Source organism: Vibrio sp. qd031, from assembly GCF_002100145.1.
GTDB lineage: Bacteria > Pseudomonadota > Gammaproteobacteria > Enterobacterales > Vibrionaceae > Vibrio.
In genome coordinates this window covers 1-230686 of sequence record NZ_JXQD01000002.1, presented here as the reverse complement: position 1 = coordinate 230686, position 230686 = coordinate 1, and the positions used below count along the sequence as shown (strand labels likewise).

Here is a 230686-nt window from a genome sequence, read left to right as displayed (position 1 = left end):
TTTGTTGCTCAATGAGGTTCATTGAATGGTAGTCACCTTCTGAACATGCCACATACATTTGCTGTTCTAAGTCGTCTATTCGGTCTTGAGTATCCATGTGAGTCCTCCTGCCAAGTTTGATGACGGCTACAATGAATAGTCTTGCTAATTGTAGTCGATACCGCTTAATAAGGATCACTGCGTCTAAACGAAAAAAGCCTGTGCGATAGCACAGGCTTGAAATCTAAGACTATTCTTTTCTAAGCAGTAATTGCTTCGGCATTGCTTTGCTCTTGTTTCACAGGTTTTGTAACAAAAGTAAGTGCAACACACACGGCCATCATTGCCGCAGAAATGGTATACGCTAGAGTATATCCGGTGCCTTGCGCCATAGAAATACCCACAACCGTCGCACCGATTGCACCACCGATACCCCAAGCAGTGTACAGCACACCATAGTTGGTGCCGTAGTTCTTAAGACCATAGTATTCTGCTGTGATAGATGGGAATACAGCCAAAAGCGTACCATAACCAAGTGCAGCGGCTGCTGTACCAATAATCATGCCCATTTCAGATGTGTAGGTTGCAAACATAATCATGTTAGCGCCTTGCAATGCAAACGCTAGGAAAAGCGTACGAACGCCACCAATTTTGTCTGAAAGAATGCCCGCAGCTACGCGACCACCAGAGTTGAATATGGCAAGAATCGATGCCAAGTATACAGCGTCCGGGATATTGGCTTGTACACTTGCAATCGTTGTAATGTTACCGATAACCATTAGGCCAACCGCTGATGCAAGTGCATACATGATCCACAAGCTGTAAAACTGTGGCGTTTTAAGCATGGTTTTCCACTCGATATCAGCCGCTGCAGCACCACTTTTTGCCGCTTTCTGAGCATTCTTAGGGGCTTCTGGCTTATATCCTTCTGGTGGGTTAGTGATGGTTGCGGCTAGAGGAACCGAGATCAACAGGATTCCCACACCTAAAATTAAGAAGCTTTGGTTAATGCCATATTGAGCAATTAACGCTGCAGTAAGAGGCGCTAAATAAACAGCGGCAAGACCAAAACCCGCAGCAATCAAGCCGTTAACCAGTCCTTTCTTGCTAGAGTGGAACCACTTCATTGCAGCAGGAGAAAGACAGGCATAACCGAAACCAATGCCTGCGCCAGCAATCACACCAAATGTGATGCTTAGACCAATAGGCGTTGTTGCAAAGCTAGACAAAATCATGCCTAGGCCAGTTAGAGCAGTACCAAGAATCAAGATTTTGCGTGGACCCATTCGGTCTTGCAAGATACCGGCAACCAAAAGAGCAATGGAGAAAGTGATTGTGGCCACAGCGTATGGTTGAGACGCGTCTGCGGCGTTCCAACCATTAATGGTGACTAATGACTTATTGAATACACTCCATGCGTATAAGATCCCTAAACAGAGGTTTATACAAAAACCGGCGACGAGGATTTTTGTTGCTTTTTTTAAGTTGGTCATAGGTTGCTCTAATGGTGTGAGTACTAAAAAAGTTGAACTTATCAACTCATTTTGAGCGCGCATTATAGCCAATAAAAATGAGAAGTGAATCACTATTTGTGTGGAAAAATTCACCAAGCAGGATAAATTACTCCCGCGCTACCTTTGCTTAACACCGTTTTTACAACTGTGCCTTAAATCAGCCAGTAAATCGTGTTGTTTGGCAGTAAAAGGTAACTATGAATACAAAGTACTCATTTAAATGCAACAATTACGATACAATTAAATTAATCAACGATTTAACTCGATGGCTGGAGAATTATTCTTGCCAAAATTCAGTAGATATTGACTAGTTTATGTACGATAATGCCGCTGAAGGGTGAATTACTCTTCAGCTTCCTAAATTCGTTGTAACTACTCAAAAGGCACACCATGAAATACGCAATCGTTGCGCTGTTGTCATCTTTGGGATTTTATCTGTCAATGGATCATATGACATCGTTCATTGCCGCATTGCTTATCGCTAGCATGTCGGTTTTGGCTTATTACGGCATTGCTGCTCGAGTGACTAAAATACCGCAGTTAGCGCTATTTTTGCTCATTTGTGGCGCACTTGCCAAACTGACCGTTACGGTCGTAGGTGTTCTCATCGGCTTAAAAAGTGCGGTGATCTCCTCGCCGCTTATCTTCTCTTATGCTTACTTGTTCTACTTAATTTCGATTACTTACTTACTGTTTAGTCGAAAAGATCGTCAGGTAAATCAAATGATGTCTAACGCAGCGTAACTCTTTTTAGCTTATTTTTACGCCAGACTGTTTGAGCCACTTTGACTAAAGTGGCTCATTTTTAATACTTCGCGATCACATTGGAAAGTGTCTTAGTTCTGACGCATATTCACTCTGCATGGGCCTGTATGGTCTAAATAAGTCTTCAATATAGGCAGGGATGAAAGTGAAGTATTTGGTGACAGGTGTTGCGGGGTTTATAGGCTCGGCAGTATGCCAAAAATTGTGTCAGTTAGGTCATGATGTTGTTGGTGTTGATAACCTCAACGATTATTATTCGCCTCAATTAAAACTCGCGCGTCTAGCGCACATAAAACACCCCAATTTTAGCTTTATCAAAGCGGACATTATGCGTCGCGATCTCATGGATAAACTCTTTGCAGAGCATACGTTTGATGTTGTCATTCACCTAGCGGCGCAGGCAGGGGTACGATATTCGATTGATAACCCTAAAGCCTATATCGACAGTAATTTGGTGGGCTATTTTAATATTATCGATTGTTGTGCCATACATGAGATTAGCCATTTAGTGTACGCGTCGAGTAGTTCTGTCTATGGATTGAATGACAAGATGCCGTTTACCACCAATGACAAAGTCGATCAGCCAATATCTCTATACGCTGCGACAAAAAAATCAAACGAAATGATAGCGCACAGTTACTCACACATACATCAACTCGCCGTGACGGGACTGCGTTTTTTTACTGTGTATGGTCCATGGGGAAGACCTGATATGGCCTTGTATAAGTTTACGACTGCACTCTTAGATAATCAGCCTATTGACGTGTACAACCATGGTGCACTTAGCCGTGACTTTACTTACATTGACGATATTGTCGAGGGCATTATTCGAGTGTGTGACAAACCGCCTCAATCTGTAAACGGTGAAGCGCCGTATAAACTGTTAAATATCGGTGCAGGTAAGCCAACCTCTTTAGAGGCCTTTATTGCCGCTATAGAAACCGCCACAAGGACCAAAGCTATTAGGAACAATCTGCCAATGCAACCTGGTGATGTAGAAGCAACGTGGGCAGATACCAAAGAATTAGAAGCCTACATTAACTACCAACCACAAGTTGGCGTTGAAGAGGGAGTAGAGAACTTTGTCCGATGGTTTAAGCAGTACCACCACTAACCAGTCTTTTCCTTATGCACACAACAAAAAAAGGGCCTAATGGCCCTTTTGGGTTTTAAATAACCCTATTTATCTTTGGTCATCGATAGTAACCATATCGATAAAGCGGCGACACCGGCAAAACCGCCTAGAATGATTACTGGCATTGCGCTGTAACCGAGTACGTGCCAAATAATGGATTCAAATTGACTCATGTTACCACCCCTCTACGCCATGCATATCTGGAAGTTTGTGTGCGATACCTTTGTGACAATCCACACAGGTCTTTTCGCCAGAGGCGAGTGCAGTAGAGTGCTGCTTAGCACTGCGTGGCCCTTGTTCAGAAAAGTCCATAAACTCAAACTCGTGACAGTTTCGACATTCTAATGAGTCGTTGTTTTTCAGTCTTGCCCATTCGCGCTCCGCTAGATGACCGCGACGAGCTTCAAACTTCTCTTGGGTATCGATGGTGCCCATAAAATGGAAGAACAACTCTTTTGAGGCTTGAACCTTACGAACAATTTTGTCTGACCACTCATGCGGTACGTGACAATCGGAACAAATTGCGCGTACACCAGAACGGTTAGAGTAGTGAATGGTCTCTTGAATTTCAGCCACAATAGGTGCGTGACAGCCCGAACAAAACTCTTCTGTATTGGTCGCTTCCATGCCGGTATTAAATGCACCCCAGAAAAGCAAACCACCAGCAAAGCCCATAAATAGGACAATACCAACCGCTGCTTTACTTGGACTGATGAGACGTTGCCAGAACGCCTTTAATAGTTTCATAACTAACCTCGGCGATTACTTAAGTGAGTCAACACGCTCAAAATCGTTCTCAATCAGCGGGTTAGCGCTTGCTTGAGGAACATGGCACTGCAAACAGAAGTAGCGACGAGGCGATACATCAGCCAGTACAGCGTCTTGGCGATTTACATAGTGAGTCACACTCACTTTGGTTGCGCCCATCTCAGGAGCATTCTTCCAGCTATGGCAGGCCAGACATTTGTTTGCATTAAGCGACACTTCATATCCACGAATGTTGTGTGGAATAAGAGGTGGCTGGTAAACAAAATCGGCTTCGAGAACTTGATCTCTTGGGTACTTCTTGAAGTCGTCGGCTGGTCGTGTGGCTTCCAGTTCGCTTGCTCCACGAAGTGAATTCACACCGCCAATACCACCGGGGTTGTTCAGTTCTGCGTTTACAATACCTGCAACCAGCATAGTAAGCGAAATAACTGTTAATAAACGTTTTTTCATAATAACTCTCCGCCTATAGGCTCAAATAGGGGCCATGAGTGTGGTTTGAAAACCTACAACTAAACATGGCCTAACTGCTGTTGGCCTAAGCGACCTTAGTGATTTTAACCGGACACTTTTTAAAGTCAGTCTGTTTTGACAATGGGTCGGTTGCATCAAGAATCAGCTTGTTAATCAAAATGCGCGCATCAAAGAATGGAACAAACACCAACCCTTGAGGTGGACGATTTCGACCGCGAGTCTCTACACGTACTCTTACTTCGCCACGCTTGTTTGATATCAGCACTTCATCACCGCGACGCAATCCTTTCTCTTTTGCATCCGCCGGGTGGATATAACACAGTGCATCAGGAACCGCTTTGTAAAGTTCAGGAACGCGGCGAGTCATTGTGCCGGTATGCCAATGTTCCAGAACACGTCCGGTACATAGCCACATATCAAATTCGCTATCTGGCACTTCTGGAGGCGCTTCATACGGTGCTGAGATGATCAATGCTTTACCGTCTGGCTTACCATAGAAGTCCCAACCTGAGCCTGGCTTCGCGTAGGGATCCGAGCCTTCTTTGAAACGCCATTTAGTCTCTTTACCGTCAACCACTGGCCAACGTAATCCACGTACTTGGTGGTAAACGTCGTAAGGAGCCAAATCGTGTCCATGGTCACGTCCAAAGCGGGCGTACTCTTCGAAGATACCCTTTTGCACGTAGTAGCCAAAGTGGTGAGCATCGTCATTCAGCTCTTTTGCTTCTTCAATTGGGAACTGGTTAATTTGGCCATTTTCAAACAGCATTTCGTACATGGTTTTACCACGATATTGTGGTGCCATAGCGAGTTGTTCTTCTGTCCAAACTTCTTCCATTTTGAAGCGCTTGGAAAATTCCATCAACTGCCACAAGTCTGATTTTGCTTCACCAATGGTATCTACCTGTTGGTACCAAGCTTGTGTACGACGCTCAGCATTACCGTAAGCGCCTTCTTTTTCAATCCACATTGCGGTAGGAAGAATCAAGTCAGCAGCTTGGGCTGTTGCAGTTGGGTAAGGGTCAGAGCAGACAATGAAGTTGTCAGGATTACGGTAACCAGGAAGACGTTCATTGTTGATGTTTGGACCTGCTTGCAGGTTGTTATTACACATTACCCAATACGCATTGAGTTTGCCGTCGTTTAGCATGCGATCTTGAAGAACTGCGTGGTAGCCTGGCTTCGGTGGGATTACGCCGTCAGGGATCTGCCAAATGTCTTCGGCGATTTTACGGTGTTTCGGGTTAGCAACCACCATATCCGCAGGCAAACGGTGTGCGAACGTACCGACTTCACGAGCAGTACCACAGGCCGAAGGCTGACCTGTCAAAGAGAATGGGCTGTTACCCGGAGTTGCAATCTTTCCGGTCAATAGGTGGATGTTGTAAACTAGGCTATTCATCCATACGCCACGGGTATGTTGGTTCATCCCCATGGTCCACAGAGACATGACTTTGGTGTTTGGATCGGCGTATTGTTTCGCAAGCTCTATGAGCTTTTCAGTAGAGACGCCAGAGATTTCTGAGGCCTTTTCTGCCGTGTATGGCGCAACAGACTTTTTATACTCTTCAAAGTTGATTGGTGTCATGTTGCCCGAGTTCGGGTTTTCAGCTTCTACTTGCAACGGATCATCATCACGAAGACCGTAACCGATGTCGGTGTCTGCTTGAGTAAAGTTGGTGTGCTTATTAACAAAGTCCCAGTTCACTGCATCATTTTCGATGATGTAGTTGGCGATAAAGTTAGCAATGGCCAAGTCAGACTGTGGTTCAAAAATGTATCCTTGGTCTGCCAATTCGAACGAACGATGATAATAGGTCGAAAGAACGTTTACTTTTACGTGTGGGTGACTTAAACGACGGTCAGTAATGCGAGTCCACAATACTGGGTGCATTTCTGCCATGTTCGAACCCCACAGCACAAATGAGTCAGCGCTTTCGAAGTCGTCGTAACATCCCATTGGCTCATCAATACCAAAGCTGCGCATAAAGCCAACAACTGCAGATGCCATACAGTGACGTGCGTTAGGATCGATGTTGTTTGAACGGAAACCCGCTTTCATCATTTTGGCGGCGGCGTAGCCTTCCATGACAGTCCATTGTCCAGAACCGAACATACCGACACCAGAAGGGCCTTGCTTTTGAAGTGCACTTTTCCATTTGTCGGCCATCACGTCGAAGGCTTTGTCCCAAGAAACCGGTTGGAAATCACCATCTTTGTGGAATTCGCCATCTTTCATACGCAAAAGAGGTTGGGTTAAACGGTCTTCGCCATACATGATCTTTGACAGGAAATAACCTTTAATACAGTTAAGACCTTTGTTTACTGGAGACTCTGGATCACCCTGAGTCGCGACTACTTTACCGTTTTGTGTCCCTACCAGAACCGAACAACCTGTACCACAAAAACGACAAGGCGCCTTATCCCATGTGATAGCAGTTTGATCTGAACTCGCAATAAGGTTTGTTGCCTGAGCGGGCAGGGCTATACCTGCTACCGCTGCTGCAGAAGCCGCAGCATTGGCTTTTACAAATTCACGTCGTGTTAATTTCATACGTCACCTTTTGCTTCAACTGAGAGGTCATTGATAGGCTTATCAAAGGTCTCGGTCTCTTTTTCGATATGATGGTAAACCAAGGCAACGTTTAACACGTGCTCAAGGTTAGAGATTTTGTCTATCGTTGTGGTTATGAACCCTTGGTTTTCTGTCGTCATCACCACAACAATTTTTCCATGTGGGTCATCGCCGTAAATTTCGCTGCCGGGCAGTGCTAAAATGGCCGCTTTCACGCCCTCTAGATGGGTGGGCTCAGCATGAACCACCAAGCTGGATATGTGGACTTCTTCCATGTACTACTACACCTGCTTTTTGAAGAGTGCTCTTCGGGTTAAATATTTTGAATGTCGATGGTGTTTACGGTAATTGCCTGTGTCGGGCAATTTGCAACGCATCCGCCACAACCATTACAAGCATCGAGCTCTATAGTCGGTTGTGCGACACTGCTTAACTGTGGTTTAAACTGTATGGCAAAGGGCTCACAAGACTCTTCACACACTCTGCAATCGACACCTTGCTTTGCAAGACATTGGTTACTGATGGTTGCTGTTTGCTCCCAAGGTTTAGTCGGTTGCGGGTTAAATAGTTTTTCGGGACAGCTTTTTGCGCATTTATAGCAAAAGGTGCATTCTCCTTGGTCGAAATCGACAACTGGGAACCCACCATCACCTTTGGTAATTATGTTGGTTTCACACACTGACGCGCATTCTCCACAGCGAGAGCACAGTTGTGAGAACGCCTGTGGCTCAGAAAGCCAAGGTAAGTTCCCTGGTTTGACGTACTTGCGACGAAACAAACGACGTTTGTGTGTATCTACCAATTGAATACCATACTTATTGCCCAAAATGGTGACGTAACGCTATGGTTTAAAAAAAAACAGTAAACTACGTTTTATACTCATAGTTTAGTTATCGTACAGATGACTAAAATAGCTCAAAAGGGGTAAACTGGAATGTAACTTGATTCAGATCATGAATATTGGATGCGCTTAATCACATATTGTCCGGATATTCAGTCTTTTACTTAGAAAACAGCTGTTTTTGTGGGCCCTAAGGAGGGCGTGTGCGACAACCTAAACCTTTGATTCGGTCATTTGTTCTGTGCTTATTGGCGATTGGGCTTTTGTCATTGTTTACAACAGTCTACTCATTGTTGAGCTTGAACATGAGTATGCGAGACGGTGAAGCCATTAATGTCTCGGGTTCAATGCGTATGCAAAGTTATCGGTTAGCCTACGATATTCAGTCTCAAGACGACCTTTTTGGTCTTCATGTTAAGCAATTTGAATCCTCACTGTATTCTCCATCAATGTCTGCGTTAGACCACTGGGCTGCTCCAGACGATATTCGTAATGATTATTTGAGACTTATAGACCGGTGGTTGATGTTAAAGCGGGTATTGCTTAGTGACCGCAATGATCAGTATTTACAATCGGTTCAAGAGTTTGTTACTCAAATCGATCAACTGGTGAGTAAGCTACAAGTTTACTCAGAAAAGAAGTTGCAAAATTTGGCCGTGGTAGGTGGATTGGGATTGGGTGGCATCCTTTTTGTATCACTGTATATATTGCTTATCGTTCGTACACGAGTGTTAGAACCTGTCAATGGATTAATAGAAGCAAGTCAATCGATACAAAGCCGTGAGTTTGATATACACCTCAAACCCAGTGGTAGTAGAGAGATGGATTATGTTGGCCGTAGCTTCACGCTAATGTCTAAAGAGCTAGGACAGCTATACGACGACCTAGAATCGGCGGTAGCGCAAAAGACCAGCGAACTGCAACAAGCGAATGGATCGCTAAATACACTCTATCGGACAACAAGTTTATTGGCCGACCCGAGTCTTAATTACAGCCTATTTCAAACGATGCTAGACGAATTAGTTGCCCATTCATCCGTGGCTGGAGTAAAGGCGATTGTAATCGATGAATCGGACGTAGATGTTTTTTTCGCGTCGGGTGCATCAACGGGGGCTATCACAACTCAGCGCAAACTTCAGTACAGTGATATAGAACAAGGTCAGATTACGCTCTTTTTAAATGAAGAAGTCGATGAAAGTTTTATCGAAAGTTTTACTCAAATATATTCGCGAGCCATTTACTACAAAGCAACTAAGAAACAGCAGCAGCAGCTACTCATTCACACCGAAAGGGCAACCATAGCCCGTGAACTGCATGACTCTTTAGCCCAAAATTTGTCTTATTTGAAGATTCAAACCGTATTACTAAAACGAGAGCTTAGCAGTCACCCGGTGGTGCTGGATTTGGACGAAGGTTTGCGATCCTGTTATCAGCAGCTCCGAGAACTGCTCAAAACGTTTAGGTTACCTGTTGGTGAGTTAAACTTTGCTGAAGCATTAAAAACTACCGTTGAGGATCTACAAGGTCGAACGGATGCAAAAATAGAGTATAATAACCAACTGAATTCACTAAGATTAACCGCTGAGCAGCATGTACACGTTTTACAAATTGTGCGGGAGGCAACATTGAATGCTGCCAAACATGCTTGTGCTAGCAATATCAGTATTGAGTGTATCGATCGTGGTAACGAAGTGTGTGTCGAAGTGAATGACGACGGAAAAGGATTTGACGTGGGGAAATCGCAAGATGGCCATTACGGATTGGCGATTTTACATGAGCGTACCGAGCAATTAGGCGGTACAATAAGCGTTGAGTCGACTATAGGTCAGGGCAGTAGAATTCACATGTGCTTTGAACCACAGGTATAAGCAAAGAAAGGAACCAACGTTGGACGAGAATAACAATACTGAAACCGAATCAACTTCCATTCGTGTGATGCTAGTAGATGATCACCCTCTCATGCGACGGGGCATTCGGCAACTGCTGGAAAGCGAAGATGATTTTGATGTAGTTTGCGAAGCCAGCAATGGCACCGATGCAATTGCTATAGCAGGTCAAAACGACATTGATTTGATTGTACTGGATCTCAACATGAAAGGTATGTCGGGGCTCGACACACTTAATGGGTTGAGGAAAGACGGTGTCGAAAGTTACATTGTTATTCTTACGGTCTCAGATAGCCCCGCTGATATTTCGGCTCTAATAAGGGCGGGCGCTGATGGCTACTTACTTAAAGACACCGAGCCTGATGATTTGGTCAATAAATTAAGGAATGTGGGCATAAATAACCCAGTCTATAGCAAAGAAATCCAAACCTTTATTGACAGCAATGGACAGAAAAGCAATCCGTTTGATCATCTCACGCAGCGTGAAACTCAGATCCTAGAAAATGTCGCACTTGGTAAACGAAACCGTGAAATTGCCGACCAGCTGTTTATTTCGGAGTCGACAGTGAAGGTTCATATGAAAAGCTTGTTGAAGAAACTCGATGTTCCTTCAAGAACCGCTGCGACAGTGCTGTATTTCGATTATTACGGTCGTTCATAACGGTTACTGATGGCGAGATCCACAGTGCGCCATAGGCTAAGGGCACATTGCAGACACTAAAAAGGGAGGCTAAGCCTCCCTTTTTAGTGCAAACTGAATTTACAGCATTGCTTCAATCTTTGTTTCTAGTTTGCCTTGGTCAACGGCAAAGTTACGGATGCCTTCGGCGAGCTTCTCTACAGCCATTGGGTCAAGGTTATGCTCCCAAAGAAACTCAGCATGAGTAAGTTCAGCTGGCGCTTTCTCTGTAGCACCGATATCGACCAACTTAGTTGGAACATCGCCGCTGGCGTTTTCTAGCTCTTCTAGAAGTTGTGGGCTGATGGTAAGACGATCGCAACCCGCTAGTTCCAAAATTTCGCCGGTATTACGGAATGACGCACCCATAACGACGGTATTGTAACCGTGTTGTTTGTAGTAGTTGTAGATCTTGGTGACTGATAGCACCCCTGGATCTTCTGCAGCTTCAAAATCGACGCCTTGTTTCGCTTTGTACCAATCCATAATACGACCGACAAACGGTGAAATAAGGTATACGCCAGCTTCTGCACACGCTTTGGCCTGTGCAAAGGAGAAGAGTAGCGTTAGATTACAATTGATGCCTTCGGCTTCAAGCACTTTTGCCGCCTGGATCCCTTCCCACGTTGATGCGAGTTTGATTAAGATGCGCTCTTTACCAATGCCTTGTTCTGCGTACATTGCAATGATTTGACGCGCCTTTTTTACACTGTTTTCGGTATCGTAAGACAAACGAGCGTCAACTTCTGTAGAGATTCTACCAGGGACAATATTTAGGATTTCTTGACCAATAATAACCGCTAGACGATCGCAAGCGAGCTCAATTTGCTCTGCTTTGTCACTGACATTTGCTTTTGCGTATTCAACAGCGTTGCTAACGAGTGAAGCGTACTCAGGCATTTCCGCAGCTTTTAAAATCAACGATGGATTGGTTGTTGCGTCTTGAGGTTGGTATTTTTTGATCGCTTCGATATCACCGGTATCTGCTACAACAGTAGTGACGTTTTTAAGTTGGTTCAATTTATTGCTCATTGCGCAATCCTTTTCCATTAAGGTAATGCCCTGCGGTTTGACCCTACAAGGGTTTAGCGTTTCAGTACGCCTGTGAATATACACACAAGATAGCGTTATTCGCTAAACGAAATCAATGACTTTTCAGCAATTCTCGTGATGTTGATCAACATAAAAAAAGTCTATTTATGGTTAAACGATTGCGCAAAGATTTGCGTTAGATTTTGCTAGATAAGGGAAAATTTTTGATATCGTGAAAAAGGTGATTTAGACGTCGGAAAGAAGCACTTCTTTAGCCTTAGAAGACGTTTGGTGGCGAGTAGAAAACTCGTTGATTTCACGTAATGTGAGAGGCTTAGCGACGAAATTCCCCTGAAATAGGTCACAACCACATTGCGTTAGGAGTTGCCAATGACTGGCATTTTCAATACCTTCGGCAACGATTAACTTATCTAAGTTTTTTCCAATCGCAACAATGTTTTTCACCATTTTGTAGGCGTTATTATCGGTTTCTACGTTTTGAATAAAGCTTCGGTCGATTTTAATCTCATCCATTGGCAGATCTTTGAGCATGCTGAGTGACGAGTAACCCGTACCAAAGTCATCCAACGATATTTTGACCCCCAGACTTTTTAGCTCGACAACGCGTTGTATTGCTTGAACGATATCGTTTATGAGCAGAGTTTCTGTGATCTCTAAAACCAGTTCGACATCGCTTTCTTTACATTTATTGATGAGTGGTACGACATCGGACACAAAGCAATCCATCATAAAATGACTGACCGAAATATTGACCGATAAACTGGCTTGTTTTAAGTAAGGGTTAAATTGCGATACTTCTGTGATCAAGTGGCTGAACAAGTAGCGGCTTACCTCAGGCATCATGCCCGCTTTTTCTGCAATGGTGATAAAGAGTGTTGGCGACACCACGCCGAGTTCATGGTCGTGCCATCGAAGCAATGCTTCAACGCCAGATAAACAGAGTTCGGCATTCACTTGCGGCTGATACTTAATTTTGAGGTCGTTATGCTCAAGAGCTTGGCGAAGTTTTTGCTCTACGCGAAACTTAAACTGAGACTCTCCACGTAAAGACTCGTCAAAAAATCGGTAGCTATTACGGGTTTTTTTGGCGAGGTACATTGCTCTGTCGGCCGATTTCAACAAGTCAACGAGGTTTTTTCCGTGGTCCGGATAGACTGAAACGCCTATGCTGCAACCTAACACAACGTCTGAGCCAAAAATGTTGAACGGATTGCTTAGCTCACTGTTGATCTTTTTTGCGAGCTCTTCCAAATAAGGTTGATTGGTTTGGGGCGAAACAACAATAAATTCGTCACCAGCTTCTCTAATTAAAATATCGAATAAGCCAAGCACACTTCGCACTCGTTCGCTTAACTCAGTAAGTACAATATCTCCTGCTTCATGGCCGTAGCTGTCGTTAATTTTTCTAAAATGATCGAGATCGACAAACAAAAGGCTAAAGCGTTTGTGATGTTGGATCCATGCATCAAAGTTGTCTCGCAAATACCTACGGTTAGGTAAGCCTGTTAGCGAGTCTTGATTAGCAAGCTTGATGAGAGATGCCTCATTTTCTTGTTGCGTTTGAGAGGTGAAGCGAAACAGCATGAAGAACACCGTATGAAGAGACACAAACACCACGAAGTAGGGGAATAAGGTTGTGGTTAACTGATACTGTAGCTGTGGCCAGTCAACGTAAGACACATACCAGTGATCGAAGCGAGGGTCATAGGAGAGTGCGACCTGCAAGTGCTCTTTTTTGCCTTTATGTTCGAACATGTACTTTTGGGTGTTCTGTTTAATGGTGCTTGGGTCGACGCTGTAGACGTCGTATAAATTGTCGACAACAGTATCGAAATAAGAGCTTGGAATAGGCCTTTGAAAAAACTCATCAGCCAACGTTTTGTCATTAAGACTGTTGTATTCAGAGTTGTACTGCCAATAACCATCTGAGCGAGCAATCCCGATTAGCTGAGAACTATTGGAAAAGTCATGTTGAAACAGTTGTGAGTCCTTTGCTCGTATCCCTGCTGACATAACACCGAGTATGTTGCCTTTGTCATCTTTGATGGTTTTTCTTACAGGAATCACCAGATCGTCGAGTTCGGAGATAAAATAGGTTCGGCCTAAAATCACGCTGTCGCTATTTAGCGTGCGCACGAATGATTCTTTGGTTACGGGATTTTCCAAAAAGTTAAAGGTATTTTGACTGCTTATTTCACCGTCATACATGTTGGACGTTGCCATAGCAACGGTACCGTCTGGCTTTATAAAAGCAAAGGCGTACACAGCTGGATTGGATTCAAGTAATGTATCTAACTTTGCAGTGGTTTTTAGGATGCTTTCGGCTGTTACTGGTAGATGTTCGCTCAATTGGTTGCCCAATAGAGTTAACACTATGTCTTGAGACTCCAATAAGCCTTGTACACCGCTGGAGAAGAGTTCGATAGCCGCGGCTTGCTCAATCTTTTTTTTATCGACGATAGTGTCCCATGTGCTCATACTGATAAAGTAAAGCACGCACAAACTTATAGCCCATATCAAAGAGTAGAGTGCCCAAAGGCGCTTAACAGTGGCGTTCATACCTAAACCAGTCAGTATCCTATATCAACACTACGACGACGAATTAACTAGCACTGTAGTTGATTACACAGTGAAAATCTACCGAGCACACTACAATAGAGCAGCTCCAAATGGTTGAATTGTTACCGTTTCTCCCTTTGTCACACTTCCCCGTTCTTGTTCAAGTATGACATAGCAATTTGCGATGCTCATCGACATAAAAGCACCGGAACTCTGGTTAGCGCAGCTCTCTACAACCACCTCCCCATTTTCTACGCGGTATATGCCACGTTGATAATCTGTACGGCCTGGACGCTTTTTGAAGGCGCTTAAGCTTTTAGCGTTAAGCGTGACATCGGGTGTCCACTCGCTGTGACCAGACATTTTCGCCAAAAACGGTTCGACAAGTACATGAGCGGTAATCGCTGCGGAAACGGGGTTACCGGGCAATCCACAGAAAAAGGCATTGGGCAGTTGGCCAAAGGCGAAGGGTTTACCTGGTTTAATGGCGATTTTCCAAAAACCGATTTCGCCCATTTCTTCTAATATATCTTTGGTGTAGTCAGCTTCGCCAACGCTAACACCGCCTGAAGTAATGACGATATCGGCGCACTGTTGGGCTTTGTCGAAGGTCTCTTTTATTGCGGTTTTGTCGTCTACAATAATCCCTAGGTCAATGACCTCGGCACCAAACTTCTCAAATAGCGGGATTAAGCCGTATCGATTACTGTCGTATATTTCACCTGCTTTGAGGGGCTCATCGAGTGATTTTATTTCATCACCTGTAGAGAAAATCGCCACTTTGACTTTTTGGAACACAGAGACAGTTGCGATCCCCAAAGAGGCAAGAATAGGGAGATCGCGCAGGGTAAGCTTATGGCCTGAGTTAAACACGGTGCTGCCGATGGAAATATCATTGCCGTTTTGGCGAATATTTTGACCACGCTTGATGGCTTTGCTATCGAAAGAAACATGGCCTTCTTCAGTAGTGCTGACATCTTCTTGCATCACCACAGCATCACAGCCTTCTGGGATTTGTGCTCCTGTCATGATTCTAATGCAGGTACCGATTTCCCAGTGACCAGTAAAAGGGTGGCCCGCAAATGACTGACCGGCCAACGGTAGTATTGTTTGATTCTCTAAGTCATGGATCCTTACGGCGTAACCATCCATTGCTGAGTTGTCAAAAGGGGGGACATTTAGGGGTGACTGTACTGGAGTGGATAATATACGTCCTACAGCGTTTGAAATATCAAGTGATTCGACATCAGGTAACGTTTTAGTGGTCGACAACATTTGATTAATCGCGTCTGAAATTGGCATTAAGCCAGGAGCATCACAACAACCCACAGTGTATTCCTTTTTGTGTAAATTTTAGTGACACGATTTTAACACAATGCAGCGTTTTGAAGGTGTATTTATTGCTATTTTGTCGGTATCCTTTGAGCATGCAATTTATGGAAAGAAAGTATGCTGGATAAAAACCTTCAAACATTGTCCGACTCCGCGCTGCTAGTCAAAAACGCATTGGAAACAAGAGGTTTAGAAACCCCTATGGTGCCAAATAAATATTCTCGAGACGCCAAGAAAGAGAAAATTGAACATCATATGCGAGAAATTCTCACACTGTTAGAGTTGGATCTTACTGATGACAGCCTTGTCGAAACGCCAAAGCGCATCGCTAAAATGTATGTGGATGAGATTTTTTCGGGATTGGATTATCAACAGTTTCCCAAGATCACTGTCATCGAGAATAAAATGCAAGTCAGTGAGATGGTGAAGGTGAAAGATATCACTGTTACCAGTACGTGCGAGCACCATCTGGTGACGATCGATGGTAAATGTACGGTGGCGTACATTCCTCGAAGCAAAATTATTGGTCTATCGAAAATTAATCGAATTGTTCGATTTTTTGCACAAAGACCCCAAGTGCAAGAGCGCATGACCCAGCAAATACTTGTTGCCTTGCAAACGTTGCTCGACTCTGATGATGTAGCCGTGACCATGTCGGCGACGCACTATTGCGTCAAGTCGCGCGGGGTGATGGATGCAACCAGTGAAACGACCACCACCGCGTTAGGCGGACTGTTCAAATCGAATGCTTCAACTCGAGCCGAATTTTTACACGGTGTAAGCTAAGGGCTTAAGGTGCATTTGGAGGAGTAGACGATTTTTGTACAGCTTTTGCTCCTTCAAAAGCAAACCACTGTGGCCAATACAAACCTAGATATCCCACCGATACCCAAATAACCAATACGGTAGCAACAAGAATTTCAAAGAACCCAAAATAGTGTAGCCAGTGCCAATGAGGATGCTCACCTGCAAACCAACTCGTTAGTCGTTGCATTGCGATAGCGCTGATCACTGACGGAAAAGTGATAGTAGCAATAGAGGGTTGAAATTTTAACCTAACCAACTTGAGGTAACACAAATAGATCAGCAACGTCATTGTGATGGCGATGCCAGCTAATGCACCGGCAAGGATAGGGTCCGGGTTATCGAATGTGACCAAATAAGCCGCCAGCGATAAATTTACCGGCGCAGCCATAATGGCAAGCGTTGGACGCGCACGTCTAGGTAGCATGCCAAAAAAGACCAATCTGTACAGCACCAGTGGTAACATCAAAAAATAGATCGCGATGCAGACCATAGCCATGCTTTGAGAAAAAACCTCATGGCCTAAACGCGAGCCCGCTAAGGTACTGGAAATCACACCAACAGGGTAAAGAAACCAGCTTGGTACTATGTTGGACATTTTAAAGTTCGATAGCTGAAAACCAAAAAATAACGTCAACATGGTCAGATGTAGCGTCAGTGCGCAGAGCCATAAAACGTGGGCAAACTGTGGTAATACTTCGGACAGATAGTCACACAACACTAATAACGTCATGCTCATTGGCGCCATCAAACTTCCTGAAAGAGGATGTTGAATGTCGGTAAGGAACAATGAAGGGTTTAATAGATATTTTAGTAATACAGGTATGACTAAAAGCGTACCGCATAATATTAGGTAGGGTTGGATAACCAAGCCAAATTCAGGCGCGTACAACGCCCATGCTTGTGCCAGCCCTACTACCCCTAACGACAGTGAAGCCTGTGAGGGGGGAATGTGATGAAAGCGATGAAATCGTTTGCTAGACACCAATGACCTTTATTTATAGCGAGTAGGGTGAGATTGAGTGTTGAAAAGCTTGTTTTTAACAGTCTTAGAGCCACCTAGTCTATCAGATCGGCAGTGAGATTACTTATCGAAATTCAATGCTGTAAATTTTAGTCTAAAAACTTGCAATATTACGATTTTGTACCAGACTAAAAATGTAAGGTGAAGACAACAAGGAGGACGACACCTTACCTACAATTAGGACTGTTTAATTAATTACAGAAAAACACTCTACCCCTTGTCACACAGGTTGCGTCCAAGGTATTTCATACAGACATCGAGCCTTTATTTCTTCGATGCATTACCTTAAGAGAGCAACTTCGCAAACTCACGATTGAGCGACAAGGTGTTAAGGCGCAATGAAAATTGCGCCTTTTTGCATTTTGCCAGTCAGGCAACTCATCAGCGACAGAATTTGCTTTTGTGAATCAGAATTGTCGCACTAACGTTTGTTGCGTAAATAGCGTTTACGGCGCTCTTCTTTCTTTTTGGCTTTAGCTTCTATTTTTCGAGCAGACTCTTCTTCCACTTCGATGAGTTCTTGAGTGATCATCTCTGGTCTTTCTAGAGTGATTTGGCCAATCGTACCTTGTCGAAGTTCATGCAATAAAATTTCAGAAGCTTTGTGCAGATCAATGCGACCTCCTGCACGTAAACAGCCACGTTTAGCGCCCAAGGCCTCCATCAATTCGACCTCTGTATCAGGTAGCACTTCAAGTTGATAGCGCTCCTTGAGTAGGTGTGGGTAGTGCTTTGCCAAATACTCTACCGTGTAAAAGGCAACTTCGTCGTATTCCATCGCTGTGTCTTTGATGGCTCCGGTCGCAGCCAAGCGAAATCCACTGTGTGGATTTTCAACCTTTGGCCATAAAATCCCAGGAGTATCGGATAACACCACGCCATTTTGCAGATTGATGCGCTGCTGGTGGCGAGTCACCGCGGGCTGGTTACCTGTTTGAGCGACGGTTCGCCCAGCGAGTGTATTGATTATGGTTGATTTACCAACGTTTGGGATCCCCATTATCATGGTGCGAATGTTTTTGCCCATTTGTTCCCGATGCGGTGCCATTTTTCGGCACAGCTCGACTATTTGAGTGATCTCTTGGATTTGTTCTGTGGTGACCGCAATTGCTTTTACACCTTGCTCTTTTTCTAGATGTTCGATCCATAGCTGAGTGACTTCTGGATCGCACAAATCGCGCTTGTTTAATACTTTTATGACAGGTTTGTCTTTGCGCAAGCTAGAAATTAACGGGTTTTCACTGCTATAAGGGATCCGCGCATCGAGAACTTCAATAATCACATCGATTTGTGGGATCACTTCTTCTATCTCTTTACGAGCTTTATGCATGTGACCAGGAAACCACTGGATATTATTATTAATCATTTGAGTTGAAGCCTTATTAAATGGGTGCCTATGCAAACGAAACAATAAAGGCCCCATTTGGGCCCTTTTTGATGCTTTGCAATCGAATTCACACTGGACAAATTGAGCATAAAGCGTGATTCGATTTGTCGAATTGCTCCATTATATCACTAACTCGGCACATAATTGGATTGCATTTTTCATCCCGGCTTTAGGGTTCAATTAGCCAGTCTTTATAGTCGAACCAAATCTTGGGGTCAGAGTCAATTGACTCTGACCCCAATTATTAATTATCACCACACTGCAAAAGTTAGACTATACTCCCTATATACAGAATGGATGCCCTTAAAATGGGTGCTATTGAACGGTTCATGGGCGCATATTTTGATATTAGTGATTGGCAAGGAAAAACTGAATGACTATTAAAATCAGACTCTATCTACTCGGTGCAATTTCGTTAAGTGGGATAATTTTACTGGTACTAGTTGCAACGCATTTAATACAAAAAGACCAACAATTATCATTGGCGAGAAATCAGATCACAGAACTCAATGTTGAATTGCTAATGTTACGCCGTAACGAGAAAGATTTTTTGCTGCGCCTGGATGATAAGTATCTGGATAGCTTTAACAGTAATGTGCAAGATTTTGTCGAGATTGACGATTCTTTAAACCAAAAACTTGAGTCATTTAATTTCACTGTAACGACTCGACTAGTAAATGACTTAAAGGCGTATCAAGAAGGTTTTACATCACTAGTGAAACAGCAATCAGTGCTTGGATTAGATGATGACTCAGGCTTAAAAGGCGAATTTAACCGTCTAATTAATGAGGCACTACCTTCGCTTAATGAGCAACAAAAAGAGGCTACGTTCTATTTGACTAACGACATTCAACAAGGGAAAGTATCCACGTCTTCGACAACACAAAATTTACCGTTAAAGTTAACCCAAGCTGCAAAAGCCGTTGTGGAGCAGGCACACATTGTCGGAGTGGCTTACAACGAAGGCCTAAAAGGTCAAGTGCGGACACTTTCGCATACCATTGAACAGCAGTTTGGTGAGTACGCCTCTCAAATAGACTCACAAATTGAAGATTACCGAGCTAGTGTGAGTACAATAAAGTGGACTATTTCAATTGCTGTGGTGTTACTTGTTGCCTTCGTGATTATGCATACGATGCGCTCTATAAACCGTAATATGTACGAACTCATATCAACCATTGGCAAGATCACTAGTACCAATGATGTCTCATTGCGGGTTAAAACTGAAGGAAAAGACGAACTAAGTACTATTGGTTGCGAATTTAATAAGTTACTCAAGAAGTTAGAAGACATCGTTTCGGGTTCACAACAAAAATCATTACTACTCACAAGCAATACGGAAAGTATGCACGGGCAACTTGAAGGCGTTATTACTCAATTTAAAAAGCAATCAGAACACACCACAACAATGGCAACGTCTGTCTCTCAAATGGTTTCTACAATCAATGAGATCTCTGAAAGTACCACTGTTGCTGCTTCGGGGGTTCAGCATGCAACTGAGAACGCTCGAATTGGTCGTAAAGTGGTAGAGTCAACAATTTCTAAAATTGAACAACTCTCAACAACCCTTAATCACAGTCAAGAATCCATTGCCTCGCTCAATACTAACGTTGACCAGATTGGTGGCGCGGTTGTGATAATCCAAGAAATTGCAGAGCAGACCAATTTATTGGCGCTTAATGCTGCAATAGAAGCCGCTCGAGCTGGCGAGCAAGGGCGTGGATTTGCGGTAGTAGCGGATGAAGTAAGGGCGCTCGCAAGCCGCACTCATCAATCCACCGAGGAGATTGCTAATGTCGTATCTTCCATTCAAAAGCAAATGTCTACAGTGGTGAACGATATTACCGACTGTACAACGCAAGGAAGTGAAACCAAAAACTCATCACAAGAACTTGATGAGTCTTTAAGCAAAATTATCGGTGATATGGGGTCAATACAAGCCAATTCTGAAAGCATCGCATCGGCTATTGAAGAGCAGGGGATCGTTATGAATCAGGTGAGTGAGTCTATTATGCAGCTCAATGATATCTCGACAAATAATATGCGTGCAGCGGAAAACTGTCTACTAGAAGTGAATTCTGTATCGACGCAAGCACTGGAAATGAACAAGGCAGTATCGGTATTCAAAACCGCTTAATGTTGCATTGAGTTCTCTAAAAAAAACAAACCAAGCCAATGTTCTGTTCATTGGTTTCTTTGTCATCAAAAGTACTCTTGCACTTAACACGTAGCATTCGTACATTAGCAACTGAATTATTGTGAACGAGGTCAACGTGAATATAGATAAGTACCAAGGGCTGATTTTTGATATGGATGGCACCTTAATCGATACCATGCCATCACACCTAGATGCCTGGCATCAAACTGCGCAACATTTTCATTTCCCTTACGACAGAAAGTGGATGAATTCATTAGGTGGTATGCCAAGCCCTAAGATCACTTTAGAAGTAAACAAAAAATACGGTCTTGATCTAGACGCAATGGAAGTGTCTTCTTTTAAAATGGCGCGTTTTGCAGAGATCGCTGATAAAGGACAACCTATCAAGCTTACTGTAGACCTAGTAAAGCAATGGTCTGGCAAGAAGCCAATGTCGGTGGGTACAGGCTCTCAGAGAGCGTCAGCGTTATCTTTGTTAGAAGATAATCAGCTACTGGAGTATTTTGAAACCGTAGTATCAGCGACGGAAGTTAAAAACCACAAACCTAATCCAGACACCTTTTTGCTTGCAGCCCGAGCGATGGGGTTAGATGCAACTCACTGCGTCGTGTTTGAAGATACAGAGTTGGGTAAGCAAGCAGCGCATGCCGCTGGGATGGATTGCATAATGGTCGAAGAGTCTGGACTAAGATTGTACCCAGTATAATAAATCGCCATCACTCAAGTGATGGCGTATTTTTATCTCGGCTTTTTAAAGTTGGCTATTTGATTTCAAGAAGCTCGACGTCAAAGATGAGAGTAGAGCCTGGTCCAATAGGGCCTGCTCCTTTCTTACCGTACGCAAGAGTACTTGGTACAAACAATCTTATTTTCTCCCCTTCAACCATCAACTGAAGGCCTTCTTTCCAGCCTGCGATAACTTGATTAAGTTTAAATTCGATAGGTTGACCGCGGTCTACAGAGCTATCAAACACAGTTCCGTCGATGAGTGTACCGTGGTAATGCACTTTTACAGTGCTTGCAGCGGTTGGGTTTGCCGTTCCAGTACCTGGTTGTAAAACCAAATACTGCAGCCCACTTTCTGTGGTTTGAACCCCTTCTTTGGTGCCGTTTTCTATTAAAAAAGCTTGGCCGATGGCAAAGTTTTCGTCAGAGGCTTTATGTCCCATCCAGGTGCGATAAATGAAGAAGCCAAACAGGACAAAAATAATAATTGGGAAAAGAAACTTAGACATAGAGAACCTTTCTATTTTTCGAGTAAATATTTAATGGTATTAGCGATATCTTCACTGCTTTGGTGCGAAGACAGGTCAACGAGATATTTTCCTTTGACGATAAAGGTTGGAACAGCTTGGATCTTTGCACGACTGGTGACGATCTCTGCAATTTTAGACGCTTCAAGCACGTCTGCAATTTGAGCTTCGGATAGTTCATAGGGGGAGATAATCCCTGCATCAGTAAAAGTTTTATTGAGTGCAGCGATTTTTTCTTCAGAGCTGCTAAAGCTGCCATGATAAAGATTGAAGAGCCCAGCCATAAATTCTGTGTTAGGCGTTTCGCCTAGCTGGGTAACACCGGCATAGAAAAACATTGCAGCGCTACGCGACGCATCGTTAAAGGTGACATGAACCTTACCTATATCACCACCAAACCCTTGTTTAATGGCCGGAAGTTGTGGCTCTAAGTTCATACAGTGACCACAGGTCAGAGAAAAAACTTCGACTACAGGGTCGGCGATCACGTCACTGAGATCGCTCGGTAAGTCGTGATAGTGTTTGCCAAATTCTGGCTGATTGTTATCGCTACAACCGACTAAAAGTAGCAGTGCGGCAGAAAAGGTCATCAGTAATAGTTTTTTTAGCATTACGGGTTCCATGTAAAAATGATGCCTCATACTACTGTTATCTTCGAATAAACGAAACTTAAAGCTAAAGAATTTTTATCGCTCGCCGCTATTATCTACAGAACTCTCATGTGTTATTGAATTAAGGCATCTAAACCATGTTTTTTAAGGCTAAATTAGGCTTTCTTACCTTCATCGCGCTGGCATTTTTAAGTGGCTGTGCCGAACTTCAGACATCTCAAAATTATGGAGTCACTCAACTTCCAAAAACCTCTAGCGGTTTACCTAATGCCTATTTGGAGTGGGAGGCGGTGGCCAAAACGTTGCCTGTTCAAAAAGAAACCCCGGACAGCAGCTCTCTTGAAGATCTTTTACGACAATCGAACATTAGTTATCAAGTTGAAAAAGGCGACTTCTTGCTGCTCAAACTGGACAAACCGGTACAATTTGCAACAGACTCGTTCGCGCTTGGGCGCGAGCAAATGCGACAGTTGATGCAACTTAGCCAAGTGTTAGTGAGTCAACGTGGTGTAGAGATAATCGTTGAAGGGCATGCAGATGATGAAGGTAATGCTCTGTATAATGAAGCGTTGTCACTTAATAGGGCTACAGCGGTAGCGGATTACTTTTATGATCGTGGGATCGCAAAGAAAAACTTATTCGCACGTGGATTTGGTGACGCGATGCCAATGTGTAATAACAGCACTCGCAGCGGCAAAGCGTGTAATCGTCGTGCAGAGATCTCTATCGTAGTTCATAACCCTTAGATGACGATAAAGAGTAATAAAAAGGGGCAGTAGGTGTAAAACCTGCTGCCCCTTTTTTGATGGCTTACCTTTCCCAGTACGCCTCTTCTAAACTGTCTTCTCGTTCAGGTAAGGAGCGAGACAGGCGAGGTGAGTGCTGGATGAGCATTTCATAGCTGACGCGATTGGCGTATTTGCACACCTGAGACAACGATGAATAAGTCAAAAAATCCGTTTGGTGCTTATCCGAATTGGGCACATTTTGCTTGTGATATTGGTTGGCAGCAATATCGTGTAATAGCGCTGACAAGGCGCCATCACCAGCGCCGTTGGTATTTTTGATCTCTAACGGGCCACCTAAGTAAGGCGCAATATGTGAATAAATACGGGCAGGGACAACACACTCTTTAAAGCGCATCGCTCGGCTAAATTCGTATTGATTAAACTCGGAAATATTACCCGGTAACAAGCTATACTTGGTTTCTCGTAGGTATTTGGTGTCGCAGTATCCCGCCATATACAGTCCAACAGGACCTGAGGTGCACAGCACCAAATCAGCCCAATCCAACGCGCGGTCCGCGGCTAATAAAGGGTCTTTTTCCCCAGTAAGCGCTTCGCCTTCTTCTTCGTTCATCGCCAATATGGTGACATTGGCTTTGATGAAGTTTTGCCACCAATCAGCATGCCCTTCAATAACATATTTGGTGCCCAGGGTAAGTACCACGGGAACGTCATGGTCTTTCGCGTATGAGACTGCACGCAATACGGCTTGAGGCATTGGGTCGCCTTCTTTGCCACGCATTAAGTAGCTTGAGATAACGAGCGCAGCCGCGTTTTCAAACACTTTTTTTGGAATCGACTCTGGAAGAAGCTGATTCATATCCCCTTCATTAATCGCGAAGGTTCGTTCACCATCGTCGGTGATCAGTGTATAACAGCGCCCAATGGACCCTTCTACGGTTTGTAGATGGTTTAAGTTAACTCTACTTGATGTACGGCACAAATAGCGATAAGCGTAACTGCCGACTTCAATGTTTTTAGACATTACACCCAATTGCACCGACTTACTGTCCGCCAACACCGAAAAGTTGTGTAGCGTATTACCAATGGTATCGCCGGGGAACTGATGGGTGATCAGGTCTTGGTCGACAAGCTCCTGATACAGTGCGTCGGCAACGTCTTGAGTAACAACCAATGAGTGTCCTTTGCTCAACTGGTAGCGTTCTAAAAACTCGTCATTAACACGTGCTTCTATGTCTACAATAGTTTGCCCCACGCCGACGATGGTTGATCGTTTTAACGTTGGGGTTTGGCGTATTTGGTTAACAAGAGGATCTTTAGAATGGGTCGGAAAATAGTGCTTGGATTTGCGCTGACCAGGAAACTTCATGCAAAAGCCTTTATTAGGACGAGGCTAATAGGATAGCCAAAAAGAAAGTGCGCGATCATACCACAATTTTCGTGTTTCGGTAGGGCTGTGTAACTAGGAAAATAGAGGCAATATTGCATTGCCTCTAACGGTTTGTTTTTATTGAGTAACTTCGTCTTCTTCAGCGAAGATTTTAGGACTATTGTACGCCGCAGTACCCCAAAGTGGCACTGTAGACATACTGTGTTTGTAGCTGCCCTGTAGCTCTTTGGTCGAGTACGATACGTACATCAGTGTTTGTGAGCCCGCATCTAAGATACGACGAATCTTAAGTGACTTTAAAAAGATACTTTTCGACTTTTTAAAAACGATTTCACCTGATTTAGAGTGATCGATCTCCGCAATCATTTCTGATGTGATCTCACCCGTTTGACGGCAAGAAATGCCCATGTCTGATGGGTCAGAAAAATCGAGGTCGGCAACCACATTGGAAATATGGCAGGTTACGCCAGTGACAATTGGGTCTGTTAGAACTTCAATTTTGATGTCTTTAGTGGTGAACAGTCCTAGAGAAACATCACCAACTTCATCGCCACTGCATGCGCTTAATGTAAGGGCTGCTATAGCACTGACAAGGAGAGTGCGAGATTTCATAGTTTAAGCTCCGTGTTTTTTGAAAAGTGTACCAGAAACGCAGGTTATGATGTACTTCGAAACTAAGACTTTAGCGTCATAGTAGTTGTTGGATGCAGTGGTTTTGCGTATCCTGACCTCACTTTGACTCGACGGAATGATAGTGTGCCCTCTGCAGATAAGCTTCAAGCCTTAAAAAATGATTGGTTGTTTAGTCATATTGACGTTCCTTTCCCTACTTCAGAGAGCAAAGAAGGCTGGGCTATTTACCAAAAATTGTCTCCTAAGACTACCCACGATCATTTAGAATCCTTTGGTCATTTAGACTGGCACTGGGTAAGCTTCCATAAAATGACGGTTTGGTTTGCTCAGTACTATGCTATGCAGCTCACAACCAATGAAGATGAGCAGCACTATATAGTCGAATTTCTTACTCAAATCAGTGTGTCACCAGATGATCAACTGAAGCTGTTTTTTGTCACTAAGCCAAACAGTAGCGAGATCGTGTCCGCTGGATTTTGCGGTCTTGTTGATCAAGAGATGCTGGTTATTGAACAAGTAGGACGATTGTCTCACCAAAGTACAACCGAGTTACTTGCGAAACAAAGCGATTAGTCGCTATATATTTTAAATATGCATAGCCATAACTGTGTATAAATACAAGTGCAACCAGTTTAAATTGTGCGACTAAGTGATCTCGCTTGCAGTACCCATAATTTGTTTTGATCCAAGATAACACAATCTTACATTTAAGCTTTCCTATAAGACTTCAGTAACGTTATGTTCGTTAGAGAATCTTACGAAAGGGCTATGCGAATGAGTGAAGTACAATGTGTGATCTTCGATTGCGAAGGCACATTGATCGACAGCGAACCTCTTAATTGTGAAGCGCTTGTAAGCGTGTTTGCCCAGTATGGGGCAACATTGACTATGGACGAGTGTTTTGCCCATTTTTATGGAGGAAAGCTCACTGATATATTGGCCTCAACCCGAAACCGTTTAGGGTTGAGCGTGTCCACCGATGAGTTAGAGCCCAAATACAGGGAAACGCTCAATGCCTTGTATGAAGAAAAGCTAAAGCCAATGGATGGAGTGATCGAAATCCTTGAACAATTGAAGGCTCGAGATATTCCAGTGGCGGTCGCCAGCAATGGCCCTCTCGAAAAAATAGAGTATTCATTGACCAAAGCAGGTTTGAATGAATACTTTGAAGGGGCAATGTTTTCTGGCTTCGAAGCCAATAGTTGGAAGCCAGAGCCCGATCTGATTCAACTGGCAGCAATGCACATGGGGTTTTCCGCGCATCAGTGCTTATACGTTGATGATACTCCGAAAGGGGTTGAAGCAGGGTTGTCAGCTGGGGCGACAACGGTGCACTTTAGAAGCAACCCCATGACCCCCAAAAGCGGCTTTTTTGACGTAACAGAAATGCAGTCAATGAAGCAACTCAATGAGCTGCTGACGGACGCTACTGGTTAAGCGCTTCATAATTGCTGATCAAGCCACGCAGTAAACTGGCTTTTCGGCAATGCACCATTAATTGTGGCCACAACTTTACCGCCTTTAAACACCATAATGGTGGGGATGCTGCGTATCTGATACTGGGCAGCAATTTGGGTTTGTGCTTCGGTATCGAGCTTAATAAATCTCGCTTTGCCACTGTATTGCTTTGCCGTGTCTTCAAAAACGGGGGCAAACCCAACGCAGGGGTTACACCAAGGTGCCCAAAAATCGACTACAGTCGGTGTTTGACCCTGAATTAATGCGCTGAAGTTTTGCACTGTTCCCTCAATAGGACTCCCATCCAGCAAGGGTTTTGCACATTTTCCGCAGTTCGGCTGCTCTTTTAAGCGCTCAATAGGCAGTCGATTGTTGGTTTTACAGTGCGTACAACGCGATATTAAACTTTCCATGTAAATCCTTACTCTTAATTTGTGTCTCAATCATTTATACTGTGCAGTGTTTTATATTACAGCAATGATGGAAACAATATGCAGCAGTTTTATGCAGAAATTACTGGTTGGGGTAAATGTCTACCACCAGCAATTTTAACCAATGACGATCTTAGTACTTTTATGGAAACATCGGATGAATGGATCCGTTCTCGTACTGGTATCGAAGCACGACGTATCAGCCATGTGGATACCTCAGAAATGGCGACGGTCGCTGCGCAAAGAGCAATTGCTTGTGCAGGTTTAGAGCCTCAAGATATTGATCTGATCATTGTCGCTACCTGTTCCGCCGATACCTTTATTCCGAATATTGCCTCAAAGGTTCAAGCCAATCTTGGTATCAAATCCGCCGCCGCCTTTGATCTTAATGCCGCATGTACTGGCTTTTTGTATTCGCTAGAAACTGCCACACGTCTTATTCAAGCGGGTAATTACCGTAATGTGGTGGTCATTGGTGCAGAACGTTTGTCATTCTTTATGGATTGGACACAACGTGACACCGCGGTGTTGTTTGGTGATGGCGCTGGTGCTGCAGTACTAACGCGCACTAAAGAGAAAGTAGGATTGCAAATCGCTCAAATTGGCTGTGATCCAAAAGGTCGCGATATTCTGGCGATCCCTGGTTTTGGTACTGCGATGGATCGTTTCGCAGCCGACAACGGATACTTTGATTTTAACTTTGTCGGCCGCGATATATTTAAGCGTGCGGTGAAGGGCATGGGGCTTGCCAGTAAGACCGTGCTTACCCAATCGGGGCTTACTGCTGATGATCTGGACCTGGTGATCCCGCACCAAGCTAACATTCGCATTATTCAAACCTTGTGTGAAATTAACGGTATCTCAGAAGACAAAGCCTTCGTAAACATTCAGAAGTATGGCAATACGTCAGCGGCAACGGTGGCGATTGCAATGTGTGAAGCGGCTGAAGCCGGGCGAATTAAGCCTGGTGCTGATATTCTTATTGCAGCCTTTGGTGCTGGCTTAACTTGGGGTGCTGGTCACCTTAAATGGGGTCAACGTGTCACGCCAATTGCTCAAAGTGACGCAGAGTTGCCTGCTTGTGAGAAAAGTGGTTTAGAGCTACTAGAGCAGGCGATTGAGCATTGTAAAAACAATCCTGCGTTAACTCGCGAACAATAATCTTCACTAAAACACGCAGCGCAAATAGAAATGGGAAGCCTAAGCTTCCCATTTTTTTATTCTAAGTTAAGAGCGCCACCAGCTTGTGGCTTTGGATTACGCTTGAGCGAATTTATAAGTTCGGTATCCACCAAGTAAGTTACGAGCTTTAAAGCCGTTATTGACTAACTGGCGATAAGCGACGTTGCCGCGAAGACCAACTTGACAATAGATCACGATCTCTTTGTCTTTTGGCAGCTCGTGCATACGTTGTCTTAACTGATCGACAGGAATGTTCAATGCGCCCTCAATAAAGCCGACATTTTCAAGCTCTGCTGGATTTCGCACGTCCAAAAGAAGCTGATTGTCATTAAGGTTATCTATCTGATCATAGTGAATCGATGTAGAGTCGCCACTAATGATATTGTTGGCAACGAACGCCGCCTGATTGATCACATCCTTTGCGCTGCCGTAAGGAGGCGCGTACGTTAGCTCTAAGTGTTGAAGTTGTTCAACGGTCATTCCTGCGCGCTGTGCAACCGCCATAACATCAATTCGTTTGTCTACTCCATCTTTACCTACAGCCTGTGCGCCAAAGATTTTGCCAGACTCTGGATCAAACAACATTTTAAATGAAACGATTTCTGCGCCTGGGTAGTAGCTCGCGTGGCTTGCTGTGTGCACATAGACTTTTTCGTAGTCGACACCGTCACGTTTTAATTGTTTTTCATTTCGCCCTGTAGAGGCTACGGCGAGATCAAAGATTTTGCATATCGCGGTACCTTGCGTCCCTTGATACTCTTGGGCTCTGCCAAGCATATTGTCTGCAGCCATTCGTCCTTGACGGTTTGCCGGTCCCGCTAAAGGAACGAGTGTTGGTTCACCAGTAACAAAATCTTGTTCTTCGACCGCGTCACCAACGGCAAAAATGTAAGGATCGCTGGTACGCATCTGAGCATCAGTCCATATCCCTCCAAGATCACCAATTTTTAAGTCTGCCTGACGGGCAAGGCTGGTTTCTGGTTTTACCCCGACAGCCATGATCAATAGTTCAGTCGTCAGTGTTTCACCATTGCTAAGCGACAGGTCGAGATGACCGATTAGATGTTGCTTATCGGTATGTTCGCCAGCTTCTTCATTTGCAATGGTTTGGTTAGGAGCAAACTCAACCGCCTTAAGAGCAACCCCCAGTTTTAGGTCAATGCCTTTATCGCGGATCTCTTGATGCGCAAATCCAGCCATTTCGCGATCGACAGGCGTCATGACTTGGTCAGCGAGTTCAAGCAAGGTGGTTTCCACTCCAAGTTGGTGGAGGGCTTCCATCATTTCAAGTCCAATAAAGCCGCCCCCGACAACCGTCGCGTGTGTGGGTTTATTAAGTCCGATCGCATGGATGATCTTGTCCATGTCAGGGATATTTCGTAGAGAAAATGTGAGCGGATTGTCAATCCCACTAATTGGCGGCACTATCGGCGCTGCACCTGGGCTAAGTAGCAAAAAGTCGTATTCTTCTTCATACGAAGTCCCTTCGAGCAGATTGGTAACAGTGACGGTTTTGGCCTGCTTGTTTATGCTGATGACTTCACTCATTACGCGTACATCAACGTTAAAACGGGCTAAAAAGCTATCGGGTGTTTGCAGTAATAGCTTACTGCGTTCAGTGATGTCGCCACCAATGTGGTATGGAAGACCACAGTTTGCAAAGGACACGAAAGGGCCACGTTCGAACATAATGATCTGTGCATCTTCGCTCAGACGTCGAGCACGTGCGGCTGCAGAAGCGCCTCCAGCAACGCCACCTACGATAACAATTTTAGTCATAGTCGACTTCCTCTATTTTTCAAATTAAAACTGATTAAGGCAGACAATACCCTTTAATATTAGATTTGTCTAATAAAGTTTTACCTACATTAGTCTTGACTAATTACAAACGGTCGTTAAGATACAGCTATATGAGTTGTTACTAATTTAGCCAAGGGTGAAATATGAGTGTTGTAGCAGAAGATATGCAATCACAAGCTCAAGAAGTGTCCGAGCTGCTTAAAACCATGGCGCATCCCGTGCGATTGTTAGTGCTGTGTCAATTGGTTAATCAAGAACTGAGCGCAGGGGAGTTGGTCCAGCGATCGAGTCTCAGCCAAAGTGCTTTTTCGCAACATCTAACCGTGCTAAAGAAACATGGCATTGTAAAAGTGCGCAAAGAGGCTCAACAGGTCTTTTACTCGTTAGCCGACGAGCGTGTAGAAAAATTATTAGACAGCCTTTACGGGCTTTTTTGTAAGTCTTAATTGGAGAAAACTATGTCGTTTACTATCCCTTGGGAATCACTCTTTGGCGGAATGCTATTGGGCGTTTCGGCCACGATTCTATTACTGATTAACGGTAAAATTGCCGGGATCAGTGGCATTCTTGCTGGCCTATTGGCGAAAAAACCTAATGATTTTTCTTGGCGTCTAATCTTTGTCGCAGGTTTGATTGGCGGAGGTGCGTTAGCAAGCATATTCTTTGGTGCTGATATTCCAATGTCGTATTCAACGAGCACGCCACTATTGATCATTGCAGGATTACTGGTAGGGGTTGGTACCAAGTTGGGTAACGGCTGTACCAGTGGTCATGGCATTTGTGGTATGGGACGCTTTTCAAAACGCTCTATCGTCGCCACCATGGTATTTATGTTGGCTGCTGCCATGACTGTGTTTTTTAGACTGCACTTAATTTAGGGGAATCGCACAATGTTGCTTAAATTTTCAGCCTTGGTGTCAGGGCTACTGTTTGGAATGGGAATGGCAATTTCTGGTATGGTCGACCCTGTCAATGTTATTGGGTTTTTGGATGTAGCAGGTAACTGGGACCCGAGCCTTGCATTTGTAATGGGTGGAGCATTATTGGTGTTTACGCCTGCCTATCACTTTTTGATCAAACCAAAACACGTTCCTGTCGTTGCCAACGAGTTTTGTGTGTCTAGTGTTCGTAAAATTGATAACAAATTACTAGCAGGTGCAGCGACATTTGGCGTTGGTTGGGGGCTTGCAGGTGTTTGCCCAGGCCCAGTTGTTTCGTCGCTGTCAACTGGAAACCCAGACACTCTGATCTTCTTCGTGTCGATGATGCTAGGCTTTTCCGTCGTGAATGTGTGGCAGCAAAAACAAGCGCCACGCGCTGCAACACAAACGTTGTAATAGCGTGTTATGACGGCTTATCCCTTCAAGTCGATCAAATAGTCAGTCACAATAGGACAGTGATCGCTCATTTGATAATTGATGACGTCTTTTAAAGCATAGTTCTGCTGTTGGGTGGAGCTGTGCTTTTTTAGTTTATAGCTGAGCATGTGATCGATGAGGTACGAATAGCGATAGGTTTGGTTTGGATCTCGATTCGACTTTACCGCGCACGTCGCTTCACTTTGACGACTGTCTAGTGAAATCTCTTGATTGGTATCGGCGACAATTCTCGCCATGACCCAGTCATTTGGGTAGGAAAGTTGATGATTAAAATCACCAGTGAGTATAAAGGGTTGATTGTGTTCAATACGTTGCTGAATCCACCCGTTAAGTTGATCCGCTTGCTCAGCAAGTACGTTACAGGAGCGACTGCTCGTGCGCGCCTTTTGGCAACCGGCTTTCAGATGGACAGACAATAAATGCACGTTTTGTTGCTTGTGTCGAACGATAATGTAGGTGCCAAAACGTAGTTTCTGACTTGGTGTCGACGATAACGTTAAATCTGGTGGGTTGGCGACCAACTGAACAGAGTGATGTAACGCGAAGCCAGTGTACTGATTGATGTCATTAAATTGCAGAGCGCTGTGTTTGGCTTGCGAACGACTCGACAGCACTATCTGATAGCTGCTGCCGAATACCTGCGTGGCTGCCTCAATGTCGTTGACTTCCTGCAATGCAATGATGGGCGCATCCAGTGCTATGGCGTAATCGCTTAGGCGCTTAAAATCTTCACCCTGTCGTTGGCTTTGTGGAAACTTATCCACACCGTGGCTGGTCAGCCATTCCAAATTCCATGATCCAATGCGGATCGTTTGAGCGGTAACGGGTCGCGCGAGGATCAATAGACAAAATGAAGAAATTTTCAAAAATGTGAATTTCATAATTGAGATTTTGCACCTGTGGATAATTGTGAATTGCTGTAGGTTCGATTGTAGCAGGGCTTTGAAAATTTCAACCCGTTTGTTCAAATTTTTGAAGGCTCGATCCTTAATTTTTACTCTGCGATGTCAAGCAATTTTCATGTAATTGCTAACATTATCTTTAGCGATTAATTGATTTAGATCAAAACTCATACTTGGTACTTTTCGTTAAATACGCCCACAATATCTAGTGTCTAATTTCAAAATGTATACCCTATATAGTGTGCCTGTGGGTAGCTTGTGGGTAAGGAGTGTATGTGAAACCAGTTGTGATCAAGCGAGATGGAGCTCGTGTCCCTTATAGTCGGGATCGCATTGTTGCGGCAATTAAAAGTGCTGCAGATAACAGTGAACACGGAATCGCGGAGTACGCGCAAAAAGTAGCAAATGCCGTTGAAGCGAAACTGATGGATCACGCTGATGTTCAGATACAAGAGATTCAGACACTTGTAGAAAATGAATTGATGCAAGGCTCGCAGAAAGCACTTGCACGATCGTATATTGAATATCGACACGATCGTGATATCGCTCGCGAGAAACAAAGCGTACTTAGTCAGGAAATCCAAGGGCTAATTGAGCAATCTAATGCGGACTTGCTTAACGAAAACGCTAACAAAGACGGTAAAGTGATCCCAACACAGCGCGATCTACTTGCGGGTATCGTAGCCAAGCACTACGCCAAGACCCATATTTTGCCCCGTGATATTGTCCAAGCTCATGATTGTGGAGATATTCACTACCATGATCTGGATTACGCACCATTCTTTCCAATGTTTAACTGTATGTTGATCGATCTAAAAGGCATGCTAACGCACGGCTTTAAGATGGGTAATGCTGAAATTGATACGCCAAAATCGATTGCTACAGCGACTGCAGTGACTGCGCAAATTATCGCGCAGGTGGCATCACACATATACGGTGGTACCACGATAAACCGTATTGACGAGGTGTTAGAGCCGTACGTGACTAGCAGTTTTGACAAAAATCTTGAAATCGCCAAAGAGTGGGACATTCATGATCCGAAAGGGTTTGCCATGGCACGTACTGAAAAAGAGTGTTATGACGCATTCCAGTCACTCGAGTACGAAGTCAACACGCTGCACACCGCCAATGGGCAAACGCCATTTGTTACTTTTGGGTTTGGATTGGGTACATCGTGGCAAGCTAAGCTAATTCAACAGTCGATTCTAAAAAATCGTATTGCGGGTTTAGGTAAAAACAAAAAAACAGCGGTATTTCCTAAACTAGTCTTTGCGATCAAAGACGGCTTGAATCATCGCGCTGAGGATCCCAACTACGAGATCAAGCAACTGGCGTTGGAATGTGCGTCTAAGCGTATGTACCCTGACATTTTAAACTACGACAAAGTCGTAGAAATTACCGGTTCATTTAAAACTCCTATGGGTTGCAGAAGCTTCTTAAACGTCTACGAAGAAAATGGTGAGATGATCCATGAAGGGCGCAACAACCTCGGAGTTGTAAGCCTGAACTTACCTCGTATTGCGATTCAATCTAAAGGTAATGAGGCTCGCTTCTATGAACTTCTAGACGAGAAGTTATTAGTCGCGCGTCGTGCATTAGAAACACGTATTACTCGTTTAGAGACCGTGAAAGCACGCGTTGCCCCAATCCTTTACATGGAAGGAGCTTGTGGCGTTCGATTGAAGCCTGATGACTCTGTGGCAGACATCTTTAAAAATGGCCGCGCTTCTATTTCGTTAGGTTACATTGGAATTCACGAAACCATTAATGCGATCTATGGCACTGAGACTCACGTTTACGATAATCAACAGCTGCGAGAAAAAGCGCTCGCTGTTATTGCTTACATGAAAGAGAAAGTGGAAATGTGGGCAGCAGAAACAGGGTATGCATTTAGCTTATATGGCACTCCAAGCGAAAATCTATGCAGTCGCTTCTGCCGTGTGGATGCGAAAGAATTTGGCGTGATTGAAGGTGTCACCGACAAAGGGTACTACACCAACAGTTTCCACTTAGACGTAGAGAAAAAGGTTAACCCATACGACAAAATCGATTTTGAACTGCCGTATCCAAAGATCTCTAGTGGTGGATTTATCTGCTACGGTGAATTTCCAAATATGCAGCGTAACATCGAAGCGCTAGAGGATGTGTGGGATTACAGTTATTCACGGGTCCCTTATTACGGAACCAATACGCCTATCGATGAGTGCTACGAATGTGGATTCAGTGGTGAATTTGAGTGTACGAGCAAAGGATTTACCTGCCCAAGCTGTGGCAATCACGATTCGACCAAAGTATCGGTAACACGTCGTGTATGTGGCTATTTGGGTAGCCCAGACGCGAGACCATTTAACTTTGGTAAACAAGAAGAAGTTAAACGTCGCGTTAAGCATCTATAATTAGCAGTACGATGTTAGTAAAAAGGCGAGCTGAAGTTCGCCTTTTTTGTTTTGTGGAGTGGACATGAATTTTAGCCAATATTACTCAGTCGATGTCGTTAATGGTCCGGGCACACGGGCTACTCTTTTTGTGTCTGGGTGCATCCATCAGTGCCGTGGTTGCTACAACCAGTCAACTTGGTCTCCCGATTCGGGCGAGCTCTTTACGACAGAGCACCAAGATCAAATTATCGCCGACCTAAACGATCCAAGGATAAAACGTCGTGGCTTATCTCTGACGGGAGGCGATCCACTTTATCCTGGTAATTTAGAGGCTGTTTTACAGCTAGTGACCCGTGTTAAGGCGGAATGCCCCGACAAAGACATATGGATGTGGAGTGGTTATTTATTGTCAGAACTCAGCGAACGTCAACAGGAAGTCGTCGACTATGTAGATGTACTGGTGGACGGTAAATTTGAGCAGTCAAATTACGATCCAAGGCTTGAATGGCGCGGCAGTTCAAATCAGATCATTCACTACTTTAAGTCTGTGTAAGTAAATTGCGGATAAAACACTCAAATTAGCGCTCTAATTGTAGACAGTGTAAGGCTTAGCTTGAGGTCACCTAAGCTTAGTGATAACGTACTTTTATTGATATGGAATTCAAAGAGTTGTGACCGATGTTTTCTCACCTTCCAAAACCCCAGCAAGATCCAATATTGTCGTTGTCGATCGAGTACCGACAAGACCAACGCACCGATAAAGTAGACCTAGGCATTGGTGTATACCGTAACGATGACGGTGATACACCAATAATGGGTGCAATATCATCCGCTCAGAAGCTGATTGCAGACACTCAAACCACCAAGTCTTACGTGGGCTTAGCCGGCAGTGAGCCCTTCAACCAAGCGATGCTAAGCCTTGTGCTAGGGGATAGCGACGCTATTTCTCGCAGCGCTGTGATCCAAACCCCTGGCGCCAGTGGCGCACTGCGCATGTTAGCTGATTTAATTAAACAGGCAGAGCCTTCTGCTCGTGTTTGGATAAGCGATCCTAGTTATGTGAATCATCAGCCTGTGATGGAAGCCGCTGGATTAGAAGTGAAATTCTACCGCTACTTCAATACAGAGACTAAGCTTGTAGATACGTCTGCGATGTTAGAGGATCTTAAACAAGTGACCTCTAGCGACGTCGTGTTGCTGCATGGATGCTGTCATAACCCTTCTGGTGCAGACATGGATATCGACGCCTGGAAAGCGGTGACCGAGCTTGCCAAAACACAGGGCTTTACTCCGTTTATTGATGTTGCCTACCAAGGCTTTGGAGATGGACTTGAGGAAGATGCGCAAGGCTTGCGATATATGGTGAATGAAGTCCCTGAAGCGATGATTTCTGCGTCGTGTTCCAAAAATTTCGGCTTATATCGTGAAAGAACTGGTGTTGCCATTGTGGTGGGTAAAGAAGCTCAGCACGCTCAATACGCAAAGGGCAAATTACTGACTTTGGCAAGAGCAACCTACACTATGCCACCGGATCACGGTGCAGCACTGGTTGAGAAAGTGTTGAGCGATGACCTGCTTAGGACGCAGTGGCTCGATGAATTAAATATGATGCGCGAAAGACTCAGTACATTGCGAAAAAATTTGGTTAACGCACTCATTGCTGAAACGGGCGGTCATCGCTTCGATTTTATAGCCCAGCATAAAGGCATGTTTACATTACTTGGGTTAACCCCAGAACAAATGACGCAACTTAAAACTCAGTATGGTGTATACGCGGTAGCAGATGGTCGTGTGAATATCGCAGCTTTGTCTGAAAAAGACATTCCTTTTGTGGCAAAAGCGATTGCTGCAATAGCAGGAAAAGAGTGATAGGAGTATTGAATGAATAAACACACATTGGTTGCCCTCACGGTTGCTTCAGTGCTCGCTGGCTGTGCTTCTGCTCCAAAAGAATCAGAAGAGTCGATAAATCAGGTTTACCCGCCTGTTGCCGAACAGCCAGAGTACAATGATAATGTTGTGTACGAAGAAGAAAACGATATTCCTGAGTTTGAAATTGAACCAGTCGACGAAGTAGAATCTGTTCTAGAAACCGAACAAACGGTGAAAAAAGCGTTACCGATTGAAGACGAAACGGGTGCGTTGATCTTAGGGAACAAAGAGTACATATATTTACCTACTGTAGAGCGCAGCTTTACCGCTGGTATTGACGAAGATCTCGACGTTTCGGTGATGTCTGTGTCGAATGTGACTCCTTTCGAGCGCAATGGCAAAAAGTGGGTAAGCTTTTCCGTTGAGCATGATGACATCAAAAGTAAAGAATTTAGCCTACCTGTTAAAAGCTGGCGTAAAGTGTCCAGTGACAAGACTGAAAATCAAGCTAAAAACAGTGAGAAAACGGTAGATGTAGCAAAGCAAGCCATAGTAACGGCTTGGATTCAGTTAGGTAAACTGAAAGAAAACACAGACTTTTTGCTCTCTGAAGAGTCAATGTTGCCATACCCATTTATGCTAGGTAAAAGCTTTTACCGAGACTTAGCGGTTATCGATAGTAGTCGTGAGTTTGTACAGCCAAAAGCCAGAAAATAGAGTGAACACCAGAGCATTGATTAGCGCAGTGGCTTTTGTGTTGCTGTTGTTTAGTGGCGTCACACAAGCGAACAGCAATGAGCAACCAATTACTTTATTTGCCGCTTCGTCGTTAACGGTATTGTTGCCCGAGGTGATAGACAAGTTCGAACTGGAACACCAGGTGAAGGTTAGGGTCGTTTACGCTGGTTCTGGACAGCTGGCTCGTCAGATCCACTATGGCGCACGAGCTGACCTGTTTATCTCGGCAAATAAAGAGTGGAGCGACTCTGTCTTATCTGACTCGCGATTAGTCAGTAAGTCTGCGGGCAATTTTGTCAGTAATCATATGGTTGTCGTTCGGTCTAACAAAGTTCCCCCTAGTGTGCGTGATTTTGCCCCAAGGGAGTTGACGTGGTGGCAACAAGAACTGTCGGGTCAGCGACTGGCGATTGGAGATCCATCATCTGTGCCTGTTGGCATGTATGCGAAACAATCGTTGGCATGGTATGGACTGTGGGACTCAATCAGCGGCCGGATAGCACCAACTAGCAGTACAAGAAATGCGTTAGCCCTTGTTGAGCGTGGCCAAACCCCAATCGGGATCGTATATGCTAGCGATGCCACTAGTAGTGACGCTGTCACTATTTTAGGCCGTTTGGATGCAAAATCTCATTCTACTATCACCTATCCAATGATTCTTTTAGGGAGTCATGCAGAAAACAGCTCGACAAATATTTTGGTCGAGTACTTTCACTCTGCTGCTGTGCAGCAGCAGTTCAAGCAGCAAGGTTTTGAGCCATGAGCGTATCCCAGTTCGAACTTGACGCAATACTACTTAGTTTGAAAGTTGCATTTGTGGCGCTCTGTTGGTTATTGCCACTGGGGATAGCATTTGGATGGTTATTGGCGCGAAAACAGTTTTTAGGTAAGAGTATTGTTGATGCGTTGATCCATTTGCCGCTTATCCTACCCCCCGTTGTCGTGGGTTATTTACTGTTGATCACATTTGGCCGCTATGGCTGGTTGGGCGATCCATTGTATCGGTATTTTGGTGTTGAGTTCGGATTTAGCTGGAAAGGGGCGGTGATCGCGTCAGTTATAGTCTCTTTACCTTTAATTGTAAGAGCGATTCGTCAAGCCATCGAGCAGGTTGATACGAAACTAGAGCAAGCCGCTTATACCTTAGGTCACTCGCCTTGGCAGGTTTTTTGGCGAGTAACTTTACCGCTAGCGTGGCCAGGCGTCATCTCGGGCGCGGTACTGGCCTTTGCGAGAAGTCTGGGCGAGTTTGGTGCGACCATAACATTTGTATCCAGTATCCCTGGAGAGACTCAAACTATACCACTAGCAATGTATAATTTTGTTGAGATCCCAGGTATGGAATATCAGGCTGCAAGGCTTTGTGTGATCGCTATCGCTATAGCGCTAGGCTCAATGATTTTGTCCAATCGATTGAGTAAAAGTGTAAGGTAGTCCAATGATTTCTATTCGATTTAGTCACAAATTTTCGCAAAAAACGTTGTCAGTGGATTTTAGTTTTCCACAGCAAGGGATCACTGCGTTGTTTGGCCGCTCTGGCAGCGGTAAAACAACCATTGCTAATATCTTGAGTGGATTAGTGCTTCCTGAACAGGGGTGGGTAACCGTTGGAGAGCAAGTATTATTAGACACAGACAAAGGCGTTTGCGTACCGTCGTGGGCGAGATCGTTTGGTGTGGTATTTCAAGAGCACCGGCTTTTTCCGCACCTTTCCGTTAGGCGAAACCTTTTATTCTCTAGGCACGCAAAGAGCGATAAATTGAATGAAATTTCGAGTCTATTAGGGATAGAGGAGTTGCTCGACCTTACACCATCAGAACTATCCGGTGGTGAACAGCAACGTGTAGCGATAGGGCGCTGTCTATTAAGCGACCCATCATTGATCATTATGGACGAACCACTCTCATCGTTGGATCTGCCCAGACGTAGAGAATTGATCGAATACCTCAGAAAACTTCATCAATCAATAAACATACCGATCTTATACATTACCCATAGCATGAGTGAAATTGTTCAGTTAGCCGACTACATGGTGGTGGTGGATGATGGCGCTATTTTAACTCAAGGTGCGCCTAGTGAAGTGATTGCATCGAACGCACTATCTGCATGGAACGATCACAACAGTCAAAGTAGCTTGTTAGTTGGAAAAGTGAGCCTTAACGCCAACCAGTTTGGCTTTGTACCTGTAACCTTGCCAAATGGTCAGGCTATTTGGATCAATGACAGTCATTTAACCTTAGGTGAGAATGCCCGGGTAAAAGTCGATGCAAATAACGTATCGTTATCGTTGGAGAAGCCAGTTGCAACCTCAATTAGAAACAGCTTGCAGGGTGAAGTCATCGATATAGTCATTAAAGACAACGGCGCGCTGGTTAAAATCTCTTTTGGACAAGATAGCGTTCTTTGGGCAAATATTAGTGTATGGGCGTTGGATGAACTGGGTATTATTAAAGGGCAAAGGGTCTTTGCGCAAATAAAAGCGCTAAGTGTTGAGCGCTACGATGTTGCAGCGCTCGGAGAGTAGGTCAAGATTGCTATTTTAGTTACGGGATTTAGCGTTTAAACACTTCAACAAATTCAGATTTTAGAATAGGGTCGCGGCGAGCTTTTTTGACCTGCTTTACCATATCTTTCACGCAGCGCTCTAGCACATCGTTAAGCATTGATGCTCTAGACGCTTCTTTCTGTTCATCAGTTAAGTTCTGAGTTTGAGGCATGCTATCGAACTCTTCTAATAGTTGCACCCCAGCAAAGCCCTGTCCAACAGTGACGAGCGCATGAAACTGCTCAAAATTGTCGACCACGTTTTGTGCACTTTTTGGTAATTGATCCCACGCTTGTTGTACCGAGGCCATTGACGCATGATGTATAGACACAAGCATGTCGTGCATACCTTCAGGCACTTCATCAAACACAATAACTTGTTTTAGCTCTGGTGATGCATCATCTATGGTTAACGTAATCTGGTTGTCGCTCATAATCATTACTCTTATGGTTTTTTAGTAAGCCTAACACACCCTAATGGCAAATAGTTAGGTCTTCATTATGGGTATTAAAACGAGACGCGGTTGCGACCTTTATCTTTGGCTCGATAAAGTGCTTTATCCGCTGCCTTGGTGACTGCTGTGGGATCACGTTCTTCTTTGCTGTCAGCAACACCAATACTAATGGTGACTTGTACCGTCTTCACCTTTTTGGTTTGATTCCGTTTACTCGTACCTACTGTATCGTCTTGAGGGCGGCCACTTTTGTCTCGCAGTGATATTCGATAGTCTTGGATACTTTGGCGAAGGTCTTCCAATATAGGTTTGGCTTGCTGTTTGGTCTTACCTTTAAACAACACCGTAAACTCTTCACCACCGTAGCGATACACTTTTGCCTGACCCCGAGTTTGGGTCATTTTACTCGCGACAAGTCGCAACACCTGATCGCCAGTATCGTGCCCATAGGTGTCGTTAAACGATTTAAAGTGATCGATATCGAGCATGGCAATGGTGTACGTACGACCAAGATGCTTCATCTCAGATTCTAATGCTCGGCGACCTGGTATCTCGGTCAATTGATCTACGAAGGCCAGTTCATGACTGGTTGAGATCACGTTGGCAATGGTAAGAAGTCCCGCTAGCGAGAACAACAAACTAGAAATATACGGTGTGTTAAGCGCAAAAAAAGTGCAAAAAGCGCATAGCAGCGATAAATAGATCGTAAAGTCCAACGCTCGGCTGTAATAGGCGAGCAGCATGGCCGAGGTGAGGATCAATAATACTGAATAGCACACAATGACTAGTGGCAGTGTTGATACTTGAGGAACAATCAGTAGAATCCCGTCCCACAACTCTTGCTGTCCAATATCGGTATAGTGGCGAACCGTTATGGCTGCCCAACCGACCATAAAAAGCAGTAACAGTGAGTACAACGCGCCGGACTGAGAAAATAATCTCTTTTCGGGAAACAGATATACCATCATCGCGGCAACGGGCAGGATGAACGCCAGTAGCGTGTACTCTAAACGGGTAGTCCCTGTCGCTAAGGGGGTTTGCAAGCGCGTTTGGATAACCCAGTAACATACCGTCATTAGTAGGGCGATCATGCCCATTCTGCCCTGATTAAACGTTTGGCAGATCAGTATGGCAATAGCAAACAAGATGTAAGGGAGGTTTCCTACAATAGTGAAGTTGTCGCCCGCTAACGATACCAACGCATCTTTGCCTAAGAATACGCCCAATATCAACACCAAAGGTGATAACAACCTCACGAGGTTGGTTCGATTCGCAGGGAATGCTGTCATTAATTTGCAGAGAGTTACAATCTATCAATTTTGAGACATAGCATACGGTTATTCTACTGATTGCCAAGTGAAATTATGCGAAACTCCTTTATACATCACTGAAAATAGAGTGATTCGGTTATCAAATGTACGGCAAAGGAGTGTAGGCATGCACATTGGCAATGAAGTTCACAATTATATGGAAAAAATCGTTGGGCAATTACTGGTCGAAAATCAACTCGATCAACGATATAGCGCCGATAAGTTGCAAGATATTGCCTGTATTGCATTATCTCAACTTAGACCCATCTATATACGTTTTGACGTCGATTTCATTGCGGCGTTGCCCATCCAAAAACGAGAACACTATTTTAATCAGGCACAAATCGCATTAGATGCAGCGGAGCGTTTAATACGCGATGATCGTCGCAAGCATCGAGAGGATGATTTTCCTGTGATCCAGAGCGATCAGAATCGCTTGTATGACGAAGACGCTGCGTTAGAATGGTATGAGACCCCAATTGTTAAATAATCACAATAATTCAGAGGCTGTTACGTGGGATTACTTTCAAAACTTTTCGGTCGCGGTTCGACCGCACCAAAATCAACTCAAGCAGAACCTATAGAGCACAAAGGCTTTTCGATCGTCGCAGAACCCATCGCGGAGGGTGGTCAATACCGAATCGCTGGTTACATTAATAAAGGGGAAGGTGAAGAGCAGAAAACTCATCGCTTTATTCGTAGTGATGTTGTGGCCTCTAGGCAAGATGCTATCGAGCTAATGCAGAATAAGTCCAAGACGTTCATCGATCAGATGGGTGATTCAATATTTAATTAATTCGCATGTTTATGCTTATTGGCCGATGTGTTTTAATAGTGCTGTGACCTCTTACTTGAGCTCAGAATTGATAAATATCATCATTCAAAAAGCCGATAGGGGTTACTCTATCGGCTTTCTTTTTGGAATAAGATCAACTTATTGCCTAAAGTTAGCTTTGTTGCGCAGTAAAGTTGTGCTTCTAAATATGCTGAAGCACTGGTTCGACCTCTGTGTTGTTTTTTATATGTTGTTTTTTTACATACATAACGACAGAATCAACTCTTAGTTGACGCAATATTTCACTGATTAAGTACTTTGTTTACAGTGAAGACAGACAGAAACGGATAAAAATTAAAAATAGCCAATCAAATAGGATGTGATACATGCAAATTGGTGTACCAAGAGAAGTCTTAGACGGAGAAACGCGAGTCGCAGCCTCGCCAAAATCCGTTGAGCAACTCTTAAAATTAGGGTTCGACGTCGTCGTTGAATCGGGGGCTGGCGCTTTAGCCAGTTTTGACGATGCAGCTTATGTAGCCGCTGGCGCGACATCAGGAAACCACAGCGATATTTGGTCAAGTGATGTCATTCTAAAGGTAAACGCTCCAACGGATGCGGAAATTGAAGCAACTAAAGAAGGTGCAACCTTAATCAGTTTTGTGTGGCCGGCTCAAAATCCAGAGTTAATGGAGAAGCTGTCTAGCAAAAACATTAACGTAATGGCGATGGACTCTGTACCGCGTATTTCGCGCGCACAAGCCCTCGATGCATTGAGCTCAATGGCGAATATCGCCGGTTACCGTGCTGTAGTTGAAGCCGCGCATGAGTTCGGCCGATTCTTTACCGGTCAAATTACCGCGGCAGGTAAAGTACCACCAGCTAAAGTGCTTGTGGCAGGTGCGGGCGTTGCGGGTCTTGCTGCTATCGGTGCAGCTGGCAGCCTAGGTGCGATTGTTCGCTCTTTTGACGTTCGTCCTGAAGTTAAAGAGCAAGTCGAATCGATGGGCGCAGAGTTTTTGGAAGTCGATTTCCAAGAACAAGCGGGCTCAGGGGACGGCTATGCAAAAGAGATGTCTGACGACTTCAATAAAAAAGCCGCTGAGCTTTACGCTGAGCAAGCGAAAGACGTCGACATTATTATCACCACGGCGCTTATCCCTGGCCGTCCTGCACCTAAGCTAATCACCAAAGAGATGGTTGATAGCATGAAAGCGGGTAGTGTCATTGTCGATCTTGCTGCTGCTAACGGCGGCAACTGTGAATATACCGTTGCGGATCAGGTTATTACGACGAGTAATGGCGTTAAGGTGGTCGGATATACGGACATGGTTGGACGCCTACCAACTCAGTCTTCACAATTGTACGCGACAAATCTCGTTAACCTTCTAAAGCTATTGTGCAAAGAGAAAGACGGCACAGTGACGATCGATTTTGAAGACGTTGTGGTACGTGGTGTCACGGTTGTAAAAGACGGCGAAGTCACATGGCCTGCGCCGCCGATTCAGGTATCAGCACAGCCAAAAGTTGAGCAAAAACCAGCCGCAGCCGCTAAAGAGGCAGTGGAAGAAGCACCAACGTCACCGATTAAAAAGGTTGTTGGTTTGGTTGCCGCAGTGGGTGCCTTTGGTTGGATCGCTTCAGTAGCACCAGCCGCTTTCCTATCGCACTTTACGGTATTCATCTTGGCCTGTGTGGTTGGCTACTATGTGGTTTGGAACGTAACACACGCACTTCACACACCTTTGATGTCGGTTACTAACGCGATTTCGGGGATCATCATTGTGGGTGCATTGCTACAAATCGGTCAGGGCAACGGCGTCGTGACTTTCTTGGCATTCATTGCCGTGTTGATTGCCAGTATTAACATCTTTGGTGGCTTTACCGTTACCAAACGTATGTTAGAAATGTTCCGCAAAGATTAGGAGTAACGAATGTCTGCAGGATTAGTACAAGCAGCTTACATCGTTGCTGCTGTTTTCTTTATTATGAGCCTTGCTGGATTGTCCAAGCAAGAATCTGCGCGAGCAGGTAATTACTATGGCATCGTGGGTATGGCAATCGCACTCATTGCGACCATCTTTAGCCCAGACGCTGGTGGTTTGAGCTGGGTGATCATTGCAATGGTCATTGGTGGAGCAATCGGTATTCACTTTGCACGTAAAGTTGAAATGACCGAAATGCCAGAGTTAGTCGCGATACTTCACAGCTTTGTGGGTATGGCTGCTGTTTTGGTGGGCTATAACAGCTTGCTTGACGCGCCAGAAGCGGCAACTCACGCTGAGCATGTTATCCATCTTGTCGAAGTTTACTTAGGTGTATTCATCGGTGCGGTTACTTTTACAGGCTCTATCGTTGCCTTTGGTAAGTTGAGAGGGATCATTTCCTCATCACCACTCAATCTTCCGCACAAACATAAGCTGAACTTAGCGGCGATCGTCGTATCAGCGTTCTTGTTGAACTGGTACCTAAGCAGTGATGGTGGACTTTTCCCACTTATCATCATGACGCTAATCGCGTTTGCGTTTGGTTATCACTTAGTGGCCTCAATTGGTGGCGCGGACATGCCGGTTGTGGTGTCTATGCTTAACTCATACTCTGGTTGGGCAGCCGCGGCAGCAGGTTTCATGTTAGCCAACGATCTGTTGATCGTAACCGGTGCACTGGTTGGTTCTTCAGGTGCGATCCTGTCTTACATTATGTGTAAGGCAATGAATCGCTCGTTCATCAGTGTTATTGCTGGTGGGTTTGGCCAAGAAGTGGTTATTAGTGAAGATGTAGAGCAGGGTGAACACCGTGAGTCAACCGCGGAAGACGTCGCTGAAATGCTGAAAAACTCAAAATCAGTCATCATCACGCCAGGATACGGTATGGCAGTTGCTCAAGCGCAATACCCAGTCTATGAAATCACTGAGAAACTGCGTTCAATGGGAATTACCGTTCGCTTTGGTATCCACCCTGTTGCTGGCCGTCTTCCAGGACACATGAATGTATTGTTAGCGGAGGCGAAAGTGCCGTATGACATCGTTCTTGAAATGGACGAAATCAACGACGACTTTGCTGAAACGGACACGGTGCTGGTTATTGGTGCAAATGATACGGTTAACCCAGCAGCACTTGAGGATCCAAACAGTCCTATCGCTGGTATGCCTGTATTGGAAGTGTGGAATGCTCAAAACGTTGTCGTGTTCAAACGCTCGATGAATACCGGTTACGCAGGGGTTCAGAACCCACTGTTCTTTAAAGAAAATACCAGTATGTTATTTGGTGATGCTAAAGACTCTTGTCTACAAATAAGCGCTCACCTGTAAACAATAGGCCGCTCTAGTACAGAGCGGCCTTTTTTATCATCGTCCAATGTGACGTTGTCACCCGATGAGTGATTTGGCGATTTCACCATTATCTTGTATATTGTGCGTCTAGTTTTAGGAGCCATTGTCTTGATACAGCGTTTACTGATTATTCTTTGTTGCTTGCCATCAGTGGCGTTGGCTTCGATGCCGCAAAAACTCGAAACACTTATGGAGCTGTTCAACTATGAACAGGCCATAGAATCTTACGATATCCACGTTATTCAGTCGCAATTTCCGACTCATCTGATCTCACCTGAATCGCTACTGCCACAAACGTCAAATTATCCGCTTAAAGATCTTCAAAAACTCTATAGCCTTGCACAAAAATGTACGGGTCGATTACCAATGAGCCCATTAACAACCGAAGCGTTGGTGTTCACGAGAGCGCTGTGTAATGGCACTGATTTGCCTGAGCGTTGGTTTGCGCGCTCTGGATTGATCCATCCTGGAGGTGGTAGCTTTGCCGCGCGGTATGTCGTATCGCACCCTGAATTGGCTGAAGATTTACAAGACTACATGCACGTTTCAGAGCGAGCGCATACGGACTCGGGTCTGTTAGGCCGCCTTCAATTGATGACGGAAGAGGGTATTCGAGCATTGCTTGCGGGATCGAGAATGATCATGCAGGGCGAGCACATTTGGATCCGTAAGGGCGAGCGTTACTTTATTTTTCCCCAAGCAAGCTTGGACAGTCACGCAAAAACCGTCGGACTTAATTACAGTTTGTTGGCCAAGGACTCTAACTGTTTAATATCGCGTGGTAACTTGTGTTGGTTTATGGTTGACGACTCAAACTACTTTAAACGGATCGTTATTATCCTGGTGGTGATTAATATCATCTCGTTTGTGGGTTGGGGTGTGTATCGTTGGAATTCAAAACGAGACGAAATGCGTTCTCGGATGTTGGTATTACAGATTTTAACTCACGAACTGCGTACCCCTATTGCAAGTTTATCCATGACGGTAGAAGGTTTTAGAAGAGAATTTGAGGCATTGCCGGAGTCTGTCTATGACGAATTTCGACGTCTTTGTGAAGATTCGAGACGTCTACGCCAACTCGCAGAAGCCAGTAAAGATTATCTACAGTCAGATAATCAACCGTTAGCGGTTGAATGGTTACCTTCGCTCAAAGAGTGGATGGATTATAAAGTTGAAGAATACGAGATGCCTGTTACGCTGTCACTCAGTGAGGATAGAGCCGTTAGAATTAATATTTATTGGCTGGGTACCTGTATTGATAATTTGGTTAGCAACGCCTTAAAATATGGTGAAGCACCAGTCGAGATTAAAATAACGACGGAAAACAATCGCCTTCGAGTAGAAGTTATCGATGGCGGGAATCTGAGTAAGAAAGATTGGAATAAATTAAAGCAACCCTTTGTCAGTAAATCAGGTCTGGGGTTGGGCTTAACCATAGTAAATGCTATGGTGAACAGAATGGGAGGGACAATGAAACTGATTGGTCCTCCAACAAATTTTATAGTGGAGATCCCGTGTGAAACAGACGTTGCTTCTTGTTGAAGATGATAAGAATTTAGCTGATGGACTGCTTGTGAGCCTTGAGCAGGCTGGGTATGACTGTTTGCATGCAGAGTGCATTGCCGATGTTGCGGCGCTATGGGTAAAAGCCGATATAGTCATACTGGATAGACAGTTGCCTGATGGCGACTCAGTCGAGCATCTACCGAGTTGGAAACAGCTTAAATCGATACCTGTAATTTTGCTGACCGCTCTGGTCACTGTAAAAGATAAAGTGACAGGATTGGATGCAGGTGCAGATGATTACCTAACGAAACCGTTTGCTGAGGCGGAGTTGTTTGCTCGAATTAGAGCTGCTTTAAGACTGAGCTATGATGATTATCAACAAGAAGATAGTCGCGTCCTGGTTCATGACTTGGTGATTGACAAGCAAACTCGTGAAGTTGAGTTTAAAGGCGGCTTAGTATCGTTAACACGTACAGAGTTTGATTTATTGCTGTTCTTGGCAACCAACCTTGGACGCGTGTTTACTCGTGACGAGTTGTTGGATCATGTTTGGGGATATAATCATTTCCCGACGACACGAACAGTCGATACACACGTTTTACAACTTCGTCAAAAACTTCCAGGCATTGAAATAGAAACATTGCGTGGTGTTGGATACAAGATGAAGAGCTAATGAAACGTTGGACTGTTCTTGCTGCAGCTTTGTTGGCCACTCTTCCTGTTTCTAGTCAGGCAAACTGGTTTAGCAGTAGCAGTGCGTTGACATTAGCGCACCAAGCATTGTTAGAAGATGACTTGGGTGCAATGTTTGATGCTCTGATCACTAGTTGGCAGCAAGAACCCCTTGATGCTAATTATCGTCAGCATGTCAACGATCTTTTAGAGACATCACTACAGGTAGATTGTGGGAAATCCATTTCCTCTCGCTCTTATCCAGAATGGACCCGCACTGTCAAAGTAACCCAAAGCTCGCTCGAAAGGCCGGGTAGGGTGAGTTATTATCTCGATCTTGATATTGAAAGCGACGTTATTATCACAGACGCTCAGATAATTGACTGGCCAGATAGTGCTATTTCAAAAGAAACAAAGCAGGATCTCATTGTCGATAGTGAAAGCGGTGCGTATAGATTCAATAAAAACTTCATTCTCAATCACCGTCTTAAGCCTGGTCTCTATCGCTTAAACGTAACGACCGAAAGTGAACAGCAGTGGTCAGAGTGGCTGATCATATATGACGAACTACGAGATCATGAAGTAAGGTGGAGCTCAAACGAAACGTGGAAGGTCGTTAAAAATGAGTTGCTCAATACGCATTGTCCAATTCCCATTCAGCAGGTCAAACTGCTCAACTATGTCGACGGAGTATATGAGACCGTGTATGACAAGTCATACGAAGGCAATTACTCTGAAAAAATTAAGTCGCCACAAACCTCTGCAGACCGGTACGTGTTACAAGTGTCGATCTCTCATTTTCGTTACCAGGGTTTGATTCGATACGTCGATCAACAAATATTAAGTAAAACCGTAGATTTCACTGACGAGTAGCAAAAAAAGCTAAAGAATCCTGTCCACTTGCCGTAATAACAGATATCTATAGAAAGGATATCCGAATTGCCATGCAGTGGAATAGTAACACGACTTTTAAACTCTCACTGGTGACACTGTCACTAGTCACCGCACCTGTATTTGCGAACAATTATGCCGTCGACGGAAGAGGAAACGGCATGGGTGGGACAGGCGTGGTGACCGCGTCTTATTTGACCGCTCCCTTTTACAATCCAGCTCTCGGGACCATTTATCGTCAAAATGACGATGTGGGTATGATATTGCCTGGTGTCGGCATTGGTTATGTCAATCAAGACGGCTTGATGGACGACATCGAAAATTTGATGGTTGTCATGGATCAACCGATTATTAATCCTGATGACGTTAACCGCGCACTAGATGCTTTGTCAGGAGATCAAGTTCGTACTGAAATAGGTGCAATCGCAGCATTTGCCATTCCTAATCCTATTGTATCAACCAATGTATTTACCAAAATCTACAACGATACGTACGCGACCCCTCTTGTGCCAGATGGTGTTGATCCAGTCGACAGGGCTGAGAGTTCTGCTGTTCATGCCGTCTCCGTTGGTATATTTGAGTTTGGGGTAAACTTTGCTAAATACGCCAATGTATTGGGTCACCATATGTCCTTTGGTATTGCCCCCAAATTCCAACAGATTTACACCTATGTGGACAGCTCTTCACTGGAGTCATTTGAGATTCTAGACATGGGTGGCGAGATGACCAGCGAATCTGGGCTTAACTTAGATGCTGGTGCATTGTGGTTCTATGGGCCGTTAAGGTTAGGTATTGCGGGTAAAAACCTGCTGAGTAAAAGTGTCGATACGGCAAGTTACACTGAAACCATTGGTAGCGAAACCTACAATGTAGGATATCGTTATGAATTGACACCGGTTTATACCGTTGGTGCGGGTTATGTTGATGACTACATGAGTTTTAGCGTGGATTACGATATTAAGAGTGATAAGCGATTTAACGCATTTGATGACGACGTAAAAATGTTGAGGGTAGGGGCTGAGTTCGATCTTGCGCGTCAGGCCCAAATACGGGTTGGCTATAAGACTAATCGTCTTAGTGATGAAGAAGTTTATACAGCAGGTTTAGGCATTTCCCCGTTTGGTCTTTTTCATTTAGACGCAGCGATAAATTATAAGTCGATGGATAACCTAGGACTCTATGCTAACTTTTTAGTCTATTATTAGAATTCAGTATTATATTCAATTGAAGCCGCTCATTAGAGCGGTTTTTTTTGTGTCTGGAACACTATAACTAGTGATATTCACTCAAACGATAGTGAGCTTTTAATGTAATTGCAGGTGAGCCAATTACGAATAGGTTCCTGTAAGTTATTGAATTACATATGTATGTATTTGTTTGATATATCTTATAATAGTTTGGTCTGTAAGTGCTCACTTCGATTCCTGTAGCTAAATTACAAAATTGAAAAAGTAGCAGAATATTATGCTGCTGGTGATCGGATAAGTGACAAAGCAACAATGCAAGATGGTCTCACTTGTAAGAGAAAGTGGAATTAGCAGTATGACGACTAACGCTTTTGACTTAACTGCACAACACTTAGAAAGTGCGATGCATTAGCAATCTCTCATTTACAATAGGCCGACTTTTGGTATTAACAAAAACGTTAGGAGCGCAACACGATGTATAGAAACGCACTACTGGTACTTATTACATCGCTGCTTATTGCTTGTGGCGGAGGAAATGATGGTTCTGCAAAAGGGTCAACAAGTTCAGGTGGCGCTACTGCTGACCAACTCAGGCAGCTTTATTATGACCCCGATAATGGTTTACTAGTTATTGTGGACAGTGAAAGCACCAGTCAGTTCTTTTTGGCGTCTTTGGCGTTACTAAAAGACGAAAGAGCGGAATATATTGTGGGGATGAATGGTATCTACGACAACAATCAACTAGACCTGTATCAATATTACTTCCACGTGCGAGAAGAAAATCGAATCACTCAATCAACTGTTGTAGATTCGAATCAAATTTCAGCAACAGTTACCGAATCAACCATCGACTTAAAAGACGTAAATGCAGAGAGAGTGAGTTCTCTAGACGCACTTGATGAAACACTAAGTCTACAAGATGTGACAACAGTTTTGGCGCCCTTACCTGTAGATAACTGTGAAAATGGCGTATGTAAAACAACAGATATGAGTATCGACCCAGACACGTTGGTGTTTCATTACCTAGAAACTGAATCGCCTGAAAGCGACCGTACCAACACTGTAACAGTGTGTGAAATCTCTGGGCAATTGCTTAAGGTCACTGAACAGTATTTTAAATCATCGGATAACGGGTATGTTAATCAGTGTGGCTCAGGCGATGAATATACTAACGTTGAAATCCAGATGGCATTTGTCCCTGCAGGAACTGATAGAGTTGCAATTGTGCTGACTTATGTTGATTTGAGTGACCCCAATAATCGACTTCATTATGCGCGGTGGTTTTATTAGATCTCATACAGCCTAATTGCTAAAGGTGACATTTTAACTTTGCTTGAAAGTGATATTACAACTTTTTGCTTACAATCATATGTCAATCCCACTTTAAAATGTCCTCTCTCCAGCAAAGTAGAAATGTCCTGTCTATTAAGAGGGTATTATCCAAGAGCTTTAATCCATTCTTGTTGGCGTTTGTTTAGTTCACACTTTGCAATTGACCGAGTCGGAAGACTTAACTTAATTCTAATGCGATACTAAGATTTAAGTTTACGCATCCAAACGAGGATCCAATGCAAGCGCTTGAATCAACCAGGGTAGAATGGTATCGATGCTATTTCGAAGCTGATGTAACCGGGCTTGCGAAAATAGAACTACCGACTTTTTATTTAACAGAGTTTGGCCGCACCCAAACTGGAACGAAAAACCGATATCGAGAAATTAGCGCTAGAAAAGCCTCTAATCGATGGTTTCCAACTGGCACGACGAAGATAGAAAACATTTCAATAAATTACGTCTCAGATGGCTCAGCAACCATTGTAGGAACTGGCACTATTACGACACCATGTGGTGAAGAAAATCGTGCAAGATTTGAAGAGACCTGGCTTTTTTGTCATGGTGTATGGATGATCTCAAGTTTGACAATCTGGTAAATTCAACGCTTCCTGAGCCTCAACTGTCTAGTAGTTAGTTGGCGGCCTTGTCAATCATCCATTGACGTAGTGTCTCGACTGAAAAATGTAAGGTGTGTTGTTCCGTCAGCTTTTCACAGGCAAATGTTGGTGAAAAATCAGCATATTGAGCGCGTATGATGGTAAGAACCTCAGAGCGAAATTCATCGGGATAACGTCGGTTGCTCGGTCGGCCACGTGAACTATGAGCTAAAGAAGATGCGCCAAACTGGTTTAGCTGACTCAACAAACGTCTAACTTGTCGAGGACTTATGTTGAGTATGGCTGCAGCATCTATTTGACGAAGGCGGCGCTCACGAACGTCTTGCAGCACTTTAAAACGATTAATGTCTCGGTCACTCATAGTAATTAGCATCGGTTGAGGTCCTCAAAGCTCAATGGGTTCTTAAGCATAAGAGGACATTTCTAAATTTCTCAAACCGGACATTACTAAATTGCTACTACAAGCCTTGTCAATCCCAGTTAAAAATGTCCTCTCTTCTCCCAGTTAGGAATGTCCTGTTGGGGAGTGGGGGTGTGAGCGAAACATAGCTGTTGGTCTTACTCCGTTTGGAAGAGTGTTTGGCTAATACTTGCTCACTGTGTTGTTTCACTATCTCCATCTCAACTCTGAAACTTATGAACACAAATGTCTTTTCTTCCTCGGCAAGTGTGAATTGCCGCAAATAATGCGTTGATTCAAAATGTTAGTTTGCTTTTTAAGACTGGGGAGGATAAATGACAAGTATTAGGAAAGCTGTAATTTCAGCAGTTATCTTTGTGATTTCGTTAATTCTGATGATTTTGAAGGTATTTGACTCTGGGGGGATTCTATTACTTTTCTTGATGACAGGTGCTTTTTTTACTACGTGCATTCAAGTCATTATGCATTTCACTGGGTACAAGAAAGGCGATGTATATGAAGTGTTTCATGATGCGGCAAATATTGAAGCAGAATCATTAACCAACCTGGTCACAAAGAAGGACGATAAGCATAATACAAGGTGATATCTCTGTTTATCTGTACAGCTTGAGGTCGCCGTAACACGCATTTCTGTAAAAATTTAAGGTGCTATAAATCGGTAAAGTTTTTGACCATAATGCGATTCTGTTGTATCTAAACTGCCAAGCGACTTTGCCACTTTTAAGAACGAGTTTTCAATTCATTTGGTCTAACCAACACAGGGTTCATTGCAGTTAAACGATTTATTGCCCGTTTTTGCGCCGTTCGCTTCGGAGCTCTCTTACTGCGGGCTCGCTTTTGCTGTTGCTCAAACTCTTCTTGCTTTTGCTGTGCAAATTTCAATACATTACCTAGTCGTTTGTTATCAACGATCTGTGTTTGATCAACGTCTTCGAGTTTGTCGAATATTTTAAAAGTCAGCTTCCGCTCGCCATATTGGATGGCTATGCGACCGTCTGGGCAATCGAGTACTTTCACTACCTCTCGCGCTAATCGAGTGTTTTCTTCGGTAGCATCAATGAGGTAGACCACTTTATCGTATTGTAATGTCAGAGATTTAGACAGCTTTCTTGTTTCTTGCCACGAAAAAATATCGTCGAGTTCGTCTGCGGTTTCTCTGATAGGTCGATGCAGGTTATTGGGGTAGTTTGGGGCTTTAGCAAAGCGTGTATTAAAGTCGTCGATGAAGTAGGGCAGCCATGCATTGGCTTGCTCTATGGTATTGATATTGTGAAGCCGCATTTCCTTTACCAATCTATCCTGGAGAGTTTTGTTGGCGCGTTCAACACGACCTTTGGCTTGCGAGCTGTTAGCGCATATCAGCTCAATACCAAGATCACGCAAAACTCGACCAAACTGGGTTATGCCTACACGCCTGTGCTGCTCTTGGCTAACGCGAAATATAGAGTGTTTATCGCTGTAGAATGCGACAGGTTTACCGTGCTTATCGACATACTCTCTGGTTGCCATCATGTAATCGAACGCTGACTCCGTATCGCTGAATCTCAGGTTCATTAAGCGTCCGGTAGCATCATCGATATACACAATGAGACAGCATTTAGGGCTTCGTCCTTCGAACCAGTCGTGATGAGAGCCGTCAATTTGAACCAGTTCACCTAGGCAGTCACATCGATAGCGTGGCTGATAGATGCGAGGCCTACGCTGAGAATGTGGCACCCAGAGGCCATCGGAGATCATCCATTGACGTAAGGTCTCGTTGGAGACAGGTAAGTTATGAGTTTCCAATAGCTTTTCTTGTGCTAATGTTGGGCCAAAATCCGCATAGTGCTTTCGCACAATGGCCAAGATAGTCTGACTGTAATCACTTGAGGTTCGATTATTACTCGGTTTACCGCGAGACCCATGAACGAGAGCTGCTGCGCCAAAATCTCGTAAGCGGTTCATGAGGCGCTGTACTTGACGCTCACTTAAATCAAGAAGTTTGGCGGCATCTTTACGTCGTAAGCGACGCTCACAAACATCATTAACCACTTTGTATCGGAACAAGTCTTTGTCACTCATAGGCACCAACATCCCAATGTCCCTTAATCGAGTTCACATAGGAATGAGGCTAGCGGTTAAACTCAAAAAGGTGACATTTTAACTTTTCTAAAAAGTGACATTACTACTTTGCGCTTACAAGCCTTATGCGCATAATCTATCTTAGGTTGCATTAAGAAATGAAAGGAGAACCGCCCTCTAACGCATTGATTAATCGAGGGTTTTTCTCTTTATCAGACAGCAAGCCATAGACGACATTTTGATCGTCTTCTTCCAGTAAATCGCAAATCTCAAAAGCAAGCTCCCAATCCATTTGTGAGCGGCCTTTTCTATAGTTGCCAATCCGAGAGGTCGTAATACCGAGTTTTTTCGACAATTGGTAATCGGTAGTCAATTCAAATTTTGCTTTAACCCTGTCCAGTAGGGCGTTTGTGTAGTTCAGCATCATTTATTCCTCACGGCGATTTCTACAAAATTGTAGTACTAAAGCTACCACTTTTCATTAAGGTCTTGAGGTTGCCGCATAAAATATATTGCCTTATTGTCTGTTTTGTACTCGATTTGAGACAAAACAAGCGCTTGCGGAGGCGATCAAAATGTTAAACCCAATCAATCAGCGAGAAATTCTCGCGCCTTATCACCAGATAGTCGATTTATCCAACCATCCCGAATTTGACGAAAACAAGCTTGCGAACAGCCGCGAAAAAGTGGCTAGAGCGCTGGCGTGGGTGCGCGCTAAAAAAGCACAGCCTAAAGCCAAATTTAATCCTGCCAGTTTTACGCGATAGGGGGCTGTTATGGGTGTTCAATTGAAACTTGGGAAAAAGCACGTCAGCACAAAAAATGTAAGCCTTACGCCCCTTAGTGGAACGTTGATCTGTTATGAGAGGACGCGAGAACGTAAAGGCCAAAAGGTAGCCATGAAGATGCTACTTTCTGATTTGCGGAGGGCAAAGCGAGACGATGATCTCGTAAGTAGTTTTGAGTCTGTAGAAGCGTTGTCGTGGGTGTTGGGGAGTCGGCTTGCGGCGTTTGAACTGCTCAAAGGGATTGAGTATAAGGATTTTGAGTTTGTTGGGTCGTGGAAGCTTAGAGATAGGCTTAAGGCATTCCATGCTAGTAAGGGGGGTGCATAACATGGCAACCGTCGAGCTATATTCAAATGCTAATTGTATGCCTACGGGGCAAGAATTACCGCGCGAATTCCATCCTAATTTTTATCGTGCATTGGCTGAGTGTGAGCATGTAGCGGGGCGCGAGGCGTCTTTTGTCTCTCAAAACGTGGCCATTGTTCCTTTCAGTAAAGATTTACGTTTGGTGGTGATGGTATGAAAGCAATTGGCAAAATCAAGTTAGAGCTTACTAATGATCGTGGTGATTCATTCCGAATCCGAAAAGCTAGTGAGCTAAAAAAATTCCCTTATGAACCCGAAACTTGCTATTTCGTGAGCGTTTACGATTCATGCGGTTTCCTTGCTCAGTTGCCGTTATCGGTTGCAATGGCAACGGGGGTTCTAAAGTGATACCGTGTTCATTCCGCGAGCAAAAAGATGAAGCGCCCCAAGCGGGCGCGGATTCTTCCATTATCATGCTTGCGAAACAATCCCCTAAATCGGGCTTAAGCGATGAAGCGCTTTTGTGGTCATTGGGGGCGATAGACTCCCCAGTGATAACCCGAAGTTTAATTGAAAACAACATTACCGCCTGTCAGGGCGGTTTTTTTGGTTCGTCAAATGATTGGATGGAAGATGAAGCGCGCAAGTTACACGCCGCTGATCAAGTACACTTTCACCGCACCAAATCAGCACGCGCAGCGGTGGCCGACACGGCCACAAACAATAGGCTTGTCCAAGGGCGCAAAAGTCCGACAGCGGCACAAGTCGGATTTAGGCCGCACATAGTATCCATGATTGAGCGCAATCGTGGCTCTAAGATGGGTTATCGCCAAAAGCAAACCACGGTTATCGGTGAAAATAACGATGACCAGTATTCGATTAAGGCCGCGCAGCACCATACCCGCGCATATTTGATGCGCCGCGATTGGTCGAAACAAACAAAATTGCAAATTATCAATCATCCCGCGCCAAGTGACGCCCCCGAAATAAACGTTGGTGAACGTTACACCGAATCACTGACCACGCGAGCGGTTAAGAAAATCTTTGAATCTGGCGCGTATGTCGCAGAGTGCCAAGGTGGGTTTACCACTTTTTTGACGTTGACGTTTACCACTGAGCAGCGCGAGCGATTGTTTGGCGGTGAAATGACAATAGGCAGTGAGGTGAGTCGATTTCTAGACGGCGCAAAAAAGATGTATCAGCGCGGTTGGGTGGCCGAGGTCGGCAACAAAGATTTGATCACTGATACTGTCATGGAATCCGTACCCGCCAAGGAAAGTGATTTTCATTACTTGTGGGTTGCAGAGTGCCCCGCCAATGTTGACGGCGAGCCTAATCCCCACGTTCACTTATTGTTGAATTGGCAGGTAGAGCCAAAACATTTCCAATCGTGGTCGCAACGCCTTGAAAATCTATGGGGTCATGGGTTCGCCAAGCTTGAGCGCATTCGACACGGCCAAGGCGCAGCCAAATATTTGCTTAAGGCCGTTGGCTATGCCGCAAAAGGCAAAAACGCCGACCAAGGATTGATTAAGGGCAACCGATACAATATTGCACGTTGTTCGCGCGCGCCGTCTTGGGAAGTGCTCGCGTCTTTTGAGGTCGATAACATGGCCGCAATTATCAAAGAATGTGGTTATAAGTTGGAGCAGTGGAAAGCGCCATTTATGCGCCAAAAATCCACGCTCAACTGGCTAAAGAAAAAGGCCAGCGAGGCTAAAGAAACCAAGCAATATAAAAAACTCAATGCCTTGAAAAAGAAAGTAGAGGCGGCAGAGCAAACCGCACTAATCAACCGTGAAAAAATTAATGAGCGTGGCGCGCATGCGTCCAGTTTAAACCCGTTTTCAATAACGTTTGAGGGTGAGAGCAGCACCGAAAAAATGGATTCGTTTTTGGTGTGGGCAGCGGGTGCGCGTGGGTGGTCAATGGTCGGCACTGAAAGCACAGGTGATCATAAATCTGGCGGGCAAGGTTTGCAGCCGTTGCAGTTGGAAGATATACGCATTGATGCGGTGAACCAATATTACCAAGAGCATGAGCGATTTTTATTGCGCCGTGCGTCTTGGCAAGCCCAATTAAATCAGTCACGCCCCGAAACATTCACGATTGAAGAAATCGAACGCATTGAGGCCGATGTTATGGCCGATTATTTCAGCTATCAAGAAACAGTAAGTCAGTAAGGGAAAACGATGGAAGCAAAGCAAATCATTGGCGAGTTAGAGCAGCAAGTCAAATCAATGAGCAAAAACTTAATGTTAAAGCCCGCCAGTACTCCAATGCGGTTGTGTGTTGCTTGGATGAAAACCGTTGAAGAACGTTTGGCAAAAATGGAGGCGGCAAACGATGGCGAGTAAGAACCCCATCAAGGGATACATAAAATGCACGATGCCCGATTGTGATCAGGTGGGCACGGTTCACGCCGTAGGTGAACATAAGATTATCGAAACAGGCGAACCGCCCAAAAATAAGCGCAATATTGGCCGCTTGTACTTCAATTGTCCAACGTGCGGGTGTCAGCAAGGCAAGGGTGAGCAGTTTCAAGCGTTCATTAAAGACAATATGCGTGAGTCAAAAAGTGATTTAGGCGAGCCAAGCCAATCAAATCAGGGCTTAAACGTGAAAGTTGAAGCCGAAGTGAAGCCGAAACAAGCCGCGCAAATAGCCGAAACCGAAACACCAAAACCGAGTGAATCCACTCAAAAAGCATGGGTTAAGCCGTTAATTATGGCGTCCGTGTCTCTCGTTTTAATTAGTGTCGTTTATTACTTTAAAGGAAGTCAAAACAATGGAACAACAGCAACAGCAAGCAATTGATCAATTAGCGGGTATTGATGCCGCTAATCAAGCCGAATACGAGCCAACATTTAACGCCGCAGAGGATGAAACTGAGTCGGGTTCTATGCCCGCCGTACAGGTTGAAGCATTATGCGGGGGTGTTGATTTTGCCTTAAGCCTTGGTGAATCGACCATTTCAATGGCAAGTGGTGTTGATTTTAAATTTGATGAATTACACCGCGCTCAATTCGTTGAGTCATGTGCCCCGTTACTAGAAAAACACGGCCTTAAATGGCTTGAATGGTGGGGCAAGTACCACGCAGAATTTGCCGTTGCATTAGCGGGCGGTGGTTTGGTGATGTCGTCAGTTGCCACAATCAAGCGCCTTAAGGTGGAGCAAGCCGTAAAAATTCAGCTTATGGCTAAGGCGGCAAATGATGCCATGAAGCCAGAAGATAGCGAATTGACCGAGGGGGAAAGCGATGGTGAAGCCGAAAGCAAAGCCGCTTAAGTTACCAACGCCAACCAATGCCAATCAGGCTTTAAGCCCAGAACATACCGTTTATGTTGCCACAACGGGCGGGGGGAAAACTACCGCAATCAAGCGCCTTGATATGATTAAAAAAGGCGCTCAAGTGGCATTTTTTGATCCCTACTCCAACTATTCGGGCAAGTTTAAAGGGCAGCAAGTGCAAGCGTTTACTGAGTTTGCGCCGTTCTATGCGGCGTTGATTGCTGGTCGAAAGAAAAAGGCAGGGTTTAAGGTGGCGCTTAATGTGCCCGCTACACTCGAAAACTTTGAATTATTCGCTCAATTGGTGTGGTCGGTAGGTAATGGCTCAAATGCTTTGCTGCATTGCGTATGCGAAGAAATGGCAACCATCATGGAAACCAACCAAAAGCTTAACGGCAGGGCGGGCGAATTGTGGCGTGGAGGTCGTCAATTCGGGCTTGTGATGCATGCTTTGTTTCAGCGCATGCAGGAAGTGCCCAAAACAATCACAAGCCAATCGGCAAAGTGGTGGGTTGGCGGTTTGGCGGGGGCAAGTGATGCAAAAGCCATTGAGCGAGAACGCGAAATTGATGCTAGTCAGCTAATGAAGCTGAAAACGGCGCGCGATAATGGCGGCAAGGCACAATATATCTACAGTGAACGGGTGGGAGAAATCACGAAACAAGGGGAAATTGATTGCCGAAAATAGGCGGTTTAGCCTATTAGGCTAGGCGGGTAGGCTATTAGCTTACACCGCCTTTTTTTGTGCTTGAAACTCGCCCAAATTGTACCCCAGTTAACCGCGCCGTGGTGGCGCACTTCTCAACTATGCAGGGGCATACAATGAAACTTGATAAAAAAACCATGTTACCGATTGCCGTCACAGCGGTGGTAACAATTGTCGTGATTGCGGCAATTAACAACGTTGACGCACTAGAAAGCGTTAAAAAGCAACTTAACGGCGATAAAGGTTGGTTCTAATTATGGAAATGATGAATACAGCATTTAACCCGCGTCCTAAAGAGCTTGATCCGATTGAGGGCGCAATGTGGGGCAGTCAAGCAACGCAGCGTTTACCATCTGGACCAACTTATCAAAGCATTGAATTTGTAACCGATATTACAGATCCAACGGATATTGAGCGCGTGATGGTTAAGCACAACGGCAAAGAAATCATCAATGTAACGGGTGAAGATTTGGTGGCATTCCAAAAACACCGCAAGCAATACGTGAAAGCGGGTCGTTACGTGATCCCGTTTGGCGATATTTCGCTACGCACTAAAGCGGGTGTGCGTACTGGTGAGCTTGTCACGCTAAACGGTGAGATTTGGATGATTTACATTCAACTCAAGTCAAAAACAGCGGGCACGGCAGCGCCAAGCATCAAAGCGCGAGCGCATACCACGGCGTCACAATCTACACGCATTTACATGCCACGTTTGTACTCTTTGACTTGGTATGCAAGTGCCGCAGGTCGTACACCGTTCGATTTTGCCGAGCGTTCACCGTACCTATCGCTAAAGCGTATGCACTTCAAAGATGATTCAATTCAGCGTGTGCGTGTCCTACGTGACAACCGCGAAGAAATGAACGTGAGCGCAGAAGATAACGCTTTTGATTTGGCGGTTGCTGATCTTGAACAGTCAGAAGGCTATTTCTCACTAGATTTCGTGCGTACTGGTTTCGGTGTTGAGGGTCGTTTACCGACCAACGCAGTGAGCCAATTGCAATTTGAGCTTGATAAAACGCAAGCGGGTTCTGTGCCTGTTGTTATCGAAGCCATTGAGCAAGTCGGGCAAATCGCAGCAGCGGCATAAAGGGGGCTTTTATGCAGTGGTTCGAAAGCATTTTAGAATCAGGCGGCGAGCTTATCGGTGGCGCGGTTGACGTTGTTGGCGATGTGGTGAACAACGTTGGTCAAGATTGGTTGGGCATTAAGCTTGGCTATGAGGCCGAGCGCGCCGACAGCGCAAACCCAGAGTCCAATCGTGATAATCAAAATGACTACCAAGAGGCCAACGGCGCGCCAGTTCAAGGCAGCGCGGGCACTCAATCAAACACGCAATTGTATTTGATTGCGGGTGTGGGTGTTGCGGTCGCAGCGGTGGCGGCAATGGTTTACATGAAAGGGGGTAAATAATGCCCTTTGCAGTATTTCCATTGTTGGCGGCGTTTGGTGTTGGCATTGGCGGCGGCTTTTGGTTGTCGGACGGCGTTAACGATGCCAAATGGCTCTTAATTCTTGGGGCGATTATGTTTGTTGTCCTTAAGGTGATGGTGTGAATTTATGTTGCCTGGTCTAAGTACGTTAACCAATAGCGGCACAATGCCGATTAGCGGCGGCGATGCACACAGCGGCAGCGCAAACCAAAATTCATCAGGCGTCAATGTTGGCGGTATTTCGATGGGTGGCGGTGGCCTCCCAACATGGGCGATTGTGGCAATGGTTGTTGTGGTCGCTTATGTGGTGGTTAAAAAATGATGTGCGTAGCCAATAAAGCGCAAGCATTGCGTGAGTTGGTGAAAGCGTTTCGAGCATGCCCGCACGAATTTGCAGAGATGCAAGCGGGTATTGTTCGCGGTGAGGTTTGTCTTTATCGCATTAAAGCTGCAAAGCACGATTTGTTTGTGGCGGCAGAATATGAAAAGGACACGCTTTTTTTGTGGGGCGTGTCAGGGGTCGGGCTTCAGTCTGGCATTTTAGAATTAAAAAATATTGCACGGCGGGCGGGCTTAACCTATTTGGAGGCGGTAACGCATTTCCCCGAAGTGGCGCGGCTTGCCCGCCGTTTTGGTACGCAAAATGGTGATCTAAGTTCGGCTGTGCAGTCTTTGAAATTAAAGGTTTAAACGATGGGCGGTAAATCCAGTTCGAGCAGTAACACAACGGCCACGAATACCACGGGGCAAAATGCCATTGAGGGCGACAACAACGGGGTCGCGCTAAGTGGCATTAATGATTCAACAGTCAATGTGACCGCAACCGACCACGGCGCGGTGAAAGGTGCGCTTGAGTTAGGCGGTGAGTTGATTTCAGAAGTGGGCAACATTCACGATAAAAATATAGATTTTGCCAGTGATGTGACCAAACAAACTACCGACTTTGCAGCGGGTGCAATTGCCAATAACACCGAATTTGCAGGGTCAGTACTTGAGGAATTCAGTTCTAGCAACAGCGAAAATCTAAACATGTTGGCGGGCTTGTCTGGCAGTCAAGCGGCGCAAAACAGTGCGAATTTAGATGCCGTGATGGAGCTTGCGAAATTCCAAAATGACGGCGGGGAAACTGAGAACAACAAAACGCAATTGATAGCGATTGTGGTGCTTGGTTTGGTTGTGGGTGCAGTGGCCTTTAAGGCGGTGAGCAAATGAACATTGAATTTTTAGCAGGTGAAACCAAGCCCGTGACAATGGATGGCAATTGGATTCACGTTGAAGCGTCACAGGGTGATCTTGTTTTTCAATTTGAAACGGGTGAAACCGTCTCGCTAAAAGAAACCGCCGTTTATGACCGAAACAAGCCGATAGGCCGTGTTTTGATTACCAGTGTTTTAGGTGGCTTGGTTGGTATTGGTTATGGTCACGGCACGTATACACCGCCCGTCAAAGGGCAACAGGTGCAAGTGTCAACCATGCCAAAAATCGAAATTGAAGCGGGTCAGTCTGTGGGTGTTGATGCACTCCCAAAGGTGGAAATCGCGGCGGGTCAATCCGTTGCCGTGGAATCTCTGCCAAAGGTCGAAATCGAAGCGGGTCAATCCGTTGCCGTGCAATCTCTGCCAAAGGTAGAAATTGAATCGGGTCAATCGGTGGCCGTGCAATCTATGCCAAAGGTTGAAATTGAAGCGGGTCAATCGCTGGCCGTTCAATCTCTGCCAAAGGTAGAAATTGAATCGGGTCAATCGGTGGCCGTGGAAGTATCGGCGCAATTGGTAACGGGTGAAATTGATACATTTCCCGCCACGATTGCGCTCAATGCAACGCGCAAGAAAATCATTTTAAAGGCTAATACCATCAATGTTGATTTGGTGAAAGTAGGGGCTTTTGAGCTAGAAGCGGGTGAGTTTGTCGAGTTAGAAACTACCGCAGAAATTAATTTAACCGCCGTAACGGCGGGTGACAAAATTCAATATATTGAGGTGTAACAATGTCTATTTTACCAATGGGAAGTGATCGCAACAAAATCGAAGAGCTTGAGCGACTAGTTGCCGAGCTTGGCGCGGGCAGCGGTGGCGGTGGCGGTGAGGGCTTAGGCTATCGCGTGGCGTTTCCGTATAACTGGGGTTATTCGTCTGATATGTACAACGATAAAGCCGCAGGGCAATCTGGAAACAGCCGACCAGATAACGAGATTGTGAGTTCGTTTTTTCGCTTAAATAGCAATGTAGAGCAACAGCGAATTAACTTTTACGGGGCAGCGCAAGGGATTCTTGCAGATTCCCCATATTCGCAATCAGCCGCTTATCACGCAGTTCATTTTTATACCCATATATTTATGAAAGGCGGGATTTACGATGATAATTTTTACTCGTTAAAATCTGCTTTCCCAACTGATAAATCTATTTTACGTGTGCGTTTCCATATGGGTGACAATGGCTCTAGTGCGTTTATGGATTGCAAGTTTGTGCCGAATGAATATAACGACACGTTCGATTTTTGCGCCTCTTCTTTAGTTACCTATGTGTTTGATAATCAATCTTTTTCGAATCCCGATGATAGTGATTTCATGATCTCGTTTACATTGGTGAATGAAACAGCAGAAGAGGAAGTTGCGCTAACTTCTGAGACTGGCGCACGGGCTCGCGGCATTAGTGGCACGATGCACATCGCAGATTATGAAGTTGTGCCGTACATACCAACCTAATTAGGGAGTGAGTCATGGATTTACGTTTTGCGATGGTGTTAATTGCGGCTTTATTGGGGTTTAAATTTATGGAAAGTAACTTATCTACAGTGCGCGGGATTCGCAACAATAACCCGCTCAATATTCGAAAGGGTAACGATTGGCAGGGTGAAACCAGTTTTTCGAAAGATGCAGAATTTGAAAGCTTTACGCATGAAAAATACGGTTTTCGTGCAGGGGCTAAGGTGCTGCAAACCTACCAAAACAAATACGGCTTGTATTCGGTGCGTGAAATGATTGCGCGGTTTGCGCCCAGTCATGAAAACGACACGGATAATTATTCCAAGTTCGTTGCGGGTCAATTGGGCATCAGTGAAACCGAAAAATTAGATTTGGCTGATCCCGATAATATGGCGCGCATGATTCATGCAATGTCAATCATGGAAGTTGGCCGACACTACACACTAGACCAAGCCCGTCAGGGCGTGGCATTAGCTTAAACTAAGGGGAAAAGCATGTTTAAATTTAATCAGGGTTCAACGTGGCGCGGTTTGGCGCTTATCGGGTCGGTGGTTGCGGCTGTTACGGGGTACGGGCACGTTTTCAGTGCCGAAGTAACTCAATCGGGCGTGGTGCTTGGCGGTGCTGTGGGCGTGGCTGTGCCCGCTGTGTTGGGTGTCTATGAGGTGATTCGAGACGAGTTCAAAGGTGGCTAAATGGACAGTGTATTATTTGGCGCACTTCAATCGCTTGGGTTGAGCGCGCCAGATCTTATAATTGCCGCTTTGCTTGCTTGGAATCTACAGCGCCAAGGTAAAATCAGCGAAAAAATCAATGCGACCACAAGCCGATTAACTGAGCGCGTGATCGTTTTGGAAACCATAGAGGCAAGAAAGGCCAATTAATGACAACTAAACTCTGAAAGCCTCGCCAGTGTGCGGGGCTTTTTTACGTTGAAAGGCCGCGAAGTGGGCGAAAGGTTTCGCGCTAGGGTTGGTAAACGCCCAGACCGTTGCGGCTTGTTGTGCGGTGTCTCGGTAGCCTTTTGCCATTCTAGCGGCTTGCTTTTTGGCTTTAGCGTAACGCTGTGCGTCTCTGAGTTGTTTCACTTGCGTTTGCAATGCTCGGTTGTGGGCGTGAAGCAATGCTATATCGCTAAGGGCTTGCGGGGTGAGTTCGTAGCCGTCAGGGGCAATTAATACGCCTTTTTCCTCATTGATCCGAAAGCCGCGCCAACGGACATCATTTGGCAAATAGCCAATGGCTTTGATGATTAATAACTTTTCAGCCATTTCATTGGGTGGTGTGTGGCCGTTTAACCACCGTTTAACAGTAACGGGGCGAACGTGGAAGAATTCCGCGCCTGCATTGATGCTTGGAAAGTTTTGGTGAAATAGAATGTTGAATGACGTTGTAAACATTGATACTCCTCACAATATTTGCAAAACAAAATTATTTTTATTCGTCCTAGGATTCCTTTGAAAAGGACGTGTTCGGATAGTAATACTAAAGTATGAGCCATTAAAACAATTTACTGTGAATAAACCCAGTTATGACAACGATTTGTGATCTGCATCCGTCATAAGTAGTTGTTGTGCCACAAGTTTTTTAAATTGTTAATAAACCTTAGTCTTATGCGCATAATCTATCTTATGTTAAATTAGGTGAATTAATAATGAGGCAGCCTTTGCTGCCTCTTCGTTGTTCTTAAGGTTTAACCGCCTGCTAGCTTTACGGTCATCCCTTTCTTCTCAAGATGGGTTTTAATCTGTTCACGCTTGTCGCCTTGAATCTCGATAACGCCATCTTTCACTGAACCACCACAACCGCACACTTTCTTGAGCTCAGCCGCGATTAATTTAAGTTGTACGTCGTCCAAGTCTATCCCTGTAACTAAACATACACCTTTACCTTTACGTCCTTTGGTTTGACGTTGAATACGAACAATACCGTCTCCTTGAGGTCGGGTCGGCTTTTCTTTTTCTGGTGTGATTCGCCCAGACTCAGTTGAATATACTAATGACACACAATTCTCCTAACGTGCAAACTTCGCATGATTTGCATCGATAAACTGTTGGATTTTAACTTTACCACCTTTTAGCAGTTTACCGTGGAACATACAATACCAATCACCTGGTGCACCGGTGTCGTTGTTGAGTAAGTAACCGTTGTACTGTTCTTTGGTGCTCGCTCTTGTCTCAGAGGATTTGGCTAATGCAGCAAAGTTTTTAGGATCGACCATTTGCGCGGTTTGCTGCCACCAATCAATGCTTTTACACAGAGCTTGTAGCGGCCCTTTAATCGTTTGTTTCTTTATGCTGACTTCCCATATCTCTGGCGATGATTGCACCAACTTTAGGGTAAGCCCCTTATAGACTCGTTTTGTCATAATTGTACAGTTTGTCGTATAGTATATATAGTTTAAATGGTATGTTGATTTAATCAACATGGCATTCCATTACACACCGATAAATGGACGCTCAATGCGCAAAAAGATTGTACCGATCACGGATTTAGACCTAAAAAACCACCTTATCCTAAAGTTTTCCACTGCCATAGAGTTGAGTGATTTTCATCAGCTAACTAAAAACCAATATTCTCATAACTCGGCGTTATCAATGGTTAACGATTGGAATGACTTTGTTGTATTTTGCTCAAGCAAACGAGTTGCTGCTCTACCCACTTCATCCACTGCTTTGCGTTTGTATATCGAACGTCAAACACAAACTAAACGTTATTCTACAATTAAGCGTAGTGTGATCAGCCTATCCGTTGTGCACCGTTTTCTAGGCTTTGCAGATCCAAGTCGTCATCAGCAAGTGCAGTTGCTGATGCGGAGCATGCGTCTGACCAAAGAATCTCGGCCTCACTCAGCAACTGCGTTAACACAAGCCCACATTAAAATGCTGGAAGTCACTTGGAATCTTGAACAATTGAAAGCGTTAAGAGACATAGCCATTATTAGAACTATGTTTGAATGTGCGTTAAAACGTGGGCAGTTGTGTGCTTTAACCACAAGCGACGTAAAGAAAAACGATCAGGATAGTTACAGTGTAACTATCGGCGGTGAGGTATATACGCTTAGTGATTCCACTAGCGCAATGGTCCATCGTTGGTTTGAGTTATCTGGTATCGTTGAAGGGCCGGTATTTAGGAGCGTCGATCGTCACGGAAATATCGGCATTGAGCCACTCGACGTATCTTCTGTTTACCGTGTATTTAGATTGGCATCTCAAACACTCGGTTTACAAATCCATTTAAGTGGACAGTCTCCGCGCGCTGGCGCAGCTAAAGAACTGTCGGCTCAAGGCAAGAGTTTAAAAGAAATACAGCAGTTTGGTCGATGGCTTAGTCCCGCGATGCCTGCACATTATATTGGAAATCAACATATTGCAGACAATGCGAGACTGACGTTTAAGTCAATGAAGCCTTGGTTGACGTAATTCTTATTAGATATTAATGCTATTTGGTTGTTTTTTTCACGGCTGAGACAATAGCGCTATTCAAAAACTCTGGAAAAGAGTCGCCATTTGCTTCAAGCATTTTAGGGAACATCGATATTGGGGTCATCCCTGGGAAGGTATTCACTTCGTTTAGATAGACGTCGCCATCTTCAGTCAGAAAAAAGTCCACTCTAGAAAGATCTTTCAATTTCATTTGCTTAAACACGGTATGAGTGTAGCTTTGCATGAGTTGAACTTGTTGTTCCGTGATGTTTTGGGCGCGGATATCGGTGGTGGAATGGCTATCGGCACTGTACTTTTCATCATAGCTATAAAAGGTATCCGCTGGCGCTTTTACTTCACCAGGAAATGACACTTTTAGTTCCCCATCAAGTTCATAAGCCGCAAGCTCTATCTCTCTAGGCTTAATCATTTTTTCGATAAGCACTTGATCAGAAAAGTCAAAAGCCTGCTGAATCGAGCGTTCGATGTCCCTTTTATTGGTGACAGGGTAACAGCCAACGGACGATCCTTGGCACGCGGCTTTAACAAATAGCCCGCCCCATTCAGAAAAGGCTTTATGCGCCTTAGCGATATTTTCTTGGTTTAGCTCACTAATGAATAAATACGGTGTATTTGCAACGCCCAACGCGTCATACCAAAGCTTGGATGAAATTTTGTTAAAGCTTAATGTACTTGCTTGCGGTCCGCATCCAAGGTAAGGGATCTTAGCCAACTCAAGGAGAGACTGAATATCACCCGTTTCACCAGGATAGCCATGAATACAAGGAATAACATAATCTACGTGTTTACGTAGCGAATCGGTGACCAACTCTTGGCTGTGGATATCGAGGTAACATTCACTGTTCCCATTAATGATCCAACCCGACTGAGTGATCTCTACCATCGATACATGGACGTTGGGCAATGTGTCTAAGTTGCTTTTGATAAAGTTGGCAGAAATTTGTGAAATTTCATGCTCAGACGAACCTCCACCGAAAATAAGTAGAGTGTGAATAGAGTCTAGTTGTTGCGTTGATTGCTGTTGCATCGCTTAGTTAGCCTAACTTGCTGCATTCCATTGTAATTCGCCCATTGTGCCAAAACGATCTGCTTGGTTAAAGGCTCTATTTGTTCAAGCGCCTGTCAATTAACCAATTTTAACGGGTTGATTACTTAATTTGAACGACGTCAGGCGAATCTGAGTTAGTGATTCGTTTCACGTTACGGATGTAAGGTGCACTAATGCCCATTTGTGCCGAGACTTCGGCTGCGCCTTTTTGTGCTAGCAAGAACGTATCATATTGACCAACGAGCACGGCATACATGCGCTTACCATTAACGTTCTTAGTGTGCTTCCAAACTGGCTTTATGGTTGGAATGGTTTCTACATAATTGTTAAAACGCTCTTGACTGTCAAAGGCGGCGACTTGAATGGTGTAGCCGACGAACCTTGCATTCAACTCAGAATTTTGAGTCTCTTTTGCTGCGACTTTCTCGACAACAACAGGTTCTGGCTCAACGGCAGCTACGAGTACGGGGTCAGGCTCAGTATTTACTGGTGCTTCAGTCGCGTTTAGCTCTACGGGCGCTTCTGCTAGGGTAACTTCTTCCACGTCTGACATGACTGGCGAAGTAACAACTTCCCTATCATACTCTTCTTGGTAAGAGTCCACTTTTACATCAGTCGCAATCTGCCCAGTTGAGCAGGCGGTCAACGTTAATAAAGCGGCGGTAGAAAAAATCTGTTTCATATTCAGTACACGTCTAAAATGAGATCTCCAAATGATGCCGCTCTGGCGTGATATTATCAAGAACTTACCGCAACATTTTTAACACTAAACGTGAACTTTTACGCAAAGTTGTGCGCTAATATTGTTTAGCATGGATAAATACCCCTGATTTGGTTAAGGAAGATCTTTTTATGTCCGATTTGAACGCGCTGTTTTCCCCCTCTTCAATCGCTGTGGTTGGAGCAACTGAACGACGTCAATCCGCGGGCAATATAGTTTTTCGGAACTTGATCAACTCTGGTTACAACGGGATCATTCTTCCCATTAATACCAAAAGACGATCAGTGTGCGGTGTATTAGCCTATTCTTCAATTGATAAAGCCCCTATCGTTCCTGAGTTGGCAATTTTATGTACACAATCGAAATACAATCCAGCTCTTATCGAAGAATTGGGTTCTGCGGGTGTTAAAGCCGTTATCATTGTCGATAGCCAAACCTCGCAAGAGTCTCAGGAAATAGAGTTAGAATTGCTAGAAAGTGCAAAGCGTTATGGTATGCGCATATTAGGGCCTAACAGTTTGGGTTTGATCTTACCTTGGAAGAATCTCAACTTATCTCTCTCTCCCATTAGTGCGCAGCAAGGTAGCCTTGCCTTTGTATCGCAATCTGCAGCGATATGTTCAACAGTATTAGATTGGGCTAAAGATAAGCAAATTGGCTTCTCAGCGTTCGTCTCAGTGGGTCGAGGTATTGATATCGATTTTGCTGATTTGCTCGACACACTCGCACTCGATAGCAAAACCAGAGCGATTTTGGTGTACGTGGACTCTATTGTCGACGCAAGAAAGTTTATGTCTGCCGCGCGCGCAGCATCGCGAAATCGACGAGTGCTTGTTGTTAAAGGTGGCCGAAGTCCAGAAGGTGCGCTTGCGGCTAGTCGCCATAGTGGCCTCCCAAATACAACCATGGATGTAGTGTTTGACTCTGCAATAAAGCGCTCTGGTATGCTTCGTGTCCATAATACTCACGAACTTTTCGCGGCGGTAGAGACATTGACTCACTCTGTTCCGCTTCGAGGCGAACGTTTGACCATTGTAACCAACGGTGGGGGACCGGCAATAATGGCGGTTGACTCGCTGTCGGACAGAGGCGGAAAGTTGGCTGATCTCTCTGTCAAACTTCAGCAGCGTTTATTGTCGCTTAACGTGACAGAAGCGAGCAATCCGATTGATTTAGGGGGCGATGCGACTGCTAAGCGCTATGTCGATACACTCACCGCTCTTATGGACAGTGAGGAAACCGATGCCATTTTGGTGATGCACTCCCCGACTGCAGTCGTCGATCCTTTAGATCTGGCGACGCAAGTGCTCGATGTGGTAAAGGCTCACCCGAAACGAAAAAGGTATAACATACTCACCAATTGGACGGGCGAGTCCTCTACCGTCGGCGCGCGCAAGAAGATCAATGCGGAGGGCATTCCAACATATCGTACACCCGAAAGCGCCGCTGTCGCTTTTATGCACCTTGTTGAGTACCGCCGTAACCAGCGTCAACTCATGCAAACCCCCAGTTCTTTAGAGGGTATTTCTGCTGAAGAGAAAGTTAAGGCCGAACAGTGGCTAAACCAACAAATCTCAAAAGGTGATACCCACCTAGGGCCTCATACCGCAGCAGAATTATTTACCCATTATGGTTTTGACGTATTGCCTACGTGGCATGTCAAAGACGCTTTACAGGCATCGGAAAAAGCAAGTGAAGTTGGCTTTCCCATTGCACTAAAAATCCAGTCTAAACAATTGTCCAGAAAATCAGATGTGCATGGTGTTCAACTTAACCTGCGTAGCCAGCAAGAGGTGTATGAAGCGGCGACTACCATGTTGCAGCGCATATCCATAGAGCACCCTGACGCGCTTGTAGACGGGTTAATTGTGCAAGCGATGGCGCCACGCGCTGGAGCAATTGAGCTAAGAGTAAGAGTGTTTACTGATCCGGTTTTTGGTCCTGTGATATGCGTTGGGCAAGGAGGTCGGCAATGGGATGTTGCTAGAGACGCTAGCATCGGTTTGCCTCCTTTAAATCAGGCATTAGCGCGATACCTTGTAATTGGTGCGATTCAAAATCGTCATCTACCACAGCCCCAATTCCCCAACGCGTACGACATTGATACTCTCGCTGAGTTCTTGTCAAAACTGTCGCAAATGATCATTGATTGCCGTGCTATCGAACAGCTGGATATTCATCCAGTTATGCTATCAGGCAAGCAACTCACTATTGTCGATGCCGATATTCAACTGACTTTACCAGGAGATCGAGCTAGAGCAAGGTTGGCTATACGCCCTTATCCTGTCGAACTTGAGCAGTCCGTTGAACTTAAAGATGGCCGCAAAATATTGTTGCGCCCCATTCGCCCCGAAGATGAGCCGTACCATGGTGAATTTATTGGGCGAGTCTCTAAAGAAGATCTGTATAAACGATTTTTTACTGAGGTTGGCGAACTAAACCACGAGGCGCTAGCGAATTTAACTCAAATCGATTATGACCGTGAGATGGCGTTCATTGCCGTTACGGCAGATGAGCATAATCCGTCTATCATTGGTGTTTCTCGGTTGCTGGCAGAGCCCGACAAAAGGAGTTCAGAGTTTGCAGTTCTCGTACAGTCTGACCTTAAAGGGGTTGGGCTAGGACGGTTATTAATGGAAAAAATCATCGATTATGGACGCGAAAACGGCATTCAAGAAATAACAGGTATGACGATGCCGACCAATAGAGGCATGATCGGCCTATCGCAGAAACTTGGCTTTGATGTGTCAGTCGATTTTGAAGATGGCACTGCCGATATGCGTTTAACGCTGTAACTGTCGCGTGTAATTACAGTGTTTTTGGCCACATTTTAGGCATTTGTTGGGTAAGCCAAGTCTTGGCCTTGCCCATTTGGTCCCTTTTCCAAAATAGACCCAATGCAACCGTTTGAGGTGGAGTATCAGAAATTGCCTTCAATACACCGCGCTCAATTAAAGGCTCAGCCACAGAGTTCGGTAAAGTGCCTATTCCGAGCCCACTGCTTAACGCATCGACTTTGGCACTAAAGTTACTAACGGTTAACCGGTCTTGTTTGTCGAGAATATTGATGCTCTTGGTCGGCTTAGACCTCGCGGTATCGGCAATAGCAATGATGCGATATTTTCGCTGCGCTTCTAAGTCGAATATACCACTTCGCTTGTGAACATAGTGATCGGCCGCCGCCACCCACACCATGTCAATGGCACCGATTGGCAGCATTTTATATTGCGGGTTATCGACGTTAATGACAGGCGTGACCAAAAGATCAGCTCTGCCCTCAGAAAGGGACTCCCAACTTCCTGCGAGGATCTCTTCTTGAAATTTTAGCTGAGTGGCCGATTTTTTTGCCAGTGCATCCACAAGTGGAAAAAATGTTTTTACTGGAACAATACCATCGTAGGCGATGGTTAAATCGAGCTCCCACCCATTGGCAATGGCACATGCCTCATCCACCAATTGATTGGCAGCACTGAGCAGTAAACGTCCTTTTTGAAGCAATAGCGTGCCTGCTTTGGTTAACTTAGCACGATGCCCTGAGCGGTCATATATGACAATATCTAACTCTTGTTCCAGTTTTTGTATTTGATAACTTAATGATGACGGAACGCGGTCGAGTTCTTCTGCTGCAGCGGTAAAGCTACCTCGTCTGTCTATCGCATCAATAATATGCAATGCTTCAAGAGTGAGTGGTGTGTTCATCCTTGCTCGCTTTAATTATCCTAATAAGTGCCTAGTGTATCGCTAAAAAAACAAAAACGCCCAGTAAATACTGGGCGTTTAGCAATTGGACTTAAAAATGTGTAAATAAAAGTTATTTGTCCGCTTTTTTTTCTTCTAATAGCATTACTATAGATGCAGTAATAAACGCTAAAATTAACGCGAGTTCCATTGGTTTCCCCTAAAATAGTGCTTTATCCAGCATGCATAAAGCTAACTCGCGATTATTATACGATACAAATTAAGTGCTAAACATTGATACAGGTTCAAAATTGCCAATTATTTCAATTTATTTAAGATTGTTACGCGTTGCTGTAACCATTTGGGTTTTGAGACTGCCATCGCCACGTATCTTCGGTCATATCCTGCAAAGTTCGAGTTGCGGTCCACTCTAACTCTTTGGTGGCTTTTTTAGGATCTGCCCAACATTCTGCAATATCCCCTGCCCGACGCTCAACAATTGTGTATGGCACACTTTTACCACTTGCTTGTTCGAAAGCTTTGACCATGTCCAATACACTGCTGCCGTTGCCTGTGCCGAGGTTGTAGACGTGTAGTCCTGGTTTCGAGCCAACTTTATTGAGTGCACTTAAGTGACCATCTGCAAGATCCAGTACATGGATATAGTCTCGAACGCCTGTGCCGTCAGGCGTGTTGTAGTCATTACCAAATACCGATAGAACCTCTCGCCGCCCTACTGCAACTTGCGAGATAAACGGCATTAAATTATTTGGGATCCCATTAGGATCTTCCCCTAATAACCCGCTCTGATGACTACCCACTGGGTTAAAGTAGCGAAGCAGCGTAATGCTCCAATCCGGGTTTGCTTTTTGAAAATCCGTTAAACACTCTTCGACCATCAATTTACTTCGGCCGTATGGGTTGGTGGCAGAGGTTGGAAAATCTTCGGTAATCGGCACAGATGCGGGATCGCCATAGACCGTTGCCGAAGAACTAAACACCAGTGAGTGCACGTCACTTTCGCGCATGGCGTCTACCAGCACAAGGGTTCCGTTGACGTTATTGTCGTAATACTCTAACGGCTTTTCGACGGACTCTCCGACGGCTTTAAGGCCAGCAAAATGAATGACAGAGTCCACGTTATGTTCAGTCATTGCCTTCACCAAGGCGTCCCTATCACGTATATCGCCTTTAACAAATTGTGGCGCAGTTCCCGTCACTTGTTGAATGCGATCAAGAACTTTGGCATTACTGTTATAGAGATTGTCAAAAATGATTGGAGTGTGGCCAGCTTCTATTAGCTGTATGCATGTATGGCTACCAATGTAGCCCATACCGCCAGTGACGAGTATATTCATTGTGTCCCTATCCGTTGCAAAAATGTCGGCAATGTCTCATCAAACCCTACACACTGGCAACTGCCAATGCTAGTGTAAATATGACTCAAAATTGATTAATTGTGCTAATTGGCTAGAAAGGAATCACAATGCGATTAAATTGCGACTTAGGGGAAGGTTTTGGACAGTGGCAAATTCATACAGATGTATTAGCCATGCCGCATATTGACATGGCCAATATCGCCTGTGGGTTTCATGCCTCTGATCCACTTACCATGTCGCAAACCGTTCAATTGGCAAAGGCTAACTCGGTAAGCATTGGTGCACACCCTGGTTACCCTGACTTAATCGGGTTTGGTCGACGCAGTATGGCGATGAAGCATGACGAACTGATTAGCACTGTTGTGTATCAAGTAGGCGCACTTCAGGCTATAGCGAAGATCCACGGCGTGAGTGTCGACTACATAAAACCCCACGGCGCGATGTACAACGACATGATGGTCAACAGTGAGGTGTTTAATGCCGTTATACAAGCGTGTGAATTACTGTCGTTACCGCTAATGGTTTTGGCTGGAGAAGCGTGTGAACGCTATATCAACACCGGGGTTAATCAGAGCGTTTCGTTGCTCAAAGAAGGTTTTTGCGATCGCCGGTATTCAAACAGTGGTGCATTGCTGCCACGCAGTCATCCAAAAGGTGTGTTAACCGACTCTAGCGACATACTCCAACAGGCTATAGAGATGTCAAAGGGGTATGTGACAACAGTCGAAGGTGATCGACTAGCGCTGTCCATTGATTCACTGTGTGTACATGGCGACAACTCCACGTCTGTGGCGTTAATCGCCAAAATTCGCAACCAGATCAAGGGTGAATAGCCGATGCGCCAACCTACGTACCAGCAAGTGTCGGAGCATACTTGGCTGATTGAACTTTTTGATGACATCAATCAACATGCGCCAATGGTCATTGCTCAATTGGTTGACTATTTAGAGCAGCGCTTTACTGGCATTATTGTCAGTTTAACGCCTTCTTATACGACGTTGCTGGTTGAGTTTCATCCAGCGCATAATCTTAGTAGCTCGCAATTGCGGACGGCCTTGGAGTCTTGGTCTGTAAACGGAGTTGACTCATTATGGTCGATTGATAACACCAATGCTCAAACAGTCCATAACATACCGACATTATACGACTCTCGCGTTGCACCAGACCTACATTTAGTTGCAATACAGTGTGGAGTATCCGTGGATCATCTCATCGAGCTTCATACTTCGACCGACTATCTGGTGCACGCCATCGGTTTTGCCCCGGGGTTTGCCTTCGCCGCTGAGCTCAATGGCGCAATTCAGTTACCAAGATTGAGCACCCCGCGTACCGTTGTTCCCGCTGGCAGCGTTGCCATTGCAGAGAAACAAACTGCTGTATACCCATTTTCATCCCCTGGTGGGTGGAACATTATTGGTCGAACACCTAAAAGGTTAGTCGACTACCAACGTGACCCTATTACACCTTTTAAAGTGGGCGATACGCTTCGATTTGAAGCAATTACGCAACAACAGTTCAAAGAGCTAGGAGGAAGGCTATGAGTTGTTTAGAAGTGCTTTCTCCTGGGGTGCGCTCGCTGATTCAAGATTGCGGCAGGCCTAATCACAAATCACTAGGCGTCCCTCTTGGTGGCGCGTTCGATGGTTACTCGTACCGCTGGGCGAACCACTTACTGGGTAACGCTCCAAATCGACCGACGATTGAAATAGATGTTGGATTGGCAAAGTTTAAAGTATTAAAACCGATTCGTGTGGCGATAACCGGAGCTCAGTCTCGGGTTTTAGTCGACGGTGAAATTGCTGCCAGTTGGAGTGTGTTGAGCTTATCCCCCACTCAAACTTTGTCCATACAACCAGCGAGGCGTGGATTGCGCAGTTATTTAGCCATAGAAAAAGGATTCGATGTCCCCTATCAGCTCGACAGCGCTAGTACTGATCCTTTACTGGGTATTGGTGGCACAAGTGCGAACGGCAATCCCTTAATGAAAGGCGAAAGGTTGAGGCAACAAAGGGGATGCGCACGAAGTCAAAATACTGACCAACGCTTTGCGACGAGTAAAACACCCCAATGGGTCTCGAGTCGTTTTGCCCTCAACTACTTGTTACAAACTCACCCTGCAAGTGAGAGTGATTGTGTCAGGCTTATGGTTGTCCCATGTTACCAAGTGGACAAGTATAGTGACGCTTCGCTAAAGGCATTTACGGAGCAAAAATTTGAAGTGTCTAAAGACAGTAATCGTATGGGCATTCGTCTATTGGGTACTCGCCTCTTTGACAATCACGCCACGGCGACGAAAATCATTTCTGAAGGTGTCGTCCCAGGAGCGATTCAAATAATGCCAAATGGATTACCAACGATACTGGGTGTCGATGCGCAAACCATAGGTGGCTACCCAAAAATAGGTGTTTTACCACAAGTGTCGCGCTGGACACTTGGTCAGCTTGCTCCAGGGACAAAAGTGAGATTTGAATGGACAAGTTGGCAGCAATCTAAGCACCGCAGTGATCAGTGGCGACGGTTTTTTGGTTATTAGTGCCAGCTTGTAATTAACAGAACACAAAATGCCTGCGGAACACTAAGGAACAACAGGCAGTTACTGTTGGCCGCTAAACGCTTTGCTTATTGGCCGTAGTATAGAGCTAATGCTTCAGGGTACCCACGACGTTTAGCCAGCTTTACTGCGTACTGCTCTATATCACTTTCTGTTAGCGCTTTATTTAACGGCCCTTCCGCTGCGCCGCTTCTTTGGCTCGGCTCAAGTCCACTTAGCTTTAATTGTTGCTCTATTTTAATGGCTGCAGGCAGACAAGATGACGCTTTGACGGTTTCGATACATGCGTAGTTTTGTTCACCAAACCACACTGAGGTAGCACGTAAGCTCACATCATCGCCCGGTATTTGCTGCGCCCCATACAGTGGTTTTCCGCCTAGCGAGGCAGAGGTAAATGAAGGAATGTATTGAGCTATGTGGTTAATAGCACTTTGGGTTCGCCGCGCTATTACTTCTTCACTCCACCCTTTATCAATCTTATTTAAAAGTGATGTCGGTAGTTGGGGTTGCGAGTCATTGCCTGATATCACGAGCCCATGTTTAAATAGCGTAATGTCTTCTGTCATCCCATGCAATTGGTACACATGCTTGCCGTAAGGGGTCAGTTGGGCCATCCCTTGTGGTGTGCCACGCTGACCATGAAAAATGACTTCTGGCCACTGCAAATCGTTGTCGACCCAGTTTGCCACGTAGGCAGCCTTAAACTCGACTAATCGGGTGCGTTTAATGTTAGCGAGATTATCGAGCGATCCAGAGCGGAAACCACAGGCGTTGACCAAATAGTCAACGTGTAACTGCTGAGTTTGACCATTCGAATCTATTGATATGGCCCAAGGCTTTTTTTGGTGTGGAGTAAATTCAATATGAGTGACCTTGCTAGACAGTTGTAGCTGACATTTAGGCTCTATATTCAAGGCAAGCTCTGCCTGTGCTGAAAGGCGAAAAACACTCCATCCATACTCTTGTACAATAATGACTGGGTAGCGCAATGAGTCTAGATCGACGTGTTGCGCAAATGGGATTAGCCACTGTTCAATCGTTGTCGGGCGTTCTGGTTGTTGTTGTTCTTTCAACGCCAATAGCTGTTGCTTGGTATAGACCGTAAAGTAATCCTCTGGTTCACCTAGCACTTTGTTGGACGGATCAAGGTCAATTAGCTGTCTGTAGTGCTGCTGCACTTGTTGCAATCTAGGTAACAGTGATTGCGGATCGTGCTGATCGTGTTTGGGCGTCGCAATGACGGTTGGACGGCGATTAATGGTGTGTGGGTACAACTTCACTGACTCAATGGAGTCTCTTAGTAATTCGATACATTGTTGATCGCTTATCTCTCGGTAAAGGTTACCTCCAGCATGAAGGTGGCAAATAGGTGGCCCACTTACTAAGCTTTCGTTCTTTTCAACTAACACCACATTATATCCCTGCTCAGACAGGTGTAATGCAGTGGTTGCGCCAGCGACACCCCCACCAATAATTCCGACTAATGGTGTTGAGATAGGCTGTGGGGACAGCGAGTTATTTTGAGTTTGGTTAGCGTTCATTATCTAGTAACTGACTTCGTATTATTTTGATTAAAAAAGTGTGTCATCGGGCTATAACAAAAACGTAATCGACGTGAAATTTTTCTAAGAAAAAACTTGACCGCATTTTTCCAGATTGGCCTTTGCATTGCAATGTGTATAAGCATTTTGCAGCAGGCCAGAGTATAACAGTCTTTGCGAGCCATATCTCACTATTGAGAGAAAGGTTATCCAAAGTTTTATCCACTGTTTCTGTGGATAAAGAGAGCAGTTATACAAACCGCTCTCTTTCACCTGTATATAAGTTTTTGTCTGTTAAAGTAAAAAAGTTATACGTATTGTGTGGACTAAATCGATCCATTTTTAACAGGCAATAACAATTTTTTTATCAGAGTGTTCACGACAGTTGCCAGTATAACAAAGGTTAATACTGGCAATACCACCCATAACCCGACATGCAATGTAGGTGTCAAATCGAAACCAAACTTCATTAGGCTTCCTACCGCAATTTCAGCACCGAAACTCGCTACTACACCTGCGATGAGAGCCATAAGTCCATATTCACACCAGATAGTATTGGCAATACGTTTACGGCTAGCGCCAAGTGTTCTATAGAGACGAATTTCCAGTTGACGCTGCGACAAACTTAACCTTAATAAAGTAAATATCAGTAGCAATCCAGCAATCACTCCAAGGGCTGCGAGAACGGTGATCGACCAGACGATCTGCCCAAGTAATTCTTGAATTTTTTCACCCATTTTACGTACGTCTAATAAACTGACAGTTGGGTGGTTACTTGATAAAACTTTAACAAAGTCTTGATCGCTATCGTCGACCCTAAAACTGACCATGTACGATGAAGAAATGTCGGTCATTAGATCAGGCGTAAAAATAAAGTAGAAATTTGGCTTCATTTCTCTCCAGTCAACAATCCTAATCGAGTTGACGGTCGCTTCAATGGGTTGCGCATTGATCACAAATTGTAAGCTATCACCAATCTGCAAACCAAGATTATCGGCAACCTCAGATTCTACAGAGACCCCGTTAGTCATCGTCCAAGCACCATCTCTGACGACATTGTATTCTGGTATACCGTCGGACCATGTCAGGTTAAGTTCGCGTCTCACAGCATCGGTGTCGCCTTTTTCGTCGGCAACTTGTTTCGCGTCTAAGCCATTAATTTGGGCTAGGCGTCCGCGAATTATTGGGAACGCTTTTGAGCGATCTATCCCTTGCTGATCAAGTTGCCGAATATATTGGTCAACTTCGTAGTCGGCAATATTGATGGCAAACGCATTTGGCGCATTTGCTGGTAAGGTACGTTGCCAGTCACCGAGCAGATCGCTGCGCACCAGCCAAATAATAGACAGAAGCATTAGTGATAATGCTAACGCGCCAAATTGAAGTCCGCTCGCCCGTGACGAGCGATTTAGGCGACTGATTGCCAGCGCCATTGCAGGCCCCCATTTGGCTTTGCCAATGGCCTTAGAGAGCAGAACGCTGATTGCTGCTAGAAGAACGAATAGCACGCCAATGGCAACTAAAACAATCCATACTAAGGTGTTGCTCGCGTAGACAAACAGCAGCGGCAAAATTGGAACCAGCACCAAACCCCAATGTGCTTTGTTTCCTTGCTGAGCAGCGGGTTGCAGTACATTTACAGCTGATGTGTTTACTAGGTTTGTTAAAGGGATTCCCAATGCAGGTACCCCGATTAACACACAAGTGATTATCGCGACAGCAACTGGGGCAATACCATAAGTTGGTAGTGGATCAGGGAGTAAATCGACCAATGGAATACGCAATAAAACTTCCAAGCCAAAACCAAATATCAGACCAGCAACTGTGCCAAGTGCCAGTAGCAGCGCAACTTGAATAGCGAGCCAACGAGTTATCCACGCTTTGCTGGCGCCGATGCTTTTAAGCATGGCGATGGTTTTACGACGTCCATTCACATAGTGCTGACACGTAAGCACTAATGTCGTGGCGGCCATTAAAATCACAATGGCAACAGTGAGAGACAGATATTGGGTTGTTCTATCGAATATTTCGTTAGTCCGGCTAGCGCTACCTTGGTCACGCCAGCGATCGCTCGGGGTGATCTCAATGCTCTGCTTTAACGAAGAGAGTTGTTGTTCATCCCCTTCATAGAAGTTGATATAACTTACTCGGCTACCAAGTTGGATGGCGCCAGTTTTTTCAACATCAGAGTAGTGTATCAACACCGTTGGCATTTGCTGAAAAGGGTTGAAATTGAGTCCAGGCTCGTCAGCAATCTCGCCGCTTACTTGGAAATCTGCGTCACCAATAGTGACATTGTCACCAATGGACACGTTTAGCATCGACATAATGCGTGGTTCAAGCCAAAGCTGATTAGGCTGAACGCTATTGGATGTAGTTTGACCTTGTAAAGTTAGTTCGCCACGCAATGGGTAGTTGCTTTCTACCGCTTTTACCGACACTAGCTGCATGTCGCTATCACTAAATGCCATCGTTGCGTAGTTTACTTGTTGAGACTGAATAAGACCCAACTCAACGGCGCTTGCTTTAAGCGCTTCGGGTATCGGGTTAGATGAGCGAAAAGTAAGATCGGCGGTTAGCGCATCTTTGCCCTGCTTGACGATCACTTGCTCCATTCGCTCAGCTAACGCAGACAACGCGAATACACAGGCAATAATGAGCGCAATTGCCGCTGAAATTGGCCACAACTGCCCAGAAACAATTTCCTTCCAGCTCCATTGTGCGAGTCGCTTGTTTAGTGACTGCTGAGTTGCCGAGGGGTGCGTTGAAACAGCATGTTCCATATTACGCCACCTCTTGATCTGAAGTGTACAAGTGCCCTGCTTGCATTCGATAAATAGTGTCACATTGGCTTGCGAGTGTTGTGTCGTGGGTCACCATAACCAGTGTCGTACCGTGTTTACGATTGAGTTCAAACAACAAATTCACCACAGTTTCGGCAGTATGTTGATCTAGGTTGCCAGTGGGTTCATCGGCAAAGAGCACTTTGGGTTGAAGCATAAAGGCTCTGGCGAGTGCAACTCGTTGTTGCTCTCCACCGGATAGCTGGCTAGGTAAATGATCAACGCGATGATCCAAACCAACGCTTTTTAACAGTTGCAATGCACGTTCGGTATCTTCTTCTTGCCCCGCCAGTAGGCAAGGCAGGGTCACATTTTCAAGGGCGGTTAAGCTTGGGATCAACAAAAAGCTTTGAAAGACAAATCCCACCGATTCGCCTCGAATTTTAGCGCGTTGTTCGTCATCGAGATCTGATATTGGGTATTCAAGTAAAGAAATCTCGCCCTCACTTGGGGTGTCGAGACCCGCCAGAAGTGTCATCAGTGTCGATTTTCCGGCACCGGAAGTTCCGACGATCGCTACACTCTCTCCGCTTTTAATCTCTAAATTTACCTTTTCTAATATTGTTAATTGCTCACTATTAGTAGAGACTGTTTTAACGATATTTTTTGCAGTTATAACGGATGTACTCATGAGTCGACTTCTTTCCTTGATGTTGTTGTTTTTTATGTCATTTGGCCTTAAGGCTCAGACGCTTTTAGTCCTAGGTGACAGCCTCAGCGCTGGGTATCAAATGTCTATCGAACAAAGTTGGCCCAGTTTACTCCCTTCTGAGCTAGCAAACCATAATCTGAAGGTAAATGTTGTTAACGGCAGTATCTCTGGAGACACAACAGGCAACGGCCTGTCTCGCCTACCTACTTTACTAGACCAACATCAACCTGATTATGTACTTGTTGAACTAGGTGCTAATGATGGTTTACGTGGTTTCCCACCCAATGTGATCACAAATAATCTTAAAAATATCATAGCAATGAGTGAAGACAGTGGTGCAGAAGTCGCGCTGATGCAGATTCAGGTGCCGCCAAATTACGGCAAAAAGTACACGCAAGTGTTTGCCGACATCTACCCTGCACTCGCCAGTGAGTACCAAGTTCCACTATTACCGTTTTTTTTAGAGCAAGTGATCGTTAAGCCCGAATGGATGATGCAAGATGGCCTTCACCCTAAGCCAGAAGCACAACCCTGGATTGCTCAATTTGTCGCTGAAAAACTTGCACCATACTTAACGAAATAATGGTCTAGCGCAAAACAATTTACTTTTCTTTTCACTAGCATGGACTTTTCATTGATAAACATATCAATGTTTTCAGCGAATTTGATGTCTAAATGTGTAAGGAGATTTCATGGATCTTGAACCGATCATTAAGGGCGTTGTGGCAAAAAATGCCAATCCAGAAGGATGTCGAAAGGCCCTCAAGGAACAAATAGCTTACGTCAAGAAGAGTAATCAAATTAAACAAGGGCCAAAGCGCGTTCTCATTCTAGGCGCATCTTCAGGATTTGGCCTTGCCGCAAGAACTGCATTAACCTTTGGTGGCTCGCAAGCAGACACCATAGGGGTATCGTTTGAACGAGCGCCGTCGAAAGACAAACCTGCCAGTGCCGGTTGGTACAATAACGAACATTTTACCGATTTAGCGCGTAGTGAAGGTCGAATTGCAATCAATATTGTTGGCGATGCATTTTCGGATGAAACTCGCCAACAAGTTATAGAAGCCATCGAGACCTATTTTGAAGGTGAAGTTGATCTTATCGTGTATAGCCTTGCTACTGGACTTAGACCAAAGGGGTCAGGCGAGTATTGGCGTAGCGCGATTAAAACGATTGGAGAGCCGGTAACTGGTGCCACAATCATGCTAGAAAATGATGAGTGGGTTGAGACAACAGTGAATGCGGCAACTGACGATGAAATCGAATCGACCATCAAAGTCATGGGGGGCGAAGACTGGGAAAGTTGGGTTGACTTATTAATCAATCAAGAACAAATCGCTCAAGGCTGTCAAAGCATCGCCTTTTCTTACATTGGCTCTAAACTTACCCACCCTATTTACCACACAGGTACATTAGGCCGCGCAAAAGTCGATTTGCATCAGTCTAGCCATTTTATCCATCGTAAGTTGGCCAACTTCGGCGGCGGTGGATACGCGGTCGTGTGTAAAGCGCTGGTCACTAAGGCTTCAGTGTTCATTCCCGCTTTCACTCCGTATATGCTGGCGCTGTACAAAGTCATGAAGAAAAAAGGCACTCATGAAGGGTGTATCGAGCAGATGCAACGGTTGTTTACTGAAAATCTATCCTTTGCAAACGCGCCATTGGTGGATGGTGAGCGACTGATCCGTATAGACGACCTTGAGCTTGAACCAAGTACCCAAAAATTGGTTGAAGGTTTGGTTGCGCAGATGGATGCGAGCAATTTTACAGAAATAGGCGATTACGCTGGATACAAACAAGAGTTTTTGAAACTCAACGGCTTCGATATGTCACCGACAGTGTGAGTTACGGACGTCGATAGTGTTTCTAAAATGAGAACTGCTTATATAGGCGCCATTTTCACTTAAAATGGCGCCTTTTTTGTGTGAACTTAATAGATAACAACTACGTTTAAAAGACTCACTACAAAAGTCTATGGATAGACTAAATGTTAAATTCACTGCTCAATACACTGGAAGTGCCCGAACCCATCTTTGCCAGCTGGCAAAATGTGGTAGATCTGTTGGCAGAAGTGGCCAATGTTCCCGCAGCGTTGATTATGCGGGTCAACGATCATTCAATTACCGTGTTTCGTCGTTCAACCAGCAACAACAACCCTTATCAACAATCCGATAGCGAACCTTTAGGCCAAGGGCTTTATTGTGAAACGGTCATTTCAACACAAAAAATGCTGACTATTCCGGACGCGACAAAAGATGATGACTGGAACGACAACCCTGACCTTGGATTAGGCATGCTTGCGTATTGCGGTGTTCCCCTAAATTGGCCAAACGGAACCCCTTTTGGCACCATTTGCATTTTAGACAACAGTAGCAATGAATTTGGAGCAACCGCGATTAAACTGTTGCAGTCATTTCGTATGACGTTAGAAGCTCAGCTAGAAACAATTTATCAACAGCGAAAACTTCAACAGTTAAACAAAGAGCTGCATAATCGCGTGCGAAAACGAACTCATGATCTTGCACAATTAAACTTTGCGTTAACCCAAGAAATAGACCGCCGTAAAGCCGCTGAGCAAGAGATCACCTATCAACAGCAACACGATTCAGGCACGGGATTTTTAAATCGCTCGTCATTTTTGGCTGAAACCGATCGTTTGATCGAAAGTAGTCGTGAACGCGGCGCAAAAATATTGGTGATATTTATCGGCATTACTAATGGTCGTCAAATTCAGAAAAAACACGGCCATGAAACTTTCGATCAGCTATTAACGCTATTTCGTCAGCACTTCACACGATTCTTGCCGTCGTTATGCATTACTGGCAGGCCGTCCAGTATAGATTTAGCTATCGCGGTGCGTAAAACCAATAAGGCTGATATCGAAACGCTGGTTACCCACATACTTGACGCAGGCAGCCAAGAGTTTCAAGTCGAGGATGCACCGGCAATACACTTGAGCATCAATATCGGTGTTGCTTGCCAGCATTCCGCGGACTCAGAAGAGTTAGATCTTATTGCCAAAGCGCAGGAAGCGATGTTGAGTTGCCGTGACACCGGAAATCGCTACGCCTTTCACAATCAAATGATTGAATTAAAACACGCAACCCACAACCGTTTGGAAAGCTATCTATTACAAGCAGTAAGAAATGACGATATTACCCTGTTCTTCCAGCCTAAAGTGTCACCAGTAAATGGTGAGTGGACGGGAGCCGAAGCGCTGTTACGCTGGGATCATCCTGAACTGGGTCAAGTGTCGAGCGAATTACTGATAAAAATGCTAGAAGACAATGGACTGATTTTTGAAGTGGGAAACTACGTTTTACGCAGCGCTATAGAACAAGCAAGTGAGTGGCATAAACACTTGCCCCATTTTAAAATGGCAGTCAATGTGTCGTCGGTTCAGCTAAAAAACCCACAATTTGCCGAGCAAGTTCAACAATTGTTGAGTGTTTATAACCTCCCCTCTATTGCGCTTGAGCTTGAGCTAACGGAATCAACCATTATTGCGGACGAGTACTTAGCGTCAAAAACATTAAATACGCTACACGACATGGGGGTTGGATTAGCGCTCGATGATTTTGGAACAGGGTATGCTTCGTTTAACTATCTTAAAAAATACCCTTTCGATACGATTAAGATCGATAAGAGCTTTTTGTCGCAATGGAACGATCCCGAAGAAGGGTTGGCGATTATACGTTCAATCATAAGTATTGCTAAAAAGCTTAAATTAGCGGTGGTGATGGAAGGCATCGAAAATGAAGCCCAACAAAAACTGATCCTCGAAGAAGGTGCGGATTTGGGTCAAGGATTTTATTACGGTAAACCGATGCCAAAAACTGAATTTGAACAACACCTTATTGAGCAAACTCAATTACCAACAATCATCCGACATTAAGTTTTGCTCTACTGTTATTGCTTCTATATAATCGCGCCCCTGCCCCGACCTAAGAGAATGTTATGGACGCTTTGATCGCCAAACTAAAAAAGTTAGAAAAACAGAATTACCGTGCTTATCAAATGATTAAAGGTCAGTACGACTTCACCGATTTCGACTTGTTGATAGATAGCGTCCAAGCCGACCCATACGCTGGAGATTCTCGTTTTCGCGCGGTTCGTCCTTGGTCGTTGACAGGCCTTGCATGGTTGCAGGAAAAAAGCGCCGCGTATCAAATTGCCGCTCGTGATTATCTCGCAAGACAATTTGCACTTTTGGCCAAACAAGACAACCTCATATCGATCGCGACAACCGGACCTGTAGTGTTAGATAACAGCGCGGTATTGTTCACAGAGCAAGGTATAGAGCTCAGATTTAGAATAAAGCTGCCCGCAGATGGACGTCTGATATTGGGCAAGAAAGCCGTTAACCTTATTACCTTCCACCTGCCTAAAATTATCCGTAAAGTGACTCTAGAAAGAGAGCTTGATATGGTTGAATTTAAGCAGCACTGCCAAATCATTGATGAACAAGAATGGTTGCGCGATCAGCTACAATCAAAGGGCCTAGTCTCATTCGTAGCCAACGGTTCTACATTACCTAGAGAATCTGGTGACAGCTATCTGCCAATGAAAAATGCGGTGACTTTTGTGTCTCCGGCGGAGCTGGAACACACATTCGAGTTACCAAGTGGTGAAAGTATTACCGGTATGGGCATACCAACAGGCGTGACGCTGATTGTCGGAGGGGGTTTCCACGGAAAATCCACGCTATTGAATGCTGTAGAGCAATCGGTATACAACCATGTCCCTGGGGATGGTCGTGAGCGAATAGTCACGGTGGATACGGCAACAAAAATTAAGGCGGAAGATGGTCGCTGTATTCACAGCTTAAACTTATCCAACTTTATTAACCACTTACCTTTTAATCAGTCGACACAAGATTTCTCGACCAAAGACGCATCAGGATCAACCTCGCAAGCGGCGTGGCTACAAGAGTCGCTGGATGCAGGAAGTCGCGCGTTATTGATCGACGAAGATACTTCGGCAACAAACTTTATGATCCGCGACCAAAGAATGCAGGCGCTGGTTGATAAATCCGCGGAGCCGATTACGCCTTTAGTTGATCGAGTGATTGAATTGTCCGCGTCGGGTGTGTCGACCATTATCGTTATGGGGGGTTCAGGCGATTACTTAGAGTGTGCGGATACAGTAATTCAGATGCATGACTACTCGCCAATGGATGTTACCGCGAAAGCGAAAGCGGTTGTTGAGACCTTCCCTGGCGACAGGCAATCTGAAAACGAGCAGCCCTTTACTCTGTTTAAACCGCGCGCGCTTAATACCCAATCGTTAATGACGCAGCTGCAAAACGGCAAAATGCGAGTTGGCAGTAAAAAGGGTCAACAGCTTCGTTTTGGCGCTGACCATATTGATCTCTCAGCTCTAGAGCAATTGCAATCAAGCAGCGAGATTAATGCGATCGGCTGGGTAATGTTTAGTTTGGCGATGCGAATGGATTGGGTGAGCGCTAGTGGAGAAGAAATCGATGCACTACTCGCCGGTGATTGGCGAGCGAATATCTTGCCTCACGGCGATATAGCTACCCCACGAACCGTTGATGTGTTAAGTGCGCTGAACCGTTACCGTGAAGCCACATTCAAACCTGCTCGATAAATCTATGACTGGCGTGCTCCAATTCGCTCATAAGTGACCGTGTCACGCCAGTCATTGAATCTGCTCTCCAATAGACACCTACAACGCCTGTTTTAGGGTGTGTTGGTACCACCGCACGCAAACCTCTTTGCTCTAGCCACAGTGCCATTTTATCTGTATAGGGCATGACTGCATCGCTATGCAAGACAATGTCTAAACTGGCGTAGAGTGAATCAATTTCATATTGGACTTGATGAGACAGCGTTTTTTTTTGCTTTACCCCCCTTAAAGAGTGCCTCGACATATAGGGTGTTACGGCCAATAGAGGGAAGTCTGATACGGTTTGCTCATTAACTAAAGGATGCTCCTGACTGACATACAGCCATTCGCTATCTGTAAATAGCGGTGTAAATTTCACATCGTTAGAGAGAGCATCGATGTCTATTTCATGACCAATAAACAGGTCGATTTCCCCTGCTAAAAGTAACTCAAACAGTCGCAGGTTATTGCCAAATTGAAAATGAAACAGTGCATCGGGGTAATGCTCTCTAAAACTGTAAATCGTCTGTTTCACAAAACACTCCCACCACGCTTCACCAACGCCTAATTTAATTTGACCTAATTCACGAAGTTGCAGTCTTTGGATATGATTACGAAACTGCGCCGATTCAGCTTGTACAGTTGTTGCGTGCTCTACTAGCGCTTCGCCATACTCTGTTAGCTCTACGCCCTTAGAACGTCGATGAAATAGCTTAACTCCCATTTCTTTCTCTAAGTTACTAATACTTAGTGATAAAGTGGGTTGTGAAATTCCCAATTGTGTGGCCGCTTGCTTTAATGAAAGATAGCGTGCAACGGCTAGAAAGTAGGTGTATTTTTTGAACATGGTATTATCACATTTGGTGGGATGCGTTCAGTATGCCATGAATTAGGAAATTCCTATATCACTATAGCGATTAGTGATCTTCTTTTTGTCAGAGATTTTGCTATTGTTTTAGTGTTCTCAATTAACTAAGGCGATAACTCAATGCAAAAGCAATGGTGGCACGACTCAGTGGTATATCAGATTTACCCTCGCAGCTTTTACGACTCAAACAGTGATGGTATTGGTGATTTAAAAGGGGTTATTTCTAAACTCGATTACTTAAAGTTGCTTGGTATTGATGTTATTTGGTTGTCACCAGTGTATCAGTCGCCGATGGATGATAACGGCTATGATATCTCTGACTATTGCGCGATTGCAAAAGAGTTTGGCACCATGGAGGATATGCAAGAGTTGCTCGATCAAGCCAACGATCGAGGTATTAAAGTGGTGATGGATTTAGTGGTCAATCACACCTCTGATGAACATCCATGGTTTTTGGAGGCTCAAAAATCCAAAGACAACCCATATCGAGACTATTACATATGGAAAGATGAGCCGCCGAAAAAGGGCGATATTAACTACTTTGAATCTGTGTTTGGCGGCCCAGCTTGGGAGTTTGACGCAAACACGGGCCAGTATTTCTTCCATCTATTTTCGAAAAGACAACCTGATCTCAACTGGGAAAACCCAAAAGTGGCCGAAGAAGTTCATAAAATGATGAACTGGTGGATAGACAAAGGCATTGGCGGATTTAGATTAGATGTTATCGACCTGATTGGTAAGCAGATCGATAAAGGTATTAGTGGTAACGGACCACGGTTACACCCACTTTTACAACAGATGAACAAGCAGACATTTGGGGATAAAGCGCTGCTGACTGTGGGTGAAACTTGGGATGCAACACCTGAGATAGCAAAATTGTACTCTGACCCCAAACGCGATGAGCTTTCAATGGTGTTTCAATTTGAACACATTACCCTCACCTGGGAACACGGCGACAAGTGGAATCCAAAAGCCCTCGATCTTAGTGCCCTAAAACGAGTGTTAACCAAGTGGCAGGTCGAATTGGGTAATGAAGGCTGGAATTCATTATTCTGGAACAACCATGATCTACCACGTATTGTCTCTAAGTTTGGTGACGACAAGAACTATCGCGTTGAGTCGGCTAAGATGTTGGCGACCTCGCTGCATATGTTAAAAGGCACACCTTACATCTATCAAGGTGAAGAGATTGGTATGACCAACGTCGCTTTTGACACTCTAGATAAGTATCGCGATATAGAAACATTAAACTTCTATAAAGTGAAAACTGAGTCCGGTGTATCTCATGAACATATGTTAGCAGCAATCCATGAAAACAGTCGCGACAATGCTCGTACCCCTATGCAATGGACCAGTGAAGATAACGCAGGATTTACTCAGGGTACACCCTGGATCGATTTAAACCCAAACTATAATCAAATCAATGTTGCAGACGCACTCCATGACACCGATTCTGTGTTCTACCACTATCAAGCGCTCATTAAGTTACGTAAACAGTACCCAGTTATCGTTTATGGGGAGTTTTTACCACTGTTTGAAGACCATCCAAGCTTGTTTGCCTATGTGCGTCAAGACAATGATCATCAACTGCTGATCGTGAGCAATTTTGGCGGTGAGGAATGTGTGGTGGAGTTGCCGCAGCAATATTGCGAAAAAACAGCGACAACACTTTTAACTAACTATACGGCTAGGGCTAGCATTGGTGGCTCGTTAACGTTATACCCTTACGAATCCTTTGTAGTCGAACTTAGTTAATCGTCGAAATAAAACAGGCACTCAAATGAGTGCCTGTTTTGTACTGGCTTTACTTTTTGGTAACGGCATCATTTACGAAACTTCATTAGTTTTTCCATCACTGTCGGGTGGTAATGCCATGTTTTGTTGTACATTCCCAACAGTTCTGGGTTACTGAATTTTGATAGCGTTAATGCGTGGAAACGGTTGTGATCACTGGAAAGACTATTCATTTTTTGTACTAGCCCTTCAGATAGCTTTGGTGAGATGAAGTCAGAAATCACTAACATGTCGGCATTTCTAAACTGACTTTTTTCCATTTGATTTACGGCATCTTCCATAACCGGTTCAAACGCTGTACCACCATGAAATTTGTAACTTAAAAAATTCGCCGCTTCCTTAAGGCCATCTGCTTCAGTCATCTGATAACTGATGTGTTGGGTAGAAAACAGATAGACTAAACACTCGCGCTTGTCGGTTAATGCTATTTGCAATAATGCGTAGGCCATGGCCTTAGCACATCGCTCAGGAAAGCCAGACATAGAACCAGAGGCATCAACACAAATGATGATTGGGCCCTTTTCTATTACGGCGTCCTTGTGGGCCGGAGTATGAGCCTCGAGTTTGCGCACAGTGCGAGCTTTGCCTTGCGTTCGATACGTCATCAACCTTTTGTCAGCCATATGCTTGTAAAATATGGTCTCTAACTCAGGATAGGCCAAGAACATGGTTTCGTTTGGCAACAACTTATTCAGATCATCGCTTTCATGAATACCGACGATGTCGTCCGTTGCTTCATCGGAAGTTTCTTCAACAAATACCAACTCTTCGGCAAGTGTAACGTTAAGGTCTGGGTCATCTATCTCGCCTGCCATTCGGCCTAACTCTTGGGCGATTTGATGAAGCTGGTGGTGTTTACTTAAAAATGTGGCGGTTTGCTTAATCGCTGTAAAATCGCTGCGACTTAACTTTGCACCGGCCATGTCCCAAAGCTGGCCCAACTGCCCTTCCTCACCGCTTACGGTGACTTCATCCATTTGGCTTAATGTCTCAAGCTTTCGGTAGATGTCTGCGAGCAGCCGTTCTTTGTCCAATTCTATTTGCTTCGACTGTGCGACTTTAATACTGTCTTCTATCGTGGCGTACCAGTGGCGACAAAAATGGTGGGGAAACATTGGATTGTCATGGCGTTGAGTACCATGTTTAAACCGATTAGCTTGCTCGTAAAAATCGGAACTAGGCAAAATGGCGTCAACAATATCGTCAAATTGCCGCATAAACTGATCTTCTGTCAGCTGGATCACCGACTGGTAGTGATTGATTTCATCAGCAAACTGTTCGGTTTCACATACATGGCTAGCACGACTTTTAGTCTTTGCTTTCCACACTTTAATTTGAGATTTTACAGAACGTCCAACTCCACGCTTTTGTGCGACAGGTATTAACGCCGTTTTCGTCACCAGATCGCTGACAGCAGCCTCAAGCATCCCAGATTCGACGGCCGACAGTGCTAAGTGAAGTGCATCAATACCGAGCATAGTTACTCCCCAAAAATCTCTGGTAGGCTGCGGATCCTAAAAGCTTGTTTTTCCATTTTTTGTTGCGCATTCTCTAACGCTCTAGTCAGTGAAATAAGCCCATTTTCCATGGCAGCAGGTAATTCTGGCTCGATGAAGTTGTGCGGTAGCGCTGAATGAAAATTACTTTTTGCTTTCAACAATTGATGTTTGAGTGCTTCAAACTCAGCTAATGCTTTTTGCGAAGATCCACTCCACGAGGCGAGTTGGTCTAGGTCAACTTCTCGAGCAACAGGCGCAACCAGTACCGCGCGATTGGCAATGTCTTTAATGACGAGCCTATCATCGGCATCAAGTGAGAAAGTTAGTTGGCACAGATTCGGGTTTTCATTTACGTAGCCATACACTTCTTTGCCACCTGCGGAGATCACCTCTTTCAGATCTTTTTCTGCTACATAGACCCAACGGCTGTCGCCTTTGTCCTGCTCGTGCACAGAAAGATTAGGCTGTAAAATCGCCAATTTAACCAAACCTTCAATACGACCTACTTTAAAACGCTTAAGATCCGGTACGTCGCAATAAAAGCTGTCTTTTGCTAAAAGGCCTGTTCCTGATTCGAATTTCAATTCAAGCGAAAACGCGGATTCAACGTCAATTTGAATATCGGAAATGGTCTGCTGAAGTTCCTCCAGTTTTTCGCGGATAATTTGTTGGTCAAACGCAACGCGAATGGCGAAATTTTCGATGACTTCGCGGACAATTTTGCGCGACTCGGGACTGTTCCATAAACAGTCTTGGATAAGCACTAAATCCAATGGATTAATGGTTTTACGGCCACAAAAAAAGGCACTTGCCTTGAGCAAACGTACCGACTTTTTCCATCGTCGGTCAGACACATAGAGATCTTGCGCGATGGTTTTATCCTGTACTCTGTCCATGCGAGCTTCTAATAGTAATTTAAGCTGATACAGTTTCTCGAAAATGCCTTCACTGAGTTCAATGGTGTCGAGTTCACTTTGCCATTGGTGATATTCTTTATTTGTGATGGCTAAACCCGCGGGCATGACCGCCTCTTGAGGTGTGCCTACTGTCAACATTGAGCGAAAGTTTTGCTTATTTTGAATGCGATTGACAAACACTCTAACCAGCATCCTGTCATACAGCGCTTCTAATCCACTGTCTTGCTCTGGCAACTCGTTTGACGCTGAGATCAAGAGTCGCATTGGTACTTGTTCAATATCGGCGCCGTTTTTGAAAGTTTTCTCGTTTACCACCGTCAATAGAGTATTGAGTATTGCTGGGCCTGCTTTCCAGATTTCATCTAAAAATACCACCTTAGCTGTGGGAAGGTATCCTTGAGTTAAGCGCACATATCGGCCGTTATCCTTAAGCTCTTGGATACTTAAGGGTCCAAAAACCTCTTCTGGTGTCGAAAAACGGGTCATGAGATATTCAAAATAGCTACTGTCTTCAAAGGCTTGGATAAGGCGTTTTGCGATTAGACTTTTTGCGATTCCTGGAGGGCCGAGTAAGAATACGCTTTCTCCGCTTAGAGCAGCCAATAAACACAACTTTATGGTGTGCTCACGCTCGTAAACACCCTCTGATAGAGCCGAGACTAATTGATTAATTCGCTCTGAGCGCAACGCGAGTTGTGCATGAGACTGGCGCTCAACGGGCATGGTTACAACTTGTTGCATTTTGACTTCTCCAGACATCCATTTTCTGCAACCTACGCAATAAGTTATACAATTGTTAACAAAGAGTTACAACCATTACTTTGGTCTAATTTACCTTGTTGTTGATTAACTACTGTTTCATCATTTACTGAGTCTATAACTAAAGAATGCATGATGCAGGTCACACTACCGTGTTGCCTAGATAGTAATTAACTAACAGAAACGGTTTATTGACCTAGATACAGTATTTAGTCAATGCAGACACAAATTCTTACAATTGCGTGGTGATATGAGCATAACAAGGCATAGATGGAAAGGTATAGCGTTAGTTGAACAAATATTGACCTTGCCCAACCAAAAAGAGATTGTGCATACTTGCATTCAACATCCCGGTGCTGCCGTTATTCTTCCAGTCACATCTACCGGTGAGATAGTTCTGGTAAAACAGTATCGTCCAAGCATTCAATCTTGGATCTTAGAATTGCCTGCAGGAACGTTAGAGCTAAATGAACAGCCATTAGCGGCAGCTAAACGTGAACTTCAGGAAGAAACGGGTTACACAGCCTCGCATTGGCAAGCCTTAGGCGTCATGCTACCGCTGGTAGGGTTTTGTGACGAAAAACAGCACCTGTTTGTTGCAAGCGAAGCATCACTCTCCCACCCGCTTAACCTAGACGACGATGAACTCATTGAAGTTGTGGTTATGGCGTTAGCTGATATTGAGCAGGCGATAGCAACAGGCGCGATAGTGGACTCAAAGACTATCGGGCTCATCTACAAAGCCAAGTTAAACAGACTTATTAGTTAAATGGAGACAATATGGACTTTCGTTCAGACACAGTAACTCAGCCCAGTGAGGCAATGCGCCAATGTATGGCCCAGGCCAAAGTTGGTGACGACGTTTATGGTGACGATCCTACAGTAAATGATCTTGAACACTGGGCCGCAGCAAGGCATGGGTTTGAATCAGCGTTGTTTGTTGCTTCAGGAACGCAAGCCAACTTACTCGCACTTATGGCACATTGTGATAGAGGTGATGAATACTTATGTGGACAGCAAGCTCATAACTATCGCTACGAGGCTGGTGGTGCTGCGGTACTGGGCTCAATTCAACCCCAGCCGATAGAAAACAATCCAGACGGATCGTTAGACTTTGATAAGTTAACAGCAGCCGTTAAACCCGCTGACTTTCATTTTGCTCGTACCCGCTTGCTGAGTCTTGAAAACACCATTAATGGAAAAGTGCTTTCGCTCGAGTATTTACAGCAAGCTCGTCAGTTTGCCGAGCGTCATCAGTTAAAACTGCACTTAGATGGTGCTCGTATCTATAATGCCGCTACCGCCTTGGACATAGACATTGCCAAACTTGTCGCCCCTTTTGACTCCATTACCATCTGCTTGTCGAAAGGCTTGGGAGCGCCTGTTGGGTCGTTGCTGCTTGGCGATCGCGAGTATATTGAAAAAGCTCGACGCATTCGCAAAATGCTGGGTGGTGGAATGCGTCAGGCGGGCATTCTTGCCGCTGCGGGAAAAATGGTGTTGCAGAACCCTATTCCTCAACTTCGCATCGACCACCAAAACGCGCAATATCTCGCGAACGAGCTCAATAAGATACAAGGTTGGTCGGTCAATACTCAATTTGTGCAAACCAACATTGTATTTGCTAAGTGTCCCGACAAATTAGACGGTGAAGCGTTGTGCGCGCATTTAATGGATAAAGGGATTTTGGTAACGCCAGGTAACCCAATGCGCTTCGTCACTCATAACGGGGTTACTGAAACCGCTATTGACCTGTTGGTTGCTGGCATAAAGCAGTACCAGGCGATGCAATTGGAGGGGGACCAATAATCCCCCGCTGTCAGTCTAATAACCAAGTCGCTTTTTGAGTTTGGCCTTTTCTTTACTTTTGGAGCGTCTTCTAGGGCTGCGCGCTTCTTCTGAAACCTCGGGTTGGTTAAAATTGGGCTCAAACCCTTCCAACCATTGCGTTGCCAATCGGCGATCGATGAGCTGCTCAATGCTTTCTAACATCGATTCATCCTGACGAGTGACAAAACTGACGGCCAACCCTTCGCGACCTGCACGGCCTGTTCGCCCTACTCTGTGGACATAATCCTCGGCTTTAAATGGCATATCAAAATTGATCACTTGATCAAGTGCCTGAACATCGATACCTCTTGCCGCAACGTCTGTGGCAACTAATGCTCGAATCTTTTGTTGTTTAAATTGTTCTAACGCTTTCGAGCGTGCACCTTGGCTCTTGTCACCATGGAAACTCTCGGCTTGGATACCGTCGAGCCTAAGTTGTTTGATCAACTGCTCAGCGCCTTGTTTGGTTTTAACAAACACCAGTACCTGTCGCCAATTTTTAGACCCAATTAAATACGCCAATGCGGCAGGTTTTTTATGTTTGTCTATTTGGTATACACGCTCTTCAAGAGTGACCGACACTGAGTTCTCTTGTGACGCTGTCACCTCAGTGGGTGTATTCAGTAACCGATGCGCTAGATCTCGTACATTCTTCTTGTAAGTCGCAGAAAAGTATAGAGTTTGAATGGCACCAGACAGCTTTTTAGTGATGCGCTGAATATCGGGTTTAAACCCAAGATCGAGCATTCGGTCTGCTTCATCCAGTACCCACAAGTTTAATTCGCTCAAAGAGACAGTGCGTTTAAATAAGTGGTCAAGAAGCCGCCCTGGCGTTGCCACTAAGATGTCACAACCCGCTTTTAGATGATTCACTTGAACACCAAAACTGACGCCACCGTAAACGACAACACATTTAAGCCCCGTGTCTTGAGTAATGCTCTGCAGATTTTCAAATACCTGAGCCGCAAGCTCACGTGTTGGCGTAAGAACCAACATTTTTGGGTGTGTGCCAAGTGTTAACTCAGAGTTAAGCAACCTATCGGCCATTGGTATGCCGAATGCGGCGGTTTTCCCTGTGCCCGTTTGAGCGGCGGCTAGGATATCGTCTCCGTTCAAAATGGGTTCAATCGCTTGTTGCTGTATTGGGGTTAGATCTGTATAGCCCAATTGTTGGAGGTTACGAATGATTTGAGCGTTTACCGGCAGCTCTGCGATAGTGGTTATGGTCACTGAATAATCTCTTTGGCGATAGTGTTTGCGTGCAATTTGGTGGCGTCGAGCACTTGTGGATAGAGCTCGAAAAAAGCATCTTCGAATGTTTCATAATGCTCGTTGAGATCGATGAAACAGTCGGCAAGTGGTCCCATTCGTGGTGAACGTAGGGACATTCGATGTAAAGCGCGGCCTATGTTATCAAACTTTTTGTACGAAAGAAGCCAATTCCCTTCCCACATGGCAGAGATTACGCGCTGATATCGCTCCGGCGTAGATAGATCGAGCATTTTTGTCTGGGTCTCGCGCGCGCAGCTGTGACAAAACACGTCGATACCTTGGTTATGAAATTGCGACCAATGCTTGCTTAGACAATGGTCCCAAAATAGATCGAGTGCAATGGGGGCAAATCGTTGGTGTTGTTTAACAAAAAGTCGCTTTTGGGTTAGCGCAACTTGGTGTGTGTCGGTGTACTTGTCGACAAAGCGATGCATCTTAATTCCCTGCACGACTGCTAACGGGAATTTTCCATTTGGATTTCCTTTTACAAAGTCACCCAGTAAATTGCCACTAAGATCGCTGTCGCAATGATCGGCTATGTGCAAGTGGGCCAAGAAATTCATCGCTTATTCCTCGCTGTATCGTTCGGTTCTACCTTGGCTCTGAAGATAATGCTGCCTAAATTGACGAGGCGATACACCATGATGTTTTTTAAACCTATGGGTAAAATTATAGGGATCTTTGTAGCCTACTTGTGGGGCAATCATTGCAATGCTCCACGCTTCATGTGTTAACATTTTTACTGCTTTATCCATCCGCAGTTCGATTAATCTTTTTTGTGGTGATTTTCCATAAAGGCTTTTGCAAATTCTATTAAGTTGTTCTTCGCTAATAAAGCAACGCTCGGCAATATGGGCAATGGTCCACGGCAAATGGAGCTGAGATTCAATTTCGTTAAACAGTGTTTGAACACGAATGACAGAATTGAGCGGTTGTGTCTCCATGCCGGTCAGCAACTTTTTAGCCTCACTTACTAGCAAACGCCGATATCCGGGACGACCGTCTATTTCTACGTGAAGGAGGTTTAACAAAGACCACATTTGTTCACAGGCGTAATACGGCACCACACACTGTCCTTTGTCCGCAAACCTTTGCCATATTTTATTGGGCTCGAGCAGCATCCAGATCATCTTCCAATGTTTGATTTGTGGGTCGATTTCAAACCGGAATGGTTGGTGCGCAGGCAATATGGTTAGGGTGTTTGGCGGTATATCAAACACTTGATCTTTTGTGATTAAGACCCCTGCACCCTCTAAGGTAAAAAGCAGCGTATGCGCAGAAACACTTTCACGTTCAACTTGATAACCCTGGGACAGTTCGGCGAGCCCAGCCATGTGGAAATGCGCCTTCTGCATTTCCGGTAAATCGGAGTTAGAAAGAAAGCGTTCTTTACACTCTTCTGCTAGGTAGACAAAGTCTTGCCATTCATTTTTTGGTCGAAATTGAATCATGACGGATTTGAACAGGTTTTCCCTTTTTTTTAACATGGTTACATAGATCACGTTTTCTTACACTACACGCTAATAATAAGGAGGTGTTTATGAACTATGACAATCGTATAACAACATTTAAAAATACGCTTCCACCTAAGATGTTTTCTCAGGTCATGAAGCTCGCTCTACCCGTTGCCGTACAAAGTGCGCTAGTTGCTATCTTGCAATTGGCGGATGTATTGATGGTAAGCGATTTTGGCCAAGAAGCAACGGCTTCTGTGGGAATTGCCACAAAATGGCACTTCGTGATCATTATGATTTCAGCGGGTATTGCGTCCGCTAACGGTATCCTAGTCTCTCAGTATTGGGGCAAAGGTGACAAAAATTCTGCCAGAAGTGTGCATCAGCTCGGCCTAAAATATGGCACGCTATTTATGTTGCCACTGACGCTACTGGTCACCGGGCTATCAAGTTACATCATGATGCTGCAAACGTCTGATGCGTCAGTGATTGAATTAGGCTCTACTTATCTTTGGTACAGCTTGCCAGTTTTGGTCGTGACACACTGGATTATCATTGGTGAGTCTAGCTTGCGTTCGAGCGGAAACGCGATGTTGCCTTTAAAATTGGGTGCATTCACCGTATTTCTAAACATTGGTTTAAACTTCTGGCTAATCAAAGGCGGGATGGGTGTAGAGCCAATGGGCGTTGCAGGCGCAGCATTGGCGACTACAATCGCACGCAGTATTCAAGCCATATTGCTTTATACAGTGCTATATAAAACGCGCAGTTGGATTGTCACCGCAAAGCTGATTGAAGATACTCGCCGCTTGGCGCAGTCATTTCAAAAAATTGCATTGCCTACTGTTTCTAGTTCGCTCGTGTGGGCATTTGGTACGTTAACCTATCAAATCATCTACGGACATATGGGGACAACAGAGCTTGCTGTGTTTAGTATGATTGGGCCGTTTGAAGGACTATGTTACTCAGCGTTTTTTGGTATTGCGGTGGCCTGCTCTGTACTTATTGGTCAGTCTTTAGGGCGCGACGAATTCGATACCGCGCGTAATATGACTAAATTGTTTATCGGCAGCGTAATTGCTATTGCGACAATGATGGGTGTAGGCATTTTCTTTGGTGTCGACGCTATTGTAAGTTGGCTAAGCCTTGATGAACCTCACCTTTACGCAATGGCTGCGCCAGCGATGACTGTATTGAGCGTATTGCTTGGTATTCGCATGGTGAATATGATCATCATCCTCGGTGCATTGCGTGCCGGTGGTGAGAACAGTTTTGTGTTACGTATGGACTTTATCTCTATGTGGCTGGTTGGTATTCCTCTAACCGCTTATGGGGCGTTTGTTGGGAACTGGGAGTTCCAGTACGTATACGCGCTAATGTTGTGCGAAGAGATCGTGAAGTTTATTTTGTGCTCGCGCCGTTACTTAAAAGGTACATGGTTAAACAACCTAACCTTATCCCCTGCTTAATAGCCTAGATTGAACAGCCTTGATGAGAGCCCAATCAGTAATGATTGGGCTTTTTTACATCTTGCGCTTTTTTCGATTCGGTATCATCTGCTTGTTAAGCTTTGGCACTGTTTGCTTTTCTAGCCATAAATGGCGAAAAGCCAAAAGTGGGTGTTGCAATAGCATGCGAGGGCCAGAGTATCGCATTACTTGCCTCATTTGATCTTTAGGCTCTGGTTTATAGCAATGTATTGGACAAGTGTTGCAGGCTGGTTTTTGCTCTCCATAGGGACAGCGGTCTAGACGGGTTTCAGCGTAGGCGAGTAGCTCAGAACACTCAGCACACAAACTCAACGCGCGTTGCCACTGGGGTTCAGTTAGTGTGGTTTTTTCGGCGCCTTTGGCCAGATGGTGATCCTTACAATAGCGTTCTACTATATAAGCTACTGTAACAAATTCTGTATTTAGGCTTCCAAGTAGGAGTGTACTGTTCGGTTTCATGGGCTTGAGTGCAATTGAGTAGTAACGAGATCAGTGTACACAAATAGAGCCCTTGAGCGCTATCGATCTTAACTATTTTCGTAAGCCGTGTTACAACATCTATCTGTTATCTATAATAAATATTAAGACCGTAGTAAAAACCAATCACACAACATTCAATGCTTTAGGGATCAGGAGAACCAAATGGAAATGAAACGGCTCACTAAAAGCACGCTTGCTGCAACCATTACCCTCGTGCTTTCCTCAATGGCCAACGCTGCTGTTGTCGAAACGACTCGCCTGTACACGTTTGGCGAGCCTAAGTATGCCGAAGGGTTCAACCATTTTGATTATGTAAACCCAGACGCCCCAAAAGGCGGCAGTGTCATTTATGGTGCTACAGGTACTTACGATAACTTTAACCGTTACTCGCAGCGAGGCAATTTTGGCGCAGGCATTATCGAGTTGTATGATGGGTTGATGTACTCACCTTCTGATGAAATAGACGTGACCTACGGATTGATCGCACAAAAGATCCGTTACTCCGACGATTTTATGTGGATGGAAGTCGATGTTCACCCGGATGCAAAGTTTCACGATGGGGTTAAGATCACCGCCAACGATATCGCCTTTACGTATCAAAAATTTTGGGACCAAGGTGTACCGTTTTATAAAGAGCTCTACAAAAAAGTAAAATCGGTTGTCGCGCTTGATGACAAAACAGCGCGTATTGAGATGAATGAAGCCGATAAAGAAGTGTTGTTTAGCCTAGTGCAAGGTATGCAGGTTTTACCTGAGCATTATTGGAAAGACAAAGATTTATCTGAGCCGTTGAGTGAGCCACCTTTAGGCAGCGGTGCCTACAAAATTGGCAGCTATAAATCTGGGCAAAGTATCACGTACACATTAGTCGACGACTATTGGGCGGCTGAGCATCCTGTGAATATTGGTCGAAATAACTTTGGCTCGTATACCTATGATTACTACCGAGATGCGACGGTGCAGCTAGAAGCGTTTAAAGCTGGCGAAATTGATCTTCGCTCAGAAAATATTTCAAAAAACTGGGCAACGGCTTATACCGGAAGTAACTTTGATAAAGGCTACATCATCAAAGAAGAGCTGGTCGATGATACTCCACAACGCATGCAAGGTTACGTGTTTAACACAGAAAAACCTTACCTTAGCGACGTACGCGTTAGGGAGGCGATGACCTTGCTGCTTGATTTTGAATGGATGAATAAGAATCTGTTCTACGATCAATACAAACGCACACGCAGTTATTTCCAAAATACCGAGTACGAAGCTAAAGGATTACCGTCAGAAGAAGAAATTGCGGTACTTACGCCGATTAAAGACAAGATCCCTGAGCGCGTCTTTACCGATGAATATGTTATGCCCGTGACCGACGGTAGTGGACGCATACGAACTCAGTTGCGCGAGGCGCTACAACTGTTTAAGGCGGCAGGCTTTGAAGTGAAAGATGGTGTCATGGTGAATGTGGCAACGAATGAACCCCTCAAGTTAGAATTGATAGCCTACAGCCCATCCACTGAACGTATTTCAGGATCATTTCAAAAGAACCTTAAGGCTGCTGGCATCGATTTATCAATTCGTATGATTGATACCACTCAATACTTAAAACGTTGGCATGAGCGTGATTACGACCTTGTATTCAGTTCTTATTCAGCCAATCCTTACCCAAGCTCTGGTCTGCTGCAACGCTGGCACAGTGATTATCTAGACAGTACCTATAATCAAGCCGGTGTGACAGACGAAGCCATTGATTACCTAGTTGACCAGATCGTTGATGCACAAGAAGAGCCAGAGAAACTTAAGGTACTTGGCCCAGCGCTAGACCGCGTTCTGCAGTGGAACTACTTTGCTATCCCTACTTGGTATTCTGGTATTTACCGAATTGCCACTTGGGATAAGTTCTCGAGACCAGAAGTGATGCCTAAGTATGACGTAGGGATTGATACGTGGTGGATTGATGCTGAGAAAGCCAGCAAGCTGCCCGAAAAGCGCCGCTAGCTACTCAGCTATAACTACAGCAGCTATAGTAACCGCAGCTATAGCTGCTCCATCTTGAAGCTGTGTGACTTGATGGCATGAGTAATAAGTTGTATTGGTTTTTATTAGGGATCTCTATTTAGATTATGTCTTCTTACATCATTCGTCGCTTGTTGCTGGTCATACCCACTTTGTGGGCCATTATTACCATCAACTTTTTTGTTATTCAAATTGCGCCTGGTGGCCCAGTAGAACAAGCGCTGGCTCAGATGCAAGGGCTTGAATCTGGCATAATGGAACGTTTTTCCGGTGGTGGCTCAGAGCTTGGCTCAGATATCAGTACCGATGCAAGTGCTGCTGAAAACAGCAGTACCTATCGTGGCTCGCGAGGAATGGATCCAGAAGTCATTGAAGCGATTAAAGTCCAATTTGGCTTTGATAAACCCCTTCACGAGCGCTATTTTGACATGCTTAAGCGGTACATTGTGTTCGACTTTGGCGAAAGCTTGTTTCGTGATGGAACGGTTATTGACCTCATTGTCGACCGACTGCCTGTGTCGATATCTCTCGGGTTGTGGAGTACGCTGATCATCTACCTTATATCGATTCCGCTTGGGATAATGAAAGCCATTTATCATGGCTCAAGGTTTGATATTTGGACCAGCGCGATGGTCATCATTGGTTACGCTATACCGGGCTTTCTATTTGCGATCATGCTGATAATTGTCTTTGCCAGTGGCAACTATTTTGATTGGTTCCCTTTACGAGGTTTAGTGTCGAGTAACTGGGATGAGTTAAATGCCTTTCAAAAAGTCGTCGATTACTTCTGGCACCTCGCACTACCTACTCTTGCTATGGTGATCGGCGGCTTTGCAACCTTAACAATGCTGACTAAAAACTCGTTTTTAGACGAGATTAACAAGCAATATGTGGTAACAGCTCGTGCGAAGGGACTTGATGATAAAACCATTTTGTACAAACACGTATTTCGTAACGCAATGCTGATCATTATTGCCGGCTTTCCAAGCGCATTTATCAGCATATTTTTTACAGGTTCGATGCTTATAGAAGTGATGTTCTCTTTAGAGGGCATTGGGTTGTTAGGCTTTGAGTCGACGATCCAGCGCGACTACCCCGTCGTGTTTAGCTCACTGTATATCATGACGCTATTAGGGCTTATTTTGAGTATTATTTCCGATCTCACCTACTCTTGGGTGGATCCTCGTATAGATTTTGAGGCGCGTTAGATGAAGAAAATACTATCTAACCCGTTAATGAAAGTCCGTATTCAGCGATTCAAAGCCAATCGCCGTGGTTATTGGTCAACGTGGCTGTTTTGCGTCTTATTTGGATTAAGCTTGTTTGCTGAGATCATTGCAAACGATAAGCCGCTGCTGGTGAGTTACGACAATCAATGGTATTTTCCGGTTGTTACCGCTTACCCAGAAACAGCGTTTGGCGGAGAGTTTGACGCTGAAGCTGACTACACCGATCCTTACGTTACTGAGCTTATTGAAGAAAAGGGCTATCTAATTTGGCCGCTGATCCCGTTTAGCTACGACACAATTAATTATGATCTACCCTCGCCTGCGCCATCACCACCGGACAATGTTAACTGGTTAGGCACTGATGACCGTGGCCGTGACGTACTTGCGCGGGTGATTTATGGTTTCCGAATCTCGGTGTTGTTTGGATTAGTCTTAACATTTATTTCAAGCATCATTGGTGTCATTGTTGGTGCTACACAGGGATATTACGGCGGTAAAATAGATTTACTCGGACAGCGGTTTATCGAGGTCTGGTCAGGAATGCCGACCCTGTTTTTATTGATCATATTATCCAGCTTTGTTGAGCCAAACTTTTGGTGGCTGTTGGGCATAATGGTGCTGTTTAGCTGGATGGGACTTGTCGGCGTGGTGCGGGCTGAGTTTTTACGCTGCAGAAACTTCGATTACGTTAAAGCTGCCCACGCACTGGGCGTGAATGATTCACGCATAATGTTAAGACACATGTTGCCTAATGCCATGGTCGCATCGTTAACCATGATGCCGTTCATTCTTTCTGGCTCGGTGACGACGTTAACCTCATTAGATTTTCTTGGGTTTGGTTTGCCATCAGGCTCCCCTTCTTTAGGCGAGTTATTGGCGCAAGGTAAAGCGAACCTACAAGCACCTTGGCTTGGTTTTTCCGCTTTTGCCATATTATCCATAATGCTCAGCTTATTGGTCTTCATTGGTGAAGCCGTACGCGATGCGTTCGATCCCCACCAGCAGATGTAAGGCAGCCTTATGACAAATTCAACGTTGCCTAACGCAACCTCTACGCACCCAGTACTGAAGGTCGACTCATTGGCCGCAGACGTAATGAATGGTGACGGCTATTCCTCGATTATTCGCGACATTCAATTTGAGATCTCCGGCGGTGAAACGCTCGCGTTGGTGGGTGAAAGCGGCTCTGGAAAGTCGGTTACCGCTAACGCAATCATGCGACTATTTGGCCGCGGTGCAAACTGGAATACCAAAGGTACTATCGAGTTTGACGGCGAAGATTTGCTGCAGTTGAGTGAGCGAAGAATGCGAGGTATTCGAGGTGGCCGTATCGGGATGATTTTTCAAGAGCCGATGGTGTCTCTCAATCCTTTGCATAAAATTGGTAAGCAGCTGGTCGAAGTGGTCGAGATTCACCGTGGTTTACGTGCGAATCAGGCTAAACCGTTGGCGATCGAGTGGTTAAAAAAGGTCGGTATTCGCCACCCAGAGCAAAAGATTAACGCCTACCCACATGAACTCTCAGGTGGCGAGCGCCAACGGGTAATGATAGCGATCGCGTTAATTAATGAGCCTGAGTTGCTCATTGCCGACGAACCCACCACGGCGTTAGATGTGTCTGTTCAGGCGCAAATCTTAGATCTCATCAAAGAGCTACAGCAAGAGCTGGGGATGGCGATCTTATTTATTACTCATGATCTCAGCATTGTAAAACGTATCGCCGATAACGTTGCGGTCATGAAGTCAGGTGAGATTGTTGAATACGCGAATTGTCAGCAGCTTATGTCCAACCCGCAACACCCTTACAGTAAATTGTTAATCGACGCCGATCCTTCAGGTTTGCCTATCGCAACAGATCCCGCGGCGCCTGAACTGGTGTCAGCCAAGCAGCTGAAAGTGTGGTTCCCTATTACTGGCGGTATTTTTAAGCGTGTGGTCGACCATGTGAAAGCCGTTACCGATATTAATCTGCACATCATTAAGGGCCAAACCGTTGGTTTAGTTGGAGAAAGTGGTTCAGGTAAATCAACGACCGGCATGGCACTGCTGCGCTTAGTGGACAGCGAAGGATCAATCGTATTTGACGGCAACAAAGTGGATGTATTGGATCGAAAAGGCATGCTGCCTTTACGAAAACGCATGCAGGTTGTGTTTCAAGACCCCTTCTCGGCACTGAATCCTCGAATGTCGGTGGCTCAAATTATTGGAGAAGGCTTGTTTGTTCACGAAGCGTTTACCGCCGAACAGATCGATGTGCAAATTCAAGAGGTGATGCAAGAAGTTGGGTTAGACCCTACTACCCGTTTCCGTTATCCCAACGAGTTTTCTGGTGGTCAACGCCAGCGTATTGCCATTGCCAGAGCGCTTATCTTAAAACCAGAGTTTATCTTACTGGACGAACCCACCTCGTCATTAGACAGAACGGTTCAAAAACAAGTGTTGGATTTGCTTAAATCGTTGCAACAAAAATACGGACTTACTTACCTGTTTATCAGCCATGATTTAAGTGTCGTTCGTTCGCTTTGTCATCACACTATTGTGATGCAGGCCGGTGAAGTGGTTGAAGAAGGCCCAACAGAACAACTGTTTACCACGCCAAAGCATCCTTACACGCAACAGTTGGTGACGTTGTCACAGTAGCTGCTTAACGCATTGTTTTTAAGTTAAAAAAGCGGCCACATCGTGTGGCCGCTTTATATTTATTCGCTATTTAGTTACAGTTCAACCAACAATTTACCTTTGTTTTCGCCGGTAAAGAATAGGTTAAGGCCTGTCATTGCACTTTCAATACCTTGTAGGCTGTGCGCACGATATTTCACTTGCCCTTTCATGACATACGGCGTTAGTTTTTCAAGTAACGCTGGGGTGTTGTGAAGGTGATCTGGCATGGTAAACCCTTGAACTTTAATACGCTTGGTGATCAATCGCATCCAGTTTGGTCCAGCACTTGGAACCGCGGCGGTGTAATCGGCAATCATGCCACACACTGCGATACGCCCATGCGCGTTCATGCGCTCAAAAATCGCATGTTGGATTGGGCCACCAGTGTTTTCAAAAAATACATCGACCCCATTAGGTGCCAATGCATCTAGTTGGCCTGCCAAATCATCGCTTTTATAGTTAATTGCGCCATCAAAACCTAACTCATTAACTATCCAATCCGCTTTTTCATCGCTGCCCACGACACCAATAACGGTCAGGCCGTCGGCTTTTGCAAGTTGTCCAACAATAGAGCCTACAGAGCCCGCAGCGCCAGTAACGACAATGGTTTCGCCAGATTTAGGCTCGCCGATTGAATACAAGCCTTGTACCGCTGTTAGTCCAGGAAGGCCAAATACACATAACGCCATTTCTGGAGTGATTTGAGCATCAATTTTGTTTACATCAGCGCCGTTACTCACATGGTATTCAGTCCAACCCATCATACCCATGACTTGGTCACCTTTGACAAAGTTTGGATTGTTCGACTCAACTACGACGCCAACACCACTAGAGCGCATGCGGCTATTTAGTGCGACAGGTGGAATGTAACTATCTTCACTTGGCATCATCCAACCCAACATCGCAGGATCTAATGACATATGTGATTGTTTTATGAGTAACTCACCGTCAGCAAGTGTTGGAATGCTTTGTTCAACAACATCAAACATATGAGGACCAATTGGGCCGCCATCGGGGCGTTGTACTAAGTTAATTTGCTTAAATTGTGTAGTCATTGTGAATTCCTATGTGTTAATTGCTCTAGCCGCGCTAGTTTCCTTTGATGGACCTAGTATTACTTATTAAGATGGTGAGATATAGGGCGTAAAATGCTATTCTGTGTTGTCTTAAAAGCAATAGTTAACAGTTATGGATCAGTTACGAGCACTACGCTACTTTGTTGAGGTTGCCGAACAAAACAGTTTTGCTAAGGCGGCGAAACGTTTTGATGTCCCAGCATCCTCTATTAGTCGTCGAATCAGCGATCTCGAGTCGCACTTAAGCACCCAACTTCTGATTAGAAATACCCGTAGCGTGAAATTGACCGAGCTCGGCCAGCATTACTACCTACAGACCAGTCGCTTGATACTCGATTTAGATAAACAAGATCGTCTGTTAAAAGAAACACAAACCAACCCTTCGGGTCGACTGACTATTAGCAGTATGGTCGGTTTTGGTGAGCGATACCTAATTCCGATGCTTGAGACCTTTCAACAGCGTTATCCAGACATTGAACTTAATGTTCATCTCAGCGACTCTCTGACTAAATTTGGAAAAGACGAAGTTGATATAGCCATTCGTGGTGGGTACGCGCCGGATGAGCGTGTCGTTGCAATCTCATTAATGGGTAACCACTTTGTCGCCGCAGCGTCTAAAGAGTACTTAGAGCAGTATGGTTCACCAAGTACCACACTGGAACTGGTCAAACATAGAGGGCTGTTCTATACCACCCCTCAAGGCAATACGCCGTGGCTCACTCAGGTTGGAGGGGAATGGCATAATGTCAGTGGCAAAACCGTCACCAGCAGCAATCACGGCAAATGGTTAATCAACCAAGCAATTGCTGGTAAAGGCATTTTGATGTTGCCCAAGTGGGTATTGCAAGAGCACTTTGACCGCAATGAGTTGATCGAGCTTCACTTTGACCACCCCTTAGATGTCACTCAAAACTCAAACTTTGCGGTTTATATGATCTATCAAAAGTTGGATTACGCGATCCCCAAAATAAAAGTGGCTGTTGATTTTGTCCGCGAACAGATGCGTGATAAGGCATCACAGGTGTAAAAAAGTTGACCAAACAGTGGCTTAGTCCTAGTCTATCGACCAATACGTTATTTTAAATTTGGATATTGTTATGAGTACCATCAACCCATTTGATGAAGCAAAATGGACCCCCGTAGAGGGTTTTGCGTTTGAAGACATTACTTATCACCGTTGTGTCGATCAAGGTACGGTTAGAGTGGCGTTTAATAGACCAGATTGTCTTAACGCGTTCCGACCCAAAACAGTCGATGAACTCTTCACCGCACTTGACCATGCGCGTCAATGGTCAGATGTTGGTTGTGTGCTTATAACAGGTAACGGTCCCTCTAAAAAAGGCCAGTGGTCGTTCTCTTCTGGTGGTGATCAGCGCATTCGTGGTAAAGATGGCTATAAATACGAAGGTGAAGAAGCCAATCAAGCAGACGTTGCTAAAATGGGGCGTTTGCATATTCTGGAAGTTCAAAGACTGATCCGTTTTATGCCAAAAGTAGTGATTGCTGTCGTACCTGGTTGGGCTGCGGGTGGTGGACACAGTTTGCATGTGGTGTGTGACCTTACTTTAGCGTCAAAAGAGCATGCAGTGTTTAAACAAACGGATCCCGATGTCGCGTCATTCGACTCAGGGTATGGCTCGGCTTACTTAGCGAAAATGATCGGCCAGAAACGAGCCCGTGAGATTTTCTTTTGTGGCTTTGACTATTCTGCGCAAGACGCCTTCGAGATGGGAATGGTCAACAAGGTTGTTGAGCACGCTGATCTGGAAAACGAAGCGTTGCGTTGGGCCAAACAGATCAACAGCAAGTCCCCTACCGCAATGCGTATGTTGAAATACGGCTTCAATCTTCCAGATGATGGCCTGGTTGGACAACAGTTATTTGCTGGTGAAGCGACTCGTTTGGCCTATGGCACCGATGAAGCAAAAGAAGGCCGGGACGCGTTTTTAGAAAAACGCGATAAAGACTTTGGTCAGTTCCCCTGGCATTACTAAGCAACGTTTAGACACTTATGTAGAACGGCCATCACAAAAGTGGTGGCCGTTTTTATTTTTTTGGCGCTATGAGTTTCATACAATAGTCATCAAGTGGGGGTAATGTACGAGTGAGCATTTTCTACTTTAATATGACGTGAAACCACTTAAACGCTATCAGTACGAACGCTACGCCGTGTTATGCAATTTGGCTTACCCTCGAGTCTTTAAACACACTAAATATGGGTTTGATCCCAATGGTCAAAGAATAATAAAAAACCAGTTTGGCAAAACAATGATAAGAGTGCTTTGGAGCAAAGAGAGCTCAGAGGTCGTTGTGGTGATAAAGGGGTCGCATAGCATAAGCGATTGGCTGCTTAACTTTGCAATGTGGACGAAAAGCTGTAAGCATCTTGGTCTAAACTATCGTATTCATGCTGGTTTTTTTCACTTGCTTCATCAAGAAAGTGTTCCATCTAGAAATGAACATCAACTAGGACAAAGCGTGCTGCAAGTGTTAGAGCAGACACTTTTACCACTTATTGAGCAGGGAAAGCGCGTTTCCATAACAGGGCACTCCTCCGGGGGAGCCATAGGGTGTGTGTTTGCCGATTATTTTGAGAAGAAGTACCCAAAATCCATTAAACGAATCGTCACTTTTGGCCAGCCAGCTATCGGGACTATAGGGTTTAAGCATCGCTATACTTTAGGTCATAAAACCTATCGCATCTGTTGCGACCTTGATGTAGTGACGTTTATGCCACCAGTGCCGCTGTTGTATTGGCATGTAGGGAAACTATTGTGGTTGTACAATGGTCGAATATACGAAAACACGCCCAGCGTTGTTCGGTTTAGCCGCTCGTTGGTTAGTTGGGTTATTCGCCCCTTCTCGTATCACCTTATGAGCAAATACATAAGAAACAAAGACTTTTTTGATGATCGTTAAAGGCCTAATGTTGAGACGTTCATTGATTGCTTACATGTATTCTTATCACCTTTCGACGATTGATTATCAACTATCAACTAACGCCTAAGTATGATGTTATAGTCAATATTTACCTAATTAGACACACCGTCTCTTTGTGGGTCGTATCTTTACACCATTATTTGTATCTGCAACTTTGCCACATTTTTAATGTTTAATTATGATCGGCTCCAATGGGGGGCCACGGTCTGTGTTCTTCAGAGTCTACCCACTCTTTAACCCATTGAGGCAACTTCGGTGTATCAATCGACTCACCCAACGCTTCTAGTATCTGTTGTGGCGCGACAAGTCCTTGTTTTGACGTCACACCGGCTCGAATAAGCACGGAAGAGCATGGTTTTCCCTTAACCCACATAGATTGCTCTAAATATAACCATCTCTCGTCCCACCCCACGCATTGCGTATGCATGGTGACTTTGTTGAACATGTGAACTCGGTTTCGGTAGCGCACCGAGCTACCTGCGACCACTAGTGCCCATCTTTTTTTTGCCAATATCTTCATCAATCCACAGCGGATCCCCAACTCCGTACGACCCAAATCATAAAGAGTCAGTACCCGACCATTGTTCATCTCGTTAAAAATATCGAGATCCCAGGGATGACATGCAAAGGTAATGTTACTTTTGTCAGTAAAGTGCAGAGGCTTAGCACGGCTCGCGTTCCAATATGTTTTGGCAAGTCTGGCAAATGGATACATGACTGTGTGTTCCTTAAACTGAAGTCGTATTGTGTTGTTCTTATTTTCATATACACTACTAAGTTAACAATATTAAAACAAGTGTTTAACTTCGGCGGCGAGCGAAAAAGTTATTGACTTACAATGTCTTTCGGCATCGAACAGCACGTTGGTGTGACATATTGGTGTCACATATTTGTAGTATTTTTTAACGGTTCTATAGTAACGATGACTCCTCCAATTATTTACATGAAAACCGAAAAACTGTACGTAGAAAAAGAGCTAAGCTGGCTATCATTTAACGAGCGTGTTCTTCAAGAAGCGGCGGATAAAACCGTCCCACTTATCGAGAGGATCCGTTTTCTCGGCATATTTTCCAATAATCTCGACGAGTTTTATAAAGTTCGATTTGCCGATGTTAAAAGGCGAATCTTGATCAGCCAAGAGCGCGGAAAGGAAGACAACTCCAAACATCTACTGAAAAAGATGCAATCAAAAGCGGCGAACTTAAGCGACCGATTTGAGGAGCTATACGGCGAACTGCTTCTGGAAATGGCGCGACGTCGAATCTTTTTGGTGAATGAATCACAACTGACGGAAACTCAAGAAGTCTGGCTACGAAAATACTTTCATAAGGAAGTAAAACCACACATCACCCCGCTGTTACTCACCGATGACATAGACGTTCTTCAGTTTCTCAAAGATGAATACGCCTATGTCTGTGTGGAACTCAAGAACGACACACAAGTGCAGTATGCATTGTTGGAGATTCCAACCGACCACTTGCAACGTTTTGTTATGGTACCAGAGCAAAAAGGTAAGCGGCGCAAGACCATCATACTGCTAGACAATGTAATAAGGCTATGTCTCGACGAACTGTTTGGTGCCTTTTTTGATTACGACGACATTGCATGCTATTCCATAAAAATGACTCGCGATGCGGAGTACGATCTTAGCCATGAGGTTGAGTTTAGTTTGCTCGAGCAGATGTCTGAAGGGATAGAACAGCGCCTTACCGCCATGCCAGTGAGGTTTATTTACGAAAAAGGCATGCCGCAGCCTATGCTCGATTTTCTTTGCCAAAAATTGGGCATTTCTAATTACGATAGTTTGTTGGCGGGCAGCCGGTACCAAAATTTCAAAGACTTTATTGGGTTTCCAAATGTTGGGCGAGACTACTTAGAAAACAAGCCTCTCCCTCCGTTTACCTCTGCCGCATTCGAGCAGTACCCAAACAGTTTCGATGCGATTAAACAGCGTGATATTTTACTGTACTACCCTTATCACACGTTTGATCATATCGTTGAGTTGGTTAGGCAATCCTCATTCGATCCCAAAGTCCGCAGTATTAAAATCAATATCTATCGCGTGGCGAAAGATTCTAAATTGATGAACTCACTCATTGATGCCGTACACAATGGAAAAAACGTTACCGTCGTTGTCGAGCTTCAAGCGCGGTTTGACGAAGAGGCCAACATTAACTGGTCTAAACGTCTGGTAGACGCTGGTGTACAAGTGATCTTCGGCGCACCGGGATTAAAGATACACTCAAAATTGTTGCTGATCAGCCGTAAAGAAGGGGATGAAATCGTACGTTATGCGCATATTGGTACAGGCAATTTTCACGAAAAAACCGCGCGGATTTACACTGACTATGCATTGTTAACGGCCAACTCAAGCCTTACTAATGAAGTACGCGCCGTCTTTGGGTACATTGAAAATCCATATCGCCCCGTTAACTTCGAGAAACTGATTGTTTCCCCGCGAAACTCTCGCAAACGTATGTATGCATTGATTGACAATGAAATTAAAAATGCGCTCGCAGGCCTACCCGCTTCCATTACTTTTAAGGTGAACAACTTGGTCGACAAAGGCATTGTCGACCGTTTATATCAAGCGAGCCAAGCTGGCGTAATAGTAAGAGGCATCATTCGCGGTATGTGCTCTTTGGTACCTGGTATTCAAGGTATCAGCGACAACATTGTTCTAACCAGTGTCGTTGACCGCTTCTTAGAACATCCGCGAGTATTTATCCTTGGCAATGCTGGAGATCCGAGCGTCTATATCTCGTCCGCGGATTGGATGACACGCAATATCGACCACCGTATAGAAGTTGCGACCCCTGTGCTCGATCCTAAACTCGTCCAACGGATCATCGACATTGTTGACATACAGTTAAAAGACACGGTGAAAGCACGTTGGATTGATAAAGAAATGAGCAATTCTTATGTACCTCGCGGAAATAGAAGAAAAATTCGCTCCCAAGTTGCTATTTACGACTATTTGAAACAAGCTGAAAAGAGAGATAGGAAGCAGTATAAAACGCAGTAGTATATGGACAATTCTCCCAGCGATACAGTACAAGACGACTCACGACAGATAGCCGCCTTAGATTTAGGTTCGAACAGTTTCCACTTAGTGGTAGCAAAGGTTGTGGGTAACGATATCCAAATTGTCAGTCGACACAAGCAACGTGTGCGTTTGGCGCAAGGTTTGGATGAGCAAAACAACCTGAGTAATCAAGCCATCGAACGTGGGCTTGATTGCTTAGCTGCATTTGCCGAACGACTATCTGGTTTTGATGTGGACGATGTGCGCATTGCAGCCACACATACGTTACGTGTGGCCAACAACGCCCATATATTTTTGCAGCGCGCCGCTCAAATCCTCCCCTTTCCAATCGAGATTATTCCAGGTACTGAAGAAGCTCGCCTAATTTACTTAGGGGTATCACACACTCAAGTTGAAGCGGACAAGAAATTGGTCATTGATATTGGTGGTGGCAGTACAGAACTGGTAATTGGTGAAGAGCTTGAGCCAATTAAGCTCACCAGCACTCTAATGGGCTGTGTCAGTTTTACTGAGCGGTTCTTTAGTAAAGGGAAATTGTCGGTAAACCGTTTTAAAAAAGCGCAGGTTGCCGCCCAGCAGCAGTTAGAACACATAAAAGAAAGCTATCTCAAGACAGGTTGGACAACGTCTATTGGATCATCTGGCACCGTAAAAGCAATACGTGAGGTAGTTATTGGGCAAGGACACGAGGATGGTATTATCACGCTTGAGCGTTTAAAAACCTTGATCGAATCACTGTGTGATTTTAAGCATATAGACGATATTAAGCTGTCTAAACTGCCGTCGGAGCGGCTACCAGTCTTTGCTGCGGGCGTAGCAATACTCCACGCCATCATGAATGAGTTGAAGATTAGTGAGCTCCACTACTCTTCTGGGGCGCTGCGTGAAGGGATATTGTATGAAATGGACAGTCGGTTCGACCGAACCGATATTCGAATGCGCACAGCCGAAACCCTTGCACAAAAATACGCGGTTGAACTGAGTCATGCCGAAAACGTCAAAGCGACCCTTGAACACTTGTTATGCCAGTATTTGGATCAAACCAAACTGAAAAAGAAACGTGAATTGTCCCAGCTCCTCGGTTGGGCAGCGCTGTTGCATGAAGTGGGTTTGAGTATTCACTTCCAAGGGCACCATAAACACTCGGCTTACCTGCTCGAGCACTCATACATGCCTGGCTTTAACCGAGAGCACCAGCTGTTGCTGGCTACGCTGTCTCGTTTCCAACGCAAGACAATTAAGCTGACTGAGCTGCGTGATTTTTACCTATTTAGAAAAAAAGATGTGTTGGATTTGATTAAGCTGTTTAGGCTCTCTATTGTGCTCAATTCCCAAAGAGACAATGATCCCGTGTACGCTCAGCTTGATGTAAGTGATGAAAGTTGGGTGGTATCCCTCGATGATGAGGTCTTTAACCACCCTGTTCTCTCAGCCGATTTTGACAATGAAATCACGTACTGGGATAAAGTTGAATGGAATTTAGTGGTCAACAACGCTTAAGCTGTCCATGAATTTTTGTTGGTGACTCAGGGTGTCGCCAACTATCTTGTGTAAAGGCGTAGAGTGATAGTTGTCAGCGAGCGTCTTTTTCAGCTTCGTTCCATCGAGAATTAATGTGGAACGCCATAAGTAACGCATCTCTGACACCTCTTTAAACAGCGGCACAACGAGACTTGTGCAAGTGATAGCCCACCAAGGAAATCTACCGGCCGTTAGCTCTATATCATTGGCTTTAAACGCTTTTTTCCAGTCGTCAATTGTTGCAACGACACCTACATCATGAAATACCTCAAACGAAGTGCGTTGCCCTTCAGCCGCTCTAATAGCGTTAGCACTTAAGTCAGGCAAATAGCTCCAAAAATGTTGATGCTGCCGATCATGAGGCGACACCATTTTCCACCCACGCTTGGTAGGTTTAAACGTCATATTAAACCACTGGTCTTGACCTCCGATAAAATCCCCTGCGCGAATGATAGTGACTCTCGCCCCTTTTTTTGCTGCCTGTTTTAACCGCTGCTCCATCGCTAGTCGTATATCCCCTTTTTTGGTTTGGCTGGATAATGGCGTGGTTTCGTCAATGGCTGCATTACTCGTAGGCAAACAATAGACGTTACCAGGGAAGAGGATGTGGAGTTTCTTCTGCTCTACAACAGATACAATGCGATCGAGCAATTGGTATGCGTTGCGGCGCCATTGTGTATAAGGTGGGTTAATACCGTACACGATTAAATCGACGCCCTCACACGCAATTGAAATATCTTTGGTATGAGTAATATCGCCTTCAATGACTTCGATGCGTGAGTCATTAACGTTAAGTTTAGACTGAGGCCTTTTGAACACACTGACACGCCAGCCTGACTCTAATAATGCTTTAACCGTTGTAGACCCAAAATTACCTGTTGAACCAAACACCAATGCTTTTTTCATGATTATCTCTCCTTTGAATAGGTACATAGTAATATTCCTCGTACAATAGAGAAGACGCAGAGTTTCGATGGGGATATTCAAAATTGAATAACAGTGATTGGCAACAATGGCACTTTTTCGTTGTTATTGCAGAGCAAGGAAGTTTAAACAAAGCCTCCAACGAGTTAGGCATATCCCAGCCGACGCTGAGTAGGCAACTGTACGCGTTAGAAAAATCTGTGGGCAATTGCTTGTTCGATAGAAGCACTCAAGGATTAACATTGACAGCATTTGGCCAAGCTCTGCTGCCACAGGCCAAACGTATGCAAGAGAATGCTTTTGCATTGCAACGTTTAGCATCAGGTCAGCAGCACTCATTGTCAGGGCGTGTTCGACTTTCGGTTAATGAGAACATTGCTCAGTATTACTTAGCACCGGTGATTGCACAGTTTCTTGAGAAGCATCCGCAGTTGTCTGTCGAGGTGGATGTGAGTAACAAAGCGACTAATATTGACAAGCGAGATACTGATATTGCAGTAAGAATGTTTAAACCGACGCAATTAGACGTTGTTTCTAAACATCTCGATGATATTCCTGTCCATTTTTATGCGTCTCCAGAGTACATAAAACAATTTGGTGCACCTGCTACCATCGAAGAGCTATTTAACCATCGTTTAATTGGCTTTGATAGAGACAGACAGTTTGAGGATAAAGCCGAGGAATATGGTTGGAGCATTAGCAACGAGGACTTTAAGTTCCGTACCGATAATATTCCACTTCAGTTTGAGGTCGCACGCGAAGGCGGTGGGATCGTCGCAACACATCAAGCGATGGCGAGCCAGTACAATCTAGTGAAAATCGATTTGGGCATACTGCCGCAGACACTGTCCGTGCATTTAGTGTGTCACAGAGACCTTTATCAAAACTCTAATATCCAAGCGCTCTATCGTTTTCTGTCCGAACAGCTACGTTTTACTTAGACTCTTTGAGTGACGTTTCTATAGGTAAACTCTCATCGCTGCCCCATTCACTCCATGAGCCATCATAAAGTGATAGGTTAGTTAAACCTGCAGTTGCCGCAGCAAAGGCGGCAATACAAGCCGTGACCCCCGACCCACATGAAAAAACCAGTTTTGTACTTTGTGATTGCTTAGAGTTGTCCAATATTTGTCTAAATTGTTGCTGTAATACCTCAATCGAATGAAGTTGACGCCCATCCAATAGTTTTGAGAACGGCAGATTAGACGCCCCGGGTATATGTCCGCGTCTTACACCGGGTCTGGGCTCTTGAACCTTGCCTAAAAATCGTTGCTCACCTCGCACGTCGACAACTAAAAACTCGTTATTTATTATGTTTTTATGTATTTCATTAGCCTTTGTTAATAAGGTTGAGTCAAGCGTTAGATTCTCGGGTGACGTTGTCACACATTGTGCGGTTGTCGAGGTTGTTTGTCTGGATTCTTCAATCCATTTTGGCAAGCCACCGCGTAAAATTGCGACCTGTTTAAAGCCAAAACTGCGCAAGATCCACCAAGCGCGAGGCGCAGAATAGAGGCCCTGATTATCGTAAATGATTACGGTGTCTGTAGACTTTACCCCCATAGCAGCTAGCAACGAACTTACTTTGCTTGCATCTGGGTACGGATGGACACCCTCTACGTCAGCGACAAAGTCATGCTCTAAATCCATTTTGATGCTATTTGGGATATGCAGTGGGCGATCATAAACAATAGGATCAATACCAATGACTTTTTCCATGCTCGCGTCTAGTATTTTTAGATTTGGCAAAGAAATATTTTCGGCTAGCCACTGGGTAGAAACTAAGTGCTCCATGGAAAATCCTTTTTGGGTTGGTGTTGAATAGGTGTTGTCCATTAACTCGATTCATTCGGGTTCGATGAGTGTAACCCATTTTGCACGCCACGGTTGAGGCTCCATGTCGTCGGGCCAAAACTCTTTTTGTGTGGTGATGAATCCTTCTTTCACCACATGGAAAGTGATCGCTCGTGCTTGTTGAACGCCATCGGTGATAGATACATCGGTAACCACCTGGTCTTCGTCGCAAACAATAGAATTAATCTCAAAGCGCCAGATACCATGCGCGGGGTAAAAAGAGTTTACAGCAACAAAATTATCTCGCCCACTAATTAGCTCGTTAGATTGAGGCCAAAACCCTTTAAAGTCGGCGGATAAAAACTGGCTCGCGTGTTCGAAATTGTTGCTTTTCATTGCGTCCCAAAACGCGATAACAGTTTGTTTCGGTGTTGCTGCTTTGTTCATGCCCTTTCCTTGTGGCAATATTTTAAATGTCAGCGATAGAGACTATTCTACTTCTACCATGGGTCTAAACGTGAGCTCGTGTATGACGACATCACTCGGCAGTTCAAATAGCGTGGTTATTGTTTTTGCAACGCCTTCTGGGCTCATATATTCTGGTCTGTCTGCGGGTCTAAAGTTGGTGTCGGTGCCACCCGGGATCAGGTTGGTGACTCTGACCCCAAAGGGTTGGGCTTCTTTCATTAAGACGCCAGTAAATCCAGATAAACCTTGTTTCATTGCGGTATAGACCGACATTGTTTCACTGGCCCGTTTAACAACGGTGCTGGTTACATTAATAATGTAACCAGAGCGCTGCAACTTCATATCCGTTAATGCAAGCTTTGACAGCAACATTGGCGCTCTGAGGTTAATCGCATAGCTTTTGTCTAATTCCTCGCAGGAAAACTCTTCAACTGGGCACTTACGGGCATTCATGCCTGCGTTGTTAATTAGTACATCTAATCCGTCAAGCTCTGAACGTGCTTGTGTGTAGAGCTTTTCGACTTGTAACGACTCAGCGAGATCGTAACAAGCGTATAGACAGCCAGTTTCAGCTGCTAGTGCTTCTAGCGACTCGACGTTTCTCGCCGTTGCAAACACCTGATGACCCATTGCAGATAGCTGTTTGACTAACTGGTTACCTATCCCACTGCTTGCCCCTGTTACTAGTATTTTCATCGTAATTGCCTTGTGATTGTGAGGTGTTGTCGGCTGCCGATCGCGTAAATGCAGCCCTGCCATCTGTGATAATGTCTCTCTAATATATTGACTATACGTGAGCTGAATGAGCCTGGCATTAGAATAACCGTTACAAACCGTAGCTGTAGCTGCTCATCATTTTAGTTGTTGAAAATCAGAAATTATGTGACTTGCGGCAGATAGGTCATTGTTTAGATTAAATTCATGTTGAACCGCGATAACATCGCAACCACTGGCTTGAGCGGCCGTTATACCGGCAGTAGAATCTTCAAATACCAATGTATCTTGTGCAGCGGCCGACAGCTTGTTGAGGGCGACATGATACGCTTCTGGGTGAGGTTTGTGTTGAGTCACCTGTTCTTGGGTGATTATGCAGTCAAACGCACCGGTAAGATCGTGTTGGGCAAGTATTTCTTCAACCATCCACATAGCCGCAGAACTGACAATACCACAGGGCTTATTTTGCGCTCTAAGGGCGAAGATATACTCTCTAGCTCCTGGGGTCAGAGTCACCTTGCGTTGCAGCAATGTTTGGTAATGTTGTTTGAAACACTGTCTAAAGGCTTCGGCATTGGGTTTTATGGTTTGGTGCCTAAAAAAGTGGCCTGTAACCGACTGCCAACCCTCCCCCATTACCGTTTTATAGTCGTTCACTTGGGCATCAATACCAAATTCTTGGCACGCAAATACAATAGCTTGCCCCTTGAGTGGCTCAGAGTTGACCAGTGTTCCATCAAGGTCAAACAGAAATGTACGATAGTCTTTCATTGGATTCCTAGTTAATGGCAAACTGTTTAGTGACTCGTCGATTTGGAGTTTAGGCTTTGGATCGTTAAAGGCTTTCTAATCATGGTCACAAACTGAGCATCTCGATGGACTTCTTCAAATCCGTGCCTAGAGTACAAGTTGGACACTCGATTGCCGTTCAAATAACAGAGCTTAATGGGTTTGTTAATCTCATCCGCCTGTCTCGTAACACTACCAAGGATATTTCCACCTATCCCCATCGAATGAAACTCAGGCAATAAAAAAAATCGCCCAAAATAGAGGTGTTCAGAATGCTCAGATACTAGGAAACTACCAATGGACTGTGATTGCCATTCGATAATATTTGGTTTTGCATCCTGCCACTCCTGACAATGGATAGCACGCTGAACCCCTTCATCCCAGCCAAATACTGCCTCTACTGCTGCGTATTCGGCGGATTTTTTAAGCGCAAACAAGAACTCATAATCTTGAGGTTCTGCTAGTCTTTGCGTTGTTTTAATGGTTTTCAATAGCCTCTTTAATCCGACGTGTGGTAGTAGTATTTGTTCAAGACCATAACGCTATAATTTTTTACCCAAGCGTTTTTCAATCTGACGTTTTTCCCAATTTGCACCAAATAGATCAAACACTTCAAAGGCGCTTAAACCATGATTAATAATACCTATGCCCCAACCCATTGCTGGCCAAATGGCCCAAATATAGCTCGAATCAGTGACTAAATTAATGATAAACAGCAGTCCAATGACCGAAAGGTAGGTGATCAAATGAGAGTAAAAACTTTTAATCGCTCTAACTTGATCGATGACGGTTTGTTCGTCTTGATTAAGCTCTGTGTCTTGCTTCATAGTGTGCTCCTGTTGAAGTTCCGAAATGGATAACTCAAAAACAGCAGCGAGAGATTTTTGTGACTCTAGGCTAGGTGTATGACCACGTTCAATTCGTTGAATTGTGCGAATACTTAATCCACTCAACTCAGCTAACTGCTCCTGTGACCATCCTCGTTTTAATCGATATTTTCTAACCATTGCTCAAATCCTTTTCGCTGTGTCTTCAAAACCTTATCGATTTAGGTTTCAAATGTGAACGTCACTAGGGCGACAGCCTTATGACAGCTTAGCAAAATCAATAGCTTAAGCAAATAAAACTGCGAGCGATGCACAAATGCCTACCTGCACATATAGTGTTACGCATAGGATTCAAGATTGATTTTATATTGGGTTAACACCTCTTGCCGTTGCCGTATTTTTTTGTCTAGCAGCGAGCGCCATTACCTTAGCTGTTAGGTCAGAAATCTCCCCTTGGGTAGTTCCGTTTATTTTGCATTGTTTTATATAATAGTTAATGCACGGTAAGCAGTTGAGTGCCATCGCGGCAGATAGTCCAACTAACAGCTCAGTCTCTGTATCCAGATGTTCATTTTTATGGGTTGAGTGATAGAACGCATTCATAATGCTGTCGATGGTATTACATCCCTTATTTTGACATCTGTGTTGACGGGGTTCTCTTGCTCTATTTTGCAAGTAGACCCCGTTCTCTTTTGTTTTTGTTTTTGTTTAGATAACATTGCCCATACTCACACAAGGCAGCAAGCAAGTTCGAATCAAAGACTGTATCTATGGGCAGCGTAATGGATATTACCTTAAATCAAATGTCTTACTCGAGGATAAACCGTCCTACTAGTGTATTCAGCTTAGCGTTATTTTTTGTGAGTTGTTGCGTATTGCCAACCGTTTTTGCGCTGCTTTCTTCCAATCGAGCTGCCATATTTTGAATCGCGACCATGTTTGCATTGATCTCATTACTCACTTGGCTCTGCTCTTGCGCAGCAGTAGCTATATGGGTGCTGATATCCGATATTTTTGCGATAGATTGACTCACTACATCCAGTGATTCGGTCACTTCTGAGGTTTTTTTGGCCGTTGTTTCGCAACTTCCGCGAGTGTGATCCATTGCACTGCTTACATTGCTGCTTCCCGACTGCAATTTACCCAACATATCGCTAATTTCCCCTGTACTTTGTTGAGTCCGACCTGCAAGTGCTCTAACTTCATCAGCAACCACGGCAAAACCTCTACCTGCTTCACCTGCTCGAGCGGCTTCGATGGCGGCATTAAGTGCCAGAAGATTGGTTTGTTCGGCGATGCCACCAATCACTTCTAGTACATGACTAATATTGTCCACATCAGTAACCATGCTGTGGATGGACACTGTCATTTCATCAACTTGACTCACTAACTCGTTAACACTATTTACCGCTTGTCCAACCACATTACGGCTGACATCTGCTCCGGTATTTGCACTATTGGTTAACTCAGCTGCACCTGAGGCGCTTTCTGATACGTTTTCTGCTGTGGCGGCCATTTCAGTAATCGCTGTCACCGCTTGTTCGGTTTCAAGCTGATGATGTTTAATCATATCTTCGTTACTGTTTGCTTGTTGCTCTAGGGCCTCTATCCCTTGAGTAATTTCGGTGTTTGTCTGCTTTATTTGCAATAACATGGATTGGATTTGGCTGACAAAATGGTTTATTCCTTCTGAAATCTGTCCAATATCATCTTTTGTCGTCACAAGTAAGCGTTTAGTAAGATCAGCGTCACCACTACCTAGCTCTTGAACCAAGTGTTTTAATGCAATAATGGGTTGGTAAGCATAGCGGATGGCAAATCCTGCCAGTATGACAATGACAATGCCTGTTCCTAGTAAAGCGAGTGTAATACGAGTATTTAGGGCGTTGGTATGTTGTTGGATAAAATCGTTATCGATATACCCGGTGAGTGTCCAGTCGAGTGCACCAAATGGGATATCATATTCATACGCACTTAGATTACCGTCTACAACGTTGGTGAATATTTCAGTTTGTTGATGATCGATAAGTTTTAGATAACTGCCCTCACTATTTAGCGACGACAAGGTTCGCTGTATATTACTTAAATCCACTTCGAAGATATCGTGACCACTCATGCCAGAGTAGTTAGTTAACGAAATAAGTGGGATACCGTCGCGATAATAAACACCACTGATGTAGCTCTCTTCTCCTGCTAACTCTGCCAATTCGAGCATTGTGTTTTTTTCTTCATCTGAGATATCAGCGAAGCCAGGAGCAAACACATTACCTGATAACACTTTTACAATACTATGGAAGCCAGTAAGCTCGATTAAACTTTCAATATTACTGAGGCTCACTTTTAAGCTTTTCGATAATATAAAGGTATTGTCTAAATCTGAGCGGACCTTTTCAGAAATTAGTACTAGTTTGTCTTGTACATTGGCCGTGTCGGTTTGAGTAAGATCAGCGCGTATAAAATATTGCACGCTACTAAATGAAGTGACTAGTGATATACTCAACATCATGAATATCACCAAGTAAATCTTGGTTTTAAATGCCATCGATCTCATATCTTTGCGTCTCGTATCTTGTTGAAGAAAAAGAAAATATTCTGTATTTCTCATTGGTATCGGCAGCAGTATTAAAACACGAGTCGTTTTATCAAGAACTGTGATCTGCTTAGAATTAGTACAGTTAATATTTGACGTTGAGCACACATAAAATAGCACTATCGTGCTGTGGCACGTAATGGGTGGGCTTATATTTAGGCGGTTGAAAAACCACTCGAGAAACACTTAATTTACATACAAAATAGTATACTAAGAGTTCGTGATTTCGATTAGCCACGATGATGTTTTGTCGAGGTATTTATATTTTTAGCGACAGTAGTTTAACTTGGTTTCTTATTTTCTTTTAATTGCGTCAGGTATTTATCAAATCGCCTTGCACGTGTCTCTTGTTTCTTGGCACTGGTTAATCCATATGCGATTACATAGCGGTCAGATTTGGTTAGACTATTATAAAAGTCGAGTGCTCGAGGAAATGGATTCAGAGCAGATAAAAAATCGTTAGGGACGGTCATTTCACTGGCAGTATACGCATTTTCCCAGCGTCCATCCGATTTTGCAGCAACAACATGCACCATTCCAAAATCTGTCATGGTTTGTTCGTTGATCAATTGCTGGGCAATGTCTCGATTGCGTTTAGACCAATTACTGCGGGTTTTTCTGGGAGTAACTCTTTGTAGATAAGAGTGTTCATCCAACGACTTTTTAACTCCGTCGATCCAGCCCCAGCGTAATAACTCAACGACAGCCTCATCCCAGGTGATGCTCACAGTCACTGAGTGCTTCTTGTAAATTTTAATCCAAAGTTCAGTGTGAGTTGCGTGGTTTTCTTGAAGCCAGTTAAAAAGTTGTTTGGAGGTTTCAAACGGCATTATTAGACGAGTGTTAACTTCAGGCACTGTATTCCTATCCCTAGAATGTGTACGGCAAATCGAAACGCACCATCCGTCTTATTTATTTTGTAGGTATCCACTATCAGAAGCGTTGACTTTTTGGGGAACATGCTGTGACGTGTGGCGAACTTTGTTACTTCTATAAACCGAAGCCAACCCTTGGTTGTTTGCGCACTGAACGGACACCCCATGCCGACAAGTCAGGTTTTGGCTTTCCTGTATAATCACCCAAACAAATATAGCCTTTGGCCAGATAACGATATAAGAAGTCTCCCCCTTCCAATGACGCTGTTTTATCGTCACCAAAGGGCAGCTTAATTCTTTCAACCCGTAAATCTTGGGCGCTTTTAAACGCTGGGTATACTGAAGAATTTACTTTATAGGCATCGAGATCTTTGAGCAGAGCTTTGTCAGATATCTTTGCTGTGGACCGACTGAATAACATGATAAGTCGCATTTGTTGTTCTGACGAGACGATGAGCATTTCCATGGGAGGCTTCCTATTAAACAAGGCAGTATATAGGAACGCCTCAAACAACACGAACGAACAATGCGTCCTGGCCACAAATAACCAAGTGCAAAAATTGATTGTTCTCTTTTATGCATTCCTCAAGGAAGGATCGTCGCTGAGATACTCAACAAACTCTACTTCAAACCCCGCAGGATCAACGAAATAGACGTTTTTGCGATGAGGCTCTTTGGTGCCTGGGTTAGCGATTCTAAAACCAGCTCTCGTTAAGCGCTCTGTGATGCTATCTACATTGTGAGTGACATAAGCAAAATGGGCTAAACCAACCTGATGGCCCGCGAGATCCCGATTTGATCCTTCCCCATTATCACTTAACGCTATGTAGTGATATTGGTCCCCAAAGTGGAGCCATGTTCTAGGCTTACCGTGCCACTCCCCTTGCCCTTTTTCGCGCACTCTCCAATGAGGAAAAGCCGCCTGATAAAATTCAAGCATTTTTGGGATATCGTTAACGACTAAATTGACGTGTTCTAGATGTATCATAATCTTCTCCATGACGTTGCTGTTATCTAGAACGAACATGCTAATACCTAAAGTTATATTGAGGTAAAGAGGAAATTCAACTTATTTGTGGATTGCGTGCTGTTCAACCATATAGGCGATCGCTTCATCACTTAAGCAAGATTTACTGAGGTATTGACGCTGTTTACCAATGTGTAGGATAAAGCCCAGATCGGTTTGCTGAAGTTGGTCTATCTCAATCCATGAGATACTGCGGGTGTGATTAGCACTTTTATAACTGACCCCATTTGCACCTAACCTAAACTCTACTTTACTGTTTGAGCTTGTACTGAATGTTTGTCGCCATAACCACCAAGTTCTCTTAAACAATACACTCAGAGCCTCAACAATACTCAGAACGATAAAGAACCACCCAACGTATCCATTTGGCAGTAGCTCAAACTCTAATACAATCACACCAAAAACGACAAACAATAACGCTTTTAAATAAGCTTTTGGAAATTTAGTCGGAACGCTCGTTTGGTCGTAGCACTCCGCAAAAAAACGCTTGTCGAGGGGGTATTGGGTAGTGAAATTGAAATCTTTAGGCATAGGTGATTACTTTAAGTTTGCTGTATGTGAGTGTTCTATGCTGCGTTGTTGCAGCGTGACTATTGTATAGCTTGTTGATGGTTTTGGGCTACACATTTACTTTCCCCAATAAAAAAGCGAGCTCGAAGCTCGCCTTTAATTCTTTATGTATCGATTGTATTACAGAAGTTCTACTGACTGCTGAGCGATAACAAACTCTTCATTGGTTGGGATAACCACAGCCAGCGCGTCAAGCAATTCTGACTTAGCGATAATACCGCTGGCGCCAAAACGTGCGTCTTCGTTGCCTTTTTTATCTTCAACAAAACCAAGCAGGTTAAGGTTATTTAAGATTTCGCGACGAATATCTAGCGAGTTTTCACCAATACCACCAGTGAAAATAATGGCATCTAAGGCATCAAGTGGAATAAGGTAAGAGCCAATGTATTTTGCAACACGGTAAGTGAAGACTTGGAACGCCAACTTAGCGCCTTCATGTCCCTCTTCCATCGCTTGTAAAATACCGCGAGCGTCAGACGTTACACCAGATACACCTAGGAAACCTGATTTTTTGTTTAGCGTCTCGAAAACTTGCTCTTGAGTCCAGCCCTTCTTCATCAAAAACTCAATGATGCCGGGATCAAGGTCACCAGAGCGTGTCCCCATCATAAGACCAGCAAGAGGTGTGAACCCCATAGAGGTATCAACCGATTGTCCGTCTTTAATCGCACATACAGACGCACCGTTACCAAGGTGAACAGTAATAAAGTTGCACTGCTCTACAGGCTTATCTAACATTTTGGCTGCTTCACGTGACACATAATAGTGACTTGTACCGTGGAAACCATAGCGGCGAATGCCGTATTTTTCGTAAAGTTCATGTGAGATAGCGCCAGTAAAGGCTTTTTGAGGCATCGTTTGGTGGAACGCAGTATCAAATACAGCAAACTGTGGCAACGATGGGAATGCGGCCATAGCAGCATGAATACCTTTTGCGCCTGCAGGGTTATGCAGCGGTGCTAGGTCAGACAAGTTTTCGATTTCAGCAAGCACTTCGTTATCGATGCGTACTGTTTTAGTAAATTTTTCTCCGCCGTGAACAATGCGGTGACCTACTGCAACGATCGTGTCGGTTAAGTTCTCATCTTCAATAAGTTTAACGATACGGGTGATTGCATTAGCATGATGATTGTCTGCGGCAGTGATGGCTTCTTCGGTTTTGTTTCCGTTGAGCTTCCAAGCGATTGTGGCTTCTGGCATACCGAAGCACTCACCCAATCCACTGACAATTTCGTCGCCGGTTACTGAGTTGATGACGGCGAATTTAAGCGACGAGCTACCTGAGTTGATCACTAAAACGTTTGCATTTGGCATTGTAGGGGGTCCTGCACGTTATAATTGTCTGACAAATTGAATTGGGATTATTAAACATTTTTTGAATATTTAAAATTTAATTATGTCACAGAAAAACCAAACATTGATCTGGGTCAAGTTACAGTTTGGGTTAAAGCGGTGTACTGTGCGTATTGACTAAAAGTCAACCAGCATCAATCGGCAACAATCATAGAGGGTTTGATATGCGGCTTATTATTGGCAATAAAAATTATTCGTCTTGGTCTTTACGTGCATGGATTGCAATGGCGAAGACAGGCCTCCCCTTTGACGAAACCTTGTTGCAACTTGACACTGAAGAGTTTTATCAGCAAATAGGTAAAGTAAATCCAGCATTGAAAGTCCCTACTCTAGTCGATGGCTCACTCGTTGTTTGGGACTCATTAGCCATTTGCGAATACCTGAACGAATACTATTTTGATGGCCGAGCTTGGCCACAAGAACGCGCACAGCGAACACTCGCACGCTGCATCGCCAACGAAATGCACTCAGGCTTTTCTCACGTTCGAAATGCAATGCCAATGAATATTCGAGCCAAGCGAGAAATTGCCATTGACGACAATATTCAGAAAGAGATCGATAGAATTGTTCAAATCTGGACAGACTGTATGAAAAAACAGCCATCACCAAGTTGGTTGTTTGGTCAATGGAGCATCGCTGATGCGATGTTTTTACCGGTGGTGTTCCGATTTATAACCTACGGCATTACCGTTAGTGATGAAGCTAAAGCGTACATGGACTTTGTACTGCAGGATAAAGACGTGAAACGTTGGATTAAAGATGCGTTGGCGGAAACCGAAATCATCGAGCTTGATGAAGCGGGCGAAAATGTTTAGTCATAGTCCCTTTACTCAAACGCTATAAAGTAAAAAGGCTCGCATCAGCGAGCCTTTTATTATTTATCCGCGACCGTGGCCACGTTCACCACGGAAGTTTCCGCGATTGTCACCACCACGATTGCGATCGAAACGACGCTCACCTTCACGGCGTGGGGCACGCTCTCCGTCTGCGTTACGACGTGGACGACGTTCACCAGAACCTTCACCTTCACGGCGTGGACGACGCTCACCGCCACCTTCGCCACGACGCTCAAAGCGACGACCGCCATCACGATTTCCACCGTCACGACGAGGACCGCGATTTTCACGGAAATCATCGAAGTCACTTACGACAGCGTTGATCTCTTTTTGGCGAATGCGAAGTTTCTTCAGTTTACCTGCAGAGTCTTGATTCATATCACGTGGTAACTGTACAAATGAGTGCTCTTGAGCCAGTTTGATTGCACCAATTGCGCCTTTACCCAAACCAAGTTCATTAGCCAATGCACCAACGATATCTTTAACTTGAACACCTTGCTCACGACCAACTTGGAACTGGTAGGTTTCCCAATCCGCTTTGTTGTAGCTACGACCTTCACCGCGACCGCCTTCACGACCACCGCCCTCACGACGCTCTTTACGACGTTTCTTATCGCGTTCAATCGCGTCGATCATAGGGTCTGGACCTTTGTAGAACAAAGGACGTTTGCCTTGTTGGCGCTTAAGAAGGATCGCTGCAAGAGTTGCTGCGTCCATTTCTAGTGATTCGGTCAATTGGCTGATTAGCTCTGCAAAGTTCTCAAGAGACGGGTTTTCTTTCTCTAGTGCTAGTTCTTCACCCAGTTGAGTCAGGCGAGATGCTGCAACTTTGTCACGGTTAGGCAATTGAATTTCTGCCATGCTCGACTTAGTCACGCGTTCAATAGTGCGAAGCATGCGCATTTGGTTAGTGCGAACCAACAAGATTGCACTGCCTTTACGTCCAGCACGCCCAGTACGACCAATGCGGTGGATGTATGATTCTACATCGAATGGGATGTCGTAGTTGAATACGTGAGTAATACGAGGAACATCAAGACCACGAGCTACAACGTCTGTAGCAACAATGATATCAATGATGCCTTTTTTAATGTGATCGACGGTGCGCTCTCGCAGTGACTGTGGAATGTCACCGTGTAGAGGCGCAACCTTAAAGCCACGATCAGATAAGTAGTCCGCTAGACGTTCAGTGTCTTGACGAGTACGTACAAACACAATCGAGCCGTCGGTTTCTTCAGTTTCCAGTAGACGAACCATCGCTTCGTCCTTCTCTACACCTTTCACAACCCAAAATTGCTGCTCTACTTTATCAACCGTGTGGTTTTTACCCGCAACGTCGACAGATTTAGGGTCACGAAGAAAACGCTCTACAATGTTGCGAAGCATTGGAGGCATAGTTGCAGAGAACAATACGCGTTGCGCTGATTCTGGTGCGTGTTCTAGGATCCAAGTTACGTCGTCAACAAAACCCATGTTTAACATTTCGTCTGCTTCATCAAGAACAAACGTGTGGATTTCGTTTAGGTGCAGTTTATCTCGCTTGATCAAATCCATTACACGGCCTGGTGTACCCACGACAATGTGAGTACCAGAGCGCAGTGCACGCATTTGATCAGAAATTGAAGCGCCACCGTAGATTTCAAGAACCTTCAGACCCTTGATTTCTTTACCCAGAGTTTTGATTTCTGCAGCAACCTGAATCGCGAGTTCGCGAGTTGGAGCTAAGATAACGGCTTGCGGAGAGCGTTGGTTTAGATCAATTTTATTTAGTAGAGGTAGAGAGAACGCGGCTGTTTTACCAGTACCGGTTTGTGCTTTACCCAATAAATCGTTGCCTTCAAGCAGAAGAGGAATAGACGCTGCTTGGATTGGTGTTGGAGCAACGAAGCCCATGTTGTTTAGAGACGTCAACAGTTGTTCGTTCAGCGCGAGTTGGCTGAAGGTCGTTTGATTTTCTTGCATTGTGAACCCATTAAATGGTTAAAAGTGGTCCCACAAGCTCAATCACGATACTGATCCGCCCACTGTTCCACTCCTTTGGAGAAGGGACAGTATTTTTCTTAAAGCAATTAGGGACATATAAGAGCGGCGCATCATACCTGCATATTTTGATTTGTGCTACAAAAAATTGAGTCCCATCACATTTTTAGTACTATCGTGGCATGAAAAACACAACAAATATCCCATCCTAGCGATTGAGATACTGGTTTATCCCTTATATAGTGTGCCTAACTCTATGCAGCAATTTGCTCCATAGTCCTCACGCCAACCCTTTGAAGGCTATAAAGACTCAATGTTTCAAGACAATCCGTTACTTGCTCAGTTAAAAGCTCAAATCCAGGAAACCTTGCCAAAAAAAGAAGGTACCGTTAAAGCCACCGACAAAAACTTTGGTTTTTTGGAAATAGACAGTAAAAAAAGTGTCTTTATTCCACCACCGTTTATGAAAAAGGTCATGCATGGTGATAAAGTCTCCGCCATTATTCGTAGTGATAACGGTAAAGACAGTGCAGAGCCCGAAACGCTTATCGAGCAAGCGGTAACACGCTTTATTGGGCGTATTAGGCGCTTCAAAGGTCGACTTAACGTGGTGCCTGACCACCCACAGCTGAAAAAACTCACTTTAAAAGCGAAGACGGTAAAAGGTTTGCCCGCAGACGATCTCAAAGAGGGAGACTGGGTAGTTGCACACCTTACTCAACATCCATTGGCGGGTGATGACGGTTTTTTTGCTGAAATATCGGAAAAAATTACCGATGCAGACGACAAAATTGCTCCTTGGTGGGTGACACTCGCGCAAAATGACCTTCCGAATCGCGAACCTGACGGTATTGCTGACGATGAATGGCAGCTTAACGACTCTGCAAACCTGCAACGCACCGATCTGACCGACGTACACTTTGTCACCATCGATGGTGAATCGACCAAAGATATGGACGATGCTCTCTTTGCAAAGCCTTTAGACAACGGACAACTTGAATTAAGTGTCGCCATTGCCGACCCAACCGCTTACATTAGCCCTGATTCAGAGATGGATAAGGTAGCACGCGAACGTGGATTTACCATTTATTTGCCAGGTCGCAATATTCCAATGTTGCCTCGTTTTTTGGCCGATAACTTATGTTCACTCATAGAAAATGAAGTTCGTCCCGCTATTGTCGCCGTCATTGTTGTCAATCAAGATGGCAGCATTAGTGACAATGTCACCTTTAAGGCTGCGTTGGTTAAATCTCATGCACGCCTTAACTATAATCAAGTCTCTAACTGGCTTGAACAAGGTAATGAAAGCGAATGGCAGCCCGATGGCACGACAAAAGAGGTGATTCAAGATCTACATAAAGTCGCACAATTGCGCAGTGCGTGGCGTGAAGCGCACGCGGTTGTGTTTCCAGATCGCCCAGACTACCGCTTCGAATTAAGCGAAAGCAATGATGTGATCGCCATCCATGCTGATGAACGCCGAATCGCCAATAAGCTTGTTGAAGAAACCATGATTGCTGCCAACATTTGTGCGGGTCGCCTACTTCGCGATCAGCTGGAAATCGGTGTATTTAATACCCACCACGGCATTAAATCAGATAAAGTAAAAGCGGCCATTGAGATGCTTAATGAAGCAGGAGCACCTAATGTCACCGAAGAGACTTTGTCGAGCTTGGAAGGGTTTTCTGCGGTTCGCCGTTGGTTAAATCAACAGCCGACTGCGTATCTTGATAATCGTATGCGTAAGTTACAAGGATATGGTGAAACCAGTATTGAAGCCGGACCACACTTTGCGATGGGGCTTGATGTTTATGCCACTTGGACCTCGCCAATTCGCAAATATGGCGACATGATCAACCACCGCCTTATTAAAGCGGCGATAACAGGTGAAGCTCCGGTTCAAAAACCCGACGCGAGCATCGGAGATGAGTTAGGTCTGCATAAAAAGCACCATAAGATCGCAGAACGTAACATTGCCGATTGGTTGTACGTTAGAACGCTTGCTGACGATGCCAAAAATGAAGCTGAATATGAAGCCGAAATTTTTGATATTTCAAGAGCTGGGCTCCGAGCGCGTATTGGGGTTAATGGCGCAGCGGTATTCATCCCTTTGTCTTCAGTCTGTAGCAATCGTGAACGTATAGAAGGCAACCGTGAGCTTGGCATGGTATTACTTGATGGTAAGGTTCATTATCGCCTTGCCGACGCGATTGACATTGTCATTACGTCCGTTAATCAAGAAACTCGTAACATAGTCGCAAAACCTAAACACGTATTAGCTGACCCTTCGTAGATAATACTCCAGAGGGAGGTCCATCCTCCCTCTAGAGTTTAGAGGAATACAATGAGCGCAATTCGAGTTAACTATTTTACCAGTTTTATATCACGTCGACGTGAGCGCTATCCTGCTGCGCAGATTGGTATATTGTGGGTGAAAGCGGGAAGTATGGCATTTCGCCTCAATAACGGTTCTGAAGACACGATCCACGCAGGTCAATACTGTTTTTACAACTCCCAAGAACTCATTAACTTAGAAACACAGTTTAATGATGAGATGTTTGATGCGGTAGCTATTATCTTGTCACCGGATCTGCTACAAACTTTTCTTAATCTCTATAACGCACCAGACGACTATCGGCCCAGTTCACATCTACCTATTGTTGAATGTGATGATTACTTTCATTCGCAAATGGGCACGATCCTCACCTATTTTGAGCAGCCTACGGTTGATAACGCTTCTCTAGAGTTTGTGGCGATGTCTTTATTAAGTCAGCTTTGTTCATCGGCAAGTGCGACCATCGATATGATCAAGCAGTCACTCGACCTTAGTATCACGCAAAAAGTGATTCACTATATTGAAAAAAATATTGATGGGTCAATTACACTTGATGAAACAGCGAGTTATGTAGGCACATCCATCGCGACTTTAAAAAGAAAGTTAGCGGCTGATGACCTGTCTTTTTCTAACTTGGTTAAGGTGAAAAGGATTAACTTCGCAACGACACAGTTACGTGTGACCAATTACTCTATTACTCAAATTGCTTACGAAGCGGGTTACAAAAGCGCTGCGCATTTTAGTACGGCATTTAAATCCATTCACAATCAAACGCCTAAAGAGTTTAGAGCGATGTTGAGAAAAAATCGCGCCAAAGCGGCTAAGTCGATTCAACCCCAAAACTGATGATTTCGATCCAATTTAATGGCTTCAAACAACTGGTACAGGGGTAAACTCCCCTGCTCTAGGTTACTCCATTGCTGTGTACTGGTTGGGTCTGGTACTAGAATTACCCAACCTTGAGTTACTTTTTCCACGCGGAGTATAGATTCAGTATTTTCAACATGGTTTGAATCAACACGCATCACTAGGCGCTTAAAAAGCACACCATTGTCTTCTACGTGATAAGCTACTTTTTCGAGCTCAGCCGCGATATTACGGTTTCGATAGTCACACACGTCCTTTGCCAAATTGGCCAGTTGATGTTGTTCCCATTGCGTTAACATAAAGCCTCCAACTCGCTCGTTGACCGAGTAGTCACATTTCTGTCACCTTAACGTCATATCATAGCGTCGAAATTAATTAATTATGGAGCACCCCCATGTTTAGAGTTGCCCTTGCTACTCTGCTTTTTGTTTTTGCCCACGTTGCATCAGCAGAACAAATATCAATCGTAGGGTCGACGTCGGTCAGTCGCGTTATGGATATTTTAGCTGAAGATTACAATAAAACCTCACCAGAAAACCCCGTTGCGGTTCAAGGAATTGGATCCAGTGCGGGCGTAACTCTAGTAAATAAGAAAGTTTCTGAGCTTGGTATGAGTTCTCGTTATCTGACTGAGGCCGAAGCACATGATTCACTAAAGATTGTCACCATCGCATATGACGGACTTGCGCTAGTCGTTAACCACACAAACCCAGTGACAAATTTAACGCGCGAACAGCTCAGCGATATTTACCAAGGCAACATTACCAACTGGAAAGAAGTTGGTGGTGACAACAAAAAAATCGCTGTCGTAACTCGCGAAACAGCGTCAGGTACAAGATACAGTTTTGAAAGTTTGCTGGGTCTTACCCAAATCATTAATCAAAAGTTAGTGTCCGATATTAGCCATGAGAACTTAGTGGTAAACAGTAATTCAATGGTGAAAACCATCGTCAGCAATAACCCACATGCGATCGGTTACATTTCTATAGGCTCTGTTGATGCGAGCGTAAAACCGGTTCAGTTTGAAGGTATCGCTCCAACAGCAAAAAGTATCCTTGAGAAAAAATACGAGCTTCGTCGCCCGTTCCTAGTGTTTTACGACGCAGAGAACGTAAGTAAAGAGTCATTGGGGTTTGTTGATTACCTCACTAAGCCTCACGCGCAGGAAATTATTGAGCGTAGTGGCTACATTAAATTTCACTAACTGTGACTCAGTAACAACGCAGAAGGCCCGAATGCAATAGCATCGGGCCTTCTTCGTTGTTGACGTCTTTTTTTATGAACTCACACTACTCCGTTAAACAATAGAGTAACGTCGTCTATAAAAATTAAACAGTTAGCCATGATCTAATTCGCTGATTTATCGCCGAATTCTCAGTTTTAGATCCTATTGATAGATCACTCTTATAAGGTTTATTGAATGCCAGATTTAACGCTACTTCTGATATAATCTAACCATTGACCCTATACGAGCAGTACTTAATGGCGCTTAAACCAACAATATATAAATTTCGTGTTTCACTGACGGATCTCAATCGAGACTATTTTGATAATTTTCAACTCACAGTTGCTCAGCATCCGTCTGAAACATTGACACGTTTGGCCGCCAGGCTCATAGCGTTTTGCCATAGCGCAGAGCCCGATTTACAGTTCACAAAAGGATTGTCGAGTATAGAAGAACCTGACATTTGGACTAGAAGTTTAACCGATGATATTGAGCACTGGATAGAAGTCGGTGAGCCTGACTCAGAGAGAATTAAAAAAGCCAGCCGACTCAGTAAAAAACTGTCTATTTACAGTTTTAATACTAAATCGGATGCGTGGTGGAAACAGCAGAGTACAGCTATTTCACGTTATGCAAATCGCGTCTATCAACTCGATAACGAAGGCGTTGAAGCATTCGCTGCATTAATGACTCGTACAATGGATGTTTCTGTCATGCTCACTGGGTCCGATTTCTATATCGAAGCTAGTGGTGAGTCTGTGCAAGTTTCTATGTCTACACTGTTTGATTCATCAGACGCATGATAGGTTCACAATTGGTTGCGCTTGGTTTTCCTGAGTTATCGGATGCTCGAAAACAGCAACGCATGATAGAACTTTGCGAGTCAAATGATGACTTTTTCCAGGCAGCATTAAGTAAAGCTGAACTAGCACTGACTTCGGCGAGTTCAGAGCAGACGCTACCCTCATTGCTTGGTATATATGGGCATCGGTTTGAGCAGTGTTTGTCAGAGCTTTCAGCCCAGTCAGAGTCATTAACCGCGATGCAAAATGTGCTTAAAGAGTCTTTGCCGTCAAAGCACGCTGACAAGTTTGTTAATCAATCGGCTGTTGATGCCGAGATCACAAGCCGCATTTACTTGTTTATTCAGGGACGGATGAAGCTGGACTACTCATTAGCCAACGAGTTCTCTCAACGTGCGGCCCGCGAGCTTGCCCAATTTACTGCTCAGTCAGAAGACGAAATCCGAGTGATGCTTAACCAGTCTTATTACGCGGGTGTGGATGCGAAAAACAAACAAAGTAAAATGTTGCGCTGGTTTGAAAAGTGGTTTAGCTAGCCGTTTATCGATTACGGTACTCTTGCGAAGAGTACCGTACGATAACTGTTTTGAACTTTTAAGCACTTAGTGCCTGTTCTAGGTCACCAATAATGTCATCGATATGTTCGATACCGACCGACAAGCGGATCATTTCAGGCGCAACGCCCGCCCTAGACTGCTCTTCTTCGCTAAGCTGTCGGTGCGTGGTTGACGCAGGATGACAGGCTAATGATTTGGCGTCGCCAATGTTGACCAAGCGTTTAAATATGTTTAGCGCATCATAAAAACGAACACCTGCTTCAAAACCGTCTTTTAACCCAAAGGATAAGATTGCAGACGGTTTACCTCCCATGTACTTTTGAGCTAATTGATAATGTTCAGACTCTGGTAAACCCGCGTAACTCACCCAGCTTACTGCGGGATGCTCGTCTAGATATTGGGCAACTTTGAGTGCATTTTCTACGTGCCTTTCCATACGTAAAGGCAGTGTTTCCAAACCTTGAATAAGCAAAAACGCGTTCATTGGTGATAACGCGGAACCGGTGTTGCGTAACGGTACCGTTCTAGCACGGCCAATAAACGCGGCTTCTCCAAAGGCTTCAGTGTATACAACACCGTGGTAGGAAGGTTCTGGCTGATTAAACACTGGGAATCGTTCTTTGTGTTCAGCCCATGGGAATTTTCCAGAATCTACAATCACGCCGCCGAGAGTGGTACCGTGCCCACCAACATACTTTGTTAAAGAGTGAACGACGATATCAGCGCCAAACTCAATGGGTTTGCATAGTGCCGGTGTGGCGACGGTATTGTCCACAACCACTGGAACACCTTGTGCGTGAGCTAAAGTCGCTATGGCTTCAATGTCGGCGACGTTTCCGGCCGGGTTTCCGATACTCTCACAATAAACCGCTTTGGTGTTTTCATCGATTAGCTGCGCGATGCTTTCTGGCTTATCATCTTTGGCAAACCGTACTTCGATGCCTTGTTTTGGAAGCATGTGCGCAAATAGAGTATAAGTGCCACCATACAGTTGCGGTGCCGAAACAATATTGTCGCCCGCTTCCGCTAAGGTTTGAATCGCATAATTAATCGCGGCACTGCCCGCGCTAACGACTAACCCCGCGATGCCTCCCTCAAGAGCGGCCATTCGCTTTTCCAACACGTCATTGGTCGGGTTCATAATCCGAGTGTAAATGTTACCTGGAACGGCAAGGTTAAACAGATCGGCGCCATGTTGGGCATTATCAAACTCATAGGCAGCAGTTTGATATATTGGGACCGCCACGGCCTTAGTTGTAGGGTCGGTTTCGTAACCAAAGTGAATCGACAACGTTTCGTCTTTCATTGCTCTTCCTTGTGTAAAATGGGTGTTGTTGTGCTCCAACATAGTGCCTTTTCTTAGCGTTTAATTACGAGCCTCAGTTCAAACTTTGCATTAATGGCAATAATTATTCGTTTGTCGTCATTAGTTAGTCGTGTTTATCCATCAAAAAACCGTTACCATGTTCCCAAGTATAGGTATGACGGAACGTGAATGAGCGAACTTAAAAAGGACATCACACTGGTCACCGGAATTGGCCAGATGTCCACGACACTACTTGGCACGGGTCTGTTTATGGTGCCAGCCATTGCCGCATCCATAGCGGGACAGCATCTTCTTTGGGCGTGGGTAATTTTACTTTGCGCGGTTTGCCCTATAGCACTTACCTTTGCAGCCTTGGGAAAACGATACCCAAATGCAGGTGGTGCATCCTATTTTGTAAAAAAGGCATTTAACACCCGTCTAGAAAGAGCGATGGCATGGTTGTTTATCAGCGTAATGCCCGTTGGTGTTCCCGCAGCTGTTGCTTTAGCCGGTGGCTTTGCCCAACAAATTCTACCCGCGGGACTGTCTGATCCAATTGTGGCCCAGCTATTAACTGTACTGCTGTTGATTGTAGTAAACCTCGCCGGGACTCGTTCATCAAGCCGATTACAAACTGGCATAGCTATTGGCATAGTCGCGCTCGTTGTTGCCTTTTCGGTTAAGGGCTCTATAGGCATAGTGGATGCAACGTTACCAAAATTAACGTCATCAGATTTGGTTCCTATTGGTCAAGCACTGGCGGTGATGTTTTGGTGCTTTGTTGGTATCGAAGCCTTTGCCCATATGGGTGAGGAGTTTAAAAATCCACAGCGAGACTTCCCGTTAGCGATACTACTCGGTTGTGTTATAGCGGGTTTAGTCTACTGGGCATTCTCTGTCGTAGTCCTTAAATTTGGCGCTTATGGCACGTCTGAGCTTGATCGTTCGTCAATTCCTTACATTGCTCAATTGCTGTTTGGCTCAAAGGCAACATTGTTGATAAGCGTAATGGGGTTTTTGGCCTGTTTTGCGACTATTAATTTATACACTCAAAGTTTATCGCGCATGATTTGGTCTCAAGCGCGCGAATATAAACCCCAAAGCCCACTTGCAAAGCTCAATCGTAAAGGAGTGCCACTTAATGCGACGCTCGTTGTTGGAGCCGTCTTGGCCGTAGGATCCGTTGCAGGAGAGCTATCGGGAATTGATTTGGAAGTGTTTCTTAAGCTGGCTAATGGTGTTTTCGTGGTGATCTATTTAATGAGTATGTTCGCGGCAATTAAACTTCTTGCTGGTTACTATCGAGGATTGGCTTACATCGCGTCTTTGGTTTGCGTGAGTGTGTTTCTATTCTTAGGTTGGGCAATGCTTTATGCTTTAGGTCTATTTTTTCTGTTTTGGATTATTCTAAGCAACTCATCCGTAATGTCTGAACAACCCACTGAGTAAGTTGGCCCGATACAATAGTTAAAGTGCAAAAGCATTCTGTGGAATATCGGTTTTTTCAATCCACTCTGTCGGTAAGGCTTTGTCAGTACCTTGGTAGCACGCAGCTAATATTGCACCGAGTGCGATAGCTCTGCCACTGCTGTCACCTCCGCAGTAAATGTTTTCGCGAATGGCCTGTTGGTAGGTTTTTGCATGAAACATCAGATGACAAATCACCACAAAGGACGATGAGAGTTGGCTACCAGAGCCAACCTTGACGGCAACTTCCCTTGAGCTCGACTGACGCATAATCAAAACCTTATCGATATCTTTTGCCACCAATCCGCCCAAACGATGCGCTACCTTTAAACACTCTTTGGGATCGTATCCTAATAATGCACAACGCAGCATAACCGCCACACCCTTTGCGTATTCAACTGCGATATCATTGTTGTTTGTAACTCTAACAGCCGTTTCGACCCAATCTAGCAGTTCTTCTTCTTGATAATAACGCGTCACAATGGGGGGCAGTACTGTTAATGCTAGATTGGTCGCAGAATTTGCGCCTACGCCAATAAACGGCAAATCGTTGTCTTCTAAATGATGAATCTTCATTAATGTCTGTTTGGTCGCCTGATCTATAAAACCTTGCCACTGGCCACCAAAATCAAACCAACGTCGATAAGAGGAAATATACGCCGATTCAACGTAACGTCCTTTTTGGACTAAGCTATCGATAAGTGACAGCATCTGAGCACCATAGTGAGTGAGATCGCCGCTCTGTTTACCATTGTGTACAAATTGATTCGTCGAGGCATAATCATCGACAGTTGATGGGTAAAATTCTGGAGCGTCATTTGCTAAATCGACGATTTTTTGTTGGTCATTAAGAAAGTGAAAACCCATACATGCCGCGTCGGCGACTAGAGCGCCCACGATAGCATGCCAGGCTCTTAAGTGAATGGCGGTGTCGTCTTGTTTCATTGATTCACCTTGTCATCTTTAGGCGATTTTCAAACAGCTTTCGGTTCGATTTCGACCTGCATCTTTTGCAATGTACAGTGCTTTGTCTGCCAAGATTAGCAGATCTTTCAGTGAGTCGTACTGATCACTCGACGTGGAAATACCTAAACTCGCTGTACACCTAAAATCGGGTTCATCCAACAGTGGTATGGGATGTGACTCGATTGCAGAGCGAATTAATTCAGCTTTACGGGTTGCAAACGTCAGTGGTGTATTTGGCATGACTAACGCAAACTCCTCTCCGCCAATGCGCGCAAAGAGATCTTCTGGTCGGCAGTGCTGCTCGATGATGTTACAGACTTCAGTTAAAACAAGATCGCCTGCTATGTGACCATGCCTATCATTCACCCGCTTAAAATAGTCGAGATCCAAGATGATAAGACTGACGCTTTGCCCCTCAATGCGCTCTTCGAGCAAATTCGCACCTTGTGAGAAGAACGTATGGCGATTTGCTATGCCGGTAAGAGAATCCGTTGTGGCTTGATGTTTAAGCTGCTTTTCATTCACCGCAATTTCGTTGGCAAAAATACTGAGCACCACAATAACCTCAAGCATATTAACTAACATAACCGATTGATAGATGTATCGATTAGCTTGGTCGCTCACAACGATCATTGGATTAAGGTTAGTGGTGTTTTCGCAATAGAAAAACAGTACGACCGCCAAGCAACTTAGGATGATTTTTTCTCGTTTTTCATCCAACTCGAACAGCAAATAAGTACCGGTAGGGACTAAGTAATAATAGAGGTGAAAACCCGATGCATTGGTTAGATAGACGTTGGATGACACAACCAAATGCATCATCAACACACAAAAAAACCAAACTTTTCCTCCACGATAAAACCCTTTTGCACTAAAGGCTAACGTGAGTACATAAGCAACAGTGAAGCCAAAATTGATACTAGCGACACCCAAATGCCCTAGAAACGAAACATAGGTAAGCGTATATAGGCCCGATGTCACAGCCGTGATCAGCGCAATAATATTGAGCAAACGTACTTTGTTTGCGCTACCGAACGGTAGCTTATTTGTACCAAGATGGTAGATTTGATGCAAAGTCACAAGCACTGTCACCCAAACTTATTATTCCACCTCTAATGATAACGTATATTACTTATATTTAAAGAATTCAAATTACACGACCGTAACAACTCATTTACACGCCTTTGTAGTACTGATGGTTAGAAGTCGGCATCACATCGTGTTGTAGACTCTCGCCTACGACATCATATCCGGCGACGAATTGGATAAATCCATTGGCTAACGCTCTAATATCACAGTCAAATTTAGTTTCTGTCTGGATATCTCTTAAATCGATTAGGAAATCAGTAAACAGTGTTGAGTGGTCTTTGATGATCTTCAAGTTTAAAGTGTGGTGTTGAGCATGAAGCTGATTATACTCGCCCCCTAATTTATTAATGATATAGGGTGAGTCGTTTAGGTTTATGATCGACGTGCGTTTGCTGCACTTAGGTAAACATCCGTTGTTTTGTTTTATTTTTTTACACCCACTGCTTTGCATAAACAAACACTGGCGACTGGTCATGAGTGTATTGGGCTGCAATACAGCATAAAAAGTACGAAATCCACTTGGCCTTTTAATTCGATTCATTTGTACTTTACTAAGCTCATTAGAAACGAATCCACCTGACGCGCCAAACTCTTGCTTTAAACACTCTAGCGCATAGCTGTTGCTCAAGTTTAGTTGTCTTCCTGCAATCCATTGAACGCCCAACTTCTGTGCTTCTATCGCAATACCGATATTGTCAGTGATAATTAGTGACGGTGTCACTAATTTAAGGAGTTCTACCGCCGATTCGTAGTCTTTATCGATGAGTACCGCTGGGAAATAGGGAGAACATTGAGGATACAAACTCAACTGTTGCGCCCAATGCTTCCACGTTCTGCTTAACGCATTAGGAAGCTGAACAAACAGGTCGACCTCTAGATCGTGCAATTGCTCTACCTGTTCAAAATCAGACAACAGAATAGAAAGACTCGCAACATGCTCACTCGACACAGAGTCACTTTCAATACTCGGTAAAGTAATATGAGTTCGAGGTGTTTTGGTGGATGATCTTTGCGTTCGCTTGTCGTTAAACATCTGAGCAAAAGGTGCTACCGATTGCTCCATCGTTTGCATAATCTGTGTGTTGTCATCGTAGACGCCCTTTTTGGCGATTTGTATGCCACTTTCTGAAGCGTCATTGTTGGACTGCGCACGCGCCAACCAAGCGTGATTGCGCGGGTTATCAATGTACATTGCTTTATCAATGTTCCCCATCAAGTACCCATTACTGAAATCTCGGTTAAATACCGTATACAACGGCGTCATGTCGGTTAACGGCGCTTTACCAGCTTGATAGGCATCGATTTGCGCTCGCCACTGTTGAACGGTGGTAAAGACATAGTGGGACTTCTTTATACGCCCTTCTACTTTTAGTGAATAGACTCCAGCTTCAGCTAATTGCGCCATGTTGCTAAATGCACTGTTGTCTTTCATATTCAGTGGGAACTCTGCACCTGCATCCGTTTTTTCGAATGGGTCTCGGCAAGGTTGACTGCAACGACCTCTATTACCTGACGCGCCACTGCGAACTGAGCTTATGTAGCATAACCCTGAGAATCCAATACAGTATGAGCCGTGTACAAAAACTTCCATTGATACACCATGCTGTTTGCCGTAACTGGCTAAGTCAGTGATTTCGTCAATGTTAAGTTCTCGTGACAAGTTAACTCGGCTCGCGCCTAATTGGCTTAGAGCGGCAATTTGACCTTGATTGTGAGTATTCATTTGTGTCGACGCATGCACATCTAACGTAGGGAAATGATGCTTTAGCAAATAAGCTAAGCCAAAATCTTGAATAATCACACCATCAATAGCAGAAGCCGTTAGTCTGTCTAATAAGCGCCACAACGCCGCTAACTCACTTTCTAACATCATGATGTTGAGTGTTAGAAAGACTTGGCATTGCTGTTGATGAGCAATTTCGATGACCACCATTAAATCGTCATAGCTTAAATTGGTGGCACGATTTCTCGCATTAAAACGATCCAGTCCGCAATACACCGCGTCAGCACCAGCTGCAATTGCGGCTAGTATAGAGTCTAAATCGCCACCAGGGGCTAAAAGTTCAAATGGTTGCTTCACAACGTCATACTCAATCAAAAAATCAGCCGTATTCTAACGCGTTTAACCTTTGGGTGCATTTATTTGTCATTGATCACATTTCTAATTGCATTTTCATAGGCTCTGAGTCATCGTATTGACATAAACTCGCAGTTTAAAAGGACGTTCCATGACAAACCGCTTATTGAAAATATTTACCGTAGTAATGATTGTCGTTACCGGCGGTTGTGCTAGTTATTCCATTTCAGAGCAGCAAATGACCGACTACGTGTCTAACAATCTGTCAGCGAATCAATCTATAGATGTGGAAGGACTGGTAAAAGCTGAAATTGGGTTGAACGATGTCGAGATACGCATTGGACGCGCAGATGCAGATAGAATCAGTGTCTTTGCCAATACCAATGCGCTCGTCGAGATTATGAACGGCACAGAATTAGACTTAGATTTAGCGATGGAATTTAGTGCAATTCCCTACTACGAAAAAGAGACAGGTGAAGTGTTTATTAAGTCGGTACGCCTTGAACAGTTTGAAGATAAATCAAATACCTTGCCTTCAGCACTTACGCCGTTACTAAAACCTGCAGTATCGGTTGTAGGCGACGTATTGTCTCAATACCCCGTTTATCAGCTCGACAACAGTCAATTTGAACAAGCCTTACTTAAATCGGCTCAGCCCAATCTGGTGATCAAGAATAACAAACTGGTGATCGAACTTTAAAAGCGCAGGATATGAGACTGTCGCTTAACAATAAAGGTATTGTGGTCAAAATTTTACCGCATACGGCCATTTTGTAATACAATACCATTTTACTAAATTAAACAGGCCGTTATGAGCGACTTTCTATCTCAAATCGCGTTTTCTCTCTCCATCACTGGGCCAATTTGTGTCACGCTAATATTGGGGATCTGGTTAAAGTACAAACGGATCATTACCGATGAGTTTATTGAGATTGGCTCAAAAGTTGTGTTTCAAGTGACTTTGCCAGCACTGCTATTTTTGAGCATCGTTACCGCCGATCATGATTTCGAGTCAGCCAGCCGAATGCTCATATTTTCAACGTCGGCGAGTGTCAGCTTTTTTGTCCTGACAATGCTCATTACTCACCGCGTTTTTAAACGTTCAGCGGACACAGGTGTTATTGTGCAAGCCAGTTTTCGTGCTAATACAGGTATTATCGGAATAGCGTATGTTGCCAATGCCTACGGAGAAAGTGGTATCGCGTTAGCGGCACTTTACGTTGCGGCTACCACCCTGCTCTACAATGTATTGGCCGTCATCTGCCTTACCCCGACTGGCGGCACGACACCCAAAGCCTTAGTTAAACTGTTGGTCAAAACGATGACCAAAAACCCACTGATAATTTCAATTGTCGCGGGCTTAGTGGTGTACCGATTTTCAATCCCTTTCCCATCAATGATTATTGACGCGGGTGATTATCTAGCAAAAATGACTCTACCACTCGCTTTGCTGTGTACCGGTGGCTCACTCAATCTTCGCGCTCTAAAACAAGACGCAACGGCAACGTGGTACGCAACTAGCTTTAAACTTGTTCTAGCTCCTTTATTAATCACCTCGGCAGCGGTACTGTTAGGGTTTCGCGGTATAGAATTAGCCATTTTATTTTTCATGAACGCTGCCCCTGTTGCTGCTGCCAGTTATGTTATGGCGCGCAGCATGGGCGGTAATGCAACACTTGCAGCTAATACCATTGCGTTAACGACTTTACTGTCCACACTGACCTGCTCTTTGGGCATTGTGATTTTGTCTACACTTCAACTCATTTAGGTGGTTCACCCGTTTTATGGGCCAACATTTCAGCATTAGATCCATTTTTATCGCATGCTTCATTATTAGTATCGGTCAACTTAGCATGGGGTTGGTGTTCCCTTCACTGCCTTGGATAGCACAAGACTTCAATGTCACCTTAGAAGAAGCCCAACTATTAGTCAGTGTCTATATGCTTGGTTTCGGTCCCTCACAGTTTTTGTATGGACCCATATCTGATTCATTAGGGCGTAAAAAAGTACTACTAACCGGTTTGATTATTGCGCTGTTGGGTCTTGCCATTATTATCGCTTTTTCCGATTCCTATACTGCCGTAGTCTTAGGCCGATTTATACAAGGCATCGGTACTGGTGGTTGCGCTGTCTTGGCAAGAGCATCGACACGAGATCGCTTTAGTGGTGAGCAGTTGCCAGTAGCAATGTCGTATATCGCCATTGTGGCATCAATTACACCGCTTCTTGCACCGATTTTGGGTGGGTTTATCAACCATCACTTTGGTTGGTCAATGGTGTTTATATCTTTGCTTGGCTATGTCGTTGTGGGTTGGGGATTGATCGCACTAAAGTTTAAAGAAAGCTTAAGCGAAACTAAACCTGTCCCCTCATTAAAAAACATGGCCTCTCAGTACGCTGTCTTTTTGCGCTCGCCCTACTTCATGAGCTTTGCCAGCATCAGTTGGCTTAATTTCAGCTTGATGATCACTACTGTGTCAATCATGCCATTTATTATGCAAGTCCAAATTGGCATGAGTTCGGACCAATACGCGATGTGGGCGTTAATTCCAGCATTTGGTATGTTGATTGGTACCAGCCTTAGTAATCGCTTAAGACCTAGGTTTGGTAATAAGAAAATCCTGTTAGTTACGCCTACACTGCATATAATTAGCGCTATATGGTTGTTTTTCACCCCTTTAGAACCACTTTTGCTGATGATCGGTCAAATGATCCTAATTGTAGGCAACGCAATCGCCTTGCCCTGTGCTCAAGCCCTGGTTCTTCAACCTTATAAAAAGTCAGCAGGCTCAGCCGCCGCTTTATCGGGGGGTGGGCAAATGATTGTCTCTTCGATTGTTAGTGTCGCTTTGGTTCAGCTCGGGGTAAAAGAAGCGTGGCACTTATCGATAGTGATCGCTCTTTTTGCGGTTATTACTGTTGCTAATATTCAGCGCGGATTCAGTGTTAAACCATAAAAGAAGAGCGCTTATATAAGCGCTCTTCTTCAGAATCTAACTAATCTAAGGGTTACTCAACCACACCTTTGGATTTTAGAAACTCTGCATAAGAGCCTCTAAAGTCAGTGATTTTCCCATCACGAATTTCAATTATTCGCGTTGCCAATGAGTCGACAAAGACTCGGTCGTGTGACACGAAAAATAGCGTTCCTTTGTACTGTTCGAGTGCGTTATTAAGTGATTCAATCGACTCCATATCCATATGGTTAGTGGGTTCGTCCATGAGTAGGATATTTGGCTTGTGCATCATGATTTTGCCAAGCAACATACGTCCTTGCTCACCACCCGATAGTACTTTAACTGACTTTTTGATGTCATCTTGCGAGAATAACATACGGCCCAAGAAGCTTCTAAGAACTTGTTCGTCGTCGCCTTCTTGTCGCCATTGGCCCATCCATGTCATTAGATCCATGTCTTGGGCAAAGTCACTGGCGTGGTCTTGCGCATAGTAACCAATGTTGGTGTTTTCAGACCACTTGTATGATCCGGTGCGAGGCTCGAGGGCCCCTGCTAACGTGTTGAGTAGCGTCGTTTTACCCACGCCATTTTCGCCAATGATCGCGACACGCTCTCCAACTTCAAAGATTGCGTCAAAGTTGCTGTATAGGTCTTCTTCAAAGCCTTGACTCAAGTTTTCTAGAACCAAGGCGTTTCGGAACAGCTCTTTTGACTGTTCGAAACGGATAAATGGGTTTTGACGACTTGATGCTTTAACCTCATCCAATTGGATCTTGTCGATTTGCTTGGCACGTGATGTCGCCTGCTTCGCTTTAGAAGCATTAGCAGAAAAGCGTGCCACAAATGTTTGCAACTCAGCAATCTGTGCCTTTTTCTTGGCATTGTCAGCCAATAAACGCTCACGTACTTGGCTTGCAGCTAACATGTACTCGTCGTAGTTGCCAGGGAACAGTCTTAGTTCACCGTAATCTAAATCCGCCATATGGGTACAGACACTGTTTAGAAAGTGGCGATCGTGCGAGATTATGATCATCGTACAGTTGCGTTGGTTTAGCGTTTCTTCAAGCCAGCGAATGGTATCGATATCGAGGTTGTTGGTAGGTTCATCGAGAAGCATCACATGCGGGTCAGCAAATAGCACTTGAGCAAGCAGCACTCGAAGTTTCCAACCGGGTGCAACTTCACTCATCAAACCAAAATGCTGCGACTCAGGAATACCCACCGCCAAGAGCAATTCGCCCGCTTTGGCTTCGGCCATGTACCCGTCCATTTCAGCAAACTGGACCTCAAGATCGGCAACTAACATGCCTTCATCTTCACTCATTTCTGGCAAAGAATAGATGCGGTCACGCTCTTGTTTCACTTCCCAAAGCTCTTTATAGCCCATGATCACGGTATCAATAACCGTAAATTGCTCATACGCAAACTGATCCTGATTAAGCTTAGCAATACGTTCATTTGGGTCGTAACTGACGTTGCCGCCTGATGGATCAAGCTCGCCACTAAGGATCTTCATAAACGTAGACTTGCCACAACCATTGGCGCCAATCAAACCGTAGCGGTTACCTTGGCCAAATTTAACAGAGATGTTTTCGAAAAGCGGCTTCGATCCAAATTGTTGGGTGATATTGTTGGTTGAGAGCACTGTCTGTACCTTTATGAGTCAATGGGAGCGCAACAGTACTGATTTCCACTACGGGATGCAAGTAAATAGTGAGTTAGGTCACCTTTTGTCTTCTACCGTTTACCATTGACAGCTGCAATCCAATACTCCACTCCAAGTCAGGAATTCGGCGACAACTCGAACAATAGTAAGAAGGCCGACAATGAGTAACACAGGGGTTAACTATTCAAATTGAAGTACGCTTGCAATGCGGGTAAAGCGTCCCCCGAGTATTGAGCCAAAATGGGCAAAAGTACACAAGGATTCACCACATTGTAGCGATATGTCCCCCGATCAATTCCATGACTACAAACGTCGCAACCAATGTAATCGCACTTATGATTGATTTTAATGGTAAGTAAGTTTGATTTTAATTTGCAATGTTTTGCCAGACTACCTGAACCTTGTTGGCACTCTTTTTAGTACCAGCCAGTTGCATTGGAATACTATGCAATCACGGTTAATAGGCACATCATACTCAGTGAGCATTAGTAATAGTCAGTAAGAATACCTGTTCCAGGTTCAAGTTGATGCGTTCATTAATGCTGTTTAAATTGTAAATCGACAAGTCGTTTATACATTGGACTGGACTGTAGCAGTTGTTGGTGCGTTCCAGTTGCAACCACATTTCCTTGCTCCATAACCGCTATTTGATCCGCATGTTTAATAGTTGATAAACGATGGGCAATGATAACGGTCGTTCTTCCTTTCATTAGCTCTTCCAATGCCTGTTGAACGTAATGTTCACTTTCGCTATCTAAAGCAGATGTAGCCTCATCAAGTAACAATATTTGAGGATCTTTTAAAATGGCTCGTGCTATTGCTATACGTTGCCTTTGCCCCCCTGACAAGCGCACGCCTTTATCACCCAGGTAGCTTTTGTAGCCTTCGGGTAACGCTTGAATAAACTCATGAGCATGTGCTTTTTTAGCCGCTTCTATAACTTCTTCGTCACTTGCATCTGGGCAGCCGTATCGAATGTTATGCAGCACGTCACTACTGAACAGTGCGGGTTGCTGAGGAACAAGCGCCATTAAGTTTCTCAGTTCTGAAGGGTTGAACTGAGTAATATCTTGTTCTCCAATCGTCACGGTGCCGGATTGTGGATCGTAGAAACGTTGAAGTAGTTCAAATATCGTGCTTTTACCAGCACCAGACGGACCAACTAACGCCAACACCTGGCCGGAAATTACGCTTACATTAAGGTTTTTAAGCGCTGCTATTTTTGGACGAGATGGGTAAAAAAAGTCAACGTTGTTAAACGCGATACTCGCATCTATCTGATTTAGGTTTAAAGGATCTTGCGGAGCGGTTATAGCACTTTCTACACGCAATATTTCGATCAATCGCTCCGTTGCACCTGCGGCTCTTTGTAACTCACCCAATACTTCGGACACGGTCGCAAAAGACGAAGCCACCAAAATAGCATAAAAGACGAATGCACCGAGGTCGCCGCCGCTCATGCGCCCAGCAATGACATCGCTGCCCCCAACCCAAAGCATTCCGGTAATTGCACCAAAAACAATGATAATCACACCCGCGATCAATATCGCTCTTTGCTTGACTCGGTTTTTACCAATCTCGAATGCTCTTTCGACTTCGTAAGAGAAACGTCTAGACTCTTGCGACTCTTGGATATAGCTCTGCACGGTTTTTATATGTTCAATTGCTTCGCCAGCATAACTTCCTACATCGCCCATCGAATCCTGACTCTGTTTCGATAGTGCCCTAACCTTTCGACCATAGAACAGAATAGGCACCAAAATGAGCGGTACTGATATCATTACGATCAGCGACAGTTTTACATCGGTGGCAAACAGCATGATCAACGCACCAATCGACATAAGGACGCTTCGAATGGCCATGGAAAACGACGATCCGATGATACTCTGTAGTAAAGTCGTGTCGGTAGTAATCCGCGACATAATATCGCCACTACCAGCTGCTTCAAAGTAGCTTGGATGAAGGGATATCACATGATTAAACACAGCTTTTCGAATATCTGCACTCACCCTTTCGCCCAGCCATGAAACTAAGTAGAAACGACAAAAGGTTCCAGCTGCGATAAAGACTGTCACACCAATAATAAACAGCACAGCGGATTGCAACTGCTGCTGTGACTGTTGAACGAACCCGGTATCAATTAGTAGGCGAACGCCTTGGCCAATGGTAAGTGTCATAGCTGCTGTAAACACTAGTGCAATCACCGCAAGTAAAACCTGAGTCTTATAAGGCTTTATAAACTTAAGTAGCTCGACCAATATCCCGAGGTGGCTAGTGTTGGCGTTGGTTTGTTCGCTCTCTTTCGGCCGAAAAGACGTGACATCGCTCATGGAGACGTTCCTTGTTCTCAAGATATTGCATTATGTCCCTGTGTTATCTCACGTGTGCTAACACTCTGTCAAATATAGACAAACCCCAAATTATTCGCAGTATTTTGGGCCACTCTTCTTAGCCGAATTTACTTAGTTTCAAAAAACGAACAATCACCACCGCCTTAGGCGGTGGTATAAGACTCTAAACAAAAAAGCACACTTCTAAAAAGTGTGCTTTAACGAATTCAGCTCAATCTGTTAGTTTTTTCGACGTCTCGCAACACCTGCGCCAAATAGCCCTAATCCAAACAGTGCTAATGTGGCCGGCTCAGGGACATCAACAGAGAAAATACTGATGTCGGAAAAATCGTCTGAGATGTCCAAACCAGCTAAAGCAAAGTCATCGAAAGCACTGAAAAACGACCATTTCGAATATAAGTCAAATGAGTCAGCAACCGCACTAACGTCCAAGGCGTACCATCCCGTTGCGTTATTGCCACTAAAAGTCTTACTTACAGCATCAAGTCCATCAATGTAAGCACTCATCCCACCATCTTCACCAGGATACAGGTCAACCAAATAAATGGTATCTATTAGCGCTGTGCCTAATTCAAGCTCTGAATTGTAAAACGAAACATTGAGCCACTCTTTTAGACCGATTTCATCTTTACCAATAAAATCTATTGGGTCGCTCTTGACACCAATACCATCTATCTCACAGGCAAATGGTGTCAAACAACCATCGACGTCATATTCAGCAGCAGATAGCTTGGGATCGGTGAATATTAACCTGTTGTATGCAGATATCTCGACCCAAAAATCTTGATCGGGACCTTCATACATGGCTTTGTATGTCTGTACGCCATCTGCGTCCGCCCATACATCGGCATCAGTAAAGTCGATAAAATATGCTTGTGTGCTAAACCCCACAACCGAGAGTGCGGCGGCGAGGAACCCTTGTTTCAACGTGCTGATCATCATCAAACTCCTTGTTTACAACGTAGGTATTAGGTGACATCACGTCTGCCACCTAGATTAAATATGTTACACTTAACTACTAGTACAATAGTGTTAAGCACAAATCAGACCACTATTTATCTTGTTGTTTATAAAGGAATTTTAAAAACTAATACTTACGAGGTGTAAGGTTTTTCGACAGTCAATTGCGTTTATTGCTAACTAAGGAGTGAGTAAGCTACGCCCTTTGAGCATAAACTTATGTTTGATTCTTGCCTAATGACTTCGCATAATACATAGCTACGTCAGCTTGCTTTAGTACGAAGTCGTAGTCGGCATTTGATGTAGTAAAACGAATTTAACCTCTGCTGCCCGTCAAAGTAAGCTGGACATCATCTTACAGTTCATACAGGCCCAATACTTTTTCTCTGACCCGTTCTAGTAGGTCGTCAACCTCAGTGTCCGATATTATGTCACGAGACAAAATAACACACTCATCACCTCCTAATCTTGCTGGGGTATGCGCATGATTTAATCGCACAGATAAAGGGACGATTCCGTCGTGTTAAGTAGGCCAAACATGACCGACATTAGTCAAACACGGATAGTTCGACCCTATAAAAATCAGTCGCCTAGTTACTGCTATATTATCAAGTACTATTAATTGTTCTGATTTAGCTATCTTTGATTGATATAGCCATGTCATCTCATTTTAATTGAGATAGCTAGCTCGACAGTACGAGCCGAATTACTCGCGCTTCAGTACATTAGCAAAGCACGCTATCAGCAGCCTACTATTTACAATATAAAATTAAGTTAACCAAAATTTATGGTTAAAGCGAATCATAGTTTGCAGTTCGTCGATATATGCTTGCCCACGCTCAGAGTACCGCTGTAGACCTTGTGATAGAGCAAGCGCGGCATCTGGACTCGTTAAATCACTTTGATTTAACATCATCTGCGCACGAATATCTCTCAACTCACTATAAGCTGCATTTCGATTAATATTCATTAAGTAGGCATTAACGGACTGCTGTGCACTGTCGAATTTAGCGACTTCGTGGGTTGCACCTTCAGGACGCTGCTCAGGGACCAAGCCACACCCTTTTGAAAAACACCATTGACCAAAGTAGTTGTTTGCTTGCACTGCAAACCTTGATGTTCCCCATGCTGACTCGTTGGCCGCTTGGGTAAGAATTAACGCTTCCGGAATAACATTCACGCGATGCAGCATCTCTTCTAACCAAGCATTATCGATTCCGCTTGCTGGAATTGGCCAGTTATAGCTATTGCCCAATCGAGCTAGATTGGCCTGCTGCTCCTTCGTTATAACCGCGTTATTTTTTATTGCGATTTTCGTGGCTGTCAGCAGTTCACGCTCAGCCACAATGCGTTTATTTTCAACGTCAACACTGACTCGCAGGTAGTCAAAAAATGCTTGCTTCTTTTCGGTTACTTCGCTGATAGCCGCAAAATTTGGCTTATCGTTGTCTACGGTTACGGTTTCGATTTCAATTTCGACAGGTGTCAGTTCGTGTGATATCGCCACAGCAGTATCTGAGCTTAAAAACGGGTAAACCATCATTGCCAATACTGACGAGAATACCGCAATTGGAAGTGCATTTTTTATCACAAATCGACCTTAAAATTAGCGCGGGTTGATAAACCCTTATTTTTCGAGCACGCATGGTATACAAAAATTGGTAACCACACTAGCCAATAAAAGGTAAATATTTGCAAACTTAACGACTACTACTGTCCGAGTACGATAAGTGTTTGGTTAGAGGGAGGTGAGTACATAAAGTCGTGTTTCGCGCTGTGGCCCTCGTTTATTGCGTCGACCGATTTTAACACTCGCGGTAAGGCCATCTATTCTCTTGGCCAAAACTCAAAGGCGACCCACTTTGTTTCGGCCTTTATGTGCATTCGTTTTTGCTTATGTGTTAATTTACGACCATGCTAATCAGACCTGCGTTGTTGGTTTTATATTACGCCACGAACAAGTCTTTACAGCAAATACCGGATAGTCTTAGAAACAGCAAACTCACACGCTGTTGCCAATTTAACCGTGCAAAGTACACAAAAATAGACCAAACTCATTCGGTTACTCATGCACTTCATCGATAGGAAGAATTACTATGAAACCTTTAAAATACGGTTTAATTGCTGCCGCAGCGCTGTTTACACTTACTGCCTGTGAATCTACGTATATGTCTGACTCAAAAGACAATAACAGCGAAATGAGCGAAAACATTGAACTACAACCTATCTCTTCGCTAATGGGTAAACAGGTTCGAGCCTATACAACTGGCTCACCACTTACTATGGATTTCAATGAAGAGCGAGTGAATATCGAGCTAGATAACGAAGGTAAAGTCATTCGTATTTGGAAGGGATAATCGTCCTACTTCAAAGTGAATTCAATTTGCACGGCATCCGTACAGGCGAGTCGTGTTTTTCGTGCAATTATTCACGCGTTGTCCAACCGTTAGCTCTTTACATTGCAGCAAGATATACAGCCATTACATTGATGTTAGCCTTTAAGTAGCCCTAATAGATAACGATAAAGTCAAACAACTGAAACTGCCGCAACAAGCTCACTCACGCATCCGAAAGTCCATTGTTGTTGGGACAATATCCCAAAGGGTATAGAGTGAATCTTATATGAACCAATTGTAATAGCAACAGAACACCGTTAGGTAGTGGCCAAGAAATTGTGGCCACTACTTATTACAACAGTACAAAATGCGCTTTTACCATAGAGAGGCATATTTATAATGGCTATCCAATGGACCACTAAACCAACGCCCGTTTAAGATAGTTTGGATAACATGCTGCTTGTCTTCTTCGAGTAGAGAACGATCGCTATCCATCAACGAGAGGATATCTGCGCTGGTCAGTGTGTTAGACTCGGCATAGATCACCGCATTATTTGGAGAAGCATCAAACACCAATTGTTGTGATGACTCAGCATCCCAACGCGGCCACTCGATGTACCCCGCTGCTGCAAGCTCTCCAGAGTGGACGAATTGCTTGAGGTATTCCCGAAACACGCGCGACAACTCTACCGAGCCTGGCTCGGCCAATACATCCGCAACATCGCCTTCAAAATACCCAGGAGCCTGTTGGGTCAATAAAGGTTTCCAAATCCCATGGTAATTACCAATCGTTGCGGCTTTTTGGCCCACAACCAACGGGTTATTGCCGACAGCGACGCTAGCAATATAGATAGGCGCTTCGTATGAGTCGGATATAGTTCGCGGGACCTCATGAGTGTTAAATTGGTGGTAAAATGCATTCCCATAGGTGTTCACAAACTGATATTGATTCCACAACGTTGGCGAGCCTTCATCCACTTTCCCCATAAACTCCTCCTCCCATTTCGAGAAGCTCGTAAACTCGTTTCGTTGGTCCCTGAGAGCAATAACAGAGGTACGGAGTTAAGCTCGTTTGAATCAAAACCGGCTTTAGGCAATACTTTACCGTCGGTATACAAGTGAGGGAAATGCGACATTCTAATCCCAGCGCCGGCCATTAGCTCCGCCAAGCGGCCTGAGTCAACTCTCATTAAATAACTGTGTACCTCATTATCGTCACTTAGCAACTAGCCGTAAGCTAGATAATTCCACGCTTGCAACATAGAACTGGAGTTCAACATGAGGAAAACTAACGTGTATGTCGAGAGTTTTTTCCACGTAAGGAAAGTTGGAACCATCCAATATGACCCCAGTGAGTTGTGAACTGTGAGCTAAAAAATGTCGCCTATTAATGTGTCCAGTCTAGCTGGTGCTGATCACTTCGAGCTAGATCTGCTCGTTAAACCCCAATCCCTGATAAGCATTGCCAGAGTGACACTTTTGTAACTGTTTGTTGATGACCTCTACAGTTTTTTTGCGGGAATACACCATGCAATCGGCACCATAATACTTAATGTTGAAGCCTATTAGGTTTCGGCCTTTGCTAACAAATAGAGACCGCTTTAATTTGAACCCACAAAGACATCCCTGCCTTGATACCAAGCAACCGAATCGAGCGTGTAGTCACAAAAGACTGCAGTTTAATGCCACTCGCTAACTCTAAGATTAATAACAATTCGCCTGTGCGATGAGACTCTACAATTTGATCTACTGTCGCTTCTAGGATATTTAAGATAGAAGAGTGTTTTGGATAGTCAATACATACGCTGACATCCGTTGCCAAGATCCTACATCGTACTTGGTCGCCAATTTTTTCATGACGTTTTGGTACATAAAGTATTGGCCCATCTTCAATTGATAGCAGCGTTATGTCATCAATTTCCTTTTTGACTACTTTGGTATCGAAAATCGCGCCACTTCGCTCACCAAACTGCGCACTAAACGTTGGATCACACAGAATGTCTACCGCCTTCCCCGATCGCGTGACCTGCCCGTTCGAAAACATCACCACATGGTCAGCTAACCTGGCTAATTCGTCTATAGAGTGCGTGACGTAAATAACCGGAATTGATAGCCGTTGATGGAGTTTTTCTAGGTAAGGTAAGATCTCGGTTTTGATTAAGTTATCCAGTGCCGATAGCGGCTCATCCATTAATAGCAGCTTGGGTGATGTCAATAAAGCTCTAGCGATAGAAACACGCTGCTTTTCCCCACCCGACAGTTGGTTAGGTCTACGTTCTAGAAGGCGAGTAATATTGAGCAATTCACAGACATCTTCAAGCTCGATTTGACGCTTTTGTTTGTCGATCCTTTTGTAGCCGTAGTTTAAGTTGTCAAATACCGATAAATGAGGAAACAGACTAGACTCTTGAAATACGTAGCCTATTTCCCTTGTATACGTTGGCATAAAGATGTTTCGTTCGCTGTCTTGCCAAACGCTGTCTCCTACGACGACACGCCCAGTCGCTGAGCGTTCAAGACCCGCTAATACTCTTAAGCAGGTGGTTTTCCCCGACCCTGAGTGACCGAATAACACGGTTACACCTCTTCTAGGCAGCGCCAAATTAGTGGCAAGTGTAAAACCGTCATAACTAAGATTTATCTGTAATTTAATTGGTAGCGAGTAAGATGGATCATTATCAAATTGCTGCATTGTGACGTTACTCATTAATCATGCTGTAGCGCTGATTAAGCCACTGCATCAAAAGTAAAGCGCAAAAAGAAAAAAGGACCATTCCCCCTGCGAGTATATGGGCCTTACCGTATTCCAACGCCTCAGCATGGTTGTATATTTCAACAGAAATAACCCTCGTCTTACCGGGTATATTACCGCCAATCATTAGTACCACTCCAAACTCTCCTAGTGTGTGACAAAACCCCATTACCATAGCCGAAAACACGCCAGGCCATGCTAATGGTAGAGAAACACTAAAGAAAGTATCAAGTGGCGAGGCACGGAGTGTGGCTGCCGCCTCTGCTGGCTGCTTACCAATTGATTCAAAAGCGTTTTGCAGTGGCTGTAACACAAAAGGCAAAGAGTGAACAATGCACGCAATGGCTATTCCAGCAAAGGAAAAAGGGAGTTGGCTAATACCCAGCGCTAGCATGGCTTTTCCCACTGGTCCGTTAGGCCCCATTAAAACCAACAAATAAAATCCTAGCACTGTAGGGGGCAATACCATTGGGAGCGTCAGTAACGCTGAAACCATGCTTTTATGCCTGTTGGTCGTTGTCGCTAACCACCAAGCTATGGGTATGGCAATAAGCAGCAACCAACTCGTTACCACTAGAGCGAGCTTTAGCGTTGTGGTAACTACCGTAATATCAATGTTGGCCATAGCACAGCCCCTACAAGTACCCAAATTCAGACATAATCTGCTTGGCTCTTGGTCCTTTTAAATAGTCAACAAACATGCTTACTGCGTTGTTGTCTATCGCTGCTGACAAAATTACCGCATTTTGCGCAATCGGCTGGTAGTAACTGCTTGGGATCACCCAAACCGACCCGTCAATAAACTCTCCATCTCGATATATCTGAGACATTGAGAGAAACCCCGCTTGCGCATTACCCGTGGTCACAAACTGATACACCACACTCAGGTTTTTTCCTTCCACCAATTTAGATTTCAAAGAAGCATAATCGTTGGTTTTTTCCATAACTTGTATTGCAGCCGCGCCATAAGGAGCCAGTTTCGGATTAGGCAGCGCTAAATAATGTATTCCTGCAGACGTCAATGAAGAAGCATCATTGCTTAGAAGAGAAGGATCCAACGACCAAAACACCAACTGTCCATACGCGTACGTGAAGGGGTGGATCGCAAGTCCCGCGTCCACAAGTTTCTGTGGCCTGGCGGCATCGGCAGAGAGAAAAACATCAAACGGCGCACCTTGCGTGATTTGTGCATACAACTGCCCGGTTGAGCCAGTGCTCACAATGAGTTCATCACCACTGTACTCTTTATAATCGATAGCTAACGCTTTAAGTGGGCCAAAAAAGTTGTTGGCCACTGCGACGCGAACCGTATCTGCGCTTACATTTAGTGACAACGTCACCATAGATAATGCAATGATAAATCTTAATTTCTTCAAACACATAGACACCTCTTCATCACTATGACGCTAATTGGCTTAGCCATTGACGTTGTATGTATGCCGTGGCTCTATCTTGATGCTTTTCTTCTAAATACGGATACACTTCATCAAAGCTCGCCACATAAGGCGCTTTCTTTTGCTCCCACTTAACAAGGTGGAAACCAACTTCTGTTTCAATCGGGTGACTAATTTGCCCCGCTTTTAGGTTGTAGAGCGCGTCTGTAATTTGCGGGAAGAGTTTCTCCTCCTCACACCAGCCCAAATGGCCACTTTCTACCGCACTTGGGCATTCTGAGTACTTCAGGGCGAGCTCCGAAAAAGGCGTTGTCTGAGAAAGTAAGAAGACAGACTTAATACGTTTTTCGGCATTAATACGAATATTGTCCTCAAACTCGTCGTTAATGGTGATCAAAATCTGATTGAGCTTCCAGGTGGTAGAGCGAGAAAAATTGAGCCTATGCTTTTGATAATACTCGAGGGCGTGCTCACGACTGAGTGCAGGAATATTCGCCGCGACAAGACCGAGCACTTTCTCACAATGGAGCTGCTCTTTAAGCGCGCGCTTATACCCCTCTTCGGTAATCGCTTGACTGCTTAACGCTGTATTAAATGCTTCTGTCGTATCAAAATTCTCCACACACTGTTGGAAAGCCTTTGACACTTCAAGCGCGTCAACCTGCACCTGCAGTGCTTCCTTTGAGGCTAGAATTTTTTGCTGTAACACTACAAGCTGGTTTGTTGCTACATCAACGTCTTTGCGCTGCTCTAAAGAAAGGAACTCTAAATTTAAACGATACTTTTCAGTCGCTATTTTTGCGTTAAGGTAACGCCGTTTTTGTTGCATATACATTGCGTTATCCATGACTGATTGCCCCCTGAATATGTAACGGCTTTTGCGGCAATGTAAGCACTTTTGCGTCTAGCCAAATCCGTTCATTGGCCACGTTAACTAAGTATTCGACACCGCCCGTTTCTAGATCCCTGAATACTCGATACACTTCAACCAAATCCCCTTTTTTTGCAATGATTTCGCCACGCATCTTTAACGACAGAGTTAATTGCGCTTGTTCTAGGGAGCGAAATTGGCAGGGTATCCACGGCAGCTCACTATCAATCACTTCGTTATCTCGAACCCCTACCGTTTTCTCTATGTCGGGAAAATAGATCTGATAGACCACTTGATCCTGCAAAAAATAGCCTGAACTTCTAATGATCCCTAACTCCCCCTCCTCTACCAGCAACTCACCCTTAGCGCTGTCCCTAAAACTGCCATCATTTCTAATGTTTCGGATCAGGCGTACCCTAGAACCATTAATAAAACGCGCTTTAAAACACTCCATGTCTTGTCCCCCCTTTAATCACAATCACTACAGCCATTGCATTGGCTTGCGGTAAATGACAATTCGTTACCACTAACGATTTGCCGGTAAGCAATGCGCAGTGCTTTTTGATACTCTTCAAACGTCGGTTCATCCTGCAACGAATCTAATATGTGGTGAAACATTCTCAGCAGCGGGATCCGTTTGCGTTGCAACACAACTGGGTCATACTCAACGTTCAAAAAGTCGCAAAACCCTTCAGCACTGACCAACTCACTCAATTGCGTACTTAATTCACTATTCATCGTCCGCTCCTCGATCAAACACTCGCGTTCTAACGCACTAAGCAAGGCTTATCTGCGCCAATCGATATAGGTCGGCTTCAGTAGGGATCGACTTATTGGACTCTGCCCAAAAACGCAAATTACCTCTTAGCAGCTCGCACTGAGCTTTTGACAGTTCAATCCCTAATTGCTTGTATACGGTAGAGATTGCTGTATTACCCGAATGCTTCCCAAGCACCACCGAGTGTTGCCGACCGACCAACTGTGGCGAAAATCCTTGATAGTTATGTATGTCTTTGACCAACCCATCGACATGGATACCAGACTCATGAGTAAACACACTGCCTCCTACAATGGCTTTTTGCGGCCCTGTAACTCGGCCACAGGTTTGATTGACAAGCTCACACAGGGTCGGCAGCGCATGTAAATTGATACCACTGTCAGCTTTTCCTAATACCGACAAGGCTACTGCGACTTCCTCTAGCGCAGCATTGCCCGCTCGCTCTCCCAACCCAACCACAGTTGTATTTACCGAGTTGGCTCCGGCTTCGATCGCCGCAAGTGTATTGGCTGTTGCTAATCCCAGATCGTTGTGGGCGTGCATCTCAATCGATAGGTCACTGTGTCGATTTAACGCCTCGATATATAGAGAAGTAGTTTGCGGATCAAGCACGCCTAATGTATCGGCGAATCGCATACGTTTTGCTCCAGCACCCTGTGCGACATCAGTAAGTCTGAACAACAGGTCAATATCGGCCCGTGACGCGTCTTCCATACCGAGACAGACATTAAAACCGTAATCGACGGCAGTTTTGATCTGGTCGCTCACATGAGAGAAATATTCCCTGTGCGATAAAAAACTTAACTTATGCGTTATCTGCTGCCCAGAGGCCGGGATAGAAAGATCTAACCAGTGCAATCCTATGCCGCGCGCAGCTTCAATATCACTGCGATGCATTCGGCACCAAGCCATGGATTTTGCCGTAGTCAGCGACTCAGTTATGGTTGCAATGGTCTCTTGCTCATGTCGACCCATTACTGGAATGCCTATTTCGAGCTCTTTTATCCCTATACTTTCTAAACCCAGGGCTATCGCGACTTTTTCATCGCGGGTAAAAGCCACACCGGGGCTCTGTTCGCCATCGCGTAATGTGGTGTCGTTAATGGTGACGTGTTTGTGGTTACTCATGCTACCCGCCCCTTTATCCGTAAGCAGGGTTAAAGCTTGCTTCACTACCAACATTGTCGCGGCTATTCCAATAAGGCGACATGCTCCTTAAACGCTCGACAATAGGAGGTAGATGCTCTAACACATGATCAATATCGTCATCTTGAGTGAAACGCGATAACGAAAAACGTAACGTTCCATGGGCCGCTGTGAGAGGGATTGCCATTGCTTTCATTACATGTGATGGCTCTAACGAGCCTGAGGTACAGGCAGAGCCCGACGATGCGGCAATGCCTACATGGTTCATCATTAATAAAAGCGCTTCTCCCTCTATATACTCCACAGCAATATTGGCGGTATTGGGCACTCTTTCTAAAGGGTTACCTGTGACAAAGGTATTGGGTATGCGGGCTAAAATACCTTTCTCCAGCCTATCTCGCATCATGGCAATTCGGCTAATGTCGGCGTCGAGCGAAATCTCGGCCAGCTCCGCCGCTTTTCCTAGTCCTACAATCGACGCGCAGTTTTCAGTGCCTGCACGACGTCCTCGCTCTTGATGACCTCCCCTAAAGAGCGGGCGAAAGCGTGTACCGCGTCTAAGGTACAGCGCCCCAACGCCTTTAGGGGCGTGAAATTTGTGTCCTGACAAACTTAACAGGTCAATGTCCGTCAACTTTACATCAATGGGGTATTTACCTAATACCTGTACCGCATCAACATGCACTTGCGCACCAACGCTCTTCGCAAGCCTTGCCACTTGGGCTGCGGGGAAAAGAGTGCCTGTTTCGTTATTGGCCCACATGATGCTGACTACCGCCACTTTGTCACTTAACACGCGTTTTAGCTCGTTAAGATTCAATCGACCACGGCCATCGACACCGATGTAATGCACTGTGTAGCCCTTACGTTCCATGTGTTGGCACAACTCTAACGTCGCGGGGTGCTCTACCGCAGTGGTGACGATCTCTTTTCGATCAGGCAGCGCTTCTAATGCGGAATAGATCGCTGTTGCAGTTGCTTCGGTAGCGGAAGAGGTAAAAATGATCTCAGAAGAGTATTGTGCCCCCACTAACGATTGCACCTGTTCTCGAGCGGTTTCAACCGCCATACCCACTGTAGCGCCCTGTTGATGAATCGAAGATGGGTTTCCATAAAACTCACTCAAATAGGGCATCATTGCCTTTAATACTGCAGGATCAATTTGGGTGGTGGCATTGTTATCTAGATAAACTGTTTTTAGCTCTGAATGGTGCATTTCATTGAGGTTATCCATAGGTAGCCTCCTTAGTCAAAGCGCCACTTTGCACTGGGAACACCGTAATTGATTCACCTATGGCTGCGCTTATTTTGCTCTCGATACTGGCGAGTGTGAGTCCCGATAATCCACAACCACTACAGGCGCCTGATAAGTGCACGAACACCATGTCATCTTCCACATCAACCAGTGCAATATCCCCCCCATCTGCCACGATGCCTGGTCTAGCCTCATCCAGCACTTTTTCAATGATTGCGATTCTCTGCTTACTCTGATCATCGTTTACAGCTTCAAAGGTTTCTGGAATGGCAGTGCTTTGCGATTCTGCGCTTTGCACAGCAGAAACAGGATTGTCCAACACGCACTCCTCTAAAACCCATTCAATTTTTTCATGGCAAGATGAACACGCTCCACCCGCTTTGGTGTAGTTGATCACTTCTTCTAGGGTCGTCAAATTATTCGCAGCCACGATGCGCTTTATCATCAGATCATCAATGGCAAAACACTTACAAATTAACTCGCCTTCCTCGTGATCATCCTCAATGCTTTCCCCTCGATAGTCTGCGATGGCAGCATTAAGCGCCTCCATGCCCATAACTGAACAGTGCATCTTCTCTGGTGGCAACCCATCTAGGTATTCGGCAATATCGTTGTTCGTTACTGCTAGTGCTTGTTCAATGGTCTTGCCAATAATGATCTCTGTTAGCGCTGACGATGAGGCAATGGCACTGCCACAACCAAAGGTTTGAAAGCCTGCATCCGTTATTACTTCGGATTCTTTATCAATCTGTAAGCTAAGGCTTAGCGCATCACCACAACTCAGCGAACCGACATCGCCTTTGGCACTCGCATTATCAATCTGTTTGGCATTTCTCGGTTGAAAAAAGTGGTCTTTGACCTTGTCTGAGTAATTCCACATAAGCACTCCTTGCTAAAGGGCATCTCACAACTGAAGACGCGTATAAAAGCTAAGTTGCAAACATCAGACCCAAACAGAGTCTCCTTATAATTAATTGAAATAAAAAGAGAATATTCTCCACACCTAATAAATATCACCAAGCGTACAAAGAATGATCAGCCAATTGTCATGAAACAGATAATTGAATTGTTAGAAAACGGACAAAGCCAAAGCGGATAGCTTATACCCTAAGCAGCTCACCCCGGTACAATCCCCCTAGTACCATGTACTCTCTTTCCCCGCTTAGAGTGCCCGGTAGAAGTGAATCGAAACAGATTATTTTATAGCGTGGCACGTCCACCTTGACCACTTGCGTACCAAACTGCAGCGCCAGCTCAGGATCCCCTGTCATTGAACTTAGGTTGTTGAACAAGTAGACCGGTTCTTCATTGATGGTTCGCGTTGGTAACTTCGAAAACCCTCTATACAGGGTGAGGTGGTCAACTGAAGAATAGCGGGTACCCAGCTCCAATTGACAGTAATAGTAGAGAAAGTCGATCTGCGAGAAGAGCTCGTCACTATTGAGCAAATAGTAGCCACTGAGACTGGCGTAATGGTCATAGCGATCGCTGTCTGGCTCGAGTAACTCCATATTGTGATAGCGTGTTAACAAGCCAAAGCGAGACTCAACCCAGGAACGAAGCACTGCACCTTGCTGATTGCCTGAGTCAAACAGCCAACCGATTAATATTTTTCGATAGGTTGATGAATTGCTAACCTCACCATCGTCGCAGACGTTGGGGTTATACACTTGGTAACGTTCGCTCATTGCACGATGAAAATGCTCAACCCTATCGTTTATTGACGACAGCTTCATGCACCTTTTCCGAAACTCGCGCAGCCAAGGTTCAAGGGTATATATATACAGTGGTACCGGGATAGATTGATAAGCAAGGCTTGCCAGCAAGATTGAAGGAAGGTTGCAATGGTTAAAAGGCAGCGTGATCGTTTTAAGAAACCGTCGTTCTTGTTCACTCTGCCTATAATGTAACTGGCCTGTCACCACCGTTTTTACCGATTACACGGACTGTTGTGTACTGGGTTCGAAACTGTGGCAATTTTTCGGACACACTTTAGCGCATGACCCACAGCCGATACAGTCTAGGTTGTCTTTTATTGCCATCACCATCATCACTTGATCATCGTCGTAATCGTCATAGAGATCATCGTCTTCATCTAGCTCTTCTTTTTCGATAAGATCAAATACATCTCGTGAACAAACTTTAAAACAGCGTCCACAGCCAATACAGCTAGAAGCGTTTAACGCATCGATAAATTGTGGGTCCCAAGGGGTTCCTCCACGAGTATAGCCTTTGATGGTTGTCATACATTCTCCTTGTGGTAGTTACCACTCTTCGTCCATTAATTGTGACAGCCTCTCGCTGTCTGGTGTCGGTCTAACGCCCTGGTTATGTTTTTGCCCTTGCAAACCGCTATGCGCTTTTAGCGCACGCTTAACCCACCCCATTGGCTCACCTAATAATTGTTGTTGAAGCCCAGAGATCAATGAGTGAATATCGGTATCAAGGTGGACTTTTATAGGATTGATTCCATTTTCTAGTAGCTGGCGAATAGCCGACACACCGCAAGCATTACAATATATTGCGCTGCAATTGAGCTCAGACAGATCTGAAATACGAGTGGGTAACTTTGCGTGCCTATCTTCATCGACACTACAATATTCAACCGCTTCTAATAACGACCATTGTGTTGCATCGACGTTATAGATCATCACGCAACGTGCACTACCAAAATGCTGATCGACGTGGCGCCTATCCTGTGTCGCAAACGCAACGATTAAGTTTGGCTCACCGTTGCTAGGTTTAGGCTCAACAGACAATTTACGCCTAGTGTTTAGCATAGCGCGCTCCCTTGTCGTTGGGATGTAGGTCTTACTTGTTCGGCATTAAAGCGATATATGCTTTGGTGTGGTGATACAGTGTGTTGGTTGTGCATCACCTTATTTGCGAGTGCAAATAGGCGTTCACGGCTGCCTTCATAGCCAATCTGCTTGATGTCCATGTTCCCAAACTGGTCATGACAAGGGAATCCAGCTCGCAATACCGGTACATCGGGCTCGTAGATATTCGCCGCGTGCGAGTTGCTAATTATCGCGTCAACCTCGTCACCCTCTTGCGCTAACATTGAAAGGTCGCCCACCATCAAGGTCTTCGCCTCGATAGTCTTGACTCCTGAAGTATCTATGGTTGTTACTAACCGTTCAATATCCACACCGACACTGCGCAAAAGAGCGCTATACCCAAGCGCAAGATCGGGCTCTAAACCGAGCGACATCCTCGACGAAGATAAGAAAAAATGCGTATCGACCATTGCGTCTTGAAGACGTTTACGCTGTAGAGTGATCCATTGCGGTACCGGTTTATCTGATAGCTCAGCAAGAGCCATGATTAAGTTATCTGTTTGATCTATTCCCATGCACATCTGACTTTCAATGATAGGGATCGAAAAACATTTGTTGAGCCATCTTGCGGTTGGCATCATCGATTCGCCGACAACAATGGTCGCAGCGCTATTTGAGATCTGCTCAACCTCTTGCAGCGAGGTTCCTCCCATACTGGTCGACACAAACTCTTCAGATCCCATATGACCGTCTAGTGAAAGAGAAATATCTGGTACAAATACCGCCTTTAGATCAAACGCCTCCACATAGCGTTTTAAGGTCTCGATATCTGCGCCACTGAGACCAACCGAGCAAAGAACGGTCACCTGCTTTTTCTCACTTTGATGCCGAACCGGTGGTTTGACAACCTGCCTCACTACTCGGTCAACAGCGTGAGCAAAACCGGTTTGCATTGAGCCGCTAAAGTCTGGCGTATTCATCGGAACGATATGGGTCGATATAAAGTGGGGGTGAGCTTTTTTAAATTCTACAATGACTCGGGCTAAATCTGTGCCTTGCATCTCGGTCAGCCCCGTAGTCATTACTGCAACCAGCTCTGGTGAATGTTTCTCACACAGTAATAAAAGCGCTTCGAACAGGTTTTCATCACCGCCCATAACGGCCGATATATGGTCAATGGCGGTGTTTTGAATGGGAATAGGCTCTCTAAAATGGGAAATTAAAAATACTTTGCTAAATGCCGCGCAGCCTTGAGCACCGTGCAGAAGGGGTATGGTCTCTCTAAAACCAAGAGCCGCTACCGCAGCGCCCGTTGCAGCACTGGTTTTAAGTGGTTGAGTCGCAAGTGGGACTCTCTGTTTAATGAGTTTGCTCATATCACGCTCCTTGCACCTTAGTGACCACAGTGTCAGCAATTGAATGATTTACACTGCGTGTGGATTCGTCCGACATTTTTGTTAACTCCCAAGGCGGCCAACTTCGAGCTGCATGCCATACTGGGCTTTCAATGGTTCTACACAGCTCTTTTGCTAAGGTGATCATTCCTTCGTAACCTGCATAGGCATGTTCGCGCTCCTGATTAATGTGCAGAAAGGGAATAGGCGCTTTCATCGCGGTATACATATTTCGTCCACCAGCGATTAACACGTCCGCTTGCTGCTCATGGTAGACATTGAGCAACACTTTAGCTCCCCCCTCTTCCAGCATCAGCGCTTCTTCTCCCATAATATCGATGATCCGGTTTTTATCTGCTTGAGTCGATTTGCGCGTCCCTGTTGCAACCGTTGTTACGCCAATATCTGCTAACGCCGACACAATCGACCACGACTTTACCCCACCGGTGTACAGCAATGCTTTTTTCCCAGCGAGTCTCTCGGCATAAGGTGCCAATGCCTTGCGTACTCTGGTTTCCTCTCGCTTAATGAGTTGCTCCGTATGCTCGCTCAAGCGTTCATCATTTAGCATGCTCGCAAATTGGCGAAGCGCTTGAGAGGTATCTTCAATGCCATAAAAGCTCCCCTCGAACCAAGGGATCCCCCACTGTTCTTGAAGTTTACGTGCGACGTTAATTTGAGCGCGAGAGCAAACCACCATGGAAACATCGGCACGATGCATGGTTTGCACTTGATGAAAGTGAGTATCACCCGCTAAACAGCAAAGTACGCGCAAGCCTAATTCTTCGAGAAGAGGCGATACATGCCAAAATTCACCAGCAATGTTGTATTCCCCGATAAGTACAATGTCGTGCACGCGCCGTGAAGTGTCATGCTTCATCGCGGGCTTTGGTGGAGGCTCGGCACTCCCTACCACTTGCCTGAGCATCACTTCACCCGCAATTCGGTTGCCTAAGTTTTTATTGCCGTAAAACCCTGCGCTGTCGACATGAACAACCGGTAGACCAAATCGTTGCTCGGCAAGGGCGCAAATCGACTCTACATCATCCCCTTCTAGTGCCGGCACACAGGTCGTGTAAACGAATACCGCGGGGGGATTGTGCTCGTCGATCAATTGCTTTATCCCGTGGAGCAACCTTTTTTCCGAGCGACCCATGATCACATCTTGCTCATTAAGATCGGTTGTAAATCCCAGACGAAATAAGTTACTGCCGTTGGCTTTTGTACCTCGATTATTCCAACTGTTACCCGCACACCCTATTGGGCCATGGACTATATGTCCGACATCGGCAATAGGCAGTAAGCTGATTTGCGCGCCATCAAAGGTACAGCCCCCCGCCGTTGCTCCAGGTATAGGGCGGCTGCATCCACTTTTTTCACCTGCGTTGTGTTCACAGGCGGGTTCATCCTGCAGTACCCGAATTTCCGATTGTTTCATAGTGCCTCCTGCACTTAAGGAACGTCCTTATCGTTACTGCAAATCTAAAGCCACTTACTAACCAACTGTAAATATTAGATTTTTTAACTTTGTTGACATAGCAGTGCATAGTTTTGTCGTAAAACAAACAAATCTACCAACGCCACTAGTCACCATGCTTCGCGTAGTGCAATAACCACTCCGCGGTAATTGGAAATATCAAACGTTAGCCCTAGGCATCCGTTTCCGGCCGATAGTAGATGAAGATCAAAATGGTCAAAGGTAACAAATGGTTCACGCTCAGCAGTGTCATCTTCGGAGCAGAGCGTAAACCTAAGATGCGGGTAGTCTTGTCTAAGCGAGCTAAGACTTTTTTCATCAATATCAGAGATTCGACTAAGTCGACGACCTATTATCTCTATCTCAGTCGTTGACTCAGCATCAGGGCTACCTTGGTTGTTTACCTCAGTCATACCAAACTCCTATGACTCACAAAGCAGCAATTTCTGGATCCACGGCGGTGGATTACTTCTGATCACACCTGATAGATCGCCTAATAGAGTATCGACGTGAGTCTCTACTGTTTTTTTAATGGGATGGATGTTGGCACGTGTTACCTTCGCCGCTGCTGGGCCACCGATGGATAAGGTAAACAGCATGTGACAATCCTTAATGAGCGCTAAGTTAGCGTCGGTTCGCTTTTCGCCTCGTTGTGTCCCGTCAATTTCTCTAACATCCACTAGTTGACTCTCTAGTGCGTTTACTTCGTAGACTAAAAAGCGCAAACAGGACCCAAAGTGGCCATCTAGGGTCTCTCCCTGATTTGACGTCACCGCGACTTTCAGTTTGGCGCCGCTCAAAGGGCCTTTATTGCTTGGTTTTGGCGGTTGTTGAAGGGTGATCTCTTGGCTAGTCAATACCGCGAGCGCCTGATTGACTGCTTGGTTGTTGACTCGTTTATCGACTGAAGAAACTAATATACGAAACGACTTTGGTGACAGCGACATCAACTTTTGCGCTGAAAGAGGCTCTCCCAAATGTTGTATTAGCAGGCCCAAAAACGACTTGGTCCCCAACTCAGGCAACGATTTTGACGCCATAGAGATACGAAGTGCGACTTCATTAGACAGTTGTAAATCCATGTTTTAACTCTCCTTCTAAGCTATTTTGATAGTTGCAGTACTGTAAGTGGGACTAGGCAGCAACAAGCCGTTTTGCCCTAAAGCTAATCGGGAGCTTGGGCCTGGCCGCCATCGGCTCAATAAAGTAAACGGCGCCATTGGCTAAATGCACTTCTCCGCCCCATTTGCTCTCTTCATCAAACTCAAATTTTGTCACTAATTCTTCAAGATCTTTCTTAGGCAAATACAAGCTAAGTTGCCCTTGTTCGTTACGCTGTATCATGACATTGGCCATGGTGCTCTCCTTATGTGAGGGAGTGACTCTGTTATGGAAAAGTTTCCATGGTAATGACCATGGAAACTTTGCTCGACTCACCGTTATACGTTAGCGTACAAGGTCAAACCCGAAGTCGGTTTTGCCAAGATCACTGGTTTCTCGGTCCAATTTAGCGAGCACTTCGTTAACCAAAGTCGTTAAAATGTACATCGCACCTTCGTAGCCTAATGTCGTACTACGATGCAGGTGATGGCGGTCAAAAATTGGGAACCCAATTCGCACCAACGGCACTTCAAACTCTGCGCCTTTCGCTTTGGTGTCACGTTCGATAAATTTGCCATAAGAGTTACCGATCATCAGATCAGGTTTATCGGTGAACACCAACGAACGGAAGTGCCACAAATCTTTGCCCACAAACACTTCAGCATTTTCGCCATAGGGAGTTTCAGCAAGCTGAGCTTCCATTTTTTTGCGCCAGCGTTTGTTACCGTTATGACACAACACATGCTTGATTTCGCACCCTAATTCCGTGAGAAACTTACTCATGCCTAGCAGATAATCTGGATCGCCGTACAAAGAAATACTCACCCCATGCAACCAAGAGTGGGAGTCAGTCATCATATCGACAAGACGGCCGCGCTCCTTGGTGATTGAGTCTGGTATCGGTTTACCTGACAGCTCCGCCATAGTCATCACAAAATTGTCGGTCCACTCCAGTCCCATTGGGATGGTGGTCTCTGGGATAGCTTGTTTCCAAGTTTTACCGATGATCTTTTTGGTTTTCGTTAAATGCTCTGGCTGAAGAAGCACAGTCGCTTTAGCCGCGGGTGCTGACTTAACGGCATCAATGGGGGTTCCTCCATCGTACATCCGATACTCACCGTCAGCGGGTGTATCGAGCACCTCCGACGGATCGCACAAGTAGTTGTAATCAATATCCATTTCATCAAGCATTCGTTGGATAACACGGTAGTTTCCTAAGTACGTTTCAAAACCTGGGACGATATTTATTGTGCCACTTGTTTCAGCTTGTTCATCTAACGTTTTCGAAGGATTAAAATAGGTTAAAAATCCTGCAAACATGTTGTCCCAACCAGTAAGGTGGCTACCCACAAAACTTGGGGTATTAGCATAAGGAGTCGGAAGATCTTCCGGGATATAGCCACCGGATTTCGCATTACCGGTAAAGGCGTTTAAATCATCACCTATCACTTCAGCCATGCAGGTCGTAGACAGTGCGATCACTTCTGGCTTATAGAGGGCCAGTGAGTTTTGTAGACCATAAAACATGTTGTCTTGGCCACCAAATACGGCCGCGTCTTCAGTCATAGAGTCTGATACACACGCGATGGGCTCTTTAAAATGTCGGTTAAAGTAGCTTCGAAAATACGCGACACACCCTTGCGAGCCGTGGACATAGGGCAGAGTTTTTTCAAAGCCTAATGAGCATAAAACCGCGCCTAATGGCTGGCAGGCCTTTGCTGGGTCAATGGTGACGTGTTTTCGTTGAAAGTTGAGCTCTTTATATTCTTCCGTTGTCGTCCACTCAAAGGTCTCTTTTACCTTTTGTGCGTCAACGGAATCTTCATGAACAGTACGCTTTGATTTAAACATCTCCTGATATTCAGGTTGTTTAAACAAGTCGTAACCCGTTTTGATATCGTCGATCTTCTGAGTCATAATTTTTCTCCTACCGTGCCACTAATCTGTGAACGCCGGTTCGGTTTGACTATGATGGCTACCTTGATCCGATGATCTAGGTTCCACCTTTCATTGATTGGTTTGCGATCACAACGCTAGTGATCACGCAGTTTTAGCCAATGGCTCGTCAGACTCTTGCTCTTTTAGCCAAGGTGCTTTAACCGCACTCCAACAAGGATTGTTAATGGTTAAATCCATATCGCGCGCAAAAATCGCAAAGCCGTCCACCCCGTGATAAGGGCCGGAATAATCCCAACTGTGCATTTGACGGAAAGGAAAACCCATTTTCTGGAACACGTATTTCTCTTTGATGCCTGAGCCTACGAGATCGGGATTAAGTTTTTTCACAAACTCTTCCAATTCAAATGAGGAGGCATCGTCAAACAACAACGTGGCGTCCTTTAGCTCGGGAGTGGTTTTCACATAGTCATCATTGTGGGCAAATTCATACCCTGCACCGACTATCTCCATCCCTAAGTCTTCATAAGCACCGATGATATGACGAGGCCTTAGACCACCGACGTACAACATGACGCTCTTACCGGTTAATCGAGGCTTATACTTGTCGATCACGGCTTGCCACTGCTCGCGGTAACGTTGAATAACTGTTTCAGTTTGGGCTTTAATTTTATCGTCAAAGTATTCCGCTATTTTACGCATCGACTCTTCGATTTTTGTCGGTCCAAACAAGTTGTATTCAATCCATGGCACACCATTTTTCTCTTCCATATGACGAACGATGTAGTTCATGGATCGATAACAGTGGACGAGATTGAGTTTCACTTTTGGGGTGTTTTCCATCTCAGCAAGCGTGCCATCCCCAGACCACTGAGCCACTACGTTTAGGCCCATATCTTCGAGGATGATCCTCGATGACCAAGCGTCACCTCCAATGTTGTAGTCACCAATAATCGCAACGTCATAGTCGCCCGCTTCAAACTCACGCTCGTCAGATTTTGACAGTACATGGTCACGAATGGTGTCGTTAGCAATATGGTGTCCAAGGGATTGAGACACACCGCGAAACCCTTCACAGCGGACAGGTACAATTGTTTTGCCAATCTCTTCCCCCTTGATTTTAGCCACAGCCTCTATGTCGTCACCAATCAGGCCTACTGGACATTCCGACTGCACCGAGATCCCTTTAGAAAGAGGAAAAAGGGTTTCCAGCTCATCAATCGCACCAGAGAGTTTTTTATCACCACCAAACACGATATCGCGCTCTTGAAAATCAGTGGTAATGTTTAGGGTGCCAAAACTGTCCACACCTGTAGTACCTGTGTAATAGTTACGGCGTCCAGCGCGCGAATATTGCCCACACCCCACCGGACCGTGTGAGATATGCAACATATCTTTTACTGGGCCCCACACCACGCCTTTCGAACCTGCATAGGCACAGCCGCGTACTGTCATCACACCAGGCAAGGATTTACGGTTTGAAGTGATGCACTTTCCTTCGCCAGCTTGGTCATTTACACCGAGATGTTTTGCGCGATCTTCGCGAGCAACCTCTGGGTATACTTCCAATACCTCGTCAATCAAGGCTTGGGCTTGTTCTTTATTCATCGACATTTCTGCCTCCTTGTTTCAGGCTACTGCTACCTTTTGACAGCAATAGATTTCAAACAACCATCGGTGGTCTATGCGACTTCCGCTGCAGCCTTACCAATAATGCTTTCGTCTTCGACTTCCATGATGCCGAATTCCATTAATAGGTCTTCGAGTTCGTCCATGGTTGCAGGGTTAGGGATTACGAACTTGTCATTAGCGATCACTTTTTTCGCTAAAGTACGGTATTCATCGGCTTGACCGCAGGTTGGGTCGTACTCAATCACCGTCATGCGACGAATTTCTGCACGCTGAACAATGTTGTCACGAGGGACAAAGTGGATCATTTGGGTGCCGATTTTTTCTGCTAACGCAATGATCAGCTCATCTTCACGGTCGGTGTTTCGCGAGTTACAGATAAGTCCAGCTAGACGCACGGTACCCGAAGTAGCGTATTTACAAATACCTTTAGAGATATTGTTTGCCGCGTACATCGCCATCATTTCGCCCGACACGACGATGTAGATCTCTTCCGCTTTGTTTTCGCGAATCGGCATTGCAAATCCACCACATACCACGTCCCCAAGTACGTCGTAGAAAACAAAATCTAAGTCTTCTTCGTAAGCACCTTCTTCTTCCAAGAAGTTGATGGCCGTGATCACGCCGCGTCCAGCACAACCCACACCTGGCTCTGGACCACCGGACTCAACACAGCGTACATCGCCGTAGCCAACCTTAAGCACATCTTCCAGTTCGATGTCTTCCACAGTGCCCGCTTCTGCCGCCATTTCCATAATGGTATTTTGAGCTTTAGAATGGAGAATCAAACGTGTTGAATCCGCTTTTGGGTCACAACCGATGATCATTACTTTTTTGCCTGCTTCAGCCAGTGCTGCCACTAAGTTTTGAGTCGTGGTAGATTTGCCGATGCCACCTTTTCCGTAAATTGCACATTGACGAATTGCCATAATGGTTCCCTCCGTAGGATGTTAAAAAAACAATTCATAACTACTAGTGCGAAATACAGGCCAAGCGCGACGATCTCTGTAAGTAACTGTATTTAAGCGGTTATTTTGATTAATAGACAAATACAGACAGTACAATAATCAGACAATTCGGTTGGTTTTGTTCGCTACCGAACAAAGATGTTAAAGCTTTAACACACTAAATTGTTTTACTGTTGAGCATAAAAAAAGGCCTTAAGGCCCGTTTTATTAAGATATGCTCTTTAAGAAGATGAACTTTCTGGCAGCGCAATACTGTGTGTGGTTGGAGCAAGGCTACACGGCATGGATGCCGTGTTTGAGCCATCATGGAAGATTTAACGGCGACTTGCGGAAATCACACACAGTATTGTGCTAAGTGTGACACTTAATGCGAACCTCCAACTATGGAAGCGTAGCGTTATTGTTATAGTCCCATTTCAGCCGTGATCATCTCAACCCAATGAGCAACGCGCTCATCACTCATCGAGGATTGGTTGTCTTTATCGATAACCAATCCGACAAATTTGTCGTCTTCAACCGCTGTAGACTCATTAAACTCATAACCTTCCGTCGGCCAGCGTCCAATTATGTCAGCGCCACACTCAACGACACAGTCGTAAAGCTCGCCAAGGCCATCAACAAACTCATCCGGATAATTAACTTGATCGCCTAGTCCGAATAACGCCACTTTTTTACCGGACAGATCAATTTCTTCGAAATTGGGGGCAAACTCTTCCCAACTTTCAGCTTGGCAATCAGCGCTTAACCCCGGAAGTAGTCCCTCTCCGTAGGTGGGTGTTCCCATAACCAGATAGTCGTATTGATCGAATGCGCTCGCGTCTACTCGATTTATATTTAACGGTTTATCGGCATTCTCGTCACCCAGTTGTTTAAAAATCTGTTTAGCGATTTTTCGAGTGCTGCCTGAATCTGTTCCAAAAAAAATACCTACTTTTGACATGGTGTTCTCCTTTACCATTCCTTGAACCTGTGACGTCTTTGTCTATTAAACTCGCCCACACAACTAAACGTGCAAATACCAAACCAAAAATAAAGCACTGTATTTAAAGGAATAAATCACAGTACTTAATGGGTTGTTGGACAATTTGTAATAAACAAGACAATCAATCGTCATCCTCGTCATCGGGTGTCCAGGTGATAGGACGATAGATCTCTACTCGATCCCCTTCCGTTAACGTGGCCTCTAGTGAAGAGAGCTTGCCAAAAATGCCTACTTTTTGGCTTTCAAGATCGATATGTGGATACATACTGAGTATTCCTGCGCTGTGAATGGCAGTCATCACCGTCGCATTTTCTTCTATCTCAACCGGAAGCCAAGTTTGTTCTTCAGCTTGGGCATACACAACACTTACTTTCATCGCTTTGCTCCTAGTGAGTGGCTACAGCTTGTAGTTGTCGGTTTTTGATAATCAACTCAAATTTCTGTTTCACACCTAACAGTGCACCTAATACTAAAAAGCCCCCAGGGGGTAAAATGATCAATAGCAGTCCTCGATACTCCGGTATCACGGTTATTTCTAAAAATGAACTCCATTCACCAAGTAGCAAACTTGCGTTGGCAAACAAAGTACCGCTGCCTATCACTTCACGAATGCCACCCAGTACGGTTAACACCCAGGTAAAACCAATGCCCATCGCTATGCCATCCACCAACGAAGGCATCACATTCGACTTGCTGGCGAACGACTCCACCCGCCCTAGAATGGCGCAGTTGGTCACGATTAGAGGGATAAACAACCCAAGTACTTTGTGTAATGGATGCAACCAAGCATTAAGTGCAAAATCCGTTAGCGTAACTAGAGTGGCAATTATCACTACATTGACAGGTATTCTCACCGCTTTACTGATCCAGTTTTTACCAAGAGACACCAGCACGTTTGACGCTATCATGACTGCTGTCGTCGCTAAACCCAGCCCCAAGCCGTTTGTGGCACTGCTTGTCACCGCTAAAAGGGGACAGAGCGCAAGAGACTGGTTTAACACAATATTGTTTTTCCAAAGCCCCTCTTTAAAGATGTGTGAGTAGTTATTCATCAACATTCTCCTGCTCATTTTGTAGGGCTAACAGTGCATGATGCACCCCGTTAACAACACTTCTTGGTGTAATGGTTGCGCCAGAAAATTGGTCAAACTCGCCACCGTCTTTTTTAACCTTCCATATCGCTGTATTAGCCAGTGATCGTTCATTAAAGCTTAAGATCCAGTCGCTCTTTTCGACCTCAATTTTATCCCCAAGCCCCGGAGTTTCAGTGTGACTTAACACCCTGACCCCCTCTATTTGTCCACTACTATCGACGCCGATTAAAAACCGTATTTCACCGCTATACCCTTCTCTACCTCCGCTAATCACATGGTGCGTTATCTCACCTTGCTCGCCTTTTACTGGGTATAAGGTAAAATTCTCTCCTGCGTATTCAACCAGCCGCCCCTCGTCAAACACTTTGTTGGTAAACGTCTTCCCATTAAGGATTTGCGAAAGCAGTCTGTTCTGATCTTGCTCCACTTGATACTCAATGATCGGTGCAGTTATTGACTGCACCGAAACGACTAGCGCCGCTGCAACTCCTGCGCAAACAGCTAGAAGCACACTTTGATAAGGAATATTTGCCTTCCACTGCTCTAATGTTGTTTTCATATTGAGTCTCGCTCTAGGTTGGCTGGGTACTATTTCGATGACGTCGAGTTTGATGCGCTTTTTGCACTACTTTTTTGTCGTTCACCGCTGCCGAACAGCGATGGACGTAGGTAGTGGTCTATGAGCGGTGACGCTGCGTTCATGACCAATATGGCAAAGGCAACCCCTTCTGGGTAACTACCAAAACTACGAATAAGCCAAACAAGCAGGCCGCAACCCACTCCGTATACGGCTTGACCTCTTAAACTTGTCGGTGAGGTCACCAGATCGGTGGCAATGTAAAACGCCCCCAATAACGCAGCGCCGCTGAAAATATGGGTGCTTGCAGTCAAATACGTCTCAGGTTCAATCCACGAGCTAATAAACGCTGGCACTGCAATCCCTAACAGAAACATCACAGGTATCACCCAATCGATGATGCCTTTTTTTATTAATATTCCACCGCCAAGCAGTAACAAAAACGCGCTGGTTTCGCCTAAGCTCCCAGCTTGCATGCCTAAGAACAGGTCTTGTATGTAGAGTGATTCTGTTGCCTCGCCAAGTGACGTTGCTGACGTGACACCATCGACGGTTAACCACTCAGTTGGGAGTCGAATTTGATTACCGCTAAAATCTATTGGGCTTGGGTCCACCCAGCGAGTCATCTCGACGGGAAAACAGATGAGCAACATAACTCTTGCAAGCATGGCGGGATTAAATAGATTTTGACCCAGTCCACCATACAGCTGTTTGCCCACCACAATCGCAAACACAGCGCCTATGGATACTAACCACAATGGTGCGTTTGGCGGCAAACTCATTGCAAGTAACAACGCCGTAAGCAATGCAGAGCCATCAACACATGCCTTTGGGTCGCGCCTCATTAGTTTGAGACACCCAAACTCAACAACTACGGCCACAACGCAGCAACAAAGGACTACCCAAGCACTGTGTAAGCCAAACTGGTAGATTCCAAATACCACTGCAGGCATGAGCGTTGCGATAACGGTGTACATGATCCGTACACTGGAATTTTTACTGTGAGAAAATGGCCCAACGGCCGAATTATAGTTAATCATTCGCGGCCTCCTTGGCGGCTTTACTGGCTTGTCGAGGCGTCCTCTTCTTTCTAGCTGCCGCTTTTTTCGCTTTTGCTTCGCGTTTCGCTTGGGCTTCTTTTTCTAATCTGAGTTTACGGGCATCGGTTAGGGCTTTGGCTTGTGCTGATCGCTTCTCTTTAGCTTTTACAGAGTTGATTGCGCCTTTCACATGTTGGAAATAGTGAACTAAAGGTAAACTTGATGGGCAGACATAACTGCATGCACCGCATGACAGACACGCGGTAACACCTATCTCTTCTGCACGTTGAAGATCAGAGACTCTAGAATACGCGGCCATTTGAAACGGCATTAACCCCATAGGGCACGCACGCACACATTGCCCGCAGCGAATGCACTCTTGCTGTTTTGACTCTGTCGTTTCGGCCTCCGTGAGGGCTAATATGCCCCCAACGCACTTATCGATCGGTACTTTGGGTGATGTGATCACCTGACCCATCATTGGACCACCGAAAATAAGCCGTGAAGTCTCGTCACTTACACCGCCACAATGGGTAAGAATTTCATGGACCGGTGTCCCAACAGGCACTCGCAAGTTGCCTGCTTTTTCAATCCCTTTCCCAGACACTGTAATAACTCGGCTCACTAAAGGACGGTTAAATCGTACCGCGTTATACACCGCTTGGGCTGTGGCGATGTTATTGACCAAAATACCTACTGACGTCGACAGCTTTCCTAGTGGAACAGTGACACCCAGAACCGCTTTAATTAGGTGCCTCTCAGATCCCATGGGGTAAATACTGGGTACATGGGTGATGTCGATATTGTCGTCGTCGCTGGCTAATCCTTCTAAGGTCTCAAATGCCTGCTGTTTGTTATCTTCCACTCCAACAATGGCCTTGTTCGCGCCACTGGCTTTTAGCATCAAACGTATGCCTGCAATCACTTCATTGCCTGCTTCGCGCATGGTCATATCGTCGCAGGTTAGATAGGGTTCACATTCACCACCATTGATCACCATTGTATGTACGCTCGCTTGACGGGCAAACTTGAGTTTGGAGGCCGTTGGGAATCCTGCGCCACCAAGCCCTACGATACCTGCTTGCTCAATTTTGTGAGTTATTTCTTGCGCGCTGAGCTGATAGAAATTTCCTGTCGGCACGCTTGAGATCCAGCGCCTATCTTGATTGGCTCGGATAACGATTGTGTCTGCCTTTGCTTTCGAAGGGTGTGCACTGACGTGTTTGCTAATATCGACTACCATACCATTCACCGATGAATGAATCGGCGGCACCATGCCAGATTTACCAATCGCAATAAGCTGTCCTCGCTGTACCCGCTCACCAATTTCGACGATCGGAGTTAACAACGCACCATTTCGAAGTTGTAGCGATAGGTACACCATTTTGGGCCAAAAGCGATGGTCAATTTGGGTTTGATTAGAGAGTGATTTATACGATTTTGGGTGTATTCCTCCCCGAAACGGGGCGGTAAGTAAACTGTGCATCTCACACTCCTTTAGCTCGCGAGGTCCGTTTTAGGTTCAACTTCGGGTTTTGGCCAGTACCAAGTTGTAATATCTGGCTCTAAAGCAATCATCGACAAACAACGCTGTGGACAGACTTCAGAGCAGAGCTGACATCCTGTACACACATCTTGGATTACTGTGTGTATCTGCTTGCTCGCGCCAACAATGGCATCGAACGGACACGCTTTATAACAGCGGGTACATCCAGAACAGGAAGATTCGTCTATTTTTGCCACCCATTGAATATCTTCTTCACTCGCTTCTAATGACACACCAAGCATCTCAGCAATCGCGCCAGAAAGTGCGTTGCCGCCTGGTGGACAAGAGGCAGGATCGAGGTCCCCTCGCACCATAGCTTCAGCAGCCTGACGACATCCTGCTTCTCCACATTGTCCGCACTGTCCTCCAGGCATTAACCCTTCGATCTTTTCAACCAACGGGTTACTTTCGACGTGGAATACTTTAGCGGCATAACCGAGGGCTGCTCCCAACAGTGCCCCCAAAAAAACAAATAGCATTACGGCAATCATCTTCGCCTCCTTTACGCCATTCCAGAAAAGCCCATGAATGCCATGGAAAGAAGGCCAGCAGTGATAAATGCTATAGGAGTTCCTTGAACGGCTTCAGGCACGCGACTAAGAGATAATTGCTGGCGAAGACCTGCAAAAAGGACAATCACTACAGTAAAACCAATTGCGGAGCCTACGCTAAACATCAACGTGTAAATGAAAGAAAGACCATCTTGAATCGACAATAAAGCGACACCCAATATGGCGCAGTTAGTAGTGATTAGCGGTAAGAACACACCAAGGATTTGATATAAGGCTGGGTCACTTTTTTTGATGTATAGTTCAGTCAATTGGACCACTGCTGCGATCACTAAGATAAAACTAATGATCCTTAAAAACTCCAACCCTAGCGGTTGTAAGAAAAAGGTATCGAGAACCCAAGATAGTATCGACGCCATTGTCATGACAAACGTAGTGGCAATACCCATCCCAAGTGCGCTACCGATCTTTCCAGACACACCCATAAACGGGCATAAGCCTAAAAAGTTTGCCAGTACCACATTATTAACAAACGCGGCACTAAGTAATATCAGTATCCCTTCTGACATGACCTCTCTCCTGATAGTGACTTTTTATCAAGCATTCTGCACAACCTATGCCACACTAATTGTTGCACCAACGAAGGTCATAACGCCCAATGGCGATAGGTCACGCCGTACTTTTTACTATTTTTCTCATCGGAACTTGCGATGTTACAAAGCGAACAATCACAAAAATTTTGTTGCCAATTGTCGTAAATCAAACAAATTGCGGTTATTAAGTTGCCCACTCAGCCTGGCTTTCCCATTGGAATATTAAATGCATAACTCAAAATATGTACTGAATTTACAGTTATAAGTTTCGCTATAAATGGACGGGTATGGATATGGAACAAACATCTCGCGCGGTATGCCCTAGCATAACTCAGCAGCTAGGCTTAGACGCTTTTGAACACATCGTGGATCACGCACCCACTGCCATCAGCATCACTGATGACCACGGGCGTATCATCTTTGCTAATCAAAGTTTTCTAGACATAACTGGCTATAGCGAGCCAGAAATACTTGGGCAAAACAGCTCGATACTTTCGTATAAAATGACCCCAAAAAGTGTTTATCAACATCTTTGGAGTACCATTTCTAATGGCTTGGTATGGCGGGGGCAATTGATCAATAAACGAAAAAACGGCGCGCTATATGTCGCTGACGTCTCCATTTCCTCACTCTCAAACGCAGATGGGAAAATATTCTATTACGCTATTCAACAAGATATTACCGACACTCATAAGCTTCAAACAGAGCAAAAGAACCAATCTGCTCTGTTTCATGCCGTACTCAATTCGGCACCGATCGCAATGGCACTTCTTGATGACGAAAATCACCCTTTGTACAGTAACCAACGCTACCAGCAATTAACCTCAACTCTTCTCTCGTCGCCAACAGATATAGTATTGGATCAGCTACAAGGCGATCATCAATGCACTACAATAAGCCAATATTTAGGGAGAAAAGATCAGCGTACTAAAAGTATTTACGTCGCGGAAAATCGCCAAGGAGATGAAAAATGGTTTGATGTTTCACTGGTAAAGATTCCAGTAAACGACTCAACACCATCAGCCAACGAGTAAACGACAACAAGTTTGTACACTCTATGCAAGAAGTCATGATGGCCACCTTGCACCAATTACAGGGTCCACTCAACATGGTTGAGTCCGCGGTGACTATTCTAAAACAGACCAATCATTCTTGTCCTGGTCTCACGGCCATGGACGATGCAATGGCTTCAGCTTCAAAAGCCTTATTAGATATCCATCAAGCAATCCCCGAAAGGCCCCCCGAAGTCGCACAACCGATTAACTTAAATGAATCGGTACGAGACGCCATTTCAATTAGTACTAAATCACTGTTAAACAACTCTATTAATATTTCGCTCGATCTGGCGGCGTCGTTAAACTCTATCAACGGTAAACCTAACCGTCTTCTATTGGCACTAAAACAACTGATCGACAATTCAATTGACGCCATCCAAGTTGCCAACCCAACCGAAAGAGCCTTAGTGGTTTCGACTTCAGAGAATCTTGAAGAGAGCATTATCACAATTGATGACAGCGGCACGGGTATACTCGATGAGCACCGCCTAAAAGTATTCCAGCCCTTCTTTAGTACTAAGTCCAAAGCTCATTCTAGCTGTCGAGGCATCGGCTTAGCGATTGTTCATCAAGTTATGACTGAGCACTCAGCCATGATTGAAATTAATAAAAGTCATTCGCTTGGTGGTTGCTCAATACGTCTAATTTTTCCTAAAAGTTGGCATTAAGGGGGCGCTATGGTTATTGAACATTCTATCGTTGAGCTGGAAAGAAAACTGCTCTCGGCCATGTATCGCATCAGCAGCCAACTTAATATCAGTCTTAACTACGCAGAGTCAGCCCAACAAGCATTAGAAATATTACATGATGAATGTAGCTTGATGTGCGGTTTGCTCACCATAAAAGATCCAGACAAAGATACCTTGCTGGTTAAATCGTTACACTCACCAGATTACCAACTCGAAAGTAACGATAAACCAGTAAGTTACCGTTCCGGAGAAGGGATCATCGGTAATATGTTAGAGCAAGGCGACGCGATCGTTGTGCGCAATTTAGGAGATGATTTACGCTTTATCGATAAATTAGCCATATACGATTACGACAAGCCCTTTATCTGTGTACCACTCAAAAACGCTCAGGCGGAAATAATTGGTGCACTCTCGGCTCAGCCTAAATGTACATCGGATCAAAAGATCGCGCTGCTTAGCCGATTTTTAGAAATGGTGGCCAATCTCATCGCAAAAAATGTTCAGCTGGCTACTCAAGTTGAACACCAAAAAACGCAACTCGTGAATGAAAGAGATGGTCTAAAACGAAAGATACGCAACAACTACAGTTTCGATAACCTTGTGGGCCACTCGCAAGTGATGCGCAAAATATTTGAACAGATCCGGTTAGTGTCTAGATGGGACTCGACAGTACTCCTTCGAGGAGAATCAGGTACCGGTAAAGAGGTACTCGCCAACGCCATTCATTACAACTCGCCAAGAGCTGGTTTTCCATTTGTTAAACTAAACTGCGCAGCATTACCCGATAACCTGTTAGAGTCCGAGCTGTTTGGTCATGAAAAAGGTGCGTTTACAGGAGCAATTAAGCAGCGTAAAGGACGTTTTGAACTGGCTGATAAGGGGACGATATTTCTCGACGAGATTGGAGAAACGAGCCCGGCTTTTCAAGCAAAACTGCTTAGAGTGTTGCAAGAGCAAGAGTTTGAACGTGTTGGCGGATCGACCACGATATCTGTGGACGTTCGTGTCATAGCAGCCACCAACCGTAACTTAGAATCAGAGGTCGCTGCAGAACAGTTTCGAGAAGACCTTTATTATCGTCTTAACGTCATGCCAATGTATCTACCTGCATTACGAGAACGAATTGAAGATATTCCAGATTTATCAGAGTTTATGTTGAACAAGATTGGCAACAAGCAGCAGCGCAAAATCACCATATCCGGGTCAGCCATTAGGCACCTTATGGGTTATCACTGGCCGGGCAATGTTCGCGAACTAGAAAACACTCTGGAACGTGCGTCCATTATGTGTGAATCAGGGTCAATTACACCCGAGCACATATCGTTTCCACAACCAATGGCGAGTATCGCCGTTAGGCCCGCATCGCAACCACAGTCTTTCGAATCTCCGCCTCCCATAACCAATGGTGCACCACAACCACAAAACGCCAGTGATGAAAAACAGACCGTCATTGATGCGTTAGAACAATCTGGCTGGGTAAAAGCCAAAGCGGCACGTCTACTCAATATGACCCCACGTCAGGTCGCCTATCGAATTCAAATTATGGATATAGAGATGAAAAAAATATAACCAACAACCACACAAAGTGGATTGTCGCGTTTACGACAAATGTCACAATTGAGCAAAAATATAATTATAAGCCTTTGTTAATAGGACAATTTATACTGGTACGGGGTTTGCAATTGTCACTAACAACTTAGAGTTTAACAACGCAGTTTTTGAGGTCTCAATGTCACAATCAGATAACACTCGATCGCAGGATGACTCGAACACTAAGAAGGTGTCGTACTTTTTTGCCAAACCCGTCAGAGAAAAAATTGAGCAGCATCCCTGTTATTCTAAAAACGCCTCTCAATACGCAAGGATGCACTTGCCCGTCGCACCTGCGTGCAACATTCAATGTAACTATTGCAATCGAAAATATGATTGCTCAAACGAATCACGACCAGGCGTTGTGTCTAAACTCACCGACCCAACGGGTGCTACAACACAATATGCTGCGGTTGCAAAACGTAGCGAAGCACTAACTGTTGTAGGCATCGCTGGCCCAGGAGATGCGCTCGCTAACCCACAGGCTACCTTTGCAACGCTTCGAAAAGTAAAGCTTCATAACCCAGAGGTACAACTGTGTATATCTACCAATGGCTTGATGTTAGCTGACTATGTAGAAGAGCTTCGTGAACTAGGCGTTGATCATCTTACCATTACGATTAACTGCATCGATCCTACCATTGGAATGCAGATCTACCCTTGGGTGTTTTATGACCATAGACGCCTTCGAGGCTATGAGGCTGCGAGTACGTTAATTCGCCGACAACTAGAGGGTTTATCGTTAGCCGCTAAAGCCGGCATGTTGGTTAAAGTAAACACAGTCCTTATTCCAGGTATTAATGATCACCACATCGAAACAGTTGCAAACGAAGTCCAGCGACTCGGCGCAATGCTACACAACATTATGCCGCTTATTTCAGAGCCCGAGCACGGCACTTATTTTGGATTAAACGGTATAAAAGGGCCTAACGAGCAGCAATTGGAGCATGCGAGAAAGGTTTCTGGTGCTTTCATGCCTCAAATGACCCACTGTCAACAGTGCCGCGCAGATGCCGTAGGCACGCTAGGTGAATCGTGTTCTGCTAACTCGTCGTCCAACGTAATGCCAGTGTATAGAGTGGCCATTGCCACTAAAAGTGACAACCTATTACCCGTTATTGATACGCATTTTGGGTACGCTGATCAATTTGAATTGTATGATTACGATACGACTACTAGGAGCTTTATCCACTGTGAAACTCGAAAAGTGTCTAAGTATTGTCAAGGTAGTAATGGGTGCGATACAGAAGAACAATATAAAATACAGTTGCTTGAAGCACTGCACGATGTAAACGAGCTATTTTGTTCACGAATCGGTATTACACCTTGGAGACAACTTGAAAAGCAAGGTGTTACACCTAATGTCGACTATGCATTTTCGACTCATCAAGAAGCATTACAGGCAACGGCCACACGTATATGTCAAATGCTATTAGATAAGGAGCTTAAACATGTACGCAATTACGGATAAATGTACTGGCTGCCACGCATGTAAACTGGTGTGTCCTAATAAAGCGGTCACGATTGCAGATGAACCATCAGGTAAATTTGTGATACAACCACATCGCTGTAACGGCTGCGTCGAGCAATATGATTCGCCTCAATGTGCAAGTATCTGCCCTATTGAAGAAGCAATTGTTTGCAGTAATGGTGTGCCAGTGAATCCCAAAGGAAGTTTATCTGGACATGTATCCATACAGACTATGTAAATACTAAGATCTGATGCTGCTTGCGCTAGAAGGGTTTCTACGTAGGAACTGTTGGAAAGAAATTGGAGCGTACTGCGGGAATCGAACCCGCATCATCAGTTTGGAAGGATGTTGTTGACCATTTACTTAACACTGTCATTCGCTCGTAAGCCTTTGAAATCGAGTCTTCAAGGACTAGACACCCTTCCTATTTCCAATATTTCAAAACCATCTGTAACCATTTAGCCCCAGTTATTGGCAAGTTTACCTTAAAATATCTTATCAATGCTGATGACGGAGAGCACGCTAGATACTTCATCCAGCTCAGTGTGTTCAACTAAGATTTTAATTGCTGACCGAGCTTTAGGGTCGACGCGATATTACGCGAGACATTAGTGACATTAGCCTGTGCTTCTTCAAGAACTTGACTAAGTGGTGCTGGCGAGCGTACGGTACCAAACAAGCAATCCATATACTGGTAGAGATTATCTACGTCTCTCCCAACAGAGCCAGAAACAGCAATCACCGGAATGTTACGAGCTTTCGCTCGAGAGGCGATCCCGTAGGGTGTTTTTCCCTGCAGAGTTTGGTTGTCAATTTTCCCTTCCCCGGTAAGCAGCAGATGACAATCCTCTAAAAGAGAGTCAACCTTAACAGCGTCCAAAACCATGTCTATCCCCGATATTAACTCGATATTGAACGCGAGAGATAACCCCAACGCTGCACCGCCTGCCGCGCCAAATCCAGGGGTTTCACTGTGGTTTTTATCCAAATGCTCAGCCGCGACCTGCGCCATAGTAGAAAGAGCGTGATCCAGCATGATTACCTGCTCGGATGTCGCACCTTTCTGAGGGCCAAACACCGCACTCGCTCCATGCTCACCACATAGTGGGTTGGACACGTCACAGGCAACCACAAACTCAACGTCTCTACACCGAGGATGTAGCCCCGATAGATCAATCCTATTTAAGTTTAACAGTGCTTCTCCACCCCTACCTATAACGTCACCATTGGCATCAACTAGTTTCCCACCTAACGCTTCTAGAATACCCGCTCCACCATCATTGCTAGCACTTCCACCAAGCCCAAGCATTATCTTCGTAACTCCGCTATCCAGTGCGGCTTTTATAAGTTCCCCAGTTCCAAAACAAGTACTCTTGGTGGGGTTACGATTACCAACTTCGACTTTATCCAGGCCGGAGGCTGCGGCAATCTCAATGAGCGCAGTTTGTCCACCGTCGAGCACAGCCCATGTAGCTTGAATAGGCGTACCGATTGGGTCGGTCACCAAACATCGCTTCACTTCACCTTGCAAGCTATGTAGCAATACATCTACCGTACCTTCTCCACCATCCGCAAGAGGTAATAAATGGTACTCAGCCTCCGGGAAGATATGTCTAAAGCCCGTCTCTATGCACTTTGAAACCTCAAGTGCAGATAACGATTCTTTAAAGGAATCTGGGGCAATCACTATTTTCATAAACCTTTCCTGTTGACCGAGCTAACTTTACGAACACTATATTAAGCCGAACTCATAGAGAATCTTATGCTCATATTCTGTGTCTGCGTCGATGATTGTGCACGGAAACGCGGGTTCATTAACCGCATTCACATAGCCTTTTGGCTCCAGACAAATACCCGCATAGCGCGCATAGACTGCACCATTTTTTCCTTGCATCCCTGATAGATTATGGCCGTTATATACATGCAGAGTGCGCTCATTCGAATAGACGGTTAAACTTCGACCTGCCCCTGTTAAACATGCCATTTTGTGCATTTTGTCCTGCTCGACCTGCTCGTCAAAAACATAAGAGTGATTGACTTCGTTGCCAGCGGCAATCCCCTCCGCGAGCAATGTCCTATTTCGAAAATCCAACATTGATTGGTCGATATTTAGCCGGCGGCCACTTGGAATCCGATCTTCTTTTTGCTCGAGGTACCGCGTCGCAAACACTGTTAATTGATGGTCTTCAATCGATCCAGATTGATGCCCAAACAAGTTAAAATAACTGTGAGCAGTGGTACTAATAGGGGTTGGTCCCGTCGCATGAGCGCGAAACGTCAATTCTAGAGCGTTTTGCTTGGTCAAAGTATAGGTGGCATGCACTACTACCTTATGTACAAATCCCTCTTCACCTGACTCATCAATCAGACGAAGTGTGATGGAAACCTGCTCATCGCTCTGTTGGCTTTCGACATGCTGCCAAACGCGGCGATGGTATCCAAACCTTCCACCGTGAACGCAATGACGACCATCATAGGCGTTGCCATTCAATCGAACCGTCTCACCGTTCAACCAATACTTCGCCCCTTCAATTCGATTAGCCACTCTACCAATCAACGCACCAAAATAATGGCTATCGTATTCAACATATCCCTGAACCGTATGAAATCCCAATACCACATCAGCTTGTTCGCCTTTGATATTAGGCACGTAAAGATGATTGATAATGCCGCCAAGCTCCAAGATTGTCACCGACATACCATTATCGTTGGATAGTACGAACTTGTTCACTTCTTGGTTATAGAAATGACCAAACGGTAAGCTTTCAATCTTCATTTAGGTTTCTCTTATACCGTATTTTGCGGGCACCCGTTAATAAACGAACGTACGTTATCGGCGACCATTGCGGTGATCCGCATTCGAGCATCTAGCGTAGCCCACGCCACATGTGGCGTAATGGTACAGTTTTTAGCATTGAGCAAAGGGTTATTTGAGGCCGGTGGCTCTTGCCAGAGTGTGTCCAGGGCGGCGCCAGCAATCACTTCGTCGTTCAGGGCATTGGCCAAGTCTTGCTCAACCACTAATTGGCCCCTAGAAGTATTGATCAAAACCGCTTCTGGCTTCATTAGCGCAAGCTTGTCCTTGTCAATAAGATTGATGGTGTTGGGTAACGCTGGGCAGTGCAAACTTACAATGTCAGCGCAAACCAACAAACTATCTAATTCCATCATAGTGTGTGGATAAGTAGGCCGGGATTTTACGTATTCATCATGAGCAACTATTTTCATTTTGAATGCACTAGCAATTTCACCGACCCGCTGTCCAATATTACCAAAGCCCACAATGCCAATAGTTTTCCCAGCCAGTTCAACTTGTGAATTTAACCAGTACGTCCAATCGACGTTGTTGGTCCAACCAAGATTGTTGCATACATCATTGCTGTTTAAGGCCACATTGCGCGCCAGATGTAAGATATGCGCAAATGCCATCTCCGCAACGGTGTCGGTACCATACACAGGGACATTCATAACTGAAATACCCTTGCTTTTGGCGTAGTCGACATCTATCACGTTGTAACCAGTAGCAAGCACTGCGATGCATTCCAAATCAGGGCAAGCATCGATTACCAACTGGGAGATGGGCGTTTTATTCGTCAGTAGCACATTGGCTGATTTGGCGCGTTCAATGACTTGTTCAACCCCTTCCGTAGAACGGTCATAACAAACAAACTCACCCAATTTGGCTATGGGCTCCCAGGGATTATCCCCCGGGTTTAGTGTATATCCATCAAGACAAACAATGGTTTTCATACTCTTCCCCTTTTAAGTTGAAGACGCTGTTAGCTTGCTGCGAACGGTAGAAAACAGCATTCGAATTCCTCTGTTTACTGCAGGAATTTGACTACAAATGATCATCACGATAATGCAAACCAAGATGAACGAAATTGGACGTTCGATCAAAGGCATTAAGCTACCACCTGTAGTTTTCAAACCGGTACGTAAAGATGTATCAGCCATGGGGCCCAAAATCACCCCAATAACCAGTGGCGCTATCGGTACATTAAGCTTAATAAAGAAGTAAGAAACGATACCTATGACACCCATCAAGTACAGATTGAACACACGCATACCTAAAGCAAACGAACCAATCACACACAATACAGCGATAAGCGGCATAAACAGGGTTTGTGGAATACGCAGTATATGCACCACTTGCTTAGACAAAATCATCCCGCAGCACCACATGGCAATTGCCGCTGCGAATAAAATAGCGGTAACTTCAGGGATAAAGCTTGGATTGGTCTTAAGCAGCATAGGTCCTGGGGCCACATTGTGCAGCATCAATGCGCCAAGCAACATTACAGCTGGTGGTGAGCCTGGTATACCTAAACTAAGCAGCGGGATCATTGCCCCACCCACACAAGCTTGGTTGGCCACTGAGGTCGAAATCACCCCTTCTGGTGCTCCCTTACCAAAAGTTTCCGGTTTTTTGCTGGTTTTTCTGGCAATTCCGTAAGCAACCCATGCAGCAATATCCTCGCCAATACCAGGAACCGCACCTATACCCACACCAGTGACTGCCGAACTACCAATCAGTTTGGAGTTCTTAAACATTGTTTTCATGTCTGGTAAAAGCTTACCTATGGATTTGGCATTCATCGACTTCATTTTCATTTTCGACTCAAGTACAGACATGATTTGCGGTATACCAAATGCACCGATTAGCACTGGTACCACGTCGATACCGTTGTCTAGATCGTGCATCCCCATAGTAAAGCGCGGATACATCTGCATGTGGTCCTGGCCTATGGTTGATAACCAAATACCAAATAGACCTGCGATCCAGCCTTTGATAGCCAACTCAGGCGAGGTCAAACTGCCGCTAATTAGAATGCCAAATAGCGCCAACAAGAAGTATTCATAAGAGGTAAACTGCAATGCAGCTTTAGCAATCATGGGTGATAACAACGCGACAAACACCATACCAATTGCGGAACCAATCAGCGACGACGTAGTCGCTAACCCAAAGGCGCGGCCAGTCTGCCCTTTTTGCGCCATTGGGTAGCCGTCCATTGCTGTCGCAGCTGAGGCTGCCGTGCCAGGAATGTTCAAAAGAATAGAGGTGTACATGCCTCCATAAACCCCACCGACATAGATAGACAACAAGGCCAGCAATGCAGTTTGGTTATCTAAGCCGTAGGTTAAGGTTGTTAGCAGTGCGACCCCTAAGGTCGCCGTTAAACCCGGCATCGCACCAAAAATGATCCCCAAAAAGGTACTGCCAACCAAGATTAAGATCAGTAGTGGTGAGGTGAAGATATGCCAAAACATACTTCCAAATACAGATAAAATGTCCATGTTCTATTCCCTGTTAAAATGCATCTTGAAGCAGCTGCATCTGTTCGTCAGACAGCTCCACTTCTTCAGTTGCCTTACCAGTGCTGATATAGGTGTAGTAGGTATGGTTAAACATCTGCTCGACTACCAAGCCTTCATTGGGTAAAGGAACCAAAAGGAAATAACGGAAAATTGGGCACAATACTGCTGGGAACAAAATAGCAATCAGCGTAAGTCGGCGCACTTTGTGGCGCATTTCGACACCCAACATCTTTACCGCTCGGTACATTGTTAGCACCAACCAAACCCCGGTTGCCAGTAACACGAAGTCGCTAGTATATGGATAAACACTATTAATGATTGCATCGAATCCGCTCATGAAGATGGCAATTGACAATACAATAGCGCCGTAGTAAATCTTCAACAGCTTTCGCGATATTGTGTCGTTATCAAGATAATAGATGCCGATATACAGCAACAAAAAGACCGCTGAAGCCAAGAAAAAGTCGTACCAAGTGATCAGCACGTAGATGTAACTGATGATCCCACCCGACGAAATCAAAAAGCCGGTTGGATTAATTTTTTTAACATGTTGTAAAAATAGAGCACGACCATCGGCGTTTTTAGCCTGCATAAAGACTGAAAAGCCGGCAGCAAACACGGAACAGCCAATAAACAAAGGCAACAACCCAGGCGATTCGTACCACTCTGTGGTAATGCCACCAACGGTGCCGGAAAAAGGCATCGTTAGTGACGTTGCTATTACCGCTATCGAAAAGACCATGACGACAAGGGAAAATGCAAAATCCCATCCATGCATTTTTTGTTGTTCAAGTGTCAGTTCATGCGCCTGGTCATGAGATTTAAGCGCAATGTTGTCATCATCTAAACGCTCATTACTTACATCCATATTAGAGCTAGACATTATGACCCCCAGTAAAAGGTGATAAAGACAAAAGGAGTTAAGAGCAATCAGGGCTAAACGAAATACCCCGATTGCATTCTCAAGTGCTTACTCTGGACGAGGAATTCCCAATGTTTCTGGGTTCACTTTGGCTGCTTCTAACTCCCAAAGAGTCCAGCTAAATAGGGATTCCAGACGCGCCATACGTTCGTTCGCTTTCTTACCAAATTCACCGACTACTTGGTAATGATTCTCACGAGCGTAATTCCTAATGTCGTCACTTTCCATCGCGCTGGCGAATGCCTTCGCGACTTTCAATTTGATCTCTTTCGGCGTCTCTTTCTTCATTGCGAATCCGATAGCCTGAGAAATTGGCAGATGTTTTGTCAATGCAGGATAGATTTCTAAACCTGATGGAATGGTCACGTCGCCCACGGTAAAGGGTTTTTCTGTCAAAGTTGCAAGGGCCTTAAAGTCGCCAGACTGAATTAGTTGATTTTGTTCGGCCACAGAGGTAATCACTACATCCACTTCTCCACTAAGCGCAGCATTCTGACTCTTAGATGATCCAGGGTACGGAATGAAATTCATTTCACCACCAATGCCCTTGGCAAACGCTAAGTAGTTGATATGGTGTAGTGACCCCGCTGAGCCAGCGCCTACGCGCAGTTTGTTAGGGTTAGCTTTAACGTACTCAACCAGCTCCTGAATAGTATTGAATTCCGAGTTACCGGTAACTGAGATCACGTCGGGAGAACTTGCTACGATAAAGTAGTCAAAGACATCCATGCGGTTATCCCAACCACCCATAACCGCGGCAGTTACATTGGATTCAGAAAGACCAACAAAGGTGTAGCCGTCGGCTTTTGCACTGTAGCCTTCAAGTAAGCCAACGGAACCAGAAACACCACCAGGCTTGTTGATTACATTAATGTTCGTTCCAAGGTATTTTGCCATAGAGGCCGTTGCGACGCGGTTGATTACATCTGTGCCACCACCGGCAGACCAAGTCACTACGTCAGTAATGTTACGGCTTGGGTAGCGATCATCTGCCATCGCGTAGGTCGACATTAATGAGACCACCGCAATAGCAGCTCCCGCAAGTAAGGTTCTTCGTTTCATGATGTGTACCTTTCAGTTTTTGTGTCTTAAACACTTTATTAATTACGTTATCATTTTGTTGTAAGTAGGGTCGTAGGTTGAGTCACTAAAACTTCATAAAGTAACTCTGTAGGTCTGCCCAAATATCCATATATTCCTGTTTACGCAGACTTTCTTCGAAATTGGACATGCCAATTTCGTCGATTCTGGCTGAGATGCGATTTGATACTTGTACGTTAGTTTCAAACATCTTGATGATGTCCCAGCGTGTTGGTGAGGTATCCGAAGTGAGCCACCCTTGATAGTTAAATTTCTTTAAATAGAAAATAAACTCGATGTATTGCATCAAGCTGCGGCTACCACAAAAATAGTCCCAATCCCATTTACCATCGTTGTCGTTAATGTGGATGTAGTACTTAATATCTAGCGAGTTAAGCAACGCCAACTCCTCTGCAGGATTATTGTCACCATACAGTGAGTGTCCATAATCCAAAGTGACACCAATATTTGGGTTGTTAATGTCTTTGATTAGACAGATGGTTTTTGCAGCATCGTCTAAGTAGCAACGACCGCGAACTTCATTCGGTTTGTATTCAATGAATAGAGGGATTTCTGGCTTATATTCCCCTGCAGCTGCAAAGGTTTCACATAGGCGCGCCCATGTATCAACGTAGTTCGCTTGGAAGGAAAATTCGTAGCCATCACTAAGTGGACAGCATTGAACTTTATCCGCACCTACTGCTTGAGCATAGTCCTTGGCTTCCTTTATAAACTGAACCGCGCGATCGCGTACGGCCTTGATCGGTGAAGTGAGACCACCCGACTTGAATTCAGGCTCTACTTTCACATTGACGTTGATTGCTGCCACTTTAATGTCGTATTTTGCCAATAGCAGTTTCAGTTCATTAAGATTGTCAAAGTTAACCTCGTAGGGATAAACCAGTTCAGCGCCAGTCATCCCTTCGATCATACGTAGGGTCTGAAACTTCTGCTCTAGGGTTTTTGGCTCGTTATACTCAGCAAAACGGTCCTTTGTTTGCCCCAAAAATGGGGTAATTACAGCGTGTTTAAACATGTCTAACTCCCTTTCCTGCGTGAGCGCAGGCTGATTTGTAATATCCTTAAACGGTTGCCGCGGGCTCAACCAACAGGGCGCTGGCAGAATCAATAATGTGTTTGGCCGACAATCCGTATTTTTCAAGCAATAAAGGATAAGCACCTGATTCAGCAAAGGTATCGCGCAGACCTAAATGATCAAACTTGGCAAATACACCTTCTTTTGCCATACGGGTTGCAATCTCGTAAGCCATACCGTTACGCTGCTGATGTCCCTCAGCCACGATCACTCGCCCGGTCTTGTTGATCGAAGCCTTTATAGAATCCCAATCCAATGGTTTAACGCTGTAGGCGTCTATCACTTCGACACTGACCCCGCAAGCACGTAGCTCATTTGCCGCATCAATCGCTTGGAAAAGAATGTCGCCGTAAGAGACAATCGTCAGGTCTTGCCCCTCCATCAACACATTTGAGCCACCAGATTTGAAGTTTGCGGTTTCGTCATACAACTCTTTATAGGAGTCACGCATTAAGCGGCAATACACTGGTCCCTGCGTTTGCATGGTGACGTCAAAAATGGCGCGGGTAGAAGCCGTATCACAGGGGGCAAACACGTGCATATTGGGCAGCGAAGTCATCAGAGCCATGTCTTCAGAGGCCTGGTGAGTGACACCATCAATCGCAGCGGTAGTCCCGCCATGGGAAGACATCAGCTTGACGTCTAGATTGGGGTAGCAAATAAAACTACGTACGCTCTCTAGTGCACGCATAGTCAAAAATACACCATAGCCTGCCACGACAACTGGGCGCCCGTTTGCAGCCATCCCAGCAGCCGAAGCCATCATGCCAAATTCTGCAATTCCCATTTGAAAATAGCGATGTGGGTACTTTTCATTAAACAGATAGGAATTGGTTGAGTAACCAATATCGGCTTCAAATACCGCGAAGTCCTTGTCTATTTCACCATACTCCACCATTCGCTCAGCAAAGGCTAAACGGGTGGGTTTGTTTGATTTCACGAGTTCTTTCATAATATTTACCAGTTTCCACTCTATTTATGCCACCAACTCGGCGCGCGCTGCGTGATACTCTTCTTGTGAAGGTGCTTTACCATGCCAGTTACGAACATCTTCCATAAAGCTGACCCCTTTGCCTTTTACGGTGTTGGCCACTATGCACGTTGGCTTGCCTTTAAAGTTACGCGCAGCATCCAACGCCTGTAATATCTGTTCGATACTGTGCCCATCAATAGTCAATACATTCCAACCAAACGAGCTAAACTTATCCTCAATGCTAAGTAACGGCATGATCTCGTCACTGGTCCCATCCATTTGCAGGTTGTTCTTATCTATAAAGAACACCAGGTTATCCAGTTTGAATTTTCCTGCTGCCATCGCGGTTTCCCAAACCACACCTTCATTGATTTCTCCATCACCTAGTATCGAGTAGACGCGCCTACCATCACCCGTCATCATTCCTTCTAGGGCCATACCAGTTGCAGAGGCACAGCCATGCCCCAATGAGCCCGTAGTGATGTCGATACCAGGGGTACTTTTCATATCAGGGTGGCCTTGAAGAATTGAACTTATCTGGCGTAATGAATCCAAATTCTCTCGGTCAAAGAATCCTAAGCGGCACAAACACGCGTACCACACGGGACAGGCGTGTCCTTTAGAGAGCACGAAGCGGTCGCGATTGTGTTTACGTGGATTACTAGGGTCCAAATTCTGCATTTCTGAAAAATAGAGTGACGTTACTATTTCTGCAGCAGAAAAAGATCCACCGATATGTCCAGATTGAGCCTTATAAACCATATCCAAAATATCCAAACGGATATCATTGGCAAGCTCATAAAGTTCGGCCACACTTTTTTTAGGCATAGCAGTGCCCTCCTTAAATTAATAAGATTAAAAACAAAACTTATCACATGGTTATTTAAAACTAACTACCGCTCGTCAATTATCCAAAAAATGAAAGTTATCCAAATATCCGATAAATTGCTTAGAGACTTCACGCCAGTGTGATAAATGCATATCCCTAGCCCCCTTTGCATCGCCTTTTTCGATTGCATCAACCAACTGATTGTGTTCTTCAATAGAATCCCACGGCATTGGACGAAGCTTAATTACAATATCTTTACAGCGCTTATTTTGCTCATTGTATTTTCTAGCGGTTTCTATTAGTCGAGAATTTCCTGTGTATTCGAATATTTCTTCATGGAACTGTCTATCGTAATCTGCCCATAAGAAAATATCGCCCTGTTCTAATGCCAAATGCATCTGCTTTGTAAATTCTCGAAGGTGACTTATCTGCTCATTGGATAACCGATGTTGAATACACAGTTCTATCGCGGTTACTTCTAAATGAGCGATCAGTTCGTACAACTCTTCCAAGTCCCTTCGGGACATCGCACAGATGCGTAAGCCATGGCGTGGGTGTAACGTAATCAGTCCATCCGCTTGCAATCTGAGTAGCGCTTCGCGAACTGGTGTTCGACTGAACCCGCAAATTTCAACCGCCTCTTCAACCAGCAACTGTTGATTGATTCTAAATTTATTCTCTAAAATCATTAACTTAAGTTTGTGGTATGCCTGTTCCGATAACTTCATTACGTACTTCCCTTACCTTTACAACCCTTTGACAACTCTCATTATAGGCGTATACATCAAAGCATACGTTAAAAAATTTTTTAATTAATTTGTAAAGTTGAGGTCAGTATAAGTCTCTAATGCTGATTAAAATTAGAGCGGCATCACGGAAATATACGTTTTATTAATAAACTTTAACGTACAAATTATGTACTTTATATTTTAAATTTTAATTATTAGCTTTTGGAAAAAATTCTTTATGATTCTTCATAAACACCCAGATTAAAACGTTAATATTTTCAATCACTTGTTAATAATCAATTTATACATCAATAAATACTTCGTGATACACATCAAATACAAGACGATTGTTATTAGAAATTAATAAAAAAATAGCCTAGCGTAAAAACAACAAAGTCACTTCCAATACTTAAAATAAATATGGAGCACATTATGAATATCGCTTTAGGCTGCGATGACGCAGCCGTAGAGTTTCTTAATATATTAAAAGAGCACCTAATATCTTTAGGTTATGAGTGCACGGATTATAGTGAAGCACCTAAAGGAGAAGAAAATTATTATGCCGATGTGGCACAGCGTGTGGCCACCGCAGTATCAGAGAATAAACACGAACGTGGATTAATTGTTTGTGGAACCGGAATTGGCGTTTCTATTATGGCAAATAAAATACCAGGAATAAGAGCAGCCTTGTGTCACGATGTATTTTCCGCAATTCGAGCGAGAAAAAGCAACGGAGCGCAAATCATCACCATGGGTTCTCGGGTTATTGGACCTGAATTGGCAAAAACCATCCTTAGCCATTGGATGGAAGCCGACACCATTGATGAATCGTCCTTACCCAAGGTCGAACGCATTAACCAACTTGAAAGTGCGATTCAAACCAGTTAGGAGCACTAAGATGAGAAAACCAAAAAAACTACTCAATGATCCTAATTCCGTTGCCCAAGAACAGTTTGAAGGCTTTATGGTGGCTGCAACTCACATGGAACAAATTGGTTCACTTACTGCGGCCATACGCAAAGACTATACCCCTAACAAGGTCGCAATAGTGACGGGTGGCGGGGCTGGCCACGAGCCAATGTATGGCGGATTTGTTGGCAAAGGACTGGCTGATGGTGTTGCAGTTGGCGACGTCTTTGCGGCCCCCACCCCTGATGTAATTATGCAGACCTGCACTGCTCTAAGCCCTGAAAATGGCGTGGTTTTCGTCTATGGAAACTATTCTGGGGACAATATGAATTTTGATATTGCTGCGGAGCTACTAGAAGACGCGGAAATTAAGTCACACACCGTGCGCATAAATGATGATGTTATTTCGGCTAGCAAAGAGAATCAGCAAGAGCGACGTGGTATCGCTGGCGCGTTATTTGTGTTGAAAATTGCTGGAGCAGCTGCAGAAGTTTATCCGGAGTTCAATGACGTAGTTTCGGCAACTGAAAAAGCGTTAGCCAACACAGCCTCTATAGGCGTAGCGTTAAGCCCCTGCGCAATCCCGCGCAACCAAAGCTTTAACTTCGACATCGCCGACGATGAGATTGAAATTGGTATGGGTCTTCATGGCGAGCCAGGCGTAGGAAAATCGAAGCTCGGTAATGCCGAAGAGACCGTATATCAGTTGATGGAAAAATTAGAACAAGAATTAGCGCTTGTCGAGGGTGATGAAGTCTGTGTGCTAGTCAATAACTTAGGAGCTTCAACTCAAATGGAGTTACTGATAGCTAACCGAAGCGTTGGCCAGTATCTAACCAAAAAAGGGGTGTTCATTCACGAGTGCTTAGTTGGCAACTATTGCACCTCTCTTGAGATGTCTGGCTATTCCATCTCTTTAATGAAGTTAGACGAACAACTCAAACAACTCTACAACCTACCGTGCCACTCGGTTGCGCTAAGGAAATAATATGAACACACAACAAGTAACAGAAATGATGCACAGCGTTGCACGCTCTATGGTGCAGAGCGAACCAGCCCTGACTAAGTACGATCAGGCAATAGGTGACGGTGACCACGGATTGGGGATCGAGCGCGGCTTTAGCAATGTCGCCAGTTTTTTGGAAGAGGACTTTATAGCTAGTGATGTTGGTGATGCCCTTACTCAAATTGGCACTAAACTATTGTCAACGATGGGCGGTGCATCAGGTGCCATATTTGGGACGCTTTTTCGTGCTGGCGGCAAAGCTGTAAAAGGCGAGCCAGAACTGACAACTCACGTGCTTACACGATTTCTGGAGGCTGGCTTAGAGGGAATATACAAAAGAGGTGGTGCGCAAGAAGGCGCGAAAACCATGATTGATGCATTAGCACCTGCTGCTCGCCGAGCCCGCGAATTGTCAGCGCAAGATTTTGAAAATGCAATTGCAGACATAACAGCAGCCGCCGAACAAGGGGTTGACAGTACTAAACGGATGATTGCCACTACCGGTAAAGCCAAAACCCTTGGAGAGCGCTCGTTAGGTCACCCCGATCCTGGTGCTATCTCAATGGCATTGATACTGAAATTCATGGCGCAATACTGCAACTCTGAGGTTACAGCATGAAGAAACTTTGGTTGGGATCTAGCTGGAAAATGACCAAAACCTCGGGTGACGTAACGCTATTCTGTCAACAAATCCAGCCTACGTTGCATGCTCTGACAGACTCTATTCAAAGCTTTCTGATCCCGCCTTTTCCCTACGTGGCTCAGATGCACGAACAACTATCCAATGCTAGCACTAAATTCGGAGTTCAAAACGTCTGTTGGGCGGAGTCGGGAGCCTTCACCGGCGAGATATCTACTGCTATGGCCGTCGACCTTGGTGCATCAATAGCCGAGATTGGGCATTCAGAGCGTCGGCATTACTTCAATGAAACCGATAAAACAGTCAATTTAAAAGTAAGAGCGGCGTTAACTCAAGGATTGCAACCATTGATATGCGTTGGTGATACCCACGACGAAAAACAATGGGGTGTCTCTATTGAGTCGATCGTACGTCAGGTCAAGATAGCATTACATTCGGTTGACACAACCCAACTGGACAAAGTCATCATCGCCTATGAACCTGTGTGGGCAATTGGTATCAATGGGGTTCCCGCCACCGCCAAAGAAGCGGAGCTAGGTTTGTATAGCATCAAGCAGGCATTGAATTCACTTTTTGGGGAACAAAGCGCCAGTAAGGTTGTGCTGCTATACGGTGGCAGTGTCAACCATACGAACGCCGCAGAACTTTTGACGCAACCCAGTATCGACGGTTTGTTTGTTGGACGAGCCGCGTGGGATGCTAAGGGTTATGCTAAATTGCTCGAGATTGCGAGCCATTATCTTTCCAGCGACCAACACGCCTGTCACTAACTAAAGGAAGATCAGGTGATAAACAACAATTTTTCGATAAGCACCGTCGCCTATGCAGGATATCCTATCGACCAAGCACTGGACGCGATTCACTCTTTAGGCGTCTACAACGTTGAATTGGCACTTATCCAAGGCGCTATCTACAATTTGGATGAAAATGGGATGAGTCATCAACTGGTAAGCGATGTTCATAAGAAACTGCTAGAGCGCAATATGCGCTGTACTTCATTTGCAGCGCATTGTGAATTGAGCATTGAAAACTGCAACGAACTGCTACTTAAACGCGTGAAAATGACACACTTGCTCGATTGTCCAAGATTGATTGTTTATGCTCCGCGCGATGGCAATCTGGTGACCTTTCAACGTGCAGCTAAGGAAGCTATTAAACTCGCTGAGCAGCTAGATATTAAGATCTTACTTGAAAATGTCGGTGATATGCAGCCCTACCTTCTTAATGACCACAATGATTTTGCTACGGTACTGCAAGGTTACACTTCACATTCAATGGGTATCAATTTTGATCCTGGAAACCTGGCGTCTCATCGGCCCGACAGCAATCTTTTATTAGAGAGCATAGAAAGCCTTAAAGTTGCTGAACACATCCATATAAAGGATCTCGTGTTAGTGGGTGACAGTTATCATTTTTGTGCAATTGGGAATGGCCTGTGCCAATACCAAGAGCTATTTCAACATGCAGCAAACTGCGAAGAAATGCCATTCTTCAGTATTGAAGCCCCATTCTCTTTGATACGTAGTACTGATGGTCGCGCAATGCTAAAGCCTATAGAACAGCTGTTACCAATTGAAGAGATCAATCATAAACTTAAACAGTCGGTCGCTTTAATTCAGCGCAGTTTTTCCCAAGTTCCGCAACCCTGACCTTTAACGCCGCAACAATAAAACGTTTGCCACAAAAATGAACGATTGGTGGATATACGACCACTATGAAGTGGCAAACAATCATTTGGTTTTAGATGGTTACCCGGTAGGAACAACCCACTCGATCGCCAATGGTGACTAATACCTCACTACCCTTCAGAGAGCGAGCACGGCTATCAAAAGTCTCGGTGATAGACTCTTATGACTTTCAAAATGGTAAAGGGTTTTGCAAGGCCTCCGACATTATCATAAATATGGAGTTACAAAGTTAGTGGACTTCCGAACAATCGGATAATGAGCCATCTGATAATAGTGGTACTACTAGTATGGCGGTGGATTGGGTAAGGGTGTTAAGCCAGTTGATAAATAGTCACAATTACCGCCAAGAGTAAATCCAGAACATCTAGTCAGTAGCAAAAGCTCGCGGCAACACTGTTTTAATAAGCCGAGCTGTCAATGTCTAAACTCTGAATTTGTTGATCTGAAAAGCAAGAAGCATACATACACAAATATGGTCAGTGCTATATAGTGGCCGTACCTGTTGAGCTTTTTGATAAAGCCTTTAGCATTCATTTTGCTCGGTACTGAGTATTACGATAAGTTTTGGAGCGTACTGCGGGAATCGAACCCGCATCATCAGCTTGGAAGGCTGAGGTAATAGCCATTATACGAAGTACGCTATGCTCTGGAAGCACAACTAATATGCCATAGTTTTCAAAAATTTAAACCCTTATTTTTGATATGTGAGTCTGTTTGACCATAAATCAAACGTTACGACGTTTTTTCCACCATAACTAGCAAATCTTTCACAAGACAACAGCTTACTATCCAGTAGCGATAGGTAATTCAACTTGCTTGCTACCCTCTAAATCTGTCCTATCACGTACTAAACAAAATTCACGGTCCTGCATGCATAGAAGTTGATCTCCTTTTTGACATTGATCTCCAATAATTAGAATTCTAAGCAGCACATTGACTCTACATACAATGCAAGGCAGTATTGATAACTATTATCACATAAAATCAACAATTAAGGATTGTATGAAGCTTATACGCATTGTGCTTGGAAAAGCGATTCTGCTAGGCGACGTCGTGTTTCGCCCATCTGGTGTCAAACGTTCGGTTCAAGACCAACAGAACGCAGACAATAAAGCACAAGATCTAACACTCTATCAATTTGAAGCCTGCCCATTTTGTGTCAAAGTTAGACGTGAAATGAAACGACAATCGATCTCTGTTGAGCTAAAAGACGCCAAAAGGGATGTCAATGCCCGTGAAGAACTGCACACTGGCGGCGGCAGAGTGAAGGTTCCTTGCCTCAAAATCACCAAGGACGGCAACGATACCTGGATGTATGAGTCTAATGACATCGTCAATTACTTAAAGCAAGAATTTGCCTAAACAAAATGGGTAGAAACAAAGACAACTTTCACTCTATTAACGAACGAAAGTTGTCTAAATTGCTTAATTGCTCATGGTTATTTACTCTTGGTTAATTGGCACCAGAGACTCTGTACCAATTGACGCTATATCGGTAACACCATTTAGCGTCATAGCCACTTCGATTTCGCGTTTGTAAAGCCCAAGAAGTTGCTCAACACCAACGCCACCTTTTGCGGCTAGCGCGTAAATGTATGAACGACCGAGTAAGGTGCAGTCTGCGCCTAACGCCAACATTTTTACTACGTCCAAGCCACTACGAATGCCAGAATCAACAAATATCTTAGTCTGACCTTTTACAGCATCTGCGATGGCTGGAAGTGCCTTTGCACTCGACATCACACCATCCAGTTGACGTCCTCCGTGATTGGACACCACTATGCCATCGGCACCAAACTTGACGGCGTCTTTTGCATCTTGCTCGTCTAAAATGCCTTTAATTACCATTGGTCCTTCCCAAAATTCACGGATCCATTCCAAGTCTTTCCATGAAATCGACGCATCAAAATTGGCGCTTATCCAACCGATATAATCTTCAAGTTCTGTTGGTGAGCCTCGGTACTTGGATATATTGCCTAAATCGTGCGGTTTTCCCTTAATGCCTACATCAATCGCCCATTTAGGTTTGCACATTGCTTGAAATACCCGTCGCGCTGCGGCGTATTGGCCACTCATTCCGGAGTGATTGTCTCGATATCGTGCGCCAGGCGTTGGCATATCCACAGTGAAAACTAACGTTGTGACTCCCGCAGCCTTGGCTCTCTCTAAAGCGTGTTTCATAAATCCACGATCTTTTAGTACGTACAATTGGAACCACATGGGCCGGTCAATCGCAGGGGCGACTTCCTCAATGGGACACACCGACACTGTCGACATGGTAAACGGAATCCCCATTTTTTCAGCGGCTTGGGCGGCTTGTACCTCTCCTCGTCGCGCGTACATTCCAGTTAAACCAACCGGTGCAAGTGCAATAGGCATCGATAGGTTTTCGCCAAAGAGTTCGATGGACGTACTGAGATTAGTCGCGTCTTTAAGTACTCGCTGCTTAAGCTGCAACTTCTGTAAATCGAGGGTATTGTTCGCTAAAGTGACTTCTTGATTGGCGCCACCATCTATGTAGTGAAACAAAAAAGGTGGCAACGTTTTTTGGGCGACTTTTCTAAAATCCAGTGGTGACGATATGATCATTATGACTCTTTTTTTATTAGTTTGGTCTTTAGAGAAAAGACCAAACATCCCAAAAAGTCAGGAATCAATAGGTGACGATGTGATCGCGGTTAAAGGTATCCAATCTGAGTGTGACAACTGTCTACAATTTTTATGAATCTCGCATAGTTACATCAACTTATTGCAACAACATACTCAACACAGTGAGCGAAATTAGTACTAAGTAAAATATCGCCACAGTCGGTCTTAGCGACTGTTTGAGGTTATCTTTAATTAACCCTGAAAATGATGGGCGTCGCTTCGAAAATTCGCTGTGTAATTGCAAAGGGGAAGACAGATCGTCAGATTCACTTTCAACCATTTGCTCAACAACAAGCAGCCGTGACTCAATTCTTGACTGGAACGTTTTTAGCATTGCTTCTTGCAGCCACAATAAACCAACAAGGCCAATGGTAATGACCCAGTGGCCCTCCATCAGATACATGATCACAAACAGTACTGTTGCACTGAGTTTAATCCATTGAGAAAGCTTATCGTAATCATGATATTGGCCGTGCAGAGTTTGCCATTCAACGAGTAGAAGATTTTTCATTAGTTACCATCTATGAGAAGTCAGATGATTCATAGTACGTTTGCCGATTTTCATAACAATATCTCATAGTGAGACAACGAGTATAAAAACAATTTCAACCGAAAATCAGCGGATTAACACACTAATTAGCTAATGATTTCTATATAGTAAATTAACACTCGTGTTTATCAGGGAACCGTATGAAACTCCAGAAAACGAACTGGGTCGCTATCGTTTTTATCTCAGTGATATTAAGCGGATGTTTTGGTGATAAACCCACTCAAGCACTGGGCACAATAGAGCGTGACCGCGTAACCTTTATAGCAACCGCTAACGAGATTATTCGTGAGCAACCCGTTAAAGAAGGAAGCAGTGTTGTAAAAGGCCAGGTCCTCGTTCAACTCGATACTCGCAGTCAAGAAGCGGTCGTAGCACACTCCTTTGCCCTAGTTGCAAAAGCGCAAGCTCAGCTGCTAAAACTGACCAATGGTGAGCGGCCTGAAGATATAGCCGCGGCACAAGCGCGAGTATCACGCTCAGAAGCACAACTAACGCAAGCGGAAAAAAACTATACCCGCCAATCTGAGTTGGTGGCAAAAAAAGTCGTCAGTCAATCAGAAAAAGATAGCGCTATAGCCGCTCGTGACACCGCAATTGCCGAGTTGGAATCTGCCAAAGAGGAGTTTAGTAAACTTACTGCAGGCGCTCGCCCTGAAGAAATTGCCCAAGCGCAAGCGGAATTGGAAGCAGCTCAAGCCGAGTTACGGCTTCAGCAACAAAAGTTAGATGAGTTAACCATCATTGCCACCCGTGATGGGATTCTCGATACCCTGCCCTATAACCTTGGCGAACGAGTACCGATCAACTCTATAGTTGCAGTTATTCAAGGCAACCGAATCCCTTACGCAAGAGTCTACGTTCCCGCGTCTCATAGGGTAAATTTTGTCGTCGATAAAGAAGTGACTGTCCATATCGATGGCGTAGAATCGCCTTTTACTGGAACAATACGCTGGGTCGCAACCGAACCGTCATTTACCCCTTATTACGCACTGACTGAAGACGAACGTTCGCGACTCGTTTACCTTGCTGAGGTCGATCTAGACGATTCTGCTGCAGTTTTGCCTTCGGGTATTCCAGCACAAGTTGACTTGGAGTAGCGCATGAACGGACTCGCGATCCAGGCGACGAATGTTGTAAAACGATTTGGTGACTTTACCGCCATCAACGACATCAATTTATCCGTACCAACGGGTAGTATTTATGGCTTTTTGGGGCCCAACGGTTGCGGAAAGTCAACAACCATTAGAGTGCTTACAGGCCTACTAAGTCCTAGTGAAGGTCAGGTTGATGTTTTGGGTCTTCAAGTCCCAAAGCAAACGGAACAATTACGCCAAAAAATCGGCTACATGACGCAGAAGTTCTCACTGTTTGACGACCTGACTGTGGATGAAAATCTAAAGTTTATTGGCAAAATATATGGATTACCAAAAAAGACACTCACTCACAGAATAAACCAACAGCTCTCAACCTATGGCCTGAACAGGTTAGCCAAGCAACGAGTCGCGGGAATGAGCGGCGGACAAAAACAGCGCTTATCCCTCGCCGCCGCAACAATGCACAGTCCAGAGCTGCTTTTTTTAGATGAGCCAACATCAGCGGTCGATCCTGAAAATCGCCGCGATTTTTGGGAGCAGTTGTTTGATCTTTCTGAGCAAGGCACGACCATTTTAGTCACCACTCACTATATGGATGAAGCAGAACGATGCCATCGCCTTGCCATCATGGATTCTGGGGTGATTAAAGCCGATGGAGAGCCAGAAACGCTTATGAATACTATGGGAGTAACGGTCGTTGAAGTTAAGGCCGATAAACTGCGCCAGCTAAAGGAACAGCTGTTACCCTATCCTGAGGTTATCTCTGCTGCTCAACTTGGTATTCGATTGAGAATACTGATTGATCAGTCCATTGTAGATCCAACCCATTGGCTCACCATGCGTTTTCCCTATTTAAATCACGCAGAGTTAACCATTGCGAGGCCTAGCCTAGAAGACGTATTTGTAACCGTCACTGGAGAGGGTCGCCAATGAATGGAATTAGGCGCCTTAGTGCCATAATGTCTAAAGAGATAAGACAGTTATCTAGAGATAAACTCACCTTTGGCATGGTTGTAATGATCCCACTGATCCAGCTGTTACTGTTTGGGTTTGCGATCAATACCGATATACGCAATATTCCCGTGGCCATAGTCGATCAAAGTGAAAGCACCGCAGGAAGAATCTTAGCCGAGTCTGTAAAAGTAACCCAAGTTGTTGATGTCATCCACACGTTTGCAACCCCCGAAGAAGCAGAACAAGCGATTAAAACTGGAGAGATCCGAGCGGCGCTAATCCTACCCAGCGATTTGACGCAGCGGCTTATGCAAGGTCGAATATTAGGGCATTGGATTGTTGACGGGACCGACACCGCGGTTAGTGCCGCAATTTTAGGGCTGCAATCGATGCCTCTCGTAGACTTTGATTTTGAAGTCAGGCCGCAAGTTCAAAAAACCTTTGAAGTAACGTTATATTACAACCCAAGTCGTCGTTCTGCGGTCAATATTGTTCCGGGTCTGCTTGGGGTTATCCTAACCATGACGATGATTTTGTTTACCAGTGTTGCCATCGTTCGAGAGCGTGAACGGGGTAATATTGAGCTGCTAATCACCACACCAGTGCGATCGATAGAGTTGATGTTGGGCAAAATCATCCCCTACATTTTTATTGGTTTAGTTCAGGTTGTGATCATATTAGGGCTCGGATACGTCATTTTCGATGTACCGATTAACGGCGATGTATCGCAAATCTTTTTGGGCACACTACTGTTTATTTCAGCAAGCCTCGCCCTTGGACTGGTTATTTCCACCATCGCCAAGACCCAACTTCAATCGATGCAGATGACCATTTTTGTTCTGCTTCCTTCTATATTGCTTTCCGGCTTTATGTTTCCTTATGAAGGGATGCCAGTCATTGCACAATGGATTGCGGAAACCTTGCCTGCAACTCACTTTATGCGTTTGATTAGAGGGATTGTGTTACGAGGCGCAGACCTTGGCGAGCTATGGCGCGATACTCTATGGCTAGCATTGTTTACTGTTGTTGGGCTTTTAGTGGCAGCCAAACGCTTTAAGAAAACACTGGATTAAAATAACGACTGAGGGTTCTTATGCGGCATAACCCGCTCTAATTTCTAATAGAAAAGTGCTTTCCCCACATAATCCGAATCACTCCTTGAAAAACTACGTCAGTATAGGATGACGCAGTCACCTTCGTTTCGGTATGGGGAGAGCAGAAACTTAGTCGCACGTCCAACAAGGCCAAAGTCCGTGCAACTAAGCAGTGAATCAAAGAAATTACCCTGTGTTTCAGTTTTCGAGTGCAATGTAATCAATCACACCATTACCTTTGCGATATGACACATCGTATTTTTTATGACGAGTGAACCATCATTGCTTCCTTTATACTCAACAACCGATTTCACTTATCAAAAAGCACTTTACAACACAAAAGTAGTGGGTATTATTCTCACGCAAACGTTTACCTAACCAAAATTAGTCTTTATGAGGGGTCTATGCTATCTGACATCGAAATCTGTCGAACCACGCCACTTAGCTCAATTAACACCATCGCTCGCCAAGCAGGCTTTTTAGACACGGAAGTTGTCAGTCATGGAACATACAAAGCAAAAATTTCTTTAAAAGCGTTAAAACGTTGCCAACCGCGCGCTAAAGGAAAACTCATACTTGTCACGGCAATTACACCTACGCCATTGGGCGAAGGGAAAACCGTAACAACCGTTGGTTTAGCACAAGGTATTGCCAAGCTGCAGCATTCAGTAATGGCCTGTATTAGGCAACCATCTATGGGCCCAATTTTTGGGATCAAAGGCGGTGCTGCGGGCGGAGGCTTTTCACAGGTCGCGCCAATGGAATCGCTGAACTTGCACCTAACGGGTGACATACATGCGGTGACCAGTGCTCATAACCTTGCTGCTGCAGCATTAGATGCCAGAATTTACCACGAACAACGACAAGGCTACGAGGCATTCGAAGCCCGCACCGGGATGACTTCCTTAAAGATTGATAAAGTGGTTTGGAAGCGCGTACTTGATCATAACGATCGTGCCCTACGCCGAATTACTATTGGCCAAAACGAACAAGGTAAAACCGTCAATGGATTTGAGCGCGAAGATGGGTTTGATATTTCAGCCGCTTCAGAGCTTATGGCTATTTTAGCTTTGGCCACCGACATCCATGACTTAAGAAAAAGAGTTGGCAAAATTGTGTTGGCCTATAGTAGTCAGGGCGAGGCTATTACAGCAGAAGATTTGCAGGTGGCCGGCGCAATGACAGTGACAATGAAAGATGCCATTGAGCCCACTCTGATGCAAACCCTTGAAGGGGTTCCTACACTCATTCATTCCGGTCCCTTTGCCAATATTGCGCACGGCAACTCATCGGTCATCGCCGATAATCTTGCAACAAGCTTAAGTGACTATACGGTAACTGAAGCTGGATTTGGCTCCGATATGGGCTTTGAAAAAGCCTGTAATATAAAAGCGCAAGCGTCCGGTCAATCACCAGACTGTGCTGTGATTGTTGCGACACTTCGTGGCCTGAAAGCTAACAGCGGAAACATAAGCCTGCAACCTGGCCAATCCATACCTAAAGAACTTTACCAGCCAAACGAGGACGCTTTGCTAAAAGGTTTTGAAAACCTCAAGTGGCACATTAACAATGTCACTCGATACGGGATTCCAGCAGTGGTTGCAATAAACCGTTTCCCTCAAGACAGCGAGCAAGAGCTTAATGAGCTGGTGAAGATGGTTAAAGCATTAAACTACCCTGTTGAAGTTGCCATTAGTGACGCATTTGCACAAGGTGGCGAAGGCGCTCTTCAGTTAGCTGAGAAAGTGATAAAACAGTGTCAAACACCAACTGCGTTCCAGCCGCTTTATTCACTTTCCCAAACTCTCGAAGAAAAGCTCATGGCCATTGCGGAAGTTGGCTATGGCGCATCAAATGTCGTGTTAAGCGATCAAGCTAAAAAGCAATTACAACAGCTAACCGATCAAGGATACCAATCTCTAGCTGTATGCATGGCTAAGACGCCAGCGTCTATATCCGGCGATCCTTCAGTAAAAGGCGCACCACGCGGGTTTACTTTAGAAGTAAACGAGCTAAAGCTTTGTGCTGGTGCCGGATTTATTTATGCCGTATGTGGCAACATTATGACGATGCCAGGACTGTCAGATCGTCCTTCGTATATGAATTTAGACATTGACGAAAACGGAGACATTGTCGGTCTTTCGTGATCTTAGCCCCCTACTGACACTAGGGGGCTAACTTGCCTCCAACGAGCACAAGTTGGCCAATTTACAACAGGTGCTCTATGGGCAATATGCCTGCAAACCATGCCCCCATTCTTAATAACAAACCAGCATTAGGCTCTTGAGTATATATTTGCTCGTTTTGATGATCCTTCCACACCAATTCGTCATCTTCAAGCTGCAACTGATAAGCAATTTCAGGCAAGTGTTGACGAATCTCGCTTACGGCTTCATCGGTAAACTCCGCATTGTGAATCAATACCCCCATTTCGGTGTTTAGATCGAGCGAACGTGGCTCAAAATGGCCGCGGTTCATTTACTGATAGAGTTCTAACTGATTGGTTAGAGTTCGTGGTTTGGAATAGTAATGTGGCATACCACAGATCAGCTTTTACACTGTCTGTGGCACATCAAGGCTACTTGTTTACCTTCAGAACAGCTCCGGATGATGTACCGAACTCACCGCCGCGGTACGCTACAAAGATGTATTCAGGTATACCATCTTTTATAAGCAGCTGAGGTCGTTCGAAACGACCTTCGCCCCATGCTCCTGTTGCCTGCTCGTCTGTAAAGTAGCGGAATGCATCCCAGAAACCAATCTGTGGGTCACCCCAGTTTTTGCCGTCTTGGGACTCGAAATAGAGACCGTACTCGTGGTTCCAAAATCCCATATCGCGCATGATCATTTTGAATGTTCCGTCTTCGAACCAGATGTAGGCATCTTCACTCTGTGCGCCCTGAACTTTCTGGCGAAGATCAAGTAAAGCATCATCACTCTGTTTAACCCATGGTCCATTCAAATCTTTTGCTATAGCGAGACCATACTGACGGTTTGTTGTGCGCCAGTCATTAATTTCAATATCGTGTTCCCAGTCGTTGATACACCACGACTTGTAGTACATCCATAGCTCTCCATTTGGGTGATGAAGAAATGCCGGGTTTGTTGTACACATTGAATCCCATGCCGCCGGTTCTGGATTAGGCATGATAATCGGCTCATCGGTACGTTCCCATGGACCGTTGAGAGTGTCCGATGTTGCCATACCAATTCGTTTCGTGTACACCGTACCATCCTGTGTTCCCATGTAGAACAGAACGTATTTGTCGCCGACTTTGTGGATCGTCGGGTTGTGACATGTCATTGCATCCCACCAATCACCTCCGCGACCTGTGATAGCTACATCAACAGTTTCATATGGACCCGCTGGGTCATCAGCAACAGCATGAGCAATTTCACAGCAACTAAGCCAGCCTTCGTGATTCGCCTCATTTACCCAGCGGGAATAGAATACGTGTACCTTCCCGTCTGGACCGTAAATTGGTGAGCATCCCCAAACGTTGTAGTCAGGGTCTTCAAGGATTCGTCCGACAACGCTTAGGCTGCCGCAGAGCTCTGATACATTTTGTGGACGCTTCACTGTCTTTTCACTCATTTCAAATAGTCTCCATTTTCCTTATTAATTCAGATATATAATCTTTTTTGCATACTTCTATCTAATAATCAAAGTCTATTGAGCTACAGGAGAGGCGGTTGACTTAAGACACACGGCACAGTGTTCGGCTAAGATCCACTATATCCCCTAGAGGTTAAATTCCCATACAGCGTTGCGCCGCTTTTTAACATAGTGAAGTCTCTTAAGTAACTTTGCTCGCTATTCGTCTGGAGCGTACCAGATACAGTTTCAATGGCCAGTTTCATAAGAGTCATCCCTGCTTCTTCAATAGAAGTACTTTCAAACACAACACCGTCATTGCAGCCGATCCACCTCTGTTTCGTTTCGGTAAGCTCAGACTTCACTGCAACACTGACAACAGGGATTGGTGACCCAAGACCAGTTCCACCAACAGTCGTGAAAAGTCACTTGAACACGACGCGAAGCAAACTTTCTTACTGTATCAATCTCTAGCGTTATGCATGGCTAAGACGCCAGCGTATATAACTGGCGATCCTTCAATAAAAGGTGCACCACGCGGGTTCACTTTAGATATTACTGAGCTAAAACTTTATGCTGGTGCCAGTTTTATTTCTGCAGTGTGCGGCAACATCATGACTATGCCAGGACTTTCAGATCGTCCTTCGTATATGAATCTCGATATTGACCAAAACGGAGACGTTATCGGCCTTTCGTGATCTTAGGCCCCCTAGTGACGCTAGGGGGCTAACTTGTTTCCAACGAGCACAAGTTGGCCAATTTACAGCAGGTGCTCTATGGGCAATATGCCTGCAAACCATGCCCCAATTCTTAATAACAAACCAGCATTAGGCTCTTGAGTATATATTTGCTCGTTTTGATGATCCTTCCACACCAATTCGTCATCTTCAAGTTGCAACTGATAGGCGATTTCTGGTAAGTGTTGACGAATCTCGCTTACGGCTTTATCGGTAAACTCCGCATTGTGAATCAATACCCCCATTTCGGTGTTTAGATCGAGCGAACGTGGATCAAAATTCATTGAGCCCACAAACATTTTTTTACGATCAAACATAATCACTTTTGCGTGTAAGCTAGAGGTGCTACTACCTGTAATCGACCACTGATTATCCAGGTCTGCATTATCTTTAAGCTCCCAAATCTCGACGCCACCTTTCACAAGGTCATCGCGATACTTTGCGTACCACCCATGCACTGCAAATACATCGTTAGACGCCAATGAGTTGGTAATTATAGTGATTTTTTTACCGCGCTTAACCGCTTTTACCATCTGTTGAGTGCCATATTCTGTGGGTACAAAATAGGGGGAAATAAACAACACTTTTTCTTGTGTGTTGGCCAGTGCACCGGACAGATGCAAGACCAACTCACTGCTTGAGTCTTCAATTTTTTGAGGTAAGTCGTACCAAACTTCGGCTTGCCCCCAAAAAAGCTCGAAATGGCCTTGGCTCATTTCCTGATAAAGCTCTAACTGAGTAATGTCGTATTCACCCTCACTGAACTTCTGATGCAAACCGTACTCTTCGGCCATTTCGTTCATTTCTTCTTCAGTCACCTCTCTTGCATCTGCAAAGATCAGTTCCATAGGGACGGCATAAAGGCTATTCCAGTATTCATCAAATTGTTCGGAAGTTTCTTCTACGGCCTTGCCGTAGAGCAGCATGTCAAAATCTCCAAATTCGACGACAGTATTCATAGAGAAATACTCATTACCCACATTACGGCCTCCCACGATCGATGCCACAGAATCCGCAGTAATGGATTTATTGTGCATCCGACGATTTAGACGCTCAAAATCCGTCGCCATAGAAGTGATTCGCGCATGTCGAAACTGATGAGGATTAAACAGACGAATGTCGATATTTGGATGGGCATTTAAATGGGCAATATGTTTGTCGTTGCGTTTTTGCATATCGTCTAGCAAAAGTCGCACTCGAACGCCTCTTTCTGCGGCTTCGAACAATCGCCATGTTATAAGGTTGCCTGTTTCGTCCGAACGATAAATATAGTACTGCACATCTAAACTAAATTGTGCATTTTCAATAAGGGCCAATCTGGCTAAAAGTGCATCATGACCGTGGCTTAGTGGATAAAATCCTGTGTCTGCGTCGCCAATATCGTGGCGAGGGGCTAGTTTTTTCGAGAGCGTACTTGAAGACTGATATCCAAGGTGAGTCGTTTCACTTTTTTCAAGCAATTGCTGACCATCAATGCTTGCACAGCCCGAAAAAATACTTAACAAAACGAGAAAGAGTACGAGTTTTAATCGTTGAAACAACACAGTCACCAATAGATATAAAAGAGGTCCATTCTTAAGCCCTAAGAATAAGGGGGCTAGAACCAAAATAAAACAGCTGAAGCACGAGTCATCACAATTATTGAGACTCCAAGACATTAAATTGGAAAATTTTTCATGAAACTGTGTACTCAAAGTGTCGAAAAACATGACATACCAGAACACCGCCAAAAACATATTACATTTAAATCATATAGATACGTAACGGTCTAATACTTGCGGTGTACCTCTTAACTAATTTGGTAGTTAAGGAAGATGAAGTGAACAAACTCTTAATACTACTTTTAGCAAGCTCTACCCTTACACTAAACGCTCACGCAAGTGTCATTAGAGAGGTTGAGAGAAATAATAACTTTAACCAAGCTCAAAATCTGGAAGACTTTTTTTCAGATGATTACAAACGACGTGTAGAGAACAGCGGTGTCGATGGTTGGGAGTGGGTTTCAATCAACGGAAGAGGAAACGGCACCTACGATTACTATGTGTTTGAAGCCTTTGCTGGGCAAGACTACATTTTTGACATCGATAATGGAATCAGTAAAAAGCGCTCTGTAGATACCGAATTAGGGCTTTGGGCGTTAGAGGGGGTGCTCCTTCACGAGCAAGATGACTGTTATAGCGACAACGGTGGCGCACTTGATTGTAGTAGAACATGGTTGTCTAGCGACAATGGTAGCAGTCATAGGTTTGACCCAATGTTCTCTTGGTCCTTTGAAACCAGCGGCCTATTTGTCGTCGGCGTTGGAAAATTTTACACATATGCTGACGAGGACGGTTTTGGCTTTGACCAAGACGGCCTAGCCACGCAACGAGGCGAGCGGTATAAACTCAATGTATCTCGTAGCTTACCCTTTGCTACACAATCTATTGATATTCCGGAGCCTGCTAGCTTAGCAATCTTTGCATTGGGACTCATTGGAATTGGCGCTGCTAGAAGTAAGCAGCGCAGAAGCAGTTAAGGTTAATCGCCGACTGCAGTTGGGGTAGCAAGCACGCGCTTAGGTGACAACGTCACCTAAGCGTTTTTGATTTCGTACGAGTGAGTCATTGGAACCGTGCCTTGCAGCATTAAGCAAACCGAACAGAACTTCTCTAGCGAGTCTTTAATGACTCTCGACACACACGCTTCGTCGAGGGACTCCCCAGTAACCGTGAAATGTACGTGGACTGTAGTAAACACTCTTGGTGCGCTCTCTTTTCTTTCGGTCGTTAGTTCAGCGATGCAATCGGTTACTTTTTGGTCATCCGCTTTGAGTCCAGCAATGACATCCACCGAACTGCATCCTCCAGCGGCCATCAATACCATCTCCATAGGACTGGGTGCGCTCTTACCGCCAGAACCATCCATAACAATGGAATGACCAGAAGCAGATTGCCCTACAAATTGTAATCCATCGGTCCATTTTACCTGCGCGTGCATACTAAACTCCTCAAAATAATGTTATCAGCAAATATGACTGAATAATGTTGGCATTACGTTACCTGAATTTGGCGATTAAACACAATCAATCCTTCACTTTTTCGTATTCGCCTTCTAAGACTCGGCTGCTTGTTGCTGCGTTCTCAGAGTCAAACTGGTAGACGTTTCTAATTTGATGGATCTTGTATGCGGCAATACCGGCCCCAATAACGAGTAACGGAACAATGAGTACAAAACTGATGCTAATCATCACTATACTCAGTAAGATGCCACACAGCATAGAGAGATACGACACTATCTTCTGTTTCATAAGGACTCCTTAATTGCGAGTTATACGATGTGCTTACGAGCACATTAACTATGCTATACAGTGTCGCACGACAATTATGAACCTAACCTGAACAGTAGCCATTTTAATGTCATCATCCAAATCCACCACCTTAAACAACCTAACGAGTGCCGATGTAAGCTTCGTTGATCCCGCTGAAGTCAGTACTTCAAACAAGCCTCCTTACGACGGGCACAACTGCCCTCAGTGCGGCTGTCGTTTAGTTTGTGGTGTGAGCCTGGGTCAAAATGAGTGTTGGTGCTTTGATGTTGATATTAAGAAAACAGCCTCCGTCACAACAAAAAACTCTCCTTGCCTCTGTCCAGATTGTCTACACAATGCACCGGCTCAATACGGCGACAAATAAAGTAACCAAATATGTATTTGTTACCAAATCGCAATATTTAGTTCACCATTTCGTCACTTACCTCCTCTACTTTAGTGCTCTGATTATTACACTATTTTAATAAGGACATACTATGTGGAAGCGAGAACACGTTGACTCACAATTTACTCAGATGGTGGATGCCCAATTAACCCGCCGCCGTTTTATTACTGGCACAGGTGCGGCCAGTGCAGGTGCATTTTTGGCGGCGAACCCTATCGCATCGGCGATGGCGTCATCTCAATCGCCATTGCTTAATTTTGAGCCTATTCCCGCATCAACAAGCGATAGTTTCATTGTCCCTAAAGGCTATACTGCTACCCCTCTACTTGCTTGGGGCGATCCAATCTTTCCTTCTGCCCCAGAATTTTCTCAAGATGGCCAACAAGACTCTGAAGCGCAATCGCAGCAGTTTGGTGATAATACCGATGGCATGAGCTTCTTCGCAATCTCGTCAACTAGAGCAGTGCTCGCCATCAACAATGAATACACGAACTATGAATATTTGTTTGCGCATCAAGGCAAACAAATGACCGCAGACGACGTGAAAAAAGCCCAAGCAGCCCATGGCGTTACCATCGTTGAAATAGAGCTAGTCGATGGCCAGTGGAAAGTCGATAAGCAAGGCATGCGCAATAGACGCATAACGGCAAATACACCAATGACCATTACCGGCGTAGCCGCGGGACATACCTTATTAAAAACGGCGGCAGATCCAACCGGCACTAAAGCGCTTGGTACATTTAATAATTGTGCTAACGGGCAAACGCCTTGGGGTACTTACCTAACCTGTGAAGAGAACTTCCACGGTTATTTTGGTAGCGACAGCAGCGCAGAGCTTACTGAAGACCACGCAAGGTATGGCGTTAAGACTGGCGATACAAGGTATCAGTGGCATAAGTCTGACCCACGATTCGACGTTGCGAAAAATCCACAAGAGCCAAATAGACACGGATGGGTCGTAGAAATAGATCCTAACGATCCTAAGTCAACGCCACTTAAGCGCACAGCCTTGGGACGCTTTAAACACGAAAATGCCGCCCTACACGTGAATTCAGATGGGCATGTAGTTGTTTATTTGGGTGATGACGAACGCGGTGAACACCTCTATAAATTTGTGTCTAAGAATCGCTACCAACAAGATAATGATTCAGCCAATAGAGAATTGCTTGAGGAAGGCACTCTGTACGTAGCCAAGTTCAGTATGGACGAGAATGCGTTACAAGGCAGTGGCGAATGGCTTGAACTAACGTATGGTAAAAATGGCTTAACCAAAGACAATGGTTTCAATGACCAAGCCGAAGTTATGATCTTTGCGCGTCGCGCTGCAACGGTCGTGGGTGCAACCACTATGGATAGACCAGAGTGGGTTGCGGTACACCCTAAAGGCCAGCATGTATTTTGTACTTTAACCAACAACAAGAATCGTGGCGTCAAAGAGAATCAACCTGTTGGCGGACCAAACCCAAGAGCAGAAAACCATTATGGACAAATTGTTCGTTGGATGCCGACAAACAATGATCATACGTCCGATTCGTTTAAGTGGGATCTGTATGTCATAGCGGGTAACCCGACAGTACATGAGGGCAATCTGTATGGTGGTAGCCCTAACGTTAATGCAAACAACATGTTTAACAGTCCCGACGGAATTGGGTTTGATCAGGACGCAAGACTTTGGATCCAAACCGATGGCAACTACTCCAACAAAGGGGACTTTGCTGGTCAGGGTAACAATCAGATGCTTTGCGGCGACCCGATCTCAGGAGAAATCAAACGCTTTGCGACAGGCCCTATTGCTTGCGAAATAACTGGATTGGCCTTTTCTAGTGATAGCACAGCAATGTTTGTTGGTGTCCAACATCCAGGAGAGCGTGGCGCTCCATCTCATTTCCCTCAAGGAGGCTCAACCAAGCCTCGTTCGACAGTAATGGTTGTCACTCGTGATGATGGCGGCATTATTGGCGCATAGAACAAGATGTAACGGATAAAACCTTAATATACTATGGGAGGCCTAGCGCCTCCCATTTATTCATTTATCTGGGTAAACTGAATGACAAACTCACCGCTTCTTCAATGCCACAATGCCACAAGTAACATCACAAACAGTACCAAACAGCAGCGTTGCCAAAACATGATTGGATTTTTTTCAATTATCGGTAATGCGCGGTGCTGACGACTGTCCAAACTTGGCGCCTCTAACTCACTCACAAACTCCGACACTTCTAACTGCCTTTTGTCAGGTCGTAAATCACAGCCCTTTTTAATGCAGTAGTCCACCCAGTTAGGAACATCATCCCTATGGCTTGCTAGTGGCACATACTGGAGACTCTGCAATTGCTTGGACGTGTGGCATTTCGCTATGCCTGTTCCATAAGGTAGCTTTCCTGTCAGCATCTGGTAGGTGATAACGGCTAAAGAAAACAGATCCGATTGACTGCTACCAACATCTCCCAAAAAGTACTCAGGTGCGCTGTACTGCGCCGTGCCCATGATTAATGATGGTCTAGTATCTGTTTCGACAAGTCCAGCCACACGAGTAGCACCAAAATCAACCAGCATCACCGTGCCTTGCGCGTCAATCATGATATTGGCAGGACGAAGGTCTTGATGGACCATTTCTTGTCGGTGCATAGCTTGGAGTCCCTTTGCAACCTGCGCCACTATTCGACGCACTGACTCTAAGTCTGGCTCTGGGTTGTCGAGCATCCAACGCTCCAATGTGCTCCCTTTTATAAAGTCACTGACAACATACAAAGCCGTTTTTGGGGCGTCCAGTTTGGGAAAGGACAATAAATGTGGGTTTCGTACTCGCTGCCCTACCCACTCTTCCATCAACAGCGCTTCAATCGCTGTTTGATCATGGCTCAGTTCTGTCGACAAAACTTTCAGTGCGTATAGCCTGTCGTCATTTTCCTGTTTCCGTGATGCTAAAAATACGTGACTTCGACTACTGACATACAATTCTCGAATCAGCTCAAAGCCATCAATGGAATGACCGACAGCGGCCTGTTTTGGTGCTTTAAGCCCTTGCATTTGCAATTCATGAAAGCTGGCACTAGGTAGTTGTTTAACCTCAACCACCACCGCGCTAAGGTTATCATTGCTTCCATTTTTTAACGCCAAACTCACTAGTTGCTGTGCACAGTCGTGGGCGGACAGTTGGCTCATTAAATCAACAATATCTTGCTCTGACACAAAATCAAACACGCCGTCGCTGGCCAACAGAAACGAGTCTCCGACAGAAATAGACTGTTCATGGAAATCTAGATGTATCTGCGAATGCAAACCCATTGCGTTAGCAAGATAGCTCTGAGTTGTTTGATAGGTTCGATGATCTTGAGTTAACTGAGTAAGAATTGCGTGTTTATCTTGTAATGGCGCTGCCAAATGATAGATACGACTGTCGCCACAATGAAATATATACGCAGTATGAGATTTAATAATTAACGCACTTAGCGTGCACACATAACCGGTATTTAAATCAAACCGCGACTCTGTTTTCATCGATTGCGCATGCAACCATGCGTTTGTCGCACTTATCACTTTAAGCGCCGAGTTTTTTGTAGACCAAGCGTCTGGAGTCGAATAATAGTCATTAGCGAGGGCGGCAACCGCAGTTTGACTCGCTTGGTCACTGACTAAACTACTGCTAATACCATCTGCAACGGCAAAAACGGCCCCTTTATTTTGAATTACCGGCTCTTTAGGGATTACCGAAACAATCGCATCTTGATTGACCGGTTTATTACCCTTATTGGTCGCGCTTCCAACGTATAACTCTAACGACTGACTCAATAGGCCTCCTAGCACTTTAGGTAGCAATGAAAATAGAAAAAGGGGCAATGCCCCTTCTTAATTAATCGCAAAGCGGTCGCTATTATGAAGACAAGCTTGCTTTTGCCGTTGTGTTAACCTTGCGCACAGGATTGGTTTTTACGTGCGTCCAGTAAAGTGGTAAACCAACCAGTAAGAAGCCACCAACAAGATTACCTAGGGCTGTAGGGATCTCGTTCCAAATAAAGTAGTCAACAACCGTAAATTCGCCACCCATAATCATTGAGAACGGGAACAAGAACATGTTAACAATCGAGTGTTCAAAGCCCATAAAGAAGAACAGCATAACCGGCATCCACATCGCAGCCATTTTTCCGCTCACAGATGTAGAAATCATCGCGCCAACAACACCCATTGACACCATCCAGTTACATAACATGCCGCGAATGAAAATGGTCATCCAGCCCGCAAATCCGTGCTCCTGATAGCCAAGTGTACGAGACTCACCAATTGAACTTACTTTGGCCGCTAATGTTCCGCCATCTGTGTTGTAACCGTATGTCAAAATGAAAGAAGCAAAAAAGGCCACGGTTAACGCACCAGCGAAGTTGCCAACAAAGACTAATCCCCAGTTTCGTAGCATTTGATCGACAGTACACCCTGCACGCTTGTTAAGTACTGCAAGCGGTACCAGCGTAAACACACCGGTTAGCAAGTCAAACTTCATTAGATATAGCATGATAAACCCGACAGGGAACAACATTGCTCCCACTATTGGCATGCCAGTTTGTACAATAACAGTAATGGCGAAAAAGGCTGCTAACCCGAGTATCGCTCCCGCCATAAAAGCCCTAACTAGTGTATCTTTGGTCGACATAAAGATTTTTTGTTCGCCAGCATCAACCATTTTGGTGGCAAACTCTTTTGGTTCAATATAGGACATGTTAACTCTCCCTGTTAGTCCGTCGATCTCATCTGGAACATCTTGTTACTAAACAGGGTATTGCCAATCTCATGCCATAATATCATAACGTTATAATACAACAACTTACTGATTTAACATTAAACACAAAACATCACAATGGTGCAACAAATCATTGACAGTGCGTTAAAGTGCACCAATCGAATGCAGAATGCGGTACTCTCATTCGTAAGTATTAGCAGCAACGGTGAAAAACCAATGACTCGAACAGTGGTGTCTAAGTGGGAGACACAAAAAAAGGCCTTTCGGCCTTTTAATATCAATGTGCTGTTTATAAGTACTCACACAAGTAAGCTGTGGGTTGCTCAACCTTTAGATCAAAATAGGAGTTTTCTTCTACATTAAAGCTTTGACCGTCCGCAAAAGTCGTCCACTCGTTAGCACCTTCAAGTTTTATCGTCAATGCGCCGCTAATGACACTCATTTTTTCTGCAGCCGCTGTATCGAAGCGATACTCACCTGGCATCATCACTCCGACGCTTTTAGGGTCACTTTGCTGAGTAAAACCTAAAGACTGAACACCACCATCAAAATACGTATTATGCTTAATCACTTCTCTTCCTTGATTGTTTGTAACCCCTCATTTGTATATCAAATAAACGTCAAACTCAACGGACAACGATTGATCACTCTAAAAATCAGGCAAAAAAAAACCAACCGCTAATTTGCGATTGGTTCGATTAAGTCTATTCGACCTATTGTGTGAACAATGTACATTCACTAACAACGTCAGTTGGCTAGGTGACTTCAACAATAAGATTATCGAAGTCACTGATATATATTCATAAACTGTGCCAATAATTACAAACGATATTCGCTCAATTATTGAGCGATATTTGAGCTATATTAACATTTTATTCATCTGGTTACATAATACTTACAGTTGTAATTGCATTATGCGGCGCCATTGTTGCATAATGCAATACACAAGAGACCTTAGAAGACTTCATTCACGTGGAAATAAAAGGCTGTTTCATCTTCAGCAAACCCAATGTCGGCCCGAACATTAACTTTATCTTTGATGGCAAAACGAAAACCGGTTCCATAGGTTGTAAGCACATTGTCACCCAATTGATTTACTTCTGGTGCTACGGAGCCTACTCCGCCCCAAAACACCATACCTAAGCGCCAATAAACGGGTACTCGATACTCCACTTGGGTCATTGTCATTTGGTTATCTCTGTACCGCCCTTTTAGGTAACCTCTCATGGCATTATCCCCGCCAAGGTCTGGTAGTCGGTTCCAAGGCACCTCTCCACTAGTAAACTCTCCTTGTACTTGCCATGCAAGTAGACCAGGAAAGGATCCCAATGCATGATACTGAGCGTATTCGGCGCTGTACTCCCCAAACCATTTGTCCGTTTCAGACGAGTGATAAGCACCAGCTTGCAAATCAAATAGAACGCCTTGCGTAGAGTTCGCCACATTGTCGCGTGAGTCATACACGCCGCTTATTGAGCCGCCCCAGCTTACGTTAGGATAGAGATCCACAGCATGACTCATATCCTCTCCATCCATTTCTGCTGAGAAGTCTGTCGCGCGCGTGCTGTTGTAGTTCAACCCAACACCTAAGAAGTAGTTATTCGCCACTCGTTTTAGCCATGAAGGTTCTGCGATAAACGCTCGCTCAGCGAAATTGAGTCGGTTATTTTGGTCCTGACCTTGTTGATAACCCACGCCATAATACGCACCAGCATCATCGTAAATCTCCATATCTAGATACAACCGGTGAGAATCGTTTGGATAAAAGTGTCGGTTTTCGATGGTGATACCCTTCGAGCCATTTGACGAGTAATAAGGGTTTAAGATCAATGTAGATGGCTGAGTCGTTCCGCCATGTGTACTTCCATACAAGCCAACGTATAAAAGACCAATACCTGCACCTTTTTCTGGTGTGTAGTAAATGGCGGGGATGTAACTTGAGTCCATACCTGCTGACTCGTCATATTGTTCCTCGGCGCCAAATACTGCCATCACATCGTCCATGGCACCCGTCACTGCATTTGGCTCATGCTCAAAGATAGGCGTTATATCGTCTGCATAGAGTGCCGTCGACACTAAACTAGTCGCGAGTAACACGCTGACCGAAAAATATTGCGCTTTAAGATTAAATAAAAGCAAAGCCAAGTCCTTTTAATTAAGATCGCTGTATTGTAAAACATTCACCTCAGTTTTACCTTAATCAAAACAAATGCTGATATGCTAACCATAACTCAACTAAAATAAAGTATTGCCATGACACACTTTTACCCAATTGGAACAGCCAATACCCCTTGGACCGCCGCAAATAAATCTCAATGGTTTGAGTCGCAAAGCATTAAAAGAAGTTATCTAAAAGAAGTGTTGGAGCCGCTTAATCAACTGTCTGATACGTACACTGTAGAGCAATATGGCGCTCTCCCCATTGATGCTGACCGTTATCCGCTGATGGTCCTTAAGTCAAAAAATTGGATAAAGGACCTCCCCACCATCCTCATAACTGGCGGTGTGCACGGCTATGAAACAAGTGGTGTTCAAGGTGCGTTACTGTTTGCTAAACAAACGGCTCAGCACTATGACGCTTTATTTAACTTTGTCATTGTGCCGTGCGTGAGCCCTTGGAGCTATGAAGTGATCAATCGCTGGAACCCAAACGCCATTGATCCGAATCGTTCGTTCTACATCGACTCCCCCTCAGAAGAGTCCGCCTACTTAATGGAGATGGTTGCCGCTCTTTCTACCGAGGTTTATGCGCACTTCGATCTCCACGAAACCACAGATTCAGATGAAACTGAGTTTCGTCCGGCACTGGCAGCTCGCGATGGGAAAGAGTATGAAGCGGGTATGATTCCAGATGGATTTTATACAGTAGATAACAGTGACGCGCCTTGTGACTCACTGCAACAGGCAATTATTGACAGTGTCCGTGAGGTTACTCATATTGCGCCAGCCGATCATAATAATCAGATCATTGGCTCGGACGTTGTGCAAGAAGGTGTTATCCGTTACCCACTCAAAGCCCTGTCACTGTGTGCAGGTCTGTCTGGCGCTCGTTTTTGCACCACGACGGAGGTTTATCCTGATAGTCCTAAGGTTGATGCAAACAACTGCAATTTAGCTCAAGTGGCAGCGATTGAAGGCGCACTGAAATACCTTTCGAAGCAAATGTAACTTGAGAGCCCTCTTTATGAGGGCTTTCTCTATTTGAGATGACGCATCACAAGTATTGTGTCTCTTGTTTCAAAATCACTGCGACGCGTTAAGCCAATCATCTCGTTTAATAGAGTAAATGGCATGATCGACTAACCTACCGTTAAAATTTTCGCAATGAGGCAAGGTCCCTTGTAACTGAAAGCCTAAGCGCTCAGCGACTCGTCGACTATTCCTATTCTCGGTTGCGGCAGCAATCGTCACCACAGCCAGTTCCATCTTTACGAAAGCAATGTCTAACATGGCATTCACGGCTCTGCTCATGATGCCTAGCCCTTGCTTCTCTTGCGAAAGCCAGTAGCCAATTTCTGCTTTTTTTAGTGTAAACGACACACTGTTAAACGAAATATTACCGACGAATTCGCCTTGATAAAAAATCGAACACACCATGGATTTTTGAGAGGCGTAGTCGTGTAAAGATTGTTCGATAAAAGCGCTGAAATGTTCCTCTTTTGTACAGTGTGGAGGCCATAATAACCATTGAGATAAGTACTCTCTCTGCGCAGAAACGAGTCGATGTATCGTTGGCGCGAACGTAGGGTGAATCAGCTGTAGCTCTAAATCATTGTCAATTGTGTAAGAAAACATAAGTCATTCCATAACTGCGGTTAGCTCAAAGTAATCCATCGGTTAAACAAATGCAATTTAGAGACAATTATTGATCCAGCGCATGACCTTGCACGCACGACTCGCGTTAAGTAATAGTCATACAAATTGCTCCACACCATTAAAAGAGGCCAATCGCCAATATGATTTCAATTAACCGTGACCGTCTAGTTGACCATTTCATCTCGTTAGTAAAAATCGACAGTGAATCAGGTAACGAGCTTGCCATTGCTACCACGCTTGATAAAGAGCTCACTGAGCTAGGGTTTGACGTAACTGCTCTGCCTGTACCAAGTGACATTTCAAATGGCTTCAATATCTACGCAAAGTTACCGGGGAAATTGGAAGGTAGTGTCGTGGTGAGTGCGCACATGGATACAGTCGCTCCTGGGCAGTCCATTGAGCCTATTATTGAAGACGGCATCATTCGCTCGAAGGGAAACACCATATTAGGCGGTGACGACAAGTCTGGGATTGCAGCAATTATGGAAGCGGTTCGTATTCTGCAAGCCAATAACCTTGAACACCAAACGCTAGAATTGGCCTTCACCGTATATGAAGAAGGCGGCCTTCACGGTTCAAAGCATTACGATATGAGCAAAATTGAGTCGCAGCAAGCTATCGTGCTTGATTCAGGCGGCCCTATTGGCACCATTATTACTACTGCACCTGGGCAACAAAACTTAAAAGTTACCATCACTGGTAAACCTGCCCACGCTGGCTTAGCCCCAGAAACGGGCATTAACGCTTTAACCGTTGCCGCCGATGCCATCGCGCAAATGAACCTTTCTCGCATCGACGAAGAAACGACGGCAAACATTGGTGTTGTTCGTGGTGGTGAAGCGACCAACGTTGTGATGCCGAGCTTATACATTGAAGCGGAAGCTCGTTCTCTCAATGACCAAAAACTTGCCGAGCAAGTAGACCATATGGTTGCAACGTTCGAAAAGGCAGCATCGTGTCACGGCGCCGACATTGACATCGAGTCTTCTCGTTCGTACAACGCGTTCCACATCGAGCATGACCATCCGTTCATTCAAAAACTGATGACCTCCTTTACGGCGCTGGATATCGAACCTCTACTGGCGTCCACTGGCGGTGGTAGCGACGCAAATATATTCAACGAAAAAGGATTGGTCACGGCGAATCTTTCGACTGGCATGGCAAAAGTCCACACCACTGAAGAGTACATTGCCATTGATGATATGGAAAAAATCACTCAATTCTTAACCAGTTACCTTAGTAAATCGTGATCTAGATTCCTAAATCAATAACGCCCTGATATAGTCAGGGCGTTTTTTTTTGCATTCAGTAATATAACCGTCTTGGGATCTAATTTTTCGTTTAATGAGACAGACTGAACCCAAAGACCCGAGTATTCTTTTGACAATCACCTTTGTTAGCTGGTAATTCTTTTTAGATGAACTATTTAAATACGTTTTTTAAGGGTATGGCGATGGGCGCAGCCGATGTCGTTCCTGGTGTATCGGGTGGAACCATTGCCTTCATAACCGGTATCTACGATACCCTACTCGACAGCATTCGACGAATATCTCCCAAAGTGCTAGTGATGTGGAAAAAAGAAGGGTTTAGAGCCGCATTCAATTACATCAATGGCCCTTTTCTACTTGCGCTGTTTAGTGGCATCTTATTAAGTATATTAACCTTAGCTAAAGGGATCACTTGGGCGTTAGATACGCACCCTATTCCCGTGTGGTCGTTCTTTTTTGGTCTTATCATGGTGTCGGTGTGGCACATTCTACGGCAGGTTAAAATCGCTCATTTAGCGCAATGGATGGCGTTGCCCGTAGGGATGTTTTTTGCCTACAGCATCACCATTTTAAATCCGTTATCCATGGATCCAACCAGCCTCAATATTGTCATTGCGGGCTCAATCGCGATTAGTGCCATGATATTGCCTGGTATCTCTGGAAGCTTTATTTTGCTATTGCTTGGCATGTATGCGCCCATATTAGCCGCAGTGAAGAGCTTCGACATTGTGAGCTTACTTTTGTTCGCGTCAGGTTGCGTGATTGGCCTACTATCATTCTCGCACCTACTGTCTTGGTTACTTAAGCAATACCGCGCTATTACCCTCACATTTTTGGTGGGGTTGATGATTGGCACTTTGCCAAAAATCTGGCCATGGAAACAGACTCTGTCATTTCGAACCAATTCGAGTGGCGAACAGGTGCCGTTAATCCAAGAGAATCTTACCCCTCAGCAGTTTGAAGCGTTAACCGGTAATCCATCTCAGATCCTCATTGCCGTATTAATGATGTCTGTCGCCATAATTTTGGTATTAGCTCTAGAGAAGTGGGCTGAAAGATGAGTAAACAGCAAGCAATCCTTAGTAAACTTGGCCTTGTCGTTATAGTGTTTGTCTTAGGTTATGGCTTAGCTGAACTGCCCAACCTGCTAGACCGTCACAACGAGACCGTTGAGATAGAATCATTGTGCCATATGACTACCTCAGAGTGTCGCTGGGATGCTACAAGTGCCGTATTAGCGCAGGACGTTGTTAAGGCAATGCAGCCAACAACGATAACCGCAACATGGCCAAATACAGACGCGGACAGAATTAGAGTCTCTCTAAAGGGTGTAGAGATGGAGATGGGTGAGCCTCGCTTTGTGCTCAACCGTACTCAAGCAAACACGTTTACAGGTGATTTACTTCTTCCAGTTTGCACCTCGGATGCAATGACTTGGGTTGGCGAAATTAATGATGGGCACAGTAGCCACACTTTTAAATTAAGCATGGAGCGTTAATGTGAGTAAAAATTGGACGTTAGTTCTGGTGGTTGCCTTTGCTCTGGGGTTTGCAACCAAACTTTATTTTGATGGCCAGCAAGAAATCACCCACCAGCAAGCTCAGCAAGGCAGTGCGATGGTGGTTGGTAATGACGGTGTGATCAATCTCTTCGACCCACAAGACAGCCGTATTCGCATTCTCTATTTTGGATTTACACGCTGTCCAGATGTTTGCCCGACTTCCCTAGCCATGTTGTCGGGTGCCTATAATCAGCTCGACGATGAGACCCTTAATCAGTATTACCCCGTTTTTGTAACGCTGGATCCGGAACGTGATAAGGGCGAAGATGCTCACAAGTACTCTCAGTACTTTCATCCACGTTTTAGCGGTGTCGCTGGCACCACGGAAGTCACCGAAGAGTTGGCCAAACGCTACGGCGTTATTTACCAAAAAACAGAGCTGGAAGACTCGGCGCTAGAGTACAGTATTGACCATAACTCTTATTTCTATTTTGTTGATAACGAAGGTAAACTTATTACCAAGGTGCCTCATACGCTTTCGCCAGACCCAATAAAAGCAGCTATGCTGCAACTGACTCAAGACGCAAAAGAATAAGGAAATCACTGTGCGCAAAGGACTCGTTTTATTTTCAAGCCTGCTGTTAACATCGCTTTCTGTTCACGCATCAAATACCTTAATGATTGATGGTGCTTACGCGCGTGCTACACCACCTAATGCCCCAACCTCGGCGGTTTTTTTTACAGCGCATAACCATAGTGATTCCTCTATAGATATAGTGTCTGCAACGACGCCTGCCGCAAAAAAAGTTGAGCTACATACTGTAGTGATGGACGGTGACGTAATGAAAATGCGACAGCTAGACGCACTGACAATCGACGCTTCTGGTGAGCTAGTATTAAAACCTGGTAGTTACCATGTGATGTTGTTTGAACTGACCCGCGAGTTTGTAGAGGGCGACGACATCGAAGTGACACTGTCACTTAGCAATGGTGCAACACAAACCATTGTCGCTCCAATCAAAAAAGTCATGGCGGGTATGAGCCACCACAAACACTGATAGAACTATAAAACCTTTACGAGATCAATTGTTATGGTGTTTATATCAATTTACATCTTGCAAAGGTTTTTTACTGCTATAAAGCTGTGATAGACTCGCAGCGTTTAACACGTTCCACATATTAGGAGGACAAGAATGATTGTATTCAACCCAAAGCGCCACGAGAGTAAGACAGGCCTTTAATTTCTATTACCCCTCTCCATCTCTCTTCGGTGCATGTGCTGGGCTTCGCCCAATTTTTAGCGCATTGATTGCGCACACATTTAATTTATGGCATCGAAACCAATGACAAACAATTCAAATACTAACCAGTCTCTAACCCTTCGTCAGTTAGGCTGGCAACCGTTTTTTCAACAACAACTCACACTCAATGATTACGATGGAAACATTGTTGCGCGCGTCACGGCTCACCACCGTTCGCAATATAATTTGATCACAGAGCAAGGCGAAATAAGCTTGGCTATTCACGCCGACTTCCCCTCGCTCACTGTTGGTGACTGGATTATTTTAGACAGTGAACAACGCTTTGTGCGTGAGCTAGATAGGTCTTCATTCTTTAGCCGCAAGGCTCCAGGAAGTAAGGTTGCACGTCAATACATTGCAGCCAATGTCGATACGTTGTTTATCGTCTGTTCACTCAATCAAGACTTCAACCTAAGTCGAATTGAGCGCTACCTTGTATTAGCAAACGAAGCTCAAGTAGAGCCGGTTATCGTTCTAACCAAAGCAGATTTGTGCGACGACGTCGATGAGAAAAAGGCCCAAGTACAAAGTCTCGACCCTCTATTGAGGATCGAGTCTGTTAATGCGCTTAGTCAAGAGGACGTATCTAAGCTAAACCAATGGTGCAATGCAGGGCAAACCGTTGCGTTTCTTGGCTCCTCTGGCGTTGGAAAGTCGACATTAGTCAACAGCTTGATGGGTGGCGAAACCCAAGCCACTGGCGGGATCCGTGAAGACGACAGCAAAGGCCGTCATACTACGACGTCTCGCTCAATTCATTTCCTACCCACTGGCGGCGTTCTCATTGATACTCCTGGAATGAGAGAGTTGCAACTTGCCGACAGTGAACATGGCGTAAGTGAGACATTTTCGGATATCGAAACATTGGCTGAACAATGCCGTTTCAGTAATTGCCATCATGAAAAGGAACCAGGTTGTGCTATTCAAGCCGCATTGACCGCGGGCGAAATAGACCAACGAAGACTTAATAACTACTTTAAGCTATTGCGAGAGCAAGCAAGAAATGGTGCCTCTTTGGCAGAGCTTCGCTCCAAGAACAAAGCTCTGGGTAAAATGTATCGCTCTATTCAAAGTGAATCTCGTCATCGCAAAAAAGGGTTCTAAACTTCATTTATCTGACGTTTAAGAACTAAACCGCCCAGTGTTAGCGCCGTCATAGGCGCTAACGCTTTTAAACACTTTCAGAAAGCAGAAAAACCCATCTCTGGTCTACTATTGTCACCTTTCCAGCCTCAGCCGATTTAATTCCATTAACCAAAGCAATTAACTGATCATTCTTGCTTGTTGTAATCTCTAATAGGGCCGTTAAAGATTTTCTAGGTAGAACAACTATCTACGGCAATCTTTGCCTTGCTCTTAGCGATTTTTCCGGCACAATTTTCTGACCAGTTAATTTCTTCGATTGTTATAAGTCCAGATTCAAAAGGCTATTTCAGGCGTCGTATTGCTAAACACTGTATCGCAGCAGACAACGAATTAAGCGCACGTATCATCTGTAAATAGTTATCGTTTTACACTGGCAATTTACGACTAAAAACACTAATGTGGAATGTCACACTAGTGTTTTTAGTAACAAGGACAGTCACTTGAGTGCGTTCATTGCAGGTTTTTCTCTAGGCCTTTCTCTGATTTTAGCCATCGGTTCTCAAAATGCGTTTGTATTGAAACAAGGGCTAAAAAGACACCACGTATTTGCCGTGTGCTTTGTATGCGCACTCTCTGACGCGCTGCTAATATCAGCCGGTGTGGCCGGTTTTGGTACGATAGTCCAACAATTTCCTACCATAGAAGCCTTCGCCCGATATGGTGGCGCTCTATTTTTAACCGTTTATGCGCTACTCAGTTTTCGTTCGGCTTTTACCCAAAAGCACGCCATCCAAACCAAAGATCAACCGACAACATCACTGGTAAAAACGATCTCTGTTGCGCTCGCGTTTACTTGGCTTAATCCCCATGTCTATCTGGATACCGTTGTGTTGCTTGGCTCTATTTCAACCCAGTATCAACCACACCATTTTGTCTTTGGTGCGGGCGCAGTGTGTGCCTCTTTTTTCTTTTTCTTTAGTCTTGGGTATGGGGCTCGTTTACTTGCGCCTGTATTTGAAAAACCACGCTCTTGGCAAATACTAGAAGCACTCGTTGGCGTGATTATGTTGGCCATTGCCTACAGTTTAGTGACGGGTTAGATGACTACTATGGATACTGTCACCTTAACGGGATACATTATTGTACCGTCAAAGCAACTTGCACAAGTGCGCGCCGCGATGGTTAGACATATACAACTTACTCGCCAAGAAAGTGGCTGTTTGTCGTTTACTATTTCTCAAGATCAGGCAAACCCTCAAAAGTTCTATGTTAACGAGTCTTTTGTCGATAAAGCGGCTTTTGAGTTTCATCAAAGTAGAGTGAAGCGTTCGTATTGGGGACGAGTGTCGCAAGACGTAGAGCGACACTATAAAATCAATGGGCTCGATGGTGACAAGTCCAACAACAAGGATCGTTAACTGAGTTTTTCGCCTAAGGAGTGAACATATGGACATTAAATCGGGTGTGCTTCAACACCCACAAATCATAAGCTTGTTGGAAGAGCACCTTAGCGATATGCACGCAACCTCTCCAGCCGAAAGTGTCCATGCACTAGACCTTACTAAACTCAGTACGCCCGACATCAGTTTTTATAGTGCATGGCATGGAGATACTTTGCTTGGCTGTGCTGCCATTAGCCAGCATTGTGACAAAATGGCAGAGATCAAATCGATGCGAACGACCCAAGCATCGCGTAACAAAGGTGTGGCTAAAGCTCTTCTCAACCACCTTATTGAGACCGCAAAAAATAGAGGCTATGACGAACTCTATCTTGAAACAGGCACAATGGACTACTTCAAACCAGCCAGAACGTTGTATCAATCTTTTGGCTTCACGCCCTGTGAACCTTTCGCCGACTATCAACACGATCCCAATTCGACACATATGGTGCTATCGCTGACTAAAGCCTGATCCCTTCTATTGGCGTCGATTATGTGTTGTGACTCGAAAAAGCCTCGTTAGAAACTGAGTAAGCTACTCTCGTGTCCAAGTATTGTGAATTGGAGAGAAAATGCCGAATACACACCTTTATACAATTCCGCCTATCCGATGGTTTGTCCTCGGCCTTATTGTCTTGGGCTTTTCAGTGCCAACACTGCTGTATTTGTTCGCTGAGTCACTAGACAATGGTATTCCATCATATTGGTCTTGGTTGATCGGTGCCTTAGGGTTTCAACTGGCTTTTCTGATGGTTAGCTTGGTATTTATAAGGTGGCATAAACTCAATACTAACGCGCTGTTTGGCCGACCAGTGTTAAACGATGTTGGAGTCGCAGTAGAGTTCTCCTTTGTTAATATCGCACTCACTTATGTTGTCCTGTATGCCTTGTACTTTCCGCTGTCATACTCGGCAGACTATCAAGGTTGGGTTATAAGCCTGTTGTTAGAAGCACCATCAATCATCCTATTTGATGGTAACCATTTTCCTATCTTCGCCAACCTGGTGTCTTTTGTATCTATTGTGGTGTTCGCTCCGCTGATAGAAGAGTTTGTATTTAGAGGGATCATATACGCACGCCTTAGCCAAAAATACACGTTTTGGGTTGCTGTATTCGTATCGTCGCTATTGTTTGGACTTTTGCATGGCGAAGTGTTCAGTGCCGCTCTATTTGGTGCTCTGTTATGTTACAGCTATCAAAAATCGGGGCGATTAATTGTACCTATTCTCATTCATTCGCTCAACAACCTCGCCGTCTGGCTGGTTATGGCTTGGGACGCGATGGTTCACGGTAAACCTACACTCTATTCACTCACGCAGTTTCAGTCTGAATGGCGCTATGGTTTATATGCAGCATTCGCTATTTCGGTATGGGCCATCTACTGCTTGGCTCGCAAGTCGACGCTGTTTTCACTACCAACCACCAACACTTCTAATAGCGTATCAACCTCACAGCAAACGGAGATAGTGTGAAGGAAATTATCTTGTATACTGCTGCCGGCTCCAATTGTAGCCAGCGCGTCGAATGGGTACTCAATTACAAACAAATCCCCCACGCAAAGATCGACGTAGGAGAAAGCGAGCGCTGGGAACAATACCTACACATCAACCCCATGGGTTACGTACCTTGTCTATCGCTAAGTGGCGTTATCATTCCAGAATCAATGGCGATCATCGAGACGTTAGAAGAAGGATACCCAACCCCAACAATATTGGGCAGCAATTGGCAACAACGAGCTGAAGTTAGGGCGATGTGCGAGTTCGTTAACGGTAGTTTGCACATGCCGCAAAACCGAACCATCCTTTCATTATTGCGCCCCGACTTAGACGAGTCAGCAAAACAGCCGCTACGCGTTGATTTCTTATCTCGTCAGCTGACAACACTCTCTCCTCGTTTATTTAAACAAAGCCAGTTTGCAATAGGCGAACAGTTTACGCTCGCCGATATCTTTGTCGCATCAATCTACAAAAAAGCCTTACAACACGGCATGGCCCAGCAGACACCCTATCAAAATCACATAAACCATTTACGCAAGATTACTGCTGTTGCAGATGCTGAGCCAAACTAGATTAATGGTTGAAAACCGAGCAACATAGACAGTATGCTATTGTAATGCTTGTTTATTTTAGATAGGACGGTCATGATTTTAGCAAGGGAAATGCAGCCTGACGACTACAACAACGTCATTACTCTTTGGCACGATACCAGTGAAATGCTTTTGCGCGATGCGGATTCAGAGCAAAACATTCACCGTTACCTAAAACACAACCCAGGGCTTAGTTTTGTATTGTGTGACAGCGCCAAAATAGTCGGGGCAATACTGGTAGGAACTGACGGTCGTCGTGGCTACGTTCAGCACCTGGCAATTGCATCGACTCACCGCGGTCAAGGATTAGGAAAACAACTGCTAAAGTGCGCGATAGTCGCTTTGCAAAATCAAGGCATTGATAAAACACATCTGTTTGTTAATCAAGACAACGCAACCGCACAGCAGTTTTATCAAAAGCTAGGATGGGTACGAAGAGAAGAAGTTAGAATGTACTCCCACAATGCGTCCAGCAACCATAACGTTTGAGAGGTAGTTATAATGACAATGCCCGTTCAATTTGCACGATGCCATTGCGGTACGGTAGAGCTCAAACTGACTCTACCTGAAGGTTTAAAAGATCCTAGGCGTTGCACCTGCTCAATGTGCCGAAAACGGGGAGCCATTGCAATATCGGTCGATCTTGAGCACTTAGAGATTGTGCAAGGGACCGACAACCTTACCCTCTATCAGTTCAATACCATGACAGCAAAACATTACTTTTGTAAAACCTGCGGAATTTACACTCACCATCAGCGACGATCCAACCCACATCAGTTTGGTGTTAACGCCGCATGTGTGGATGGTGTGCAGCCCTTCGAACTTGAACCCGTTCGCTATGTCGACGGTGTCAATCACCCAAAGGATAAACCATGACAACGATTAAAGCCGTTTTGTTTGATTGGGGCGATACCCTAATGGTGGATTATCCTCAATTCGGCGGAAAAATGTGCGATTGGCCGAAAGTAGAGGCCGTCGAAGGAGCGTTAGACGGATTGAAACGGCTGTCTAAACACTGCCCGCTGTATCTTGCAACCAATGCCCAAGAGTCAACGGTAGACGATATTGAATTAGCTCTCGACCGGGTTGGTTTACTGCCCTATTTAAGAGGCATATTTTGTAAAAGTATGATCCGTACCAGCAGTATCGGACACCGAGTTAAGTGAGTAAAATCACTAACGAGGTGAATCAATGTCCATTAAGAAAACGAAACGAACTCGACACACAGAAGAAT

General features: G+C 44.8%; 236 protein-coding genes, 1 tRNA gene and 1 pseudogene (1 of these 238 cut by a window edge). 118 read left to right on the top strand and 120 right to left on the bottom strand.

Annotation, left to right across the window (positions count from 1 at the left end; translation table 11 throughout):
• Together ST37_RS02095 and ST37_RS02090 are read right to left on the bottom strand one after the other, a co-directional pair.
• On the bottom strand, positions 1-97 hold the 5' portion of the coding sequence (locus tag ST37_RS02095; RefSeq protein ID WP_084883264.1) for a hypothetical protein. 86 nt of this gene lie to the left of the window's left edge; the window shows 97 of its 183 coding nt (coding positions 1-97); the start codon lies at positions 95-97; the stop codon falls past the left edge of the window.
• A gap of 142 nt (positions 98-239) precedes the next feature.
• Entirely contained in the window at positions 240-1472 is a 1233-nt protein-coding gene (locus ST37_RS02090) for an OFA family MFS transporter (RefSeq protein WP_084883261.1), read from the bottom strand.
• Between the two features lie 411 nt (positions 1473-1883).
• On the opposite strand from ST37_RS02090, the gene ST37_RS02085 reads away from it, so the two are divergent.
• Positions 1884-2237: a hypothetical protein gene (locus ST37_RS02085; protein ID WP_084883259.1), complete on the top strand. Its 354-nt coding sequence runs from the start codon at positions 1884-1886 to the stop codon at positions 2235-2237.
• A gap of 166 nt (positions 2238-2403) precedes the next feature.
• Positions 2404-3372 (top strand): NAD-dependent epimerase/dehydratase family protein, encoded by a 969-nt coding sequence (locus ST37_RS02080; RefSeq protein WP_084883475.1) that lies wholly within the window; start codon positions 2404-2406, stop codon positions 3370-3372.
• A gap of 65 nt (positions 3373-3437) precedes the next feature.
• On the opposite strand, the gene ST37_RS02075 is transcribed toward ST37_RS02080, so the two are convergent.
• The 6 genes from ST37_RS02075 to napF all read right to left on the bottom strand — a co-directional run bounded on the left by ST37_RS02075 (position 3438) and on the right by napF (position 8009).
• The gene (locus ST37_RS02075) at positions 3438-3566 is read right to left on the bottom strand and encodes a TIGR02808 family protein (RefSeq protein ID WP_084883256.1); all 129 of its coding nucleotides are present in this window, start codon (positions 3564-3566) and stop codon (positions 3438-3440) included.
• A gap of 1 nt (position 3567) precedes the next feature.
• On the bottom strand, positions 3568-4140 hold the full coding sequence (locus ST37_RS02070) for a NapC/NirT family cytochrome c (RefSeq protein ID WP_084883253.1): 573 nt from the start codon (positions 4138-4140) through the stop codon (positions 3568-3570).
• A 15-nt stretch (positions 4141-4155) separates the two neighbouring features.
• Entirely contained in the window at positions 4156-4611 is a 456-nt protein-coding gene (locus tag ST37_RS02065; RefSeq protein WP_084883250.1) for a nitrate reductase cytochrome c-type subunit, read from the bottom strand.
• A gap of 85 nt (positions 4612-4696) precedes the next feature.
• Positions 4697-7186, bottom strand: a complete 2490-nt coding sequence (gene napA / locus ST37_RS02060; RefSeq protein ID WP_084883247.1) for a periplasmic nitrate reductase subunit alpha — start codon at positions 7184-7186, stop codon at positions 4697-4699.
• Positions 7183-7482 (bottom strand): chaperone NapD, encoded by a 300-nt coding sequence (locus ST37_RS02055; RefSeq protein ID WP_084883245.1) that lies wholly within the window; start codon positions 7480-7482, stop codon positions 7183-7185. The genes napA and ST37_RS02055 overlap by 4 nt, the downstream gene beginning before the upstream one ends.
• A gap of 38 nt (positions 7483-7520) precedes the next feature.
• Entirely contained in the window at positions 7521-8009 is a 489-nt protein-coding gene (gene napF, locus ST37_RS02050) for a ferredoxin-type protein NapF (RefSeq protein ID WP_084883242.1), read from the bottom strand.
• A 242-nt stretch (positions 8010-8251) separates the two neighbouring features.
• On the opposite strand from napF, the gene narQ reads away from it, so the two are divergent.
• Positions 8252-9916 carry a nitrate/nitrite two-component system sensor histidine kinase NarQ gene (gene narQ / locus ST37_RS02045; protein WP_084883240.1) on the top strand — a complete coding sequence of 555 codons (1665 nt, stop codon included), beginning with the start codon at positions 8252-8254 and terminating at the stop codon, positions 9914-9916.
• 67 nt (positions 9917-9983) lie between these two features.
• Complete coding sequence (locus ST37_RS02040; RefSeq protein WP_084883472.1) at positions 9984-10595, top strand: response regulator; 612 nt, start codon at positions 9984-9986, stop codon at positions 10593-10595.
• A gap of 99 nt (positions 10596-10694) precedes the next feature.
• Here the strand turns inward: ST37_RS02040 and tal are convergent, their stop codons facing one another.
• From tal to moeA, 3 genes are all read right to left on the bottom strand, one after another.
• Positions 10695-11645 (bottom strand): transaldolase, encoded by a 951-nt coding sequence (gene tal, locus ST37_RS02035; protein ID WP_084883237.1) that lies wholly within the window; start codon positions 11643-11645, stop codon positions 10695-10697.
• Between the two features lie 246 nt (positions 11646-11891).
• Positions 11892-14225 carry an EAL domain-containing protein gene (locus tag ST37_RS02030; protein ID WP_084883234.1) on the bottom strand — a complete coding sequence of 778 codons (2334 nt, stop codon included), beginning with the start codon at positions 14223-14225 and terminating at the stop codon, positions 11892-11894.
• 90 nt (positions 14226-14315) lie between these two features.
• A complete protein-coding gene (gene moeA, locus ST37_RS02025) occupies positions 14316-15554 on the bottom strand; it encodes a molybdopterin molybdotransferase MoeA (protein ID WP_084883231.1) in 1239 nt (412 codons plus the stop codon).
• A gap of 120 nt (positions 15555-15674) precedes the next feature.
• On the opposite strand from moeA, the gene folE reads away from it, so the two are divergent.
• Positions 15675-16343: a GTP cyclohydrolase I FolE gene (gene folE, locus ST37_RS02020; RefSeq protein WP_084883228.1), complete on the top strand. Its 669-nt coding sequence runs from the start codon at positions 15675-15677 to the stop codon at positions 16341-16343.
• Positions 16344-16347: 4 nt separating this feature from the next.
• Here folE and ST37_RS02015 read toward each other — a convergent pair whose 3' ends face one another.
• Positions 16348-17346 carry a TDT family transporter gene (locus ST37_RS02015; RefSeq protein WP_084883225.1) on the bottom strand — a complete coding sequence of 333 codons (999 nt, stop codon included), beginning with the start codon at positions 17344-17346 and terminating at the stop codon, positions 16348-16350.
• 460 nt (positions 17347-17806) lie between these two features.
• Entirely contained in the window at positions 17807-18751 is a 945-nt protein-coding gene (gene ylqF / locus ST37_RS02010; RefSeq protein ID WP_084883222.1) for a ribosome biogenesis GTPase YlqF, read from the bottom strand.
• A gap of 394 nt (positions 18752-19145) precedes the next feature.
• Between ylqF and ST37_RS02005 the strand changes: the two genes are divergently transcribed.
• Positions 19146-20909 carry a methyl-accepting chemotaxis protein gene (locus tag ST37_RS02005; protein ID WP_084883219.1) on the top strand — a complete coding sequence of 588 codons (1764 nt, stop codon included), beginning with the start codon at positions 19146-19148 and terminating at the stop codon, positions 20907-20909.
• Positions 20910-21030: 121 nt separating this feature from the next.
• Positions 21031-21636 carry a beta-phosphoglucomutase family hydrolase gene (locus ST37_RS02000; protein ID WP_084883217.1) on the top strand — a complete coding sequence of 202 codons (606 nt, stop codon included), beginning with the start codon at positions 21031-21033 and terminating at the stop codon, positions 21634-21636.
• Positions 21637-21691: 55 nt separating this feature from the next.
• Here the strand turns inward: ST37_RS02000 and ST37_RS01995 are convergent, their stop codons facing one another.
• Together ST37_RS01995 and ST37_RS01990 are read right to left on the bottom strand one after the other, a co-directional pair.
• Complete coding sequence (locus tag ST37_RS01995) at positions 21692-22165, bottom strand: FKBP-type peptidyl-prolyl cis-trans isomerase (protein ID WP_084883214.1); 474 nt, start codon at positions 22163-22165, stop codon at positions 21692-21694.
• A gap of 11 nt (positions 22166-22176) precedes the next feature.
• Entirely contained in the window at positions 22177-22794 is a 618-nt protein-coding gene (locus ST37_RS01990) for a thioredoxin domain-containing protein (protein ID WP_172400913.1), read from the bottom strand.
• A 137-nt stretch (positions 22795-22931) separates the two neighbouring features.
• Between ST37_RS01990 and ST37_RS01985 the strand changes: the two genes are divergently transcribed.
• On the top strand, positions 22932-23540 hold the full coding sequence (locus ST37_RS01985) for an OmpA family protein (protein ID WP_084883209.1): 609 nt from the start codon (positions 22932-22934) through the stop codon (positions 23538-23540).
• A gap of 64 nt (positions 23541-23604) precedes the next feature.
• Here ST37_RS01985 and ST37_RS01980 read toward each other — a convergent pair whose 3' ends face one another.
• The gene (locus tag ST37_RS01980) at positions 23605-24909 is read right to left on the bottom strand and encodes an inosine/guanosine kinase (protein WP_084883206.1); all 1305 of its coding nucleotides are present in this window, start codon (positions 24907-24909) and stop codon (positions 23605-23607) included.
• A gap of 138 nt (positions 24910-25047) precedes the next feature.
• Complete coding sequence (locus ST37_RS01975) at positions 25048-25542, bottom strand: CreA family protein (RefSeq protein ID WP_084883203.1); 495 nt, start codon at positions 25540-25542, stop codon at positions 25048-25050.
• Between the two features lie 144 nt (positions 25543-25686).
• Between ST37_RS01975 and ST37_RS01970 the strand changes: the two genes are divergently transcribed.
• Positions 25687-26136, top strand: a complete 450-nt coding sequence (locus ST37_RS01970; protein ID WP_084883199.1) for a hypothetical protein — start codon at positions 25687-25689, stop codon at positions 26134-26136.
• A gap of 201 nt (positions 26137-26337) precedes the next feature.
• Positions 26338-27000: an HAD-IA family hydrolase gene (locus tag ST37_RS01965; RefSeq protein WP_242426186.1), complete on the top strand. Its 663-nt coding sequence runs from the start codon at positions 26338-26340 to the stop codon at positions 26998-27000.
• A gap of 5 nt (positions 27001-27005) precedes the next feature.
• On the opposite strand, the gene trxC is transcribed toward ST37_RS01965, so the two are convergent.
• Complete coding sequence (gene trxC, locus ST37_RS01960) at positions 27006-27434, bottom strand: thioredoxin TrxC (RefSeq protein WP_084883193.1); 429 nt, start codon at positions 27432-27434, stop codon at positions 27006-27008.
• A gap of 78 nt (positions 27435-27512) precedes the next feature.
• Between trxC and ST37_RS01955 the strand changes: the two genes are divergently transcribed.
• Entirely contained in the window at positions 27513-28613 is a 1101-nt protein-coding gene (locus tag ST37_RS01955; RefSeq protein ID WP_084883190.1) for a ketoacyl-ACP synthase III, read from the top strand.
• 96 nt (positions 28614-28709) lie between these two features.
• On the opposite strand, the gene ST37_RS01950 is transcribed toward ST37_RS01955, so the two are convergent.
• Complete coding sequence (locus ST37_RS01950; protein WP_084883187.1) at positions 28710-30413, bottom strand: FAD-dependent oxidoreductase; 1704 nt, start codon at positions 30411-30413, stop codon at positions 28710-28712.
• Between the two features lie 164 nt (positions 30414-30577).
• On the opposite strand from ST37_RS01950, the gene ST37_RS01945 reads away from it, so the two are divergent.
• From ST37_RS01945 to ST37_RS01935, 3 genes are read left to right on the top strand one after another with little or no spacing between them, the layout of a single operon-like run.
• Positions 30578-30880, top strand: a complete 303-nt coding sequence (locus ST37_RS01945) for a metalloregulator ArsR/SmtB family transcription factor (protein ID WP_084883184.1) — start codon at positions 30578-30580, stop codon at positions 30878-30880.
• A gap of 12 nt (positions 30881-30892) precedes the next feature.
• Entirely contained in the window at positions 30893-31312 is a 420-nt protein-coding gene (locus ST37_RS01940; protein WP_084883181.1) for a YeeE/YedE family protein, read from the top strand.
• A 12-nt stretch (positions 31313-31324) separates the two neighbouring features.
• Positions 31325-31771 (top strand): YeeE/YedE family protein, encoded by a 447-nt coding sequence (locus ST37_RS01935; RefSeq protein WP_084883178.1) that lies wholly within the window; start codon positions 31325-31327, stop codon positions 31769-31771.
• Between the two features lie 17 nt (positions 31772-31788).
• Here the strand turns inward: ST37_RS01935 and ST37_RS01930 are convergent, their stop codons facing one another.
• Positions 31789-32601 (bottom strand): endonuclease/exonuclease/phosphatase family protein, encoded by an 813-nt coding sequence (locus tag ST37_RS01930; protein ID WP_172400912.1) that lies wholly within the window; start codon positions 32599-32601, stop codon positions 31789-31791.
• A gap of 389 nt (positions 32602-32990) precedes the next feature.
• Here ST37_RS01930 and nrdD point away from each other — a divergent pair, with 389 nt between their 5' ends.
• From nrdD to modC (ST37_RS01895), 7 genes are all read left to right on the top strand, one after another.
• Positions 32991-35111: an anaerobic ribonucleoside-triphosphate reductase gene (gene nrdD / locus ST37_RS01925; RefSeq protein WP_084883174.1), complete on the top strand. Its 2121-nt coding sequence runs from the start codon at positions 32991-32993 to the stop codon at positions 35109-35111.
• A 64-nt stretch (positions 35112-35175) separates the two neighbouring features.
• The gene (gene nrdG, locus ST37_RS01920; protein WP_084883171.1) at positions 35176-35646 is read left to right on the top strand and encodes an anaerobic ribonucleoside-triphosphate reductase-activating protein; all 471 of its coding nucleotides are present in this window, start codon (positions 35176-35178) and stop codon (positions 35644-35646) included.
• A gap of 125 nt (positions 35647-35771) precedes the next feature.
• Positions 35772-36962: an amino acid aminotransferase gene (locus ST37_RS01915; protein WP_084883169.1), complete on the top strand. Its 1191-nt coding sequence runs from the start codon at positions 35772-35774 to the stop codon at positions 36960-36962.
• A 12-nt stretch (positions 36963-36974) separates the two neighbouring features.
• A complete protein-coding gene (locus ST37_RS01910) occupies positions 36975-37682 on the top strand; it encodes a RimK/LysX family protein (protein ID WP_084883166.1) in 708 nt (235 codons plus the stop codon).
• A 1-nt stretch (position 37683) separates the two neighbouring features.
• Positions 37684-38466: a molybdate ABC transporter substrate-binding protein gene (modA, locus tag ST37_RS01905; protein WP_172400911.1), complete on the top strand. Its 783-nt coding sequence runs from the start codon at positions 37684-37686 to the stop codon at positions 38464-38466.
• Positions 38463-39137, top strand: coding sequence for a molybdate ABC transporter permease subunit (modB, locus tag ST37_RS01900; protein ID WP_084883160.1), 675 nt, complete (start codon positions 38463-38465; stop codon positions 39135-39137). Before modA (ST37_RS01905) ends, modB (ST37_RS01900) begins: the two co-directional genes overlap by 4 nt.
• Positions 39138-39141: 4 nt before the next feature.
• A complete protein-coding gene (modC, locus tag ST37_RS01895; RefSeq protein WP_084883157.1) occupies positions 39142-40227 on the top strand; it encodes a molybdenum ABC transporter ATP-binding protein in 1086 nt (361 codons plus the stop codon).
• A gap of 28 nt (positions 40228-40255) precedes the next feature.
• On the opposite strand, the gene ST37_RS01890 is transcribed toward modC (ST37_RS01895), so the two are convergent.
• Positions 40256-40681, bottom strand: a complete 426-nt coding sequence (locus ST37_RS01890; RefSeq protein WP_084883153.1) for a DUF3069 domain-containing protein — start codon at positions 40679-40681, stop codon at positions 40256-40258.
• A 74-nt stretch (positions 40682-40755) separates the two neighbouring features.
• The gene (locus ST37_RS01885) at positions 40756-41991 is read right to left on the bottom strand and encodes a GGDEF domain-containing protein (protein WP_084883151.1); all 1236 of its coding nucleotides are present in this window, start codon (positions 41989-41991) and stop codon (positions 40756-40758) included.
• Positions 41992-42139: 148 nt separating this feature from the next.
• Between ST37_RS01885 and ST37_RS01880 the strand changes: the two genes are divergently transcribed.
• The 10 genes from ST37_RS01880 (at position 42140) to ST37_RS01835 (ending at position 52303) form a co-directional block, all read left to right on the top strand.
• Positions 42140-42502 carry a late competence development ComFB family protein gene (locus ST37_RS01880; RefSeq protein ID WP_084883149.1) on the top strand — a complete coding sequence of 121 codons (363 nt, stop codon included), beginning with the start codon at positions 42140-42142 and terminating at the stop codon, positions 42500-42502.
• A 24-nt stretch (positions 42503-42526) separates the two neighbouring features.
• The gene (locus ST37_RS01875; protein WP_084883146.1) at positions 42527-42808 is read left to right on the top strand and encodes an HlyU family transcriptional regulator; all 282 of its coding nucleotides are present in this window, start codon (positions 42527-42529) and stop codon (positions 42806-42808) included.
• Between the two features lie 365 nt (positions 42809-43173).
• Positions 43174-44712, top strand: coding sequence for a Re/Si-specific NAD(P)(+) transhydrogenase subunit alpha (pntA, locus tag ST37_RS01870; RefSeq protein ID WP_084883143.1), 1539 nt, complete (start codon positions 43174-43176; stop codon positions 44710-44712).
• 9 nt (positions 44713-44721) lie between these two features.
• Entirely contained in the window at positions 44722-46098 is a 1377-nt protein-coding gene (gene pntB / locus ST37_RS01865; RefSeq protein WP_084883140.1) for a Re/Si-specific NAD(P)(+) transhydrogenase subunit beta, read from the top strand.
• Positions 46099-46284: 186 nt separating this feature from the next.
• Positions 46285-47661: a sensor histidine kinase VxrA gene (gene vxrA, locus ST37_RS01860; protein ID WP_084883469.1), complete on the top strand. Its 1377-nt coding sequence runs from the start codon at positions 46285-46287 to the stop codon at positions 47659-47661.
• On the top strand, positions 47636-48298 hold the full coding sequence (gene vxrB, locus ST37_RS01855) for a response regulator transcription factor VxrB (protein ID WP_084883139.1): 663 nt from the start codon (positions 47636-47638) through the stop codon (positions 48296-48298). Before vxrA ends, vxrB begins: the two co-directional genes overlap by 26 nt.
• Complete coding sequence (locus ST37_RS01850) at positions 48298-49170, top strand: DUF2861 family protein (RefSeq protein WP_084883136.1); 873 nt, start codon at positions 48298-48300, stop codon at positions 49168-49170. The genes vxrB and ST37_RS01850 overlap by 1 nt, the downstream gene beginning before the upstream one ends.
• 71 nt (positions 49171-49241) lie before the next feature.
• Complete coding sequence (locus ST37_RS01845) at positions 49242-50393, top strand: conjugal transfer protein TraF (protein WP_084883133.1); 1152 nt, start codon at positions 49242-49244, stop codon at positions 50391-50393.
• A 456-nt stretch (positions 50394-50849) separates the two neighbouring features.
• Positions 50850-51665: a hypothetical protein gene (locus tag ST37_RS01840; protein WP_084883130.1), complete on the top strand. Its 816-nt coding sequence runs from the start codon at positions 50850-50852 to the stop codon at positions 51663-51665.
• Positions 51666-51943: 278 nt separating this feature from the next.
• Positions 51944-52303: a hypothetical protein gene (locus ST37_RS01835; RefSeq protein WP_084883127.1), complete on the top strand. Its 360-nt coding sequence runs from the start codon at positions 51944-51946 to the stop codon at positions 52301-52303.
• Between the two features lie 34 nt (positions 52304-52337).
• On the opposite strand, the gene ST37_RS01830 is transcribed toward ST37_RS01835, so the two are convergent.
• From ST37_RS01830 to ST37_RS01815, 3 genes are all read right to left on the bottom strand, one after another.
• Positions 52338-52697 (bottom strand): helix-turn-helix domain-containing protein, encoded by a 360-nt coding sequence (locus tag ST37_RS01830; RefSeq protein WP_084883124.1) that lies wholly within the window; start codon positions 52695-52697, stop codon positions 52338-52340.
• 768 nt (positions 52698-53465) lie between these two features.
• Entirely contained in the window at positions 53466-54806 is a 1341-nt protein-coding gene (locus tag ST37_RS01820) for an ISNCY family transposase (protein ID WP_143698096.1), read from the bottom strand.
• Between the two features lie 151 nt (positions 54807-54957).
• On the bottom strand, positions 54958-55230 hold the full coding sequence (locus ST37_RS01815) for a transcriptional regulator (protein ID WP_172400910.1): 273 nt from the start codon (positions 55228-55230) through the stop codon (positions 54958-54960).
• 151 nt (positions 55231-55381) lie between these two features.
• Between ST37_RS01815 and ST37_RS01810 the strand changes: the two genes are divergently transcribed.
• The 20 genes from ST37_RS01810 (at position 55382) to ST37_RS01725 (ending at position 64919) form a co-directional block, all read left to right on the top strand.
• Entirely contained in the window at positions 55382-55573 is a 192-nt protein-coding gene (locus ST37_RS01810; protein WP_084883116.1) for a hypothetical protein, read from the top strand.
• A 138-nt stretch (positions 55574-55711) separates the two neighbouring features.
• Positions 55712-55921, top strand: a complete 210-nt coding sequence (locus tag ST37_RS19665) for a hypothetical protein (protein WP_143698095.1) — start codon at positions 55712-55714, stop codon at positions 55919-55921.
• A 1-nt stretch (position 55922) separates the two neighbouring features.
• Complete coding sequence (locus ST37_RS01800; protein WP_084883111.1) at positions 55923-56117, top strand: hypothetical protein; 195 nt, start codon at positions 55923-55925, stop codon at positions 56115-56117.
• A 187-nt stretch (positions 56118-56304) separates the two neighbouring features.
• On the top strand, positions 56305-58083 hold the full coding sequence (locus ST37_RS01790) for a hypothetical protein (RefSeq protein ID WP_084883106.1): 1779 nt from the start codon (positions 56305-56307) through the stop codon (positions 58081-58083).
• A gap of 9 nt (positions 58084-58092) precedes the next feature.
• Entirely contained in the window at positions 58093-58257 is a 165-nt protein-coding gene (locus ST37_RS19910; RefSeq protein ID WP_172400909.1) for a hypothetical protein, read from the top strand.
• Positions 58247-58717 (top strand): hypothetical protein, encoded by a 471-nt coding sequence (locus tag ST37_RS01785; protein ID WP_143698094.1) that lies wholly within the window; start codon positions 58247-58249, stop codon positions 58715-58717. Before ST37_RS19910 ends, ST37_RS01785 begins: the two co-directional genes overlap by 11 nt.
• Positions 58689-59189 (top strand): hypothetical protein, encoded by a 501-nt coding sequence (locus ST37_RS01780; protein ID WP_084883103.1) that lies wholly within the window; start codon positions 58689-58691, stop codon positions 59187-59189. Before ST37_RS01785 ends, ST37_RS01780 begins: the two co-directional genes overlap by 29 nt.
• Positions 59190-59292: 103 nt before the next feature.
• A complete protein-coding gene (locus ST37_RS01775; protein ID WP_242426185.1) occupies positions 59293-59880 on the top strand; it encodes a hypothetical protein in 588 nt (195 codons plus the stop codon).
• A gap of 134 nt (positions 59881-60014) precedes the next feature.
• The gene (locus ST37_RS19905; protein ID WP_172400908.1) at positions 60015-60152 is read left to right on the top strand and encodes a hypothetical protein; all 138 of its coding nucleotides are present in this window, start codon (positions 60015-60017) and stop codon (positions 60150-60152) included.
• 2 nt (positions 60153-60154) lie between these two features.
• Positions 60155-60988 carry a major capsid protein P2 gene (locus tag ST37_RS01770; protein ID WP_084883098.1) on the top strand — a complete coding sequence of 278 codons (834 nt, stop codon included), beginning with the start codon at positions 60155-60157 and terminating at the stop codon, positions 60986-60988.
• Between the two features lie 11 nt (positions 60989-60999).
• Positions 61000-61311 carry a hypothetical protein gene (locus tag ST37_RS01765; RefSeq protein WP_084883095.1) on the top strand — a complete coding sequence of 104 codons (312 nt, stop codon included), beginning with the start codon at positions 61000-61002 and terminating at the stop codon, positions 61309-61311.
• Positions 61311-61454 (top strand): hypothetical protein, encoded by a 144-nt coding sequence (locus ST37_RS19900; RefSeq protein WP_172400907.1) that lies wholly within the window; start codon positions 61311-61313, stop codon positions 61452-61454. The genes ST37_RS01765 and ST37_RS19900 overlap by 1 nt, the downstream gene beginning before the upstream one ends.
• Before the next feature lie 4 nt (positions 61455-61458).
• A complete protein-coding gene (locus ST37_RS01760; RefSeq protein ID WP_084883093.1) occupies positions 61459-61653 on the top strand; it encodes a hypothetical protein in 195 nt (64 codons plus the stop codon).
• A complete protein-coding gene (locus ST37_RS01755) occupies positions 61650-62021 on the top strand; it encodes a hypothetical protein (RefSeq protein ID WP_084883090.1) in 372 nt (123 codons plus the stop codon). Before ST37_RS01760 ends, ST37_RS01755 begins: the two co-directional genes overlap by 4 nt.
• A gap of 3 nt (positions 62022-62024) precedes the next feature.
• Complete coding sequence (locus ST37_RS01750; protein WP_084883087.1) at positions 62025-62543, top strand: chemotaxis protein; 519 nt, start codon at positions 62025-62027, stop codon at positions 62541-62543.
• Complete coding sequence (locus tag ST37_RS01745; protein ID WP_084883085.1) at positions 62540-63316, top strand: hypothetical protein; 777 nt, start codon at positions 62540-62542, stop codon at positions 63314-63316. Before ST37_RS01750 ends, ST37_RS01745 begins: the two co-directional genes overlap by 4 nt.
• A 2-nt stretch (positions 63317-63318) precedes the next feature.
• Complete coding sequence (locus ST37_RS01740) at positions 63319-64035, top strand: hypothetical protein (RefSeq protein ID WP_084883082.1); 717 nt, start codon at positions 63319-63321, stop codon at positions 64033-64035.
• Between the two features lie 14 nt (positions 64036-64049).
• Complete coding sequence (locus ST37_RS01735; RefSeq protein ID WP_084883080.1) at positions 64050-64514, top strand: structural protein; 465 nt, start codon at positions 64050-64052, stop codon at positions 64512-64514.
• Between the two features lie 15 nt (positions 64515-64529).
• The gene (locus tag ST37_RS01730; protein WP_084883077.1) at positions 64530-64730 is read left to right on the top strand and encodes a hypothetical protein; all 201 of its coding nucleotides are present in this window, start codon (positions 64530-64532) and stop codon (positions 64728-64730) included.
• A complete protein-coding gene (locus tag ST37_RS01725) occupies positions 64731-64919 on the top strand; it encodes a hypothetical protein (protein WP_084883074.1) in 189 nt (62 codons plus the stop codon).
• A 6-nt stretch (positions 64920-64925) separates the two neighbouring features.
• On the opposite strand, the gene ST37_RS01720 is transcribed toward ST37_RS01725, so the two are convergent.
• From ST37_RS01720 to ST37_RS01710, 3 genes are all read right to left on the bottom strand, one after another.
• A complete protein-coding gene (locus ST37_RS01720) occupies positions 64926-65435 on the bottom strand; it encodes a DUF3653 domain-containing protein (protein WP_084883072.1) in 510 nt (169 codons plus the stop codon).
• Between the two features lie 293 nt (positions 65436-65728).
• Positions 65729-66040: a stress response translation initiation inhibitor YciH gene (gene yciH / locus ST37_RS01715; RefSeq protein ID WP_084883069.1), complete on the bottom strand. Its 312-nt coding sequence runs from the start codon at positions 66038-66040 to the stop codon at positions 65729-65731.
• Between the two features lie 9 nt (positions 66041-66049).
• Complete coding sequence (locus ST37_RS01710) at positions 66050-66403, bottom strand: DUF3319 domain-containing protein (protein WP_084883464.1); 354 nt, start codon at positions 66401-66403, stop codon at positions 66050-66052.
• 94 nt (positions 66404-66497) lie between these two features.
• Between ST37_RS01710 and ST37_RS01705 the strand changes: the two genes are divergently transcribed.
• Positions 66498-67457: a hypothetical protein gene (locus ST37_RS01705; RefSeq protein ID WP_084883067.1), complete on the top strand. Its 960-nt coding sequence runs from the start codon at positions 66498-66500 to the stop codon at positions 67455-67457.
• Between the two features lie 19 nt (positions 67458-67476).
• Here the strand turns inward: ST37_RS01705 and ST37_RS01700 are convergent, their stop codons facing one another.
• Positions 67477-68508, bottom strand: a complete 1032-nt coding sequence (locus tag ST37_RS01700; RefSeq protein ID WP_084883064.1) for a D-alanine--D-alanine ligase — start codon at positions 68506-68508, stop codon at positions 67477-67479.
• A gap of 121 nt (positions 68509-68629) precedes the next feature.
• The gene (locus ST37_RS01695) at positions 68630-69211 is read right to left on the bottom strand and encodes an SPOR domain-containing protein (RefSeq protein WP_084883062.1); all 582 of its coding nucleotides are present in this window, start codon (positions 69209-69211) and stop codon (positions 68630-68632) included.
• Positions 69212-69381: 170 nt separating this feature from the next.
• On the opposite strand from ST37_RS01695, the gene ST37_RS01690 reads away from it, so the two are divergent.
• Entirely contained in the window at positions 69382-72045 is a 2664-nt protein-coding gene (locus tag ST37_RS01690; RefSeq protein ID WP_084883059.1) for a bifunctional acetate--CoA ligase family protein/GNAT family N-acetyltransferase, read from the top strand.
• Positions 72046-72058: 13 nt separating this feature from the next.
• Here the strand turns inward: ST37_RS01690 and ST37_RS01685 are convergent, their stop codons facing one another.
• Positions 72059-72949 carry a LysR family transcriptional regulator gene (locus ST37_RS01685; RefSeq protein WP_084883056.1) on the bottom strand — a complete coding sequence of 297 codons (891 nt, stop codon included), beginning with the start codon at positions 72947-72949 and terminating at the stop codon, positions 72059-72061.
• A gap of 320 nt (positions 72950-73269) precedes the next feature.
• Entirely contained in the window at positions 73270-74286 is a 1017-nt protein-coding gene (gene galE, locus ST37_RS01680; protein WP_084883053.1) for a UDP-glucose 4-epimerase GalE, read from the bottom strand.
• Between the two features lie 122 nt (positions 74287-74408).
• Between galE and ST37_RS01675 the strand changes: the two genes are divergently transcribed.
• The 3 genes from ST37_RS01675 to ST37_RS01665 are packed head-to-tail and all read left to right on the top strand — an operon-like array spanning position 74409 to position 76840.
• On the top strand, positions 74409-75140 hold the full coding sequence (locus ST37_RS01675; protein ID WP_084883050.1) for a 5-oxoprolinase subunit PxpA: 732 nt from the start codon (positions 74409-74411) through the stop codon (positions 75138-75140).
• 3 nt (positions 75141-75143) lie between these two features.
• Entirely contained in the window at positions 75144-75848 is a 705-nt protein-coding gene (locus tag ST37_RS01670; protein WP_084883046.1) for an allophanate hydrolase subunit 1, read from the top strand.
• Complete coding sequence (locus tag ST37_RS01665; RefSeq protein WP_084883043.1) at positions 75845-76840, top strand: biotin-dependent carboxyltransferase family protein; 996 nt, start codon at positions 75845-75847, stop codon at positions 76838-76840. Before ST37_RS01670 ends, ST37_RS01665 begins: the two co-directional genes overlap by 4 nt.
• An 86-nt stretch (positions 76841-76926) precedes the next feature.
• On the opposite strand, the gene ST37_RS01660 is transcribed toward ST37_RS01665, so the two are convergent.
• From ST37_RS01660 to ST37_RS01650, 3 genes are all read right to left on the bottom strand, one after another.
• Positions 76927-78399 carry an FAD-dependent oxidoreductase gene (locus ST37_RS01660; RefSeq protein WP_084883040.1) on the bottom strand — a complete coding sequence of 491 codons (1473 nt, stop codon included), beginning with the start codon at positions 78397-78399 and terminating at the stop codon, positions 76927-76929.
• A gap of 326 nt (positions 78400-78725) precedes the next feature.
• Complete coding sequence (locus ST37_RS01655; RefSeq protein ID WP_084883037.1) at positions 78726-81182, bottom strand: FtsX-like permease family protein; 2457 nt, start codon at positions 81180-81182, stop codon at positions 78726-78728.
• A 1-nt stretch (position 81183) separates the two neighbouring features.
• Positions 81184-81873, bottom strand: a complete 690-nt coding sequence (locus tag ST37_RS01650; RefSeq protein ID WP_084883035.1) for an ABC transporter ATP-binding protein — start codon at positions 81871-81873, stop codon at positions 81184-81186.
• Here ST37_RS01650 and tesA point away from each other — a divergent pair.
• From tesA to ST37_RS01630, 4 genes are all read left to right on the top strand, one after another.
• A complete protein-coding gene (tesA, locus tag ST37_RS01645) occupies positions 81872-82477 on the top strand; it encodes a multifunctional acyl-CoA thioesterase I/protease I/lysophospholipase L1 (protein ID WP_084883033.1) in 606 nt (201 codons plus the stop codon). The two genes, ST37_RS01650 and tesA, sit on opposite strands and share 2 nt — an antisense overlap.
• 109 nt (positions 82478-82586) lie before the next feature.
• Positions 82587-83738 carry an enoyl-ACP reductase FabV gene (fabV, locus tag ST37_RS01640; protein WP_084883030.1) on the top strand — a complete coding sequence of 384 codons (1152 nt, stop codon included), beginning with the start codon at positions 82587-82589 and terminating at the stop codon, positions 83736-83738.
• A gap of 143 nt (positions 83739-83881) precedes the next feature.
• Positions 83882-85789 (top strand): EAL domain-containing protein, encoded by a 1908-nt coding sequence (locus ST37_RS01635; RefSeq protein ID WP_084883028.1) that lies wholly within the window; start codon positions 83882-83884, stop codon positions 85787-85789.
• A 62-nt stretch (positions 85790-85851) separates the two neighbouring features.
• Positions 85852-87504, top strand: a complete 1653-nt coding sequence (locus ST37_RS01630; protein WP_084883025.1) for an ABC-ATPase domain-containing protein — start codon at positions 85852-85854, stop codon at positions 87502-87504.
• Here ST37_RS01630 and ST37_RS01625 read toward each other — a convergent pair.
• Positions 87488-88369 (bottom strand): LysR family transcriptional regulator, encoded by an 882-nt coding sequence (locus ST37_RS01625; RefSeq protein ID WP_084883022.1) that lies wholly within the window; start codon positions 88367-88369, stop codon positions 87488-87490. The two genes, ST37_RS01630 and ST37_RS01625, sit on opposite strands and share 17 nt — an antisense overlap.
• A 141-nt stretch (positions 88370-88510) precedes the next feature.
• Between ST37_RS01625 and ST37_RS01620 the strand changes: the two genes are divergently transcribed.
• Positions 88511-90145, top strand: coding sequence for an alpha-glucosidase (locus ST37_RS01620; protein ID WP_084883019.1), 1635 nt, complete (start codon positions 88511-88513; stop codon positions 90143-90145).
• A gap of 68 nt (positions 90146-90213) precedes the next feature.
• Here the strand turns inward: ST37_RS01620 and viaA are convergent, their stop codons facing one another.
• Positions 90214-91662 carry an ATPase RavA stimulator ViaA gene (viaA, locus tag ST37_RS01615; protein ID WP_084883016.1) on the bottom strand — a complete coding sequence of 483 codons (1449 nt, stop codon included), beginning with the start codon at positions 91660-91662 and terminating at the stop codon, positions 90214-90216.
• A 2-nt stretch (positions 91663-91664) separates the two neighbouring features.
• Positions 91665-93341 (bottom strand): ATPase RavA domain-containing protein, encoded by a 1677-nt coding sequence (locus tag ST37_RS01610; protein WP_242426184.1) that lies wholly within the window; start codon positions 93339-93341, stop codon positions 91665-91667.
• A 268-nt stretch (positions 93342-93609) separates the two neighbouring features.
• Here ST37_RS01610 and ST37_RS01605 point away from each other — a divergent pair, with 268 nt between their 5' ends.
• Together ST37_RS01605 and ltaE are read left to right on the top strand one after the other, a co-directional pair.
• Positions 93610-94128 carry an NUDIX hydrolase gene (locus ST37_RS01605; RefSeq protein ID WP_084883013.1) on the top strand — a complete coding sequence of 173 codons (519 nt, stop codon included), beginning with the start codon at positions 93610-93612 and terminating at the stop codon, positions 94126-94128.
• Between the two features lie 11 nt (positions 94129-94139).
• Positions 94140-95168, top strand: a complete 1029-nt coding sequence (gene ltaE, locus ST37_RS01600; RefSeq protein ID WP_084883010.1) for a low-specificity L-threonine aldolase — start codon at positions 94140-94142, stop codon at positions 95166-95168.
• A 15-nt stretch (positions 95169-95183) separates the two neighbouring features.
• Here ltaE and ST37_RS01595 read toward each other — a convergent pair whose 3' ends face one another.
• Genes ST37_RS01595 through ST37_RS01585 form a run of 3 tightly spaced genes read right to left on the bottom strand, consistent with a single transcriptional unit; the run spans position 95184 to position 97948 of the window.
• Complete coding sequence (locus tag ST37_RS01595; RefSeq protein ID WP_084883458.1) at positions 95184-96413, bottom strand: DEAD/DEAH box helicase; 1230 nt, start codon at positions 96411-96413, stop codon at positions 95184-95186.
• 2 nt (positions 96414-96415) lie between these two features.
• Positions 96416-97024 (bottom strand): ACP phosphodiesterase, encoded by a 609-nt coding sequence (locus tag ST37_RS01590; protein WP_084883008.1) that lies wholly within the window; start codon positions 97022-97024, stop codon positions 96416-96418.
• A 3-nt stretch (positions 97025-97027) separates the two neighbouring features.
• The gene (locus ST37_RS01585) at positions 97028-97948 is read right to left on the bottom strand and encodes an AraC family transcriptional regulator (RefSeq protein ID WP_084883005.1); all 921 of its coding nucleotides are present in this window, start codon (positions 97946-97948) and stop codon (positions 97028-97030) included.
• A gap of 53 nt (positions 97949-98001) precedes the next feature.
• On the opposite strand from ST37_RS01585, the gene ST37_RS01580 reads away from it, so the two are divergent.
• On the top strand, positions 98002-99384 hold the full coding sequence (locus ST37_RS01580; RefSeq protein ID WP_084883004.1) for an MATE family efflux transporter: 1383 nt from the start codon (positions 98002-98004) through the stop codon (positions 99382-99384).
• A 54-nt stretch (positions 99385-99438) separates the two neighbouring features.
• Here the strand turns inward: ST37_RS01580 and ST37_RS01575 are convergent, their stop codons facing one another.
• Positions 99439-99864, bottom strand: a complete 426-nt coding sequence (locus tag ST37_RS01575; protein WP_084883001.1) for a nitrous oxide-stimulated promoter family protein — start codon at positions 99862-99864, stop codon at positions 99439-99441.
• Positions 99865-100047: 183 nt separating this feature from the next.
• Between ST37_RS01575 and ST37_RS01570 the strand changes: the two genes are divergently transcribed.
• The 4 genes from ST37_RS01570 to ST37_RS01555 all read left to right on the top strand — a co-directional run bounded on the left by ST37_RS01570 (position 100048) and on the right by ST37_RS01555 (position 105761).
• On the top strand, positions 100048-101874 hold the full coding sequence (locus ST37_RS01570; RefSeq protein WP_143698092.1) for an extracellular solute-binding protein: 1827 nt from the start codon (positions 100048-100050) through the stop codon (positions 101872-101874).
• A gap of 125 nt (positions 101875-101999) precedes the next feature.
• Positions 102000-103100: a microcin C ABC transporter permease YejB gene (locus ST37_RS01565; RefSeq protein ID WP_084882998.1), complete on the top strand. Its 1101-nt coding sequence runs from the start codon at positions 102000-102002 to the stop codon at positions 103098-103100.
• Positions 103101-104132 (top strand): ABC transporter permease, encoded by a 1032-nt coding sequence (locus ST37_RS01560; protein ID WP_084882995.1) that lies wholly within the window; start codon positions 103101-103103, stop codon positions 104130-104132. It abuts the gene before it with no gap.
• Between the two features lie 84 nt (positions 104133-104216).
• Positions 104217-105761, top strand: a complete 1545-nt coding sequence (locus tag ST37_RS01555; protein WP_242426190.1) for an ABC transporter ATP-binding protein — start codon at positions 104217-104219, stop codon at positions 105759-105761.
• Between the two features lie 74 nt (positions 105762-105835).
• Here the strand turns inward: ST37_RS01555 and ST37_RS01550 are convergent, their stop codons facing one another.
• Entirely contained in the window at positions 105836-106837 is a 1002-nt protein-coding gene (locus ST37_RS01550; protein ID WP_084882990.1) for an NADP-dependent oxidoreductase, read from the bottom strand.
• A gap of 133 nt (positions 106838-106970) precedes the next feature.
• Here ST37_RS01550 and ST37_RS01545 point away from each other — a divergent pair, with 133 nt between their 5' ends.
• The 3 genes from ST37_RS01545 to ST37_RS01535 all read left to right on the top strand — a co-directional run bounded on the left by ST37_RS01545 (position 106971) and on the right by ST37_RS01535 (position 109777).
• Positions 106971-107885: a LysR family transcriptional regulator gene (locus tag ST37_RS01545; protein WP_084882987.1), complete on the top strand. Its 915-nt coding sequence runs from the start codon at positions 106971-106973 to the stop codon at positions 107883-107885.
• A 70-nt stretch (positions 107886-107955) separates the two neighbouring features.
• Positions 107956-108852 carry a 1,4-dihydroxy-2-naphthoyl-CoA synthase gene (locus tag ST37_RS01540; RefSeq protein WP_084882985.1) on the top strand — a complete coding sequence of 299 codons (897 nt, stop codon included), beginning with the start codon at positions 107956-107958 and terminating at the stop codon, positions 108850-108852.
• Positions 108853-108988: 136 nt separating this feature from the next.
• Complete coding sequence (locus ST37_RS01535) at positions 108989-109777, top strand: lipase (protein WP_084882982.1); 789 nt, start codon at positions 108989-108991, stop codon at positions 109775-109777.
• 193 nt (positions 109778-109970) lie between these two features.
• Here the strand turns inward: ST37_RS01535 and ST37_RS01530 are convergent, their stop codons facing one another.
• Positions 109971-110513 (bottom strand): thioesterase family protein, encoded by a 543-nt coding sequence (locus tag ST37_RS01530; RefSeq protein WP_084882979.1) that lies wholly within the window; start codon positions 110511-110513, stop codon positions 109971-109973.
• Positions 110514-110741: 228 nt separating this feature from the next.
• On the opposite strand from ST37_RS01530, the gene ppk1 reads away from it, so the two are divergent.
• Positions 110742-112823 (top strand): polyphosphate kinase 1, encoded by a 2082-nt coding sequence (ppk1, locus tag ST37_RS01525; RefSeq protein ID WP_084883452.1) that lies wholly within the window; start codon positions 110742-110744, stop codon positions 112821-112823.
• Positions 112824-112826: 3 nt separating this feature from the next.
• A complete protein-coding gene (gene ppx / locus ST37_RS01520) occupies positions 112827-114344 on the top strand; it encodes an exopolyphosphatase (RefSeq protein ID WP_084882976.1) in 1518 nt (505 codons plus the stop codon).
• Here ppx and ST37_RS01515 read toward each other — a convergent pair.
• A complete protein-coding gene (locus tag ST37_RS01515; protein ID WP_172400906.1) occupies positions 114324-115271 on the bottom strand; it encodes an NAD(P)H-binding protein in 948 nt (315 codons plus the stop codon). The two genes, ppx and ST37_RS01515, sit on opposite strands and share 21 nt — an antisense overlap.
• A gap of 83 nt (positions 115272-115354) precedes the next feature.
• Here ST37_RS01515 and ST37_RS01510 point away from each other — a divergent pair, with 83 nt between their 5' ends.
• Entirely contained in the window at positions 115355-116230 is an 876-nt protein-coding gene (locus ST37_RS01510; protein WP_084882971.1) for a LysR family transcriptional regulator, read from the top strand.
• Here ST37_RS01510 and ST37_RS01505 read toward each other — a convergent pair.
• From ST37_RS01505 to ST37_RS01445, 13 genes are all read right to left on the bottom strand, one after another.
• The gene (locus ST37_RS01505; RefSeq protein ID WP_172400905.1) at positions 116223-117083 is read right to left on the bottom strand and encodes a sulfurtransferase; all 861 of its coding nucleotides are present in this window, start codon (positions 117081-117083) and stop codon (positions 116223-116225) included. The genes ST37_RS01510 and ST37_RS01505 overlap by 8 nt on opposite strands.
• Positions 117084-117134: 51 nt before the next feature.
• Positions 117135-117530, bottom strand: coding sequence for a nuclear transport factor 2 family protein (locus ST37_RS01500; RefSeq protein WP_084882965.1), 396 nt, complete (start codon positions 117528-117530; stop codon positions 117135-117137).
• A 42-nt stretch (positions 117531-117572) separates the two neighbouring features.
• The gene (locus ST37_RS01495; protein ID WP_084882962.1) at positions 117573-118247 is read right to left on the bottom strand and encodes an SDR family oxidoreductase; all 675 of its coding nucleotides are present in this window, start codon (positions 118245-118247) and stop codon (positions 117573-117575) included.
• 156 nt (positions 118248-118403) lie between these two features.
• Positions 118404-119036 (bottom strand): HAD family hydrolase, encoded by a 633-nt coding sequence (locus ST37_RS01490; RefSeq protein WP_084882960.1) that lies wholly within the window; start codon positions 119034-119036, stop codon positions 118404-118406.
• A gap of 26 nt (positions 119037-119062) precedes the next feature.
• Positions 119063-119536: a GNAT family N-acetyltransferase gene (locus ST37_RS01485; RefSeq protein WP_084883450.1), complete on the bottom strand. Its 474-nt coding sequence runs from the start codon at positions 119534-119536 to the stop codon at positions 119063-119065.
• 60 nt (positions 119537-119596) lie between these two features.
• A complete protein-coding gene (locus ST37_RS01480; protein ID WP_084882957.1) occupies positions 119597-120061 on the bottom strand; it encodes a 2TM domain-containing protein in 465 nt (154 codons plus the stop codon).
• Positions 120062-120244: 183 nt separating this feature from the next.
• Entirely contained in the window at positions 120245-120484 is a 240-nt protein-coding gene (locus tag ST37_RS01475; RefSeq protein ID WP_242426182.1) for a carboxymuconolactone decarboxylase family protein, read from the bottom strand.
• 205 nt (positions 120485-120689) lie between these two features.
• The gene (locus ST37_RS01470; RefSeq protein WP_172400904.1) at positions 120690-122423 is read right to left on the bottom strand and encodes a methyl-accepting chemotaxis protein; all 1734 of its coding nucleotides are present in this window, start codon (positions 122421-122423) and stop codon (positions 120690-120692) included.
• A gap of 329 nt (positions 122424-122752) precedes the next feature.
• Positions 122753-123328: a YdeI/OmpD-associated family protein gene (locus ST37_RS01465; protein WP_084882952.1), complete on the bottom strand. Its 576-nt coding sequence runs from the start codon at positions 123326-123328 to the stop codon at positions 122753-122755.
• 133 nt (positions 123329-123461) lie between these two features.
• Positions 123462-123812, bottom strand: a complete 351-nt coding sequence (locus tag ST37_RS01460; protein WP_084882951.1) for a hypothetical protein — start codon at positions 123810-123812, stop codon at positions 123462-123464.
• A gap of 108 nt (positions 123813-123920) precedes the next feature.
• On the bottom strand, positions 123921-124334 hold the full coding sequence (locus ST37_RS01455; RefSeq protein ID WP_084883448.1) for a VOC family protein: 414 nt from the start codon (positions 124332-124334) through the stop codon (positions 123921-123923).
• Positions 124335-124415: 81 nt separating this feature from the next.
• Complete coding sequence (locus ST37_RS01450) at positions 124416-124904, bottom strand: YcxB family protein (protein WP_084882948.1); 489 nt, start codon at positions 124902-124904, stop codon at positions 124416-124418.
• 159 nt (positions 124905-125063) lie between these two features.
• Positions 125064-126257, bottom strand: a complete 1194-nt coding sequence (locus tag ST37_RS01445; protein WP_084882946.1) for an acetate/propionate family kinase — start codon at positions 126255-126257, stop codon at positions 125064-125066.
• 203 nt (positions 126258-126460) lie between these two features.
• Here ST37_RS01445 and ST37_RS01440 point away from each other — a divergent pair, with 203 nt between their 5' ends.
• Positions 126461-127111 carry a glutathione S-transferase family protein gene (locus tag ST37_RS01440; protein ID WP_084882944.1) on the top strand — a complete coding sequence of 217 codons (651 nt, stop codon included), beginning with the start codon at positions 126461-126463 and terminating at the stop codon, positions 127109-127111.
• 63 nt (positions 127112-127174) lie between these two features.
• Here the strand turns inward: ST37_RS01440 and ST37_RS01435 are convergent, their stop codons facing one another.
• A complete protein-coding gene (locus tag ST37_RS01435; protein WP_084882941.1) occupies positions 127175-129094 on the bottom strand; it encodes a DEAD/DEAH box helicase in 1920 nt (639 codons plus the stop codon).
• A 331-nt stretch (positions 129095-129425) separates the two neighbouring features.
• Between ST37_RS01435 and rnb the strand changes: the two genes are divergently transcribed.
• Both rnb and ST37_RS01425 read left to right on the top strand, forming a co-directional pair.
• Positions 129426-131405 carry an exoribonuclease II gene (gene rnb / locus ST37_RS01430; RefSeq protein WP_084882938.1) on the top strand — a complete coding sequence of 660 codons (1980 nt, stop codon included), beginning with the start codon at positions 129426-129428 and terminating at the stop codon, positions 131403-131405.
• 51 nt (positions 131406-131456) lie between these two features.
• Positions 131457-132293 carry an AraC family transcriptional regulator gene (locus tag ST37_RS01425; RefSeq protein ID WP_084882935.1) on the top strand — a complete coding sequence of 279 codons (837 nt, stop codon included), beginning with the start codon at positions 131457-131459 and terminating at the stop codon, positions 132291-132293.
• Here the strand turns inward: ST37_RS01425 and ST37_RS01420 are convergent.
• On the bottom strand, positions 132278-132613 hold the full coding sequence (locus ST37_RS01420) for a hypothetical protein (protein WP_084882932.1): 336 nt from the start codon (positions 132611-132613) through the stop codon (positions 132278-132280). The genes ST37_RS01425 and ST37_RS01420 overlap by 16 nt on opposite strands.
• Positions 132614-132708: 95 nt before the next feature.
• On the opposite strand from ST37_RS01420, the gene ST37_RS01415 reads away from it, so the two are divergent.
• The 3 genes from ST37_RS01415 (at position 132709) to ST37_RS01405 (ending at position 134878) form a co-directional block, all read left to right on the top strand.
• Positions 132709-133518 carry a phosphate ABC transporter substrate-binding protein gene (locus ST37_RS01415; protein ID WP_084882930.1) on the top strand — a complete coding sequence of 270 codons (810 nt, stop codon included), beginning with the start codon at positions 132709-132711 and terminating at the stop codon, positions 133516-133518.
• A 278-nt stretch (positions 133519-133796) separates the two neighbouring features.
• Positions 133797-134342, top strand: a complete 546-nt coding sequence (locus ST37_RS01410; protein WP_084882927.1) for a YaeQ family protein — start codon at positions 133797-133799, stop codon at positions 134340-134342.
• Positions 134339-134878, top strand: a complete 540-nt coding sequence (locus tag ST37_RS01405; RefSeq protein ID WP_084882925.1) for a hypothetical protein — start codon at positions 134339-134341, stop codon at positions 134876-134878. Before ST37_RS01410 ends, ST37_RS01405 begins: the two co-directional genes overlap by 4 nt.
• 58 nt (positions 134879-134936) lie before the next feature.
• Here ST37_RS01405 and ST37_RS01400 read toward each other — a convergent pair whose 3' ends face one another.
• Positions 134937-136205: an O-acetylhomoserine aminocarboxypropyltransferase/cysteine synthase gene (locus tag ST37_RS01400; RefSeq protein WP_084882922.1), complete on the bottom strand. Its 1269-nt coding sequence runs from the start codon at positions 136203-136205 to the stop codon at positions 134937-134939.
• A 189-nt stretch (positions 136206-136394) separates the two neighbouring features.
• On the opposite strand from ST37_RS01400, the gene yjeH reads away from it, so the two are divergent.
• Positions 136395-137654, top strand: a complete 1260-nt coding sequence (yjeH, locus tag ST37_RS01395; protein ID WP_084882919.1) for an L-methionine/branched-chain amino acid transporter — start codon at positions 136395-136397, stop codon at positions 137652-137654.
• Positions 137655-137672: 18 nt separating this feature from the next.
• On the opposite strand, the gene ST37_RS01390 is transcribed toward yjeH, so the two are convergent.
• The 3 genes from ST37_RS01390 to ST37_RS01380 form a co-directional block, all read right to left on the bottom strand.
• Positions 137673-138617: an ADP-ribosylglycohydrolase family protein gene (locus tag ST37_RS01390; protein WP_084882916.1), complete on the bottom strand. Its 945-nt coding sequence runs from the start codon at positions 138615-138617 to the stop codon at positions 137673-137675.
• Positions 138618-138635: 18 nt separating this feature from the next.
• Positions 138636-139718: a GGDEF domain-containing protein gene (locus ST37_RS01385; protein WP_143698091.1), complete on the bottom strand. Its 1083-nt coding sequence runs from the start codon at positions 139716-139718 to the stop codon at positions 138636-138638.
• Positions 139719-139812: 94 nt separating this feature from the next.
• Entirely contained in the window at positions 139813-141807 is a 1995-nt protein-coding gene (locus ST37_RS01380) for a peptidase U32 family protein (protein ID WP_084882912.1), read from the bottom strand.
• 148 nt (positions 141808-141955) lie between these two features.
• On the opposite strand from ST37_RS01380, the gene ST37_RS01375 reads away from it, so the two are divergent.
• The 3 genes from ST37_RS01375 (at position 141956) to ST37_RS01365 (ending at position 144761) form a co-directional block, all read left to right on the top strand.
• A complete protein-coding gene (locus ST37_RS01375) occupies positions 141956-142504 on the top strand; it encodes a DUF1439 domain-containing protein (protein ID WP_084882910.1) in 549 nt (182 codons plus the stop codon).
• Between the two features lie 111 nt (positions 142505-142615).
• Positions 142616-143572, top strand: coding sequence for an AEC family transporter (locus ST37_RS01370; protein WP_084882907.1), 957 nt, complete (start codon positions 142616-142618; stop codon positions 143570-143572).
• A gap of 16 nt (positions 143573-143588) precedes the next feature.
• Positions 143589-144761, top strand: a complete 1173-nt coding sequence (locus tag ST37_RS01365; RefSeq protein WP_084882905.1) for a multidrug effflux MFS transporter — start codon at positions 143589-143591, stop codon at positions 144759-144761.
• A 52-nt stretch (positions 144762-144813) separates the two neighbouring features.
• Here the strand turns inward: ST37_RS01365 and ST37_RS01360 are convergent, their stop codons facing one another.
• The 4 genes from ST37_RS01360 to ST37_RS01345 form a co-directional block, all read right to left on the bottom strand.
• The gene (locus tag ST37_RS01360) at positions 144814-146406 is read right to left on the bottom strand and encodes an ABC-F family ATPase (protein ID WP_084882903.1); all 1593 of its coding nucleotides are present in this window, start codon (positions 146404-146406) and stop codon (positions 144814-144816) included.
• A 557-nt stretch (positions 146407-146963) separates the two neighbouring features.
• Complete coding sequence (locus ST37_RS01355) at positions 146964-148757, bottom strand: ABC transporter transmembrane domain-containing protein (RefSeq protein WP_084882900.1); 1794 nt, start codon at positions 148755-148757, stop codon at positions 146964-146966.
• 240 nt (positions 148758-148997) lie between these two features.
• Positions 148998-149720, bottom strand: a complete 723-nt coding sequence (locus tag ST37_RS01350) for a PEP-CTERM sorting domain-containing protein (protein ID WP_084882898.1) — start codon at positions 149718-149720, stop codon at positions 148998-149000.
• Between the two features lie 787 nt (positions 149721-150507).
• Positions 150508-151329: a glucosaminidase domain-containing protein gene (locus ST37_RS01345; protein ID WP_143698090.1), complete on the bottom strand. Its 822-nt coding sequence runs from the start codon at positions 151327-151329 to the stop codon at positions 150508-150510.
• Between the two features lie 505 nt (positions 151330-151834).
• On the opposite strand from ST37_RS01345, the gene ST37_RS01340 reads away from it, so the two are divergent.
• Positions 151835-152095: an I78 family peptidase inhibitor gene (locus ST37_RS01340; protein ID WP_084882895.1), complete on the top strand. Its 261-nt coding sequence runs from the start codon at positions 151835-151837 to the stop codon at positions 152093-152095.
• A gap of 354 nt (positions 152096-152449) precedes the next feature.
• Here ST37_RS01340 and ST37_RS01335 read toward each other — a convergent pair whose 3' ends face one another.
• The 29 genes from ST37_RS01335 to rsxA form a co-directional block, all read right to left on the bottom strand.
• Positions 152450-153061 carry a hypothetical protein gene (locus ST37_RS01335; protein ID WP_084882892.1) on the bottom strand — a complete coding sequence of 204 codons (612 nt, stop codon included), beginning with the start codon at positions 153059-153061 and terminating at the stop codon, positions 152450-152452.
• A gap of 595 nt (positions 153062-153656) precedes the next feature.
• On the bottom strand, positions 153657-154781 hold the full coding sequence (modC, locus tag ST37_RS01330) for a molybdenum ABC transporter ATP-binding protein (protein WP_084882890.1): 1125 nt from the start codon (positions 154779-154781) through the stop codon (positions 153657-153659).
• A complete protein-coding gene (gene modB, locus ST37_RS01325) occupies positions 154774-155451 on the bottom strand; it encodes a molybdate ABC transporter permease subunit (protein ID WP_084882887.1) in 678 nt (225 codons plus the stop codon). The genes modC (ST37_RS01330) and modB (ST37_RS01325) overlap by 8 nt, the downstream gene beginning before the upstream one ends.
• Before the next feature lie 10 nt (positions 155452-155461).
• Positions 155462-156202 carry a molybdate ABC transporter substrate-binding protein gene (gene modA / locus ST37_RS01320; protein ID WP_242426179.1) on the bottom strand — a complete coding sequence of 247 codons (741 nt, stop codon included), beginning with the start codon at positions 156200-156202 and terminating at the stop codon, positions 155462-155464.
• A gap of 22 nt (positions 156203-156224) precedes the next feature.
• On the bottom strand, positions 156225-157067 hold the full coding sequence (locus ST37_RS01315) for a peptidylprolyl isomerase (protein ID WP_084882882.1): 843 nt from the start codon (positions 157065-157067) through the stop codon (positions 156225-156227).
• Positions 157060-157545, bottom strand: coding sequence for a nitrogen fixation protein NifZ (locus tag ST37_RS01310; protein WP_084882879.1), 486 nt, complete (start codon positions 157543-157545; stop codon positions 157060-157062). The genes ST37_RS01315 and ST37_RS01310 overlap by 8 nt, the downstream gene beginning before the upstream one ends.
• Before the next feature lie 14 nt (positions 157546-157559).
• The gene (locus tag ST37_RS01305) at positions 157560-157829 is read right to left on the bottom strand and encodes a nitrogenase-stabilizing/protective protein NifW (RefSeq protein ID WP_084882876.1); all 270 of its coding nucleotides are present in this window, start codon (positions 157827-157829) and stop codon (positions 157560-157562) included.
• Between the two features lie 37 nt (positions 157830-157866).
• On the bottom strand, positions 157867-158997 hold the full coding sequence (gene nifV / locus ST37_RS01300) for a homocitrate synthase (RefSeq protein WP_084883442.1): 1131 nt from the start codon (positions 158995-158997) through the stop codon (positions 157867-157869).
• 13 nt (positions 158998-159010) lie between these two features.
• A complete protein-coding gene (gene nifS, locus ST37_RS01295) occupies positions 159011-160249 on the bottom strand; it encodes a cysteine desulfurase NifS (protein ID WP_143698089.1) in 1239 nt (412 codons plus the stop codon).
• Positions 160242-161150, bottom strand: coding sequence for a Fe-S cluster assembly protein NifU (gene nifU, locus ST37_RS01290; protein WP_084882873.1), 909 nt, complete (start codon positions 161148-161150; stop codon positions 160242-160244). Before nifU ends, nifS begins: the two co-directional genes overlap by 8 nt.
• 220 nt (positions 161151-161370) lie before the next feature.
• Positions 161371-162192 carry an NAD(+)--dinitrogen-reductase ADP-D-ribosyltransferase gene (locus ST37_RS01285; protein ID WP_172400903.1) on the bottom strand — a complete coding sequence of 274 codons (822 nt, stop codon included), beginning with the start codon at positions 162190-162192 and terminating at the stop codon, positions 161371-161373.
• A gap of 15 nt (positions 162193-162207) precedes the next feature.
• On the bottom strand, positions 162208-162516 hold the full coding sequence (gene fdxB / locus ST37_RS01280) for a ferredoxin III, nif-specific (RefSeq protein ID WP_084882868.1): 309 nt from the start codon (positions 162514-162516) through the stop codon (positions 162208-162210).
• 18 nt (positions 162517-162534) lie between these two features.
• A complete protein-coding gene (locus ST37_RS01275; RefSeq protein WP_084882865.1) occupies positions 162535-163050 on the bottom strand; it encodes a NifB/NifX family molybdenum-iron cluster-binding protein in 516 nt (171 codons plus the stop codon).
• Complete coding sequence (gene nifN / locus ST37_RS01270) at positions 163044-164426, bottom strand: nitrogenase iron-molybdenum cofactor biosynthesis protein NifN (protein WP_084882862.1); 1383 nt, start codon at positions 164424-164426, stop codon at positions 163044-163046. The genes ST37_RS01275 and nifN overlap by 7 nt, the downstream gene beginning before the upstream one ends.
• 1 nt (position 164427) lies before the next feature.
• Positions 164428-165882 carry a nitrogenase iron-molybdenum cofactor biosynthesis protein NifE gene (gene nifE, locus ST37_RS01265; RefSeq protein WP_084882859.1) on the bottom strand — a complete coding sequence of 485 codons (1455 nt, stop codon included), beginning with the start codon at positions 165880-165882 and terminating at the stop codon, positions 164428-164430.
• Positions 165883-166031: 149 nt separating this feature from the next.
• Positions 166032-166334: a DUF6129 family protein gene (locus tag ST37_RS01260; protein ID WP_084882857.1), complete on the bottom strand. Its 303-nt coding sequence runs from the start codon at positions 166332-166334 to the stop codon at positions 166032-166034.
• Between the two features lie 9 nt (positions 166335-166343).
• The gene (locus tag ST37_RS01255) at positions 166344-167003 is read right to left on the bottom strand and encodes a NifB/NifX family molybdenum-iron cluster-binding protein (protein ID WP_084882854.1); all 660 of its coding nucleotides are present in this window, start codon (positions 167001-167003) and stop codon (positions 166344-166346) included.
• Positions 167004-167055: 52 nt separating this feature from the next.
• Complete coding sequence (nifT, locus tag ST37_RS01250) at positions 167056-167277, bottom strand: putative nitrogen fixation protein NifT (RefSeq protein WP_084882851.1); 222 nt, start codon at positions 167275-167277, stop codon at positions 167056-167058.
• A gap of 90 nt (positions 167278-167367) precedes the next feature.
• Positions 167368-168939 carry a nitrogenase molybdenum-iron protein subunit beta gene (gene nifK, locus ST37_RS01245; RefSeq protein WP_084882849.1) on the bottom strand — a complete coding sequence of 524 codons (1572 nt, stop codon included), beginning with the start codon at positions 168937-168939 and terminating at the stop codon, positions 167368-167370.
• Positions 168940-169062: 123 nt separating this feature from the next.
• Positions 169063-170532, bottom strand: a complete 1470-nt coding sequence (nifD, locus tag ST37_RS01240; protein ID WP_084882846.1) for a nitrogenase molybdenum-iron protein alpha chain — start codon at positions 170530-170532, stop codon at positions 169063-169065.
• A 68-nt stretch (positions 170533-170600) separates the two neighbouring features.
• Positions 170601-171476, bottom strand: a complete 876-nt coding sequence (gene nifH, locus ST37_RS01235; RefSeq protein ID WP_084882843.1) for a nitrogenase iron protein — start codon at positions 171474-171476, stop codon at positions 170601-170603.
• Positions 171477-171918: 442 nt separating this feature from the next.
• Positions 171919-172455 carry a flavodoxin gene (locus ST37_RS01230; protein ID WP_084882842.1) on the bottom strand — a complete coding sequence of 179 codons (537 nt, stop codon included), beginning with the start codon at positions 172453-172455 and terminating at the stop codon, positions 171919-171921.
• Between the two features lie 163 nt (positions 172456-172618).
• Positions 172619-172873, bottom strand: a complete 255-nt coding sequence (locus ST37_RS01225; RefSeq protein ID WP_084882839.1) for an RnfH family protein — start codon at positions 172871-172873, stop codon at positions 172619-172621.
• 10 nt (positions 172874-172883) lie between these two features.
• Positions 172884-173549 carry an electron transport complex subunit E gene (locus ST37_RS01220; RefSeq protein WP_143698088.1) on the bottom strand — a complete coding sequence of 222 codons (666 nt, stop codon included), beginning with the start codon at positions 173547-173549 and terminating at the stop codon, positions 172884-172886.
• Positions 173542-174150 carry an electron transport complex subunit RsxG gene (gene rsxG / locus ST37_RS01215; RefSeq protein WP_084882834.1) on the bottom strand — a complete coding sequence of 203 codons (609 nt, stop codon included), beginning with the start codon at positions 174148-174150 and terminating at the stop codon, positions 173542-173544. Before rsxG ends, ST37_RS01220 begins: the two co-directional genes overlap by 8 nt.
• Before the next feature lie 29 nt (positions 174151-174179).
• Positions 174180-175208, bottom strand: a complete 1029-nt coding sequence (locus tag ST37_RS01210) for an RnfABCDGE type electron transport complex subunit D (protein WP_084882832.1) — start codon at positions 175206-175208, stop codon at positions 174180-174182.
• Positions 175201-176694, bottom strand: coding sequence for an electron transport complex subunit RsxC (rsxC, locus tag ST37_RS01205; RefSeq protein WP_084882829.1), 1494 nt, complete (start codon positions 176692-176694; stop codon positions 175201-175203). The genes ST37_RS01210 and rsxC overlap by 8 nt, the downstream gene beginning before the upstream one ends.
• Before the next feature lie 11 nt (positions 176695-176705).
• A complete protein-coding gene (locus ST37_RS01200) occupies positions 176706-177245 on the bottom strand; it encodes an RnfABCDGE type electron transport complex subunit B (protein WP_084882828.1) in 540 nt (179 codons plus the stop codon).
• Between the two features lie 11 nt (positions 177246-177256).
• Positions 177257-177832: an electron transport complex subunit RsxA gene (gene rsxA / locus ST37_RS01195; RefSeq protein ID WP_084882825.1), complete on the bottom strand. Its 576-nt coding sequence runs from the start codon at positions 177830-177832 to the stop codon at positions 177257-177259.
• Between the two features lie 317 nt (positions 177833-178149).
• Between rsxA and ST37_RS19660 the strand changes: the two genes are divergently transcribed.
• The 5 genes from ST37_RS19660 to ST37_RS01175 all read left to right on the top strand — a co-directional run bounded on the left by ST37_RS19660 (position 178150) and on the right by ST37_RS01175 (position 182899).
• The gene (locus ST37_RS19660) at positions 178150-178890 is read left to right on the top strand and encodes a PAS domain S-box protein (RefSeq protein ID WP_172400902.1); all 741 of its coding nucleotides are present in this window, start codon (positions 178150-178152) and stop codon (positions 178888-178890) included.
• Between the two features lie 23 nt (positions 178891-178913).
• The gene (locus tag ST37_RS19655) at positions 178914-179579 is read left to right on the top strand and encodes a HAMP domain-containing sensor histidine kinase (RefSeq protein WP_143698086.1); all 666 of its coding nucleotides are present in this window, start codon (positions 178914-178916) and stop codon (positions 179577-179579) included.
• A gap of 9 nt (positions 179580-179588) precedes the next feature.
• Positions 179589-181169 carry a nif-specific transcriptional activator NifA gene (gene nifA, locus ST37_RS01185; RefSeq protein ID WP_084882824.1) on the top strand — a complete coding sequence of 527 codons (1581 nt, stop codon included), beginning with the start codon at positions 179589-179591 and terminating at the stop codon, positions 181167-181169.
• Between the two features lie 160 nt (positions 181170-181329).
• Positions 181330-182661 carry a nitrogenase cofactor biosynthesis protein NifB gene (nifB, locus tag ST37_RS01180; protein ID WP_084882821.1) on the top strand — a complete coding sequence of 444 codons (1332 nt, stop codon included), beginning with the start codon at positions 181330-181332 and terminating at the stop codon, positions 182659-182661.
• Complete coding sequence (locus ST37_RS01175; RefSeq protein ID WP_084882820.1) at positions 182642-182899, top strand: 4Fe-4S binding protein; 258 nt, start codon at positions 182642-182644, stop codon at positions 182897-182899. The genes nifB and ST37_RS01175 overlap by 20 nt, the downstream gene beginning before the upstream one ends.
• Positions 182900-183215: 316 nt before the next feature.
• On the opposite strand, the gene ST37_RS01170 is transcribed toward ST37_RS01175, so the two are convergent.
• The 10 genes from ST37_RS01170 to ST37_RS01125 form a co-directional block, all read right to left on the bottom strand.
• Positions 183216-184358 carry a glycerate kinase gene (locus ST37_RS01170; RefSeq protein ID WP_084882817.1) on the bottom strand — a complete coding sequence of 381 codons (1143 nt, stop codon included), beginning with the start codon at positions 184356-184358 and terminating at the stop codon, positions 183216-183218.
• 36 nt (positions 184359-184394) lie between these two features.
• A complete protein-coding gene (locus ST37_RS01165; RefSeq protein WP_084882815.1) occupies positions 184395-185438 on the bottom strand; it encodes an aldose epimerase family protein in 1044 nt (347 codons plus the stop codon).
• An 11-nt stretch (positions 185439-185449) separates the two neighbouring features.
• A complete protein-coding gene (locus tag ST37_RS01160; protein WP_084882812.1) occupies positions 185450-186412 on the bottom strand; it encodes a D-2-hydroxyacid dehydrogenase in 963 nt (320 codons plus the stop codon).
• A gap of 12 nt (positions 186413-186424) precedes the next feature.
• Positions 186425-187960, bottom strand: a complete 1536-nt coding sequence (locus ST37_RS01155) for a tripartite tricarboxylate transporter permease (protein ID WP_084882811.1) — start codon at positions 187958-187960, stop codon at positions 186425-186427.
• Positions 187961-187973: 13 nt separating this feature from the next.
• Positions 187974-188864 (bottom strand): tripartite tricarboxylate transporter TctB family protein, encoded by an 891-nt coding sequence (locus ST37_RS01150; RefSeq protein WP_084882808.1) that lies wholly within the window; start codon positions 188862-188864, stop codon positions 187974-187976.
• An 87-nt stretch (positions 188865-188951) separates the two neighbouring features.
• On the bottom strand, positions 188952-189965 hold the full coding sequence (locus tag ST37_RS01145) for a tripartite tricarboxylate transporter substrate binding protein (protein WP_084882805.1): 1014 nt from the start codon (positions 189963-189965) through the stop codon (positions 188952-188954).
• Positions 189966-190050: 85 nt separating this feature from the next.
• A complete protein-coding gene (locus tag ST37_RS01140; protein WP_084882803.1) occupies positions 190051-191019 on the bottom strand; it encodes a sugar phosphate isomerase/epimerase family protein in 969 nt (322 codons plus the stop codon).
• A gap of 46 nt (positions 191020-191065) precedes the next feature.
• Positions 191066-192031: a transketolase C-terminal domain-containing protein gene (locus ST37_RS01135; protein ID WP_084882800.1), complete on the bottom strand. Its 966-nt coding sequence runs from the start codon at positions 192029-192031 to the stop codon at positions 191066-191068.
• 24 nt (positions 192032-192055) lie between these two features.
• Positions 192056-192880 (bottom strand): transketolase, encoded by an 825-nt coding sequence (locus ST37_RS01130; RefSeq protein ID WP_084882797.1) that lies wholly within the window; start codon positions 192878-192880, stop codon positions 192056-192058.
• A gap of 75 nt (positions 192881-192955) precedes the next feature.
• Entirely contained in the window at positions 192956-193609 is a 654-nt protein-coding gene (locus ST37_RS01125; RefSeq protein ID WP_084882795.1) for a GntR family transcriptional regulator, read from the bottom strand.
• Positions 193610-194041: 432 nt separating this feature from the next.
• On the opposite strand from ST37_RS01125, the gene ST37_RS01120 reads away from it, so the two are divergent.
• Genes ST37_RS01120 through ST37_RS01100 form a run of 5 tightly spaced genes read left to right on the top strand, consistent with a single transcriptional unit; the run spans position 194042 to position 197813 of the window.
• Positions 194042-194497: an RpiB/LacA/LacB family sugar-phosphate isomerase gene (locus tag ST37_RS01120; protein WP_347336207.1), complete on the top strand. Its 456-nt coding sequence runs from the start codon at positions 194042-194044 to the stop codon at positions 194495-194497.
• Between the two features lie 10 nt (positions 194498-194507).
• Positions 194508-195506 carry a dihydroxyacetone kinase subunit DhaK gene (locus tag ST37_RS01115; RefSeq protein WP_084882792.1) on the top strand — a complete coding sequence of 333 codons (999 nt, stop codon included), beginning with the start codon at positions 194508-194510 and terminating at the stop codon, positions 195504-195506.
• Position 195507: 1 nt separating this feature from the next.
• Entirely contained in the window at positions 195508-196143 is a 636-nt protein-coding gene (gene dhaL / locus ST37_RS01110) for a dihydroxyacetone kinase subunit DhaL (RefSeq protein ID WP_084882788.1), read from the top strand.
• A complete protein-coding gene (locus ST37_RS01105) occupies positions 196140-196934 on the top strand; it encodes a triose-phosphate isomerase (protein ID WP_084882785.1) in 795 nt (264 codons plus the stop codon). Before dhaL ends, ST37_RS01105 begins: the two co-directional genes overlap by 4 nt.
• A 15-nt stretch (positions 196935-196949) precedes the next feature.
• Positions 196950-197813 (top strand): sugar phosphate isomerase/epimerase, encoded by an 864-nt coding sequence (locus ST37_RS01100; RefSeq protein ID WP_084882782.1) that lies wholly within the window; start codon positions 196950-196952, stop codon positions 197811-197813.
• Between the two features lie 604 nt (positions 197814-198417).
• On the opposite strand, the gene ST37_RS01095 is transcribed toward ST37_RS01100, so the two are convergent.
• Positions 198418-198492: transfer RNA gene (locus tag ST37_RS01095), tRNA-Gly, on the bottom strand.
• Positions 198493-198854: 362 nt separating this feature from the next.
• Between ST37_RS01095 and ST37_RS01090 the strand changes: the two genes are divergently transcribed.
• Positions 198855-199214, top strand: a complete 360-nt coding sequence (locus tag ST37_RS01090) for a glutathione S-transferase N-terminal domain-containing protein (RefSeq protein ID WP_084882779.1) — start codon at positions 198855-198857, stop codon at positions 199212-199214.
• An 81-nt stretch (positions 199215-199295) separates the two neighbouring features.
• On the opposite strand, the gene lldD is transcribed toward ST37_RS01090, so the two are convergent.
• Together lldD and ST37_RS01080 are read right to left on the bottom strand one after the other, a co-directional pair.
• Positions 199296-200441, bottom strand: coding sequence for an FMN-dependent L-lactate dehydrogenase LldD (lldD, locus tag ST37_RS01085; protein ID WP_084882777.1), 1146 nt, complete (start codon positions 200439-200441; stop codon positions 199296-199298).
• Between the two features lie 157 nt (positions 200442-200598).
• A complete protein-coding gene (locus tag ST37_RS01080; protein ID WP_084882774.1) occupies positions 200599-201012 on the bottom strand; it encodes a hypothetical protein in 414 nt (137 codons plus the stop codon).
• Between the two features lie 179 nt (positions 201013-201191).
• Here ST37_RS01080 and ST37_RS01075 point away from each other — a divergent pair, with 179 nt between their 5' ends.
• The 4 genes from ST37_RS01075 to ST37_RS01060 all read left to right on the top strand — a co-directional run bounded on the left by ST37_RS01075 (position 201192) and on the right by ST37_RS01060 (position 206340).
• Positions 201192-202148: an HlyD family efflux transporter periplasmic adaptor subunit gene (locus tag ST37_RS01075; RefSeq protein WP_084882771.1), complete on the top strand. Its 957-nt coding sequence runs from the start codon at positions 201192-201194 to the stop codon at positions 202146-202148.
• A gap of 3 nt (positions 202149-202151) precedes the next feature.
• Positions 202152-203078 carry an ABC transporter ATP-binding protein gene (locus ST37_RS01070; RefSeq protein WP_084882769.1) on the top strand — a complete coding sequence of 309 codons (927 nt, stop codon included), beginning with the start codon at positions 202152-202154 and terminating at the stop codon, positions 203076-203078.
• Entirely contained in the window at positions 203075-204172 is a 1098-nt protein-coding gene (locus tag ST37_RS01065) for an ABC transporter permease (protein ID WP_084882766.1), read from the top strand. The genes ST37_RS01070 and ST37_RS01065 overlap by 4 nt, the downstream gene beginning before the upstream one ends.
• A gap of 425 nt (positions 204173-204597) precedes the next feature.
• A complete protein-coding gene (locus ST37_RS01060) occupies positions 204598-206340 on the top strand; it encodes a formate--tetrahydrofolate ligase (protein ID WP_084882764.1) in 1743 nt (580 codons plus the stop codon).
• 61 nt (positions 206341-206401) lie between these two features.
• Here ST37_RS01060 and ST37_RS01055 read toward each other — a convergent pair whose 3' ends face one another.
• Together ST37_RS01055 and ST37_RS01050 are read right to left on the bottom strand one after the other, a co-directional pair.
• Positions 206402-206671 carry a hypothetical protein gene (locus tag ST37_RS01055; protein ID WP_084882761.1) on the bottom strand — a complete coding sequence of 90 codons (270 nt, stop codon included), beginning with the start codon at positions 206669-206671 and terminating at the stop codon, positions 206402-206404.
• A 100-nt stretch (positions 206672-206771) separates the two neighbouring features.
• Complete coding sequence (locus ST37_RS01050) at positions 206772-207497, bottom strand: glycoside hydrolase family protein (protein ID WP_242426177.1); 726 nt, start codon at positions 207495-207497, stop codon at positions 206772-206774.
• A gap of 746 nt (positions 207498-208243) precedes the next feature.
• Between ST37_RS01050 and ST37_RS01040 the strand changes: the two are divergent.
• Positions 208244-208486: pseudogene (locus ST37_RS01040) on the top strand (formate--tetrahydrofolate ligase); the annotation flags it as partial.
• A gap of 62 nt (positions 208487-208548) precedes the next feature.
• On the opposite strand, the gene ST37_RS01035 reads toward ST37_RS01040, so the two are convergent.
• Entirely contained in the window at positions 208549-210066 is a 1518-nt protein-coding gene (locus ST37_RS01035; protein WP_242426175.1) for a phospholipase D family protein, read from the bottom strand.
• 278 nt (positions 210067-210344) lie between these two features.
• Between ST37_RS01035 and ST37_RS01030 the strand changes: the two genes are divergently transcribed.
• A complete protein-coding gene (locus tag ST37_RS01030; RefSeq protein ID WP_084882749.1) occupies positions 210345-211043 on the top strand; it encodes a PEP-CTERM sorting domain-containing protein in 699 nt (232 codons plus the stop codon).
• Between the two features lie 56 nt (positions 211044-211099).
• On the opposite strand, the gene ST37_RS01025 is transcribed toward ST37_RS01030, so the two are convergent.
• Together ST37_RS01025 and ST37_RS01020 are read right to left on the bottom strand one after the other, a co-directional pair.
• Entirely contained in the window at positions 211100-211504 is a 405-nt protein-coding gene (locus ST37_RS01025) for an OsmC family protein (protein ID WP_084882747.1), read from the bottom strand.
• Positions 211505-211589: 85 nt separating this feature from the next.
• Entirely contained in the window at positions 211590-211814 is a 225-nt protein-coding gene (locus tag ST37_RS01020; protein WP_084882744.1) for a hypothetical protein, read from the bottom strand.
• A gap of 497 nt (positions 211815-212311) precedes the next feature.
• Here ST37_RS01020 and ST37_RS01010 point away from each other — a divergent pair, with 497 nt between their 5' ends.
• Positions 212312-214186: a PhoX family phosphatase gene (locus ST37_RS01010; RefSeq protein WP_084882739.1), complete on the top strand. Its 1875-nt coding sequence runs from the start codon at positions 212312-212314 to the stop codon at positions 214184-214186.
• Between the two features lie 101 nt (positions 214187-214287).
• Here the strand turns inward: ST37_RS01010 and ST37_RS01005 are convergent, their stop codons facing one another.
• From ST37_RS01005 to ST37_RS00990, 4 genes are all read right to left on the bottom strand, one after another.
• A complete protein-coding gene (locus tag ST37_RS01005; protein ID WP_172400901.1) occupies positions 214288-216012 on the bottom strand; it encodes a bifunctional protein-serine/threonine kinase/phosphatase in 1725 nt (574 codons plus the stop codon).
• Between the two features lie 82 nt (positions 216013-216094).
• Positions 216095-216934: a formate/nitrite transporter family protein gene (locus ST37_RS01000; protein ID WP_084882734.1), complete on the bottom strand. Its 840-nt coding sequence runs from the start codon at positions 216932-216934 to the stop codon at positions 216095-216097.
• 310 nt (positions 216935-217244) lie between these two features.
• Positions 217245-217526, bottom strand: a complete 282-nt coding sequence (locus ST37_RS00995) for a pyrimidine/purine nucleoside phosphorylase (RefSeq protein ID WP_084882732.1) — start codon at positions 217524-217526, stop codon at positions 217245-217247.
• 383 nt (positions 217527-217909) lie between these two features.
• Positions 217910-219094: a BamA/TamA family outer membrane protein gene (locus tag ST37_RS00990; RefSeq protein ID WP_084882729.1), complete on the bottom strand. Its 1185-nt coding sequence runs from the start codon at positions 219092-219094 to the stop codon at positions 217910-217912.
• A gap of 114 nt (positions 219095-219208) precedes the next feature.
• Here ST37_RS00990 and ST37_RS00985 point away from each other — a divergent pair, with 114 nt between their 5' ends.
• Complete coding sequence (locus tag ST37_RS00985) at positions 219209-220123, top strand: M14 family metallocarboxypeptidase (protein WP_084882726.1); 915 nt, start codon at positions 219209-219211, stop codon at positions 220121-220123.
• A gap of 75 nt (positions 220124-220198) precedes the next feature.
• On the opposite strand, the gene ST37_RS00980 is transcribed toward ST37_RS00985, so the two are convergent.
• Positions 220199-220750 (bottom strand): GNAT family protein, encoded by a 552-nt coding sequence (locus ST37_RS00980; RefSeq protein ID WP_084882723.1) that lies wholly within the window; start codon positions 220748-220750, stop codon positions 220199-220201.
• Positions 220751-220911: 161 nt separating this feature from the next.
• Here ST37_RS00980 and ST37_RS00975 point away from each other — a divergent pair, with 161 nt between their 5' ends.
• From ST37_RS00975 to ST37_RS00910, 14 genes are all read left to right on the top strand, one after another.
• The gene (locus tag ST37_RS00975) at positions 220912-222021 is read left to right on the top strand and encodes a M20/M25/M40 family metallo-hydrolase (protein ID WP_084882720.1); all 1110 of its coding nucleotides are present in this window, start codon (positions 220912-220914) and stop codon (positions 222019-222021) included.
• A gap of 167 nt (positions 222022-222188) precedes the next feature.
• Positions 222189-223100, top strand: a complete 912-nt coding sequence (locus ST37_RS00970; RefSeq protein WP_084882717.1) for a DUF368 domain-containing protein — start codon at positions 222189-222191, stop codon at positions 223098-223100.
• Positions 223097-223537 carry a hypothetical protein gene (locus ST37_RS00965; RefSeq protein ID WP_084882714.1) on the top strand — a complete coding sequence of 147 codons (441 nt, stop codon included), beginning with the start codon at positions 223097-223099 and terminating at the stop codon, positions 223535-223537. Before ST37_RS00970 ends, ST37_RS00965 begins: the two co-directional genes overlap by 4 nt.
• Before the next feature lies 1 nt (position 223538).
• On the top strand, positions 223539-224135 hold the full coding sequence (locus ST37_RS00960) for an SCO family protein (protein WP_084882711.1): 597 nt from the start codon (positions 223539-223541) through the stop codon (positions 224133-224135).
• An 82-nt stretch (positions 224136-224217) separates the two neighbouring features.
• Positions 224218-224598: a copper chaperone PCu(A)C gene (locus ST37_RS00955; protein ID WP_084883431.1), complete on the top strand. Its 381-nt coding sequence runs from the start codon at positions 224218-224220 to the stop codon at positions 224596-224598.
• 285 nt (positions 224599-224883) lie between these two features.
• Positions 224884-225945 carry a ribosome small subunit-dependent GTPase A gene (rsgA, locus tag ST37_RS00950; protein WP_084882708.1) on the top strand — a complete coding sequence of 354 codons (1062 nt, stop codon included), beginning with the start codon at positions 224884-224886 and terminating at the stop codon, positions 225943-225945.
• 482 nt (positions 225946-226427) lie between these two features.
• Positions 226428-227027: a LysE/ArgO family amino acid transporter gene (locus ST37_RS00945; protein ID WP_084882705.1), complete on the top strand. Its 600-nt coding sequence runs from the start codon at positions 226428-226430 to the stop codon at positions 227025-227027.
• A 9-nt stretch (positions 227028-227036) separates the two neighbouring features.
• On the top strand, positions 227037-227345 hold the full coding sequence (locus ST37_RS00940; RefSeq protein ID WP_084882703.1) for a putative quinol monooxygenase: 309 nt from the start codon (positions 227037-227039) through the stop codon (positions 227343-227345).
• A 28-nt stretch (positions 227346-227373) separates the two neighbouring features.
• Positions 227374-227838 carry a GNAT family N-acetyltransferase gene (locus tag ST37_RS00935; RefSeq protein WP_084882700.1) on the top strand — a complete coding sequence of 155 codons (465 nt, stop codon included), beginning with the start codon at positions 227374-227376 and terminating at the stop codon, positions 227836-227838.
• Positions 227839-227938: 100 nt separating this feature from the next.
• Entirely contained in the window at positions 227939-228838 is a 900-nt protein-coding gene (locus ST37_RS00930; RefSeq protein ID WP_084882697.1) for a CPBP family intramembrane glutamic endopeptidase, read from the top strand.
• The gene (locus tag ST37_RS00925; protein ID WP_084882696.1) at positions 228835-229434 is read left to right on the top strand and encodes a glutathione S-transferase N-terminal domain-containing protein; all 600 of its coding nucleotides are present in this window, start codon (positions 228835-228837) and stop codon (positions 229432-229434) included. Before ST37_RS00930 ends, ST37_RS00925 begins: the two co-directional genes overlap by 4 nt.
• A 72-nt stretch (positions 229435-229506) precedes the next feature.
• Entirely contained in the window at positions 229507-229941 is a 435-nt protein-coding gene (locus ST37_RS00920) for a GNAT family N-acetyltransferase (RefSeq protein WP_084882693.1), read from the top strand.
• A gap of 12 nt (positions 229942-229953) precedes the next feature.
• A complete protein-coding gene (locus ST37_RS00915; protein ID WP_084882691.1) occupies positions 229954-230328 on the top strand; it encodes a GFA family protein in 375 nt (124 codons plus the stop codon).
• Positions 230325-230618 (top strand): hypothetical protein, encoded by a 294-nt coding sequence (locus ST37_RS00910; RefSeq protein WP_084882688.1) that lies wholly within the window; start codon positions 230325-230327, stop codon positions 230616-230618. Before ST37_RS00915 ends, ST37_RS00910 begins: the two co-directional genes overlap by 4 nt.
• Positions 230619-230686 lie beyond the last annotated feature (68 nt).

Bases quoted from the DNA above. Each gene is read 5' to 3' on its own strand.
- ST37_RS01505 (WP_172400905.1), bottom strand. From the start codon at position 117,083: ATGGAGCACTTAGTTTCTACCCAGTGGCTAGCCGAAAATATTTCTTTG.
- ST37_RS19665 (WP_143698095.1), top strand. From the start codon at position 55,712: ATGCTACTTTCTGATTTGCGGAGGGCAAAGCGAGACGATGATCTCGTA.
- ST37_RS01605 (WP_084883013.1), top strand. From the start codon at position 93,610: ATGAGCATAACAAGGCATAGATGGAAAGGTATAGCGTTAGTTGAACAA.
- ST37_RS01225 (WP_084882839.1), bottom strand. From the start codon at position 172,873: ATGAAAGTAAGTGTTGTGTATGCCCAAGCTGAAGAACAAACTTGGCTT.
- ST37_RS01370 (WP_084882907.1), top strand. From the start codon at position 142,616: ATGAGCGACTTTCTATCTCAAATCGCGTTTTCTCTCTCCATCACTGGG.
- trxC (WP_084883193.1), bottom strand. From the start codon at position 27,434: ATGGAAAGTTTAATATCGCGTTGTACGCACTGTAAAACCAACAATCGA.
- ST37_RS01575 (WP_084883001.1), bottom strand. From the start codon at position 99,864: ATGAAACCGAACAGTACACTCCTACTTGGAAGCCTAAATACAGAATTT.
- modB (WP_084883160.1), top strand. From the start codon at position 38,463: ATGAGCGTATCCCAGTTCGAACTTGACGCAATACTACTTAGTTTGAAA.
- ST37_RS01770 (WP_084883098.1), top strand. From the start codon at position 60,155: ATGGAAATGATGAATACAGCATTTAACCCGCGTCCTAAAGAGCTTGAT.
- ST37_RS01415 (WP_084882930.1), top strand. From the start codon at position 132,709: ATGTTTAGAGTTGCCCTTGCTACTCTGCTTTTTGTTTTTGCCCACGTT.
- ST37_RS00920 (WP_084882693.1), top strand. From the start codon at position 229,507: ATGATTTTAGCAAGGGAAATGCAGCCTGACGACTACAACAACGTCATT.
- ST37_RS02065 (WP_084883250.1), bottom strand. From the start codon at position 4,611: ATGAAAAAACGTTTATTAACAGTTATTTCGCTTACTATGCTGGTTGCA.
- ST37_RS01375 (WP_084882910.1), top strand. From the start codon at position 141,956: ATGACAAACCGCTTATTGAAAATATTTACCGTAGTAATGATTGTCGTT.
- ST37_RS01565 (WP_084882998.1), top strand. From the start codon at position 102,000: ATGTCTTCTTACATCATTCGTCGCTTGTTGCTGGTCATACCCACTTTG.
- ST37_RS01835 (WP_084883127.1), top strand. From the start codon at position 51,944: ATGCAAGCGCTTGAATCAACCAGGGTAGAATGGTATCGATGCTATTTC.
- ST37_RS02070 (WP_084883253.1), bottom strand. From the start codon at position 4,140: ATGAAACTATTAAAGGCGTTCTGGCAACGTCTCATCAGTCCAAGTAAA.
- ST37_RS01145 (WP_084882805.1), bottom strand. From the start codon at position 189,965: ATGAAACGAAGAACCTTACTTGCGGGAGCTGCTATTGCGGTGGTCTCA.
- ppx (WP_084882976.1), top strand. From the start codon at position 112,827: ATGGACAATTCTCCCAGCGATACAGTACAAGACGACTCACGACAGATA.
- nifS (WP_143698089.1), bottom strand. From the start codon at position 160,249: ATGGATAACCTCAATGAAATGCACCATTCAGAGCTAAAAACAGTTTAT.
- ST37_RS01655 (WP_084883037.1), bottom strand. From the start codon at position 81,182: ATGGAACATGCTGTTTCAACGCACCCCTCGGCAACTCAGCAGTCACTA.
- pntB (WP_084883140.1), top strand. From the start codon at position 44,722: ATGTCTGCAGGATTAGTACAAGCAGCTTACATCGTTGCTGCTGTTTTC.
- rsxA (WP_084882825.1), bottom strand. From the start codon at position 177,832: ATGTCAGAAGGGATACTGATATTACTTAGTGCCGCGTTTGTTAATAAT.
- ST37_RS01070 (WP_084882769.1), top strand. From the start codon at position 202,152: ATGAACGGACTCGCGATCCAGGCGACGAATGTTGTAAAACGATTTGGT.
- ST37_RS01405 (WP_084882925.1), top strand. From the start codon at position 134,339: ATGATAGGTTCACAATTGGTTGCGCTTGGTTTTCCTGAGTTATCGGAT.
- ST37_RS01545 (WP_084882987.1), top strand. From the start codon at position 106,971: ATGGATCAGTTACGAGCACTACGCTACTTTGTTGAGGTTGCCGAACAA.
- ST37_RS01800 (WP_084883111.1), top strand. From the start codon at position 55,923: ATGGCAACCGTCGAGCTATATTCAAATGCTAATTGTATGCCTACGGGG.
- napA (WP_084883247.1), bottom strand. From the start codon at position 7,186: ATGAAATTAACACGACGTGAATTTGTAAAAGCCAATGCTGCGGCTTCT.
- ST37_RS01880 (WP_084883149.1), top strand. From the start codon at position 42,140: ATGCACATTGGCAATGAAGTTCACAATTATATGGAAAAAATCGTTGGG.
- ST37_RS01785 (WP_143698094.1), top strand. From the start codon at position 58,247: ATGGCGAGTAAGAACCCCATCAAGGGATACATAAAATGCACGATGCCC.
- ST37_RS01455 (WP_084883448.1), bottom strand. From the start codon at position 124,334: ATGATACATCTAGAACACGTCAATTTAGTCGTTAACGATATCCCAAAA.
- ST37_RS01585 (WP_084883005.1), bottom strand. From the start codon at position 97,948: ATGTTAAAAAAAAGGGAAAACCTGTTCAAATCCGTCATGATTCAATTT.
- tesA (WP_084883033.1), top strand. From the start codon at position 81,872: ATGAGTCGACTTCTTTCCTTGATGTTGTTGTTTTTTATGTCATTTGGC.
- ST37_RS01845 (WP_084883133.1), top strand. From the start codon at position 49,242: ATGCAGTGGAATAGTAACACGACTTTTAAACTCTCACTGGTGACACTG.
- ST37_RS01210 (WP_084882832.1), bottom strand. From the start codon at position 175,208: ATGATTAACTATAATTCGGCCGTTGGGCCATTTTCTCACAGTAAAAAT.
- tal (WP_084883237.1), bottom strand. From the start codon at position 11,645: ATGAGCAATAAATTGAACCAACTTAAAAACGTCACTACTGTTGTAGCA.
- ST37_RS01165 (WP_084882815.1), bottom strand. From the start codon at position 185,438: ATGAAGATTGAAAGCTTACCGTTTGGTCATTTCTATAACCAAGAAGTG.
- ST37_RS00965 (WP_084882714.1), top strand. From the start codon at position 223,097: ATGAGTAAACAGCAAGCAATCCTTAGTAAACTTGGCCTTGTCGTTATA.
- ST37_RS00940 (WP_084882703.1), top strand. From the start codon at position 227,037: ATGGATACTGTCACCTTAACGGGATACATTATTGTACCGTCAAAGCAA.
- ST37_RS01995 (WP_084883214.1), bottom strand. From the start codon at position 22,165: ATGTCTAAGTTTCTTTTCCCAATTATTATTTTTGTCCTGTTTGGCTTC.
- ST37_RS01200 (WP_084882828.1), bottom strand. From the start codon at position 177,245: ATGATTGCCGTAATGCTATTTGTTTTTTTGGGGGCACTGTTGGGAGCA.
- vxrA (WP_084883469.1), top strand. From the start codon at position 46,285: ATGCCGCAAAAACTCGAAACACTTATGGAGCTGTTCAACTATGAACAG.
- modB (WP_084882887.1), bottom strand. From the start codon at position 155,451: ATGGCCAACATTGATATTACGGTAGTTACCACAACGCTAAAGCTCGCT.
- dhaL (WP_084882788.1), top strand. From the start codon at position 195,508: ATGAACACACAACAAGTAACAGAAATGATGCACAGCGTTGCACGCTCT.
- folE (WP_084883228.1), top strand. From the start codon at position 15,675: ATGCTGGATAAAAACCTTCAAACATTGTCCGACTCCGCGCTGCTAGTC.
- nifA (WP_084882824.1), top strand. From the start codon at position 179,589: ATGGTTATTGAACATTCTATCGTTGAGCTGGAAAGAAAACTGCTCTCG.
- ST37_RS01620 (WP_084883019.1), top strand. From the start codon at position 88,511: ATGCAAAAGCAATGGTGGCACGACTCAGTGGTATATCAGATTTACCCT.
- rnb (WP_084882938.1), top strand. From the start codon at position 129,426: ATGTTTCAAGACAATCCGTTACTTGCTCAGTTAAAAGCTCAAATCCAG.
- ST37_RS01720 (WP_084883072.1), bottom strand. From the start codon at position 65,435: ATGTTTACAACGTCATTCAACATTCTATTTCACCAAAACTTTCCAAGC.
- ST37_RS01730 (WP_084883077.1), top strand. From the start codon at position 64,530: ATGTTTAAATTTAATCAGGGTTCAACGTGGCGCGGTTTGGCGCTTATC.
- ST37_RS01760 (WP_084883093.1), top strand. From the start codon at position 61,459: ATGTTGCCTGGTCTAAGTACGTTAACCAATAGCGGCACAATGCCGATT.
- ST37_RS02030 (WP_084883234.1), bottom strand. From the start codon at position 14,225: ATGAACGCCACTGTTAAGCGCCTTTGGGCACTCTACTCTTTGATATGG.
- ST37_RS01725 (WP_084883074.1), top strand. From the start codon at position 64,731: ATGGACAGTGTATTATTTGGCGCACTTCAATCGCTTGGGTTGAGCGCG.
- ST37_RS01910 (WP_084883166.1), top strand. From the start codon at position 36,975: ATGAATAAACACACATTGGTTGCCCTCACGGTTGCTTCAGTGCTCGCT.
- nifH (WP_084882843.1), bottom strand. From the start codon at position 171,476: ATGGCAATTCGTCAATGTGCAATTTACGGAAAAGGTGGCATCGGCAAA.
- modC (WP_084883157.1), top strand. From the start codon at position 39,142: ATGATTTCTATTCGATTTAGTCACAAATTTTCGCAAAAAACGTTGTCA.
- ST37_RS01075 (WP_084882771.1), top strand. From the start codon at position 201,192: ATGAAACTCCAGAAAACGAACTGGGTCGCTATCGTTTTTATCTCAGTG.
- ST37_RS01710 (WP_084883464.1), bottom strand. From the start codon at position 66,403: ATGACAAAACGAGTCTATAAGGGGCTTACCCTAAAGTTGGTGCAATCA.
- ST37_RS01625 (WP_084883022.1), bottom strand. From the start codon at position 88,369: ATGTTCAAAAAATACACCTACTTTCTAGCCGTTGCACGCTATCTTTCA.
- galE (WP_084883053.1), bottom strand. From the start codon at position 74,286: ATGAATATACTCGTCACTGGCGGTATGGGCTACATTGGTAGCCATACA.
- ST37_RS01840 (WP_084883130.1), top strand. From the start codon at position 50,850: ATGTATAGAAACGCACTACTGGTACTTATTACATCGCTGCTTATTGCT.
- ST37_RS19900 (WP_172400907.1), top strand. From the start codon at position 61,311: ATGCCCTTTGCAGTATTTCCATTGTTGGCGGCGTTTGGTGTTGGCATT.
- ST37_RS01055 (WP_084882761.1), bottom strand. From the start codon at position 206,671: ATGAACCGCGGCCATTTTGAGCCACGTTCGCTCGATCTAAACACCGAA.
- ST37_RS01755 (WP_084883090.1), top strand. From the start codon at position 61,650: ATGATGTGCGTAGCCAATAAAGCGCAAGCATTGCGTGAGTTGGTGAAA.
- ST37_RS01260 (WP_084882857.1), bottom strand. From the start codon at position 166,334: ATGACTGAGGTAAACAACCAAGGTAGCCCTGATGCTGAGTCAACGACT.
- ST37_RS01745 (WP_084883085.1), top strand. From the start codon at position 62,540: ATGAACATTGAATTTTTAGCAGGTGAAACCAAGCCCGTGACAATGGAT.
- fabV (WP_084883030.1), top strand. From the start codon at position 82,587: ATGGATCTTGAACCGATCATTAAGGGCGTTGTGGCAAAAAATGCCAAT.
- viaA (WP_084883016.1), bottom strand. From the start codon at position 91,662: ATGCTCGGTATTGATGCACTTCACTTAGCACTGTCGGCCGTCGAATCT.
- ylqF (WP_084883222.1), bottom strand. From the start codon at position 18,751: ATGATTAATAATAATATCCAGTGGTTTCCTGGTCACATGCATAAAGCT.
- ST37_RS01255 (WP_084882854.1), bottom strand. From the start codon at position 167,003: ATGGATTTACAACTGTCTAATGAAGTCGCACTTCGTATCTCTATGGCG.
- ST37_RS01935 (WP_084883178.1), top strand. From the start codon at position 31,325: ATGTTGCTTAAATTTTCAGCCTTGGTGTCAGGGCTACTGTTTGGAATG.
- ST37_RS01090 (WP_084882779.1), top strand. From the start codon at position 198,855: ATGAAGCTTATACGCATTGTGCTTGGAAAAGCGATTCTGCTAGGCGAC.
- ST37_RS01230 (WP_084882842.1), bottom strand. From the start codon at position 172,455: ATGTCAAAAGTAGGTATTTTTTTTGGAACAGATTCAGGCAGCACTCGA.
- ST37_RS00910 (WP_084882688.1), top strand. From the start codon at position 230,325: ATGACAACGATTAAAGCCGTTTTGTTTGATTGGGGCGATACCCTAATG.
- ST37_RS01105 (WP_084882785.1), top strand. From the start codon at position 196,140: ATGAAGAAACTTTGGTTGGGATCTAGCTGGAAAATGACCAAAACCTCG.
- ST37_RS01460 (WP_084882951.1), bottom strand. From the start codon at position 123,812: ATGGAAATGCTCATCGTCTCGTCAGAACAACAAATGCGACTTATCATG.
- ST37_RS01135 (WP_084882800.1), bottom strand. From the start codon at position 192,031: ATGAAAGAACTCGTGAAATCAAACAAACCCACCCGTTTAGCCTTTGCT.
- ST37_RS01885 (WP_084883151.1), bottom strand. From the start codon at position 41,991: ATGACAGCATTCCCTGCGAATCGAACCAACCTCGTGAGGTTGTTATCA.
- ST37_RS01160 (WP_084882812.1), bottom strand. From the start codon at position 186,412: ATGAAAACCATTGTTTGTCTTGATGGATATACACTAAACCCGGGGGAT.
- ST37_RS19905 (WP_172400908.1), top strand. From the start codon at position 60,015: ATGAAACTTGATAAAAAAACCATGTTACCGATTGCCGTCACAGCGGTG.
- ST37_RS01025 (WP_084882747.1), bottom strand. From the start codon at position 211,504: ATGCACGCGCAGGTAAAATGGACCGATGGATTACAATTTGTAGGGCAA.
- ST37_RS01690 (WP_084883059.1), top strand. From the start codon at position 69,382: ATGTCCGATTTGAACGCGCTGTTTTCCCCCTCTTCAATCGCTGTGGTT.
- ST37_RS01065 (WP_084882766.1), top strand. From the start codon at position 203,075: ATGAATGGAATTAGGCGCCTTAGTGCCATAATGTCTAAAGAGATAAGA.
- ST37_RS01660 (WP_084883040.1), bottom strand. From the start codon at position 78,399: ATGAACGCTAACCAAACTCAAAATAACTCGCTGTCCCCACAGCCTATC.
- ST37_RS01445 (WP_084882946.1), bottom strand. From the start codon at position 126,257: ATGCCAAATGCAAACGTTTTAGTGATCAACTCAGGTAGCTCGTCGCTT.
- ST37_RS01155 (WP_084882811.1), bottom strand. From the start codon at position 187,960: ATGGACATTTTATCTGTATTTGGAAGTATGTTTTGGCATATCTTCACC.
- ST37_RS01580 (WP_084883004.1), top strand. From the start codon at position 98,002: ATGAACTATGACAATCGTATAACAACATTTAAAAATACGCTTCCACCT.
- lldD (WP_084882777.1), bottom strand. From the start codon at position 200,441: ATGATCATATCGTCACCACTGGATTTTAGAAAAGTCGCCCAAAAAACG.
- ST37_RS01480 (WP_084882957.1), bottom strand. From the start codon at position 120,061: ATGGTTAGAAAATATCGATTAAAACGAGGATGGTCACAGGAGCAGTTA.
- ST37_RS02040 (WP_084883472.1), top strand. From the start codon at position 9,984: ATGCTAGTAGATGATCACCCTCTCATGCGACGGGGCATTCGGCAACTG.
- ST37_RS01705 (WP_084883067.1), top strand. From the start codon at position 66,498: ATGCGCAAAAAGATTGTACCGATCACGGATTTAGACCTAAAAAACCAC.
- ST37_RS01120 (WP_347336207.1), top strand. From the start codon at position 194,042: ATGAATATCGCTTTAGGCTGCGATGACGCAGCCGTAGAGTTTCTTAAT.
- ST37_RS01440 (WP_084882944.1), top strand. From the start codon at position 126,461: ATGCGGCTTATTATTGGCAATAAAAATTATTCGTCTTGGTCTTTACGT.
- nrdG (WP_084883171.1), top strand. From the start codon at position 35,176: ATGAATTTTAGCCAATATTACTCAGTCGATGTCGTTAATGGTCCGGGC.
- yjeH (WP_084882919.1), top strand. From the start codon at position 136,395: ATGAGCGAACTTAAAAAGGACATCACACTGGTCACCGGAATTGGCCAG.
- ST37_RS01570 (WP_143698092.1), top strand. From the start codon at position 100,048: ATGGAAATGAAACGGCTCACTAAAAGCACGCTTGCTGCAACCATTACC.
- ST37_RS01750 (WP_084883087.1), top strand. From the start codon at position 62,025: ATGGGCGGTAAATCCAGTTCGAGCAGTAACACAACGGCCACGAATACC.
- ST37_RS01115 (WP_084882792.1), top strand. From the start codon at position 194,508: ATGAGAAAACCAAAAAAACTACTCAATGATCCTAATTCCGTTGCCCAA.
- ST37_RS01420 (WP_084882932.1), bottom strand. From the start codon at position 132,613: ATGTTAACGCAATGGGAACAACATCAACTGGCCAATTTGGCAAAGGAC.
- ST37_RS01220 (WP_143698088.1), bottom strand. From the start codon at position 173,549: ATGAATAACTACTCACACATCTTTAAAGAGGGGCTTTGGAAAAACAAT.
- ST37_RS02055 (WP_084883245.1), bottom strand. From the start codon at position 7,482: ATGGAAGAAGTCCACATATCCAGCTTGGTGGTTCATGCTGAGCCCACC.
- nifN (WP_084882862.1), bottom strand. From the start codon at position 164,426: ATGAGCAAACTCATTAAACAGAGAGTCCCACTTGCGACTCAACCACTT.
- ST37_RS01435 (WP_084882941.1), bottom strand. From the start codon at position 129,094: ATGCAAGAAAATCAAACGACCTTCAGCCAACTCGCGCTGAACGAACAA.
- nifB (WP_084882821.1), top strand. From the start codon at position 181,330: ATGTCACAATCAGATAACACTCGATCGCAGGATGACTCGAACACTAAG.
- ST37_RS00985 (WP_084882726.1), top strand. From the start codon at position 219,209: ATGACACACTTTTACCCAATTGGAACAGCCAATACCCCTTGGACCGCC.
- ST37_RS01310 (WP_084882879.1), bottom strand. From the start codon at position 157,545: ATGGAGTGTTTTAAAGCGCGTTTTATTAATGGTTCTAGGGTACGCCTG.
- ST37_RS01130 (WP_084882797.1), bottom strand. From the start codon at position 192,880: ATGCCTAAAAAAAGTGTGGCCGAACTTTATGAGCTTGCCAATGATATC.
- ST37_RS01810 (WP_084883116.1), top strand. From the start codon at position 55,382: ATGTTAAACCCAATCAATCAGCGAGAAATTCTCGCGCCTTATCACCAG.
- ltaE (WP_084883010.1), top strand. From the start codon at position 94,140: ATGGACTTTCGTTCAGACACAGTAACTCAGCCCAGTGAGGCAATGCGC.
- ST37_RS01850 (WP_084883136.1), top strand. From the start codon at position 48,298: ATGAAACGTTGGACTGTTCTTGCTGCAGCTTTGTTGGCCACTCTTCCT.
- ST37_RS01700 (WP_084883064.1), bottom strand. From the start codon at position 68,508: ATGCAACAGCAATCAACGCAACAACTAGACTCTATTCACACTCTACTT.
- nifU (WP_084882873.1), bottom strand. From the start codon at position 161,150: ATGTGGAATTACTCAGACAAGGTCAAAGACCACTTTTTTCAACCGAGA.
- ST37_RS01990 (WP_172400913.1), bottom strand. From the start codon at position 22,794: ATGCTAAAAAAACTATTACTGATGACCTTTTCTGCCGCACTGCTACTT.
- ST37_RS00915 (WP_084882691.1), top strand. From the start codon at position 229,954: ATGACAATGCCCGTTCAATTTGCACGATGCCATTGCGGTACGGTAGAG.
- ST37_RS01815 (WP_172400910.1), bottom strand. From the start codon at position 55,230: ATGCTGAACTACACAAACGCCCTACTGGACAGGGTTAAAGCAAAATTT.
- ST37_RS01495 (WP_084882962.1), bottom strand. From the start codon at position 118,247: ATGAAAATACTAGTAACAGGGGCAAGCAGTGGGATAGGTAACCAGTTA.
- ST37_RS00970 (WP_084882717.1), top strand. From the start codon at position 222,189: ATGAACTATTTAAATACGTTTTTTAAGGGTATGGCGATGGGCGCAGCC.
- ST37_RS01670 (WP_084883046.1), top strand. From the start codon at position 75,144: ATGCGCCAACCTACGTACCAGCAAGTGTCGGAGCATACTTGGCTGATT.
- ST37_RS19655 (WP_143698086.1), top strand. From the start codon at position 178,914: ATGCAAGAAGTCATGATGGCCACCTTGCACCAATTACAGGGTCCACTC.
- ST37_RS01965 (WP_242426186.1), top strand. From the start codon at position 26,338: ATGAGTGAAGTACAATGTGTGATCTTCGATTGCGAAGGCACATTGATC.
- ST37_RS01475 (WP_242426182.1), bottom strand. From the start codon at position 120,484: ATGAATGCGTTCTATCACTCAACCCATAAAAATGAACATCTGGATACA.
- ST37_RS01515 (WP_172400906.1), bottom strand. From the start codon at position 115,271: ATGAAAAAAGCATTGGTGTTTGGTTCAACAGGTAATTTTGGGTCTACA.
- ST37_RS01955 (WP_084883190.1), top strand. From the start codon at position 27,513: ATGCAGCAGTTTTATGCAGAAATTACTGGTTGGGGTAAATGTCTACCA.
- nifD (WP_084882846.1), bottom strand. From the start codon at position 170,532: ATGTCGATGAATAAAGAACAAGCCCAAGCCTTGATTGACGAGGTATTG.
- ST37_RS01740 (WP_084883082.1), top strand. From the start codon at position 63,319: ATGTCTATTTTACCAATGGGAAGTGATCGCAACAAAATCGAAGAGCTT.
- ST37_RS01980 (WP_084883206.1), bottom strand. From the start codon at position 24,909: ATGAAGTTTCCTGGTCAGCGCAAATCCAAGCACTATTTTCCGACCCAT.
- ST37_RS01985 (WP_084883209.1), top strand. From the start codon at position 22,932: ATGTTTTTTAAGGCTAAATTAGGCTTTCTTACCTTCATCGCGCTGGCA.
- ST37_RS01775 (WP_242426185.1), top strand. From the start codon at position 59,293: ATGATTAAAAAAGGCGCTCAAGTGGCATTTTTTGATCCCTACTCCAAC.
- ST37_RS01125 (WP_084882795.1), bottom strand. From the start codon at position 193,609: ATGAAGTTATCGGAACAGGCATACCACAAACTTAAGTTAATGATTTTA.
- ST37_RS01550 (WP_084882990.1), bottom strand. From the start codon at position 106,837: ATGACTACACAATTTAAGCAAATTAACTTAGTACAACGCCCCGATGGC.
- ppk1 (WP_084883452.1), top strand. From the start codon at position 110,742: ATGAAAACCGAAAAACTGTACGTAGAAAAAGAGCTAAGCTGGCTATCA.
- ST37_RS01000 (WP_084882734.1), bottom strand. From the start codon at position 216,934: ATGTCCTATATTGAACCAAAAGAGTTTGCCACCAAAATGGTTGATGCT.
- ST37_RS01365 (WP_084882905.1), top strand. From the start codon at position 143,589: ATGGGCCAACATTTCAGCATTAGATCCATTTTTATCGCATGCTTCATT.
- ST37_RS01940 (WP_084883181.1), top strand. From the start codon at position 30,893: ATGTCGTTTACTATCCCTTGGGAATCACTCTTTGGCGGAATGCTATTG.
- rsxG (WP_084882834.1), bottom strand. From the start codon at position 174,150: ATGAAAACAACATTAGAGCAGTGGAAGGCAAATATTCCTTATCAAAGT.
- ST37_RS01685 (WP_084883056.1), bottom strand. From the start codon at position 72,949: ATGAACACACCACTCACTCTTGAAGCATTGCATATTATTGATGCGATA.
- ST37_RS19660 (WP_172400902.1), top strand. From the start codon at position 178,150: ATGGAACAAACATCTCGCGCGGTATGCCCTAGCATAACTCAGCAGCTA.
- ST37_RS01150 (WP_084882808.1), bottom strand. From the start codon at position 188,864: ATGTCTAGCTCTAATATGGATGTAAGTAATGAGCGTTTAGATGATGAC.
- nifT (WP_084882851.1), bottom strand. From the start codon at position 167,277: ATGGCCAATGTCATGATACAGCGTAACGAACAAGGGCAACTTAGCTTG.
- ST37_RS01945 (WP_084883184.1), top strand. From the start codon at position 30,578: ATGAGTGTTGTAGCAGAAGATATGCAATCACAAGCTCAAGAAGTGTCC.
- fdxB (WP_084882868.1), bottom strand. From the start codon at position 162,516: ATGACAACCATCAAAGGCTATACTCGTGGAGGAACCCCTTGGGACCCA.
- ST37_RS01975 (WP_084883203.1), bottom strand. From the start codon at position 25,542: ATGAAATCTCGCACTCTCCTTGTCAGTGCTATAGCAGCCCTTACATTA.
- ST37_RS19910 (WP_172400909.1), top strand. From the start codon at position 58,093: ATGGAAGCAAAGCAAATCATTGGCGAGTTAGAGCAGCAAGTCAAATCA.
- ST37_RS01410 (WP_084882927.1), top strand. From the start codon at position 133,797: ATGGCGCTTAAACCAACAATATATAAATTTCGTGTTTCACTGACGGAT.
- ST37_RS01665 (WP_084883043.1), top strand. From the start codon at position 75,845: ATGAGTTGTTTAGAAGTGCTTTCTCCTGGGGTGCGCTCGCTGATTCAA.
- ST37_RS01350 (WP_084882898.1), bottom strand. From the start codon at position 149,720: ATGATGATCAGCACGTTGAAACAAGGGTTCCTCGCCGCCGCACTCTCG.
- ST37_RS01315 (WP_084882882.1), bottom strand. From the start codon at position 157,067: ATGGATAACGCAATGTATATGCAACAAAAACGGCGTTACCTTAACGCA.
- ST37_RS00935 (WP_084882700.1), top strand. From the start codon at position 227,374: ATGGACATTAAATCGGGTGTGCTTCAACACCCACAAATCATAAGCTTG.
- ST37_RS01530 (WP_084882979.1), bottom strand. From the start codon at position 110,513: ATGTATCCATTTGCCAGACTTGCCAAAACATATTGGAACGCGAGCCGT.
- ST37_RS01060 (WP_084882764.1), top strand. From the start codon at position 204,598: ATGCTATCTGACATCGAAATCTGTCGAACCACGCCACTTAGCTCAATT.
- ST37_RS01080 (WP_084882774.1), bottom strand. From the start codon at position 201,012: ATGAAAAATCTTCTACTCGTTGAATGGCAAACTCTGCACGGCCAATAT.
- rsxC (WP_084882829.1), bottom strand. From the start codon at position 176,694: ATGCACAGTTTACTTACCGCCCCGTTTCGGGGAGGAATACACCCAAAA.
- nifE (WP_084882859.1), bottom strand. From the start codon at position 165,882: ATGAAACAATCGGAAATTCGGGTACTGCAGGATGAACCCGCCTGTGAA.
- ST37_RS01305 (WP_084882876.1), bottom strand. From the start codon at position 157,829: ATGAATAGTGAATTAAGTACGCAATTGAGTGAGTTGGTCAGTGCTGAA.
- ST37_RS01590 (WP_084883008.1), bottom strand. From the start codon at position 97,024: ATGAATTTCTTGGCCCACTTGCACATAGCCGATCATTGCGACAGCGAT.
- ST37_RS01275 (WP_084882865.1), bottom strand. From the start codon at position 163,050: ATGCTAAACACTAGGCGTAAATTGTCTGTTGAGCCTAAACCTAGCAAC.
- ST37_RS01950 (WP_084883187.1), bottom strand. From the start codon at position 30,413: ATGACTAAAATTGTTATCGTAGGTGGCGTTGCTGGAGGCGCTTCTGCA.
- ST37_RS01830 (WP_084883124.1), bottom strand. From the start codon at position 52,697: ATGCTAATTACTATGAGTGACCGAGACATTAATCGTTTTAAAGTGCTG.
- ST37_RS01425 (WP_084882935.1), top strand. From the start codon at position 131,457: ATGAGCGCAATTCGAGTTAACTATTTTACCAGTTTTATATCACGTCGA.
- ST37_RS01450 (WP_084882948.1), bottom strand. From the start codon at position 124,904: ATGCCTAAAGATTTCAATTTCACTACCCAATACCCCCTCGACAAGCGT.
- ST37_RS01140 (WP_084882803.1), bottom strand. From the start codon at position 191,019: ATGTTTAAACACGCTGTAATTACCCCATTTTTGGGGCAAACAAAGGAC.
- ST37_RS01500 (WP_084882965.1), bottom strand. From the start codon at position 117,530: ATGAACAAAGCAGCAACACCGAAACAAACTGTTATCGCGTTTTGGGAC.
- ST37_RS01780 (WP_084883103.1), top strand. From the start codon at position 58,689: ATGGAACAACAGCAACAGCAAGCAATTGATCAATTAGCGGGTATTGAT.
- ST37_RS01560 (WP_084882995.1), top strand. From the start codon at position 103,101: ATGAAGAAAATACTATCTAACCCGTTAATGAAAGTCCGTATTCAGCGA.
- ST37_RS01490 (WP_084882960.1), bottom strand. From the start codon at position 119,036: ATGAAAGACTATCGTACATTTCTGTTTGACCTTGATGGAACACTGGTC.
- ST37_RS01540 (WP_084882985.1), top strand. From the start codon at position 107,956: ATGAGTACCATCAACCCATTTGATGAAGCAAAATGGACCCCCGTAGAG.
- ST37_RS00975 (WP_084882720.1), top strand. From the start codon at position 220,912: ATGATTTCAATTAACCGTGACCGTCTAGTTGACCATTTCATCTCGTTA.
- ST37_RS01470 (WP_172400904.1), bottom strand. From the start codon at position 122,423: ATGGCATTTAAAACCAAGATTTACTTGGTGATATTCATGATGTTGAGT.
- ST37_RS02005 (WP_084883219.1), top strand. From the start codon at position 19,146: ATGACTATTAAAATCAGACTCTATCTACTCGGTGCAATTTCGTTAAGT.
- ST37_RS01355 (WP_084882900.1), bottom strand. From the start codon at position 148,757: ATGAGCGATGTCACGTCTTTTCGGCCGAAAGAGAGCGAACAAACCAAC.
- ST37_RS01695 (WP_084883062.1), bottom strand. From the start codon at position 69,211: ATGAAACAGATTTTTTCTACCGCCGCTTTATTAACGTTGACCGCCTGC.
- ST37_RS01050 (WP_242426177.1), bottom strand. From the start codon at position 207,497: ATGACATGTCACAACCCGACGATCCACAAAGTCGGCGACAAATACGTT.
- ST37_RS01175 (WP_084882820.1), top strand. From the start codon at position 182,642: ATGTACGCAATTACGGATAAATGTACTGGCTGCCACGCATGTAAACTG.
- ST37_RS01610 (WP_242426184.1), bottom strand. From the start codon at position 93,341: ATGCAACAAGTTGTAACCATGCCCGTTGAGCGCCAGTCTCATGCACAA.
- rsgA (WP_084882708.1), top strand. From the start codon at position 224,884: ATGACAAACAATTCAAATACTAACCAGTCTCTAACCCTTCGTCAGTTA.
- ST37_RS01765 (WP_084883095.1), top strand. From the start codon at position 61,000: ATGCAGTGGTTCGAAAGCATTTTAGAATCAGGCGGCGAGCTTATCGGT.
- ST37_RS01735 (WP_084883080.1), top strand. From the start codon at position 64,050: ATGGATTTACGTTTTGCGATGGTGTTAATTGCGGCTTTATTGGGGTTT.
- ST37_RS01555 (WP_242426190.1), top strand. From the start codon at position 104,217: ATGAATGGTGACGGCTATTCCTCGATTATTCGCGACATTCAATTTGAG.
- ST37_RS00980 (WP_084882723.1), bottom strand. From the start codon at position 220,750: ATGTTTTCTTACACAATTGACAATGATTTAGAGCTACAGCTGATTCAC.
- ST37_RS01340 (WP_084882895.1), top strand. From the start codon at position 151,835: ATGAAACCTTTAAAATACGGTTTAATTGCTGCCGCAGCGCTGTTTACA.
- ST37_RS01335 (WP_084882892.1), bottom strand. From the start codon at position 153,061: ATGGGGAAAGTGGATGAAGGCTCGCCAACGTTGTGGAATCAATATCAG.
- ST37_RS01630 (WP_084883025.1), top strand. From the start codon at position 85,852: ATGGACGCTTTGATCGCCAAACTAAAAAAGTTAGAAAAACAGAATTAC.
- nifK (WP_084882849.1), bottom strand. From the start codon at position 168,939: ATGACTCAGAAGATCGACGATATCAAAACGGGTTACGACTTGTTTAAA.
- ST37_RS01170 (WP_084882817.1), bottom strand. From the start codon at position 184,358: ATGAAAATAGTGATTGCCCCAGATTCCTTTAAAGAATCGTTATCTGCA.
- ST37_RS01635 (WP_084883028.1), top strand. From the start codon at position 83,882: ATGTTAAATTCACTGCTCAATACACTGGAAGTGCCCGAACCCATCTTT.
- modC (WP_084882890.1), bottom strand. From the start codon at position 154,781: ATGAGTAACGTCACAATGCAGCAATTTGATAATGATCCATCTTACTCG.
- ST37_RS01650 (WP_084883035.1), bottom strand. From the start codon at position 81,873: ATGAGTACATCCGTTATAACTGCAAAAAATATCGTTAAAACAGTCTCT.
- ST37_RS02085 (WP_084883259.1), top strand. From the start codon at position 1,884: ATGAAATACGCAATCGTTGCGCTGTTGTCATCTTTGGGATTTTATCTG.
- ST37_RS01890 (WP_084883153.1), bottom strand. From the start codon at position 40,681: ATGAGCGACAACCAGATTACGTTAACCATAGATGATGCATCACCAGAG.
- ST37_RS01820 (WP_143698096.1), bottom strand. From the start codon at position 54,806: ATGAGTGACAAAGACTTGTTCCGATACAAAGTGGTTAATGATGTTTGT.
- ST37_RS00955 (WP_084883431.1), top strand. From the start codon at position 224,218: ATGATTGATGGTGCTTACGCGCGTGCTACACCACCTAATGCCCCAACC.
- ST37_RS02075 (WP_084883256.1), bottom strand. From the start codon at position 3,566: ATGAGTCAATTTGAATCCATTATTTGGCACGTACTCGGTTACAGCGCA.
- ST37_RS02090 (WP_084883261.1), bottom strand. From the start codon at position 1,472: ATGACCAACTTAAAAAAAGCAACAAAAATCCTCGTCGCCGGTTTTTGT.
- ST37_RS01010 (WP_084882739.1), top strand. From the start codon at position 212,312: ATGTGGAAGCGAGAACACGTTGACTCACAATTTACTCAGATGGTGGAT.
- ST37_RS01915 (WP_084883169.1), top strand. From the start codon at position 35,772: ATGTTTTCTCACCTTCCAAAACCCCAGCAAGATCCAATATTGTCGTTG.
- nifV (WP_084883442.1), bottom strand. From the start codon at position 158,997: ATGAGTAACCACAAACACGTCACCATTAACGACACCACATTACGCGAT.
- pntA (WP_084883143.1), top strand. From the start codon at position 43,174: ATGCAAATTGGTGTACCAAGAGAAGTCTTAGACGGAGAAACGCGAGTC.
- ST37_RS01400 (WP_084882922.1), bottom strand. From the start codon at position 136,205: ATGAAAGACGAAACGTTGTCGATTCACTTTGGTTACGAAACCGACCCT.
- ST37_RS00930 (WP_084882697.1), top strand. From the start codon at position 227,939: ATGCCGAATACACACCTTTATACAATTCCGCCTATCCGATGGTTTGTC.
- ST37_RS01390 (WP_084882916.1), bottom strand. From the start codon at position 138,617: ATGAAACAAGACGACACCGCCATTCACTTAAGAGCCTGGCATGCTATC.
- ST37_RS01020 (WP_084882744.1), bottom strand. From the start codon at position 211,814: ATGAAACAGAAGATAGTGTCGTATCTCTCTATGCTGTGTGGCATCTTA.